General features: G+C 70.8%; 181 protein-coding genes and 16 pseudogenes (2 of these 197 running past the window's edge). 91 read left to right on the top strand and 106 right to left on the bottom strand.

Features of this window, described 5'->3' with window-relative positions:
- Positions 1 to 1,670, bottom strand: the 5' portion of a protein-coding gene (locus tag AAFF41_RS46535; RefSeq protein ID WP_343325969.1) for a phosphoketolase family protein. It extends 730 nt beyond the left edge of the window; only the first 1,670 of its 2,400 coding nucleotides appear in the window; it begins with the start codon at positions 1,668 to 1,670; the stop codon falls past the left edge of the window.
- A gap of 83 nt (positions 1,671 to 1,753) precedes the next feature.
- Between AAFF41_RS46535 and ppk2 the strand changes: the two genes are divergently transcribed.
- A complete protein-coding gene (gene ppk2 / locus AAFF41_RS46530; protein ID WP_319754042.1) occupies positions 1,754 to 2,557 on the top strand; it encodes a polyphosphate kinase 2 in 804 nt (267 codons plus the stop codon).
- Between the two features lie 5 nt (positions 2,558 to 2,562).
- On the opposite strand, the gene AAFF41_RS46525 is transcribed toward ppk2, so the two are convergent.
- The 4 genes from AAFF41_RS46525 to AAFF41_RS46510 form a co-directional block, all read right to left on the bottom strand.
- Positions 2,563 to 3,444 (bottom strand): universal stress protein, encoded by an 882-nt coding sequence (locus AAFF41_RS46525; RefSeq protein ID WP_319754043.1) that lies wholly within the window; start codon positions 3,442 to 3,444, stop codon positions 2,563 to 2,565.
- A gap of 5 nt (positions 3,445 to 3,449) precedes the next feature.
- Positions 3,450 to 4,472, bottom strand: a complete 1,023-nt coding sequence (locus AAFF41_RS46520; RefSeq protein ID WP_319754044.1) for a zinc-dependent alcohol dehydrogenase — start codon at positions 4,470 to 4,472, stop codon at positions 3,450 to 3,452.
- Between the two features lie 68 nt (positions 4,473 to 4,540).
- On the bottom strand, positions 4,541 to 5,422 hold the full coding sequence (locus AAFF41_RS46515) for a universal stress protein (RefSeq protein WP_319754045.1): 882 nt from the start codon (positions 5,420 to 5,422) through the stop codon (positions 4,541 to 4,543).
- Positions 5,423 to 5,592: 170 nt separating this feature from the next.
- A complete protein-coding gene (locus AAFF41_RS46510; RefSeq protein ID WP_054232066.1) occupies positions 5,593 to 6,222 on the bottom strand; it encodes a hypothetical protein in 630 nt (209 codons plus the stop codon).
- A gap of 330 nt (positions 6,223 to 6,552) precedes the next feature.
- On the opposite strand from AAFF41_RS46510, the gene AAFF41_RS46505 reads away from it, so the two are divergent.
- Positions 6,553 to 8,883 (top strand): heavy metal translocating P-type ATPase, encoded by a 2,331-nt coding sequence (locus AAFF41_RS46505; protein WP_343325968.1) that lies wholly within the window; start codon positions 6,553 to 6,555, stop codon positions 8,881 to 8,883.
- Here the strand turns inward: AAFF41_RS46505 and AAFF41_RS46500 are convergent.
- The gene (locus tag AAFF41_RS46500) at positions 8,862 to 10,601 is read right to left on the bottom strand and encodes a SulP family inorganic anion transporter (RefSeq protein WP_319754047.1); all 1,740 of its coding nucleotides are present in this window, start codon (positions 10,599 to 10,601) and stop codon (positions 8,862 to 8,864) included. The two genes, AAFF41_RS46505 and AAFF41_RS46500, sit on opposite strands and share 22 nt — an antisense overlap.
- Before the next feature lie 701 nt (positions 10,602 to 11,302).
- On the opposite strand from AAFF41_RS46500, the gene AAFF41_RS46495 reads away from it, so the two are divergent.
- The 4 genes from AAFF41_RS46495 to AAFF41_RS46480 all read left to right on the top strand — a co-directional run bounded on the left by AAFF41_RS46495 (position 11,303) and on the right by AAFF41_RS46480 (position 18,258).
- Positions 11,303 to 12,310: an Acg family FMN-binding oxidoreductase gene (locus tag AAFF41_RS46495; protein ID WP_319754048.1), complete on the top strand. Its 1,008-nt coding sequence runs from the start codon at positions 11,303 to 11,305 to the stop codon at positions 12,308 to 12,310.
- Positions 12,311 to 12,435: 125 nt separating this feature from the next.
- A complete protein-coding gene (locus AAFF41_RS46490) occupies positions 12,436 to 13,137 on the top strand; it encodes a CBS domain-containing protein (protein WP_319754057.1) in 702 nt (233 codons plus the stop codon).
- Between the two features lie 200 nt (positions 13,138 to 13,337).
- The gene (locus tag AAFF41_RS46485; RefSeq protein WP_319754049.1) at positions 13,338 to 15,782 is read left to right on the top strand and encodes a SpoIIE family protein phosphatase; all 2,445 of its coding nucleotides are present in this window, start codon (positions 13,338 to 13,340) and stop codon (positions 15,780 to 15,782) included.
- A 304-nt stretch (positions 15,783 to 16,086) separates the two neighbouring features.
- On the top strand, positions 16,087 to 18,258 hold the full coding sequence (locus tag AAFF41_RS46480) for a SpoIIE family protein phosphatase (RefSeq protein ID WP_425526210.1): 2,172 nt from the start codon (positions 16,087 to 16,089) through the stop codon (positions 18,256 to 18,258).
- Positions 18,259 to 18,322: 64 nt separating this feature from the next.
- Here AAFF41_RS46480 and AAFF41_RS46475 read toward each other — a convergent pair whose 3' ends face one another.
- From AAFF41_RS46475 to AAFF41_RS46455, 5 genes are all read right to left on the bottom strand, one after another.
- On the bottom strand, positions 18,323 to 18,790 hold the full coding sequence (locus tag AAFF41_RS46475) for an SHOCT domain-containing protein (RefSeq protein WP_319754052.1): 468 nt from the start codon (positions 18,788 to 18,790) through the stop codon (positions 18,323 to 18,325).
- 112 nt (positions 18,791 to 18,902) lie between these two features.
- A complete protein-coding gene (locus AAFF41_RS46470) occupies positions 18,903 to 19,565 on the bottom strand; it encodes an HdeD family acid-resistance protein (RefSeq protein WP_319754053.1) in 663 nt (220 codons plus the stop codon).
- 167 nt (positions 19,566 to 19,732) lie between these two features.
- Entirely contained in the window at positions 19,733 to 19,930 is a 198-nt protein-coding gene (locus AAFF41_RS46465) for a hypothetical protein (RefSeq protein ID WP_060897349.1), read from the bottom strand.
- A 17-nt stretch (positions 19,931 to 19,947) separates the two neighbouring features.
- Positions 19,948 to 20,466, bottom strand: a complete 519-nt coding sequence (locus tag AAFF41_RS46460) for a hypothetical protein (protein WP_343325967.1) — start codon at positions 20,464 to 20,466, stop codon at positions 19,948 to 19,950.
- A gap of 217 nt (positions 20,467 to 20,683) precedes the next feature.
- Complete coding sequence (locus AAFF41_RS46455) at positions 20,684 to 23,356, bottom strand: helix-turn-helix transcriptional regulator (protein ID WP_343325966.1); 2,673 nt, start codon at positions 23,354 to 23,356, stop codon at positions 20,684 to 20,686.
- A 283-nt stretch (positions 23,357 to 23,639) separates the two neighbouring features.
- Between AAFF41_RS46455 and AAFF41_RS46450 the strand changes: the two genes are divergently transcribed.
- Both AAFF41_RS46450 and AAFF41_RS46445 read left to right on the top strand, forming a co-directional pair.
- Positions 23,640 to 23,987 carry a hypothetical protein gene (locus AAFF41_RS46450; protein ID WP_060894959.1) on the top strand — a complete coding sequence of 116 codons (348 nt, stop codon included), beginning with the start codon at positions 23,640 to 23,642 and terminating at the stop codon, positions 23,985 to 23,987.
- 98 nt (positions 23,988 to 24,085) lie between these two features.
- Positions 24,086 to 24,268, top strand: a pseudogene (locus AAFF41_RS46445) (hypoxanthine oxidase); the annotation flags it as partial.
- Between the two features lie 23 nt (positions 24,269 to 24,291).
- Here AAFF41_RS46445 and AAFF41_RS46440 read toward each other — a convergent pair.
- Together AAFF41_RS46440 and AAFF41_RS46435 are read right to left on the bottom strand one after the other, a co-directional pair.
- A complete protein-coding gene (locus AAFF41_RS46440; RefSeq protein WP_319754055.1) occupies positions 24,292 to 25,257 on the bottom strand; it encodes an XdhC family protein in 966 nt (321 codons plus the stop codon).
- A 263-nt stretch (positions 25,258 to 25,520) separates the two neighbouring features.
- Positions 25,521 to 26,768 carry a serine hydrolase domain-containing protein gene (locus AAFF41_RS46435; RefSeq protein ID WP_343325965.1) on the bottom strand — a complete coding sequence of 416 codons (1,248 nt, stop codon included), beginning with the start codon at positions 26,766 to 26,768 and terminating at the stop codon, positions 25,521 to 25,523.
- Positions 26,769 to 26,999: 231 nt separating this feature from the next.
- On the opposite strand from AAFF41_RS46435, the gene AAFF41_RS46430 reads away from it, so the two are divergent.
- From AAFF41_RS46430 to AAFF41_RS46420, 3 genes are all read left to right on the top strand, one after another.
- Entirely contained in the window at positions 27,000 to 27,578 is a 579-nt protein-coding gene (locus AAFF41_RS46430) for a carboxymuconolactone decarboxylase family protein (protein WP_319750344.1), read from the top strand.
- Entirely contained in the window at positions 27,575 to 28,426 is an 852-nt protein-coding gene (gene sigJ, locus AAFF41_RS46425) for an RNA polymerase sigma factor SigJ (protein WP_343325964.1), read from the top strand. The genes AAFF41_RS46430 and sigJ overlap by 4 nt, the downstream gene beginning before the upstream one ends.
- Before the next feature lie 249 nt (positions 28,427 to 28,675).
- Positions 28,676 to 29,653, top strand: coding sequence for a cytochrome c oxidase assembly protein (locus AAFF41_RS46420; RefSeq protein ID WP_319750346.1), 978 nt, complete (start codon positions 28,676 to 28,678; stop codon positions 29,651 to 29,653).
- Between the two features lie 707 nt (positions 29,654 to 30,360).
- On the opposite strand, the gene AAFF41_RS46415 is transcribed toward AAFF41_RS46420, so the two are convergent.
- The 4 genes from AAFF41_RS46415 to AAFF41_RS51965 form a co-directional block, all read right to left on the bottom strand.
- A complete protein-coding gene (locus AAFF41_RS46415; protein WP_319750347.1) occupies positions 30,361 to 30,942 on the bottom strand; it encodes a recombinase family protein in 582 nt (193 codons plus the stop codon).
- Between the two features lie 414 nt (positions 30,943 to 31,356).
- Complete coding sequence (locus AAFF41_RS46410) at positions 31,357 to 31,728, bottom strand: VOC family protein (protein WP_319750348.1); 372 nt, start codon at positions 31,726 to 31,728, stop codon at positions 31,357 to 31,359.
- 341 nt (positions 31,729 to 32,069) lie between these two features.
- Entirely contained in the window at positions 32,070 to 33,671 is a 1,602-nt protein-coding gene (locus tag AAFF41_RS46405) for a recombinase family protein (protein ID WP_343325963.1), read from the bottom strand.
- Complete coding sequence (locus AAFF41_RS51965; protein WP_351521427.1) at positions 33,614 to 33,871, bottom strand: recombinase family protein; 258 nt, start codon at positions 33,869 to 33,871, stop codon at positions 33,614 to 33,616. The genes AAFF41_RS46405 and AAFF41_RS51965 overlap by 58 nt, the downstream gene beginning before the upstream one ends.
- Here AAFF41_RS51965 and AAFF41_RS46400 point away from each other — a divergent pair, their 5' ends adjacent.
- Positions 33,872 to 34,204: an antibiotic biosynthesis monooxygenase family protein gene (locus AAFF41_RS46400; RefSeq protein WP_319750351.1), complete on the top strand. Its 333-nt coding sequence runs from the start codon at positions 33,872 to 33,874 to the stop codon at positions 34,202 to 34,204.
- Positions 34,205 to 34,436: 232 nt separating this feature from the next.
- Here the strand turns inward: AAFF41_RS46400 and AAFF41_RS51960 are convergent.
- Positions 34,437 to 34,877, bottom strand: a pseudogene (locus AAFF41_RS51960) (ABATE domain-containing protein); the annotation flags it as partial.
- Between AAFF41_RS51960 and AAFF41_RS46395 the strand changes: the two are divergent.
- Positions 34,849 to 35,010 (top strand): hypothetical protein, encoded by a 162-nt coding sequence (locus AAFF41_RS46395; RefSeq protein WP_319750352.1) that lies wholly within the window; start codon positions 34,849 to 34,851, stop codon positions 35,008 to 35,010. The pseudogene AAFF41_RS51960 and the gene AAFF41_RS46395 overlap by 29 nt on opposite strands.
- 155 nt (positions 35,011 to 35,165) lie before the next feature.
- Here the strand turns inward: AAFF41_RS46395 and AAFF41_RS46390 are convergent, their stop codons facing one another.
- Complete coding sequence (locus AAFF41_RS46390; protein WP_159064543.1) at positions 35,166 to 35,342, bottom strand: hypothetical protein; 177 nt, start codon at positions 35,340 to 35,342, stop codon at positions 35,166 to 35,168.
- Between the two features lie 329 nt (positions 35,343 to 35,671).
- Between AAFF41_RS46390 and AAFF41_RS46385 the strand changes: the two are divergent.
- Positions 35,672 to 36,438, top strand: a pseudogene (locus tag AAFF41_RS46385) (alpha/beta fold hydrolase); the annotation flags it as partial.
- Positions 36,439 to 36,780: 342 nt separating this feature from the next.
- Positions 36,781 to 37,962, top strand: coding sequence for an amidase domain-containing protein (locus AAFF41_RS46380; protein ID WP_097288103.1), 1,182 nt, complete (start codon positions 36,781 to 36,783; stop codon positions 37,960 to 37,962).
- A 94-nt stretch (positions 37,963 to 38,056) separates the two neighbouring features.
- On the opposite strand, the gene AAFF41_RS46375 is transcribed toward AAFF41_RS46380, so the two are convergent.
- From AAFF41_RS46375 to AAFF41_RS46340, 8 genes are all read right to left on the bottom strand, one after another.
- Positions 38,057 to 38,290 carry a hypothetical protein gene (locus AAFF41_RS46375; RefSeq protein WP_343325962.1) on the bottom strand — a complete coding sequence of 78 codons (234 nt, stop codon included), beginning with the start codon at positions 38,288 to 38,290 and terminating at the stop codon, positions 38,057 to 38,059.
- 212 nt (positions 38,291 to 38,502) lie between these two features.
- Positions 38,503 to 38,814, bottom strand: coding sequence for a hypothetical protein (locus tag AAFF41_RS46370; protein ID WP_319750354.1), 312 nt, complete (start codon positions 38,812 to 38,814; stop codon positions 38,503 to 38,505).
- Positions 38,811 to 38,996, bottom strand: a complete 186-nt coding sequence (locus tag AAFF41_RS46365; RefSeq protein WP_060896809.1) for a hypothetical protein — start codon at positions 38,994 to 38,996, stop codon at positions 38,811 to 38,813. The genes AAFF41_RS46370 and AAFF41_RS46365 overlap by 4 nt, the downstream gene beginning before the upstream one ends.
- Before the next feature lie 122 nt (positions 38,997 to 39,118).
- Entirely contained in the window at positions 39,119 to 39,529 is a 411-nt protein-coding gene (locus AAFF41_RS46360) for a VOC family protein (protein WP_319750355.1), read from the bottom strand.
- 143 nt (positions 39,530 to 39,672) lie between these two features.
- Positions 39,673 to 39,969: a hypothetical protein gene (locus AAFF41_RS46355; RefSeq protein ID WP_319750357.1), complete on the bottom strand. Its 297-nt coding sequence runs from the start codon at positions 39,967 to 39,969 to the stop codon at positions 39,673 to 39,675.
- A gap of 99 nt (positions 39,970 to 40,068) precedes the next feature.
- Positions 40,069 to 41,127, bottom strand: coding sequence for a hypothetical protein (locus tag AAFF41_RS46350; RefSeq protein ID WP_319750358.1), 1,059 nt, complete (start codon positions 41,125 to 41,127; stop codon positions 40,069 to 40,071).
- 207 nt (positions 41,128 to 41,334) lie between these two features.
- Positions 41,335 to 41,886 (bottom strand): NUDIX hydrolase, encoded by a 552-nt coding sequence (locus AAFF41_RS46345; RefSeq protein WP_319750359.1) that lies wholly within the window; start codon positions 41,884 to 41,886, stop codon positions 41,335 to 41,337.
- A gap of 92 nt (positions 41,887 to 41,978) precedes the next feature.
- Positions 41,979 to 42,500: a DinB family protein gene (locus AAFF41_RS46340; protein WP_319750514.1), complete on the bottom strand. Its 522-nt coding sequence runs from the start codon at positions 42,498 to 42,500 to the stop codon at positions 41,979 to 41,981.
- 246 nt (positions 42,501 to 42,746) lie between these two features.
- Between AAFF41_RS46340 and AAFF41_RS46335 the strand changes: the two genes are divergently transcribed.
- Complete coding sequence (locus tag AAFF41_RS46335; RefSeq protein ID WP_415925934.1) at positions 42,747 to 43,178, top strand: hypothetical protein; 432 nt, start codon at positions 42,747 to 42,749, stop codon at positions 43,176 to 43,178.
- A gap of 38 nt (positions 43,179 to 43,216) precedes the next feature.
- On the opposite strand, the gene AAFF41_RS46330 is transcribed toward AAFF41_RS46335, so the two are convergent.
- The 3 genes from AAFF41_RS46330 to kstD all read right to left on the bottom strand — a co-directional run bounded on the left by AAFF41_RS46330 (position 43,217) and on the right by kstD (position 47,736).
- Positions 43,217 to 43,810 (bottom strand): DinB family protein, encoded by a 594-nt coding sequence (locus tag AAFF41_RS46330; protein WP_319750361.1) that lies wholly within the window; start codon positions 43,808 to 43,810, stop codon positions 43,217 to 43,219.
- Between the two features lie 104 nt (positions 43,811 to 43,914).
- A complete protein-coding gene (locus AAFF41_RS46325; protein WP_343325961.1) occupies positions 43,915 to 45,573 on the bottom strand; it encodes an alkaline phosphatase family protein in 1,659 nt (552 codons plus the stop codon).
- A 336-nt stretch (positions 45,574 to 45,909) separates the two neighbouring features.
- Positions 45,910 to 47,736, bottom strand: coding sequence for a 3-oxosteroid 1-dehydrogenase (kstD, locus tag AAFF41_RS46320; RefSeq protein WP_319750363.1), 1,827 nt, complete (start codon positions 47,734 to 47,736; stop codon positions 45,910 to 45,912).
- Positions 47,737 to 48,195: 459 nt separating this feature from the next.
- On the opposite strand from kstD, the gene AAFF41_RS46315 reads away from it, so the two are divergent.
- The 3 genes and pseudogenes from AAFF41_RS46315 to AAFF41_RS46305 all read left to right on the top strand — a co-directional run bounded on the left by AAFF41_RS46315 (position 48,196) and on the right by AAFF41_RS46305 (position 51,508).
- Positions 48,196 to 49,071 (top strand): carbohydrate kinase family protein, encoded by an 876-nt coding sequence (locus tag AAFF41_RS46315; RefSeq protein WP_319750515.1) that lies wholly within the window; start codon positions 48,196 to 48,198, stop codon positions 49,069 to 49,071.
- A gap of 242 nt (positions 49,072 to 49,313) precedes the next feature.
- Positions 49,314 to 51,214, top strand: a pseudogene (locus tag AAFF41_RS46310) (AMP-dependent synthetase/ligase).
- Positions 51,215 to 51,331: 117 nt separating this feature from the next.
- A complete protein-coding gene (locus AAFF41_RS46305; protein WP_319750365.1) occupies positions 51,332 to 51,508 on the top strand; it encodes a proprotein convertase P-domain-containing protein in 177 nt (58 codons plus the stop codon).
- Between the two features lie 204 nt (positions 51,509 to 51,712).
- On the opposite strand, the gene AAFF41_RS46300 is transcribed toward AAFF41_RS46305, so the two are convergent.
- Together AAFF41_RS46300 and AAFF41_RS46295 are read right to left on the bottom strand one after the other, a co-directional pair.
- Complete coding sequence (locus AAFF41_RS46300) at positions 51,713 to 53,587, bottom strand: sensor histidine kinase (protein WP_319750366.1); 1,875 nt, start codon at positions 53,585 to 53,587, stop codon at positions 51,713 to 51,715.
- The gene (locus AAFF41_RS46295) at positions 53,584 to 54,276 is read right to left on the bottom strand and encodes a response regulator transcription factor (protein ID WP_319750367.1); all 693 of its coding nucleotides are present in this window, start codon (positions 54,274 to 54,276) and stop codon (positions 53,584 to 53,586) included. Before AAFF41_RS46295 ends, AAFF41_RS46300 begins: the two co-directional genes overlap by 4 nt.
- Positions 54,277 to 54,526: 250 nt before the next feature.
- Here AAFF41_RS46295 and AAFF41_RS46290 point away from each other — a divergent pair, with 250 nt between their 5' ends.
- Positions 54,527 to 57,520 (top strand): glycosyl hydrolase, encoded by a 2,994-nt coding sequence (locus AAFF41_RS46290; RefSeq protein WP_343325960.1) that lies wholly within the window; start codon positions 54,527 to 54,529, stop codon positions 57,518 to 57,520.
- 16 nt (positions 57,521 to 57,536) lie between these two features.
- Here AAFF41_RS46290 and AAFF41_RS46285 read toward each other — a convergent pair whose 3' ends face one another.
- Positions 57,537 to 58,328: a leucine-rich repeat domain-containing protein gene (locus tag AAFF41_RS46285; RefSeq protein WP_319750369.1), complete on the bottom strand. Its 792-nt coding sequence runs from the start codon at positions 58,326 to 58,328 to the stop codon at positions 57,537 to 57,539.
- Between the two features lie 225 nt (positions 58,329 to 58,553).
- On the opposite strand from AAFF41_RS46285, the gene AAFF41_RS46280 reads away from it, so the two are divergent.
- The 3 genes and pseudogenes from AAFF41_RS46280 to AAFF41_RS46265 all read left to right on the top strand — a co-directional run bounded on the left by AAFF41_RS46280 (position 58,554) and on the right by AAFF41_RS46265 (position 60,972).
- Positions 58,554 to 59,408: a class I SAM-dependent methyltransferase gene (locus tag AAFF41_RS46280; protein ID WP_319750370.1), complete on the top strand. Its 855-nt coding sequence runs from the start codon at positions 58,554 to 58,556 to the stop codon at positions 59,406 to 59,408.
- A 41-nt stretch (positions 59,409 to 59,449) separates the two neighbouring features.
- Positions 59,450 to 60,108, top strand: a pseudogene (locus tag AAFF41_RS46275) (FAD-dependent oxidoreductase); the annotation flags it as partial.
- A gap of 300 nt (positions 60,109 to 60,408) precedes the next feature.
- The gene (locus AAFF41_RS46265) at positions 60,409 to 60,972 is read left to right on the top strand and encodes a cysteine hydrolase family protein (protein ID WP_319750371.1); all 564 of its coding nucleotides are present in this window, start codon (positions 60,409 to 60,411) and stop codon (positions 60,970 to 60,972) included.
- Between the two features lie 106 nt (positions 60,973 to 61,078).
- Here AAFF41_RS46265 and AAFF41_RS46260 read toward each other — a convergent pair whose 3' ends face one another.
- Entirely contained in the window at positions 61,079 to 62,071 is a 993-nt protein-coding gene (locus AAFF41_RS46260; protein WP_207789858.1) for a LacI family DNA-binding transcriptional regulator, read from the bottom strand.
- Between the two features lie 283 nt (positions 62,072 to 62,354).
- Between AAFF41_RS46260 and AAFF41_RS46255 the strand changes: the two genes are divergently transcribed.
- The 5 genes and pseudogenes from AAFF41_RS46255 (at position 62,355) to AAFF41_RS46235 (ending at position 70,021) form a co-directional block, all read left to right on the top strand.
- Complete coding sequence (locus tag AAFF41_RS46255) at positions 62,355 to 63,278, top strand: carbohydrate ABC transporter permease (protein ID WP_319750372.1); 924 nt, start codon at positions 62,355 to 62,357, stop codon at positions 63,276 to 63,278.
- 4 nt (positions 63,279 to 63,282) lie between these two features.
- Positions 63,283 to 64,236: a carbohydrate ABC transporter permease gene (locus tag AAFF41_RS46250; protein WP_319750373.1), complete on the top strand. Its 954-nt coding sequence runs from the start codon at positions 63,283 to 63,285 to the stop codon at positions 64,234 to 64,236.
- A 100-nt stretch (positions 64,237 to 64,336) separates the two neighbouring features.
- Positions 64,337 to 65,677: an ABC transporter substrate-binding protein gene (locus AAFF41_RS46245; RefSeq protein ID WP_319750374.1), complete on the top strand. Its 1,341-nt coding sequence runs from the start codon at positions 64,337 to 64,339 to the stop codon at positions 65,675 to 65,677.
- A gap of 108 nt (positions 65,678 to 65,785) precedes the next feature.
- Positions 65,786 to 67,844, top strand: a pseudogene (locus tag AAFF41_RS46240) (beta-galactosidase).
- 110 nt (positions 67,845 to 67,954) lie between these two features.
- Positions 67,955 to 70,021: pseudogene (locus tag AAFF41_RS46235) on the top strand (RICIN domain-containing protein).
- Positions 70,022 to 70,110: 89 nt separating this feature from the next.
- On the opposite strand, the pseudogene AAFF41_RS46230 reads toward AAFF41_RS46235, so the two are convergent.
- From AAFF41_RS46230 to AAFF41_RS46220, 3 genes and pseudogenes are all read right to left on the bottom strand, one after another.
- Positions 70,111 to 70,416: pseudogene (locus tag AAFF41_RS46230) on the bottom strand (helix-turn-helix domain-containing protein); the annotation flags it as partial.
- A gap of 37 nt (positions 70,417 to 70,453) precedes the next feature.
- Entirely contained in the window at positions 70,454 to 71,215 is a 762-nt protein-coding gene (locus AAFF41_RS46225; protein WP_319750377.1) for a sensor histidine kinase, read from the bottom strand.
- A 319-nt stretch (positions 71,216 to 71,534) separates the two neighbouring features.
- Positions 71,535 to 72,164, bottom strand: coding sequence for a DUF6629 family protein (locus tag AAFF41_RS46220; RefSeq protein WP_319750378.1), 630 nt, complete (start codon positions 72,162 to 72,164; stop codon positions 71,535 to 71,537).
- A gap of 153 nt (positions 72,165 to 72,317) precedes the next feature.
- Between AAFF41_RS46220 and AAFF41_RS46215 the strand changes: the two are divergent.
- A pseudogene (locus AAFF41_RS46215) lies at positions 72,318 to 72,917 on the top strand (nucleotidyltransferase family protein); the annotation flags it as partial.
- 97 nt (positions 72,918 to 73,014) lie between these two features.
- Here the strand turns inward: AAFF41_RS46215 and AAFF41_RS46210 are convergent.
- A complete protein-coding gene (locus tag AAFF41_RS46210) occupies positions 73,015 to 75,405 on the bottom strand; it encodes an ATP-binding cassette domain-containing protein (RefSeq protein WP_343325959.1) in 2,391 nt (796 codons plus the stop codon).
- A 207-nt stretch (positions 75,406 to 75,612) separates the two neighbouring features.
- A complete protein-coding gene (locus AAFF41_RS46205) occupies positions 75,613 to 76,533 on the bottom strand; it encodes a LysR family transcriptional regulator (RefSeq protein WP_319750380.1) in 921 nt (306 codons plus the stop codon).
- A gap of 80 nt (positions 76,534 to 76,613) precedes the next feature.
- Here AAFF41_RS46205 and AAFF41_RS46200 point away from each other — a divergent pair, with 80 nt between their 5' ends.
- The 4 genes from AAFF41_RS46200 (at position 76,614) to AAFF41_RS46185 (ending at position 87,361) form a co-directional block, all read left to right on the top strand.
- Complete coding sequence (locus AAFF41_RS46200; RefSeq protein WP_319750381.1) at positions 76,614 to 77,537, top strand: DMT family transporter; 924 nt, start codon at positions 76,614 to 76,616, stop codon at positions 77,535 to 77,537.
- Positions 77,507 to 78,004: a YbaK/EbsC family protein gene (locus AAFF41_RS46195; protein ID WP_319750382.1), complete on the top strand. Its 498-nt coding sequence runs from the start codon at positions 77,507 to 77,509 to the stop codon at positions 78,002 to 78,004. Before AAFF41_RS46200 ends, AAFF41_RS46195 begins: the two co-directional genes overlap by 31 nt.
- Positions 78,005 to 78,152: 148 nt before the next feature.
- Positions 78,153 to 86,150 (top strand): SDR family NAD(P)-dependent oxidoreductase, encoded by a 7,998-nt coding sequence (locus AAFF41_RS46190; RefSeq protein ID WP_343325958.1) that lies wholly within the window; start codon positions 78,153 to 78,155, stop codon positions 86,148 to 86,150.
- Between the two features lie 110 nt (positions 86,151 to 86,260).
- Positions 86,261 to 87,361, top strand: a complete 1,101-nt coding sequence (locus tag AAFF41_RS46185; protein WP_425526268.1) for a M23 family metallopeptidase — start codon at positions 86,261 to 86,263, stop codon at positions 87,359 to 87,361.
- 60 nt (positions 87,362 to 87,421) lie between these two features.
- Here the strand turns inward: AAFF41_RS46185 and AAFF41_RS46180 are convergent, their stop codons facing one another.
- The 4 genes from AAFF41_RS46180 to AAFF41_RS46165 form a co-directional block, all read right to left on the bottom strand.
- Positions 87,422 to 90,061, bottom strand: a complete 2,640-nt coding sequence (locus AAFF41_RS46180; protein ID WP_319750385.1) for an FAD-dependent oxidoreductase — start codon at positions 90,059 to 90,061, stop codon at positions 87,422 to 87,424.
- Between the two features lie 124 nt (positions 90,062 to 90,185).
- Positions 90,186 to 91,373 carry an MAB_1171c family putative transporter gene (locus AAFF41_RS46175; RefSeq protein ID WP_319750386.1) on the bottom strand — a complete coding sequence of 396 codons (1,188 nt, stop codon included), beginning with the start codon at positions 91,371 to 91,373 and terminating at the stop codon, positions 90,186 to 90,188.
- Positions 91,374 to 91,376: 3 nt separating this feature from the next.
- Complete coding sequence (locus AAFF41_RS46170; RefSeq protein WP_319750387.1) at positions 91,377 to 91,931, bottom strand: toxin-antitoxin system, toxin component; 555 nt, start codon at positions 91,929 to 91,931, stop codon at positions 91,377 to 91,379.
- Positions 91,932 to 92,279: 348 nt separating this feature from the next.
- On the bottom strand, positions 92,280 to 93,053 hold the full coding sequence (locus tag AAFF41_RS46165) for a hypothetical protein (protein ID WP_319750388.1): 774 nt from the start codon (positions 93,051 to 93,053) through the stop codon (positions 92,280 to 92,282).
- Positions 93,054 to 93,455: 402 nt separating this feature from the next.
- Here AAFF41_RS46165 and AAFF41_RS51955 point away from each other — a divergent pair.
- Together AAFF41_RS51955 and AAFF41_RS46150 are read left to right on the top strand one after the other, a co-directional pair.
- Positions 93,456 to 95,232, top strand: a pseudogene (locus tag AAFF41_RS51955) (acyltransferase).
- Positions 95,233 to 95,313: 81 nt separating this feature from the next.
- Complete coding sequence (locus AAFF41_RS46150) at positions 95,314 to 97,020, top strand: ATP-binding cassette domain-containing protein (RefSeq protein ID WP_319750390.1); 1,707 nt, start codon at positions 95,314 to 95,316, stop codon at positions 97,018 to 97,020.
- A 25-nt stretch (positions 97,021 to 97,045) separates the two neighbouring features.
- On the opposite strand, the gene AAFF41_RS46145 is transcribed toward AAFF41_RS46150, so the two are convergent.
- The gene (locus AAFF41_RS46145; RefSeq protein WP_343325954.1) at positions 97,046 to 98,587 is read right to left on the bottom strand and encodes an aminotransferase class V-fold PLP-dependent enzyme; all 1,542 of its coding nucleotides are present in this window, start codon (positions 98,585 to 98,587) and stop codon (positions 97,046 to 97,048) included.
- Positions 98,588 to 98,752: 165 nt separating this feature from the next.
- Between AAFF41_RS46145 and AAFF41_RS46140 the strand changes: the two genes are divergently transcribed.
- Both AAFF41_RS46140 and AAFF41_RS46135 read left to right on the top strand, forming a co-directional pair.
- On the top strand, positions 98,753 to 98,968 hold the full coding sequence (locus AAFF41_RS46140) for a DUF4177 domain-containing protein (RefSeq protein ID WP_319750392.1): 216 nt from the start codon (positions 98,753 to 98,755) through the stop codon (positions 98,966 to 98,968).
- Between the two features lie 229 nt (positions 98,969 to 99,197).
- Positions 99,198 to 99,998 (top strand): VOC family protein, encoded by an 801-nt coding sequence (locus AAFF41_RS46135; RefSeq protein WP_319750393.1) that lies wholly within the window; start codon positions 99,198 to 99,200, stop codon positions 99,996 to 99,998.
- A 1-nt stretch (position 99,999) separates the two neighbouring features.
- On the opposite strand, the gene AAFF41_RS46130 is transcribed toward AAFF41_RS46135, so the two are convergent.
- Entirely contained in the window at positions 100,000 to 100,995 is a 996-nt protein-coding gene (locus AAFF41_RS46130; protein WP_319750516.1) for a DUF5937 family protein, read from the bottom strand.
- Positions 100,996 to 101,167: 172 nt separating this feature from the next.
- Between AAFF41_RS46130 and AAFF41_RS46125 the strand changes: the two genes are divergently transcribed.
- Complete coding sequence (locus AAFF41_RS46125; RefSeq protein WP_343325953.1) at positions 101,168 to 102,391, top strand: MFS transporter; 1,224 nt, start codon at positions 101,168 to 101,170, stop codon at positions 102,389 to 102,391.
- Here the strand turns inward: AAFF41_RS46125 and AAFF41_RS46120 are convergent.
- Positions 102,349 to 102,585, bottom strand: coding sequence for a DUF6296 family protein (locus AAFF41_RS46120; RefSeq protein WP_060900045.1), 237 nt, complete (start codon positions 102,583 to 102,585; stop codon positions 102,349 to 102,351). The genes AAFF41_RS46125 and AAFF41_RS46120 overlap by 43 nt on opposite strands.
- 188 nt (positions 102,586 to 102,773) lie before the next feature.
- On the opposite strand from AAFF41_RS46120, the gene AAFF41_RS46115 reads away from it, so the two are divergent.
- From AAFF41_RS46115 to AAFF41_RS46105, 3 genes are all read left to right on the top strand, one after another.
- On the top strand, positions 102,774 to 105,479 hold the full coding sequence (locus AAFF41_RS46115; RefSeq protein WP_343325952.1) for a SpoIIE family protein phosphatase: 2,706 nt from the start codon (positions 102,774 to 102,776) through the stop codon (positions 105,477 to 105,479).
- A gap of 148 nt (positions 105,480 to 105,627) precedes the next feature.
- The gene (locus AAFF41_RS46110) at positions 105,628 to 106,086 is read left to right on the top strand and encodes a cyclic nucleotide-binding domain-containing protein (RefSeq protein WP_319750396.1); all 459 of its coding nucleotides are present in this window, start codon (positions 105,628 to 105,630) and stop codon (positions 106,084 to 106,086) included.
- A 38-nt stretch (positions 106,087 to 106,124) separates the two neighbouring features.
- A complete protein-coding gene (locus AAFF41_RS46105) occupies positions 106,125 to 106,937 on the top strand; it encodes an N-formylglutamate amidohydrolase (protein WP_319750398.1) in 813 nt (270 codons plus the stop codon).
- Here the strand turns inward: AAFF41_RS46105 and AAFF41_RS46100 are convergent.
- Positions 106,927 to 107,205: pseudogene (locus tag AAFF41_RS46100) on the bottom strand (hypothetical protein); the annotation flags it as partial. The gene AAFF41_RS46105 and the pseudogene AAFF41_RS46100 overlap by 11 nt on opposite strands.
- A gap of 157 nt (positions 107,206 to 107,362) precedes the next feature.
- Here AAFF41_RS46100 and AAFF41_RS46095 point away from each other — a divergent pair.
- From AAFF41_RS46095 to AAFF41_RS46075, 5 genes are all read left to right on the top strand, one after another.
- A complete protein-coding gene (locus tag AAFF41_RS46095) occupies positions 107,363 to 108,187 on the top strand; it encodes an amidohydrolase family protein (protein ID WP_319750399.1) in 825 nt (274 codons plus the stop codon).
- Between the two features lie 49 nt (positions 108,188 to 108,236).
- Positions 108,237 to 109,487 carry a DUF4032 domain-containing protein gene (locus AAFF41_RS46090; protein ID WP_319750400.1) on the top strand — a complete coding sequence of 417 codons (1,251 nt, stop codon included), beginning with the start codon at positions 108,237 to 108,239 and terminating at the stop codon, positions 109,485 to 109,487.
- A 75-nt stretch (positions 109,488 to 109,562) separates the two neighbouring features.
- Positions 109,563 to 111,239: an NAD(P)/FAD-dependent oxidoreductase gene (locus tag AAFF41_RS46085; RefSeq protein ID WP_319750402.1), complete on the top strand. Its 1,677-nt coding sequence runs from the start codon at positions 109,563 to 109,565 to the stop codon at positions 111,237 to 111,239.
- Positions 111,236 to 112,684: an ATP-binding protein gene (locus tag AAFF41_RS46080; RefSeq protein ID WP_319750403.1), complete on the top strand. Its 1,449-nt coding sequence runs from the start codon at positions 111,236 to 111,238 to the stop codon at positions 112,682 to 112,684. The genes AAFF41_RS46085 and AAFF41_RS46080 overlap by 4 nt, the downstream gene beginning before the upstream one ends.
- Positions 112,681 to 113,031 carry a UBP-type zinc finger domain-containing protein gene (locus AAFF41_RS46075; protein WP_319750404.1) on the top strand — a complete coding sequence of 117 codons (351 nt, stop codon included), beginning with the start codon at positions 112,681 to 112,683 and terminating at the stop codon, positions 113,029 to 113,031. Before AAFF41_RS46080 ends, AAFF41_RS46075 begins: the two co-directional genes overlap by 4 nt.
- Positions 113,032 to 113,086: 55 nt before the next feature.
- Here AAFF41_RS46075 and AAFF41_RS46070 read toward each other — a convergent pair whose 3' ends face one another.
- Positions 113,087 to 113,587, bottom strand: coding sequence for a VOC family protein (locus AAFF41_RS46070; protein WP_319750405.1), 501 nt, complete (start codon positions 113,585 to 113,587; stop codon positions 113,087 to 113,089).
- A 72-nt stretch (positions 113,588 to 113,659) separates the two neighbouring features.
- Between AAFF41_RS46070 and AAFF41_RS46065 the strand changes: the two genes are divergently transcribed.
- Positions 113,660 to 113,920, top strand: coding sequence for a cysteine hydrolase family protein (locus tag AAFF41_RS46065; protein ID WP_319750406.1), 261 nt, complete (start codon positions 113,660 to 113,662; stop codon positions 113,918 to 113,920).
- Positions 113,921 to 114,109: 189 nt separating this feature from the next.
- On the opposite strand, the gene AAFF41_RS46060 is transcribed toward AAFF41_RS46065, so the two are convergent.
- The 3 genes from AAFF41_RS46060 to AAFF41_RS46050 all read right to left on the bottom strand — a co-directional run bounded on the left by AAFF41_RS46060 (position 114,110) and on the right by AAFF41_RS46050 (position 118,400).
- Positions 114,110 to 115,021, bottom strand: coding sequence for an aldo/keto reductase (locus tag AAFF41_RS46060; RefSeq protein ID WP_319750407.1), 912 nt, complete (start codon positions 115,019 to 115,021; stop codon positions 114,110 to 114,112).
- Positions 115,022 to 115,297: 276 nt separating this feature from the next.
- Positions 115,298 to 116,758, bottom strand: coding sequence for a glycoside hydrolase family 76 protein (locus AAFF41_RS46055; protein ID WP_319750408.1), 1,461 nt, complete (start codon positions 116,756 to 116,758; stop codon positions 115,298 to 115,300).
- A gap of 31 nt (positions 116,759 to 116,789) precedes the next feature.
- Positions 116,790 to 118,400, bottom strand: coding sequence for a glycoside hydrolase family 27 protein (locus AAFF41_RS46050; RefSeq protein ID WP_319750409.1), 1,611 nt, complete (start codon positions 118,398 to 118,400; stop codon positions 116,790 to 116,792).
- A gap of 308 nt (positions 118,401 to 118,708) precedes the next feature.
- Here AAFF41_RS46050 and AAFF41_RS46045 point away from each other — a divergent pair, with 308 nt between their 5' ends.
- A complete protein-coding gene (locus AAFF41_RS46045; RefSeq protein ID WP_319750410.1) occupies positions 118,709 to 119,848 on the top strand; it encodes a glycoside hydrolase family 76 protein in 1,140 nt (379 codons plus the stop codon).
- Positions 119,849 to 119,852: 4 nt separating this feature from the next.
- Here the strand turns inward: AAFF41_RS46045 and AAFF41_RS46040 are convergent, their stop codons facing one another.
- The 4 genes from AAFF41_RS46040 to AAFF41_RS46025 form a co-directional block, all read right to left on the bottom strand.
- Positions 119,853 to 120,842, bottom strand: coding sequence for a LacI family DNA-binding transcriptional regulator (locus AAFF41_RS46040; protein ID WP_319750411.1), 990 nt, complete (start codon positions 120,840 to 120,842; stop codon positions 119,853 to 119,855).
- Between the two features lie 199 nt (positions 120,843 to 121,041).
- The gene (locus AAFF41_RS46035) at positions 121,042 to 122,337 is read right to left on the bottom strand and encodes an ABC transporter substrate-binding protein (protein WP_319750412.1); all 1,296 of its coding nucleotides are present in this window, start codon (positions 122,335 to 122,337) and stop codon (positions 121,042 to 121,044) included.
- 45 nt (positions 122,338 to 122,382) lie between these two features.
- Positions 122,383 to 123,285, bottom strand: a complete 903-nt coding sequence (locus tag AAFF41_RS46030; protein WP_319750413.1) for a carbohydrate ABC transporter permease — start codon at positions 123,283 to 123,285, stop codon at positions 122,383 to 122,385.
- A 4-nt stretch (positions 123,286 to 123,289) separates the two neighbouring features.
- Complete coding sequence (locus tag AAFF41_RS46025) at positions 123,290 to 124,219, bottom strand: carbohydrate ABC transporter permease (RefSeq protein ID WP_319750414.1); 930 nt, start codon at positions 124,217 to 124,219, stop codon at positions 123,290 to 123,292.
- Between the two features lie 150 nt (positions 124,220 to 124,369).
- On the opposite strand from AAFF41_RS46025, the gene AAFF41_RS46020 reads away from it, so the two are divergent.
- Positions 124,370 to 125,743 (top strand): glycoside hydrolase family 125 protein, encoded by a 1,374-nt coding sequence (locus AAFF41_RS46020; RefSeq protein WP_343326460.1) that lies wholly within the window; start codon positions 124,370 to 124,372, stop codon positions 125,741 to 125,743.
- A 164-nt stretch (positions 125,744 to 125,907) separates the two neighbouring features.
- On the opposite strand, the gene AAFF41_RS46015 is transcribed toward AAFF41_RS46020, so the two are convergent.
- Complete coding sequence (locus tag AAFF41_RS46015; protein ID WP_319750415.1) at positions 125,908 to 126,171, bottom strand: hypothetical protein; 264 nt, start codon at positions 126,169 to 126,171, stop codon at positions 125,908 to 125,910.
- A 312-nt stretch (positions 126,172 to 126,483) separates the two neighbouring features.
- On the opposite strand from AAFF41_RS46015, the gene AAFF41_RS46010 reads away from it, so the two are divergent.
- Positions 126,484 to 126,879 carry a VOC family protein gene (locus AAFF41_RS46010; RefSeq protein ID WP_319750416.1) on the top strand — a complete coding sequence of 132 codons (396 nt, stop codon included), beginning with the start codon at positions 126,484 to 126,486 and terminating at the stop codon, positions 126,877 to 126,879.
- A gap of 125 nt (positions 126,880 to 127,004) precedes the next feature.
- On the opposite strand, the gene AAFF41_RS46005 is transcribed toward AAFF41_RS46010, so the two are convergent.
- Positions 127,005 to 127,718: a carboxymuconolactone decarboxylase family protein gene (locus tag AAFF41_RS46005; RefSeq protein ID WP_319750418.1), complete on the bottom strand. Its 714-nt coding sequence runs from the start codon at positions 127,716 to 127,718 to the stop codon at positions 127,005 to 127,007.
- A 76-nt stretch (positions 127,719 to 127,794) separates the two neighbouring features.
- On the opposite strand from AAFF41_RS46005, the gene AAFF41_RS46000 reads away from it, so the two are divergent.
- On the top strand, positions 127,795 to 128,433 hold the full coding sequence (locus AAFF41_RS46000; RefSeq protein ID WP_319750420.1) for a TetR/AcrR family transcriptional regulator: 639 nt from the start codon (positions 127,795 to 127,797) through the stop codon (positions 128,431 to 128,433).
- A gap of 32 nt (positions 128,434 to 128,465) precedes the next feature.
- Here the strand turns inward: AAFF41_RS46000 and AAFF41_RS45995 are convergent, their stop codons facing one another.
- The 3 genes from AAFF41_RS45995 to AAFF41_RS45985 form a co-directional block, all read right to left on the bottom strand.
- Complete coding sequence (locus AAFF41_RS45995; RefSeq protein ID WP_060900065.1) at positions 128,466 to 128,825, bottom strand: ArsR/SmtB family transcription factor; 360 nt, start codon at positions 128,823 to 128,825, stop codon at positions 128,466 to 128,468.
- A gap of 200 nt (positions 128,826 to 129,025) precedes the next feature.
- Entirely contained in the window at positions 129,026 to 129,400 is a 375-nt protein-coding gene (locus tag AAFF41_RS45990; protein ID WP_181648450.1) for a roadblock/LC7 domain-containing protein, read from the bottom strand.
- Between the two features lie 158 nt (positions 129,401 to 129,558).
- A complete protein-coding gene (locus tag AAFF41_RS45985) occupies positions 129,559 to 130,131 on the bottom strand; it encodes a rhodanese-like domain-containing protein (protein WP_319750421.1) in 573 nt (190 codons plus the stop codon).
- Positions 130,132 to 130,205: 74 nt separating this feature from the next.
- Between AAFF41_RS45985 and AAFF41_RS45980 the strand changes: the two genes are divergently transcribed.
- A complete protein-coding gene (locus AAFF41_RS45980) occupies positions 130,206 to 130,487 on the top strand; it encodes a metal-sensitive transcriptional regulator (protein ID WP_319750422.1) in 282 nt (93 codons plus the stop codon).
- Positions 130,488 to 130,508: 21 nt separating this feature from the next.
- Here AAFF41_RS45980 and AAFF41_RS45975 read toward each other — a convergent pair whose 3' ends face one another.
- From AAFF41_RS45975 to AAFF41_RS45945, 7 genes are all read right to left on the bottom strand, one after another.
- The gene (locus AAFF41_RS45975; RefSeq protein ID WP_343325951.1) at positions 130,509 to 131,261 is read right to left on the bottom strand and encodes a sulfite exporter TauE/SafE family protein; all 753 of its coding nucleotides are present in this window, start codon (positions 131,259 to 131,261) and stop codon (positions 130,509 to 130,511) included.
- A complete protein-coding gene (locus AAFF41_RS45970) occupies positions 131,258 to 131,677 on the bottom strand; it encodes a rhodanese-like domain-containing protein (RefSeq protein WP_343325950.1) in 420 nt (139 codons plus the stop codon). Before AAFF41_RS45970 ends, AAFF41_RS45975 begins: the two co-directional genes overlap by 4 nt.
- A gap of 172 nt (positions 131,678 to 131,849) precedes the next feature.
- Positions 131,850 to 133,223: an MBL fold metallo-hydrolase gene (locus AAFF41_RS45965; RefSeq protein WP_319750425.1), complete on the bottom strand. Its 1,374-nt coding sequence runs from the start codon at positions 133,221 to 133,223 to the stop codon at positions 131,850 to 131,852.
- 142 nt (positions 133,224 to 133,365) lie between these two features.
- The gene (locus tag AAFF41_RS45960) at positions 133,366 to 134,592 is read right to left on the bottom strand and encodes an NAD(P)/FAD-dependent oxidoreductase (RefSeq protein ID WP_319750427.1); all 1,227 of its coding nucleotides are present in this window, start codon (positions 134,590 to 134,592) and stop codon (positions 133,366 to 133,368) included.
- A 56-nt stretch (positions 134,593 to 134,648) separates the two neighbouring features.
- Complete coding sequence (locus AAFF41_RS45955) at positions 134,649 to 134,969, bottom strand: hypothetical protein (protein ID WP_343325949.1); 321 nt, start codon at positions 134,967 to 134,969, stop codon at positions 134,649 to 134,651.
- 286 nt (positions 134,970 to 135,255) lie between these two features.
- Positions 135,256 to 136,281, bottom strand: coding sequence for an alcohol dehydrogenase (locus AAFF41_RS45950; protein ID WP_319750429.1), 1,026 nt, complete (start codon positions 136,279 to 136,281; stop codon positions 135,256 to 135,258).
- A gap of 487 nt (positions 136,282 to 136,768) precedes the next feature.
- Complete coding sequence (locus AAFF41_RS45945; RefSeq protein ID WP_319750430.1) at positions 136,769 to 138,232, bottom strand: serine hydrolase domain-containing protein; 1,464 nt, start codon at positions 138,230 to 138,232, stop codon at positions 136,769 to 136,771.
- Between the two features lie 151 nt (positions 138,233 to 138,383).
- On the opposite strand from AAFF41_RS45945, the gene AAFF41_RS45940 reads away from it, so the two are divergent.
- The 4 genes from AAFF41_RS45940 (at position 138,384) to AAFF41_RS45925 (ending at position 144,877) form a co-directional block, all read left to right on the top strand.
- Complete coding sequence (locus AAFF41_RS45940) at positions 138,384 to 141,740, top strand: family 78 glycoside hydrolase catalytic domain (protein ID WP_319750431.1); 3,357 nt, start codon at positions 138,384 to 138,386, stop codon at positions 141,738 to 141,740.
- A 104-nt stretch (positions 141,741 to 141,844) separates the two neighbouring features.
- Positions 141,845 to 143,080, top strand: a complete 1,236-nt coding sequence (locus AAFF41_RS45935; RefSeq protein ID WP_319750432.1) for a 4-hydroxybenzoate 3-monooxygenase — start codon at positions 141,845 to 141,847, stop codon at positions 143,078 to 143,080.
- A gap of 164 nt (positions 143,081 to 143,244) precedes the next feature.
- Positions 143,245 to 144,657: a serine/threonine protein kinase gene (locus AAFF41_RS45930; RefSeq protein WP_343325948.1), complete on the top strand. Its 1,413-nt coding sequence runs from the start codon at positions 143,245 to 143,247 to the stop codon at positions 144,655 to 144,657.
- Positions 144,608 to 144,877 carry a hypothetical protein gene (locus AAFF41_RS45925; protein WP_343325947.1) on the top strand — a complete coding sequence of 90 codons (270 nt, stop codon included), beginning with the start codon at positions 144,608 to 144,610 and terminating at the stop codon, positions 144,875 to 144,877. The genes AAFF41_RS45930 and AAFF41_RS45925 overlap by 50 nt, the downstream gene beginning before the upstream one ends.
- On the opposite strand, the gene AAFF41_RS45920 is transcribed toward AAFF41_RS45925, so the two are convergent.
- Positions 144,869 to 148,147 carry an amidohydrolase family protein gene (locus AAFF41_RS45920; protein WP_343325946.1) on the bottom strand — a complete coding sequence of 1,093 codons (3,279 nt, stop codon included), beginning with the start codon at positions 148,145 to 148,147 and terminating at the stop codon, positions 144,869 to 144,871. The two genes, AAFF41_RS45925 and AAFF41_RS45920, sit on opposite strands and share 9 nt — an antisense overlap.
- A 187-nt stretch (positions 148,148 to 148,334) precedes the next feature.
- Here AAFF41_RS45920 and AAFF41_RS45915 point away from each other — a divergent pair.
- The 3 genes and pseudogenes from AAFF41_RS45915 to AAFF41_RS45905 all read left to right on the top strand — a co-directional run.
- A pseudogene (locus AAFF41_RS45915) lies at positions 148,335 to 148,412 on the top strand (3-oxoacyl-ACP reductase); the annotation flags it as partial.
- 100 nt (positions 148,413 to 148,512) lie between these two features.
- Positions 148,513 to 149,085, top strand: coding sequence for an SDR family NAD(P)-dependent oxidoreductase (locus AAFF41_RS45910; protein WP_343325945.1), 573 nt, complete (start codon positions 148,513 to 148,515; stop codon positions 149,083 to 149,085).
- Between the two features lie 23 nt (positions 149,086 to 149,108).
- On the top strand, positions 149,109 to 149,858 hold the full coding sequence (locus AAFF41_RS45905; RefSeq protein ID WP_319750518.1) for an SDR family NAD(P)-dependent oxidoreductase: 750 nt from the start codon (positions 149,109 to 149,111) through the stop codon (positions 149,856 to 149,858).
- An 18-nt stretch (positions 149,859 to 149,876) separates the two neighbouring features.
- Here AAFF41_RS45905 and AAFF41_RS45900 read toward each other — a convergent pair whose 3' ends face one another.
- The 17 genes from AAFF41_RS45900 to AAFF41_RS45820 form a co-directional block, all read right to left on the bottom strand.
- Positions 149,877 to 150,932: an MBL fold metallo-hydrolase gene (locus tag AAFF41_RS45900; RefSeq protein ID WP_319750436.1), complete on the bottom strand. Its 1,056-nt coding sequence runs from the start codon at positions 150,930 to 150,932 to the stop codon at positions 149,877 to 149,879.
- Positions 150,929 to 152,611, bottom strand: coding sequence for a class I adenylate-forming enzyme family protein (locus AAFF41_RS45895; RefSeq protein ID WP_343325944.1), 1,683 nt, complete (start codon positions 152,609 to 152,611; stop codon positions 150,929 to 150,931). Before AAFF41_RS45895 ends, AAFF41_RS45900 begins: the two co-directional genes overlap by 4 nt.
- A 94-nt stretch (positions 152,612 to 152,705) precedes the next feature.
- Complete coding sequence (locus tag AAFF41_RS45890; protein WP_319750439.1) at positions 152,706 to 153,026, bottom strand: EthD family reductase; 321 nt, start codon at positions 153,024 to 153,026, stop codon at positions 152,706 to 152,708.
- Positions 153,027 to 153,036: 10 nt separating this feature from the next.
- Positions 153,037 to 153,411: a hypothetical protein gene (locus AAFF41_RS45885; RefSeq protein ID WP_319750440.1), complete on the bottom strand. Its 375-nt coding sequence runs from the start codon at positions 153,409 to 153,411 to the stop codon at positions 153,037 to 153,039.
- Positions 153,408 to 153,758, bottom strand: coding sequence for a nuclear transport factor 2-like protein (locus tag AAFF41_RS45880; protein ID WP_319750441.1), 351 nt, complete (start codon positions 153,756 to 153,758; stop codon positions 153,408 to 153,410). Before AAFF41_RS45880 ends, AAFF41_RS45885 begins: the two co-directional genes overlap by 4 nt.
- A 111-nt stretch (positions 153,759 to 153,869) precedes the next feature.
- Positions 153,870 to 154,496 (bottom strand): TetR/AcrR family transcriptional regulator, encoded by a 627-nt coding sequence (locus AAFF41_RS45875; protein ID WP_060896208.1) that lies wholly within the window; start codon positions 154,494 to 154,496, stop codon positions 153,870 to 153,872.
- 116 nt (positions 154,497 to 154,612) lie between these two features.
- Entirely contained in the window at positions 154,613 to 155,428 is an 816-nt protein-coding gene (locus AAFF41_RS45870) for an enoyl-CoA hydratase-related protein (protein ID WP_319750442.1), read from the bottom strand.
- Positions 155,425 to 156,204 carry an SDR family NAD(P)-dependent oxidoreductase gene (locus AAFF41_RS45865; protein ID WP_343325943.1) on the bottom strand — a complete coding sequence of 260 codons (780 nt, stop codon included), beginning with the start codon at positions 156,202 to 156,204 and terminating at the stop codon, positions 155,425 to 155,427. Before AAFF41_RS45865 ends, AAFF41_RS45870 begins: the two co-directional genes overlap by 4 nt.
- Positions 156,201 to 156,977 (bottom strand): SDR family oxidoreductase, encoded by a 777-nt coding sequence (locus tag AAFF41_RS45860; RefSeq protein WP_319750444.1) that lies wholly within the window; start codon positions 156,975 to 156,977, stop codon positions 156,201 to 156,203. The genes AAFF41_RS45865 and AAFF41_RS45860 overlap by 4 nt, the downstream gene beginning before the upstream one ends.
- Entirely contained in the window at positions 156,974 to 158,188 is a 1,215-nt protein-coding gene (locus tag AAFF41_RS45855; RefSeq protein WP_319750445.1) for an acyl-CoA dehydrogenase family protein, read from the bottom strand. Before AAFF41_RS45855 ends, AAFF41_RS45860 begins: the two co-directional genes overlap by 4 nt.
- Before the next feature lie 12 nt (positions 158,189 to 158,200).
- Positions 158,201 to 159,169: a phosphotransferase family protein gene (locus tag AAFF41_RS45850; protein WP_319750446.1), complete on the bottom strand. Its 969-nt coding sequence runs from the start codon at positions 159,167 to 159,169 to the stop codon at positions 158,201 to 158,203.
- A complete protein-coding gene (locus tag AAFF41_RS45845; protein WP_343325942.1) occupies positions 159,166 to 160,377 on the bottom strand; it encodes an acyl-CoA dehydrogenase family protein in 1,212 nt (403 codons plus the stop codon). Before AAFF41_RS45845 ends, AAFF41_RS45850 begins: the two co-directional genes overlap by 4 nt.
- 22 nt (positions 160,378 to 160,399) lie before the next feature.
- Complete coding sequence (locus tag AAFF41_RS45840) at positions 160,400 to 161,548, bottom strand: thiolase family protein (RefSeq protein ID WP_319750449.1); 1,149 nt, start codon at positions 161,546 to 161,548, stop codon at positions 160,400 to 160,402.
- Positions 161,545 to 161,916 carry a Zn-ribbon domain-containing OB-fold protein gene (locus tag AAFF41_RS45835; protein ID WP_319750450.1) on the bottom strand — a complete coding sequence of 124 codons (372 nt, stop codon included), beginning with the start codon at positions 161,914 to 161,916 and terminating at the stop codon, positions 161,545 to 161,547. The genes AAFF41_RS45840 and AAFF41_RS45835 overlap by 4 nt, the downstream gene beginning before the upstream one ends.
- Positions 161,901 to 162,689: an enoyl-CoA hydratase/isomerase family protein gene (locus AAFF41_RS45830; RefSeq protein ID WP_319750451.1), complete on the bottom strand. Its 789-nt coding sequence runs from the start codon at positions 162,687 to 162,689 to the stop codon at positions 161,901 to 161,903. Before AAFF41_RS45830 ends, AAFF41_RS45835 begins: the two co-directional genes overlap by 16 nt.
- Before the next feature lie 96 nt (positions 162,690 to 162,785).
- Positions 162,786 to 164,042, bottom strand: coding sequence for an acyl-CoA dehydrogenase family protein (locus AAFF41_RS45825; RefSeq protein WP_319750452.1), 1,257 nt, complete (start codon positions 164,040 to 164,042; stop codon positions 162,786 to 162,788).
- A gap of 10 nt (positions 164,043 to 164,052) precedes the next feature.
- Positions 164,053 to 164,853: an SDR family NAD(P)-dependent oxidoreductase gene (locus AAFF41_RS45820; protein WP_319750519.1), complete on the bottom strand. Its 801-nt coding sequence runs from the start codon at positions 164,851 to 164,853 to the stop codon at positions 164,053 to 164,055.
- 96 nt (positions 164,854 to 164,949) lie between these two features.
- Here AAFF41_RS45820 and AAFF41_RS45815 point away from each other — a divergent pair, with 96 nt between their 5' ends.
- The 5 genes from AAFF41_RS45815 (at position 164,950) to AAFF41_RS45795 (ending at position 172,418) form a co-directional block, all read left to right on the top strand.
- Positions 164,950 to 166,017 carry an NAD(P)-dependent alcohol dehydrogenase gene (locus AAFF41_RS45815; RefSeq protein ID WP_319750453.1) on the top strand — a complete coding sequence of 356 codons (1,068 nt, stop codon included), beginning with the start codon at positions 164,950 to 164,952 and terminating at the stop codon, positions 166,015 to 166,017.
- A 196-nt stretch (positions 166,018 to 166,213) separates the two neighbouring features.
- Positions 166,214 to 167,593, top strand: coding sequence for an FAD-dependent oxidoreductase (locus tag AAFF41_RS45810; protein ID WP_319750454.1), 1,380 nt, complete (start codon positions 166,214 to 166,216; stop codon positions 167,591 to 167,593).
- A 70-nt stretch (positions 167,594 to 167,663) separates the two neighbouring features.
- Positions 167,664 to 168,533 (top strand): branched-chain amino acid ABC transporter permease, encoded by an 870-nt coding sequence (locus AAFF41_RS45805; protein WP_181648473.1) that lies wholly within the window; start codon positions 167,664 to 167,666, stop codon positions 168,531 to 168,533.
- 30 nt (positions 168,534 to 168,563) lie between these two features.
- Positions 168,564 to 171,101 (top strand): branched-chain amino acid ABC transporter ATP-binding protein/permease, encoded by a 2,538-nt coding sequence (locus AAFF41_RS45800; protein ID WP_343325941.1) that lies wholly within the window; start codon positions 168,564 to 168,566, stop codon positions 171,099 to 171,101.
- 105 nt (positions 171,102 to 171,206) lie between these two features.
- A complete protein-coding gene (locus AAFF41_RS45795; protein ID WP_343325940.1) occupies positions 171,207 to 172,418 on the top strand; it encodes an ABC transporter substrate-binding protein in 1,212 nt (403 codons plus the stop codon).
- A 103-nt stretch (positions 172,419 to 172,521) separates the two neighbouring features.
- Here AAFF41_RS45795 and tgmB read toward each other — a convergent pair whose 3' ends face one another.
- Positions 172,522 to 173,466 (bottom strand): ATP-grasp ribosomal peptide maturase, encoded by a 945-nt coding sequence (tgmB, locus tag AAFF41_RS45790; protein ID WP_319750457.1) that lies wholly within the window; start codon positions 173,464 to 173,466, stop codon positions 172,522 to 172,524.
- 15 nt (positions 173,467 to 173,481) lie between these two features.
- On the bottom strand, positions 173,482 to 173,673 hold the full coding sequence (gene tgmA, locus AAFF41_RS45785; RefSeq protein ID WP_343325939.1) for a putative ATP-grasp-modified RiPP: 192 nt from the start codon (positions 173,671 to 173,673) through the stop codon (positions 173,482 to 173,484).
- Positions 173,674 to 173,911: 238 nt separating this feature from the next.
- Between tgmA and AAFF41_RS45780 the strand changes: the two genes are divergently transcribed.
- Positions 173,912 to 174,940 carry a hypothetical protein gene (locus AAFF41_RS45780; protein WP_319750458.1) on the top strand — a complete coding sequence of 343 codons (1,029 nt, stop codon included), beginning with the start codon at positions 173,912 to 173,914 and terminating at the stop codon, positions 174,938 to 174,940.
- 51 nt (positions 174,941 to 174,991) lie between these two features.
- On the opposite strand, the pseudogene AAFF41_RS45775 reads toward AAFF41_RS45780, so the two are convergent.
- The 3 genes and pseudogenes from AAFF41_RS45775 to AAFF41_RS45765 form a co-directional block, all read right to left on the bottom strand.
- A pseudogene (locus AAFF41_RS45775) lies at positions 174,992 to 177,433 on the bottom strand (GH92 family glycosyl hydrolase).
- Between the two features lie 216 nt (positions 177,434 to 177,649).
- Positions 177,650 to 178,822: an FAD-dependent oxidoreductase gene (locus AAFF41_RS45770; protein WP_319750460.1), complete on the bottom strand. Its 1,173-nt coding sequence runs from the start codon at positions 178,820 to 178,822 to the stop codon at positions 177,650 to 177,652.
- Positions 178,823 to 179,405: 583 nt separating this feature from the next.
- Complete coding sequence (locus AAFF41_RS45765) at positions 179,406 to 180,389, bottom strand: aldo/keto reductase (RefSeq protein ID WP_319750461.1); 984 nt, start codon at positions 180,387 to 180,389, stop codon at positions 179,406 to 179,408.
- 154 nt (positions 180,390 to 180,543) lie between these two features.
- On the opposite strand from AAFF41_RS45765, the gene AAFF41_RS45760 reads away from it, so the two are divergent.
- Positions 180,544 to 182,286, top strand: a complete 1,743-nt coding sequence (locus tag AAFF41_RS45760; protein WP_425526267.1) for a cholesterol oxidase substrate-binding domain-containing protein — start codon at positions 180,544 to 180,546, stop codon at positions 182,284 to 182,286.
- Positions 182,287 to 182,313: 27 nt separating this feature from the next.
- Here AAFF41_RS45760 and AAFF41_RS45755 read toward each other — a convergent pair whose 3' ends face one another.
- Positions 182,314 to 182,970 carry a TMEM175 family protein gene (locus AAFF41_RS45755; protein ID WP_343325937.1) on the bottom strand — a complete coding sequence of 219 codons (657 nt, stop codon included), beginning with the start codon at positions 182,968 to 182,970 and terminating at the stop codon, positions 182,314 to 182,316.
- A gap of 214 nt (positions 182,971 to 183,184) precedes the next feature.
- Here AAFF41_RS45755 and AAFF41_RS45750 point away from each other — a divergent pair, with 214 nt between their 5' ends.
- The 4 genes from AAFF41_RS45750 (at position 183,185) to AAFF41_RS45735 (ending at position 188,979) form a co-directional block, all read left to right on the top strand.
- Complete coding sequence (locus tag AAFF41_RS45750) at positions 183,185 to 183,703, top strand: DUF2231 domain-containing protein (protein ID WP_319750464.1); 519 nt, start codon at positions 183,185 to 183,187, stop codon at positions 183,701 to 183,703.
- A gap of 273 nt (positions 183,704 to 183,976) precedes the next feature.
- On the top strand, positions 183,977 to 185,365 hold the full coding sequence (locus tag AAFF41_RS45745) for an RICIN domain-containing protein (RefSeq protein ID WP_343325936.1): 1,389 nt from the start codon (positions 183,977 to 183,979) through the stop codon (positions 185,363 to 185,365).
- A 126-nt stretch (positions 185,366 to 185,491) separates the two neighbouring features.
- Positions 185,492 to 187,660: an RICIN domain-containing protein gene (locus tag AAFF41_RS45740; protein ID WP_319750466.1), complete on the top strand. Its 2,169-nt coding sequence runs from the start codon at positions 185,492 to 185,494 to the stop codon at positions 187,658 to 187,660.
- 26 nt (positions 187,661 to 187,686) lie between these two features.
- Positions 187,687 to 188,979: a ThuA domain-containing protein gene (locus AAFF41_RS45735; protein ID WP_319750468.1), complete on the top strand. Its 1,293-nt coding sequence runs from the start codon at positions 187,687 to 187,689 to the stop codon at positions 188,977 to 188,979.
- A 53-nt stretch (positions 188,980 to 189,032) separates the two neighbouring features.
- Here the strand turns inward: AAFF41_RS45735 and AAFF41_RS45730 are convergent, their stop codons facing one another.
- Positions 189,033 to 190,184, bottom strand: coding sequence for a glycoside hydrolase family 88 protein (locus AAFF41_RS45730; protein WP_343325935.1), 1,152 nt, complete (start codon positions 190,182 to 190,184; stop codon positions 189,033 to 189,035).
- A 290-nt stretch (positions 190,185 to 190,474) separates the two neighbouring features.
- Between AAFF41_RS45730 and AAFF41_RS45725 the strand changes: the two genes are divergently transcribed.
- The 7 genes from AAFF41_RS45725 (at position 190,475) to AAFF41_RS45695 (ending at position 196,655) form a co-directional block, all read left to right on the top strand.
- A complete protein-coding gene (locus AAFF41_RS45725; RefSeq protein ID WP_319750470.1) occupies positions 190,475 to 191,398 on the top strand; it encodes a MurR/RpiR family transcriptional regulator in 924 nt (307 codons plus the stop codon).
- A gap of 322 nt (positions 191,399 to 191,720) precedes the next feature.
- Positions 191,721 to 192,101, top strand: a complete 381-nt coding sequence (locus AAFF41_RS45720) for a hypothetical protein (protein WP_319750520.1) — start codon at positions 191,721 to 191,723, stop codon at positions 192,099 to 192,101.
- Between the two features lie 50 nt (positions 192,102 to 192,151).
- On the top strand, positions 192,152 to 193,057 hold the full coding sequence (locus AAFF41_RS45715) for an MBL fold metallo-hydrolase (protein WP_319750471.1): 906 nt from the start codon (positions 192,152 to 192,154) through the stop codon (positions 193,055 to 193,057).
- Between the two features lie 45 nt (positions 193,058 to 193,102).
- The gene (locus AAFF41_RS45710; RefSeq protein WP_319750472.1) at positions 193,103 to 193,537 is read left to right on the top strand and encodes a VOC family protein; all 435 of its coding nucleotides are present in this window, start codon (positions 193,103 to 193,105) and stop codon (positions 193,535 to 193,537) included.
- An 88-nt stretch (positions 193,538 to 193,625) separates the two neighbouring features.
- Positions 193,626 to 193,946 (top strand): DUF1232 domain-containing protein, encoded by a 321-nt coding sequence (locus AAFF41_RS45705; RefSeq protein WP_319750473.1) that lies wholly within the window; start codon positions 193,626 to 193,628, stop codon positions 193,944 to 193,946.
- A 74-nt stretch (positions 193,947 to 194,020) separates the two neighbouring features.
- A complete protein-coding gene (locus tag AAFF41_RS45700) occupies positions 194,021 to 195,313 on the top strand; it encodes a CAP domain-containing protein (RefSeq protein WP_343325934.1) in 1,293 nt (430 codons plus the stop codon).
- 121 nt (positions 195,314 to 195,434) lie between these two features.
- Positions 195,435 to 196,655: a serine hydrolase domain-containing protein gene (locus tag AAFF41_RS45695; RefSeq protein WP_343325933.1), complete on the top strand. Its 1,221-nt coding sequence runs from the start codon at positions 195,435 to 195,437 to the stop codon at positions 196,653 to 196,655.
- Positions 196,656 to 196,722: 67 nt separating this feature from the next.
- Here the strand turns inward: AAFF41_RS45695 and AAFF41_RS45690 are convergent, their stop codons facing one another.
- Complete coding sequence (locus AAFF41_RS45690) at positions 196,723 to 196,875, bottom strand: hypothetical protein (RefSeq protein ID WP_164331877.1); 153 nt, start codon at positions 196,873 to 196,875, stop codon at positions 196,723 to 196,725.
- 145 nt (positions 196,876 to 197,020) lie between these two features.
- On the opposite strand from AAFF41_RS45690, the pseudogene AAFF41_RS45685 reads away from it, so the two are divergent.
- Positions 197,021 to 197,182 (top strand): annotated as a pseudogene (locus tag AAFF41_RS45685) (DUF6191 domain-containing protein); the annotation flags it as partial.
- A 44-nt stretch (positions 197,183 to 197,226) separates the two neighbouring features.
- A complete protein-coding gene (locus AAFF41_RS45680; protein ID WP_343325932.1) occupies positions 197,227 to 197,925 on the top strand; it encodes a nucleoside/nucleotide kinase family protein in 699 nt (232 codons plus the stop codon).
- Here the strand turns inward: AAFF41_RS45680 and AAFF41_RS45675 are convergent.
- The 6 genes and pseudogenes from AAFF41_RS45675 to AAFF41_RS45650 all read right to left on the bottom strand — a co-directional run bounded on the left by AAFF41_RS45675 (position 197,855) and on the right by AAFF41_RS45650 (position 206,126).
- Positions 197,855 to 199,686, bottom strand: a pseudogene (locus tag AAFF41_RS45675) (hypothetical protein). The gene AAFF41_RS45680 and the pseudogene AAFF41_RS45675 sit on opposite strands and share 71 nt — an antisense overlap.
- Before the next feature lie 50 nt (positions 199,687 to 199,736).
- Positions 199,737 to 201,455, bottom strand: coding sequence for a hypothetical protein (locus AAFF41_RS45670; protein ID WP_343325931.1), 1,719 nt, complete (start codon positions 201,453 to 201,455; stop codon positions 199,737 to 199,739).
- Positions 201,456 to 201,457: 2 nt separating this feature from the next.
- Complete coding sequence (locus tag AAFF41_RS45665; protein ID WP_060900886.1) at positions 201,458 to 202,360, bottom strand: carbohydrate ABC transporter permease; 903 nt, start codon at positions 202,358 to 202,360, stop codon at positions 201,458 to 201,460.
- Positions 202,357 to 203,271: a carbohydrate ABC transporter permease gene (locus AAFF41_RS45660; RefSeq protein WP_319750480.1), complete on the bottom strand. Its 915-nt coding sequence runs from the start codon at positions 203,269 to 203,271 to the stop codon at positions 202,357 to 202,359. Before AAFF41_RS45660 ends, AAFF41_RS45665 begins: the two co-directional genes overlap by 4 nt.
- A 118-nt stretch (positions 203,272 to 203,389) precedes the next feature.
- Positions 203,390 to 204,718, bottom strand: a complete 1,329-nt coding sequence (locus tag AAFF41_RS45655; protein WP_343325930.1) for an extracellular solute-binding protein — start codon at positions 204,716 to 204,718, stop codon at positions 203,390 to 203,392.
- Between the two features lie 274 nt (positions 204,719 to 204,992).
- Complete coding sequence (locus AAFF41_RS45650; RefSeq protein WP_319750482.1) at positions 204,993 to 206,126, bottom strand: ROK family transcriptional regulator; 1,134 nt, start codon at positions 206,124 to 206,126, stop codon at positions 204,993 to 204,995.
- A gap of 320 nt (positions 206,127 to 206,446) precedes the next feature.
- Here AAFF41_RS45650 and AAFF41_RS45645 point away from each other — a divergent pair, with 320 nt between their 5' ends.
- The 9 genes from AAFF41_RS45645 to AAFF41_RS45605 all read left to right on the top strand — a co-directional run bounded on the left by AAFF41_RS45645 (position 206,447) and on the right by AAFF41_RS45605 (position 214,975).
- The gene (locus AAFF41_RS45645; RefSeq protein WP_319750483.1) at positions 206,447 to 207,352 is read left to right on the top strand and encodes a BadF/BadG/BcrA/BcrD ATPase family protein; all 906 of its coding nucleotides are present in this window, start codon (positions 206,447 to 206,449) and stop codon (positions 207,350 to 207,352) included.
- Positions 207,353 to 207,649: 297 nt separating this feature from the next.
- Entirely contained in the window at positions 207,650 to 209,599 is a 1,950-nt protein-coding gene (locus AAFF41_RS45640) for a phosphatase PAP2 family protein (RefSeq protein WP_343325929.1), read from the top strand.
- 178 nt (positions 209,600 to 209,777) lie between these two features.
- Complete coding sequence (locus AAFF41_RS45635; protein WP_343325928.1) at positions 209,778 to 210,287, top strand: methylated-DNA--[protein]-cysteine S-methyltransferase; 510 nt, start codon at positions 209,778 to 209,780, stop codon at positions 210,285 to 210,287.
- Between the two features lie 14 nt (positions 210,288 to 210,301).
- Positions 210,302 to 211,039, top strand: coding sequence for a 2OG-Fe(II) oxygenase (locus AAFF41_RS45630; protein ID WP_343325927.1), 738 nt, complete (start codon positions 210,302 to 210,304; stop codon positions 211,037 to 211,039).
- Between the two features lie 157 nt (positions 211,040 to 211,196).
- On the top strand, positions 211,197 to 211,553 hold the full coding sequence (locus AAFF41_RS45625) for a DUF6204 family protein (RefSeq protein WP_319750487.1): 357 nt from the start codon (positions 211,197 to 211,199) through the stop codon (positions 211,551 to 211,553).
- 186 nt (positions 211,554 to 211,739) lie between these two features.
- Positions 211,740 to 212,729, top strand: coding sequence for an alpha/beta fold hydrolase (locus tag AAFF41_RS45620; RefSeq protein WP_343325926.1), 990 nt, complete (start codon positions 211,740 to 211,742; stop codon positions 212,727 to 212,729).
- A gap of 48 nt (positions 212,730 to 212,777) precedes the next feature.
- A complete protein-coding gene (locus tag AAFF41_RS45615; protein ID WP_343325925.1) occupies positions 212,778 to 213,374 on the top strand; it encodes an aminoglycoside phosphotransferase family protein in 597 nt (198 codons plus the stop codon).
- 504 nt (positions 213,375 to 213,878) lie between these two features.
- Positions 213,879 to 214,391, top strand: a complete 513-nt coding sequence (locus AAFF41_RS45610; protein WP_343325924.1) for a serine hydrolase domain-containing protein — start codon at positions 213,879 to 213,881, stop codon at positions 214,389 to 214,391.
- The gene (locus AAFF41_RS45605) at positions 214,280 to 214,975 is read left to right on the top strand and encodes a serine hydrolase domain-containing protein (protein ID WP_343326459.1); all 696 of its coding nucleotides are present in this window, start codon (positions 214,280 to 214,282) and stop codon (positions 214,973 to 214,975) included. Before AAFF41_RS45610 ends, AAFF41_RS45605 begins: the two co-directional genes overlap by 112 nt.
- Before the next feature lie 49 nt (positions 214,976 to 215,024).
- On the opposite strand, the gene AAFF41_RS45600 is transcribed toward AAFF41_RS45605, so the two are convergent.
- Together AAFF41_RS45600 and AAFF41_RS45595 are read right to left on the bottom strand one after the other, a co-directional pair.
- Positions 215,025 to 216,050 (bottom strand): LacI family DNA-binding transcriptional regulator, encoded by a 1,026-nt coding sequence (locus AAFF41_RS45600; RefSeq protein WP_343325923.1) that lies wholly within the window; start codon positions 216,048 to 216,050, stop codon positions 215,025 to 215,027.
- Between the two features lie 8 nt (positions 216,051 to 216,058).
- Positions 216,059 to 219,046 (bottom strand): aminotransferase, encoded by a 2,988-nt coding sequence (locus tag AAFF41_RS45595; protein ID WP_343325922.1) that lies wholly within the window; start codon positions 219,044 to 219,046, stop codon positions 216,059 to 216,061.
- Positions 219,047 to 219,456: 410 nt separating this feature from the next.
- Between AAFF41_RS45595 and AAFF41_RS45590 the strand changes: the two are divergent.
- A pseudogene (locus tag AAFF41_RS45590) lies at positions 219,457 to 219,627 on the top strand (SGNH/GDSL hydrolase family protein); the annotation flags it as partial.
- A 65-nt stretch (positions 219,628 to 219,692) separates the two neighbouring features.
- Here the strand turns inward: AAFF41_RS45590 and AAFF41_RS45585 are convergent.
- The 5 genes from AAFF41_RS45585 to AAFF41_RS45565 are packed head-to-tail and all read right to left on the bottom strand — an operon-like array spanning position 219,693 to position 227,071.
- Positions 219,693 to 222,602: a DUF5682 family protein gene (locus AAFF41_RS45585; protein WP_343325921.1), complete on the bottom strand. Its 2,910-nt coding sequence runs from the start codon at positions 222,600 to 222,602 to the stop codon at positions 219,693 to 219,695.
- Positions 222,599 to 223,711: an ATP-binding protein gene (locus AAFF41_RS45580; protein ID WP_060899692.1), complete on the bottom strand. Its 1,113-nt coding sequence runs from the start codon at positions 223,709 to 223,711 to the stop codon at positions 222,599 to 222,601. The genes AAFF41_RS45585 and AAFF41_RS45580 overlap by 4 nt, the downstream gene beginning before the upstream one ends.
- 59 nt (positions 223,712 to 223,770) lie before the next feature.
- Positions 223,771 to 225,216 (bottom strand): vWA domain-containing protein, encoded by a 1,446-nt coding sequence (locus AAFF41_RS45575; protein ID WP_319750495.1) that lies wholly within the window; start codon positions 225,214 to 225,216, stop codon positions 223,771 to 223,773.
- A complete protein-coding gene (locus AAFF41_RS45570; RefSeq protein WP_343325920.1) occupies positions 225,213 to 226,631 on the bottom strand; it encodes a hypothetical protein in 1,419 nt (472 codons plus the stop codon). Before AAFF41_RS45570 ends, AAFF41_RS45575 begins: the two co-directional genes overlap by 4 nt.
- On the bottom strand, positions 226,601 to 227,071 hold the full coding sequence (locus AAFF41_RS45565; RefSeq protein ID WP_319750497.1) for a hypothetical protein: 471 nt from the start codon (positions 227,069 to 227,071) through the stop codon (positions 226,601 to 226,603). The genes AAFF41_RS45570 and AAFF41_RS45565 overlap by 31 nt, the downstream gene beginning before the upstream one ends.
- A gap of 332 nt (positions 227,072 to 227,403) precedes the next feature.
- Here AAFF41_RS45565 and AAFF41_RS45560 point away from each other — a divergent pair, with 332 nt between their 5' ends.
- Entirely contained in the window at positions 227,404 to 228,618 is a 1,215-nt protein-coding gene (locus AAFF41_RS45560) for an IS110 family RNA-guided transposase (protein ID WP_343325919.1), read from the top strand.
- 413 nt (positions 228,619 to 229,031) lie between these two features.
- On the top strand, positions 229,032 to 229,693 hold the 5' end (the start) of the coding sequence (locus AAFF41_RS45555; RefSeq protein WP_319750499.1) for a hypothetical protein. 1,510 nt of this gene lie beyond the right edge of the window; only the first 662 of its 2,172 coding nucleotides appear in the window; it begins with the start codon at positions 229,032 to 229,034; the stop codon falls past the right edge of the window.

Raw genomic sequence — 229,693 nt, 5'->3', positions numbered from 1 at the left:
TTGAGGACGTGGTCGACGAAGCCGGGGTCCTGGTGCGAGAAGCCGTTGTGGTCCTGACGCCAGACGTGCGAGGTGAGCAGGTAGTTGAGGGACGCGATCGGGGCACGCCACGCCAGTTCCCTCGACGTCTTGAGCCACTTGATGTGCTGGTTGACCATCGAGTCGACGATGTGCACGAACGCCTCGTAGCAGGAGAACAATCCATGCCGGCCGGTCAGCGTGTAGCCCTCCAGCCAGCCCTGGCAGGTGTGTTCGGAGAGGATCTCCATGACGCGGCCGTGCCGGTCCAGGTGCTCGTCCACCTGGAGGGTCTGCGCCTGCCAGGCCTTGCCGGTGGCGCCGAAGACGGCTCCCAGCCGGTTGGAGGCGGTCTCGTCGGGGCCCACCAGGCGGAAGTCCCGGCGGTGGGAGGTGTCCTTCATGACCTGTTCCAGGAGGTCGCCGAGTACCCGGGTGGGCTCGTGCAGGGTGGCGCCCGGTTTGTCGACGGGAACGGCGTAGCGGTCGAGGGACGGGATGGGCAGATCACGGACGAGCAGACCACCGTTGGCGTGCGGGGTGGCACCGAGCCGCTTCGAGCCGTCGGGTACGCAGGCGAGGACGTCGGCGACGGGGCGCCCCTCGGCGTCGAAGAGTTCCTCGGGACGGTACGAGCGCAGCCAGGCCTCCAACTGCCGCAGGTGTTCCGGGTTTTCGCGGACCGCGGCCAGCGGTACCTGGTGGGCGCGCCAGGTGCCCTCGACGGGCACGCCGTCGACCTCCGCCGGTCCCGTCCAGCCCTTCGGGGTGCGCAGCACGATCACGGGCCAGCGCACCCGCTCGGGCACGCCGTCCTCGCGGGCGGTGCGCTGCATCAGCGCGATGCTGTCCAGGGCCCGGTCGAACGCGTCCGCCATCGCGCGGTGGACCTCGTGCGGGTCGTCGCCGGCGACGTGGATCGGGTCGTGGCCGTAGCCGCGCAGCAGTTCGTCGAGTTCGGCCTCCGGGATCCGGGACAGGACCGTCGGGTTGGCGATCTTGTAGCCGTTGAGGTGCAGGATCGGCAGCACGGCGCCGTCGTGGACCGGGTCGAGGAACTTGTTGGAGTGCCAGGACGCGGCCAGCGGCCCCGTCTCCGCCTCGCCGTCACCGATGACACAGGCGACCAGCAGGTCCGGGTTGTCGAACGCGGCCCCGTAGGCGTGCGCCAGCGAGTAGCCGAGCTCACCGCCCTCGTGGATCGAGCCCGGGGTCTCGGGCGCGACATGGCTGGGCACCCCGCCGGGGAACGAGAACTGCCGGAACAGCCGCTCCATCCCGGCCGCGTCCCGCGAGACGTTCGGATACGTCTCGCTGTAGGTCCCCTCCAGCCAGGAGTTGGCGAGGACCGCGGGCCCGCCGTGTCCGGGCCCCCACACACACAACGCGTCCAGACCACGGGCCTTGATCACCCGGTTGAGGTGCGTGTGCACCAGGTTGAGGCCCGGTGAGGTGCCCCAGTGGCCGAGCAGCCGCGGCTTGATGTGCGCGGAGGTCAGGGGTTCGGTCAGCAGCGGGTTCGCGAGCAGGTAGATCTGGCCCACGGCAAGGTAGTTGGCGGCTCGCCAGTGGGCGTCCAGGGTGCGCAGTTCCTCGTCGGTCAGTACGGTGCTGTCCTGGTGTTCGACCTTGAGCTGTTCGGCCTTGGGCATGGTGACTCCGTAAGTCATCGAGGTGCGTCACGGGGCGTTTCGCGGGGCGGGCATCGGTGTGCGGATCGAGCGGAGGAGGCGGCATGGCCGGCGAGAAGACGGCGAAGGTGCCGATTGCGGTGTACGAGCGGGAGCTGCTGCGCCTGCAGACGGAGCTGGTGAAGCTTCAGGAGTGGGTGCGTACCGAGGGCGCCCGCCTCGTGGTGATCTTCGAGGGCCGGGACGCGGCGGGCAAGGGCAGCACGATCAAACGGGTGTCGGAGCTCCTCAACCCGCGCGTCGCACGGACCGTGGCACTGCCCAAGCCGACCGAGCGCCAGCGCACCCAGTGGTACTTCCAGCGGTACGTCGAGCATCTGCCCGCCGCCGGGGAGATCGTGCTGTTCGACCGGAGCTGGTACAACCGCGCCGGCGTCGAGCAGGTGATGGGCTTCTGCACGAAGGAGGAGCACCAGCTCTTTCTTCGCCAGTGCCCGATCTTCGAGCGAATGCTCGTCGAGGAGGGGATCCTGCTGCGCAAGTACTGGTTCTCGGTGAGCGACGCGGAGCAGCAGAGGCGGTTCCGGCGCCGGCTGAAGGATCCGACGCGGCGCTGGAAGCTGTCGCCGATCGACCTGGAGTCGATCACCCGCTGGGAGGCGTACTCCCGGGCCAAGGACGAGATGCTGGTGCACACGGACGTCTCGGAGGCGCCGTGGTACATCGTGGAGAGCGACGACAAGCGCCGGGCCCGCCTGAACATGATCGCCCACCTGCTGGGCTCCGTTCCGTACCACGAGGTGAAGCCACCGGTTCTCAAACTGCCGCCCCGGCCGCCGTCGACGGGCTATGTGCGCCCGCCGCGCGATCTGCAGACGTACGTCCCCGACCACGCGGCGACCCTCTGAGTCGCTCATCCCCGTTGCGGCACGACGGCGACCGGGCAGGCGGAGTGGTGCAGGAGCGTGTGGGCGACCCGGCCGAGCTGGAGTCCGGCGAGTCCGTGGTGGCGCCGGACTCCGACGACCAGCAGGTCGGCGTCGTCCGAGGCGTCCAGCAGGATCCGGCGGGCGCTGCCCTCGGCGGTTCTGCGGCGCAGGGCCACAGCGGGATGCTCGGCCGCGGCCTTGCTCAGGGCCGAGTCCAGGATCTCCGCCGCCCGCTGCTCGTGCAAGCGGGCCGGTTCGCCCGCGAGCAGGGGGTGGTCGGTGCTCTCGTACGTCGGGCAACGCCAGGCCCGTACGGCGTCCAGGGCGGCCTTGCGGGTCTCGGCCTCCTCGAAGGCGAACCGTGTGACCTCCGCGGCGTGCGGGCCCTCCCCGACTCCGAGGACCACGCGCCGGTGCGTCCCGGCCCTTGCCTGGTTGTCCTGGTTGCCACGCAGCACGATCACCGGGCACGCGGCGCGGCCGGCGACCGTGACGCTGACCGAGCCGAGCAGGAGTTCGGCGAGGCCGCTGCGGCCGCGCGACCCGACGACCAGCGCGGTGGCGGTGTGCGCCTCGTTCAGCAGCACGCTCGCCGCGTCGTCGGGCAGGACGTCAGTGGTGACCTTCACCTCGGGGGCCCGGCCGTGGGCCCGTCGCGCGGCGGCCTCGACGACGTCGTCGGCCATCACCTGCTCCGAGGGCCTGCCGACGCCCTCGGCGAGCGCGGCGCCCTCGTAGCGCTCCCACAGCGAGGCGTACACCAGGCGCAGCGGTACGCCGCGCAGGGCGGCCTCGTCCGTCGCCCAGTCCACGGCGCGCAGGCTGGGCTCCGAGCCGTCGACGCCCACGACCAGGGGCAGCTCCACCGCGCTCACCGTCCTTCACCGAAGTCGAAGACGATCCGGGCCTTGACCTGACCGTGCAGCACCGCGTCGATGGACTCGTTGACGGAGACGAGGGGCCGGGACTCACGGATGACCCGGGTGCGGCCGGCCGCGTGCAGCTCGAAGACCTCGGCGAGGTCCTGCCGGGTACCCACGATCGAGCCGATCACCGACGTGCCGTTCAGTACGGTGTCGAAGATCGGGACCTTGATGGCGCCGTGCGCGGGCAGTGCCACCATCACGAGCTTCCCGCCGCGCCGGAGTCCTCCGTACACCGCGGCGAACGCGGCCTCGTTCACCGCGAGCGCGATCGCCGCGTGCGCGCCGCCGAACCGCTTGAGCACCTCGGCCGGGTCGTGCGTGCGGGCGTCGATGACGAAGTCGGCGCCGAGTTCCGAGGCGAGTTCGAGTTTCTCGTCGGTGACGTCGATCGCCGCCACCGTCGCCCCGGCGATCTTCGCGTACTGGACCGCCAGATGGCCCAGTCCGCCGACGCCCGAGATGGCGACCAGCTGGGCGGGGCCGACACCGGCGACCTTGAGCGCCTTGTACGTCGTGACCCCGGCGCAGGTGAGCGGGGCGGCGTCGAGCGGGGAGATCCCGTCGGGCACCGGCTGGGCGAAGTCGGCCCGGGCGAGCATCTTCTCGGCGTAGCCGCCGTCGCACCCGTATCCGGTGTTGACCTGCTGCTCGCAGAGCGTCTCCCAGCCGGACAGGCAGTGCTCGCACCGTCCGCAGGCCGAGCCGAGCCAGGGCACCGCGACGCGCTGGCCGAGCGTGAGGTGCGTGACGCCGTCGCCGAGCGCCTCGACGAGCCCCACGCCCTCGTGGCCGGGGACGAAGGGCGGGTTCGGCTTCACCGGCCAGTCGCCGTGCGCGGCGTGGATGTCGGTGTGGCACAGCCCGGAGGCCTCCACCCGGATGCGGACCTGGCCGGGGCCGGGCTCGGGGTCGGGACGCTCCTCTATGACCAGGGGTTCACCGAACGCTCGTACGACTGCCGCTTTCATGGGGGTCTCTCCTCGGATGGTGACGCGTCTGGTGGTGAGTCGTGCCGGGTGATCAGTTGTGCCGGGCGTCAGTCGTGCGGGACCACGGCGACGGGGGCGGTGGCGTGGTGCAGTACGGCGTGGGTGACGGGCCCTATGTGGGCGCCGAGCGGGGAACGGCGGATACGGCGGCCGACGACGACCAGGGAGGCCTCTGCGGAGGCGTCCACGAGGTGGTCGGCCGCCTTCCCGGAGAGGGAGTCCTCGACGACGTCCACCGTCGGGAACTTCTGCCGCCACGGCCGCAGCACCTCGCTCACGGCGGCGGCCTCCTCAGCGCCGAGCCGGGCGTTCAGTTCCAGGTCCGGGGGCAGGCCGTACGCGATGTAGGGCGGCTCGTTCCAGCCGTGGACGACGCGCAGGGAGGCGCCGTGCAGGACGGCCGCCTCGAAGGCGAAGCCGATCAGGGTGTCGTCAGGAGCCCTGGTGTCGAGGCCGAGTACGACGGGCCGGGAGGGCGGGAGGGTGGAGTCGGTGCCCGAGGTGTCTCCTTCGGCCCGTACGAGGACGACCGGACACTCGGCGTGCGCCACCACGGCCAGGCCGACGGAGCCGACCATGAATCCACCCACGCCGCTCAGGCCACGGGATCCGAGCACCAGCGGTTCGGCGTCCTTCGCGGCGTCGGTCAGTACCTCGGCCGGCCGGCCGGTGACCTGCTTGATGAGCACGTCGACCTCCGGGTGGGCCGCCCGCAGTTCCTCGGCCGCTTCACGCGGTATCCGCTCGCTCCAGTGCTGGTGGGTCTCGGGGCCGAGCAGCGGGGCCTGGGCGATCGGCTCCGGTACCGGCTCCCAGACGTTGACCAGCTTCAACGGCAGTCCGCGCAGCTTCGCCTCACGGGCCGCCCAGTCGGCGGCGGCACGACTCTCGGGCGAGCCGTCGAGACCTACGGTGACGGTGCGGGGCATGTGCTCTCCACCTCCTGAACCGGGACCGCGAGGACCCGGTTCCAGCGTCGTGTCGTGGGGGTTCGCGGTGCAGGGGCCGCAGGTCCCCGGAAGGGGCCGATCGGCCCTATGGATCCGCGGGGCGGGCGTGGGAGGGCGGCCCTTTCCGGGTGCCGCCCTCCCTTCCGCGGTCAGCGCAGCCAGCCGTGGTCACGGACGACCGGCAGCTTGGCCCAGAGCTTGCCGACGCCCAGGGTGTCGCCGGCGGCGGCCAGTGCCAGCGCGATGAGGACGACGGCGTAGACGAGGTGGTAGTCCGCGAACGGGTTGGTGGACATGCTCGCCGTTCCGTCGGACAGGTGCTTGGCGGGCGGCCACTCGGCGACCCACATCAGCGCCATCATCGCGGTGCCCGCCACCGCGGCCAGCCGCAGCGCGATCCCGCCGATCAGGGCGAGCCCGATGCCGAGCAGTCCGGCCATGAACAGCCAGTCCGCCCAGGTGTCGCCCGCCCAGGAGTGGAAGGTGGACTCCATCGGCCCTGCGGCGACGCCGCTGAGGAAGCCCTTGGTCGGCGAGCCGCCGTCGATCCAGCCCTTGCCGGAGGGGGTGGCGTAGCCGAACCCGAAGGTCTTGTCGAGGAAGGCCCACAGGAAGACGAATCCGGTGAGCAGACGCAGCGAGGCGAAGGAGTAGGCCCGCAGGGTGTGCGTGTCGGTGCTCGCCGACACGGCGGACTCAGAGGTGGACGCGGCCCGGTTCCTGCGGAAGGACGGCAGGTGGAACCCCGGGCTCCGGTGAGGGTGCTCGTGCACGGCCATGGTGGTGATCCCTTCGGGGAATCGGAGAGTGTCGAACCAGTGCCCGACAGCGACCACTCTGGTGGCGCGGGACGGGCGGCACCGGGTGCCGAAGGGCCGCGACCGGGGGGCCGAACGGCCCTGCCTGCGGGGGCTGTCGGGCTTGCCGTACGGGATCTCGGCGGCACTGGGCGCGCAAGCGCCCCGGGCAGTCGCCCCACGTCGTGGCTCACCTGTCCGCACGGTCGCGCGGACGGGGGCCGTTCGTCCCCTGCCGAACGCGCGGTCTCAGCGGTGTGATGGAGAGGGAGGGCATCAGCAATCACCCGCCGCGAGATTCGAGGGCACACCATGGACCGGCGCATCCCGTGGGAACTGTTCCGCCGCCCCGCCACCCTGCTCTCCGGCCGACGCTTCGAACCACTGCTGCTGGCGGCCACCGCCGGCGCCCTGACCGCCGGTGGCATCGCCTGGCTCGCCGGTGCGCCCGACATCGCCGACCTGTGCTGGGGTCTGGGCACCGTGATCGCTGTCGTGCCCGCCGTCATCTGGGTACTGGCCGCGCTGCACCGGGGACACGCTGGCGTGGATCTCATCGCGGTCCTGGCACTCGGCGGGACCCTGGCGGTGCGGGAGTACCTGGCCGGGGCACTGATCGCGCTCATGCTGGCCTCCGGACGGACTCTGGAGGCCGCGGCTCAGCGGCGTGCCTCGCACGATCTGCGCGCGCTGCTGGAACATGCGCCGCGCTCCGCCCGCGTCCGGACCCTCGACGTGGTCAGGGAGGTGTCTCTCGCCGAGGTCGCGGTCGGTGACCTGGTGGTCGTCGGTCCGGGCGAGGTGGTCCCGGTCGACGGTCGGGTCGTCGGCGCCACGGCCGTGCTCGACGAGTCGGTGCTCACCGGGGAGTCCCAGCAGGTCGAGCGTGCCGACGGCGAGCGGGTGCGCAGCGGTGTGGTCAACGCGGGCGGCGCGTTCGAGTTGCGGGCCACCGCCACCGAGCAGGACAGCACCTATGCGGAGATCGTCCGGCTGGCGCAGCAGGCCGGTGCCGAGTCCGCGCCCGTGGTCCGGCTCGCGGACCGGTACGCCGCCTGGTTCCTGCCGCTGTCGGTGGCTGTGGCGGGCCTGGCCTGGTGGGTCAGCGGTTCCGCGGTGCGGGCCGTCGCGGTCCTGGTGGTCGCCACCCCGTGCCCACTGCTGCTCGCCGCGCCCGTGGCGATCGTCTCCGGCCTGTCCCGGGCCTCCCGCTACGGCGTGGTCGTCCGCGACGGCGGCGCCCTGGAGAGCCTCGGCCGGGCCCACACCCTGCTGTTGGACAAGACCGGCACCCTGACGTCCGGCCGCCCACGGGTGCTCGACGTCGTCGCCGCACCGGGCCGGGAGCCGACGGAGGTCCTGCGGCTGACGGCCTCGCTCGATCAGCTCTCACCGCACGTCCTGGCTCATGCCCTGGTCGACGCCGCTCAGGCGCGGGGTCTGGAACTCTCCATGCCCGTGGACGTCACCGAGGAGCCCGGCCTGGGCGCCACCGGCACCGTCGAGGGACACCACCTCGCCGTCGGCCGCCACGGCGTCGGCGCGGGGGACCCGACATGGGCACGCGCCGTCGACAACCGTGCCGTGCTCGACGGCGCGGCCGTCGCCTGGCTGACCGCCGACGGCCGCCTCGCCGGCGCCGTACTGCTGCGCGACCCACTGCGCCCCGACGCTCCCCGGACCCTGCGCCGACTGCGCGCGGCGGGCATCCGACGGCTGGTGATGCTCACCGGCGACCGCACGGAACCCGCCCACGAAGTGGCCGTGGTGCTCGGCCTCGACGCCGTCCACGCCCACCTCACCCCCGCCGCCAAGGTCGCGGCCGTGCGCGCCGAACGCGCCCGCGCCGTGACCGTCATGGTCGGTGACGGCGTCAATGACGCTCCCGCCCTCGCCGCCGCGGACGTCGGCGTCGCCATGGGGGCCCGCGGCTCCAGCGCCTCCGCCCAAGCCGCGGACATCGTGCTGACCACCGATCGGGTGGAGCGCCTCGCCGACGCCGTCACCATCGCCGTACGGGCCCGGCGCATCGCGGTGCAGAGCGCGCTCGGCGGCATGCTGATGTCGCTCGCCGCGATGGCCGTGGCCGCCTTCGGCATGCTGCCGCCGGCCCCTGGTGCCCTGCTCCAGGAGGGCATCGACGTCGCTGTCATCCTCAACGCACTGCGCGCCCTGCGCGCCGGCCGGAAGAGCCGGCCTGCCCTGGAGCCCACCACCGAGGCCCTCATCCACCGCTTCGCCGCCGAGCACGACGACCTGCAGGAGGTCCTCGAAGCCGTGCGCGGCGCCGCCGACCAGCTCTCGAACACTCCAGGGCCCGCGGCCCTCGCATCGGTACGCGAGGTGCACCGCCTGCTCACCGAGCAGCTGCTGCCCCACGAGTACGCCGAAGAGCATCAGCTCTACCCGGCCCTCGCCTCCTCGCTCGGAGGCCCCGAGACCACCGCCACCATGAGCCGCGCCCACGCAGAGATCGAGCGCCTCGCCGGACGCATAGCCACGCACCTCGCGCTCAGCGGGACCGCCGACGCACCGCGCCCCGAACAACTCGACGACCTGCGTGCCTGTCTGTACGGCCTGCACAGCGTGCTGCGCCTGCACTTCACGCAGGAGGAGGAGAACTACTTCTCCCTCGCCCCGTGACGGCCGCCGCGTCGGAGCCACTCCCGGTACGCGGCCCGGGCCGTGGGCAGGGTCGGGAAGATCCGGTCGGTGCCGATGGCCTCGGTCAGCCCGAAGGCGTCGAGGTCGTCGCGCAGGTCCTGCTTGAGGCGGGCGAGCGCGAAGACGATGTGACGCTGTTCGAGTTCCTGACGCAGGGCGTCGACCGCGTCGAGCGCGGTGATGTCCACCTCGACGATGGCCTCGGTGTTGAGGACGAACCAGTCGACAGCACCTTCGTGTCGGTCGACCGCCGCCAGCGCCCGCCGCTTGAAGTCCTCGGCATTGGCGAAGAACAGGGGTGAGTCGTAGCGGTAGACAAGCAGTCCGGGGACCGTGCGGGCCTGCGGATAGTCGTCCACGTCGTGCATCCCGGCCAGGCCCGGCACCAGACCCTCGACCGCGTCGTGCGGGCGGGCCACCCGGGTGAGCAGCTCCGCGACGGACAGCCCGACCGCCACGAGCACGCCGTACAGGATGTCCAGGGTCAGCACGCCGACCAGACAACCCAAGGCCAGTAGCAACTCCCGGCGCCGGAAGGCGGCCAGCCGCCGGAACCCGGCCAGATCCATCATGCGGACCCCGGCATAGACGACCAGGGCGCCCAGCACGGTCGACGGCGTGTGCGCGAGGAGCGGGCTGAGGAACAGCAGCACGGCGAGGACCGCCGCGGCCGCGACGAGCGAGTGGGCCTGGCTGCGGCCCCCTGCCGAGTGCGCGAGCGCGGTACGACTGGCGCTGCTGCTCACCGGGAAGCCGTGCAGCACGCCCGCGCCCAGGTTCGCGGCCCCCAGAGCCGACAGTTCCTGGTTGGGGTCGAGTTCGTCGCCGCGAGACGCGAAGGCGCGCGCGGTGAGGATGACGTCGGTGTACCCGACCAGGAGCACGCCGATCGCCGGCAGTACCAGTTGCGGCAGGTCGCCCGGCGTCGGCAGGCCAGGGCGGGGCAGCCCGGCCGGTACCGCGCCGATGACGGCGATGCCGTGGTCCTCCAGGCCGAAGGCCGCGACGGCCGCCGTGCCGAGCACCAGGGCCAGCAAAGGGCCCGGGATACGGGGGAAGAACCGCGCGACCGCGAAGAGGAAGGCGATCGCCGCCGCGGAGAAGATCACCGTGGCGGGATGGGCCTGTCCCAGGTTCCTCACGAAGGAGAGCAGCTGAGGAAAGAACTCGGATCCCGAGGTGCGGACACCGGTCAGTTTGGGGAGCTGGTCGACGATGATGATGAGCGCCACGCCCGTCAGGTAGCCGACCAGGATCGGCCGTGACAAAAGGTCGGCGAGGAAGCCCAGTCGCGCCACCCACGCCACCAGGAACATCGCCCCGACCACGACCGCGAGCCCGGCGGCGAGCCCGGCGTACCGGTCCGGGGCGCCCGCGGCGAGTGGCCCCACCACGGTGGCGGTCATCAGTGCGGTGGTCGACTCGGGCCCGACGGACAGCAGTCGTGACGAACCCAGCAGGGAATACAGCAGCAGGGCGGGAAGGATCGCCCACAACCCCGCGACCGGCGGCAGTCCCGCGAGGCCCGCATAGGCCATGACCTGCGGAACGAGATAGGCCGCGACGGTCACACCGGCGAGCAGGTCGCCGCGCAGCCACGAACGGTGGTAGCCGGCCAGTACGGCGAGTCCTGGAGCCACCCGCCGCACGAGACCGCGTCGGTCTTCCCCGGCGGCAGCACCCGGGCGCTCGGACATGGGGCTCCCTTCGTCACCCCCCTCAGCATCGCCCCACGGGCGTCCCGCCGCGAGGGCCGACCGGCCCTCGCGGCGGGACGCCCGTGGGCGGGAGGACTCGGAGGGGGCCAGGAGGGCGGGTGACGGGTGCCGGGCCGACCCCGGGCAGTGGTGTGCGCGGTCCTGAGAGTCTCCCGACCGCACACGGTGAACCGGTGTTCAGACGTGATGCACGGGGATCGTCCCGCTGCCAGTCTTCGTCTCCGGCACCGGAACGCTGACGGTACGGACACCGCCCCAGTACCCCGCAATAGCCTCGGCGGCCTTCGCCCCGGCCCGCGGCACATCCGTCCGTGAGGTGCCGCGCGATACGAATGCCGTGCAGCCCCGGAATCGGGTGCACGGCGGGAAGTCCGGCTTCGACCCGGCCCAACAGATCGGGCACCGGCAGCCGCCCGATGATCCCGCTCATTTCTTCCTCCCTCGCTTGTCGGCCGCTTCCAGCGTGGCGCAGCCGGACCCGACCGCGGCTGGACCGACCGGGCACCCCACCGGGACGCCAACCTCCGGTCCGCAGAGGATCACCCGGCACCGCTGCCCGATGCCGGTACCCACACAGCCTCAGGTTGGGGCCGGACGGCCCCTTCGCCCCGCTCCGCCGACGGCAGCAGGCTCAGAACATCGCAAGCCCCGCAGCTCGCCTCGTCCGGGAGGAGGCCCTCATGTCCGGCACGTATCTGGACTCGTCGGCGTTGGAGAAGCTGATCGCTGCGGCTGTCGCCGCGCCCTCGATGCACAACACGCAGCCCTGGCGCTTCCGCCTCGACACCGAATCGACCACCGTGGAGATCCACGCCGCCGTCGGGCGGGGGCTTCCGCACGAGGATCCGCACGGCCGGGCCCTGCACATCGCCGCCGGCGCGGCCCTGTTCAACCTGCGGGTCGCGGTGAGCCACTTCGGTTGGAAGCCGGTCACTCGGCTGCTCCCTGATCCCCGCCACCCAGATCTGCTCGCCTCGGTGCACATCACTGGGCGCACCAGCACCCGCACGCTCCACGGCGACGACCTGTACGAGGCCATCTGGCACCGGCACAGCAGCCGCTTCCCCTTCGGCGTTCAGCCCGTTCCCGTGTCCGTTCGCCACGAACTCGCCGAAGCCGCCCGGGCCGAAGGCGCCACGCTCGCCGTCACCGGCCCGCGTGAGACGGCGCGGCTGCTGCGGATCACCACCGAAGCGGAGCGCCGCAACCACGCCGACCCGGCACGCAGCGCCGAAAGCCGCCGCTGGTCGAGCCGCGACGGGGCCGAAGACACGGGCATCCCCTCCGCGGCACTGGGGCCGCAGGACACCTTCGAGCAGCTTCCCATGCGTGATTTCAGCGCACGGCGATCCCTGGACCGACTGCCGGCCCGGCCCTTCGAACGGACACCCGCGCTCGCGTCGCTCCGCACCGGCCACGACCGGCGCGCCGACTGGCTCCGGGCCGGACAGGCGCTCGAATACGTCCTGCTCGTCGCCACGGCCCACGGTCTACGCACCTCCCTCCTCCACCAGGCTCTGGAGTGGACCGACCTCCGCGACGACCTGCGCCCCGAGACATCCCCCTTCGACCATGTACAGATGCTCATCCGCTTCGGCTACGGCCCGGAAGGGCCTCCCACGCCCCGTCGCGCACCGCGGCTCTTCCTCGAACTCGACGGCGCCGTCCCTCAGGGAGACAGGTACTGACCGAGGACGAATTCGCCTCTCCCCGGGCCGGTCGGCCGTGGCCGGGGCCGACCGGCCCATGGGGGCGACGGCCGAGAACACCGCACAGTGGAGGGGGAACGCACGTGACGAAGGAGGCGGAAGTCATGCGGCACCGGATGGTGAGCGATCTGATGACCACTTCGGTCGTACGAGTGCGGGAGGACACCGGGTTCAAGGACATCGCCAAACTGCTGGCCGAGTACGACATCACGGCGATACCCGTCGTGGACGCCGACGACCGGCCCGTGGGCGTGGTGTCCGAGGCGGATCTGCTGCGCAAGGAGGCGGGTCAGCTGGACCCCGCAGGACTGCTGCCGGTCCTGCACCCGCGCCCCGCCGACCGGACCAAGCAGGAGGCGACCACCGCCCGAGGGCTCATGAACAGCCCGGCCATCACGGCCCGGCCGCAGTGGACGGTGGTGGAGGCCGCGCAGGTGATGGAGCGCCACCGCGTCAAGCGGCTGCCGGTGGTGGACGAAGCGGACCGGCTGGTCGGGCTGATCAGCCGCGCCGACCTGCTGCGCGTGTTCCTGCGCGGTGACAGTGCCATTCGCGAGGAGATCTCCGGGGACGTGCTGGTCCGCACCCTGGGCATCGCGCCCGACTCGGTGACCGTGCGGGTCGTGGACGGCCGGGTCTCCTTGGCGGGAAGCGTCGAACGGAAATCCCTCATCCCGGTCGCCGTGCGGATGTGCCAAGGCGTGGACGGAGTCGTGGACGTCACCGAACAGCTGAGCCACCGGACGGACGACACCTCCGAAGGCCTGTACGCCGAGTCACCGCGCCACACCCAACTGTCGCCTTGACCGGCGCGGCGCGGCAGCACCTCCGAGCCTTCCGGCGCGCGGGGGACTGGACGCCGACCTGCGTGTGCACTCAAGGAGAGATACAAGTGGGGGAAGGAACCGACGCGACGGGATGCGACGTTCCGCCGACCTGCGGCCTCTCTGCTTCGTCTCCCCAGAACCCGAGAGTTCCCGGGGGACAGGATGGGCGATGATGGGACATGGAGAATGCCGGCCCCCTGGGAAACGGCCTCGGTCAGCTTCCGGACCCGGTCACCTCGGCCACGGCGGTCGTCGACGCGCGGGGGACCGTGACGGGGTGGAGTATCGGCGCGCAGCGGTTGCTCGGATACCCGTACCAGGACGTCGTAGGGCGTCCCGCGGCGCGTCTGTTCGGCCGCGCCGCCGACGCCCCGGTGGACTTCTCCGCGCTACTTGAGGGACGCGGCGGGACGACCCCGCTGCGGCACCGCGACGGCCATCTCACGGAAGCCGAGCTGCGGGCGTACCCGTCACTCGACCGTGAGGGCAACCCGCAATGGCTCATCGTGGCCACGCCGCCGCGCCGGCCGCGTACGGGTCAGAAGCCACACCCGGCCAAGGACGAGGCGACGGCGGAGGAAGCCTTCGCCCAGAGCCACCTTCCTGTGATGATCTACGACTCCGATTTGCGGGCCCTGCGGGGCAGCGCCGGCGCGATTCGCCAACTGGGGCTCACGGAGCGGCAGATGCGCGGTCGGCGTGTCACCGACATCCTGCCGCCCCATATCTGCACCACGGTCGAAGAGGGGATGCGCCGGGTGTTCAAGACGGGGGAACCGGAGCTCTTTCACGTACACGGCCCACCCCGGCCCGGAGCCCACGGAAGGTACTGGGCCATCACCGTGTCCCCCGTCAGGAACCCCGCAGGTGAGGTGCGACACGTACAGGTCGTCGCGCTCGACGACACCGAGCAGCACCGGGCCCGGGAACGGCTTGCCCTGCTGAACGACGTCAGCGCACAGGTGGGCAGCACGCTCGACGTGACGCGTACCGCTCAGGAGATGGCCGACGTCGCGGTGGGCCGGCTCGCCGACTTCATCAGTATCGACCTGCTGGACTCGCTGTTCCGCGGTATCGAGCCCAGGCCCCTGGTCGAGGGCTCCATCGGTCTGCGCCGCGCCGCGCAGCAGTCCGTCCTTCCCGGCGTCCCCGAGTCGTTGATCCAGACGGGAGATGTCGACTACTACCCGGATTCCTCGCCGCCCGCCAACTGCCTTCTGACAGGGCATTCCTCGCTGCACAGCACCCTGGACGAAGCCGTCGAGAGCTGGCGGACCGCCGACCCCGAGCGCGCGGTGAAGGTCCGCGCCTTCGGAATGCACTCGCTCATGGTCGTCCCACTGCGCGCCCGCGGCATCACGCTCGGGGTGGCCGTACTCGTCCGCCACCAGCGCCAGGACCCCTTCAACGATGACGATCTGCTTCTCGCGGAGGAGATCGCCGCACGCGCCGCCGTGGCCGTGGACAACGCCCGCCGGTACACCCTGGAGCGGACCACCGCCCTGGCTCTGCAACGAAGTCTGCTTCCGCAGCGGCTCGCCGCCCAGGAGGCCGTGGAGGTGGCGCATCGCTACCTGCCGGCTCGCTCCCGGGCCGGGCTGGGCGGCGACTGGTTCGACGTGATTCCCCTGTCGGGGGCCCGGGTCGCCCTGGTCGTCGGAGACGTGGTCGGCCACGGTCTGCACGCCTCCGCCACCATGGGCCGCCTGCGGACCGCGGTACGCACCCTGGCGGACGTCGACCTGCCTCCCGAGGAGCTCCTCGTCCATCTGGACGACCTGGTCACCCATCTCAGGGCGGAGGAGAGCATGGGCACGGGGGACCCGGAGCTCGACAACATCACCGATGTCATCGCCACCTGTCTGTACCTGGTCTACGACCCGGTCGCGCGCCGCTGCACCGCCGCCGGGGCGGGCCATCCCCCACCCGCCGTGGTCACGCCCGACGGCACGGCGGAGTTCGTCGACCTGCCGGTCGGCCCCCCGCTCGGAGTGGGCGGGCTGCCTTTCGAAGCCGTCGAATGGGAGGTGCCCCGTGGCAGTCTGCTCGCGCTGTACACGGACGGTCTCGTCGAGGTCCCCGAACACGACCTCGGCAAGGGCATGGCCCTGCTGCGCCGGCGCCTGGAGCGGCCCGCTCACTCGCTGGAGGCCCTCTGCGACGACCTGGTCCAGACCCTGCTCCCCGCGCAGCCGTCGGACGACGTCGCCCTGCTCGTCGCCCGCACTCGCACCCTCGACTCGGGCCGGGTCGCCACCTGGGACCTGCCTGCCGACCCGGCCGCCGTGGCGGGCGCGCGCGGCGAGGTCTCCCGTCGCCTGGCGAAGTGGGGACTGCAGGAGGTCTCCTTCACCGCAGAGTTGGTGGTGAGCGAGCTGGTCACCAACGCGATCCGCTACGGCGGCCCTCCCATTCAGCTACGCCTGATCCAGGACACCGTGCTGATCTGCGAGGTCTCCGACGGCAGCAGTACCGCCCCGCACATGCGGCGGGCCCGCACCTTCGACGAGGGCGGGCGCGGGTTGTTGCTCGTGGCCCAGTTCGCCGAGCGTTGGGGCACGCGCCACCTGCCCGGAGGGAAGTCCATCTGGGCGGAGATCGACATCCAGCACGAGCGCACGTAGCGGCGACCGAACATGTCCGCAGACGGACGAAGCCCGCGCTCACCGCAGACACGATCGACCGCGGTGCGGCCAGAATGAGACATGCCCGAGTGATCGTGACCCAAGTGCGCTGAGATGGCCCGAAGGACCTCGTGTGGAGGGTCTGTGGGGGGCGAACGTGGGAGAAACGATCAATTCGGCTGCGGTCGCACCGGACCCGGCGTCCGGCTGCACGGCGTCGACATCGTGTGCCAGGGAGTGCGGTGGCCGTTCGGGAGGCGCCGAGGACAGGTTTCGGGGGCTCCTGGAAGCGGCGCCCGACGCCATGATCATCGTGGACGACACCGGGACGATCACACTCGTCAACGCCCAGACGGAAGCGCTCTTCGGCTACGGCCGCGAGGAACTCCTCGGCCGAACGGTGGACTTGCTCGTACCCGACCGCTTCCGAACCCACCACTCACTGCACCGCTCCGCCTACGCCGCAAACCGTCAGGTGCGCCCCATGGGCGCCGGACTCGAACTCCACGGTCTCCGCAAGGACGGCACCGAGTTCCCCGTCGAGATCAGCCTCAGCCCCCTGGAGACCACCGACGGCCTCCTCGTCTCCGCCGCCGTCCGCGACGTCAGCGACCGCAAAGCAGCCGAGGACCGGTTCCGGGGATTGCTGGAGGCGGCGCCGGACGCCATGGTGATCGTGGACGACACCGGAACGATCAGACTCGTCAACGCCCAGACGGAAGCACTCTTCGGCTACGGCCGCGAGGAACTCCTCGGCCGAACAGTGGACTTGCTCGTACCCGACCGCTTCCGAACCCACCACACCACGCACCGGACCGGATACACCAACAACCGCCAGGTGCGCCCCATGGGCGCCGGACTCGAACTCCACGGCCTGCGCAAGGACGGCACCGAGTTCCCCGTCGAGATCAGCCTCAGCCCCCTGGAGACCACCGACGGCCTCCTCGTCTCCGCCGCCGTCCGCGACGTCAGCGACCGCAAGGCAGCCGAGGAACGCATCAACGAGCTGGCCGCCCTCGTCGAGTCCTCCCAGGACGCGATCCTCGCCAAGACCCTCGAGGGGCACATCACCTACTGGAACGCCGCCGCCCAGCGCCTCTACGGGTACACACGCGCCCAGGTCATGGGCCGCCACGTGTCCCTGCTGGCCCCGCCCGACCACGGCCCCGAGATCGACCTCCTGATGGACCGGTTGCGCAACGGGGAGAGGGTCGAGCACTTCGAGACACTGCGGGTCACCCGTCACGGCGACCTCCTCGACGTCGACATCACCCTGTGGCCGACCCGTTCCCCCGACGGCGAGGTCATCGGCGCCTGTGCCATCGTCCGCGACATCAGCGATCGCAAGCGGGCCGAAGCCGAGCTTACCGTCCTGTACGAACAACAGCGGCACATCGCCCTGACCCTGCAGCGCAGTCTGATGGGCACCCCGCCCGCCATCCCAGGGCTCACGACCGCCAGCCGCTACCGGCCCGCCACCCAGGGGGCCGGGGTGGGCGGCGACTGGTTCGACCTGGTCCCGCTGGGCGCCGGCCGCGTCGGCATCCTGATCGGCGACGTGATGGGACGCGGGCTGGAAGCCGCCGCCGTCATGGGCCAGTTGCGTTCCGCCGCACACGCCCTGGCCAAGACCGGTATGCAGCCCCGCCAGCTCATGCAGGCCCTCGACGCGGCCGTCACCGACCTCGACGTCCCGGACCAACTGGTCACCTGCTGCTACCTGGTGATCGCGGCCGACGCGGGTGCGGTGACGATCTGCTCCGCCGGACATCTGCCCACCCTGGTGGCCACCCCGGGCGAGGGCGCCCGTGCGCTGCCCGCGCCTGTCAACGCGCCCCTCGGCGTGGGTGATGTCCTCTACCAGCAGTGCAGCGCGGTCATCCCGCCCGGCGCCACCCTGGTGCTCTACACCGACGGACTGATCGAAACCCCCGGCAGCGACATCGAGGACCAGCTCTCCCAGCTCACCAGCACGCTGAGCGACCTGTTCACCACCGCCCCCGACCTGGAAGTGGCCGCCGACCACGTCCTGACCACCTTGCTGCCCGACGCCGAGGGCCACAACGACGATGTCACCCTGCTGCTGACTCGGCTGCCCGACGCACCGCTCGCCGCCGTCTCCCTCGACCTCCCGGCGGTCCCCGACTCGGTCCCCGAGGGCCGAGCCTTCCTCAGCAAGGCCCTCACCTCGTGGGGCTGCACCACCAAGGCCGACGACGCGCGGCTGCTGCTCTCAGAAGTCCTCACCAACGCCGTTCAGCACGCCCAGGGCCCCATCGGACTGCACGTGTGCCGGACGGACTTGGACCTGACGGTCGAAGTTGGCGACCACAGCCCGCAGTTGCCCCAACCCCGCTTCGCGGCCGAGGACGACGAATCCGGGCGCGGACTGATCCTCGTCCGCGCGCTCGCCGACGACTGGGGCGTACGACCCACCGACGACGGCAAGACCACCTGGTTCACCCTCCACCTGTGAGCGATCCCGCCGTCATCGTGCTACCTGGTGACATCGTGCTGCCCGGCGTCGCCTCGTCCGGCGCTCACTGGCCGGAGGCGGCGGTGCCCGAGCCGCTGGACGGGCCGCTGGACGGGCCTTGACCGCTGAGGACGAGTTCCTTCGCCCTGCGGAACTCCTCGTCCGTGATATCGCCACGGGCGCGGATCTCGGACAGCTTGGCGAGTTCGTCGACGCTGCTGGTTCCGGTGCCGGCCGCCTGCCGGATGTAGGAGTCGAAGGCCTCCTGCTGCGCGCGGGCCTGATTCACCTCTCGGCGACCCATGTTCTTGCCGCGGGCGATCACGTAGACGAGGACGCCCAGGAAGGGCAGGAGGATGACGAACAGGAGCCAGCCGGCCTTGGCCCAACCACCCAGTTCGTCGTCACGGAAGATGTCGATGATGATCCGGAACAGCAGGATGAACCACATGATCCACAGGAAGAACCAGAGCATGCTCCAGAAGACGCTCAGCAGCGGGTAGTCGTAGGCGAGGTACATCTGTGTGCTCATGTCGCTCCTCCATCCCGGGCGTTCGCCCGGCGGTCGTCCCTCCGGATTCAGCATGCGCACGGCAAGGTTCGTCCGGCCTCACCCTGGAGGGGTGAACGTCCGCCGCGGAGTCTCAGGTCGACTGGGCCGAGCCGTACGGGTCCGCGGCACGTGCGCGGCGCAGTGCGGCCCGCCAGGCGAAGGCGAGGACGAGTTCGATCACGCCGAGCAGGACGAGCCACAGGCCGAGCAGCCGGGTCAGGGCGCGGGCGGACTCGGTGGGCAGGGCGAGCACCACGACGCCCGCGACGATGCCGAGCGCCGCGGCGCAGAAGACGACGCCACGGTGCGGGAGGGCCTTCATGGCGATGGCCGTGTAGGCGGTCAGCATGCCGGACGCGAGCCAGACGACGCCGACGATCAGCGAGAGCGCGGCGATGGTCTGCAGCGGGTTCCTCAGGCACAGCACCCCGGCCAGGACGAACAGTATCGAGAGCAGGAGCCCGGGAATCCGCTCGCCGTGCTCCTCGCGGCCGAAGACCGCCACGAAGCGGAACCCTCCGGTCACGACCAGATACAGACCGATGAGTACCGCCAGGATGTGCAGGGTCTCGTCCGGCCACACCAGCACCAGGACGCCCGGCACCAGCGTCGTGATCGCCGAACCCAGGATCCAGGTCCATGAGCGGCCTAGTCCCGCCAGCAGTTCCTCGGGGTCGGCAGGTGGCGGGGAGGCCGCCTCTTCGGGCCTGGGCCCGGGCTCGGTACGTGGCGCCGGACCACGCGATTCGGTCATGGCTCCTCCTCACGCGGTCGAGTCCTGACGCGGTCGAACGGATCGTCGCCGGACCGCCGACGGGACGGTGTGCGGGGACTTCACCGGGTCAGCGTCTCGCGCGCCGCCCGCTGCCGGGTCACCCCCGGCGGGTGATCGTCCCGGCACCCGGGACGACGCACGCCGGGTCACTCCGGCAGCCGGCGCATCTCTATGACGTGCAGCCCCAGCGACTGGCAGCGGGCCAGCAGCCCGTACAGGTGCGCCTCGTCGACAACGGGGCCGAACAGGACGGTCTGACCGGACATCACCACGTGATCCATCTCCGGAAACGCCTTGGTCAGCGTCTCCGTCATGTGCCCCTCGACACGGATCTCGTAGCGCATGGCCTCGGAACGACCTTTCAATGCGTCAGGACGAGCTTGAACGAGATGATCAGCAGACCGAGCAGCAGATTGATCGAGGCCGTGACGGCCGTGAGGCACCAGGAGGCGCCCGCGTGGCGTGCCGCTGCCGCCGACCAGCCCACCTGCCCGGCCACGGCGACGGCGAGCGCCAGCCAGAAGGTGCCTTGGAGGTCGAGGCCCAGGAGCGGGCTGACGGCCACGGCCACGGTCGGTGGCACGGCGGCCTTGACGATCGGCCACTCCGCACGGCACACCTCGACGACGGTCCTCCGGTCCAGGGCCTGCCGGGCCAGCCGCGCCCCGAACAGCTGGGCGTGCACGTGCGCGATCCAGAACGCCACTCCGGTGCCCAACAGCAACACCGCCAGCTCCAGGTGGGGGAAGGAGCCCAGCGTGCCGGTGCCGATCACCACCGACGCGGCGAGCATGGACCCGTAGACACCACCGGTGTAGTCGGCCTGCGCCCGGTGGTCGGCGTCGGCCGCTGAGGGTACGGCGGGTTCGGTCCGGGGCATCAAGGCCTTCTCTCCGGTTCGGCGCACCGGAACGAGGGACATCGGCCGCATCGCCGGATTCGGGATGCTCCGGGCGCCCCGCCCGGTCGGGAGGTGCGTGGTGCCGCCACTCACCGCCCGGTCGGGAGGTGCGTGGTGCCGGCCACTCCCATCGCATCCGAACGGCTCGTCCCGCGCCTCACCCGTGACGGGCGAGGGTGGTCACCGGGTTGCGGGTTCACAGCAGCCGCAGCTCGCGCGCCCGCCGCACCGCTTCGTTGCGCCGGTTCACCGCCAGCTTCCGGTAGACGCTCTTGAGGTGGGTCTTGACCGTGTTCACCGACACGCAGAGGTCGGCCGCGATCTCCTCCGTCGACATCATCTGGGCCAGTCGCCGCAGAACGTCGCGTTCGCGTTCGCTCAGCTCCTGCACGACGAGCGGTGCGGGCGTTTCGAGCCGGGGCGCGTCGCCGGTCGTCAACCAGCCCGCGGCCAGTGGCTGCAGAGGCGCCGTGCCCAGGAGACGTCGGATCCACGGACCGGCCTCGAGGAAAGGCCGCCGCAGCCGCTCGCGCCGGGCCTCCAGGAGCGCCTGGCCCACGAGCTTGCGCGCGGCGGCGGAGTCACCCGCCTCCAGTGCGGCCTGCGCCCGGGTCAGCGTGGCCCGCACGGTCACCGCGGGACCGACCGGACCCTCGGCGCGCAGCCGGTCGAGCAGGTCGAGCGCGGCGGCGGGGCGGCCCGCCGCCAGCTGGGCCCGCGCGGCCTCCACCGCACAGGCCGGCTGGCCGTCCGGCACCTGTCGCAGTACCTCGGCAGCCGCGTCCGGCCGGTCCTCGGCCAGGTGGGCGGCGGAGGCGACCAGGGCGGCTTGAGCCTGCGCCCAGGGTGATGCCACGTCCGTGGAGACCGTCGGGTCCACCGCCGCCAGGGCGGCTCGGGTCTTGCCCCGGGCCAGCAGCAGACGGGCCGTCACGAGGGACCGGCCCGTGGCGGGCACCGGGTCCCGTCTCGACAGGCGCGAGCCGACCGCCTCGTCGAGGAGGGCTTGGGCGTGATCAAGTTCGTTCCGGTCGACGGCCACCGCGGCCAGGACCATCCGCCCGATGTCCGGGCCGGACGACCCGCACAGACCGAAGCGCTCCGAGTCGGTCGTCGCCGCCAGTGCCTTGCGCTCCGCCCTGCCGTGCCAGCCGTTCAGGTAGTCGATCAGCGCCAGGTGCCCCAAGGACTCCTCTCGCACAAGCGCCGTCGAAGCCCCGCCGGGACAGCCCGCCGCCGCGGACAGCGCGGCGCGGGCGTCCTCGAACCGCCCTACCCACAGGCGCGTCGAGCCCAGATGGGTCAGCAGCAGAGCCATGAGTTCGGGATGCTGCCCCAAGAGGTGGGCGGGAACCGCCTGTCTCAGTTCCTCGGCCGCCTCCGCGGCCCTCTCCGCCTGGAGCGGGGACCCGGCCAGACGGGCCGCCAGGGCCTCAAGGAGCGCACAGCTCAGCCATGCCGCCGCCGGGTCGGGCACGTCGGTGGCCGCGTCGGACACGTCCGCGGCCAGGCTCGCCCCGGCGTGGTGCAGACGGGCCAGACCGCGGTCGAGGTCGCCCTGGGACAGGTCCCGGGCCGCTCGGACGACGTCCGTCGCGGGGCTCGTGGCCTCGGGTCCCATCCGGGAGAACAGCTCGGCCAGCTCGTCACGGCGCAGACCGGTGAAGAGCTGTCCGATCGCCAGGCCGTCGACGAAGGCGCCGGCGGTGAACTCCCAGTCGCCCGCGGCGGCGCCGTGGGCGATCGTCTCCGGGAGGAATCCGGAGCGCAGCAGCCACCGGGCGGCCCGCCGGTGGAGTTCGGGCTCCAGTCCAGGACAGCGCTCCCGCAGATGCGCCCGGAGGATCTCCCCGAACAGCGGGTGGAGCCGGTACCACGAGCGGCCGAGGTCCTCGACGAACGCGTTCTCGCGGTGCAGCTCGGCCAGAATGGGCTCGGCGTCGGTACGCCGCGTCAGCGCGTTGGCCAGATCGGGGCAGAGCCGCTCCAGGATGCTGACCCGCAGCAGGAGGTCCTGGGTCTCGGCGGTTCGCCGCTTGAGCACCTCGGCCAGGAGATAGTCGGCGACCGTACTCCGCCCAGCCTCGAATTCCTTCAAATATCTCTCCGGATCCGGGCTCTCCCGGGCGGCCAGGGCGCACAGCCGCAGGCCCGCCGCCCATCCGCCGGTGCGGTCCACGAGCGCCCCCACCGCGTGCACAGGCAGGCGCAGGCCGTGCAGCTCCAGGAGTAAGACCGCCTCCTCGGGTGTGAAGGCCAGCTCCGCGTTCCGGATCTCCGTCAGGTCACCGGCCGCCCGGTAACGGTGCACCGGCAGCAGCGGCTCGGTGCGGGTGACGAGGACGAGGCGCATTCCCGGTCCGGCGTGGTGCAGGACGAATTCGAGCTGCTCCGCGATCTCCGGCGCGGTCACGCGGTCGTACTCGTCGAGCACGACGATCGCCGGCCGGTCGCGTCCGCTCAGCTCGGCGGCGAGCCGTGCCAGCAGTGTGCGGTCCACCCGGCTCGCGTCGGCGGGACAGCGAATGTCGCCGGGGAGCGGTACGCCCGAGGACCGCAGGGCCTGGAGCACGTACGCCCAGAACATCCCGGGCTGCTGGTCCGCCGTGTCGGCGGTGAACCAGGCGACCGGCTGCGCCAGTCCAGTGACCCACTCGGCGACCAGCAGTGTCTTCCCCGCCCCGGCCGCTCCGTTGACCACCGTCAACGGGGTCAGCAGCGCCTGGTCCAGGTGTTCGACCAGTCGTTCACGCCGTAGGAAGGTGACGGGCCTCGCCGGCGGGGCGAACCGCGTGCGCAGAAACGGGTCCCCCATGGGATCGACCCACGCGACGGTCGACCCCTGGCCGCTCTCCTCGATCCCAGCCATGGTGCTCGCCATTATCCCGTCGGATCACGGGCGGCGCTCTCCTCACTCCTGTCCCGGCCGTCCCACTCGAGCAGTGGCCCGAGCGCACAGCACCGTCACGGCTGGGCCGCCCCGGTTCCCTTCTCCCTCTCAACCGCTGCCCATCCCCCGGACCGCGCCCTGTCGACATCACGTTGACAGCGCCGGTTGCCCGGCGTTGACTGACAGCACGGTGCGGAGCGCGGCCCCGCCCAGGGCGACGAAGCCGACGCGGCCGGTACGACGTACAGGAAAGTGGCACTCGATGATGTACGACCAGTCACGCGCCCAGCAGCCCCCGGACAAACAGCCCGGTTCGTCCGGGCGTCGTACGCCGGGCCCCGAGCCGCTGATCCCGTCGGACGAACGGGACAAGCTCGCCCAGCGCCTCCAACACGCCCTCAACACCTTCGCCGACAGCCCACGTGAGGCGTTGGAAGAGGCCGAGACCGCATTCGACGAGGTCACCGCCCAGCTCATGAGCACCCTCGCGGAACGGCGGCGCCTTCTCCACGCGACCTGGCAGGACCAGGACCCCGGGACAGAGCCGGAAGAGCTCCGGCACGCGCTGAGGCAGTATCGGGAGATCACACAGCGCATGCTGCGCATGTAGACACTCACGGTGGCACGGTCAGGGTGCCGGTGTGCCGTCGTACGGCATCGGCCAGGCCGCGCGCCTGTTGAGGGCGAGTCCGGAGACCGTGCGCCTCGGAGACCGCCGACGCCATCGGTCCCCTCGGCGCCAAGTCGATGAGCGAGAGCCCGTTGAACCCGGTCGCCCCGGCCTTCGCCGACGCGCCGTGCGACGCGACGAGACTCCGCTTCACCGAACTCCCGCTCACTCGCGACCGGGTGTGGCTGGCCCTCGACGCTGCGGGGGTGACCAGCCCATGAGCCTGCGGACCGGGCACCTACGGTCACCTCAGCGCGGCGAGCACCTCGGCGCAGATGGCCAAGGCCGTCTCCGCCGGGGTACGGGCGCCGATGTCGAGTCCGATCGGGCCGTGAATGCGGCGCAGTTGCTCCTCGGTGAGCCCCGCCTCGGTGAGGGCATCGGCGCGGCGGGCCTGGGTACGGCGTGAGCCGAGCGCGCCGACATAGGCGACGCCGGCCGTCAACGCGGTGTGCAGGGCGGGGATGTCGAGGTCGGGCTCGTGACTGAGCACGATCAGACAGGCCGCGGCGGGACGGTCGGCCATTGGTTTGCGGGCATCCGCGGCGGCGTACGCGACCGTGGCCTGCCAGCCCAGCACCTGCGCCTGGGTGGTGAGGAGTTCGGCGAGTTCGCCACCGCCGACGATGACCAGGTGAGGGACGGCCGGGCAGGCCTCGATGAGGACGATCCCGGTGTCGGCGCGGCGGGTCTCGCGTCCGGCACGGTGGCGTGCGAGCAGTTGCCTGGCCTGCTCGGCGGCCTGAACGACGGCCGCCGGATCATCACCCTGCAATCCCGGAGTGGCACCCCCCGGAGTGACGACGTCGCTGACAGCCTGGGTCCGCTCCTCGTCGATCCGGGTGATCAGCGCGGCGTCGGCGCCCTCGCTCAGCAGGTCCCACCAGCGGGCGGGGACGGTGTGCAGCGGCTGGAGCAGGATCTCGGCCTGCCCGCCGCAGGTCAGCCGTGCCTCTTTGACCTCGTCGTCGTGTACGGCCACCTCGCACACCCGCGCGGTGTGGCCGGGCGGGAGGGCCGCGGCCTCTGCGACCAGGTGCTCGTCGAACGCACCGCGGTACAAGGTGCCCTGGCGGTTCCCGTCCTCGTCGACGAGGAGCGCGTCGGCGGGGTGCCGGGGCCCGAAGCCCTGCTCGGTGATCGGCCGGGCCAGTACGGCCGGGCGCCCCTGAGCTGCCCACCGCCGTGCCGTGTCCGCCAGCTCACGCATAAATGCGGCCCTCCTCGTTCCTGGCTGTCGGCACCGGGAAACCATCGGGTCACCGGGAGACCACCTGGTCGGCGCGGCACTGCCGTCGCCATTCTAGTGAGCCCTGCCCCGGCTCGACGAGAACGGACGGAACAGGCACGGACGGGACGAGCACGACGCGCGTGGACCACGGAGTGCCCCTGCCTCGGCCCCCTGGGGGCGGGCACCTGGGGTGCACGGTGGACCGGCCGGCGTGGTGTGCCGTCGCGCGAAGCCCGCGGTGCCTACCGGCCGGCGGCGCACAGCGCGTGGTCGATCAGGGTGCCCGTGGCCCGGTTGAGCGTGGGCAGGTCCGGCATCCCGGAGGTGGTGGTGACGGAGATGGTGACCGCGCGCCGCCCGTCCGAGCTGACCGCGGGGCGGGTATAGGTGCCGAACCCGTCGCCCTCATGCATGTCGTAGTGGCCGCCGCAGGACAGCGGGATCTCGCGCAGACCCAGACCGTAGGTGCCCTCGGGCAGCTCCTCGACATCCTCCGGGTCGTCGGTGCGCTGTACGGTCTGCCGCATCTCCCGCCACTGCTCGGCCGGCAGCAGGCGGCCGTCGGCCAGCGAGCGGAAGAAGGTGTTGAGGTCCGCGGTGGTACTCACCACTCCGGAGTCGGCGGTGTGCAGGTAGCTGTTCGTGGTGACGTCGAGCCTGGTGCCGTCCGTGCCGGTCAGATAGGTGCTCACGTAGGGCGTGGGCAGGAACGGGTCGAGACCGGGCACCGCGGTCTGGCGCAGGCCCAGTCCGGCGATGATGCGGTGCTCGACCAACTCCCTCCAGCCGGTGCCGCTCGCCGTCTCGGCGATCATTCCGGCCAGCAGGTAGTTGGTGTTGGAGTATGCCCAGCGGGTGCGGCCGGCCTCCGGCACGAACAGCGGCTTGTGGGCCACGGCCATCATCACCAGGTCGTGAGTGGAGGTGTCGTTGTAACGGTTCTCGTCGAAGTGCTCGCGGAGCTTCCGCTGCATGTCCGCGTCGTCCATGTAGTCGAACAGCCCACTGGTCTGGCGGAGCAGATCGCGCACGGTGATCCGGGAGCCGTCGTTGCCGTTGCCGGAGACCACGCCGGGCAGCCAGTGCTCGACGGTGTCGTCCAGCGAGAGCTGCTTCTCGGCGGCGAGTTGCAGCATCACGGTGGCGACGAATGCCTTGGTGGTGGAGGCCGTCCGGAAGTGCGAGCCCCACGGCACGGGGGCGTGGGAACCGGTCGACACGGTGCCGAGGCGGGCCTGTACCCGTCCTCCGGGCAGGCCGTCGACCCTGGCCAGCACGTTCACGTCCCCGCCACCCGCCTTGCGTACGGCGGCCAGGTCGCGGCGGAGCTCGTCCCGGGTGTATTCGGCGCGGTGCCCGGAGGCCGCGGAGGCCGCCTCCGGCAGCAGCACGGCGGCGACCAGCGCGGCTGCCGCGAGGGCGGCAGCTGACGCCTTCTTCTTTCCGGCCTCGGTCGTTGTGCGCTTCGTACCGGCCTCAGGGGAACGCATGGTTCGAACCTCCGGTTCGGGCTGGTGGACCACCGCCTGCTGACGCCAACCAGCCAACCGGATCCCGAACCCGGGCCCCATGGCCCTACCACCCGGACCAAGGGTGGTGCCCAGCCCTGCCCGCGGTGGGGAAAACCCGAAGCCGGGGCCTGAGCCCCGTTGTCACATGCCCGGGTCGGGCGGTGTCTTCATGACGAACGGCCCAACAGGCACACGTACAAGGAGAACACCATGACGCTGCGCGTCCCGAAGGCCGAACTCCCCGTCGAGCTCCGCGACATCATGATCAAGCAACTCGGTACCGTGCCCGAGCCCGTCGAGGTGCTGTGGAACAACCCCGAACTCGCCGAGGCCAACCAGGAGTTCTCGGCCAAGGTGGCCACGTGGGACGCGGCCGACGCGAGCCTCAAGACGTTCGCGCACATGGCCGTCGCGGCACAGGTCGGCTGCAGCTGGTGCCTCGACATCAACTACTTCCACGCGTTGCACCAGAGCCTGGACCTGGCCAAGGCGAGCCAGGTGCCGCGCTGGCGACAGTCGGAGGTGTTCACGCCGCTGGAGCGGGACGTGATGGAGTACGCCGAGGCCATGACGAACACACCGACGACCGTCACCGACGAGTTGTCCGCGCGGCTGCTCGACCGGCTCGGCCCGGCCGCGATGGTCGAACTCACCGTGTTCATCGGCTTCGCCAACATGGCCACCAGGTGCAACACCGCGCACGGGATCACATCGCAGGGCTACTCCGACGCCTGCGAGATTCCGCTGGCCGCGCGTCCGCAGAACCTCGGCGTGGCGTCGACGGCATGACCGAGGACCCGTTCGTCGTCCATCGCAGCCTCCTGTTCACGGTCGCCTACGAGATGCTCGGCTCGTCGGCCGACGCCGAGGACGTACTGCAGGAGTCCTGGCTCCGGTGGGCCGACGTCGACCGCGCGCAGGTGCGTGACCCGCGGGCCTATCTCGTACGAACCGTCACACGGCAGGCGCTCAACCGTCTGCGGACCTTGTCGCGCAGCCGCGAGGAGTACGTCGGCGAGTGGCTGCCGGAGCCGCTGCTGACCAGCCCCGACGTCGCCGAGGACATCGAGCTCGCGGAGAACGTGTCGATCGCGATGCTGACCGTGCTCGAAACGCTGGGGCCGACGGAGCGCGCGGTGTTCGTGCTCCGCGAGGTCTTCGAGGTGCCGTACGGCGAGATCGCGGAGGCCGTCGGGAAGTCCGCCGCAGCGGTGCGGCAGATCGCGCGGCGGGCACGCGAGCACGTGGCGGCCCGGCGGCCGCGGGTGCCGGTGAGCCGGTCGGAGCTGCAGGCCGTGGTGGAGCGGTTCCTGGCCGCGCTGCGCACCGGCCGGTTGCAGGAACTGCTGGACGTCATGGCACCGGACGTGGTTCTGATCGCCGACGGCGGCGGCCTTGCGAGCGCCGCTCCGGCTCCGATCCACGGGGCCGCGCTGGTGGCGAGCATGCTCGCCGTCCCGGACCGGGTGGTGTCGGCCGTGTGGCTCAACGGCGCGCCTGCGGGCCGGATCGAGATCGACGGCCGAGTGGCCGCGGTCACCCTCGTGGTGGAGGACGGGAAGGTGACGCGGATCCACGCGATCGCGAACCCGCGGAAACTGACACGGCTCGATGAACCGGCCGAACTCGCCAGGTAGGCCCGCCCGCCGCTGCCGCCGGCGACGTGTGTTCCGGACGGTCCGGACCGTCCGGAACACACACGACCGCGCAGTGGTCGGACGTCGAGGCACGTGGACGTGCGTCGGAACACGTCCGTCGTGCTTTGTATGAGCTGGGTATGAGCTCGGTGTGACCGTGGGCGAGTCCGGTGCGTGCGCGACCGGGGCCGGTCGCGCGCGGCGATAGAGTGCCACGGCAGATCTGGCATGCCGTGGAGGTAGAACGCGATGGAGAATCCACCACAGCTCACCGTGGGACGACTCCTCACCTCGTGGCAACTGGACGTGCCCGCGCTGCTGGTGGTCGTCATCCTGGGCGCGCTGTACGGCTGGGGCGTGCTGCGTCTCAGGCGCCGGGGCGAGCGCTGGCCCCTGCCGCGCGTCGGCGCCTTCGCGGTGCTCGGCCTGGGCACCCTCGTCGTGGCCACGATGTCCGCGCTGGCCGTGTACGACCACGTGCTGTTCTGGCCGGCCGCCGTCCAGAACGTCCTCCTCGACCTGATCGCGCCGCTGGGGCTGGCCCTGGGCGATCCACTGCGGCTGGCTCTCCGTTCCCTGCCCGAGCGTGCCGCCGGGCGTGTGCAGCGGGCGCTGACCGGGCGGCTGGTACGCCTGCTCACCTTCCCTCTGGTCAGCACGGCTCTGGTGCTCGCGACCGAGCTGACGGTGTACTTCACGCCGTACTTCGCGACCGCCCTGCGCGACGACTGGTTGCACGAGGTGATGTATCTGCACCTGCTGCTCGCCGGCAGCCTGTTCGTCCTGCCGATGCTCACCCGCGAGGCGGCGCTGCCGAGGTGGTGTACCCATCCGGTCCGGGCGGCGCTGGTGTTTCTCGACGGGATCATCGACGCCGTGCCGGGCATCGTCGTGATGACCCACGGCACGCTCATCGCCGGGGCCTGGTATCTGCGTCACGCGCCGTCCTGGGCGCCGGACGTACTCCATGACCAGCAGCTGGGCGGTGGCGCGATGATCAGCATCGCCGAGTTGGTGGCGCTGCCCTTCCTCCTCGCGATCCTGGTGCAGTGGGCCCGTACCGAACGCGCCGAGACCGTCGTACTGGACCGCCGCCTGGAGGCGGAGCTGGTTCCGGCGAGGCCCACGCCGGGAGCGGCACAGACATCGGAACTCGTACGTCCCTGGTGGGAGACCGAGAACAGCGAAGTCGCCCAGCGCATCCGGCACCAGCGGCCGGGACGTTGACACACGCAAGGAAGCTGTCAAGGTAAGCACATATCCTTGACCTGCCGCGATGCTCTCCATGCGACCCGCTTTGATCCAGACCCCCCGGGTGTCTTTCGCGGAAATGCGCGTAACCATGGGGGCCGGGTCGCTGGGGCGTCTTCGCTCAGAGATTGACCCACCCCCCGCTGCATACTGTGGCGTCCGTCGTCGTTGCCGTCCGATTGCCGTCAGCGGTAGTCGGGTGACCCTTCTTTTGGGGCACTGTCTCGGCCTGCTTGCGACCGGCTGACTCGGCCAGGCATCCGTGCCCACTTTGCAAGGCAGAAGCCGCATATCAGGATGCAGAGGCCTATCAATCCTGCGATGTTGCGGAACATGTCATAGTGCCGATGCGCGGCGAGAAGCTCGATCGACAACCCAAGCCCCACCAGGATGACGCCGAGCCCCCAGATCCGGGGTGACTCGATACGGCCCCTGAGTCGAGGGAACAGCCAACTGCTGAGGACTGCCGCTCCGCCCGGCACCAGCGTGATCGCCAAGGCGGCTCCGAGAGCGGCCCACCCATAAGCATCCATGACGAATGCCCCTCCCCGGAAGATCTTCGGCGCGGTTCCATGCCACACACAAGCGGATCATGCCACTGTCCTTGGTATGGGGCCCCTGCGTCCAGACATGAGAAAGACCGTCCGCCACGGTGGGCAGACGGTCTCTCAAGTCGGGTCGGGTCACTCCGTGTCGGCAAGCGCCCGGTACAACGTCGCGCGGGACACCTTGAGCGCCTTGGCAATGACCGTGACACTCTCCCCCTTGGCCTTACGTGCCTTGGCCGCAGCAAGCTTGTCAGCATCCATGACGGACGGCCGTCCACCCGTCCGGCCCTGAGCCTTGGCAGCGTCCAGACCCGCCCGGGTGCGCTCAACGATCATGTCTCGCTCAAGCTCAGCAAAGGCAACCATCATCGTGAAGAAGAACTTGCCCTCACCCTTCGGCGAGTAGCTGCCAGCCAGCGTGCCCGTCAGAATCCGCAGCGCGATCCCCCGGGCGTGCAGATCCTCAGCAATCGTGAGCACGTCCTTGGTCGAACGGCCCAAACGGTCCAGCTTCCATACGGTGAGGGTGTCGCCCTCCCGCATGTAGTCGAGAGCGGCGAGCAGCCCGGCACAGTCGGCGTTCTTGCCCGCCTTGTCCTCGAAGATGCGGGAGCACCCTGCCTCAGCGAGAGCGTCCGCCTGAAGCTGCGCATCCTGCGCGTTGGTGCTGACTCGCTGGTAGCCGATCAAGGTTTCGGTGCTCTTCGTCGTCGTCATACCGAGATCATCTCAGAACTCGTCTCAAAACATCAAGCCTTTCGGACATGTTCTGAGACGGGTTTTGAACACCGAAGGCACCCCTCGGACCGCCTCGCGGTGACCGTCTCAATAACCATCGTTTGAGGGACTCCCTGCGCGCGGTCACGCACAGCGACACCCCATGGAAACAGCCCAATCGGCCATGTGGATGCCGTCCCGCCTCACGCCTCCCGCCTTGTCCTGTCTCTGCGATGCGTCGGCAAGTTCTGGAGAGTTCCGGTCTTGTGTAGGTACGGCGCGGTCACTGCGCCTCTACCTCTACAGTCAAGGTGGCTGGTCGGCGCCGTACCGGGAGTCCGGATGGATGTGCTTGAGGCGTCAGCGGAGGACGTCGAACTGCAGTACGTCACAGCGGGGGTCTGAACCCCCCAGTCAGCCTCGGACGATGCAAAAGGGGTGCCCAACCGGATCGGTGAGAACGCGCGCCCCGGCCCCATGAGGCTGGTGATCCGGTTTGCCCGCACCCAGCTCCAGCAACTGGGCTTCGACCTGATCCAAGTCCTGCTCGACCTTGAAGCACATGTGAAGCTGCTGAGGAACGGTCTGTTCAGGCCAGCGCGGAGCCCTGTAGGCATCGACCCGTTGAAAGCCGATGAAGACCTCGTCCTCACAGTCGAGACCGGCGAAGTCAGCGTTCGACTTGGGATGGAGTTCCAGACCGGTGGCCTTCTGATAAAACGCCGCCAAAGCCAGTGGATCAGGGCAGTCGAGGGTTATCGCGCTCAACTTCATCTGCAGGGGCATGACACCTCCGGACGATCAGTGGACTTCCCTGATGCACACTCTAGAGACGACTGCCTAACGAAGCGCGGGATTATGCGCCGACATGCCCACTGAGCTGCGGTTTTCCCACCAGTTTCGGCTATTTCCCGGGCGCGCGCACGGCGGGTAGGGCGGGGGTGCCCAGGAGTGAGCCGGAAAAGTTCCAGACCCCCCTTCCTGCCAGCGACCGTCAGTCGTCCAGCGCCACCCCCCGCCAACCCTCGTACCCGGCCAGCTTCCGGCGCGCCCCAAAACGACTGTCCATCGCGGCGAACAGCGCCCGCTTACCCCCAGTGGTGCCCAGCGAGCGAGCAAGCACTGGCTCAGCGGCACGGAACGCCTCCCAAACGGCAGACGTGCGCACGTGGACGCTGTGTGGCGCCGAGCCGAGACGCTTGACCCACTCGGCAGGATCGCGCAGCGGAGCCCGGAAGGCGTCGAACTGTGAAGCCAGCGAGAGGAGGTGAGTTGCGCGGCCATCGGGCGCCGACAGCATCTCGGACGCCACGGTGTCGAGCGATTACGAACAGCGCAAGGAACTCCCGCCGTGCGGAAAGGTCCCAACCCGCCCATGTCGACTCCGGGCCAAGGGGGTCCCCCTCCGGCGCAGTCCACTCTGACGGGATGGCTACCGTGTCAGCCTCAGAGGTTCCCAGCGCTTCCACGCGCCCGGCCGTACGCGCCTCATGTGCTGTCAGTCGTTCCACGGACTCACGGAACATCTGATCACCCACGGCACCCGCGTACAGCCCTGCCTGCCGGTCGACGTACAGCGTGCGGAGTGCTTCCCGTACGTGCTCCAACTCGGCGCGTGCGGCAGCTAGTTCTGCCTGCCGTTCGCCCGTGTCCGCCTGAGCTGCGAATCGGCGCGCCGCTTCGGCAAGCCATTCCAGATCTTCAGGGTCCCGCGGGTCCAGCGCAGTCAGGCGGGACCACACCGTACGGGCCACCACGTCATCGGCAGCATCCATGTTGATGGCCAGCCCGCCATGCCCCTGCACTGCGCCGGACTGGGCACGGTTGCACCGGTAGAGCTGCTTGTCGTTGCGTTTGTCCGTGACCATGGAGCTACCGCAGACGCCACAGAAGAGCATTCCGGCGCCGCCTAGCAGCGATGGCACCGACCGACCACCCTGGCGAACTACGTGGGGTGTACGGCCGTCGAGCACGTCTTGAAGGCGCCACCAGTCATCGGCGGGAACGATCCCTTCATGTGACACCAGTGGGGCTCCCGAGTTGTCGCGCAGGACGGCGCGCTTGGTTCCCTGGCGCTCAGCCGCGTAACCAGCCAGACGGGGGTCACGCAGGATGCGCAGCACAGTGGAAGACACCCACACCGTGCGGTCCAGCGGCTTGCTCACGCCTCTGTCCCGCCGGGCGGTGACGCGCGCTGTCATGTCCGCTGCTTTGGTCGGCACGCCTTCGACGTTCAGCTTCCGGGCGATGGCCGATGCCGCCATGCCGCCGAGTGCCCAAGACACCATGTCGCGCACGTGGGGGGCCTCAGCGGGATCAGGGACCAGCTTGACCACCACCAGTTCCCCGCGCGGCTCACGCGTCGACTGGAAGCCGTACGGAGCCATACCGGACACGTGGGACCCCGCAGCGCGCAGGGTCTCTTTTGTCGCCGTGATGTACGCCGACTTCATGTCGGACTCTTGCTGAGCCAGCGCAGCGATCAGACCGAAGATCGCTACACCCATGGGAGTGGACGTATCCAGGTACGGTTCCTCGACGCTGACAAGCAGCACGCCGTGTTTGGCCAACTCTTGATTGATCAGCATGGCTTCAAAAGCGCCCTGACGCGCGAGACGCGACAGTGAGAACACGACCACTGCGTCTACGTGCCCGGCGCGAACAGCGGACATCATCTCCTCGAACTCGGGATCTCCTCGAACTCGGGCCGGACGACCTTCGGGTCCCATCCGGATTTCCCCACGTCAGCGAAGTGTCCGGCGCTGTCCCAACCCTTCGCCGTGATCAGCGCCTCGCACTTGGTTCGCTGCGCTTCTGGGGACGACGCGGAATCGTCTTCCCGTCGCTTGGACTGTCGGATGTAGGAGACTGCACGCACGTGGTCCAGGTTAGGGGTCCAGCCGTGGCCCCGTTTGGTGAGAGGTGTCATGTGCCTAGTGTGGTAAAGATCAACGTACTGACCGTCCCGGCCGAGCAGCGGGAGACGCTGGAGAAGCGCTTCGCCTCGCGTGCCCATGCCGTGGAGAACTCCGACGGATTCGAATGGTTCGAACTCCTCCGCCCCGTCGAAGGCACCGACAGCTACCTCGTGTACACGCGGTGGCGTGACGAGGAGTCCTTCCAGGCCTGGATGGAGGGCCCCATGAAGGCGGCCCACCAGGGCGGTGACGCGGCGAGCGGGGAGCGCCCCAAGCCGGCGGCCAGCGGGTCCACGCTGTGGTCCTTCGAGGTCGTGCAGCAGGCGGCGCCGACCAGCGCCTAACCGGACGCCGGGCAGGCCGTCGGCGGGCCGGTCGCGGCCGGAAGGCCGTGGCCTGGCGTCGCCCCCGCCGTGCGGCGAGTTCGGGGCTACGGCGCGAGAAGTTCACGGCGTGGGCACGCGGCGGCATCCGGCCGGTGCGTGTCCGCCGGGATGGAAGCCGGGCGTGGCCGCCGGTGCCACCGTCGCCCCGGAGGCCCGTGGCCGGGCGACCCGTGCCCGGTTGCCCGCAGATGTTGCTGGTACACCACTTGCGCCGCTTGTTCTCGGCAAGGAAGATCATCGAGCAGGCCGGGTTGGCGCAGCGGCGCAGAAGCCCGAGCCGCTCGTGGTCGGCGAGGAGCCCGACGGCCTCCGCGGCGATGGCGACCAACGCAGCGTTCCCGCCGTGTTCGGTGTGCCGGCGTTCCTCGCCCCTGCTCCCGGAGGCCGTCACGACCGGACGAGGACTCACGGGAGCCGCTGCCGCGGCGGCGTTGATGTCGTCCACCGACGTGGGCCACGCGGGGCGGCCCTCCAGGTGACTGTCCAGGACGTCGCGCACCGCCGCGCGCAGCCGGCGCACCGCCGCGGCGTCGGGCACAGGCCCGGGCGGCAGGCTTCCGGACTGCAGTGCCCACCAGGCCGCCGAGGCCTCCGGGGTCCCGATGAGGTCCGAGGTCGGGCGCGTCGGCAACCTGGTCTCGTTCGAGCCCGACAGGGTCGAGGTCTACCTCGACGGTGAGTGTCCGCACCTCGAACCGGGCCAGCAGATGGTGGCTCACGGGGTCGACCGCTGCCTGGGGACCGACGAGGTCCTCTCCCACTGAAGCGGAGTCGGCCACGGACGGCCGGGTACGACGGGGACGCAACCGGGTACGACCGGGACGCACTCGAGAGCGCCTCCTACGGGACCCGAGCGCCGCCCCACGGCGAAGGTCGCCCCCTCACCGTGAGGCGTGATGTGCCGCCGGGACGGACAGGCTCATTCCTCGCGTTCGTACTCCGCCCGGGCACGTTCGGCGTCGAGATCTTCCTGTGCGGCACGGTAGATGTCACCGGCCAGCTTGCGGGCGGCCTGAGGATCGGAAGTCGAGGAGACCGTCCGGATCCGGTCAGCCCATTTGTCCATGTCTTGTGGGGTTTCAGGATTCTTGCTCACACTACTTTTGTACCTTTTCGTAGGCTTCTTCGCCTCCCACGCCGGAGGAAAACGAGCGCATGACCCACGAAGCCGGGTTCCGATCGGCCGGATCACTGAGCAGCATGCCGAGGCGACCGACTTCGCCGTACGGCGGCGCCGCACCGGGAGGACGAGATCACGACTCTGCTCTCAGCCACCGTGGGACGCCCGAAGAACGTGCGCCGGCGCGACAGGACGGTACACACGGGAGCGTCGAAGCATCCCGTCGACGGCCCCCGGCTGGTGCGCCGCCTCAATATCGACGGTGACGGCCAGGGCGACCTGCAGGGCCACGGCGGGGAGCAGCGGGCGACCCGACGAGCTCGCACATCTTCCGGAACCTCATCCCGGCACTCGCCGACACCTACCGCGTCATCGCGCCCGACATGATCGGATTCGGACAGTGGGCCATGCCGACGGTCGACGAGTTCGACTACACCTTCGACACTCCGACCGACGTGACCGCCGCTCTGTTGGAACAGCTCGGCGTCGACCGGTTCGCCGTCCACGCGCAGGGCTACGGAGCGCCCATCGCCTGGCGGCTCGCCACACGGGCTCCGCAGCGCATCACCGCGATCATCACGCAGAACGGCAACGGCTCCACCGACGGATTCGTCAAGGCATTCTGGGACCCGCTGTTCGCCTACGCCGAGAACCCGACGCCCGAGAACGAAGCCCCCCTCCGCGGGGCCCTGACCCTCGAATTGACCCGATGGCGGCACCTGAACGGGGTCGCGGATCCGAGCCTCGTCAGCCCGGACAGCTGGACCATCGACCTGGCGCCGCTCGACCGCCCCGGCAACGACGCCATCCAGCCCGCACTGTTCCGGGACTATCCGACGAACGTCGCCCTCTACCCCCGGTTGCAGCAGTACTTCCGCGACAGCCAGGTGCCGCTGCCGGCCGTTGGGGGTCCAACGCCGAAATCTTCGGCCCGGACGGAGCCCGCGCCTTCCCACGCGACCTGCCCGACGCCGAGATCCATCTCCTCGAGTCCGGACACTTCGCCCTGGAGAGCCACCTGGAGGAAATCGCCGGGTACATTCGCGACGTCCTCGCACGCGTCACCTCCTGAGCCGCACGCCCGCGCGTCCCCGCCGTCGGTAACAGCCCTTCGCCGTACGGCACATTGCGCGGGTCGGCGCACGGAACGCGGAGCCAAGGGTCACCAGGTCGAAGGGGCGGCGGGGTGCCGCCCTCGCGGGACGGTGATTTGGGAAACTTCGCCCCGGTGTGGGTGAGCGGTATCGGGAAGAAAACGCGCGGCGCGGCGTCGGGGCGGGCTGGGGCACGACGGTCCCGTCGACGAGTCGTGTGTTGCGGTTGGGCCACTTCGGCAACCCCCTTCACAGGAGCCACACATGCCGTGCGAGGATGCGGCTCCCGGTATCGAGTACCGGCGTAGAGGGGAACATCATTGAGATCAAGGAAACTGAGCCGTAAGCGGCGACGGGCGACCATAGTCACGGCAGCGGCCGCCTCGGTCGTCGCCGGCGCCGCGCTGCTGCCCAACTGGACCGCGGGCGCGTCGAGTGTCGCCGACCCCGCCGTGGATCCGTCGACCAAAGCCACGTTCCAGCGGCTGGCGGACGCGGTCTTCACCGACCGTACGGACGCCCTGGTGGACGGCGGCAAGACCAGTCGGAACACGTCACTGTCGTCGCGGTTCTCCGGCGACGTGCGGGTGTCCTCCACGCTGTCGCGCGAGGAGAAGTCCGCACTGTCGCAACTGCGGGGCCGCAAGTCCCGTTTGGAGTCGCTCGGCGAGAAGTACAGCTCGGCCAACACGAGCGTCTCGCTGGACCGTACGCGACTGAAGGGCCGTCACGCCACGGTCAACGTCACCGAGACGACGACGCTGACCTACGAGAAGGTCAAGGGCAACGAGCCGAAGACCACCGGCTTCCAGGCGCACCACGAGTTGACGTTCAAGGCCGATCGCAACGGCGACTGGCAGCTGACCGGCATCCGTGACACCGACGACGGCGTCGCGGTCAACCAGGTCGCCGCCACCACGTTCGTCGCCGCGCCGAAGACGGCCGCCGACGACGCCCCGCCCTCGGCGACCCGCTCCGTCACCACGTGGCCCGCGCCGGCCAAGCCGAAGAACCTCTCGGCCTCCGGCTACGACTACAAGGCCATGGCGGCGTACGCGGCCAAGTACTGGAACAACTACAACCCGGCCTACCCGAACTTCAACGGGCAGGGTGCCGGCGGCGACTGCACCAACTTCGTCAGCCAGTCCCTGAAAGCAGGCGGCTGGAAGCACGTCCCCGGCTACACGGACGACTTCCACAAGTGGTTCGGCAACTCCGACATCCAGTCGGACTCGTTCGTCGGCGTCAACGAGTTCTCGTGGTTCGCCCTGTCCTCCAAGCGGGTCACCAGCCTCGCCAACGTCTACCAGTTGGACGTGGGTGACGTCCTGCAGATGGACTTCAACAAGGACGGGTCCAAGGATCACAGCATGATCGTCACCTACCGCAGCCCGCAGGGCGTGCCGTACGTGACGTACCACTCCACCAACACCTACAACAGGTCGGTGGCGAGCATCATCGCGTCGTACCCGAACGCGGCGTACTACGCCTACCGCACCTGAGCGGTCCCCTTCCGGCGGGAGCCGGTCCCAGTGTCCGGCTCCCGCCCCGTCCGGGTCTCCCTGGTGACGGTGACTTTCGGCTGCTCCCGATCACTCACGGGAACAGTGCGATCCCGACGAGGATCAGCAGGATGATGCCGGCGACGAGCGCAACGGTCGCCCACGTCCCCCGCCGCTTCAGCGGCGTCGCGGGCTCTCCTCCACGGGGCCGGTCCTCCGGCAGTGCGGCGTCGGCCGGGCGCCCGCTCCTGTAGAACTCTTCGTCGGTCGGATAGACGTTGCGCGGATCAGCGAGAGCGCGCGGATCGATCTCGTGTGGACTGGTCATGAGCACTCCTTGCGCGGCGCTCATCAGGGCCGGGGTTCCCGACGGACGCCAGGGCCTGCGCCAGGGGCGATGGCTCCCATTTCCCAGGCGCGCAGCCCTTCAGGAAGACGCCGCACAGGCAATCCGCCCTGCTCACCGCGCACCATCTGATCGTATACCCGAGCAGGGCGCTCCAGGAGGTCCAGCGGGGCATGCGGGCTGGGCCGCGCACCTCACAGGTCGAGGACCGCCCGGAGCGCGTTGTCGATGAGCGCCTGCTGCTGGGGCCCGATGTTGCCGAGCAGGGTGGCGGTCTCGAAACGCGCCGCGGAAAGCTGGAGCAGGTTGACGGCGACGACCGAGGCGTCGACCGGGGTGGTCAGGCGCACGCTCATCGCCGTATCGGGGTGCACGGCCGGGGCGTGCAGCACCAGGGCGACCACGGCGCCGTACGCGTCGGCCAGCCCGTCGAGGCTGACGACGAGGACCGTGCGGTTTCCCTTGCCGGTGTCGACGTCCCATACATCGCTCTTCTGGATCGTCACAGGGCGTCGCCCTCGCCGCCCAGATCGAGGGGCTCGATCCGGGCGAGCCGACGGGCGGCGTCCAGCGTCATCTGCCGACGCACGGCTCGGAGGATGTAGTCGTTCAGTGAGGGCGCGCCGGCCGCGGCGTCGCGCAGCGCCTTGTCCATGGCGTCGGGAATCCGCAGGGTGATGGCAGTCATGACACCAAATGTAGTGGCATCACTGCCGTCATGCGACCACGAGTCGGGACCGCAGGCTTTTCGGGACGGCGGGCTTGCCCGGGAACAGTGGGACACCGCCGGGCCAGGAGGATGGACTTGCGTCATCCCGGTGAGGCGGCGCCGACCGGTTCGGGAGCGCCGTCGACCACTTCTCTGGCGTTGCCGTCGGGATCCTGGAGGACGGCGACGCGCACTCCGGGACCCACATCCATGGGACCGTGCCGCACACGTCCGCCGCGGGCCACACCGCGTTCGATGATCCCGTCGAGATCATCGACGTACATGGTCAGACAGCGCACGCCGGTCAACTGAAAGAAGAGCTCGGCCGGTGCGGCGCAGGCGGGCCGCCGCGAAGGAACCATCACCTTGATCTGCGGGCCGGGTGCCTCGAGCCGGTGCACGACTCCAGAGCCCGACCTGACCGCCGGGAGCCGTTCCAGTTCGGACACGGCGGCGAAGAACTCCACCAAGGCTTCGTCGGCGCTGACCAGCCCGACTTCGATCCGCTGCAAGGTCACGGCACCCCCGGGTGGCTGGCCACATCGGCCGTTCGGCATCCTCGCGAGAACGCCGCGTCACTCGGGATGGAGACGACGGTGGAAGCCAGTCCGGGCCTGACGGTCCCGAATCTGCCCAGCGCACTCGACGTCGTTCGTCAGGTCGGCGGCCCGACTTCCGCCTCCTGGTCGACACGATGCACATCGTGCGGTCCGGTTCCGGGCCGGACGACCTCGCGCGGCTCGATCCTGGTGTCATCGGCTACATCCAGCTCAGCGACGCCCCGTTGGTGCCCGCCATCCCCCACTACATGGAAGAGGCGATGTTCGAGCGGATGGTGCCCGGGACGGGCGAACTGCCCTTGCTGGACATGCTCGAGGTACTGCCGCGCGACCTTGCCATCGGCCTTGAGATACCGCTCCGCGAGGAGGCGATGGCGGGCGTCGGCCCACAAGAGCGGGTCGGTCGGTGCGTCGATGCCGTCCGCGGTCTCCCGGCTCGACTGGCCGACCGGCCCCCTCAGGCCTGCACCCGCTGCGTGCGATGCTCCTGGCTAGAACGGGCGAGCGTAGGGGTGGTCGCTCACGCGGTCGTAGATCCTGCGCAGCCACGGCCGGCGGACGGCGGGCCGTCGTGCGAGCGTGTGGAGGAACGCTCTCGCGTCAGGCCGGAACGCCCCCCATGGATGCATCGGCAGCGGGTCGTCGCGGAAGACACCCTCGGGCATTCCGCCTGTCGCGGGGACGCGCAACCGGCCGTGCTGGAAGGCCAGATGCATCCACACGTCGGCAGCCAACGGCACGGTGTCCACCATCGCTGCCGGCTGCCACGACGTCCCCGTCTGCGGATGTCGCGGAACCAGCGCGATGTCGGAGGAGGGGTCGGGATCAGGCAGGCCCGGGCCGGCCAGGACCACGCTCTTCACCGGCGGTCCCGGCGGGAGCAGAGCGTCCAGCGCGCGGCCGAACGTGTCGGCGAGAAGGCCGTGAGGGACGGCCACGGGCGTACCCGCCGAGGCCGCCAACAGGTGGGCCAGCGCGGCCCCGACCGCCACCACCCACCGTGGGCTCCACACTCCGGGCGGCTCGACCGGCGGCGCGTCCTGCCGCTCGTCGACCATCATCTCCCAGTCGACCGTCCAGGGCACGGGGCCTTCAGCGGGAAGGGGGCGCACTGCCTGCGGGTCGAGCCACACCGCCTGCCAAGAGGAGCAGTCGTCGATGCGGGTCGCCACGGCCCGCCCGCATTGCGCGCAGGCCAGGTTGGGGCCGTCCCTCCCGTCCAGCCCCATGCAGTAGCCGTCGCAGCGCTCGGGGATCAGGACGGTGCCGCGGGTGTCACCCGGCGCGACGACGATCGCTCCCGGCGCGCCGAAGGACAGCGCGGGAACCGGCGCGAACACGCCCCGGGCTTCCGCTTCGTCCACCCCGATCTCACTCCACGCCCGCCATGGCGGCCCGGACGGTTCCGGGTCCACGGCGTATGTGCCCGGTTCCATGAGCGCGGGCAGCAGTTCGTGTCCGTACCTGTGGCCGGCGTGGACGGGAAGCGCCACCTGCGACAAGCGGGCGGTCAACGCGGCGCCGCACGACGCGCACACGAACACGGCCATACGTCCTCCCCCGCCCTTCACCCCGGATTGTCCCGGCCCGGCGATCGAGAGCCAACTCCTTTTCGTCCGCGGGTCCAGGGTCCTGTGGGGGCGTCTGCAGGGCGTGTTGAGCTTCGAGTTGGCGGGACGCCGCACACACAGCCCCCTCTACCCCCTGGTGGTGGAAAGAGGAGCCTGGCGGGACCCGTTCCGCTCGGTGGGGAGCGGTCAGTGTGGGCGTTCCGGACGCGGTGGGAGCGTCGAGTCTCGTGGCAAGGGGCCGCGTGGATCCGCGTTCTCCGCCTGGTACCGGACAAACGCGTCGCGGGCGTCGGGGACGAACGTGGTGTCGTACATCGCAGCGCGCAGCTCAACCGGGGTGAGCCAGGCGTGCCAGGCGACTTCCGAGCCATCAGGTACGACCGGCTGGTCGAGGACCGCCTCGTGCAGGCCGAGCCAGTACGGACTGATGACACCCCGACACAGGTACTTGGAGAGGAACCGCGTCGGGGTGTGGACCCCGAGTTCTTCGGCGAGTTCGCGCGAGGCTGCCGCCGGGTAGGTCTCGCCCACGCCCACGGCACCACCGACCAGCCAGTTGTACTGGCCGGGGAAGCGGGAAACGTGATCGGGGCGCCGGTGGACGAGGATCCGACCGTCAGGGTCGTGGCAGACCGTGGTGGCAACCCGGTGCAGCCACCTTCGGCGGATGGCCTCGCCTCGATCCACCACCCCCACCGTGTGGTCCTGCTCGTCCACTTGCTCCACCATCTCCCCCACGGCGGACACGCTGCCACAGAACCGCTGGGCTGACGACACGCTCGGTGCAACGGCCGACTTGGTGTGGCGGATCAAGCTCCGACATCACCTCCTCAGACGCCGATCGCCCCGTCGATGCGTTCGCGGAGGAGATCCGCGTGTCCGTTGTGACGGGCGTATTCCTCGATCAGGTGGATCAGCACCCAGCGCAGCGAGACCGTCCCACGCCACGCGTCCTTGCCCGCGATGTCGAGGTGGGGCGCGTGCTTGGTGAAGGCGTCGGCGAACGCGACCTCGTCGCGCCACGCCTGCCACGCTTCGGTCACACGGTCGGGACCGGCAGCCGCGCCGTCGAAGTCACCGTCTGGTTCCACCGGCGACGAGAAGCGTGGTGGCGCGTCCTGACCGGCGAGAACCTGACGGAACCATCGGCGCTCCACGTCGGCGAGATGGCGTACGAGTCCGAGCAGCGAGAGCGTGGAGGGCTCGACGGAGCGTCGGGCCAACTCCCCCTCCAGACCCGCGCACTTCAGCTCCAGCGTCGTCCGCTGGGCCCTGAGGAATCCGATGAGCATGGCTCGCTCCTCGCCGGTCGAGGGAGCATCGAGCCGGGGATCGTCGTCTCTGACGAACATGGCGGCCCGCCGCCGTGGATTGGTCGTACTCACACTGTCTCTCCTTCGGGGTTCGTCGCTGGGAGGGAGCACGCGTTACTCCGTGCGAGTGGTGCATCCTCCGACAGCGTCGTAGCGTCGATACAGGAGCCGACCGCCGCAAGAAGGGGCGGACCAGGCACCGGGCCTGCTGGTCGAAAGAGATTGCGACTGGGAGCGAACATGCCAAGACGCACAGTGAGGACAGCGGTGACGTTCTGTGCCGCTGTGTCGCTCGCAGCAATCGCGGGAACAGCTTCCTCCGCCCCAGCTCCGTCACCGCCGTCCACGCCGTCCACGCCCAGCGTGCAGCGCCGGGCGGGACAGCCCGTGATGGTCGACTGCTTCTGGCACCCGCAGGTGCGCCCCACCGATTTCATTCTCGCGTGCGGTGACGGCAACAGCCGCCTCACCTCGCTCCGCTGGTCCCAGTGGCACCCGGACTCCGCGGTGGCCGAGGGCTTCAATGTGGTGAACGACTGCAAGCCGTACTGCGCCGCGGGCAAGTTCCACTCGTACCGGGTGATCGTGCGGCTCAACGCCCCGCAGCCTTGGAAGAAGCACCCTGATCTGTCGCACTACACCCAGCTGAGCCTCGTCTACACCAATGGGAAGCCGGACGGATTCGGGCAATGGGTCGACCTTCCCCTGTGGAACTGACTTCCGGGATCGGAGAATTCCTGCTCGGTGGGGCGGCGTCAGTCGCGGCCGGTTTCCCGCGCCACGCGCTCCAGTCGGCTTCGATGGCTGTCCCACCACGACCGGTCGCCCGAGGGCATGGCGTCATTGCCTTCCCACATCCCGGCAGCCCCGTCGATGGACTCCCGGAGAATGTCGGCGTGGCCCGCGTGCCGGTGGGTGTCGGCGACCACGCGCACCAGGACCTGGTGCAGCGTCACCTCTCTTCGGTCCTCGGGCCACCACGCCACACGACCGATCGCGTCGAGCGCGAAGGTCTCGATCGTGGTGTCCGAGTGCTTCCACGCCTGGCGGTAGAGTCCGACGATCTGTTCGCGCGACTCATCGGTGTCGGCCCACATGTCCGCGTTGCGCTCGGCGTCGGCCGTGAACCAGAGCGGCGGCTCTTCGAAGAACGGCCGCTCGAAGGTGTCTCCGAAGTACCCCAACTCCACTCCGGTGACGTGTTTGACCAGTCCCAACAGATTCGTTCCGGTCGGCGTCAGCGGACGGCGGACGTCGTACTCCGACAGCCCGTCGAGCTTCCACAGCAGGGCGTCGCGGGCGGCTTGCAGAGAGCGGAGAAGATCCGCCTTCGCATTCGATTCGATCATGTCCAACAGTCTCGCAGCCACCCCTGACAGTCCCATGGGCCCGGAACCCGGTGACGGGACCGTCGTGGTGGCGACGGTCCCGTCGGTGGAGCGCCGGGGTGGGGTCAGCGCACCGGCAGGGTCGCGGTGTGCTCGACGCGTACGGCCTCCAGGGACCGGGGGTTGAGGCCGAGCAGTCGCAGGATCGTCGGGGCGATCTGCGTGGTCTCCACCGGGCCGCTGACGCGCACGCCGTGCGGGGTGGCGGCGCCCGAGACGACGAGCGGGACGTCGAGGTCGTCGGCGTGGGCGCCGCCGTGCTCGGCGATCTTGCTCTTGCCGCCGGTGTAGACGACGCCGTAGCGGGCGATGCCGAACAGGTCCGGCACCCTCGAGTCGCCCGCCTTGACGTGGAAGTACTTGGCGGCCGCCGCGCCGGCGTACAGGGTCTTCAGGCCGCTCGCGGTGAAGGGCTTGGCCTTGCCGGCGATGTCGTTGCCGGTGCCGGACCGGGCGAGCAGGTACGCCTTGGCGAAGGCGGTGGCGGCCTGCGAGCGGTCGTTGAGCCACAGGAGCATGGCGTCGTCGTCGACGGAGTGGGCGACCAGGTCACCGGCGCCCAGGTGGGCCTTCTTCCACGCGGCGTTGAGGCCGTCGAGCAGGGGGCCGTCGTCGATACGGGTCAGGGCCTGGGGGTCGGTCGGTGACTGGCCGTGCTTGGAGGAGAGGATGACGGTCGTGTTGCCGTCCAGGTGCTGCTTGCGCAGTTCGGTGAGGAACGCTCCGACCTCCTGGTCCACGAAGGCCAGGTTCTTGGCCAGCAGCGGACCGGGGACACCCTTCGCCGCGTAGCCGCCCGTCAGCCCCTCGGAGGCGGGCAGCTTCTGGGCGGTCGAGACGGACTGGAAGTTCATGCCGAAGACCGCCGGGGTGCCGGTCCTGTGGGTACGGCCGTGGTCGTAGCCGTCGATCTCGTTGAGGACGGCCTTCACCTTGTAACCGTCGTACTGCTCCGTCGCCGCGTTGTCCTTCGTCCAGTCCGTGCCTGCGGGGTAGCCGATCGCCTGGCTGTTGATCTCGGGGGCGAAAAGGTCTTGGACACCGTCGCCGGAGGGGCCGTTGAGGATCTCGTACGCGACGTGCTTGTCGGACCAGGCGGTCCGCAGTCCGGCCTTTCTGACCACGTTGAAGACCGTGTTCACCTTCAGATACGAGTGCGGGTACACGGGCTTGCAGGTCTTGGGGTCGACCGGCAGCTTCGACGGGTCGATGAGGCCGCGGGCGGCGCCGGTCATCCTGAGGAGGCTGCCGGGCAGGCCGGCGAGGCCCTGGCCTGCGTCGACGGAGTCCTTGTTGCGGTCCAGGTCCTCGGTGAAGTCGACCTCGGCACCGGGCTTGGCGCCCGCACAGTGGGTCGTTCCGGCCGGGAGGAGTGCCGAGCTGTATCCGTCGTCGTAGTAGAGGCCCGTGGTGCCCGGGTTCCCGCCGGTGAGCTGGCCCACCAGGCCGGGGAACGAGTCGGAGGGGTCGGTGGTCCTCGCGTGGGTGTACTCGACCCCACCGCTGGCGAGCCGCGCGAGCGCGGACTTCGGGTGACGTGCGACGTACCAGGCCAGGTCGGACTGGTGCAGACCGTCGATCGACAACAACAAAACATGGCGCGCGACGTGCGCGGGCGAGTGCGCGGAAGTGGATGTGGCGGCGGTGGCGGTGGCGGTGAGGCCGCCGACGGCTGCGAGCGCGGCGGCGGCCGCGGTGACGGGACGGACAGGACGTCGGAACACGGGTGGTTCTCCTCTGGCTGTGCGGAGCATGTGAAACCTGCGAACCATGCACCGACATAGGAGACGCGCAACATGTACGGAAGCGGACTCGCGCGTCCCGTAATGCCCAAGAAACGCAACTGAGCACGCAAAGACTGCCTGGCACCCGAGTTCCCGTGGGTTCCCGCGAGTTCCGCTCGGACGGCGGCCCCGGCTCCCCGGGCGCGCTCCACCTCTCGTCGACGGAGGCACCTCGACCTCGTCGGCGGACGACGAGGTCGAGGTGATCAGTCATGACGTCGGCATCACACGACCACGGTCGGGCGTACCTCGGTCTGTTGGGGCCCCGCACATCCTTCAGGCGCCCGCGCCGGCCGCGATGTCCAACGCGGCGATGTAGCCGAAGGTCATCGCCGGGCCGATCGTCGAACCCGCGCCCGCGTAGCTGTGGCCCATGACGGCCGCGCTGGCGTTTCCGGCGGCGTACAGGCCCGGGATGACGGATCCGTCCGGCCGCAGTACCCGCGCCCGGGCGTCCGTACGCAGGCCGCCCTTCGTACCCAGGTCACCCGGAACGATCTTGAAGGCGTAGTAGGGAGCGAGCCACAGGGGCGCAAGGCAGGAGTTGGGGAGGATCGCGGGGTCGGTGTAGTAGTGGTCGTAGACGCTGTCGCCACGGTGGAAGTCGGTGTCGTTGCCGTTCAGGGCAAGGCTGTTGAAACGGTTGACGCTGGTGCGGAGCGCGGCGGCGGGCATGCCGATCTGCCCGGCGAGGGCGTCGAGGGTCCACGCCTTGTGGGCGGCGCCGGACGTGTACCACGAATCGGGGAACGTGAAGGTCGGCAGCACGTCCTTGAAGAGGTAGCGGTCACGGTAGTTCTGGTCGACGATCAGCCACGCCGGGATGTCGGGCGCGCCGCTGTCACGGTCGTACATGATGTGCACGACGTCGCTGTAAGGGGCCGCTTCGTTGACGAAGCGCGCACCGGCGGCGTTGACGAGGAGCCCGCCGGGCAGGGTGCGCTCGGCGAGGCAGAAGTACGGCTGGTCGGGCAGCGGGATCGCCGGGCCCCACCATGCGTCGTCCATCAGGTCGAGCGCCGCGCCGGCCCGCTGACCCGCCTGGATGCCGTCGCCGGTGTTCTCCTTGGCGCCGACCGTCCACTCGGTGCCGATGGGCTGTCGCTGGTACTGGTCGCGCATGGCCGCGTTGTGCTCGAAGCCGCCTGATCCGACGATCACCCCGTGCCGGGCTCTGATCAGGCCCGGGGTGCCGTTCCTGGTGACCACGGCTCCCGCGGCGGTTCCGTTCTCCAGGTACAGGTCGGAGAGCGGGGTGTTCAGCCACACCGGAACCTGGGCCGCGAGCAGCCCGGCCCGCAGACCGGCCGCCAGCGCCTGGCCCATGGTGAGGGGCTTCTGGCCGAGCAGGGCCGCCTGGGTGCCGCGGGCCAGGCAGGCGGCGGCGACGGCGGCACCTCTCGCGCTGACCGCGGCGAGCGTGAGCCACTTGTAGTCGGAGCTGAAGACGACCATGCCGGTCGGTACGGTCATGTACGACGGGTTCAGATGGGCGAGTTCGGCACCGAGGATGTTGCCGTCGAGCTGGTCGGGTTCGATGGAGCGGCCGCCGGGCAGTCCGCCGGGGAGTTCGGGGTAGTAGTCGCTGTACCCCTCCATCCAGCGGAAACGGAGCGGGCTGTTCGCCATGACGAAGGAGATCATGGCGGGGCCGCTGCCGAGGAAGGCCTGCCGGCGTGCGACGGAGACGTCGGGGCCGACCACCGCCGCGAGGTAGGTGGCGGCCTTCGCCGGGGTGTCCGGCACCCCCGCGGCGAGGATCACCGGGTTGTTCGGGATCCAGACGCCCGCGCCCGAACGCGCCGCCGATCCCCCGAACGTGGGCGCCTTCTCGACGACGACGCAGCTCAGCCCCTGTTTCGCAGCCGTCAGCGCGGCGGTCATCCCGGCCGCTCCGGAGCCGATCACCACCACGTCGTACGTGCCGAGCAGAGGCAGGTCGGCCGCGTCCGCGGCACCTGGCAGACCGGCCGCGAGCGCGAGCCCGGCTCCCGTCGCCGCGCCGAGCACCCGGCGACGCGACGGGCCGGGTCCGGGGGTGGAAGCGGTGGAGTACGCAGAGGAGGCTTCGGTACGTCTCACAGGATCCGCGTTCGTGGACATGGCAGGGCACTCCAGCCGGGCGAAGGAATGGGCGAGCGTGCTGTCGCCCCGGGAAGCAACAGGTCTTCTGCGTCCCGGTTCTGATGCGGAGTCAGGAATGTCGCGCGGTGGTCTTGTGAAGTCAAGGGCTACGCCAGGCGGTCGGCGGCCGTTGCGTCGGCCACGGCACGTGGGCGAGCGCGCTCCCTTGTCCGCCGTCCGGTCATGCCCGTGGGGGCGGCACAATTGATGCCGCCCCCACCCGAGTACGTGATCACCTGCAGGCGGAAGTTGTACGCACCGTCAGGCATCTCCCCCTGGAAGCGCCGGACCTCAAGCAATTGGCCCGCCATACTGGGGGCGGCGGGGAAGGAGAGGGCAGATGGATCTGTGATCCCACAGCACGCGGAAAGCAACCAGAACGGCGACCACGACCACGACCCGTACAGCGCGTACGACCACTACGGGACATACGACGTCCTGGTGATCGGCGGCACCGGCGTGGACACCATCGTCCGCGTCGACTCCCTGCCGGTCCCGCTCACCGACTCCGTCCATGTCGGCCCGATCGAGGAGTGGCCCGGTCACACCGGAGGGAACGTCGCCCTCGGCGTACGGGCCCTGGGCCTCACGGTCGGATTGCTCGACTGCATCGGTGACGACTGGATCGGCACACAGGTGCGCGAGCGGATGGTCAAGGGCGGCGTCGACTTCCTCCCGCTGATCTCCCCCGCCGGAACACGGCGCGCGGTCAACCTGGTGGACGCGTCCGGCCGCCGGATGTCCTTCTACGACGGCCGCGACCCGGCGGATCTGCGCATGCCCCGGGACTTCTACCTACCGCGGCTGCGGCGCACCCGCCACGTCCACCTCTCCATCATGAACTTCGGGCGCTTCCTCTACGAGGACATCGAGGACCTCGGCGTCCCCGTCTCCACCGATCTGCACGACTGGGACGGCCTCGCGGACCACCACCGGGAGTTCGCCCTCCGCTCCGATCTCGTCTTCTTCAGCGCGGCGGCCGTGGGCGACGAAGCCCCCGCGCTGATGCGGGAGATCCTCCGCGCCGGGCGGGCACACACGGTGGTCGCCACGGCGGGCGCGGACGGCTCCTACGTGCTCACCAGAGACGGCGGCCCCGACCCCTGTCACATTCCGGCGGCCGTCCCGTCCGCTCCGGTGGTGGACTCCAACGGCGCGGGGGACGCGTACGTGTGCGGCTTCCTGTACGGCGGGCTCGCCGGCCGGGACGTGAAGGAGTGTGCCCGGCTCGGGGCGATCGCGGGTGCCTACGCCTGTACGGCACCGGGCTCGACCGCCCTCATCTCCCGGGAGTCGCTCCTGAGCCGCGCATGACCGGAAGCCGTCCCTACTCGATGGCTCGCGGAATAGCGGCGGGCGGCCGCTGTCGGGGCTGTTGCGGGCGTTGCCGCCGCCGCGGGGCCGTGCTGAGCGGTCCCTGATGCGACCGTAACCTCATCGGTAGACGAACTGCTGCCTGAATCCGACACAGTCGTGGTCGCTCTGGGCTAGATTCGTGAATCCTCGGCACCGGAGCCTCTCGGTGGGGTCGTGCCGGGGAGAATTCTGGAGCGGCGATGCACGCGTTCGAAAATCCTTCACCGGCTGCGACAGTGATGCAGGGTGGACTCGCCGACAGTCTCTTCGAAACGGCTCGCCGCGAGCCGGATCTGCCGCAGGTCGCACGCCGTCTCGCCGACGATCCCGGCATCTGGACGACGGTGACCGCGGCCGAGCTCTGGGACGAAGTGGTCGATCTGGCCCGGGGATTGGTCGTGTCCGGCCTGCGCCCGGGTAACCGGGTGGCCGTCATGGCACGTACGCGCTACGAGTGGACCGTCCTCAGCTACGCGCTGTGGGCGGTCGGCGCCGAGGTCGTACCGATCTACCCGACCTCGTCGCACGAGCAGGTCGCATGGATCCTCCAGGACGCGGGCTGTGTCGCCGTGGTCGTCGAGGACGAGGAGGGGATCATGACGGTCGGCTCGGCATGCGCGTCGCTCCCGTCGCTGCGTCATGTCTGGCAGTTGGACACCGGGGCCCTGGCACAGCTGGTCGAGCGGGGCCGGGCGATCCCGACGACGACGGTGGACTCGCTGCGCCGCATCGTGCTGCCCGACTCGACCGCGGTCATCGCCTACACCTCCGGGACGACGGGGCACCCCAAGGGCTGTGCCCTCACCCACCGCAACCTCGCCAGCCCCTGCGACACCCTCCTCGAGGGCTGGAGACACACGGCTGCTCCCCGGGTGAGCAGCCCGCCATCCTCGCCTTCCTGCCCTTCTCGCACGTGTACGGCATCATGGTCCAGGGGCTCTGTCTGCGGGGCGGCATCCTGCTGGGACACGAGCCCGATCTCAGCGAGGAGACGCTCTCCGCGGCGCTCCTCTCCTTCCGCCCGACCTATCTCTACGCCGTTCCGTTCGTCTTCGAGAAGATCTACAAGAACTTCCTGCGTACCGCGCAACGGACGGGCCGCGGAGCTCTGTTCGAGCGTGCCGTCCAGACGGCGAAAGACTTCGCCGCGGCCGCCGAACGCCAGCGACTGGGCACGGGCTCCGGCCCCGGCTTCGACCTGCGTCTGCAGCACACCCTCTACGAGAAGACCGTCTACCGGAAGCTGCGGGCCTCCCTGGGGGGACGAGTGTGCGGCGCGGTGTCGGGCGGCTCCCCGCTCAACCGTGAACTCGCCCTCTTCTACGCGGGCATCGGGATCGTCATCCACGACGGCTACGGGCTCACCGAGACGAGCGGCGGCATCACGGCTCAGCCCGTGGGGCGCGAGAAGTTCGGAACGGTCGGCCGCGCCCTGCCCGGTACGGACATCCGGGTCGCCGAGGACGGGGAGATCCTGGTGTGGGGGCCCTCGGTGTTCCAGGGTTACGTCAACGATCCCCCGTCCACGCACGCCGCGTTCCAGGACGGCTGGCTGGCGACGGGCGACCTCGGGCGCCTCGACACCGAGGGGTATCTGGCCATCACCGGCCGCAAGAAGGACGTCATCATCACGAGCGGCGGCAAGAGCGTGGCTCCCGCGGCCCTCGAGGAGCGGCTGCGCGTCCACCCGTTGATCCATCAGGCGGTCGTCGTGGGCGACAACCGGCCGTGTGTGGGCGCCCTCATCACCCTTGATCCAGACTTCCTCGCGCACTGGCGCGGAGCCTGGTCCAAGGGGGGCACGTCGGCACGGGACGCACGGGAGGAGAACGAGCTGCGGGAGGAGGTCAGACGCGCCGTGGCCGCGGCCAACAGCACCGTGTCCCGCTCCGAGTCGATCCGGGTGTTCCGTGTTCTCCCCGAACCCTTCGACCAGACCAACGGCCTGCTGACCCCGTCGATGAAGCTGCGCCGGGACGCCATCTCACGGCGTTTCGCCGCCGAGATCGACGCGATGTACCAGACCTCGTCGAGGGTCCCGCGGGAGTACACGCCGAGCGAGCCCTCGATCTGGGACGATTCCGACAACGTATTCCGGTGAGGAACTCCGCACTGGCCACTTCCCACGGTCGGGAAGTGGCCAGTCTCCGTCCGTCGACCTCGTCCACGAATTCATCGGCCGCCAGGACATCAGCCTGATCCGCCGGACAGGGCCCTAGTGAAGGACTTCGCCTCGAACACCGGCGCGGAGCCGCACGCGACCCGCACCGTCGACACCTCGGCACTCCCCGCCGACGGCACCTGGAGGCTCCGCGTCATGGACGACACTCCCGGCGTCCTCACCGTCGACCCCGGCCACCTGGACGGCTGGAACCTGACTTTCCGACCCTCGTGACCTCTCCGCGCCTCTTCCGCTTCCTCCGCGGCGCGGGACATAGGTGCGTCCCGCGAGCGACCGCAGGGGCGTGACACGAATGCTCGCCCCCGGCATCCTGGTGGTGTTCATGTGACCACGGTGCTCCCAGAACACCGGGGCAACCAGATCCCTCCTGTACGGGGGAACGCGGATCCTGGTACCGCCACCACCACCCTGCGCAGGTCAGCGGACCTCGTCCCCGTCAACCGGAGGGTCGGTGGCGGGCAGCCTCAAGGTGAAGACCGAACCGGCGCCGAGTTCACTCGCCACCGCGACCGTACCGCCGTGGGCGGCCACGAGCTGGCGAACGATGGACAGGCCGAGCCCACTGCCGCCGGTGCGCCGGCTGCGGGACTTCTCGGCCCGCCAGAACCGGTCGAAGACGCTGGGCAGATCCGCCGCGGCGATACCGCTGCCGGTGTCGGCCACCGCGAGGACGACCTGGTCTTCCTCCTCCCGGGCGGAGAGGGTGATCGTACCGCCGTCCGGTGTGTGCCGGATCGCGTTGGACACCAGATTGCCCAGCGCCTGCCGCATCCGGACCGGATCCGCGTCGATCCACGCAGCCCCGCTCCCCGTCGGGGCGGACGTCCCGTCCGTCCCCGTCCCCGTCCGCAGCCCGATGCCCGCAGCTGCCGCTCCCACCCGGTGCGCCGCGGCGACCTGTGCGAGCAGCTCGTCGGCGCGGACGGCCTCGCGGTGCAGCGCGAGCGTGCCCGCGTCGGCCGCCGCGAGGTCCTGGAGATCGTCGATGACCCGCTGGAGCAGCACCGCCTCCTCGTGCAGGGAGGCGAGCAGTTCCGGGTCGGGGTCGACGATGCCGTCGCGGGTCACCTCCAGCCAGCCGCGGATGTTGGTGAGCGGGGTACGCAGCTCATGCGCGATGTCGCTGACCATCGCCTTGCGCTGGGCCTCCATCCGTTCCCGGCGCTCGGTCAGCTCATTGAACGCGACCGCCAGGATGCCCGTCTCGTCGCGGGTGGTGACGGGCACCCGTACATGCTGTTCCAACGGCTGCTGCGCGGCCTGCGTGAGCGCACGCAGCGGGCGTACGAGGCGGGTGGCGACCAGCGCGGTCACGGCCACGGTGAGGGCCAGGACGAGACCGGTGACTCCAACGATCTTGGCCTTGTTGGCGTTCGACATGTCGAAGTGCGGGAGGGCCCTGTCCCCCGTGCCCAGGAACAGCTCGGCGACGGGAGCGACATCGGGGTCGAGCTGCTCGCGACGCGCTTCGGCGAGACACTCGTTCCCCTTCGCCTCCCTCGCCGTGGGATGTCCGCCCGGGCTCTCCCTCCCCAGGGCGAACTGCGGCTGCGGGGCCAGGCTGGAGAACTCCAGCGAGATGAACCCTTTCTCGCGCAGAGAAAGGTCCTTGTGCCGCAGGCATGCCTCGGCAAGGCTCGCCAGCCTGGCCACCGCTGTCTCCTCGGTGTGCGTCAGGGTGTTGAGCTGTCCGTCCGCGCACACGTCGGGCACGGTCGAGTTCGGGAGGATCCCGTTCTCGTCCGCCAGGACGGGCCTACCGCTCGGCGTCCAGGTGATCGTGGTGTCGACGCCGTTGCGCGCGGCGCACTTCTGCCGCACAGTCGCCAGCTTGCCCAGCCGAGCCCGCTCCAGAGGCGTCAGCCGGTAGGGCCCCACGGCGCGCGGGTCTACGCCACTGAGCTGGGCCCCTGGCTCCGAGTAGGTGTCGGTGTGCAGGGGGTCGACGGTGGCGGCGGCCCCGGGCGGCAGGGCGGTGCGGGACCTGGCGGAGTCGGCGATCGGCTTACGGTCCGCCGTCGTCAGCGCGATCCGTCGCCCGGTGGCGGCCGACAGCCGGCGCACGGTGTCCTGGACGCCCGCCCAGCTCGGGTGGGTGGCGGCGTATCCGCTGAGCTGCCGGAGGATGTCCGTGTCGTGGGCGAGGACCTGTCCCTGCTCCTCCTGGAGGGCGCGAGTCGTCGTCTGCACCGCCAGCCACGCCGTCGCCGCCACCGAGCAGAGGGCGATGAGCACCGAGGTGATCATCAGCCGTACGAGCAGCCTCTTGCGCAGCGGTATGCCGGAGCTCACCCGCGCCCACCGCTGAGCTTGTAGCCGACGCCGAACACGGTCAGCAGCCGCACCGGCCGGCGGGGATCGTGCTCGATCTTCTTGCGCAGGTTCATGATGTGCACGTCGATGGCCCGTTCGGTGGAGGCCCGGTCGATACCGCGGGTGCACTGGAGCAACTGACGCCGGGAGAAGACCCGTTCGGGTTCCGCGGTCATGGCGCGCAGGATCTCGTACTCGCCAGGGGTGCACTCCACGCGCCCGCCGTCGCAGTGCACTTCGTGCCGGACCGGGTCGACGGTGATTCCGGCGGCCCGTACGGCCCGGTCCTGCTCATCGGCCGGGCGCCCGCTGCGCCGCAGGACCGTGCGGATACGGGCCATCAGCTCGCGCGGGCTGTACGGCTTGGTCATGTAGTCGTCGGCGCCGAGTTCGAGGCCGAGCAGGACGTCGTCCTCGGCGGAGCGGGCGGTGAGCATGAGGACGGGGATGTCGCCGTCCCGGCGCAGTACCCGGCATACGCCGAAGCCGTCGATCACCGGCAGCATCAGGTCGAGGACGACGAGGTCGGGCTTGTGCCTCCGTACCTCGTCGAGCGCGGCCCCGCCGTCGTGGACCACGGTCGCGGTGTGTCCCTCCTGAAGCAGTGAGCGGCGTATCAGCTCCGCCTGTTTCTCGTCGTCCTCCGCGACCAGCACATGTGCGCACACGTGGCCGATGGTAAGCGCCTGCGCCCCGGAAAAAGGGGGGCGAGAGGGTCTTCCCACACCCTGACAACTTCCTGATGTCCGCCTGCGAAGCTCCCGCACGCCTCCTGACGCGACGGTGGTCGAAGGTGTGCACGGATCTTGACGCTCTCCGATCCGGGGCCGTAGCTTCCCGGGGGATTTAAACGATTCAAAAGCGTGGGCCCCGAAGGGGTCCTGTTTGTGCTGCCCTCCGAGAGAGTGGACGAGATCCATGAGCAACGTCACCCCGGCCCGCAGCTCGGGGCTTCCCCGCCGCGCCCTCCTCGGAGCCGCCGTCGCCACGGCCGCGGCCGGTGCGTTCGACTGGAGCCTGCCCGCGGTGGCGAGGGCCTCGACCGCCGTCGGGTCGCCCTTCGCGACGCCCGGGCGCGCCGTCCGGCCGAAGTTCCGCTGGTGGTGGCCCGACGGCCTCGTGCGGCCCGACGAGATCAGACGCGAGATCGACCAGATCGCCGACGCCGGTTTCGGCGGGGCCGAGATAGCCGCGGTCCATCACAGCGTCACGGACGCCTCGGTCCTGGACACCGAGCGGCACGGCTGGGGCAGCGCCGCGTGGGTGACGGGAGTGGAGGCGGCACTCGGCCAGGCGGCCCGGCGCGGCCTCACCGTCGATCTGACCATCGGCCCCAGCTGGCCGGCGGCGGTCCCCGGCATCACACCGGACAGCGAGGCGGCGGTCAAGGAACTCGCCTACGGGACGGCCACGTTGACGGCGGGATCCGCCTACACCGGTCCGGTGCCGGCCCCGGTCCACGCCGCCGCCTCGGGCGTGACCCGGCAGCAGTTGCTCCTGGTGCAGGCCGCCCGGGTGAACACCGCGAACTCCACCCGCAAGGAGACGGGGCTCGACCTGGACTCGGTCCGGGACCTCACCGGCGCCGTCACCGACGGCTCGCTCGCCTGGACCGCGCCCGACGACGGCAGCTGGGTGATCGTGTCCTACTGGGTACGCGGTTCCGGGCAGACTCCGGAGGGCGGCCCGCACACCGCCCCGGCCGCGTACGTGGTCGACCACTTCAGCGCGGCCGGCACACGCGCCGTGACCGACTTCTGGGAGGCCCACCTCCTCTCCCCCACCGTCCGGCGCCTGCTCAAGGTCTCCGGCGGGGCGCTCTTCGAGGACTCCATCGAGCTGGAGACCGACGGCCTCCAGTGGACGCCCGGCCTCCCGGACGCGTTCCTCGCCCACACCGGCCGCTCTCTGCTGCCGCTGCTGCCCGCCGTGATCCTCAACCACGGCAACCAGGTCTTCGCGTTCGAAGCCGCCGTCACCCGGCAGATCCGGCACGACTTCTGGGAAACGGTGTCCGTCCTCTTCAACCGGCACCATGTGACGGCCCTGCGCGCCTGGGCCCATTCCCTCGGCCTCGAACTGCGGTCCCAGCCCTACGGTCTGCAGACCGACGCGATCGCCTCGGCCGCGCTCCTGGACATCCCCGAGGGCGAGTCCCTCGGCTTCAAGAACCTCGACGACTACCGCTGCCTGGCGGGCGGCCGGGACATGGCGGGGCACGCCGTGTTGTCCTGTGAGGCGGGCGCCTACGCCGGCGGCGCGTACAACACCACCTGGCAGAAGTTCCTGCGCACCATGGGCGGCGCCTATGCGGCAGGGGTCAACCAGACGGTCGTCCACGGCTTCTCCTACGCCGAGCTGCCGGGCGTGAACTGGCCCGGATACGCCGCCTTCACCCCGTACAAGGGGACGGTCGGCTATGGCGAGTCCTGGGGCCCGCGGCATCCGACCTGGCGGCACGTCGCGGACGTGTCGGGGTACCTGGGCCGGGTTCACCAGGTGCTGCAGACCGGCCGCCCGCGCGTCGACGTCGCGGTGTTCCGGCAGACCGGGTACACCGCCACCGGCATCGGCGCCTCCTGGTTCACCGCGACGGGCATCCCCCTGGGCTGGACCCACCAGTTCCTCAGTGGGCCGCTGCTCGACCTGCCCGCCGCCACCGTGCGCCACGGGCGCCTCGCACCCGAAGGCCCGGCGTACAAGGCCCTGTTCGTCGAGGGCGACTTCTTCTACGGCTCCGCGGTCACCCTTGCGCTGTCCGACGCCCGCGCCCTGCTGCGCCTCGCCCGCGCCGGACTGCCCGTCGTGCTGCTCGGCGCCTGGGACACCGTCGTACCGCCCGGCGTCCCGGACAGCGGCGAGAGCGACGCACTGCGTTCCGTGGTGACCGAGTTGGTGGCCCAACCGCTGGTCCGTCAGGTCACCGACAAGTCGGCCGTCCCGACCGCTCTCGCCGACCTCGGGGTGGCACCCGACGTCGGCTACGCGACCTCCTCCACCCTGCTCAACGCCCACCGCGTGGCCGACGGCGTCGACTACTACTACTTCTGCAACGGCAAGCACGCCGAGACCGTCAAACCGCCGGTGGCCGCGATCGACCACGAGGTCACCCTGCGCCGCACGACCGCGGGCGCCGTGCCCTACCTCCTCGACCCGTGGACCGGTAGGTCCGAGCGCCTCGCCCGCTACACCGAGGACGGCGACACCGTCACCGCTCGCGTCACCCTCCAGCCCGCCGAGACCCTGATCCTGGCCCTCGGCCGCCCCGGTCTCTTCGGCGACCGCGCCGGCAGCCGTCCGCACGCGTTCGGCAGCGAGGCGGACGAGGTGCGCTTCACCGACGCCGGACTCACCGTCCGGGCGACCACGGCAGGCACGTACAGCACCGTCCTGTCCTCAGGCCGCACCGTGCGGACGACACTCAAGACCGTCCCCGCGCCGATGGATCTCGCCTCCTGGCAACTGCACGTCCAGGACTGGCGACCCGGCGACACGCCCTACCGCACCACCGTCGTCGAGCACGACCTCACCCTCGACGCACTGCTGCCCTGGTCGCAGATCGCCGAGCTCGCGGACGTCTCCGGAATCGGCCGCTACCGCACCACGGTCGCCCTCGACGACGAGTGGACCGGCGGCCACGGTGCCCGCCTGGAACTGGGCACCGTCACCGACACCTGCCGCGTCACCGTGAACGGCCACCGCCTCGACCCCGTGGACCAGATCCATCCGGTGGTGGACCTGGGCGACGTGCTCGGACGCGGGGTCAATGTCATCGAGGTCGAGGTCGCCACCCCGCTCTCCAACCGGCTGCGGGTCAGCGATCCCGCGGTCTACGGCGGTACCACGCGTCAGTCGTACGGGCTGCTCGGGCCGGTGCGGCTGGTGCCGTACGGCGAGGCACGGATCGACTGACCGGGCCGTGTGCCGGTCAGTCCCGGTCAGTCGAGGGTCGGCCGACCGAGCCGCCTGCGTGGGCGGACCGGACGTAACCCTCGGGTGGCGGGGGAAGTGCGGCAACGCACTGCGCCGAACACGCGTTGACCAGCAGGGGCAGCACGTCCGTCGCCACCCGCAGGGATATCCAGACCGGGTGGAGCCCGCCGAGCTCGACCGCTCGGTCGCAGACGCTGCATGAGGAGATGGCTGTCGCGCCCCAGCGGCGTGGGTCCAGGTCGCCGGTATCGAGTCCGGCGACCGAAGTCTCGGCAGGCTGAAGTCGCGGAAAGGGGGGCCGCAGCTTGTAGTTGCCGAACAGAGTGCGTGTACTCACCGTGCTCCTGGTGAGCCTCGTGCATCTGGTGATCTCGTACGGGAACCAGTGCAGTCGGTAGGAGGTGTACGGGGTGAACTCCTCCAGGCTGGTCATCGCCCCGATCTCGGGTGGGATGCGGACGAGGTTGCTGCCGTAGAGCATGAGGTGCTTGACCGCCGTCAGCTTGGCGATGGTCGGCGGCAGAGTGACGATCTGCCGCCGTTCCTGGGGGTTGAGCTCGACCAGCGGACGGAACTCCTCCCGGCCGTCGGCGGCCGCCTCGTCGATGAGCGCCAGCAGATGCTGCCAGCCGGGGGCCAAGGTGTCCTGCCGTTCGGTGTGGAAGCCGACGCGAGCGCGCGGCTGGGCGTGGATCTGGTCGAAGCAGCGGCAGATGTCCTGGCGGGACTCACGCCCAACCGGGTTCGGATTCGGCTCCGGGCTCGATGTATCGCTCCGACGGTTCACTAAGACCTCCCGCTCCGCCTCATTCGTGAGGGCGCCAACATACGGGCGCTTCCTGGGACTTACCCATCGCCCAGCCAAAGGTGAAGAGACAGGCCCGGCACCCAGCGTCCAGACCTCACAGGCCCGGAAGAAGCAGGACTGGTCATCCGGCAACCGTGCGTTCGCTATCTTGACCGGCGCGGCGACCGCCGTCGGGCAATCCTGTGTTTCTGTGAAGGGTGGCGGATGGCGGTGGTCGCCGGCTGGGAGTGGGACGACACGTTGTTCTCGGGGACGGCCCCCTACTACCAACGAGGAAGGCTCCCGTACGCACCCGGTCTCGCGGACGTGCTCGCCGAGGTTCTGCGACTCGACGGGCGGGGGCGCCTGATCGACGTGGGATGCGGACCGGGCACCCTGGCACTGGGTCTTGCGCACCTGTTCGGTGAGATCGTCGGTGTGGACCCGGACAGCGGGATGCTCTCCGAAGCGGGGCGCGGAGCCGCCGAGGCGGGGGTGAGCGGGAAGTCGCGGTGGGCGCGGGTCCGGGCCGAGGACCTGCCCGCAGGTCTCGGGACGTTCACCGTGGCGACCTTCGCCCAGTCCTTCCACTGGATGGATCGGGATCTGGTGGCGGCCACTATCAGGGACATGCTCGTGCCCGGCGGGGCGTTCGTGCACATCTCGGATCTGAAGACCGAGCATCGATCCGTCGACGGTCTTCCGTATCCAGCGGTGCCCCATGCCGCGATGGACGAGTTGGTCAGGCACTACCTCGGACCGGTACGACGCGCCGGGCGCGGGGTGCTGCCGCAGGGCACGCCCGGCGGCGAGGCGGCGGTGCTCACGCGCGCGGGATTCTCCGGTCCTCGGCGTCATGTCGTTCCCGGCGGGCAGGCGCTTGAGCGCACGAGCGATGACGTCGTCGCTGGGGTGTTCTCGATGTCGTTCTCGGCTCCGCACCTGTTCGGCGCGCGCCGCGCCGCCTTCGAGTCGGACGTGCGTCTCCTGCTGCGGGAGGTGTCCCCGTCGGACCGATTCTCCGAACGCCTCCCGAGCACCGAGGTCTTCGTCTGGGGAAAGAACCCCGCCGAGCCGTGAATCCGGCAGCCGCCGGCACGAGCCGCAGCGCCGACGCGAGCATCGCCACCGGGGTGCGGGCGCGCCCGTGGCCGAACGAGGCGGAGGCCGCGCTCGACGGGCTGTTCGCGCTGCGGAGGACGCGGAAGGGCTGCGGCAGCGGCCGGCGGCCGGGCCCGGCCGGTTGCTGGTCATCGGTGCCGGGTTCACCGGCTGTGAAGTAGCGTCCGCCTGCCACGAGTTGGATCTGCAGGTGACCGTACTCGAGCGCGACCCGGCCCCGCTGTCCGGGGTGCTGGGCGCGGTGATCGGCGGGGTCGCGGCGCAGATGCAGCGCGACAACGGCGTCGGCCTGCGGTGCGGCGTCAGAGTCGAGTCACTGGAAGGCGATGACAGCGGGAGGCCGCGGCACGCCCGTCTGTCCGACGGCAGCACTCTGGACGTCGAAGTGGCGATGGCCGCTCTCGGCAGCATCCGCAACGTCGAAGAGCTGGAGAGCTCGGGGCCGGCGGCAGGGGACTGGGGCGTGGCGTGCGATGCGCGGTGCCGTGCTGTCGACGTCAACGGCGTCGTGACCGACGATGTGTTCGTCGCAGGCGAGGTGGCCCGCTGCCCCCACCCCGTCCACGACTACCAGTACCTCGCGCTGGAGCACTGGGGCAACGCCGTCGCCCAGGCGGGGATCGCCGCGCACAAGAGATCAAGTCCGTCGGCGTCCCGACCCACGCCGAGCACGACGAACACCTCGGCTTCGGCGGCGGCATCCACTGCTGCTTCGGTGCCCCGTTGGCGCGTCCCGAGACACGGATCGCCCTCACCCGGCTGGCGCACCGGCTGGAGAACCCCCGACTCGTCGCCGCCCACCGTCCGACCGCGCGAGCCCCGGTCCGCGCGGCCCCCGCCACCTTCCGGTCGGGATCGACGGCGTCGACCCCGTATGAGGATCTCCGCGATTCCCCAACGCGGCTCGGTCGATCCCCCAGACTTGCTCTTGTTTCCCCGCGACGAAGGGACGGCAAGTATGGCGAACAGCGCGCTCCTCGTGATGGACGTCCAACGGGACATCGTGGGTATCGCCGACGACGGCTCGGGATATCTGCCGCGCCTGCGGAATGCGATCGAGGGTGCCCGCGCGGCGGGCATCCCCGTGATCTACGTGGTCATCGAGTTACGGCCGGGCAATCCGGAAATCAGCCCCCGCAACAGGGTGCTCACCGCCGCCGCGCGGGCCGGCCTGTTCACCGAGGGTGACCCCGGCACCGAGATCCATCACGACGTCGCGCCCCAGCAGGGTGACATCGTGGTCACCAAGCGGCGAGGGAGCGCGTTCTCGGGCAGCGACTTCGACCTGGTCCTCAGGGCTCGTGACATCGACAGCCTTGTTCTCACCGGCATCGCCACCAGCGGTGTGGTGCTGTCCACCCTGTGCCACGCCATCGACCTGGACTTCGACCTCACCGTCCTGACGGATGCCTGCCTCGACACCGACCCCGAGGTGCACCGCATCCTCACCGAGAAGCTGTTTCCGCACTGGGCGGATGTCGTCACCGTCGAGGACTGGCTCAAAGCCCTCGCGCCGCGCTAGCGGGAGGCTGAAGCGGCCACGGGATTCCTGCCGCTCGGTGCCGCTCGGTGTCGCTCCTTGCCGCTCGGCTCTCGGCTGTCGGCTGTCGGCTCACGGCACGCGAACCTCACACATCCCCGGCCGGCGGCGCCGTGCTCCCCCGCACCACCAGCTTCGTGGGGACGAGCGTGGTGCCGTGTTCCGGCCCGCCGTGGCGCATCCGCCGCAGGACACCCTCGACGCAGAGGCGTCCCACCTCGGCGAAGTCCTGGTGGACCGTGGTCAGCGGCGGCAGGAAGGAGCCGGCCTCGGGGATGTCGTCGAAGCCGATGACGCTGACGTCGTCGGGGATCTTCCGGCCGCGTTCATGCAGGGCCCGCAGGAGACCCAGTGCCATCTGGTCGTTGGCGGCGAACACCGCCGTACAGTCGCGCTCGTCGGCGAGCCGTAGGCCTGCGCGGTAGCCGGACTCCGCCGACCAGTCGCCACGTACGAGGGGCGGCGGGACGCGGCCCGCCTCGGTCAGGGCGGCGTGCCAGGCATCGGTGCGGCGCTGTGCCGCGAAGGACTCCTCGGGGCCGGCCAGATGCCAGACCGTGCTGTGGCCGAGGTCCAGAAGGTGGCGTACGGCCGCCCGGGCTCCCCCGGCCTGGTCGGTGTCGACCACCGCGTAGCGGTCGCCCGCGTCCGAGTCGGCGACGACGACCTGCACGTGCGGGGGCAGGGAGATGGTCGCCGCGTCGAGCAGATGCACCTCCATGATGGCGATGACGGCGTCGACGGCGAGTTCCCCGAGCCGGGAGAAGGCGCCGCGCACCTCGTCCTGGGTGGGCACGGCGACCGGCAGCAGCGTGACGGCGTAGCCCTCTTGCGCCGCGGAGGTGGCGATCGCCTCCAGGGTGCGCATGTTGCCCGTGGTGGAGAGGTTGAAGGTGATGACGCCGATGGTGCGGAACTCACCGCGTTTGAGGGCCCGGGCGGCGCTGTTGGGCCGGTAGCCCAGTTCCTTCATCGCCGCCAGCACCTGTTCACGGGTCTCCTCGTTCACACCCGCGTAACCATTGGACACGCGGGAAACCGTCTGCGAGGAGACCCCGGCCAGGCGTGCGACATCGGCCATGGACGCGGTCTGCGTGCGACGCACCGCCCGTTTTCCCTTGCGCCCGCGGGATCGTTCCGTCCCCGTCGAGGCGCTGTCCGCAGTGTCCACCCGTCTCCTTTGTTGCCCGGGTCGCCGTTTCGTCAGACGACCCTTGACCACCGACATTGGCGCAGTGTAGACATGCCGCCATCAGATGTTTACGTAAACATAACAGCCCTCGACGCGAAGGGGGACTGCATGTTTACGTAAACATCGCGACGGCGTGAGACGCCGGTTCCGAGATGGACGAGCGAGGAACGACATGACGACGCTTCAACCCCCTGCGGGCGTGGCACGGCGCCCGGACCGGCCTCCGAAAAGGGACCGCCGCTCCTGGACAGGATGGGGGTTCATCGGCCCCTTCGCGGTGGTCTTCGCCTTCGTCTTCCTGGCTCCGATCGCCTATTCGATCTACCTCAGCCTCTTCCGTGACAAGCTCATCGGGGGAACGTCCTTCGTCGGCCTGGACAACTACAAGCAGGCTCTCCAGGACGACCAGTTCTGGTCCTCCTTGGAGCGGGTCTCGCTGTTCCTGCTGATCCAGGTACCGATCATGCTGGGGATCGCCCTGCTCGTCGCACTCGCGCTGGACAGCGGCCGCCTGTACGGCAGGAACTTCTTCCGGATCTCGATCTTCCTGCCGTACGCGGTGCCCGCCGTGGTCGCCACCCTGATGTGGGGCTTCATGTACGGCACCCGGTTCGGTCTGGTGGGTGACATCAACAGCGCCTTCGACGTCACCCTGCCCGACCCGCTCTCCGCGGACCTGGTCCTGGCGTCGATCGGCAACATCGTCACCTGGGAGTTCGTGGGCTACAACATGCTGATCTTCTACTCCGCGCTGCGGGTCATCCCGAGCTCGCTGTACGAGGCCGCGGAGATCGACGGCGCCGGGCAGATCCGCATCATCTCGGCCATCAAGCTCCCCGCCATCCGCGGCGCCCTGGTCATCGCGACGATCTTCTCGATCATCGGCAGCTTCCAGCTCTTCAACGAGCCGAGCATCCTGCGGCCGCTGGCGCGCAACGCCATCACCACGGACTACACCCCGAACTTCTACACGTACTCACTGTCCTTCAACGGACAGCAGCACAACTACTCCGCGGCGGTCGCCATCATCATGGGGCTGATCACCATGGTCATCGCCTATGTCGTGCAGCTTCGCGGCATGCGCAAGGGAGCGTGACCCGATGAGCAGCACGAGCAGCCCCGTCACCACCGCCTCCCAGCCCCCGTCCGCCCAGTCCGGCGGTTCCAAGAACACGCCCCGCCTGCGCACTCGGCGCAAGCACACTCCCGGACGCCCCAAGCGCAGCGTCCTGCTGACCGTGCTCACCGGCCTGATCATGCTCTACACCGTGGTGCCCCTGGTGTGGCTGGTCATCAGCGCCACGAAGACCCAGGACGGGCTCGCCACCTCGTCCGGCCTGTGGTTCAGCCACAAGTTCGCCCTCTGGGAAAACATCCACGACACGTTCACGTACCACGACGGCATCTTCGTCCGCTGGCTGCTGAACACCCTGCTGTACGTCGTGCTCGGCGCCGGCGGCGCGACCCTCCTGGCGATCCTGGGCGGCTACGCGCTGGCGAAGTTCAACTTCCCCGGAAAACGCGCCGTCTTCGCCGTGGTCATCGGTGCCGTCGCCGTCCCGGGCACCGCCCTGGCGGTGCCCACCTTCCTGATGTTCAGCAAGATGGGGCTGACGGACACGCCGTGGGCGGTGATCATCCCCTCCCTGGTCTCGCCCTTCGGCCTGTACCTGATGTGGGTCTTCGCCACCGAGGCCATCCCCACCGAACTGATGGAGGCCGCCCGCATCGACGGAGCGGGCGAGATCCGCACCTTCTTCCAGGTCGCCATGCCGCTGCTCGCTCCTGGCACCGTGACCGTCCTGCTGTTCACCACGGTCGCGACCTGGAACAACTACTTCCTGCCGCTGATCATGCTCAAGGACCCGAACTGGTACCCCCTGACCCTGGGCCTGGACGCCTGGAACTCCCAGGCCCAGACGATCGGTGGCGACGTGATCTTCAACCTGGTCATCACCGGTTCGCTGCTCACCATCGTGCCGCTGATCGCCGCGTTCCTGCTGCTGCAGAAGTACTGGCAGTCCGGGCTCGCCGCCGGAAGCGTCAAGGAATAGCCCGCCCTCAGGCCCCCACCCCCCGCAGCCTCACCTCTTTCACCCTCACCCTGTCCCACCCATGAAGAAGTCCCACCCACGAAGAAGTGGAAGCACCTCCATGCGCAGAACCACCGGCCGCCTGCTGCGCGGCTTCGCTGTCCTCTCCGTCCTCGCCCTCGGGGCGACCGCCTGCGGCGGCTCCGACAACAACAGCTCGGGCCAGAAGGCGGTCTCGGCCGCGGACATCCAGGCGGCCCTCAAGAAGGGCGGCACGGTCAACGTCTGGGCCTGGGAGCCCACGCTGAAGACGGTCGCCGCCGACTTCCAGAAGAAGTACCCCAAGGTCAAGATCAACCTCGTCGGCGACCGGTCCGGTGACAAGCACTACACCGCCCTGTCGAACGCCATCGCGGCCGGGAAGGGCGTCCCCGACGTCGCGCAGGTCGAGTACTTCGCGCTGAGCCAGTACTCCCTCACCAAGGGCCTCAGCGACCTGGCCCCCTACGGCGCCGACAAGCTCGCCGCCAAGTACACCCCGGGTCCGTGGAACGCCGTGAGCGAGGGTGACAAGGTCTACGGCCTGCCGATGGACTCCGGTCCCATGGCGATGTTCTACAACAAGAAGGTCTTCGACAAGTACAAGATCGCCGTTCCGACCACCTGGGACGAGTACGTCGACGCGGCCCGCAAGCTGCACAAGGCCGACCCCAAGGTCTACATCGCCAACGACGCCGGTGACGCGGGCTTCACCACCAGCATGCTGTGGCAGGCCGGTTCGCGCCCCTACAAGGTCGACGGCACCAAGGTGACGGTCAACTTCGAGGACGCGGGCGCCAAGAAGTACACCGACACCTGGCAGAAGCTCATCGACGAGAAGCTCGTCGCGCCCATCAACGGCTGGACCGACGACTGGTACAAGGGCCTGGGCGACGGCACCATCGCCACCCTGACCACCGGCGCCTGGATGCCCGCCAACTTCGTCTCCGGCGTGCCGAACGCCTCCGGTGACTGGCGAGCGGCCCCGATGCCGCAGTGGACCAAGGGCGACAAGGCCAGCGCGGAGAACGGCGGCAGCTCCCTCGCCCTGCCCGCGCTGGGCAAGAACAAGGAACTCGCCTACGCGTTCGTCGAGTACGCCAACTCCGGTGACGGCGTGCAGACCCGCATCAAGCAGGGCGCCTTCCCGGCGACCAAGGCCGAACTCCAGTCCACCGAGTTCCAGAACACCAAGTTCGACTACTTCGGCGGCCAGGAAGCCAACAAGATCTTCGCCGAGTCCGCCGCCAACGTCGCCAGCGACTGGTCGTACCTGCCCTTCCAGCAGTACGCCAACTCGATCTTCAACGACACCGTCGGCAAGGCCTACATCTCCGGCACCAAGCTGGCCGCCGGCCTGAAGTCCTGGCAGGACGCCTCCATCAAGTACGGCAACGAGCAGGGCTTCACCGTCTCGAAGTAACCGGCATTCCCCTCGGGAGCCGCCGCTGAGCAGCAGGCGCTCAGCGGCGGCCGCCCGGAAGCAACCACGCACCTCGCGCCACCCCGTGCAGTAACCGGAAGGACCACCATGATCTCCACCCTCCTGTCCCAGTTGCGGCACGGGCCGGACGGTGATCCCACCCCCGCCTCGCCTACGGCGCCGACTACAACCCGGAGCAGTGGCCACGCGAGGTGTGGGAGGAGGACATCCGGCTCATGCGGGAGGCGGGCGTCAACATCGTCTCCGTGGCGATCTTCTCCTGGGCCCGCATCCAGCCCGCCGAGAACGAGTGGGACTTCGGCTGGCTCGACGAGGTCATGGACCTGCTGCACGCGGGGGGCATCGGGGTCGACCTGGCCACCGCCACCGCCTCCCCGCCGCCCTGGCTCAGCACGGCGCACCCGGAGATCCTTCCGGTCACCGCCTCCGGCGAGACGCTGTGGCCCGGGGCGCGTCAGCACTGGCGTCCCACCTCTCCCGTCTTCCGCGAGTACGCGCTGCGCCTGGTGCGCAAAATGGCCGAGCGGTACGCGAACCATCCCGCGCTGGTCGCCTGGCACGTCTCCAACGAGCTGGGCTGCCACAACGTCTACGACTACTCCGACGACGCCGCCCGCGCCTTCCGCGACTGGCTGCGCGCCCGCTACACGACGCTCGACGCCCTCAACCACGCCTGGGGCACGGCGTTCTGGTCCCAGCGCTACAGCGACTGGGAGCAGATCCTGCCGCCCCGGCTGGCCGCCTCCCACCCGAACCCCACCCAGCAGCTGGACTTCAAGCGTTTCTCCTCCGACGTGCTGAAGGACTATCTGCGCGCGGAGCGGGACGTGCTGCGCGAGCTCACGCCCGGTGTTCCGGTCACCACCAACTTCATGGTGATGGGCAACACCAAGGGAATGAACTACGCGGACTGGGCCGCCGAGATCGACTTCGTCTCCAACGACCACTACGTGGTGCCCGGCCCGCAGGACCGCGACGAGTTGTCCTTCTCCGCCAACCTCGTCAGCGGCATCGCCGGTGGCCGCCCGTGGTTCCTCATGGAGCACTCCACCAGCGCCGTGAACTGGCAGCCGATCAACGTGGCCAAGCGGCCGGGCGACCTCGCCCGTGACTCGCTGGTGCACGTCGCCCACGGCGCCGACGCGGTGTGCTTCTTCCAGTGGCGCCAGTCGGCGGCAGGCGCCGAGAAGTACCACTCGGCGATGGTCCCGCACGCCGGCGCCGACAGCGAGCTCTTCCGCGCGGTGGCCGACCTCGGACAGACCCTCAAGACCCTCGCTCCGGTCGCCGGGACCGAGCGTGAGCCGGCCCGGGTCGGCATCGTCTTCGACTGGGACTCGTGGTGGGCGAGCGAGCAGGACTCCCACCCCACCGCCCAGCTCAGCTACCGGCAGGAGGCGCTGGACTGGTACTCCGCGCTCCTCGCCCTCGGCATCCGGGCCGACGTCGTCACCACGCAGACCGAACTCGACCGCTACCAGGTTCTGATCACGCCGGTGCTGCACGTCATGCCGGCCCCGCTCGCCAAGGAGCTCACCCGGTACGCCGAGAACGGCGGCCATCTGATCACCACGTACTTCTCCGGTGTCGTCGACGAGAACGACCACATCTGGCTCGGCGGCTACCCGGGTGCCCTGCGCGAGCTGCTCGGCATCCGCATCGAGGAGTTCGGCCCGCTGCTCGACGGCGAGACGGCCGACGTCGAGCTGGACGGCGTGGACGGCACCGCCCCGGGCACCCTGTGGACCGACCGGATCAGCGTCACCGACCCGGCGGTGGAGGTGCTGGCGCACTACCGCGGCGGCACGTACGCCGACCGCCCCGCCGTCACCCGGCGCCCGACGGGCCAGGGCTCGGCCGCCTACGTCTCCACCCGGCTCGGCACGGACGGTCTCACCACGCTGTTGCCGAAGCTCCTCGCCCCGGCCGGTGTGCACAGTGAACTGCCGGACGGCGCGCGGGGAAGCGTCGAGCTGATCGTGCGGCGGAGCGCGGACAGCCGCTATCTGTTCCTGGTCAACCGGACCGACGCGACGGTGCCCCTGACCGGAGTCTCCGGAGATCTGCTGATCGGCCGGACGGACGACGGCGGCGCCGTCGTCCTCGCCCCCGGGACGTCGCCGTACTGCGGCAGCCCGCCCTCTGACAGCCCTCGAACAGCGAGCACGGCCCCCCGTTCGAGGGTTAGCCGGCGTGCCCCCGCGCGGGGGGCACGCCGGTCCATCGCAGCGACCACACACGAGTTGGGAGCACACGTTGGCACGCCGTACCCGCACAAGACGGCTTCTGGGAACCATCGCAGGCACCGCACTGGCCACCGGGGCAGCCCTGGTCACCGCCCCGCCGACGAGCACGGAGACCGCGCCGGCGGCGGCCGCGTCCGTGACCGTCCGGCCGGATCCCTCGTACAAGGAGCAGAGCTTCGAGGGCTGGGGCACCAGCCTGGTCTGGTTCGCCAACGCCACCGGCAACTACCCGGCACCGATCCGCGAGAAGCTCGCCAAGCTCCTGTTCGGCGACGACGGCCTCAATCTGAACATCGCCCGCTACAACATCGGCGGCGGCAACGCCCCCGACGTCAAGAACTACCTGCGGGCCGGCGGCGCGGTCGAGGGCTGGTGGAAGGCCCCGGAGGGCACCACCCGCACGGACACCGGCTGGTGGAGCGCCGACGACGCGGCCGACTGGAACCCGAACGCCGACGCCACACAGCGCTGGTGGGTGGACCGGATCAAGAAGGACATCACCCACTGGGAGACGTTCAGCAACTCGCCGCCCTGGTTCATGACCAACAGCGGCTATGTCTCGGGCGGCTTCAACTCCTCCGCCGACCAGCTCAAGGCCGACTCCGTCGACGACTTCGCCGCCTATCTGGCGGGCGCGACCAAGCGCTTGGAGAAGGCACACGGCATCAAGGTCGACACCCTCGACCCGTTCAACGAGCCGAACACGAACTACTGGGGTACGCGGCTGGGCGCGGACGGGCAGCCGGTCGGCGGCCGCCAGGAGGGGGCGCACATCGGCCCCGCGCTCCAGCAGCAGGTCATCCGCGCGCTGGCCCCGCCCTCGAGAAGGCGAAGACCGGCACGAAGATCTCCGCGATGGACGAGACCAACCCGAGCATCTTCACGCAGAACTGGACCTCCTACCCCCAGGACGTGCGGGCCCTCGTCGGCCAGCTGAACGTCCACACCTACGGCACCGGCGGCCGTACCAGTGTGCGCGACCTGGCCAAGGCGGCGGACAAGCCGCTGTGGATGAGCGAGGTCGAGGGCGACTGGGGCGACGGCCAGAGCTTCACGGACATGCGGCCGGGCCTGGGCCTGGCCCGGCAGATGGTCGACGACCTGCGCGAACTCGAGCCCAAGGCCTGGGTGTTCTGGCAGCCGGTCGAGGACTACGACAACATGAAGCCCGGCGGTGAGTCCGCCGAGGGCGGCAACTGGGGCAGCATCCAGATCCCGTTCAGCTGCACCTCCGCCGACACCCTCGCGACCTGCCCCATCCACACGAACACGAAGTTCGACACCGCCCGCAACTTCACCCACTACATCAAGCCGGGCGACCGGCTGATCAAGACCGACGACACGTCCAGCGCCGCCGCGGTCTCCAAGAGCGGCACCGGGGCGACGGTCGTCCACGTCAACAGCACCACCAGCGCGCGTACGGTCACCATCGACCTGTCCAAGTTCGGCCACATCGCGCGGGGCGCGACGGTGACTCCCGTGGTGACCAGCGCCGACGGCAAGCTGGCACGCCGGACCCCCGTCGCGGTCACCGACCGCCAGGCCACGTTCACCGTGCCCGCCCAGTCGGTGACCTCCTTCGTCGTCAAGGGCGTGTCGGGCGTGGCGAAGGACGCCGCTCTGCTGAAGAAGGGCCACACCTACTCCCTGACCGGCGTCCAGAGCGGCAAGGCGCTCACCGTCGCGGACGACGGCGGAAAGCTCGTCATCAAAGACGGCGAGCACGGACGCGGCCACGGTCACCGGCCAGCAGTGGCAGCTGCGACAGATCAGCGGCCGGACCGGCAACCGGCAGCGGTACGTGTTCACCAACCCGGTGGAGGGCAAGCGGCTGGCGGTACGCGACGGCGCCCCGGTCCTGGAGGCGGACACCGGCCCTCGTGACACGGCCACGCAGTGGATCATGTCAACGACCGGTGACGGCACCTGGACCCTCGTCAACGCCGCCACCGGAAGGCTCCTGGAGGTGGGCGGCCAGGCCACCGCCGACGGATCCGCCGTCACGATCTGGACGCCGAACTCCGGCTCCAACCAACGATGGACGGTGTCCGACGTGACCGCCGGAACCGGCTCCTAGCCCTACCGCGCCATGCCTCTCCGCGCCCGCCCGTGACGGTCGGCGCGGGTGCGGAGAGGATACTTGGGCCGCGTCAAACTCCTTGTGTGTCAGGTGAGTTCGAGCAGTCCCCTGCGCACGGCCTCCGACACGGCCGCCGCCCGATTGTCGACCCTGAGATTGCGATACACGCGCACGAGCTGGGTCTTGACCGTGGCCTCGCTGAGGTACAGCGCCTCGGCGATGGCCCGGTTGCTGCGCCCCTCGGCCAGCAGCCGGACGACCTCGATCTCGCGATGGCTCAAGTCCTGCTCCGGGTCGACCACTTGGCCGACCAGTTCGCCGACGATCTCTGCGGCGAGTCCCATGGAGCCCCCGGCCGCGGTGCGGACCGCCCGGAACAGTTCCTCCGGCGGGGGCCCGCCTCGATCAACACGCGCAGCGGTGCGGCGGTCATCGGGCGGTCGCCGGTGCGAACGACGGCTCGACCGGCCGCGGTCGGGGCCGTACGCTCACCGACGCGCGGATCATGGTGCCCCGGCCGGGTGCGCTGCTGACGTCGAGGTCGCCCCCGCACTCACGCAGGCGCGCGCGAGCGGCCGGGAGGCCGAATCCGCGGTCCGTCCGGACGGCGCCCGGCGCGCGCTCGCCCGCGAACGTGGCGGCCGGGTCGAACCCGACTCCGTCGTCGCTCACTTCGAGTTCGACACGATCGGGGTGCCGGTGGAAGGTGACCACTACGTCCACCGCGTGGGCGTGTTCGCGTACGTTCGCCAGGGCGTTCTGGGCGATGCGGAGCAGGGTGGTGGCGGCCTGGTCGTCGAGGGCGGGCTGATGCGTTCCGAGTGAGCGGAACGCACCCGGGCCACGGCACCTTCCTGACGCGAACGGTCGCACGGCAGCCGTAGCGCGCCTTCGAGGCCGGCCTCGGCGACGGTGGGCGGGGTCAGGTCCCGGATCATCCGGCGGGTCTCGGCGAGGTTGCTGCCCAGGCCGTCGGCCCCGGCACGGAGACGGGTCCGTGTCACCTCCGGCCTCCCGCAGTTCCTCGACGAGGCGCTGGCGGATCGCGGCGTCCCGCTGCTGGCCGCGGTAGAGGGCGACGGTTCCCCAGACGGCCGCCACCGGAACGAGGACGACCTCCGGGTCGAACCGGCCCGTGGACTGGACGAGTGCGTCGACGAGCACGAAGGTGAGCACGGCGACCGTGACCATCGCGGAGCGGCGACCGAGCGCGCGCAGGGCCGCGCGGGCCAGTGGGACGGCACACCAGACGTAGGCCGTCGTCAGCGGTGACGGCGCGAGGAAGACGAGGGCGGTCCACAGCAGGAACAGCAGGGGGATCCAGAGGTGCCGGCCGAGCGGTCCGAGCCGGTCCCAGTAGGCGCCCCACTGACCGCCCGCGGCAACCGCTCCGTGGTGTGACCCCGTGCGTCATCCGTACGCAGCGGAGGACGCGCGTGCGGTGGAACCCGGGTTCAACCGATCGGTTGAACGACGCCGACGGCCGGGCGGGCCGCGCACGAGGTGCCTGTCAGCGCCTCGCGTCCGGCCCGACCGGGCGCCGACGCACCCAGCCGAACAGCGCCACCGAACCGATCGCCGCGAACGCGCACCAGGTCGACACGAACTCCAGCTCCCACAGCAACCAGCAGATCAGCGCGCCCGTGCCCATCAGCACCCCGAGCAGCAGAAGTCCACGGTCCCCGGAGAGCAGGAGGGAGCCGACGGTGGCCAGGAGATAGCCGGCGACGAGCAGTTCGGGATGGTCCAGATGCACGAAGTAGCCGAGGGTGTGGCCGCGGACCTCCGCTCGGACGGGACGGGTCACGAGGGCGTAGGCGAGTGCGGCGGCGGTTGCGAGGCCGATCGCCAGGAGGACCGTCAGCCCGCGTCGGGCGCGCGGGGGCGCCGCGCACATCACACCGGCCGGGACCCACACCGCGAGCAGGGGCAGCGCGATGACGGCCCAGGCGACGGTCGCCGGGCCCGTACCCCCGCCGGAGTCCCAGACCACGGACTCCACGATCTGATGCGCCCCGAGGATCAACGGCAGCGCGGCCAGCGGCAGATCACGGACCCGCCGTGCCCGCGCCACACAGGCCACCCCGACCGCGCCGATCCCGACACCGGCGGCCAGGTCGGCCGTCGCACTCCAACACATCGCGCCACCCGCGGGTCGGCCCTCATGTGATGACACCCTTACACCGACCACCGTAGTGCCGCCGCCGGGCGAACTCATGCAGGCCACCCGCCGGTGCGGGGTCGAAGGGGACCGGCGGCACCGCGGCGCCGTGTTGCGTGGTAGGCATGGGCGATGATCGGTCGTCTTCCGCTGGATGAGCAGCTCACCGCCCTCAAGTCCGTCCTGTCACGCAATGAGGTGCTGCTGGAGGTGCTGCGCGGGGCGGCGGCACTGGACCTGCCCGGCTGGTACCTGACCGCGGGGTGTCTGTTCCAGACGGTGTGGAACGTGGTGACCGACCGGCCGCCGACCAAGGGGATCAAGGACTACGACCTCTTCTACTTCGACGACGGTGACCTGTCCTGGGAGGCGGAGGACGAGGTGATCAAGGCGGCCCGAGAGGTCTTCGCCGGTCTGCCTGCCGAAGTCGAGGTTCGCAACGAGGCGCGGGTTCACCTCTGGTACGAGCGGAAGTTCGGGATTCCGTGCCCTCCCCACACCTCCACGGAGGCAGCCGTCGACTGCTTCGCGGCGACCACCTGCTGTCTGGGAGTGCGATTGGAGGCCGACGGTCGGTGGCGCGTCTACGCACCGCACGGACTCGCTGACGTGTTCAACCTCGTCGTACACCCCAATCCGGTACTCGCCCCTCGGGAGGTCTACGAGACCAAAGCAGCCCGTTGGCAACACCAGTGGCCGGAACTGACCGTGTTGGAGTGGCCGACCGAGGCAGTGGCCCAGGGCCCTCGACCCGATGAGCGGGGGCCCCGGGACCACAAACCACGTTGTGCGCTCGACGTTGACTTGAGTCGGGTCGCAAGGACCCCCGTCAGCTGCCGACGTAGGTCGCGAGGTGCTTGCCGGTGAGGGTGGAGCGGGCTGCGACGAGCTCGGCGGGGGTGCCCTCGAAGACGAGGCGGCCGCCGTCGTGGCCGGCGCCGGGGCCGAGGTCGATGATCCAGTCGGCGTGCGCCATGACCGCCTGGTGGTGCTCGACGACGATGACCGACTTACCGGCGTCGACGAGCCGGTCGAGCAGGCCGAGCAACTGCTCGACGTCGGCGAGGTGGAGGCCGGCGGTGGGCTCGTCGAGAACGTAGACGCCGCCCTTCTCCGCCATGTGGGTGGCCAGCTTGAGGCGCTGGCGCTCGCCACCGGAGAGGGTCGTGAGGGGCTGGCCGAGGGTCAGGTAGCCGAGGCCGACGTCGGCGAGCCGGGTCAGGATCCGGTGCGCGGCCGGCGTCGCCGCCTCGCCGGCGCCGAAGAACTCCTCCGCCTCGGTCACCGACATCGCGAGCACCTCGCTGATGTCGCGGCCGCCGAGGTGGTAGTCGAGCACCGATGCCTGGAACCGCTTCCCCTCGCACTCCTCGCAGGTGGTCGCGACGCCCGCCATCATCGCCAGGTCGGTGTAGATGACGCCGGCGCCGTTGCAGGTGGGGCAGGCGCCCTCGGAGTTGGCGCTGAACAGGGCCGGCTTCACGCCGTTGACCTTGGCGAACGCCTTGCGGATCGGGTCGAGCAGTCCGGTGTACGTCGCCGGGTTGCTGCGTCTGGAGCCGCGGATCGCGGCCTGGTCGACCGACACCACGCCCTCGCCGGCCGGGATCGAGCCGTGCACGAGCGAGCTCTTCCCGGAGCCGGCGACGCCGGTGACGACGGCAAGCACCCCGAGCGGGATGTCGACGTCGACGCCCTGCAGGTTGTGCGTCCTCGCGCCGCGGATCTCCAGCGTGCCGGTGGGCTTGCGCACCGTCTCCTTGACGACGGCCCGGTCGTCGAAATGGCGGCCGGTGATGGTGCCACCGGTCCGCAGTCCCCCGACGGTGCCTTCGAAGCAGACGGTGCCGCCCGCCGTACCGGCGCCGGGGCCGAGGTCGACGACATGGTCGGCGATCGCGATGGTCTCCGGCTTGTGCTCCACGACGAGCACCGTGTTGCCCTTGTCCCGCAGCCGCAGCAGCAGGTCGTTCATCCGCTGGATGTCGTGCGGGTGCAGGCCGATGGTGGGCTCGTCGAAGACGTAGGTGACGTCGGTGAGCGAGGAGCCGAGGTGGCGGATCATCTTGACGCGCTGCGCCTCGCCGCCGGACAGCGTGCCCGCCGGCCGGTCGAGCGAGAGGTAGCCGAGCCCGATCTCCACGAACGAGTCGAGGGTCTGCTGCAACGCGGTGAGCAGCGGCGCCACCGACGGCTCGTCGAGACCGCGGACCCACGCGGCCAGGTCGCTGATCTGCATCGCGCAGGCGTCGGCGATGCTGATCCGCTTGATCTTCGACGACCGGGCCCCTTCGTTGAGCCGGGTGCCGTCGCACTCGGGGCAGGTGGTGAAGGTGACCGCCCGGTCCACGAACTCCCGGATGTGCGGCTGCATGCCCTCCCGTTCCTTGGCGAGCATGGACCTCTGGATCCGCGGGATCAGCCCCTCGTAGGTCATGTTGATGCCCGCGATCTTCATCCGGGTCGGCTCGCGGTGCAGGAAGTCGTGCAGTTCCTTCCTGGTGAACTTGCGGATCGGCTTGTCCGGGTCGAAGAAGCCCGACTCGCTGTAGAGCCGTGAGTTCCAGCCGCCCCCCGTGTAGCCAGGGACGGTGATCGCGCCCTCGGAGAGCGACTTGGAGTCGTCGTAGAGCTGGGTGAGGTCGAGGTCGGAGACCGAGCCACGGCCCTCGCAGCGCGGGCACATGCCACCGGTGATGCTGAAGCTGCGGCGCTCCTTCACGGTCTGTCCGCCGCGCTCCATGGTGACCGCGCCGGCTCCGCTGATCGAGGCGACGTTGAAGGAGAACGCCTTGGGCGAGCCGATGTGCGGCTTGCCGAGCCGGCTGAAGAGGATGCGCAGCATCGCGTTGGCGTCGGTGGCGGTGCCGACCGTGGAGCGGGGGTCGGCGCCCAGCCGCTGCTGGTCGACGGTGATCACGGTGGTCAGCCCGTCGAGGACGTCGACCTCGGGCCGCGCCAGCGTGGGCATGAAGCCCTGCACGAAGGCGCTGTACGTCTCGTTGATCAGTCGCTGCGACTCCGCCGCGATCGTGTCGAACACCAGCGAGCTCTTGCCCGAGCCGGACACGCCGGTGAACACCGTCAGCCGGCGCTTCGGGATCTCGATGCTGACGTCCTTGAGATTGTTCTCGCGCGCGCCGTGCACGCGGATCAGATCGTGGCTGTCGGCAACGTGCGGCGCAGGCGACTGCGGGTCCGTCCTCGGGGCCATGCTCATCGTGTCTCCATCTGTCGAGTGGGGCCGCCTGCGCGGACTCCGTCGGCGTCGCCTGGCTGGATCCGACCAGCTCCGAGGGTAACGTCTGCCATTTCCCGTGTCGGAGCGTTCGTGGCAGCGGTCGCTGTCGGCCTGGCCGTCACGCTAGCCGCGGCTCACCGGCCGGCGCTTCTCGAATCCTGACCGGTCTGGTCGCGGGCGTCGCTTTCACGCCGGAAGCGCGCTGCCGTCCCGCCTCTGGATCGTCGCCGCTGCTCGGTGGAGTTCGGTGAGCACCGTGCGTACGGCTCTTCGCGCGGCGCGTTCGGGGCGGTGGAGCACGTCGATGTGGCGCCGGGTGTGCACGCCGCTGAGAGGTCTGAGGACGAGTGCGGGATGTGGGCGCGTGGTCCAGCGGGGCATGAGGGCCAGGCCCCCTCCGGCGGCGACGGCCTCGGCGACGACCGAGAATTCGTTGATGCGATGGACGATGTCGAGCCGTCGGTTCGCGGCGCTCGCGATGGCGTCGATGGTGGCCATCAGCGGGAACCCGTCGTGGACGGTGATCCAGGGTTGGTCCGCGACGTCGCGCGGGGTCAGACGTCGTTTGACGGTCAGGGGGTGCCCGGCCGGCAGGGCCACGTCCAGCGGCTCACGCAGCAGCGTGTCGGCGGTGACCGTGTCCGGCCACGGCGGCGCCTGGTCGAGACGGTGGGCGAGTACGAGGTCGTAGTCCCGGGTCAGTCCGGGGAAGTGGTCCTGCGCGACGTCCTCGTCGGCGAGCGAGAGCCGCGGGCGTCCAGGTCCTGCCTGGCCGAGCAGCAGGAGCGGGAAGAACGCGGAGGCCGCGCTGTGGAAGGCCGCCACCGACACGCCCGCGTCCGGCTGGTCGACGAACTCGTCGATCGCGTGCCGTGCCGCGGCCATCGCGGTCTCCACCTCGATCGCGGCACGAGCCAGGGCTTGCCCGGCATCGGTGAGCACCAGCCGTCGGCCGTCACGTGCGGTGAGAGGGACCGGGATGGAGCGTTGCAGCAGCCGCAACTGCTGGGAGATCGCCGAGGGCGTCATCAACAGCGCCTCGGCGGTGGCGGTGACGCTTCCCGACTCGCCGAGCTCCCGCAAGATCTGCAACTGCCGCTCATTCACCTGCTCAGTGTAGTGATGCTTCAGGTTTGCTGAAGAACATCGTTCTTGGCTTCAGGGTGGGAACAGTGCAGCGTAGGGGCGTGTTTCACACCCGCCGCACTGACGCAGTGCTTCTCCTTGTCGCCATCGTCTGGGGCTCCAGCTACCTGGCCGCGAAGACGGCCACCCATGCCCTGCCCGTCCTGGTGGTGCTGTTCGCGCGGTACGCGATCTCCGCGATCGCCTGCCTCGCCCTCGTCGCCGCCCGCCGGAAGGAGCGCTGCACGCGGGACGAAGTACGAATCGGGACTGTGCTGGGGATCACCCAGGCCGCTGTCCTGATTCTGGAGACGTACGGCGTCGCGTACACCAGCGCGGCCAACGCCGGACTGATCATCAGCCTCACCATCGTCCTCACCCCACTGCTGGACCGCACGACGGACAACGGACGGCTGCCTCCGCGCTTCTTCGCCGCCACGGGTGTGTGTCTGCTGGCCGTCGCCCTGCTCATGTCCGGCAACGGCTTCCACACCCCTGGGATCGGCGACCTGCTGATGCTCGCCGCCGCGGTGGTGCGCGCGGCACATGTCGCACTCGTGGGGCGGCTCACGAAGGGGCGCGTCGTGAGGCCGTTGCAGCTCACTGCCGTCCAGACGGCTGTCGGCTCGGCGCTGTTCGTCGTGCCCGCCGCGAGCGCCCTGCCGACGCTGACTCGGGTCGATGCCGCGGTCTGGGGTCAGCTCGTGTATCTCGCCCTGTTCTGCAGCGTGTTCGCCTTCCTCGCCCAGACCTGGGCGGTGCAGAAGAGCTCTGCCAGCCGGGCCAGTCTGCTGCTGGGCACCGAACCGGTCTGGGCGGTCGTGGTCGGCGTCTGCCTCGGCGGCGAAGGGTTCACCGTCCTCGCCGCCCTCGGCGCTGCGCTCATGGTCACCGGAACGTACTGGGGACAGCACATCGAACGCACCCACCGCACCACCCACATCGGGGAGTCCCCATGCCGGACAACGGCACCTACGAGCGTCTGATCAGCCTGCTCGACAGCACCGCGACCGCGTACGAACTCATCGACCACGAACCGGAAGGCACCACCGAGACGGTCAGCGCACTGCGCGGGCACCCGGCGTCCGAAGCCGCGAAGTGCCTCGTCCTGATGGTCAAGATCGACCGGCGGGTCACTCGCCACGTGCTCGCGGTCGTTCCCGGGGACCGGCGTGTGGACCTCGCCGCCATCCGCACGCTGTTCGCGGCCCGCTACGTCGGATTCTGCGACGCCGCCACGGCGGAGCGACTGGCCCATGCCGTCCCCGGTACCGTTCTGCCCTTCAGCTTCGACCCCGCACTCGAACTCGTCGCCGATCCGGACGTCGTCGCGCGGCCGTGCCTCTACTTCAACGCCGCCCGCCTTGACCGTTCGCTGGCCATGTCCGGGGCGGACTACGCCAGGCTCGCCGAGCCGCGTGTCGAACGCATCGCCGGTCCGGGCGCGGACTGAGCAAGTGGGCCCCGCCTCCGGAGGGTCGGGGGGGGGATGGTGTGGAGCGGCGGCCGACGCGCCGCCGGGTTGCAGCGCCGCTGAACGGGACTTCGGCTGACGTACGGTTACGGCGAGTGGTCTGCGGTCGAAGTCGTAGGGGTGGGAAATGGCCGAGTTCCAGGGCGAGTTGGTGCGGGTGTTGACCGGCACGCTGAAGGAGCATGCGGCTCGGCGGGGAGGCAGGACCGCCTATGTGGACGGCCGCCGCGCCGTCACCTACCGGGAGTTGGAGGAGCGCACCGGCCGGCTGGCGGGGCATCTGGCGCGGCTCGGGGTGCGGCGCGGGGAGCGGGTCGCGATCCATCTGGGCAATCGGGTGGAACTCGTGGAGAGCTTTCTCGGGGTGCTGCGGGCCGGGGCCATCGGCGTGCTGTTGAACCCCGGTGCGTCGGCCGAGGAGGTGGGGCATTTCCTCGACGACAGTGGCGCGATCCTGGTGATCACCGAGGAGTCGCTCGCCCCCCGGGTCGCCCGACTGGCCGCCGTGCGGCCCGAGTTACGGGTGGCCGTCGTCGGCCCGGGCGACCGGCCCGCCGACGCGCTCGCCTTCGAGGACCCGCCCGCCGACGCGCTCGCCTTCGAGGACCCGCCCGCCGACGCGCTCGCCTTCGAGGACCTGGCCGGGACGGATCCTGGTGTGGCGCCCCGGGACGACCTCGGTCTCGACGATCCGGCGTGGATTCTCTACACCTCGGGCACGACCGGGGAGAGCAAGGGCGTGGTCTCCACCCAGCGTGCCGCCCTGTGGTCGGTGGCGGCTGCCTACGTGCCGGCGCACGGACTGCGGGAGGAGGACCGACTGCTGTGGCCCCTGCCCATGTTCCACGCCTTCGCGCACTCGCTGTGCCTCATGGGAGTGATCGCGGTCGGTGCGAGCGCACGCCTCCTCGCCCCGGGTGCGAGCGTCGCCCAGGCGCTGGCCGCCGAGCCCGTCACCGTTCTGGCCGGGGTGCCCGCCACGTACCGCCTCCTGCTGGAGTCGCTGCGGGAGACGGCGGCCCCGGTGTCCTCGTCACTGCGCCTGTGTGTCACCGGGGGCGCCCCCTGTCCTCCTGAGCTGAAAGCGGAGGTCGGCCGTGTCCTCGGCGCTCCCCTGCTCGACGGCTACGGCTCCACGGAGACCTGCGGGAAGATCGCGGTCCAGTGGCTCGACGGACCCCGTGACGACGCCTCCAGCGGGCCTCCGCTGCCGGGGCTCTCGGTGCGGCTGACTGATCCGTCCACCGGTTCCGAGGTCACCGACGGGGCTGACGGGGAGATCTGGGTCCGCGGCCCCGGACTGATGACGGGCTATCACAACCGTCCGGACGCCACCGCGAAGGCGTTCTCCGACGGTTGGTACCGCACGGGGGACCTGGGCCGGCTCGGCGCGAACGGCCATCTCCATGTCACCGGCCGGGTCAAGGAACTCATCATCCGGGGCGGGGAGAACATCAATCCGTCCGAGGTCGAACAGGTACTGCTGGCCCGTGCCGACATCGCCGACGCCGCTGTCGTCGGCCGGCGGCACGACGTGCTGGGCGAGGTGCCGGTCGCCTTCGTCGTCCCGGGACCGGACGGGTTCGACACGGCGCGGGCGCTCGCCGACTGCCGGGAGCGGCTGTCCGGGTTCAAGGTGCCGGACGAGATCTACCCCACCCCCGCGATCCCCCGCACGCCCTCCGGCAAGATCGTCCGGTCGGCGCTCGCCGAGCAGTTGACGGAGCGGCTCGCCGCCGAACGTGCGGCCGCGTCCTCGGCGCTGCGTGCGCGGCTGACGGCCGCGTCCGACGCCGTACTGGACCTGGTGCTCGACGAGACCGCCCGCACGCTCGACGTCCCCGCGCAGTCGCTCGATCCCGAACTGCCCTTCACGGCACAGGGACTCACCTCGCTCGGCGGTGTGCTGTTGCGCGACCGGCTGGGCACGGCGACCGGTCTCGATCTGCCGGCGACGCTGGTGTTCGACCATCCCACGCCGGCCGCCGCGAGGGTCCTGGTGCGCGACGCACTGCACGGCGACCGCAGGCCCGCCGCCGCGCGCACGTCCGGCGGCGGACCCCGCGTCGAGCCCGGGGAGCCCATCGCCGTCGTGGCCATGGCATGCCGCTACCCGGGGGACGTGGAGTCCCCGGAGGATCTGTGGCGGCTCGTCGCGGACGGCACCGACGCGACCTCGGACTTCCCCACCGACCGTGGCTGGAACACGGCCGACCTGTACGATCCCGACCCCGACCGGCCCGGCACCTCCCTCACCCGCAGGGGCGGCTTCCTGCACCGGGCGGCCGACTTCGACGCGGCCTTCTTCCACATGTCGCCGCGCGAGGCGCTGGCCACCGATCCGCAGCAACGGCTGCTGCTGGAGACCGGCTGGGAGCTGCTGGAACGGGCGGGCCTCGACCCGTCGGAGCTGCGCGGCAGCGACACCGGTGTCTTCGTCGGCGTGATGCACGCCGACTACGGGCGCCGCCTCCTGCAGCGCGGCGGACACGAACTGGAGGCGCATCTCGCCCTCGGTTCGGCGGGCAGCGTCGCCTCCGGCCGGATCGCCTACACGCTGGGGCTGCGCGGGCCCGCCGTGACGGTGGACACCGCGTGTTCGTCGTCGCTGGTGGCGATGCACACGGCCGTACGGTCCCTGCGCGACGGCGAGTGCTCGCTGGCCGTCGCGGGCGGGGTCACGGTCATGGCCTCGCCCGGTCCGTTCATCGCGTTCAGCAGGCTGCGCGGGCTGGCACCGGACGGGCGCTGCAAACCCTTCTCCGCGGCGGCCGACGGCACCGCCTGGGGCGAGGGCGTGGGGCTGGTTCTGCTGGAGCGGCTGTCCGACGCGCGGCGCAACGGTCATCCGGTCCTGGCCGTGCTGCGCGGCTCGGCCGTCAACTCCGACGGCGCGTCCAACGGGCTGACCGCCCCCAACGGGCCCGCGCAGCAACGGGTGATCCACGCGGCCCTCGCCGACGCGGGACTGTCCGCGGCGGACGTGGACTCGGTGGAGGCGCACGGCACGGGCACCGCACTCGGCGATCCGATCGAGGCCCATGCTCTGCTGGCCACGTACGGGCAGCACCGGGCCGCCCAACGACCGCTTTGGCTGGGCTCGTTGAAGTCCAATCTCGGGCACACCCAGGCGGCGGCCGGGGTGGGCGGTGTCATCAAGACCGTACTGGCGATGCACCACGAACGGCTCCCGCGCACGCTGCACGCCGACGAGCCGTCACCACGGGTGGACTGGTCGTCGGGCGCCGTACGGCTGCTGACCCGGGACGAGGCGTGGCCCCCCGTGCCCGGGCGGCCCCGACGGGCCGCGGTGTCGGCGTTCGGCATCGGCGGGACCAACGCGCACGTGATCCTTGAGGAGGCCGAGGCGGGTACGGTCGCCGCGGCACCCTCCCGTCGCGGCGCGGCGACACCGCCGCTGCTCCTCTCCGGCGCGAATTCGGCCGCGCTGCGGACGCAGGCCGCACGGACCGCGGCCGTACTCCGGGAGCGTCCCGAACTCGCCCTGGTCGACGTGGCGTTCACCCATGCCACCGCCCGGGCCGCACTGCCCCACCGAGCCTCCGTCGCCGCCGACGACCGCGCGGGGACGCTGAGCGCCCTGGACGCCCTGGCGGAGACCGCCACGTCCCGGCCGGCGGACTCCGCCGGCCGGTCGGCCCTGCTGTTCACCGGCCAGGGAGCCCAACGTTCAGGGATGGGAAGGGAGTTGTGCGAGGCCTTCCCGGTCTTCGCCGACAGCTTCAACGCCTTGTGCGACCGCTTCGACGCGCACTTGGAACACCCGTTGCGCTCGGTGCTCTGGGACGCCGCCGCGAGCGCGCTGCTGGACCGTACGGACTTCACCCAGGCGGCCCTGTTCACCTTCGAGGTGTCCGCCTTCCGACTCCTGGAGTCCTGGGGCGTACGGCCGGACTTCCTGGCCGGACACTCGATCGGCGAGGCGGCGGCGGCGCACGCCGCGGGCATCCTGTCGGAGCGGGACGCCGTCGAACTGGTCGCGGCCCGGGGTCGGTTGATGCGGGAGCTGCCTGCGGGCGGCGCCATGGTGGCGCTCGACGCCACCGAGGTGGAGGTGACCCGCGAGCTGACCGACGGGACCGCGATCGCTGCCGTGAACGGCCCCCGCGCGGTCGTGGTCTCCGGCGTGGAGCAACCCGTCCTCGCGCTCGCCCGGCGCTTCGCCGCCCTCGGGCGCCGTACGGTCCGGCTGCGGGTCAGCCATGCCTTCCACTCCCCGCTGATGGACCCGATGCTCGCCGAATTCGGCCATGTCGTCGGTGGACTGACGTACGGCCCGGCCCGCATTCCGGTGCTGTCGGGGCTGACGGGACTCCCGGCCGCCGGAGACGAGCTGCGGTCGGCCGAGTACTGGGTACGGCACGCCCGCGAGGCCGTGCGGTTCGGGGACGCCCTGTGCTGGCTTGCGTACGACGGGCGGGTGACCGCGTTCACCGAGATCGGGCCGGACGCGCACCTCACGGCCCAGGCCATGACGGCTCTGGCCGAGGGCGGCAGGGACCCGCTGTTCACGGCCGCCGCCCGGCGGGGCGCTCCGGAGCCGCGGACGCTGTTCGACGCGCTCGGTCGACTCCATGTCCACGGTGTGCCGGTGGACTGGCGCCGGGTCTACGCGGACAGCGGCGCCCGGCGGGTCGACCTGCCGACCTATCCCTTCCAGCGGCAGCGCTACTGGCTGTCCGAGCCCGCCACCGACGCGCCGACCGGTTCGGGCCATCCGTTGCTCACCCAGACGGTCACCGTGCCGGGCACGGAGCGTGTGCTGTGCGGTGGCCGGCTGTCCGGCGCGGCCCAGCCGTGGCTGCGCGACCATGCCGTGGGTGGCCATACCCTGGTGCCCGGGGCCGCGTTCGCCGACCTGGTGCTCCATGCCGGTGACGCGTGCGGTGTCACCGTACTGGAGGATCTCGCCCTTCTCACCCCGCTGTTCCTCCCCGCCGCCGACGACGAGGGGATCCAGGTCCAGGTGGCGCTGGGAGACCCGGACGGCGCCGGACGGCGCACGGCGGACGTGTACGCGCGGCCGGAGGAGTCCGGTGCGCTCGGCGCCTGGACGCACCATGCGACCGGTCGGCTCGGACCGGCGGTTGCGGGTGTCCTGGAGCGCCCGGCCTCGCTCGACGCGTGGCCACCGCCGGGTGCCACCCCCGTGGATCTCACCGGTGCCTACGAACGGCTGGCCGCCACCGGTCTCGCGTACGGGCCGGCGTTCCGGGGCGTCACGGCCCTGTGGCGGCGAGGCGAGGAGTTGTTCGCCGAAGTCGGCCCGGTGTCGCTCCCGGAGGCCCGGCGTCACATCCTCCACCCGGCGCTGCTGGACGCCGCCCTGCACGCGGGACTGCTTGCCGAGCCGCCCTCCGGACCGGCCCGGCTCCCGTTCGCCTGGCAGGGCCTGACACTGCACGCGACCGGGGCCACGGCGCTGCGCGTACGCATCAGGAACACCGGCCCGGACACGGTCGGCCTCGACCTCGCCACGCCCTCGGGTGCGCCCGTGGCCCGGCTGGAGTCGATGACGACCCGACCGGTGCCGAAGGCGGGCGTCGCTCCGGTCGGAGAGCTGTACAGGCTGCGGTGGACCGGCGTTCCGGCTGTCGGCGAAGGACCCGCCGTCGCGGTGGAGGAACCCGACGACCTGGGGCTGGCCGCGTTCCTGCCGCGGCGGGCCCCGGCCTCCGGGGCCGCGGACACTGCGGAGGTGGTCGTGGTGTCCTTGTCCGCCCGCGCCGACGAGGGGACCGACCCCGCCGCCGCGGCACACGCGCTGACCGTACGGGCACTGGATCCGCTGCGTGCGCGGCTCGCCGGTTCCGGGCGGCTGGCCGTGGTCACGCGTGGCGCCGCCGATGCGGCGCCGGACCTGCCCGCCGCGACGGTCTGGGGGTTGCTGCGGGCCGCGCAGGCCGAGTACCCCGGTCGCCTCACCCTCGTGGATGTGGACGGCCGGCCCGAGTCGCTACGGCTGCTGCCTGCCGCCCTCGGCATGAACGAGCCCCAACTGGCCATCAGGGACGGCTTGCTGAGTATCCCTCGGCTCGCGGCCACTTCCGGGGCGACGGTGGACGGCTCCCTCGGCCGGGGCACCGTCCTGATCACCGGCGGCACCGGCTCCCTGGGCGCGCTGCTAGCCCGGCATCTGGTCGATCGGCACGGCGTACGGCATCTCGTACTCGTCAGCCGACGGGGAGAGCGGGCGCCGGGGGCGCCGGCGCTGCGCTCCGAGCTCGAAGGAGCGGGGGCACGGGTGGACCTGATGGCCTGCGACATCACCGAGCGAAATCAACTGACCTCCCTCATCAAGGAGTTCGGACCCGACCTCACCACCGTGGTGCACACGGCCGGGGTCCTGGACGACGGCGTGCTGGAGGCGATGACCCCCGAGCGGCTGGCGGCCGTACTGCGGCCGAAGGCCGACGCGGCCTGGCATCTGCACGAGCTCACGAAGGATCTGCCGCTGTCGCAGTTCGTACTGTTCTCCTCGGCCGCCGGACTGCTGGGCAATCCCGGTCAGGCCAACTACGCGGCGGCGAACTCCTTCCTGGACGCACTCGCCCGTCACCGCACCGCCCTCGGCCTCCCCGCGCTGTCCCTGGCCTGGGGTCCTTGGGCCGACGACGACGGGATGGCGGCGCGCGCGGGCCGGGTGCACGGTGGGGCGGTGCGCGCGGTCTCCCCGGAACAGGCGCTGGCACTGTTCGACGCCGCACTCGGCGGCCGCGAGCCGGTCCTCGCACCGCTGCCGCTGGACCGCTCGCCGGCAGCGCTGCCCGCCGGGACACCCGTTCCGCCGCCGCTGCGAGGGCTGCTGCGCCCTGCCCGGCCGACGGCCTCACCCGCGGCGGCGAACGGGATGGCGAGCGAGGTGACGGAGCCGGACGGCGTCGCCGGGGCCTGGCGGGAGCGCCTCGCGGCACTGCCGCCGTCCGAGCGGGCGCCCGCCCTGGTGGAACTGGTCCGCGCCGAGGTCGCCACGGTGCTCGGTCATACGCAGGTAGAAGCCGTCGACCGTGACTTCCCGGAACTGGGTCTCGACTCGCTGATGAGCGTCCTGCTGCGCAACCGGCTGAGCCTGCTCGCCGGGATCCCGCTGGCGGCCACCGTCGCGTACGACTGGCCGAGCGCCGAGCAGCTCGCGGGTCACCTGTACGCCGAGCTGAGCGGCGCCCTGGCCGACGATGCCGCTGCCGCCGGGCCGCCGGACGGCGATCGGCGTCATGAACCCCGCCCCGACGTCCCGACGGTTGAACGCCGACGCGAAACCGGCAGGTCGCTGCCGACCCTCTATCGGCAGGTCTGCGAAGCGGGCGACGTCGTCTCCGCGATGCACCTCCTCGTGAGCGCGTCCCTCGCCGCACCCACCTTCGGCCACGACGAGGGTGCCCGGCACGCGATACCGCCGCTGCGGCTGGCCTCGGGGTCGGACGGTCCGGCACTCGTCTGCGTTCCCGGCTTCGCCACCCACCTCGGTCGGCCCTGGTACGCGGGGCTCGCCGGCCCCTTCGAGGGCGAGCGGGACGTCTTCGAACTGCGCCACCCCGGCGTCGACACCGGAGTCGCCGTGGCGCGGGACCTGGAGACGCTGGCCGAACTGCACGCCGCGACCGTCCGGCGGCACCTGGGCGATCGCCCCTACGTCGTCGTGGGCCACTCCATGGGCGGTTCGGCCGCCCACGCGGTCACCGCCCGGCTGGCGGCCGACGGCGCGCCCCCGGCCGGACTCGTGCTGGTGGACTCGTACCACGTCACCCCCGATCGGGAAGCCGAGCCCTGGCTGCTGGCGATGCCCGCCCGGATCCCCGCGGCCGTCGGCGAGCGGTTCGACAGCGCGGTGGACGATCTGACCTTGCTGGCGCTGGGCGCGTACACCCGTATGTTCCGCGGCTGGGACCCTCAACCCACGAGGGTTCCCACCCTGTTGGTGCGCGCCTGCGAGCCACTGCCGGACATGCCGTCACGGTGGCGGTCGTCCTGGCCGCTCCCCCACGACACGGTGGACGCTCCCGGCAGCCATCTCGGTGTGCTGGAGGAGAACGCCCCGACGACGGCCCGGGCCGTGCGCGAGTGGATCGACGCGCTCGCTCCGGGCCGAGCAAGGACCGCATGAGCGCCGCGGTGGGTCTCGTGGCCCGCCGCGGTGTGCCCGAACGGGCACGTGACCTTGCCTCTGCTCCTGCTGAAGTCCGGCGGACGAGACGCTAGCGTCCCCTGGTGAGTATCAGGACCCCCGAGTCGCCACCCGAGCCCGGGGCAGCGCGCACCCGGCGCAGACGCCGCCCCGGCCCGTTCACGCTGCTGGTCCTGCCGGGGCTGACCGCCGTCGTGGGGTTCGCCGTGTTCATGACGGCGACGGGCCGGCTGACCACTCTTCTGTCGCCGGACCCGAGTACGAACAGCGCGGTGGTCGCGGACGGCGCGGTCGCCGAGCACGTCGAGGACGCCTACGTCCCTTGGCTGCGTGCGGCGGCCAAGACGTGCACGGTCCTGAAGCCGTCCGTCCTCGCGGCGCAGATCGAACAACGTTCCAGCTGGGACACCGACTTCGCCACGCTCTCGGGCGAGACGGGGATCGCGGGGTTCACCGACGCGCAGTGGCGGACCTGGGGCAAGGACGAGGACGGCAACAAGCGGTCCTCGCCCCGCGACCCGGTGGACGCCATCGTGGCGCTCGCCCGCGAGGACTGCGCTCTCGCCAAGAAGGTCACCCGTCTCAAAACCCACGGCACGGTCACCGGAGAGCCCCTCGACCTCATCCTCGCCGCCTACACGGTGGGCACGGACGAGGTGACCCGGGCAGGGCACGTCCCCCCGAAGGCACGGACCTACGTCACCGCGGTCAAGGCGCTGTTGCCGCGCTACAAGACGTACGACCGGGTGGAGAGCGGGAGTTCCGGCAGCGGGGCGGCGAGCGCGGTGCTGGCGCCGCCGCTCACCTCTCTCGTGGTCACCTCACCCTTCGGCACACGCCAGCACCCGCTCACCGGTGTGACCAAGCTGCACACGGGCGTCGACTTCGCGGCGCCCCAGGGGGCCCCGATATCCGCCGCACGGCAGGGACAGGTCGTGTTCGCGGCGATGACCAAGGCCTACGGCAACCGCATCGTGATCGATCACGGCACCATCGGCGGGAAACGGCTGGAGACCACGTACAACCACCTGTCGGCCCTTCAGGTCACCTCGGGCCAGAGCGTGGACGCCGGAACGGTCATCGGTCTCGTCGGCTCGACCGGCCTGTCGACCGGCCCACACCTTCACTTCGAGGTACTCCTCGACGGAACGTACACCGACCCGATGCCGTGGCTCGCCGCCGGTTCCTGACGGCCACCTGGGCCGGTCGGCACCTGCGCGGGCGAACCCGCGCAGGGATCGGCCGACACCTCACGAAGTGGCTTCGCGCTCGTGCTGTGCCAGCGGCGGACCTTCCAGGGGCGGCGTCTTCCGGCCGAGGAAGACCAGCGCGAGCATGTCGGGCATGAGCAGTCGGGCGGGCGGCTTCTCCATGCTCATCACGTCCAGGAGGATGCGCAGGGCGCGGGGGTTGCGCGAGCCGGCGTCGACGGCCTTGTCCACGAAGGCGGCGAGGGTTCGTTCGAGCCGGGTGGGCGGCTGGTCGCCGGCGTCCGGGTAGAACACGTCCTGGCCCACGGCCAGGCTCCAGGCGTTCTCGACCGGCCGGGCCGCGGCCTTCTGGACGCGCCGGGCGGTGCCGGGTGCGCCGAGGTCCTGTTGCCGCAGGACGTGACGCAGGGCGATCACGCTCTGCGCGGCGGCGCTCAGTCCGTGGCCGTAGACGGGGTTGTAGCCTGCGACGGCGTCTCCGAGCACGATGAAGCCGTCGGGCCAGCGGGCGGCCTTCTCGTAGTACCGCCGCTTGTTGGCGGTACTACGGGTGGTGACGACGTCGCTCTCGGGTTCGGCGTTCGCCAGCAGTTCGCCGATGACGGGGTGCGGCAGGCTCAGGGCGAAGGGCATGAACTCGTCGTTGTCGCTGCTGGGTTGCCCGCCGCGGGATCCGGAGAGCGTCACGAGCCATCGGCCGCCCTCTATGGGGGCGATGATGCCGCCGCGGCCGGGGATCCGGCGGGGATCGGCCTGGACGTTGACGATGGGAAAACCGTCCGCCGCGCTGCCGGGTGCGCGGTAGATCCTGCTGGCGTAGCCGATACCGGCGTCGACCATGCGCTCGTGGACCGGAGGAAGTCCGAGTTCCCGCAGCCAGACCGGGGCGCGGCTGGCGCGACCGCTCGCGTCGATCACCAGGTCGGCAGGGATGGATGTTTCGGACTCCTCCGCGCGTACACGGACACCGGTCACCCGGTCCCCGTCGCCCAGCAGGGCGAGCAGTTCGGTCTGCTGGAGGAGGGTGACGCGATGATCCCGCAGAACCCTGGTGCGGATCACCGCGTCGAGGAGGTCACGGCTGCACAGGAGGTTGGTGTGGCGGGCGTGGGTGAATCTGCGGAACCACTGCCCCGAGGGGGCCTTGGACACCAGGTCGGTCATGATGCGCGGTGTGTGGGCGCCTTGGTCGACGAGTTGGTCGACGATGCCGGGCAGGAGGTCGTCGAGGGCTTTCACGCCGCCGGACCAGAGCACGTGGGCATGGCGGGCCTGCGGCAGTCCCTTGCGGGGGTGCGGGCCGTCGGGCAGCACATCGCGTTCGATGATCCGGACGTCTGCGAAGTCGGCGAGCACGGCCGCGGCGAGCATGCCCGTCATACCCCCTCCGATGACCACCGCGGTACGGCGGGAGGCAGTTCTGGCAGACGACGACATAGGGTGCACTCTTTTCTGTTGCGGGGAGCGGGAGTCTCCGTCACGGCCGGCGGCCGTACGGGCGGCGGCCTGCCGTCGTGCTCGGGCGACGATCGGGGACGAGGACAGCGCGCGCGACAGCAGAACCATCCGTTGCGGTGGGGAAATGGACTCCAGGGTTCCCGCTCTCGCCGGTACCTCCGCGCGGCCGTCGTGCAGGACCTGTACACGGGCCGCGGCCAGCATGGCCGCCTCGGCCACCACCGCGGCCTGGTGCGGTGATCGGACTCCGGGGGTACCGTCGGCGGCGAGTGACGCCTCGGCCTCGGCGTACGCGGTCGTGCGCACGTGGTCATCGAGATAGGGCGCGCAGACCAGAACGCCGTCCCAGATGGCGATCTCCTGGCGCGCCAGGCGCACGACAGGCGGATCCCACCATCGGATGATCCCCTCGGTCGGCGCGCGCAGCGTCCGCAGCTCCGCCCAGAGGGGCTTCAGGAGCCGGTAGCGCTTCCACGCGCGCAGATTGTCGACCGCCGGCGGCCCCACCCGGGGGACGGCGAAGCCGGCGGCGGTGGTGACGCCGGCGAGCATGACGAGCGGCGGGGACACGTCGGTGGAGAGGAGATCCCAGTCCACGCCGTTCCAGCGGGCGGCCATGGCCGTGTACTTGGCGATCTGGTAGCCCGCGTCGAACGTCAGGCCGACGACGAGCAGGAGCAGACCGACGCGGGTCACGCCCCGCACCTCTCGCAGCCAGCTCACGCTCATGACGGCGAGAGCGATGGTGGCGGCCGTGTGCGCGACCATGTACAGCACGATCATTTCCCGCATGCAGGGCGTGTTGGCGTAGTACGTGTCCAGGTCCTGGGTCCGTTCCACGGGGACCTCGGCCAGGCCGAACAGGACCCAGATTCCCGCGATGACCAGTGCGTAGACGCCCAGTACGAGCCGGGCGGCGCGCTGTTGCGTCTCAGGGCGTCCGCCCTTCCACCGGATCATGAGGACGAGGTAGCTCGCGCTGAGCGCCGTCATGCCGGCGTACACCAGCGGGGCGCTGAAGTTGGCGACGCCGGTCGCGTCATTGACGTACCGGATCGTGGGCGGGGCGGACAGAACGCACACGGCGGAGCCGACCAGCAGGATCGCGTTGCTCGGCGCGACGAGGGAATCCCGCCACAGGCCCGTACCCGCCGACAGCTTCAGTCCCGCGGTGACCAGGAGAAGGGCGCCGGGTATGTAGAAGACGATGCCGCTGTCCACTGGGCCTGCCTGCCTTCCGGAGATGTACGTGGGACCGGTCGATCGGACGGCGGAAAGGGCGCCGTGGCCCGCCTTGACGTGTCCTGTGGCGGGACGGGCCGGCGCGGGGGCACGCCGTGCGGGCTCATGACGGGGTTCTTTCGTCAGCGGGGGCCGCGGCGGCCACCGCGGCCGCGCGGGCGGCAGCGACAATGGGGGACGTACGCAACGCCTGCGCCACGCCCATCAAGGTGGCGCGCGCCATGAGGCCCGCGGAGTGGTCGAGTACGGCGGTCTCGGCAGGCGCGCCGTCGGGGTGGACCCGAACGGCGGCGGCGATCATCGCGGCGAGGCCGATGCGGGAGGCGTCCTCGTCGCCGTGTCCCGCGGACCGGGCCGCCGACTGCGCCCGGGCCCGGATCCGGTCGTCGAGATACGGGCGAAGAAGGTTCAGCCCGTCCTGGATGCCGGCCTCGCGCCGGGTGAGCCGCACGGCGTACGACGAATACCAGGGGATCGGAGCGGCGAGCGGGCTCCCGGGGGAGGCGCCGCCGAGTTCGTGCCACAGCGGGCCGAGCCGCCGCCAGGTCGCCGCGGTATGCCAGAGCAGGCCCAGCCGCGGCCCGAACAGCGGCACCGTGAAGCCGACGGTGGCGACGGTGGCGGCCAGGCTCGCCATGCCGGGCGCCAGGCGGGTGCTCAGCACGTCCCAGTCCCCGCCGGCCCACCGCGCCGCCACCGCGGTCAGCTTCAGGGTGCTGAAGGACAGGTTCAGCAGCCATCCGGCCACGAGGAGCCACAGCCCGGCCCGCAGCCATCCGCGCACCTCCAGCGCCCAGCGCCGGCACAGCGCCGTGGTGGCCACCGCCGCGGTGATGTGACCGAGCAGGTACAGCGCGATCATCTGCCCGATCCAGGGCGTGGTGGCGTAGTAGGTGTCGAGATCCGTACGGCGCTCGACGGGGGCGTCCCCGGCCACGAAGAGGACGATGATCAAGGTGATCAGGACGCTGTACCCGATCTGCCAGCGCCGGGCGAGGCGACGTACATGGTCGGCCGGCCCGCCGCGCCAGTGAAGGATCAGCAGCAGGCAGGCGGCGCTGTAGGCGCTGACGATGACGTAGTCCAGCGGGGCCGCGAGGTTCGGGATGCCGCTCGCTCTGTTCACGGCGGCGACCGTGGGCGGGGCGGCGAAGAGGAATCCGGCGCCTCCGAGGAAGATCACCCAGCAGACCGAACGGACCAGGGGGTCGCGCCAGGTTCGGATCAGGTCCGGCAGTTTCACTCCGAGGCCGGCCCACAGGGCCAGCGCGGGTATGTAGTAGGCGTTCACGGCTCAGACCTGGGACCGGCGGTGTCCCAGTGAGGCGCCGATCCGGCCGGCGATCCGGGACCGGTCCGTGGCGAGGTTGTCCGGTTCCCCTTCCAGCCAGATCCGCAGATGCGTCACCGCCCGCAGGGCGAAGGTCTCGGCTTCCTGCTCCGACCGTTCGTGGAACTCGGTTCGCGCGGCCACGGCCCGCACCGTCCGCTGCACATCGGCCCGGTCGCTCAGCACGCGTGCGGCGACGGGGACGCCGGCGGCGTGGTGTCCGCAATCGCCCTTGATCATGTGCCAGATCTCGTGGCAGAGGATGGCCAGTTGGTGGACGGGCGCCGCCCGCTTGTCGACGAGGACGATGTCGTGGTCCGGCAGGTCGAGCCACAGTCCCGTGGCGGTGCGGTGCGGGAACTCCTCTTTGAGGAGGACGACCTCACGGCCCCTGATGTCGGCGACCACGGCGATGAGCGCGTCGAACAGCGCGTCAGGAGCGGCGGGTACGGGCAGGCTCACGCCGTCGGCCAACTGGCCGATCAGGTTCCGCATCTCCTTGGCTCTGCCTGTGCGCACCGCTCTCCCCCGCGAACTTCAGCATGGGGCACCGTCGCACGACGCCCGCCGATCCCACCCTGCCTGCACCCACCCGGCCCGAAGGTACGCCCCACTCGGCCTGTCAATATGCCAAACAAGGTGCCTTGTCGGCCACGCCAGGCTCTTCGGTGTGCAGCAAGCTGAGGGGGATCAAATACCGATCAAACGGGATACACCCGCATCCGGGCCTGGCGCATCCCATGCGTTCCGGACGCGCTCCGGCGCGCGCGCAGGACGCCCGCCGGTGGCTGTGCCCGGCGGCCGGCGCGGCGTGGGCTTCCCGCCCCGGGCGGCGACGCGCCTGCGTACGACCCGGTGCCCTCACGGTCAGTGCCCTTCGGTGTGCGAACTGTCCGACCCCGAACCCCGTACCCGCTGAGCGTTTCTGCGCCGCAGGATGGTGTCGATCCAGTCAGTGACCAACTGAAGCTCTTCTTCGGCCAATTGCGGGGCGCGGGCGGCCAACTCCCTCAGTCCGTGCGTACCGCGCAGCCGAGCCATCGGATCGGCCGCCTCTCCCTCCAGGCCGTGCAGGACGGACTGGAGGGCGTTGTCGAGAGAGGTCTGCGGTTCGGCGGAGAGCCAGCCGTTGGGCTGGCCGAAGAAGAACGTCTCGATGCCGGCCTGGGTGGATGCCAACGGGCCACCGGAGCGTGCCGGGCGCCGCTCCCCCGTCTGTTGCGAAGGCTCCTGCTCCGAGAGCACCTGCTCCGAAGGCACCTGCTCCGAGAGCCCTTGCCGCGAGAGCGCCTGCCGCGAAGGCATCTGTGGCGAGGGCGTCTTCCGGCGGCTGTTGACGAGGTTCGACAGGGACGCCCGGGAGGCCCCGTAGGAGGCGGCGATCTCGTCGTAGGAGTGACGGGTTCCGTCGGGGCGCAGGCGTGTCTCGCGCAGGTGGACGATGCGGCGGACGATCCGGTCGGTGATGTCCTCGGCGGGCGGCTCCTCGCCGTCCAGGAGCATCCGGACGACGTCTCGCGGGACACCGCTTTCGTTCGAGAGCCGCTCCACGTCGAGCACGTCGTCGCGGCTTCGCCCGTCCCCGATGAGGGAGCCGATACGGCTGAGGGTCTCGGCGAGCGCCGGGCGCGTTTCTCTCACCGGCAGGTCTCCTGGTGTCGGACGGGGGGACTGCACGTTGACTTCGGAGACTTTAGCCGCTGCCGGGCTCGGCCAGTCAGAGCGGAAGACACTCCAATAGCCTTACGCGGCTAGAGCAGTTGACATGCCTGGCCGGGGATTGCAGGATCACGACACAACGTGCGGACCGGTCGTCTCGCTGCGGGGATGGGGGAGCCCGCGTGCGCGCAGACGCGGTCCCACGGAGTGTTCCGGGCTGCGGCGGTGCGCCATCACGGGGTGTGCGGTCGCAGCCCGGGCCGATTACCGCCGGCGTCGGCCGCGTCGCACGAAGGAGCCGCAGCGCAGGGGAGAGCCGCGGCGCGCGGTGGCGGCATCGACGGGCGTTGCCCGGACAGCAAGCGCTCTCTAGACTCCCGTGCGATGGACGCGCAAACCGCTCTCGATGACGCCTACTTCGACTACTGCCCCTGGGACTTCGTGGGCCGCGCCTCCGCCGGGCAGCGGGCCGCGCAGGACGCGCGCCAGCTACGGCTGACGGAATCAGGCGCGCACCTCGGGCCGCGTTGTTACGTCTCGCCGGCCGCCGGGGTCTTCACCGACACACTGCGCCTGGGCACCGACTCCTACATCGCCGGGCACGCCTACGTGACCGGTGAGGTGACCGCGGGCGACGACTGCACGGTCAACCCGTATGCCACCGTCCGGGGCCGGATCGCCCTCGGCGACGGGGTCCGGATCGGCGCGCACAGTTCACTGCTCGGCTTCAACCACGGCTTCGCCCCGGACCGGCCGGTGCACCGGCAGCCCCTCACCGGCGAGGGCATCACCGTCGGCGACGACGTGTGGATCGGCTCGCACGTGGTCGTACTGGACGGGGTGACGATCGGCGACCACTGCGTCGTGGGCGCGGGCGCGGTGGTCACCAAGGATCTGGCGCCGTGGACGGTCGCGGCGGGCAACCCGGCCCGCCCCCTGCGCGATCGCCGCGCCCAGGGCGGACCACGACGGGATCGCGCGGTCTCGGGCGACCTGCCGGGCGGGCTCTCGGACGGCCTGCCGGGCGACCGCCCGGGTGAGCCGTCGGGCGACTTGGGGGACGCCGTCGCCCGGTTCGCCGACCGGGCCCGGGCGCAGGCCGCCGAAATCCTCGCCCGCTGCTGGAACCCCGACACCGGCCGCTACGCCGACCGGCCGGGCGGTCCCGCGACCGTTCGAGCACACTGCGACGCCGTCGAGATCGCCGACCTGCTGCTGGGCTCGCCTCCGGAGCAGTTGGCCGCCGACGAACACGCCGCGCGGCTGCGCGCCCTTCAGGATCCGGGCAGTGGACTGGTGCCCGAGTTCGCTCCGGACGGCGGTCCGGGCGCTTCCCGCCCCGGCAGCCGACGGCTGGATCGATGACGGCACCGCCGAGTACCACGTGCTGGCCGTGGGCTACGCCCTGGACCTGCTGGGCTCCCGCCTCACCCAACCAGTGCACGTGGTACGCCGCATGACCGCAGTTCAGCTGTTGGCGCGGCTGGAGTCACTGCCGTGGCGGACGCGGACCTGGTCCGCCGGCGCGTGGGTGGACTGCTGGGCGACCGGCGCCCATCGCAATCTGGAGCTCGGCGTCGAGGACGGGGAGCCGGGCGCGCTGGAGGCGCTGTTCGGCTGGCTCACCACACGGGTGGACCCGTGGACGGGGATGTGGGGCACCGCCGGGTCGCCCGCCGCGGGCCGGTTGCAGCTGGTCAACGGCTACTACCGGCTCACCCGGGGCTCCTACGCCCAGTTCGGGTTCGATGTGCCGTATGCGGAGCGGGTCGTGGACACCGTACTGGCCCATGGCCGCGATCAGCGCTGGTTCGCGGCCGGCCGGGAGAACGCCTGCAACGTGCTGGACGTGGCCCATCCCCTGCGGCTCGCGGGACGGCGCAGCGGACATCGGGCGGCCGAGGTGCGGGCGTGGGCCGAGGAGCAGCTGACGCGGGCACTGGGGCGGTGGCGGGACGGCGCCGGATTCGGTTTCGGTCCCGCGGGCGAGGGCGGTGGGGGTCCCGGCCGGGAGCCGGGGCTTCAGGGCACCGAGATGTGGCTCGCGATCGTATGGCTGCTCGCGGATCTGGTGGGCGTGGCGGACCGGCTCGGGTACCGGCCGCGCGGCGTCCATCGCCCGGAGCCGGCCCGGTCGCCGGGGTTCGCGACACCGGGGTAGCCCGCGCGGAACGCCGCGTCCTGCGGGGCGTGCGCGTACGGTGGGGCCGCGCGGTACGCCGCCCCCTGGCATGCTGCACCCATGCCGACGCCCATGCAGCCGTCCTCGTCCGCCGAAGCCTCCGCCACCTCGGTCAACGGCCTGCGCATACAGGCACGTTCAGTCGGGCAGCGCATACACGGCGCTGGGAACGTCCTGCACGACGTGTCCCTCGACGTCGCGCCCGGGCGGCTCACCGTGATCGCCGGGAGCAGCGGGGCGGGCAAGACGATCCTGTTGCAGACGCTCGCCGGGCTGCGCGCGCCGACGGAGGGGACGGTCCTGCACGACGGGACGCAACCCGGCCCGCCGGGGCCGGAGTTCGGGTTCGTTCCGCAGGAGGACATCATCCACCGCGAGCTGCCGCTGCGCCGGACGCTGGTGTACGCGGCGGGTCTGCGCATGCCGCCGGGCACGACGCCCGAGTCCGTCGCGGCGGGTGTGGACCGGGTCCTGGAGGCTCTGGGTCTCTCCTCCCGGGCGGCGACGCCCGTGCGCGCGCTGAGCGGCGGTGAGCGCAAACGGGCCAGTATCGCCGCCGAGTTGCTCACCCGTCCCCGCGTGCTCTTCCTCGACGAGCCCACCTCCGGGCTCGACCCGGTGACCGGTGCCGCCCTGCTGCGGACCCTGCGCGCGCTGGCCGAGGACGGCACCACCGTCGTCCTCACCACGCACACGCTCGCCGATCTGCTCCGCGGCGACCATGTGGTGTTCCTCTCCCCCGATGGCGAGGTCGCGTACGCCGGTGAACCGGGCCCGCTGTGCGGGGCGTTCGGGGTGGGCACCGTCGAGGAGGTGTACGAGGCGGTGGCCCAGGGCGTACGCGTCGAGCGCGCCGCGCCGCCGGACGACGCGCACAACGCCGACATACCGTCACCTCCGGTTCCTGTCCGGCGTGTCGGTGCCCTGCGCCAATGGGTGCTGCTCACCCGTCGCGGTACCGCGCTCCTCCTGCACAACCGGCTCTCCGTCGCCGTCCTTGCGGGTTCGCCGTTGATGATCGTGGCGATGTTCGCGGTGCTGTTCCGGGCGGGCGCGTTCGATCGCGCGGCGCCCGACCCCGGATCGACCGCGATGATCATGTTCTGGATCGCGTTCGGCGCGTTCTTCTTCGGCCTGACGTACGGGTTGCTGCAGATCTGCACCGAACTGCCCGTACTGCGCCGGGAATGGCTGGCCGGGCTGCGGATCGGTCCCTACGTCGCGTCGAAGCTGACCACCATGCTGCCGGTGCTCGCGGTCGCCGACGTACTGCTGCTGGTGGTGCTGAGGGCGCTGGACCGGCTGCCCGCGGCAGGATGGGGCACGTACGGTTCGCTGCTCGTGTCGAGCGTGCTGGCCTCGGCGGCGGCCCTCGCGCTGGGGCTGCTGGCCTCGGCCGCGGTGACGGAGCCGGGCCAGGCGACGCTGATGCTGCCGCTGCTGTGCTTCCCCCAGGTGCTGTTCTCGGGGGCGTTCGTGCCGGTGCCGCGGATGACCGGTGCCGGGGAGGCGATCAGCTGGGCGATGACGAACCGGTGGGCGTTCGAGGCACTGGGCAGCGGGGTCGGCCTGGAGTCGTTGTGGCGCACGGGCGCGTCGCCCCTGGGTCCGCCGCTGCTGGACTCGTACGGGGACTCGTTCGGTCATCCGGCGAGCCGCGGCTGGTTGATTCTCGCGGGGTTCGCGGTGCTGTTCCTCGCGGCGACATGGGCGGTCCTGGTGCGCAAGTGCCGGGAGGGCGCGGTACGGAGCCGGGCGGGTCGCTGAGCGGCTGTCAACCCCCGCCAGACCCTCAGCACCCCACCCGAGCCGCCAGCCCCGACGCCCCCGGCACCCGGTCGCGGTAGGTCTGGGTCACGAACGTCAGGAACGTCTCGATGTCCCTGGGCTGGGACGACACGCCCAGGGAGATGCGGACGGCACCCGCCGAAGGCAGCCGCAGCAGGTCCAAGTACTCCTCCATCGAACCGAGTTGCCTGCCCGCGGCCGAGCGCAGCCTGCGCAGCGGCAGCGCGAACGCCGCCTCGCCGGCACCCGGGTTGCAGAAGCAGCCGGTCCGCAGGGAGATGCCGCGCGCGGCGCTGTCACGGGTGACGACGCGTTCGTCGACGATCCGGCCGTCCGCACCCAACAGGTTGAGCGCGACCGTGCCGCCACGGGCCGCCCCGACGTCCAAGGGGCCGTACACGCGGGCCATCGGGGAGTCGTCGCTGTGGCGCAACGCGCGCAGACCGGTGAGCAGTTGGTCGGTGAGGGCGGTGACGTGGGCGTGCACCCGGTCCATGCCGAGGCGGTCGATCCACTCCAGCCCGGCGGTGACGTCCGGCACGGACAGGAAGTTCACCGTGCCGTCCTCGAAGGCCGCCTCGTCGTCGGCGAGGACGTGCCACTGCGCCTGCGCGCTGACCGCGTAGATCGTGCCACCGGAGAACCAGGGCCGACGCAGCTTGGCGAGGGCCTCCCGGCGGGCGACCAGACTGCCGATGCCGGTGGGGTGGCCGAAGACCTTGTACCAGCTGACCACGGTGAAGTCCGGGTGGAACCGGCCGAGATCGAGCGGGTTCGTCGGCACGAAGGCGGCCGCGTCCAGCAGGACGTCGTAGCCCTGCTCCTGTGCCCGCGCGATCCACTCCAGCGGATGCTGGACGCCGGTGAAGTTGCTCTGGGCCGGGTAGGCCAGCAGCCCGCGCGGCCCCCCGCCCCCACGCCGCCCCAGGCGCCCCAGGCGGCTCAGGCGCCCCAGGCGGCTCAGGCGGCTCAGGTGACGCCCGGGACCGCGTCCGCGCGCGGTGAGCGCGCCCCACAGCTGTTCCTCGTCGATCCGCAGACCGGCCCCGCTCACGGGGACGTACGCCGTCGCGGCTCCTCTGGCCCGCGCGTACTCGCGCAGACCGTTGACCGAGTTGTGGTTGTCCAGCGACATCACCAGCCTGCTGCCGCGCGCGAACGGATACGCCTCGCCGACCAGGCGCAGCGCGCCCGTGGCGTTGGGCGTGAAGATCACGGCGTACTCGGCGGGGTCCGCGCCGAAGTGCCGGAGCACCGCGCGGCGGGCCTCCGCGAGCAGCAGGCCCGAGGCGCGGGAGGCCGGGCTCTCGGAGTGCGGGTTGCCGAATAACCCGCCGGTGATCCGTTCGGCACTCCCCGTGACGAGCGAGCGCGGCGGAAGCCCGGCGCCCGTGTGGTCGAGGTAGGTGTGGCCGCCCTCGTCGAGATAGCCGAAGTCGCGCGCCCGCAGCCCGGCGAAGGTGTCCACGCCCCCTTCGTCGGCGGCAGTGTCTCCGGAAGGCTTCTCGGTCGCGGGTATGTGACCGCTGCCCGGTGATTCGTCCATGAGTTCCCTCCGCCCGGCCGGTCCTTCCCCGTCCCCCGGACCGACCCTCCATGAAGCTTCACCAAAGGTATCCGTACGGACCGGCCTCTCCCCTGTGCGGCGGCATCGAACAGTGATTGGGTGGGCGCGGCCCTACCGTTCGAACCGCAGGAGAACCCCGCAGTCATGAGCAACGCTTACACGTACGAGTACAAGGTCGTCACCTTCCGGGAGTCGCTCATCGGCGACGCGCTGGACAGCGACAAGCTGGAGAAGGTTCTGAACAAGCACGCCGGGGACGGCTGGGCGCTCAAGGCGATCACGTCCGCCGATGTCAAGGGCCGCATAGGCCCCGGCTCGGTGGAGGGGCTGCTCCTGACCTTCGAGCGCCCCCTGGGGTAAATCCATTTATGCCCGTTTATGTCCTTGTATGGTGCGTAGGAGGCCGAGGCGGGGGATGCTGGAGCTGATGAGACAGCGGATCCGCGGGTACTCCTGAGCCGTCGGAGGCCTTCCGGTGCGGAAGGCCTCCCCGGGCTGGGCGGGCGCCGCTCGCTTGCCGTACGCCACCGGCATCCCGGAGTACTCGCGTCCGGCCGCTGGCGGCCAGTGAGGTCAGGACGGTACAGCGATGAAGAGCGACGGAACACTCGACCGTGCGGTTGTCCCCAGCCACTCGGTGTTCGGAGCGCCCTGCTGGGTCAGCCTGGCCACACGCGATCTGCGGGCCGCGCAGGATTTCTACCACGCCGTACTGGGCTGGGAGTGGCACACGGGCAGGCTGGGCAGGGAGTACCGGTTCGCCCGGGTCAACGGGGTGCCGGTGGCCGGCGTCTCGGCGATGTCCGGCATCGGCGAGAGGATGGCCACGTGGACCCCGTATTTCGCGGTGGCGAGTGCGGACGAGACCGTGTCGCGTAGCCAGGAGCGCGGGGGTACGACCGCGGTGGGGCCGATCTCGTTCCCGCCGGGCCGGGCGGCGCTGCTGGCCGACCGGGACGGAGCGGTGTTCGGCATCTGGGAGGGCGAGCTGGTGGCCGGCTGGGAGGAGTGGCGCCGGGCGGCACCGGTCTTCGTACGGCTGCACACCCGCGACGCCTTCGACGCCGCCATCTTCTACGCGGAGGTCCTGGAGTGGGCGTCCTCGGACCCCCGGTCCTGCGAGGTGCGCTACGAGGACAACGAGGTCGTGCTGCGCAGCCGGGGCGACGTCGTGGCCCGTATCCACTCCGGCGCGGTCGAGGCCGCGCCCGACCCGACCATCCGGCCGCACTGGCAGATCCACTTCACCGTCGACGACGTCGAGGCCGCCGCCCGCGCCGCCCGCGCCCACGGCGGCACGGCCCACCAGCAGGGACTCGGCTCGACCGAGGCCATCCTCACCGACCCCGACGGAGCGCACTTCACCGTCACCTGCAAGGGCGCCGGGTGACTCATCGGGCCCCGGCTGCCAGTGCGTCCCCCAGCGCCGTGCGCTCGTAGAGGACGTACTGCCCCTGCCGGTGCGACACCAGCAGTCCGGCCTCGCGCAGCACCGAGAGGTGGGACGAGACGGACGAGGGGGCCAGACCGTGGCGGTTCGCCAGGGTCGTGGTCGAGGCGGGACCGTCGAGGCCGAGGAGGACGGCGGCGCGGTGCGGTCCGAGCAGCCGGGCCAGCGCGGCGGGCGCCTCGGCGGGGGCGGCCCCGGCCGGCGGGCCGCCCGTGCCCCGGGCCGGATAGATCACCGTCGGCTGCCAGGGCCGGGCGAAGCCGCTCACCACGTCCGGCCGTACGAAGACACTGGGCATCAGCAGCACACCCCGCCCGTCGGGCCCCTGCGCCTCCTTCAGATCGGCGTACCTGCGCAGGGTGAGGGTGTCGTCCGCCCATCCGATCTCCGGGTGCAGGTCTCCGAAGAGTGCCACGAGTCCGCCGTCCGCCAACTGCCGTGAGCGGTGGGCGATATCGGCCTCCAGGAGAGCCTGGTGGCGAGGCCAGTCCGGGGCGAGCAGCGCGTGCCAGGCCCGCTCGGTGAGGTCGGCGAGGCGTCGCACGGTGCCCGCCGGGTCCTCCAACGCCGCCCGCCCGTACGGCGATGCGGCGGCGCCGGGTGTGCAGGCGAGCGAACGCGCCAGCTCCGTACGGGCCAGGGCGGGGTCGGTGGCGCGCATCAGGGCCAGTTCCTCGTCGAAGGACGCGTTCGGCGTCCGCGGCGGCGGTCCGAGGAAGTCCGGGGTGTAACCGCCCTTGCGAGGGATGAACAGCCACAGCTCCGCCAGGTCCAGCCCCGCCACGATGTCGCGCACGCGCCGCAGCCAGTCCCGGTGGAAGGCGTGCCGGTCCGGGCGCCGCAGCATGCGCAGCGCCTCGTGCGTCTGGCAGAGCGGGGACACCGCGAACCGGCAGCGCGTCAGATCGTCGGTGCCGAGGTGCAGGGTCAGCGGCAAAACAGTCTCCGACGGGTCTTCGGCCGAGCGCACGGAGTCGGGATGGGCGATTCGGCTCCAGCCGAAAGAGTAGTGGCCCGCGCGGCGGCCACGCAGGCTGGCCCGTGGCCGCGTCCGACCGCCCGTCCCCCTTCGGCACCCCCTCAACGCCCCTTCGCAGAAAGGCTCGTGGATGGCGAGCGTTCTTCTCACCGCCTGGCGCAGGGCCGCCGTCGTCGCCGCGCTCATGCTGGCCGCGTTCACCTTCAACACCACGGAGAATCTGCCCGTCGGACTGCTCCCGCTCATCGCGGACGACCTGCGCGTGTCGCTCTCCTCCGTCGGGCTGCTGGTCACCGGCTACGGCCTGACCGTGGCCGTCGTCTCGCTGCCCGTCGCGCACCTGACCCGGTCGATCCCTCGCCGCCATCTGCTGTCGGGCCTGCTGGGACTGCTCGTGGCGGCCAGCTGGATGTCGGCGCTGAGCGGTGTCTCGTACGGCTTCCTGCTCGCGGCACGGATCGCGACCGCGCTGGCCCAGGCGCTGTTCTGGGCGGTGATGGGTCCGGTCGCCGTGGGATTGTTCCCGCCCGAGCGGCGCGGGCGGGTGATCGGGCTGCTCTCCGTCGGGGGCTCGCTCGCCACGGTGCTCGGGGTTCCGGCGGGTACCTGGCTGGGCGGGCACAGCGGCTGGCGGGCACCCTTCGTGGTACTCGGCGCGCTCGGCCTCGTCGCGCTCGTCGCCGTCGCCCTCCTGCTGCCGACCTCGCGCCCGGACGAGGGGCACGCGGCGTACGGGGCGACCCCCGACGTCCGCCGGTTCGCCGTGGTGCTGGCGACCACCGCGCTGTCGGTCACCGGCGCCTTCGCGGGATTCACGTACGTCGTCGCCTTCCTCGACGAGGTGAGCGGTTTCTCCAGGGAGTCGGTGAGCGCCGTACTGCTGGCGTTCGGGGTGGCGGGCATCGCGGGCGTCTCGGCGGCCGGCCCGCTCCTCGACCGTTTCCCGCGCGCGACCCTGACGGTCCCGGTGGCGACCCAGGCGGCGGCGCTGCTCGGGCTGTACCTGGGCGGCGGGCGCAGCCAGGTGGCGGCCGTCGCCCTGCTGATGCTCCTGGGCGCGTCGGTGGGACCCGTCTTCATGGCCACGCAGAGCCAGGTCCTCCACGTCGCACCCGGGCGCACGGAACTCGCCCTGGCGGCGAACTCGGCCGCCTTCAACGCGGGCGTCGCGGCGGGCGCGCTGACCGGTGGCGCCCTGCTCCACGCCGTCGGGGTGCGCGGGACCTTCCTGGTCGGCGGAGTGCTCACGCTCGGCGCCCTGGCCGTACTGACCTGGCCCGCGACCGGCTCGTCGCGGGCCGGACCGAACGGTCAGGGCAGTGGTTCGGCGGTGGGCACCATCGGTGACTGGTAGCCGCCGCTGGCCAGCATCCGCACTTCCCCGGCCGTGCTGATCTCGGCGCGGAGGATGCCGGTGGGGTCGGAGTACACCGGGTTCCCGCCCGGTCCAAGGGCGTCGGTCCGTTCGACGACCACCTCGTCGGTGATGACGCCGACGCCTGATTCCTGATGGGTGAAGATCAACCGGTAGCGGTCCGGAGTGTGCATGACGACCTCCCGTACCCGAGACGAGCCAGAGTTACATAAGCGGCCAAATCGACCCCCCTCCATGATGCGGCCAGATCAGCCCGACAGCAGCACTCGCCGAGCGGCCCGTGCCGCGGGCCCCGACCGGCCCCTGTCACGCCACGCGCTGCCTCTCGCCTCGGGGCGCCCGGCAGTGTAGACATAGGCACATGGTCCGGCTCTTGGGTCGATCCCGGGCTCGGTCGACCCCTCGCCCAGGCGGTCCGCGCGCGGGGGGCAGACCCGCGTGGGGACCGCGGTCCGCGCTGGGCGGACGCAGCGTCGCGGGCCAGGTGTTCGTGCTGCAAGTGGTGATCGTGCTGCTGCTCATCGTCTCCGCGGTGGTGGCGCTGGTGCTGCAGGTACGGCACGACAGCACCCAGGAGGCCCGCAATCGTTCGCTGGCCGTGGCCGAGACGTTCGCCAACGCGCCCGGCACCCGTGAGGCGCTGAGCAGGCCCCACCCCACGCTCGTGCTGCAGCCGCAGGCCGAGGCCGCCCGTATGCGGTCCCACGTGGACTTCATCGTCGTGATGAACACCGACGGGATCCGCTACACCCACCCCAAGCCGGACCGGATCGGCAAGAAGTTCGTCGGGAACACCGCCCCCGTGCTGGCCGGCCATCCCATCATCGAGGAGATCAACGGGACCATCGGGCCGCTGGTGCAGGCCACGGTTCCCGTCAAGGCGCCCGACGGCAAGGTCGTGGGCATGGTGTCGGCCGGTATCACCACCGCCAACGTGGGCGGGGTCGCGGACCGGCAGCTGCCCCTCCTGCTGGGCGCCGCGGCCGCCGCGCTCGCCCTGGCCACCGGGGGTACGGCGCTCGTGAGCCGACGCCTGCTGCGCCAGACACACGGCCTGGGCCCGTACGAGATGACCCGGATGTACGAGCACCACGACGCGGTGCTGCACGCCGTCCGGGAGGGGGTGATCATCGCCGGCGGCGAGGGACGACTACTGCTCGCCAACGACGAGGCACAGCGCCTGCTCGACCTGCCCGCCGACGCCGAGGGGCGGCATGTCCTGGAACTGGGCCTCGAGGCGGACACCGCCGACCTGCTGGCCTCGGGACGGGTCGCCACGGACGAGGTGCATCTGGTCGGGGACCGGCTGCTGGCCATCAACCAGCGGCCCACGGACCTCCAGGGCGGGCCGCCCGGCAGTGTCGCCACCCTGCGTGACTCGACCGAGCTGCGCGCGCTGTCCGGCCGGGCCGAGGTGGCGCGCGAGCGCCTCAAGCTCCTGTACGACATCGGGGTGGGCGTCGGCACCAGTCTGGACGTGACCCGCACCGCCGAGACGCTGGCCGAGGTGGCCGTTCCGCGGTTCGCGGACTTCGCGACCGTGGACCTGGCGGACTCCGTACTGAACGGGGAGGAGCCGGACCGCGTCACCGAGCTGCGCCGTACCGCGTACAGCGGCATCCGCAAGGACGCCCCGCTCTACCCGGTGGGCGAGAAGATCCGCTTCATCGCCTCCACGCCCCAGGCCCGGAGCCTGCGCACGGGCGAGGGCGTCGTCGAACCGGACCTCGAAGGGGCCCCCGGCTGGCTCGCCCAGGACCTGGAACGCACGACGCAGGTGGTGGAGTACGGCATCCACTCGCTGATCACCGTGCCCCTTCGGGTCGGCCCCCTGGTGATGGGCGTCGTCAACTTCTGGCGTTCCCGCAAGCCCGAGCCCTTCGACGAGGAGGAGCTGGCCCTCGCCGAGGAACTGGTCGCCCGTGCCGCCGTCTCCATCGACAACGCGCGCCGCTACACGCGCGAGCACACCATGGCCGTGACGCTGCAACGCAGTCTGCTGCCGCGCAACCTGCCCGAGCAGAGCGCCCTGGACATCGCCTACCGCTATCTTCCGGCGCAGGCGGGGGTGGGCGGGGACTGGTTCGACGTGCTGCCGCTGTCCGGCGCCCGGGTCGCCGTCGTCGTGGGCGATGTCGTCGGCCACGGGCTGCACGCGGCGGCCACGATGGGACGCCTGCGGACCGCCGTCCACAACTTCTCCGCCCTGGACCTGCCGCCCGACGAGATCATCGGGCTCCTCGACGAGCTGGTCGGCCGCATCGACCAGGACGAGGCGTCGGCGGACAACAGCGCCGCGATCACCGGCGCCACCTGCCTGTACGCCGTCTACGACCCGGCCTCCCGGCTCTGCACGGTCACCCGGGCCGGCCATCCGCCCCCGGCGCTGGTCCGTCCCGACGGCAGCGTGGAATTCCCGGATGTGCCCGCCGGGCCCCCGCTGGGGCTCGGGGGTCTGCCGTTCGAGACGGCCGAACTCAAGCTGGAGGAGGGCAGCCGTCTGGTGCTCTACACGGATGGACTCGTCGAGGACCGGGAACGGGACATCGACGAGGGGCTCGAGCTGCTGCGCGCCGTGCTCACAGGGGTCGACCGGTCACCGGACGACACCTGTCAGGTGGTCCTGGACGCCCTGCTCCCGGACCGCCCGAGCGACGACATCGCCCTGATCGTCGCGGGCACCCGCGCGCTCGGCGCCGAGCACATCGCCGAATGGCAGGTGCCGTCCGAACCGGCGGCGGTGGGGGAGGTACGCGCCTCGGTCACCCGGCAGCTGGCGGAGTGGGACCTCGACGACATGGCGTTCACCACCGAGCTGATCCTCAGCGAGCTGGTCACGAACGCCATCCGCTACGGCAGCGGCACCATCCAGGTCCGCGTACTGCGTGACCGCAGCCTGATCTGCGAGGTCTCGGACAACAGCAGCACCTCACCCCGCCTGCGGTACGCGGCCACCACAGACGAGGGCGGACGCGGCCTGTTCCTCGTCGCCCAGCTCGCCGAACGCTGGGGCACCCGATACACCCCGGCAGGCAAGGTCATCTGGGCCGAACAGCCACTGCCCTGAGCGGCTTGCGGCAGGGCGCACGGTCTCCATCCGGCCCCCGGCGCGACGAATTCCGTGGTTGCCGGTCCAATGGAGGTGACGGGATACACCGGTACGACATGTGCCGTCGCGTCCATGGGGCCCTGCGGCGGTGCGATGGAGGTCCGCGATGCCCACTGCTCTCCGGCTGCTGCCCGCCCTCTCCCCCGACCACAGGGAACGGCTGATGTCCCTGGCCCGGGAGGTCTCCTTCCCGGCGGACGGAAAGATCTTCGAGGCAGGGGGAACCGCGGACCGTTTCTGGGTGATCCGCTCCGGAACGGTCTCCCTGTACCAGCGGGTCGTCGGGGAGCGACGCATCTCCGTGGCGACACTGGGGCCCGGCGATCTGCTCGGCTGGTCGTGGCTGTTCCCGCCGCACCACTGGGACTTCGGCGCCGAGGCGTTCAGTCCCGTACGCGCGTACGAGTTCGATGCCGCGGAGGTGCGCACGCTGTGCGACCGGGATCCGACCCTGGAACTGTCGCTGACCCGGACCATCGCCGCGATCCTCGCGCACCGGCTGGAGACGACCCGGGCGGCCCTGATCGAGCACTACGCGCGCCACGGCGGTGGCAGCGTGCGCTGAGGTGAGCGGTGGGGGCCGCGCTGCGATAGGAATCTCACGTGAACCAGACTCCTGACCGCGACGAAACGTCCTTCGAGCTCCTGCCCGGTGCCCCCGACTCCCCCGTCATCCTGCACGTCCCGCACTCCTCGCGGCGCATTCCGGCGCCGGTGCGCGCCGGAATCGCGCTCGACGACGCCGCGCTGGAGCGGGAGTTGGACCACATCACGGACGCGCACACCGCGGAGCTGGCCGCGGCCGCGGCGCGGGCGGCCGAGGTCACACCGTGGCGGTTCGTGAACCGGCTGTCCCGGCTGGTGGTCGATCCCGAACGCTTTCCCGACGAACGGGAGGAGATGCTGTCCGTCGGAATGGGCGCGGTCTACACACGGACGACCCGGCGCACACCGCTGCGGCCCGCCGACGCCGACCCGAGGCCACTGATCGAGCGCTACTTCCACCCGTACGCGGCGGCCATGACCGCGGCGGTGGCCGACCGGCTCGCCGTCGCCGGGCGGGCGGTGATCGTCGACGTCCACTCGTATCCGACGGCCCGGCTGCCGTACGAGCTGCACGGCGACGGCCCGCGACCGCAGGTCTGCCTGGGAACCGACTCCTTTCACACGCCGCCCGAGCTGGTCACCCTCGCGGAGAAGGCGTTCGCGATCCTGAGCGGTGTCGGGATCGACAGCCCGTTCTCCGGCGCGTACGTCCCGCTGCGCTTCTACGAGAGGGAGCCGCGGGTCACCGCCCTGATGGTGGAGATCCGCCGGGACACGTACATGAGCGAACCGGGAGGCCCCACGGGCCCGGGGTTCTCACGACTCGCCTCGGCGCTGACGGCTCTCGTCGATGCCATGGTCAACGGGTGAAGCGATAACAGGTCTGGCTGAAAGTCCTGCCCCTGCCGAACCCGAAGACGGTGTGGGGCGCCACCTCGAAGACCAGGGCGAGGCCCGCGTCCCCGGCTTCCTCCGTCGACGGCGGCGCCGCAGCCGCCGTGGCGGAGTCGAAGGCCCCACTGCGCACCTCGAAGTGCCACTCCGGGCCGTACTTCGCCTCCCACGCCGCCGCCAGCTCGGCCAGCCGCTTCTCGTCGGTGATCCGGACCGCGTCACCCTCGACCACCAGGTCGAGGCCCACGTTCCTGCGTCTGTGCCCGTGTCGGCATGGCGGAGTCCTCTCGCTCCTCGGTCCCCACCCATGGTTCCCGCGAAGCACTGACTCCGCGCGCGAACCCCTCTAGGGTCGGGATGAGCAACCGCTTAGTTACGAGCCCCGGGGAGGGTACGGGATCATGCCGGTCGTCGACGCGTGGATGCAGCACCCCACACTGCGCCACTCCAACCACGAGATGTTCGAGTCGCTGCGCCGCTGGACCCGCATGGAGCTGCTGGAGGAGCCGCTTCCGGTGAAGGTCACGGTGGCGGCGCTCGCGGCTGCCGACGTGGAGATCGGGCTGTCCGCGGCCTGGTACGGGCCGCAGGGGCCCCTCATCGACAACGACGAGGTCGCCGAGTTCGTCGCCCGGTCCGAGGGGCGGCTGCGCGGGGTCGCGGGCGTGGACCTGACCCAGCCCGTCGCGGCCGTGCGGGAGCTGCGACGGGCCGTCCGGGAGCTGGGCTTCGTGGCCCTCAGGATCGTGCCGTGGCTGTGGCAGCTGCCACCCACCGACCGGCTCTACTACCCGCTGTACACCGCCTGCGTCGAGCTCGGCATCCCGTTCTGCACCCAGGTCGGACACACCGGACCGCTGCGCCCCTCGGAAACGGGCCGGCCGATCCCGTACATCGACCAGGTCGCACTGGACTTCCCCGAACTGACCATTGTCTGCGGGCACATCGGCTACCCGTGGACCACCGAGATGATCTCGGTGGCCGACAAACACCCCAACGTCCACATCGACACCAGCGCCTACACCGCCCGCCGCTACCCGACCGAACTGGTCGACTATCTGCGCGGCCGGGGACGGCGCAAGGTCCTCTTCGGCTCCAACTACCCCATGATCACGCCGAGTCAGGCCCTGGAACACCTCCCTGACCTGCGCCTCGACGCGGAGACCACCGACTTGTTCCTGTCGGGCAACGCCCGCCGCGTCTTCCGCCTCGGGGATCATTCGTAGATGCTGGGGCCAGGTACACGTACGACCCCGAGGTGAGGGCAGCCCGTCGATGGCTTTGCAGATCAGCGCCACCAACCCGGAGCACCCCGCGCTCCTGCTCGAACTGCCCTGGCAACTGCCACTGGAAGAGTGGCCGGAGCACTATTTGGTCCCGCTCCCCCGCGGCATCTCGCGGCACGTGGTGCGCTACGCGCGTGCCGGGACCGAGGTCGTGGCCGTCAAGGAACTGGCCGAGCGGCCCGCCCTGCGCGAGTACGAACTGCTGCGCAGCCTGGACCGGCTCTCCATCCCCGCTGTGGACCCGCTCGCCGTGGTCACCGGGCGCACCGACGGCTTGGGCGACCCGCTGGAGCCCGTCCTCATCACCCGGCACCTGGGCGGCTCGATGCCGTACCGGTCGATGTTCGAGACGACCATGCGGCCCGCCACCATGCACCGCCTCATGGACGCGCTGGCGGTGCTGCTGGTACGGCTGCATCTGGCGGGGTTCGCGTGGGGCGACTGCTCGCTGTCGAACACACTGTTCCGGCGAGACGCCGGAGCGTACGCGGCGTATCTCGTGGACGCCGAGACCGGGGAGCTGCACCCGCAACTGAGCAGCGGACAACGGGAGTACGACCTCGATCTCGCCCGCGTCAACATCAGTGGGGAGCTGCTGGACCTGGAGGCGGCGGGAGCCCTGCACCCCTCCGTCGACCCGATCGAGTTCGGCATGGAGATCTGCGCGCGTTACCAGAGCCTGTGGGAGGAGCTGACCCGCACGTCCGTCTACCCGGCGGGCAAGCACCACTACATCGACCGGCGGATCCGCCGCCTGAACGACCTCGGTTTCGACGTCGCCGAGATGCAGATCGCGCACTCCTCGAACGGGGACACGGTGACCTTCGTGCCGAAGGTCGTCGACGCGGGCCACCACCAGCGCCAGCTGCTGCGGCTGACCGGGCTCGACGCCGAGGAGAACCAGGCGCGCCGCCTCCTGAACGACCTGGAGAGCTGGATGGCCACCCAGGACGACTACGCGCCCGGCGACCCCCTGGCCGCCCGCCCGGAAGTCCTCGCCCACCGCTGGGTGCGGGACGTGTTCCGGCCCACCGTCCGGGCGGTGCCGCTGGACCTGCGCGGCTCCATGGACCCGGCCGAGATCTACCACGAGCTCCTCGAACACCGCTGGTACCTGTCCGAGCAGGCCCAGCACGACATCGGCCTGGACACCGCCGTGGAGGACTACGTCACCAACATCCTCCCCAAGATGCGGGAGTCCCTCCTGCCACCGGCGGTGACCCCGACAGAGCCCGCGTGAAGCGGTTCCAGAGCGAAGGCGAGCTTTCGTACATACGATTGAGGGCGACACTGTCCTGCTCGGGGTGGGAGACGTATGGCACAGGCCGCCGCTACAGCGCGGACCGTCATTCTGACCGTGGATGACGATCCCGGGGTGTCGCGCGCCGTGGCGCGCGACCTCAGGCGCCGCTACGGCGAGTCGCACCGGATCGTGCGCGCGGAGTCCGGGGAGACCGCGCTGGACGCGCTGAAGGAGCTGAAGCTGCGGGGCGACCAGGTGGCGGTGATCCTCGCCGACTACCGGATGCCGCAGATGAACGGCATCGAGTTCCTGGAGCAGGCGCTCGACGTGTATCCCGGCGCACGCCGGGTACTGCTGACCGCGTACGCGGACACGAACGCGGCGATCGACGCGATCAACGTGATCGATCTGGACCACTATCTGCTCAAGCCGTGGGATCCGCCCGAGGAGAAGCTCTATCCGGTCCTGGACGATCTGCTGGACGCCTGGCGGACCAGCGACTACCGGCCCGTGCCGACCTGCAAGGTGGTCGGGCACCGGTGGTCGGCGCGCTCCTCGGACGTACGGGAGTTCCTGGCCCGCAACCAGGTGCCGTACCGCTGGTACTCGTCCGACACGCCGGAGGGACAGCGGCTGCTGTCCGCGGCCGGTCACGACGGGGAGCGGCTCCCGCTGGTGATCACGCCGGACGGTACGCCGCTGGTCGAGCCCGATGACCCGGATCTCGCGGCGCGGGTCGGCCTGGCCACGACGCCGACGTCGGAGTTCTACGACCTCGTCGTCATCGGCGGCGGTCCGGCCGGACTCGGAGCCGCCGTGTACGGCGCGTCCGAGGGGCTGCGGACCGTGCTCGTGGAGCGCTCGGCGACCGGCGGGCAGGCCGGACAGAGCTCGCGCATCGAGAACTACCTCGGCTTCCCGGACGGGGTGTCCGGGGGCCAGCTCACCGACCGGGCCCGGCGGCAGGCGGCGAAGTTCGGCGCCGAGATCCTCACCGCGCGCGAGGTGACCGGCCTCGAGGTCACCGGAGCGTCCCGCACCATCCGTTTCTCGGACGGCTCGGCGATCTCCGCGCACGCGGTGATCCTGGCAACGGGTGTCTCGTACCGGCAGTTGCAGGCGCCCGGCCTGGCCGACCTCACCGGATGCGGTGTCTTCTACGGTTCGGCGCTGACCGAGGCGGCCGCCTGCCAGGGCCACGACGTGTACATCGTGGGCGGGGCGAACTCGGCCGGGCAGGCCGCCATGTACCTGTCGCGCGGCGCGAAGTCGGTCACCCTCCTCGTACGGGGAACGTCGTTGTCCGCCTCGATGTCGCACTATCTGATCCAGCAGATCGAAGACGCGCCCAACATCACGGTGCGCACCTGCACGGTCGTCGACGCGGCGCACGGCACGGACCATCTGGAGCAGCTCACCCTGCGGGACGTGACGAGCGGGCACACCGAACTCGTCGACGCGCAGTGGATGTTCGTGTTCATCGGCGCGGCCCCGCTCACCGACTGGCTGGAGGGGACGGTGCTGCGGGACGGGCGCGGGTTCATCCCGACGGGTCCCGACATGACCATCGACGGACAGCCGCCCAAGGGCTGGGAACTGGACCGGCCGCCGTACCACCTGGAGACCAATGTTCCCGGCGTGTTCGTGGCCGGAGACGCGCGTGCCGAGTCCGCGAAGCGGGTCGCTTCCGCGGTCGGAGAGGGAGCCATGGCCGTCATGCTCGTCCACCGTTACCTGGAGCAGTCATGAGCGGGCGGCCGTTGCCGTGCGACATGGGGGAACTGAGTACGCTGTTCCTGTTCGAGAAGCTGGACGCGGACCAGCTGGGGCGGCTGTGCCGGGAAGGCCGGGTGGAGGAGTTCGACCCGGGTCCCGTCTACACCGAGGGCGAACCGGCCACCTGCTTCTTCGTGCTCCTCGAAGGCACCCTCGTGATGTCGCGCCGGGTCGGGGGCGACGACGTGGAGACCACCCGCAGCTCCCAGCGCGGGGTGTACGCGGGGGCCACCCAGGCCTATGTGAGCAAGCCGGATCAGGCGCGCTACAGGGGCTCCCTCCGCGTCACCGTGCCCTCCCGGTTCTTCATCCTGCCCGCCGAGACCTTCTCCTCGATCATGCGGGACTGGTTCCCCATGGCCGTGCATCTGCTGGAGGGGCTGTTCTACGGCACCCAGAACACCCAGCGGGCCATCGGGCAGCGCGAGCGACTGCTGGCGCTCGGTTCGCTGTCGGCCGGGCTGACGCACGAGCTCAACAATCCGGCCGCGGCGGCGGTCCGGGCCACCTCCGCGCTGCGGGAGCGGGTCGCGAAGATGCGGCAGAAGCTCGGCGCGATCGCCGCGGGCCCCTACAAGCGGGACACGCTGGAAATCCTGGTCGAGATCCAGGAGCGCACCGCCGAGCAGGTCGCCAAGGCCACGCCGCTGAGCCCGCTGGAGGCCTCCGACCGGGAGGACGCGCTCGCCGACTGGCTGGACGACCACGACATCGCGGGCGGCTGGCAGCTCGCGCCGACGTTCGTGCAGGCGGGCCTCGACACGGACTGGCTGGACCAGGTCGCCGCGGCTGTGGACGAGGCGACGCTCCAGGGCGCGGTCCACTGGCTGAACTACACCGTGGAGACCGAGCTCCTCATGAACGAGATCGAGGACTCCACGACCCGTATCACGCACCTCGTGGACGCGGCCAAGCAGTACTCGCAGCTCGACCGCGCGCCGTATCAGGTCGTCGACGTCCACGAACTGCTGGACAGCACACTGATGATGCTCTCCGGGAAGATCGGTTCCGGCGTCAAGGTCGTCAAGGAGTTCGACCGTACGCTGCCGAAGATCCCCGCGTATCCGAGCGAGTTGAACCAGGTGTGGACGAACCTCATCGACAACGCCGTCTCGGCGATGGACGGCGAGGGGACCCTGACCGTGCGCACCGCACTCGACCACGACGACCTGCTCGTCGAGTTCCGCGACACCGGTCCCGGGGTACCGCCCGAGATCCGCGACCGCATCTTCGACCCGTTCTTCACCACCAAGCCGGTCGGTGAGGGCACGGGGCTCGGTCTGGACATCTCGTGGCGGATCGTCGTCAACAAGCACCACGGGAGTCTTCAGGTGAAGTCCGTCCCTGGCGACACCCGTTTCCAGGTACGCCTTCCGCTGACCGCCGCGGACACCGAAACACCCGAGGAGTCTTCATGAGCCTGCCCGCCGGAATCGACCCGAGTGTCCCGCCGAGCGGTCCGGGGTGCGGGGACTGCGACGCCGTCGGCGGCTGGTGGTTCCACCTGCGCCGCTGTGCGCAGTGCGGCCACATCGGCTGCTGCGACGACTCGCCGGCCAAGCACGCCACCGCGCACGCGCGGAGCACCGGCCATCCCATCATCCGCAGTTTCGAACCCGGCGAGGCCTGGTTCTGGAACTTCGACACGTCCGAGCTGTACGAGTCCGGTCCGGACCTCGCTCCCCCGCTGAGCCACCCCGAGGACCAGCCGACACCGGGTCCCGCGGGGCGGGTGCCGGCGAACTGGGCGAGCACGCTGGGCTGACCTGCCGGCCCGGACCTTCAGCCCCGTGCCCTGGGCCCCGTGCCTTCAGCGGACGTCAGCGCACTGAGTGGCCGTACATCTCGCCCAAGGGCTCGGCGAGGAGTTCGACGCGGGCGCCGTCGGGGTCGCGGAGGTAGAGCGAAGTGCCGCTCTCCTCCTCGTAGTCGACCCCGGCGGCGTCGAGCCGTTCGCGCAGCCGCTGCCAGGTGGTGGGGTCGACGGAGATGGCCAGGTGGTGCAGTCCACCGAGCACCTCGGCGTAGGGACCCAGGTCGAGGCCGGGGAAGTCGAAGAAGGCCAGCAGGTTGCCGTTGCCGACGTCGAAGAAGAAATGGGTGGAACCCTTGTAGTCGCGGTTCTCGATCACCTCGGTGAGCGGAAACTCCAGGATGCCCTGGTAGAAGCGGACGGTCCGCTCGACGTCGGCGGAGAGCAGCGCCACGTGGTGCACTCCGCGTGCGGAACTCGCCGGCCGGTCCGAGGCCAGTTGCGTGTCGCGGATGCGCGTACGTTCCGCCTCGATCGCCGCGAGGTCCAGGGGCTGCAGCGCACTCATGGGAAACTCCGTTCGCCATTCAACCACTTTGTCCTCACTCTAGACCTCGCCACCGCCGAGGGCCACCGGTCGGTGGCGGCCACGGCGCCCCCGGTCGGCGCCCCCGGGGTACCGAAGCCCGAACCGGACGCCTCCGGCACCTTCAGCCAGGCCAAGCGGGAGGCCGGGCTGCTGCGCATCCAGCAGGCGGGCGTCGTCGTCAGCGACTACGCCACCCTCATGGTCGAGGCCCTGGCCGACAACGCCGCCCCCGAGTCCGGCGCCGTCTACGCCGCCCTCGACGTGCCGTTCGCCGTCCTGGTCGGCCAGATCTCCGCGGCCTACCAGGCCTAGGGCCTGTCCGGCGGATCATGCCTGGGCCGCGAGGTCCGCACCAGTTGCGCCGCGCGGTGACCTGCCGGTCACCGGTCTCCCGACGCCGGTCGTAGGGGGCTCTGGCGCCGGGCGACCTCATGGGCGACTGCGGACGGACACTCTCAGTCCGAACGGTGGCCGGTGGAACGGATTCCGACCGGCAGCGGACTACTGCGCGCGGCCGGGCCGCAGCGAGGTGAGGCGCGCCATCTCCTCCTCCGAGAGCCGCAGCGCGCCGGCCGCCACGTTCTGCGCGAGGTGGTCCGGATCACCGGTGCCCGGGATCGCCAGCACGTGCGGCCCCTGCTGCAAGGTCCAGGCCAGCCTGACCTGCGCGACGGACACACCGTGCGCGCGGGCGACGGCACGTACCCCCTCGCTCTCACCGGCTGCCGGACCCGCCTCGCGCCCGGAACCGGCGATCGCGAAGAACGCGACGAAGGCGAGGCCGAGTTCACCGCAGAGCCGTAGGAGAGCCCGGTCCTCACTCAACTCACCGACCCCGTAAGGGTTCTGCACGCAGACGACCGGGGCGATGGCCCGGGCCTCGGCCAGTTGCCCGGAGGTGACGTTGGAGATGCCGAGGTGGCGGATCAGCCCGGCATCGCGCAGTTCGGCCAACGCGCCGAAGGGTTCGCCGATCGAGCCGGCCCGCCGACTCGGCGGCACGCGCAGGTTCACCACGTCCAGATGATCGCGACCGAGTTGGCGCAGGTTCTCCTCGACCTGGCCGCGCAGCTGCGCCGGTGTGGCCCACCACCACGCGCCCGAGGGATCACGGGCCGGCCAGACCTTGGTGGTGATGACCAGATCCTCCGGGTACGGCGCCAGCGCCCGGTTGATCAGCTCGTTCGCGGAGCGCGTCGCCGAGAAGTAGAAGGCGGCGGTGTCGATGTGGTTCACGCCGAGCTCGATCGCCCGCCGGAGCACACCGATCGACCGTTCGCGGTCGCGCGGCACGCCGCGGTCGAAGGGCGCCGTACCGGTCAGGCGCATCGCGCCGAACCCGACGCGGTTGACGGTCAGGTCACCGAGTCGCCACGTACCCGTCGCTGCCGTGGTGTTCGTCCGTGGGCCCATGACATGGATCTCCTCTTGCGGGATGGGAACCGGGAACCGATGGGCGGCGCGGCGCGTTCAGGTCACTCGGCGTGTGAGTACCTTCGCAGCGGGTCCGCCGGTGCCGGGGCAGGCTGGACCCGGGCACGAAAAAAGCCTCCTCGGCGGACCGGAGTCCGCGCCGAGAAGGCTCACATGATGCCCAGCATTCTAGCAGCCCGGACGGGGCATCCACCAACAGGTCCTCGGTACCCTGCAAAATCTCCCAGGAGGGCGGCGCCGGTCGGCGACGACCGGTCAGGACGCCGCGTTCATCACATCCAGGGCGCTCTGCTGGCGGGCGGCGTCCGTGGAATCGATCGGCCCGGCCCAGTGCAATCCGTACGCGTCGAGGGCGTTGCGGTCGTTGGCGTAGGCGGAGTCGGCCTGCCGCGCGAGGTACGAGGTGTAGGGGTGGTCGGACACCTGGGCGTTGAAGGCGCTCAGACCACGGACGTAGGCACCCTTGAAGGTCGGCCCGTCGGCCCCGCAGCCGTTCGACTCACACGGCTCGCGCAGGATTCCGCCGGAGTTCAGCGATGCGGAGGTGGTCGAGGCGTCACCGATCTGACGGCCGGTGGTCAGCAGGGCCGAGTCCCCCGTCGCCCGGTACAGCTCGGCGAGCCCGCCGAGGAGTACGCCCTGGTTGTACGACCATGCCGTGGACCCGTTGTTGCGACAGGTCGACAGGTCGATGCCGTCGTTGACGAGGTGCGAACTGTTGATCACGCCGGTGCCCTTGAACCACGACCACTCCGCGTTCGCCCGGCCCAGATAGACCGAGTCGGCCCCGATGCGGTTGTGCAGGGCGGCGTTCAGCTCCAGGTAGAGGGAGTTGGCGATGGCGTTCTTGTACGTCTTCGCCGTGCTCCACCACACCCCGCCGCCGCACGTCGAGTCCCAGTACTGCGCCATGTGGTCCGCGTCGGCACGGGCGGTGTTGAGATAGCGGCTGTCGCCGGTCAGGTCGTACGCGGCGACCCAGGCGAGCCCCCACCAGCCCGTGTCGTCGATGTAGTCGCTGCGGAACTGGCCTCCCTGGGCCCCCAGCTGGCGGTCGTAGGTGTTCGCGATGGCGTACTTGTAGCTGGGCATTCCGGTGACGCGGACGTTGTCGATGATCGCGGTCAGGGCGTTGGCGGAGTTCCACCAGCCGGTGGTGTCGAACAGACCGGTGGAGTTGCTGTAGGACTGCATCAGCGCGGTGGCCGCCGCCGTGGGGCGGCTGTACGCGTTCCAAGTGGTGCGGGCCCATGCCGTGCAGGCGATCTCGGCCCGGTCCCCCGCCTTGCCGCAGGCCCGCAGCGCGCCGACGCCGTTGTTGTTCCAGTCGTCGACGTTGTACATCAGGGTGCGCCAACCCCCTTGTCCTGAGGGGATGGTGGTGTCACCGAGCCTGCTGCCCGAGCTCCAGGTGCGGCCGCCGTCGAAGGAGCGGTCGAGCCAGACCTCGTCGGTCGGACTGCCGTTGGTGATCGAGGCCCAGCCCATCGCGTCGGTGTCGTCGAAATGCAGGGCGAGGGTGCGCGAGTAGATGGTGGCGGTGACCGGCTGCCGATCACCCGGGGACAGGGCCGGGTCGCGGCCGTCGCAGTACTTGTTGCAGATCGTCGCCTCGGGGGCGGCGGTCGCGACCCCGCCGGTGACCGTGATCAGGAGGGTCAGCGTCGCGAACAGACCGGTCCCGATTCTCCGGACACGTCTTGCCGTTGAGTTCATCTCAGCTCCGTGGACGTGGGGGGACGGGCCGTCAGCCCAGACGCCACTGCTGGTTGGCGCCGCCGTTGCAGGTCCACAGCTCGACCTGGGTGCCGTTGACGTTCCCGGCGGGCTTGTCGCCTCCGGTGACATCGAGGCAGAGCCCGGACTGGGTGCCGGTGATGGTGCCGTTTCCGTTGAGGCGCCACTGTTGGTTCGCGCCGCCATTGCACGTCCAGAGCTGCACTTTGGTGCCGGAGGTGGTCCCGTTGTCATACGCGTCCAGGCACTGGGTACCGCCGTACAGCCGCAGTTCACCGGCGGCGGTGAGGGTGACGGCCTGGTTGGCGCCGCCACCGCAGTCCCAGATCTCGATCTTGGTGCCGGGGGCGGTCTGGCCGTCGTACGCGTCGAGGCAACGGTTGGAAGAGGCTCCGATCAGCGGGTGTGTCGTCCCGACGCTGGTTCCACTGCCGACGGACACCCGGTACATGACGGAGCCGTGCCCCGGTACGTTGGCCGCGATGCTGCCGGTCGTACTGCCGATCTGATGGCTCCAGACGTTGTTGATCCGGTACGACGAGGCGGCCGGCAGGCCCACCGCGGAGGCCGACGTCGTGATCGTGGCCGCGCTCGAGTTCTCGTTGAACAGGACGACCGACACCTCACCGTTGGCGAGGGGTTTGCTCAGGACGTGCAGACCACCTGCCGAGGAGATCTCGGTGCCCTGCTTGCCGAGGGAGTCCTGGTCCACGGCGATGACGTCCTTGTTGCCGTAGAGGGAGAGGGTGGCGGCGGAGGCCTTGCGCAGGTCGGTTCCGGCGATCAGCGGCGCGGCCATCTCGGCCCACAGGCTGAAGTGGGAACGGTCCTCGGTGAACGACATGCCGTTGCCGACCTCGAGCATGTCCGGGTCGTTCCAGGCGCCGGGCTTGGCGTACGGGGCGAGCTGGACGTTGGCCTTGTAGATCGACACCACCGTGGAGAAGTTGACGTTGATGTCGTCGGTGGTGCGCCAGCTGTTGCCGACCCCCGCACCCCAGGTCCACACACTGGCGAGACCCCAGTTGCAGAGGCTGTAGACGATCGGTCGGCCGGTGTTGGCCAAGGCGTCGCGCATCGCGGTGTAACGCTGCTGGTCGGGCACGTTCTGGTGATTGCAATTGTCGTACTTCAGATAGTCGACGCCCCAGGAGGCGAAGCTGTTGGCGTCCGTCTGCTCATGGCCGAGACTGCCCGGGAATCCCTGACAGGTGGCGGTGCCGGCGCTCTCGTAGATGCCGAGCTTGAGTCCCTTGGAGTGGACATAGGCGGCGGTGCCGCTGATGCCGTCCGGGAACTTGACGGGGTCGGGTACCAGTTGACCGGCGGAGTTCCGGGCCGAGGTCATCCAGCAGTCGTCGATGTTGACGTACTGGTACCCCGCGTCCTTCAGACCGGAGGAGACGAGATAGTCGGCGGTCTGCTCGACCAGCGCCTCACTGACATTGCAGCCGAAGGCGTTCCAGTCGTTCCAGCCCATCGGGGGCGTCCGGGCCAGGCCGTTGTCGAGAGCGTGCACGCGCGGGGCCGAGCTCAGCAGGAGCAGGGGCGGGGAGAGCACCAACAACAGCAGCGCGAGCACCGCTCTCAGGGATCTCCACGGGCTTGACGGGGCGGTCATGTCTGCGTCTCCTGTTTCGCCGTGGGGGCCGGACGGATAAAGGTGTCCGGAGCTATGGAAACGTAACCATCGCGAAGATCCCACGCCCTCGATCGGACGTCAACGGTCCGTACCACAAAGGCTGTTGAGGACGACGATGAGGAACCACCGTGCCTGTACGGTCTGTTGACGACTCCATGTGATGGTGGCAACGTTTCCATTCGCCTGACGCCTGCGCGCCCCGCGCAGGCGGCGGCGTTCTGAATGGAGGCGTTTCGGTGCGTTTGAATCCCTCTCGCCGGGCGCTGGTCGGCGGCGGTATTGCGGCCATGGCCACGTTGACCGCGACCAACGGAACGTCAGCCGCGGCAGACGTGCCCGGGTCACAACTCCACGACCGGTCACGGGCGTTGTCACGCGGCATCGCCGCCTACGCCGCGCTGGAGAGACACCTGGCGAGCAACGACGGCTCCGATCTGGTCCGCGAGCGGTATCCGGCGGCTTCCGGAGACAACGCGTACTCGTACGAATGGCCCTTCTCCCAGGTGCACGTCGCGGCCCTCGACCTCGCGGCGGTCGACTCCCGCTACGCGGCGGAGGTGGCCCAGCGGGCGAAGGCGCAGGAGCACTACTGGAACGCCGTCGGCGGCACGACCGAGCTGCCCGGGTACGACTCCTACCCTCGCGCCCCCTACGGCTCCGGCGGCGACATGTTCTACGACGACAACGAATGGGTGGGCCTGGCGAAAGTCCAACTCCACCTGCAGACCGGGGACTCGGCGGCACTGGCCCGGGCCAAGGAGATCTTCGACCTCGTCAGGTCGGGCTGGGACACCGACTCCACGCACGCCGCTCCCGGCGGCGTCTTCTGGACCCAGGCGAACTGGAGCCAGGACCGCAACACCGTCTCGAACATGCCGGGCGCCCAGCTCGCCCTCCGTCTGCACCAGATCACCGGTGAAGACGGCTACCTGGACTGGGCAAGACGGTTCTACGACTGGACGAACACGTATCTGCAGAGTCCCGGCGCTCTGTACTGGGACCATCTCGACCTGAAAGGGACGGTCGAGAAGACCATCTGGTCGTACAACCAGGGAGTCCCGGTCGGTGTCAACGTCCTTCTCTACAAGGCGACCCACGACCGAACGTATCTGCGCAGGGCCGAGCGGATCGCCCAGGCGGCCTACGCCTACTACGTCACGCAGGGACGGCTGTTCACCCAGCCGGTGTACTTCAACTCGATCTTCTTCAAGAACCTGCTGCTCCTGGAGTCGGTGACCGGGGACGGCAAGTACCACCAGGCGATGGCCGACTACGCGGACGAGCTCTGGTCCACGATGCGCGATCCCGGTACGGGTCTTGTGCACTTCGACTCGTCCGGCGGCACCGAGGCGATCCAACAGGCGGCCTTCGCGCAGCTCTACGCCGTGCTCGCATGGCCGCGCGGGCTGTGGCCGACGCTCTACTGAGCCGCTAGCGGGCAGCCGTCTCCCCTGTGCCACGGGCGATCAACCGCGCCGGCAGCACGGTCCGGTGGAAGGGTGAGTCCTCACCGTTGATGCGGTCGATCAACAGACGGGCGGCACGGCGGCCGAGTTCCTCGATGTCCGAGGTCACCACCGTGACCGGGGTGGGGAGCATATCGGCGAGCTTGAAGTCGTCGAAGCCCACCACGGCGATACGAGCCTGCAACTGCTGGCTCGCCCGCAGGACGCCCTCGGTGAGGAAGCCCGTCGTCGAGAAGATCGCCGTCGGCGGGTGCGGAGAGGTGAGCAGGGCGTGGGTGGCGGCGGTGGCCTCCTCCGTGGTGCCGCGCCGCAGGGTGACCACCAGTGCTTCGTCGGCTTCGATGCCGCTCTGCCGCAGGGCCTTGCGGTATCCGCGCAACCGGCGGCCGGTGGTGTAGTACGAGGGGGCGACGAGGATCGCGATCCGGCGGTGACCGTGGTCGATGAGGTGCTGCGTCGCCATGCGTCCCCCGCCCTCGTTGTCGACGAGGACGACATCGGCCTCGGCTCCGGTGGCGGGCCGGTCCACGAAGACGATGGGCACCTGGTCGTGGCCGTTGACCTCCTGCAGAAAGGCGTGATCGCCCTGGTCGGGCACGATGATGAGGCCGGCCACCCGTCGCCCGATCAGCTCGCCCACGGCACGGCGTTCGACCTTCGGGTCCTCGTCGGCGGTGCTCAGGAGAACGGCGTAGCCGGCGTGGGCCGCCACCTCGACCGCCGCCTTCGCCAACGACGCGTAGAAGGGGTTGGTCAGGTCGCCGAGCAGCAGGCCGATGGTCATCGAGTTCTGCCCGGGACGAAGCGAACGCGCGATCTCGTTGCGCTGGTACCCGATCTCGCTGATCGCCGCGTTCACACGCTCGGCCGTCTCCTCACGGACCGTCCCGATGCCGTTGACGACGCGGGACACGGTGACAAGGGCGACTCCGGCCCGCTCTGCGACATCGCGCATCGTCGGCCTGGTGTTCTGGCGCTGCGGGAGACGACTGCTCACGTGGGGCGGAGACCAACTTTCCTGATGTGTTTCGCGGCCACCTGCGAGGGCGCCGCGCGGGCCTGACCGGGCGAACGCCCTCAGGATACGTTTCCGTTCCCGTCGTACGCCCCGGTCGGCGGGTGGCTTGCCCGCCGACCGTGAACGCACCGAACACCTAGCTGTTGCTCTTGATCACTTCGTTGATCTTGTCGGCCATGGTCTGCAGATCGGACAGCGGCTTCTTGCCCTGGAGGATGTCGGGCCAGTACGCCGTGATCAGGTCGCCGGCCTGGCTGGCCCACTGGGTGGTGAAGCGCACGCCGATGGTGGACGAGGCCTTCAGATCCGTCCTGACGGTGGAGGCGACGGTCGTCTGCCCCGCCTTGTCGAGGGCGTTGAAGTAGGAGTCCTGAGCACCGGTGTAGGCCGGCACCGCCACGGGCGAGTCGGGGAGCACCTTGGTCCACACGGTTGAGTCGAGGTACTTGAGGACCTTGAAGGTGGCGTCCGCGTTCTTGGTGTACGAGGGGGTGCAGATGCCCACGGCGTCGTACAGCGTGGCCGGTTCGTCGGCCTGGGGCAGGGGCGCGAACCCGTACTTGATCTTCGGTTTGTCCGTGAGGAAGCCGGCGGCCAGCCACTGGCCGCTCCAGAGCATGGGGATCTCCCCGGCGGAGAACAGCGACTGCTGGTTGGAGATGTCATAGCCGGGAGGCGCTACGGCGCCGCTCTTGATCCCTGCCACGAGCTTGCTGACGCCTTCGGTGAACGTGGCGTCGACCGTGACTTTGGTGGGGTGGTGGACGTCGTCGGTGAAGGGCGCGCCGCCGGCGGACTGGGAGTAGAGGCTGAGGCTGAAGGGGGCGTCGAGAGCGGTCATGGCGTCGGCGACCAGGCCGTACTTGGCGCCTTTCGCGTGCAGCTTGGCGGCGGCCTCGTACATCTGGTCCCAGGTCCAGCCGGCCGCGGGTACCGGGATGCCGGCTGCCTTGAAGGCGTCGATGTCGTACCAGACGCCATAGGTGTTCATCAGAGAGGGGACGCCGCCGATCCTGCCGTCGGCGGTCTTCCAGTTCTTCATGGCCGTGGAGTCGAAGCTGCCGGTGCCGAAGTCGCCGGAACCGGAGAGCTTCGAGGACCAGTCGGTGAGCAGTCCCTGTCCGGTGTACTGCTGCTCGGTGTCGTTGCCGCACCAAAAGAGGTCGGGGAGTTTCTTGGCCTGGGTCAGCGCCGAGAGCTTGTCGCTGTAGTTGCCGTTGGGCGTGTCGATGCGTTTGACCGTGATGTCGGGGTCCTGGAAACCGGCCAGGGCCTGGTCGATGAGCTTGTTGGTCGCGTTCGACTCCCAGGTCATCACGGTGACCGTGGTCTTCCCGTCCGACTCCTGTCCCGAGGAGCCGCCGCAGGCCGAGGTGGCCAGCAGTCCGCCTGCCGCCAACAGCGCTCCGGCTGCATGGAGTGTTCGTTTCAACGTGGCCTCCTGGTACGGGGAGTGGGTCGGCTGACGTGGTGCGGGTCAGCGCTGGTTGACGGTGCCCAGAGCGCTCAGGCCTTGGATGAAGTAGCGCTGGGCCACGAAGAACACGGCCAGTGGGGGCAGCATGTAGAGCAGGTTGGTGGCCATGTAGAGGTTCCAGTCCGGGGTCTGGCCGGCGAACTGGGAGACGAAGGAGGCCATGCCGACGCTCAGCGGCCACTTCTGGGACGAGTAGAGATAGATCAGCGGGTTGAGGTAGTCGTTCCACGACATCTGGAAGGCCAGGATGGACATGGTGATCCAGGCCGGTCGGGTGAGGGGCAGCATGACGCTCACGAAGATCCGGAGGTGTCCCGCGCCGTCGACCTTGGCGGCCTCGTCGATGGACTGGGGAATGGAGAGGAAGTACTGGCGGGCGAGGAAGATGAACAGCGGATTGCCGCCCAGCCAGGCCGGCACGATCAGCGGCAGCCAGGTGTCGTACCAGCCGATGTCCTTGAACAGCTGGAACAGCGGGATGATGCCGACCACCGGTGGCAGGAGCATGCTGCCGACGAAGACGTAGAACAGGATCCTCCGGCCGGGGAAGCGGAGCCGGGCCAGGGCGTATCCGGCCATCATCGATGTCATCACCCCGCCGATCACCGAAAGTCCGGTGATGACGAGGGAGTTGAGCAACAGCCGCGGGAAGTGGATCGCCTTCGGCCCGTCGATGAAGTTCTTGAAATGGAACTCGTGGGGCAGCAGTTTCGGCGGCACTTCGAAGACGGCCGAAGGCCCTTTGAGCGCGACGGTGAACATCCACAGGATGGGCAGGATCATCACGGAGCTGATGAGCAGCGCGACGGTGTACCAGGACGCGGCACGTGCGGCCCTGCCCCGCGGTCGGGCCGCCCCCGCGCTGTCGGGCGGCGGCGGAGCGGTCGGCGGCGATGTCTTCATGACGTCAGGAGACGTGGTCACTGTAGGTCCAAATCGAGGAGAAGCGAGCGGTGGCGGCGATCAGGACGACGATGACGAGGAAGAGCACCCACACCTGGGCGGAGGCGTAGCCGAGTTGAGCGACCCGGCCGAGGCTGGGGAAGCCGTTGGTGTAGATCGACAGCATCAGCACCCTGGTGCTGAATCCCGGGCCGCCCATGCCGTCCGGGGAGAGGATCTTGGGCTGGTTGAAGGCCTGGAGGGCGGTCACCATCTGCAGCACGACCTGCAGCACCATGATCGGGCTGATCAGCGGCAGGGTGATCCGGAAGAACACCGTCCTGGGTCCGGCGCCGTCGAGCCTGGCCGCTTCGTAGAGCTCGGTGGGAACCGCCTGAAGCGCGGCGAGGAAAATGATCATTGTTGAGCCGACGCTCCACAGCATGACGATCACGATCGAGGGCATCGCCGAGTCCGAACCGGACAGCCACTCACTCGTCGGGAGATGAAGCCACGTCAGCACCTGGTTCGCCAGGCCGACTTGGGGATTGAAGACGAACTTCCACAGCGTGATCGTGGCGACCACGGGCAGTACGACGGGCAGGTAGCACAGGGTGCGCAGCAGGCTGACCCCCCGCATCCGCTGGTTGCAGAAGACCGCCAGCGCCAGCCCGATGGCCAGCGACAGGGGCACGTACAGAACGACCAGCAGCAGGGTGGCGCGTACCGAGGGCCAGAACGACGGGTCGGTGGTGAACATCCTTCGGAAGTTGTCGAAGCCGACGAACTTCGGGACCGAAAGGCCGTTGTACTGCGTCAGCGCGAAGTACGCCGACCGGATCAGCGGGTAGACGACGAACACCGTGAACCCGATGAGGGCCGGCGCAAGGAACACGTACGCAGCCCGGGCGTCCGATCCGAGCTTTCTGCGCTGCGGGCGCGGAGGAGCTGTCACATGCGTTCACCTTCTCCCTACGGGGAGTTGGCGATGGCTCAGTCCTGGGCGGGCTCGCCGGTCTGGTGGTCGCCAGCTCCCTCAAGGTAACGTTTCCATTCCCCGTTGATCACACCGTGGCGTAGGTCACAGGAGGAGTCAAGAGGCGTGATGGTAACGTTTCCCATTCCCGAATCTCCTCCGCCCTGGAGCATTCCGGAGTCCCTGAGGACGCTCGGAGGGAAGCTCGCCACCGAACTGCGGGGTACCGGCCCGGCCGCGGACATCATCGAGAGCTGCCTGACCAACACATGGGTCACGTCGATGAGTTGGGGAACTCCTGCGACCCCTGGGGCGGCGGAGGTCTTCGTCAGGACCGGCGACATACCGGCGATGTGGTTGCGCGACAGCACCGCCCAGATGCGTCCCTACCTGGCCCTGGCCGCGGATCCCCGGATCGGAGATGTCCTGGTCGGCGTGTCGCGGCGTCAGATCCGCTGCGTCCTGCTGGACCCGTACGCGAATGCCTTCAACGACGGCCCCACCGACGCGCACGGCGAGCCCACCGACCGTCCCGCAGTGGGAAGTTGGGTCTGGGAGCGCAAGTACGAGCTCGACTCGCTGTGCGCGCCACTTCAGTTGGCGTACGCGCTCTGGCAGGCGACCGGTCGCGTGGACCACCTGGACGACGGCTTTCGCCGCGCCGCGTGGACGATCGTCCGAACCTGGCGTGTCGAGCAGGCGCACGAGCGGTCACCGTATCGATTCGTCCGGCCCTCCGGCCCCTTCTCGTCGGACACCCTTCCGCTCGGCGGCCGCGGCGCGCCGGTGGCGTGGACCGGTATGACGTGGTCGGGCTTCCGGCCGAGCGACGACCGCTGCACGTACGGCTATCTCGTGCCGGCCAACGCGATGGCGTCGACATGCCTGCACGGCCTGGCCGCACTGGCCGAGTGTGTCCTGCACGACACGGAACTCGCCCGGACGTCGTTGGCGCTGGCGGACGAGATCGACGCGGGAATCCTGGCGACCGCGGTGGTGGAGGCGGGCGGCACGTCCGTGCTGGCGTACGAGGTGGACGGCCGGGGCCATGTCCTGCTGGGCGACGACGCCAATCTCCCCAGCCTGCTGAGCCTCCCCCTCAGCGGCTGGTGCGCCCGGGACGACCCGCTGTACCGGTCCACTCGGCGGCTCGTGCTGTCCGACGCGAACTCCTCCTACTTCCGCGGCAGGTTCGCGTCCGGGGTGGGCAGTGCGCACACCCCGGACCGGCACGTCTGGCCGCTGGCGATCGCCGTCGCCGGCCTGACAGGCGACGAGAGCGACGCGGCGCGGGCTCTGGACACACTGGCGGTCACCACCGCGGACACCGGGCTGATGCACGAGAGTTTCCATGTCGACGACCCCGGCCGGTTCACCCGGGACTGGTTCGGCTGGGCCAATGCCATGTTCTGTGAACTCGCCCTCGACCTGTGCGGACGCGGCGTGCGCCACCTCTTTCCCAGGCATCCGCGCGTCCCGCCTGCCGCCCCGGGCGTCATCTGAGAAACGCCCGTCTCTTCAGGCCGCCTACCGGCAAGTCGGCAGCACTTCAGGGCGAACCCACCTCCGCCACCGTCCAGTGGCGCGTCGACCTGACACAGGTATCGGGCCGACGTGCCGTACGAGAAGGTCTGCCTGTGCGGACGGCCAGGCGGAAGGGGCTGGGCTCAGCAGTCCTCGACCGGTGCGCCGACGGGCAGTCCGAAGTGCGCGCGAGCCGCGGTCTCCAGAGCGGCGGGCGTCCCGGCGGCGTCGTCGAGCCGGGACTCGGAGACGAAGCTGAAGTGGTTCTCCTCCCACGCGGCGTAACCGGCACCGTCCGGCGCCTCCTCCTGCGCCACGACGCGGTAGCCGCCGTCGATGTCCCGCTCCAGCCGCACCACCTGCGGGAAGTGAGCGCCGCCGCACTCCACGAGGGCGCCGTCACGCACCCACCCCGTACTCCATGCACAGTGTGTCGACCCCGGCCCGCACCCGGTCGCCGTTCTCCCGGAGGTCCAGTGCTTCCGCCCGGCAGAACCACTTCGCCGTACGCATGGAACCCAAGCACCGTCGCGGGCGCGGAGGTCGTCGTCGAACCCCGCTCGGGCACGGACGCCCAGTTCTTCGTCGTCGAAGCCGCGCTGTGAGCCTGGCCGTGGTTCACGGACGGCCGGCCGAGACCCGCGCGTCGAGACGAGGGTGTGAAGCGGGCGATGGTGTGGTGCCGGCCCGCCCGATCACGGTCCTGACAAGATGGCGGCATGGAACATGTGCTTGGTATCGGTGGGTACTTCATGCGGGCCGCCGACCCGGCGTCCCTGAACGCGTGGTACCGCGACTGCCTGGGCCTGGACGCCGACGAGAACGGACTGTGGCGTCAGGAGACCGGGCCGACGGTGTTCGCGACGTTCGAGTCCGAGACCGACTACTTCGGGTCCCGCGCCCAGCAGGCCATGCTCAACTTCCGGGTCCGCGACCTGGATGCGATGCTCGCGCAATTGCGCGCCAAGGGAGCGGACGTGGCCGAAGAGACGCAGGACATGGAAGGTGTCGGTCGATTCGGTTGGGTCACCGATCCCGAGGGCAATCGGATCGAGCTGTGGCAGCCCGCCTCACCGCATCTTCGCGCAGGCGCGGGAGGCGGGACGGCACGGTAGGTGATGTTGTCGGCCTCGGCGGACGAGAACTCCGTCCCGGCGACCGGGGCTCGTGCAGGCCGATGAGGACACCGTCCAGACCGTGAGTTGCACCGGTGAGACAACCCTGGCGCGGGCGAGGAAGGTCAGGCGGCGCCGGGCGTCCGCTTCCCCTCCTGTTCCTCCCGCTCGGCGAGCAGCGCGTCGAGGACGTTCAAGGCACGCCAGGTCCGTGTCATTCCGAAGGGCGCGGTGACGCGGACGGCGGCGCGGACCTCATCCGGTGTCGCCCCCGCGCCCAGTGCGCGGCCGACGTGAGCGCGGAAGCTTTCCTGGAGGGTCTGGTAGAGGACGTCCACCGTCATGGTGGCGAACGCCCGTTCGCGGACGCTGATGCGGGACATGTCGGCCCGCATGCGCGACTGCAGGTCCATGTAGTCGGCCAGGCCAGGGTCGAGGGCTTGGACCTGGGCGCGCATCGCCGCGGGAAGCGGGCTGCCCGTGCCGTCCGCGTTCACCTCGTGGCCCTTGCCGGTCGGTCCGGGCAGGCCGTGCTCGCGCTCGATCTCGGCCAGCCGCACGAGCGCGGCCAGCGCCGCCGGGTATCCGCTGTCGTAGGAGATGAAGCGGAGCAGTTCGCGCAGGTCGTCGGCGTCGACGCCCTGGTCGAGGGCGGCTCGCACATGCAGTTCGTACGGCATTCCGAGGACCTGTTCGCACACGTCGGCGACGAGGCTGAGCAGGATGCGCTCGCGTGGCGTCAGCTCCGGGCCCTCGCCGGCGAGTCGAAAGCTCGCGGCAGCCATCTCCGCGAACGCCGGGTCCAGCTCGACGATCGTGCTCTGGGTCGGCAGTGTCATGGCGGACTCCCCCATAGGTGAACGCCTGTAGTGCTACGACTGTAGCCCTACAGAGCGTCCCCTACAATGCCGAACCATGGACGCGACCACCCCGGCCCGGAAGGCCGCCCGGACCACCTCACGCGGCCGCAACCCGCGGGGCCAGGGCGAGCGGCTGCGCGCCGAGATCGTCGACGCGACGCTGCGGCTGCTGGACGAGCTCGCGGACGACGAGGCCCTGTCGCTGCGTGCCGTCGCTCGCGAGGTGGGCATCGCCGCGACGTCCGTCTACATCCACTTCGCCGACCGCGACGCGCTGGTGCTGGCCGCGTTGGAGCGCTGCCACACGGACCTGCTGCGCGCGGTGGACGAGGCGGAGTCGGGTGCCACCGACCCGGTGGCCGCGTTGCGCGCCCGCACCGCGCTGCTCGGGGCGTGGTCCCGCGAGCACCCGGGGCTGTACAAGGTGTTGCACGAGAGCACGCTCAACCGGCGCACGGACATGTCCTTCAAGGAGGAGATGGCCGGGCGCACGACCGCGGCGATCCGTCGCTGCATGGACGCCGGGCTGGCGCCTCGGGGCGACGTCGAGACCGTGTCCCTGGATCTGCGGACGGCCGTCCATGGCGCGGTGTCACTGCGCGTCAACCAACCCGAGCTGCCCTGGCCCCCGTTGGAGGAGCAGGTCGACCGGTTCCTGACGAAACTGGTCGGTGTGCCGCCCGAGAAAGGGTGACGGGGCCGCGCGGCCCACAGCCCCGCACAGGGTCAGCCGCCGGAGGACACCGGTGGCAGGGACGTGTCGTTCTGCCGCAGTTCGACCAGGAGTTCGTTCTGCCCGGCCAGTAGCTCCGTGAGGATGCGGCGGGCCGCGCGCAGCAGCTCCGCGACGTCACCGCCGGCCAGCGCGTAACTGACGGTGGAGCCCTCGCGGATGGACACCACGATGCCGGAACGACGCAGGACGGCCAGCTGCTGCGACAGGCTGGACGGCTCGATGTCGAGGTCGGCGAGCAGGTCCCGCACCGGGACCGGGCCGTGTTGCAGCAGCTCGAGGACCCTGATGCGCACGGGGTGTCCCAGCATGCGGAAGAACTCCGCCTTGGCCTGGTAGAGGGGGACCCGCATCGGTGCTCGCTCCCTGCCGCGTGGGGATGGTCGTCACCTGGTGCGGTGACGCCCGGAAGGCGCCGCCGCACCACGTGACCGTCGCTGCCGATCCTTCTCGCTCACGGCCGCGCGCATCCACCTGTTGGGATGATGCTGATGTGGTGACTTGAAGAAGTCTTCACATCGTGGGCACACGTCAGCCAGAGGATCCGGCCGTCCTAGACTTCCAACTGCTCCTCGACGCGCTTGAGTTGGTGGCGGGCCATCGCCAGATTCGAACGCGCCTTGTCGAGCACGAGGTAGAGGAACAGACCGTTGCCGTTGCGTCCGGTGACCGGTCGGATGAGGTGGTACTGCGTTTCGAGAGTGATCAGGATGTCCTCGATCCGGCTCTTGAGACCCAGTTGCTCCATGGTCCGCACCTTCGCGCGGACGACATCCGTGTTTCCGGCGGCAGCGATCGTGAGGTCGAGGTCCTTGCCTCCGCCCAGCGTACCCAGCGCCATGCCGCTGGTGTAGTCGACCACGGCCGCCCCCAACGCTCCCTCGGCCGCGGTCATCATTTCCTTCAGCGACACTTCCACACTCGCCATAGCGCCTCCCCTTGGTTGTCGGCTGTGCGGCGGGATCGGCGATGCCCGTCCGGCCGCGTGACCGCACCGTATGCGGACGGCCGAGGCGCCGACGGGAGTATCTCCGAGGCTGACATCGAGCGATCGGAGATGATCGCGACGGCATCGATTTCCGACTACTACTGCCCTGTTGCGGCCAGTACCGCGAGGGTGTCGTCGAAGTCGGTGGCACGGGGCTGATTGAGCGGGAGCTTGGCCAGAACACGGGCCATGGCGCAGCTACCGCTGACGGCCGAGTACACCAGGCCTCCGGCGACGCCGACGGACAACCAGCGGGCGGCCGAACGGCGTTGTCCGACCGCGAGTCCGACGAGGACCAGGGACCCGGCGACGAAGCGGACCTGCCGGTCCATGGGCCAGACGCCGCGGGCGTCGGCCGGACGGTGCAGGTCGTGTCCGTGCCGGCTCCAGGCGGTCGTGCCGCCGGTGAGCGTGGCGGCGGGGATGCCGTGTGCGGTGAGGGTGGCGCAGGCCTGCGCGGAGCGGGCGCCGGAGGCGCACACCATGACGAGGTCACCGCGCTCGGCGGCGGACTTCAGGACGGGCACGGCCGCGTCGAGACGGTCCACGGGGATGTTGTGGGCGCCCGCTATGTGGCCCGAGGCGTACTCGCCGGGGGTGCGCACATCGATGACGGTCAGCTCGTGGAGCCGGGCGTGGGCCTGGTCGGGGGCGAGGGAAATGGCGGTCACTGGGAATTTCCTTCTCTTTCTGGTGCTTCACCCCACGGACAGGATACCCGCGGGGGTATATCGAGGGAGGGCTTGTGGAACTGGCGATGGCAGCCGAGGAGCTGAAGACGGTGGTCAACCGGCTGCGCCGGGCGCAGGGGCAGATCGCCGGAGTGATCAACATGATCGAGGAGGGACGGGACTGCGAGGACGTGGTCACCCAGCTCGCCGCGGCCTCCCGGGCGCTGGACAAGGCCGGGTTCGCGATCATCGCGACCGGTCTGCAGCACTGTCTGACCGATGCCGACCTGGCCGCCGACGGCGACCGTGAGCGGATGCGGGCCCGTCTGGAGAAGCTGTTCCTGTCCCTGGCGTGAGTCCGCCGGTACCGGCCGGGGTCAGGTCAGGGCGTCGACGAGCATGAACACGGCGACCGCCAGCAGGACCACGGCGAAGGTGCGCTGAAGGAGGGGGCCCGAGACCTTGCCGGCCAGGCGTTTGCCGTCCCAGGCGCCCAGGATCGCGGTCCCGGTGAAGGGCGCGATCAACGTCCAGTCCAGGCCCGACGTCGTGGCACCGCGGGTGAGCAGCGAGGCCAGCGAGTTGACCGAGATGATCAGCAGGCTGGTGCCGATGGCGGCCTGCATCTCGAAGGCCAGGACGGTGACCAGGGCCGGCACGGCGAGGAACCCGCCGCCCACCCCCAGCAGTCCGGTCAGCGCGCCCAGCCCCGCTCCGGTGCCGAGGGCCCTGGCCGGACGAACAGCGCCGGGCTCCGCTGCGGACGTCGCCCGGGAGGGGCGCAGCATGCGGGTGGCCGCCAGCGCGGCGACGGCGGCGAACGCGGCGATCAGCAGCGGCTGCGGCAGCCGGGCCGACGCCGCTCCGGCCGCCACCGCCGGGACGATGCCGGCGGCCGCGAACAGCGTGCCGGCCCGCCATCGCACATGGCCGCTGCGGGCGTGGCCGAACAGGGCCGTCAGTGAGGTGGCGGTGACGATCAGGAGGCTTGCGGTGGTGGCCGCTGCCGGGGTGAAACCGAGCAGGTAGATCAGAGCGGGCACGGCGAGGACGCTGCCTCCCCCGCCCAGCGCGCCCAGCGCGAGACCGACCAGGGCCCCGGCGACGAGCGCAAGAACGAACGCGCTCACGCTATGGCACCGTCGTCTCCGTCCGGGCCGGCCACCGGCAGACCGGCCCGCGCCCAGGCGACCATGCCGCCGGTGACATCGGTGGCCTCCGTCCCACGGCCGGTCAGGATCTCGACGGCCTGCCGGGAACGCCGACCGGAGCGGCAGATCGCCACGACCGGCCTGCCCTGGGCGGCTGGTGGCAGGACCTCCCCCGCCACCAGCCGGGACAGGGGCAGGTGCAGCGCATCCGGTGCGTGTCCGGCCTCCCACTCGGCGGTTTCACGGACGTCGACCAGGACGGCCTGGCCGTGGGCGGCCCGCTGGTGGGCCTGGACGGGGTCGAGACGACGGGAGGCACGACTGCGGCTGCGGCTGCGGCTGCGGCTGCGGCTGCGGCTGCGGCTGCGGCTGCGGCTGCGGCTGCGGAAGAACATGGGTTCATCACTCCGAACGGGTGTTGCGGCGGGGGGCGGGGGTTCCGTGAGGGTCTGGCTGAGGTCCAGCAGTCCGTACGGGACCGGGTGCGGGTCGATCCATGGCGGACCAGGTGGAAGTCAGCCCGTGCTGGACCAGGTGAGGGACGGCGCGCGCTGGACCAGGTGAGAGTCAGCCCGTGCTGGACCTGGTGAGGGTCAGTCCGGCCTCGACGGCGGCGTCGAAGCTGTCGTCCACGGCGACCACGCCGCGTCCCGCGGCGTCCAGGAAGGAGGCGGCGATCGCCGCGCGCATCCCGCCCGCGCAGTGCACCCACACCTCCCCCGCGGGCACCTCCCCGAGACGACCGGGCAGTTCATGGATGGGGATGTGCACCGAACCCTCCACGGAGCCGCCCGCGCGCTCGGAGTCGCGCCGCACGTCCAGCACCACCACGTCCTCGCCGCGACCGCGGCGGGCGGCGAGGTCGGCGAAGGTCGCGCGTGGGAAGGACCGCGGCTCCGCTCCCCCGGGCACCCAGTCCCAGGGGCCGCCGGTGGCGGCGGCGACCGGCCGGTCGATGCCGACCCGGGCCAGCTCCCGCTGTGCCGCGGCGATCCGCTCGGGTGTGTCGGCGAGCAGCGTGACGGGCTTGCCCCATGGGATCAGCCAGGCCAGGTAGGTGGCCGGCTTGCCGTCGCCCTCGAAGTTGAAGGAGCCGGCGACGTGCCCCTGGGCGAACGCGACACGGTTGCGCAGGTCGACGACCCATTCACCGGCCGCCAGCCGCTGGGCGATCTGTGCTGCGTCGGCCGGACGTGGCGGGGTGAGGTCGACGGGAGCGGGGCCCGCGGCGTTGGCCGGGCCCATGTGCGCGTAGTACGCCGGGACGTCGTCCAGACCGGCGAGCAGGTCGGCGACGAAGGTGTCCACGTCGCGGATGAGGGCTTCGTTGGTCTTGCGTTCCCGCCCGATCGTGGAGGTGTCCCCCTCGGCCTGGGATCCGGAGCAGAAACTGCCGAACCCGTGCGTGGGCAGCACCGGCACCTCGTCGTCCAGCTCCTCGGCAAGACGGCGGGCGGAGGCGTACTGCGCGCGGGCCAGCTGCTCGGTCAGCCGCGGTTCGACCAGGTCCGGCCGCCCCACCGTACCGATCAGCAGTGATCCGCCGGTGAAGGCGGCCACGCCGTGCCCGTCCTCTTCCAGGACATAGGACGTGTGGTGCGGGGTGTGGCCCGGGGTGGCCAGTGCCCTCAGGGCCAGGCCCCGGTCGACCGTGACGGTGTCGCCGTCGGCGACCGGGGTGCGGGCGAAGGACACCGAGGCCCCGACCGGGACCAGATAGCGGGCACCGGTGACCCGGGCCAGTTCGAGTCCGCCGCTCACGTAGTCGTTGTGCAGGTGCGTCTCGGCCACGTACGCGATCCGCACGCCTCGCCGGGCGGCGGCGGCGATCACCTGATCGATGTCGCGCGGGGGATCGATCACGACCGCCTCGCCAGGGCCGCCGGCCAGGTAGCTGCGGTTGCCCAGGCCCTCGAACTCCAGGGTGTCGACGAAGAACACGGGTTCGGCTCCTTCCGGTTGAAAGTACCCCAGGGGGTATCTGACATCCACCGTAACAGATATACCCTGGGGGGTATCTCCAGGCGTATGCGCGGAGGTGCTTCAGGGACAGCCGGCGACCGCCGGCGACGGCGAGGGCGCCCTAGACGAGGCCCTTGAGCATGCCGCGCCAGTACAGGGCAGGCAGGCCGTACCGCTTGAGCAGCCACATGTCGCGGCGCTCCTTGGTGGTGTCCAGCAGGGGGATACTGGGGGCGGGGCGCTGGTCGTAGTCGAACTCGGCGAGCAGCACCTTGCCGCGGGCCGTGACCAACGGGCAGGACGTGTAACCGTCGTAGCGGCGCTGTTCACGGTGCTCGCCGTTGATCTCGGCCAGCAGGTTGGCCACCAGGACGGGGGCCTGCTTTCGGACGGCGGCGCCGGTCTTGGAGGTGGGCAGGTTGGCGACGTCGCCAAGGGCGAAGACATGGCGGTGCCGTGGGTGTTGCAGGGTGTGCTTGTCCACTTCGACGTAGCCGTAGGGGCTCGCGGGATCGGCCAGCGGGCCGCCCTCGACCCAGCCCGGCGCGCGCTGCGGCGGTACGGCATGGAGCAGGTCGAACGCGAGGCCGTCCTCGGCGCCGGTGGAGCGGTCGGCCACGGTGAGCCGACGGGCCGCGCCGTCGACGGAGGTCATCTCGGAGTTCAGCCGGACCTCGATGCCGTAACGCTCGGCGACGCGTTCCAAGGCCCTGCGCCAGACCGGTACGCCGAACATGGAGTCGGCGGGCAGCACGAGGACCACCCGGATACGGTCCAGGACCCCCTGCCTGCGCCAGTGGTCGGCGGCCAGATAGGCGATCTTCTGCGGGGCGCCGCCACATTTCACCGGGCCGCTCGGCTGGGTGAAGACCGCGGTGCCCGAGCGCAGGCCACGGATGAGTTCCCAGGTGTACGGGGCGTACTCGAAGGCGTAGTTGCTGGATACGGCACCGTGCCCGACGGCGGCGCCGAGGCCGGGGATCGCGTCCCAGTCCAGTTGGAGACCGGGTGCCATCACGAGGTGGTCGTAGCCGATGGTGCGGTGCGTCGTGGTGACGGTCCGCGCCTCGGGGTCGACAGCGGTGGCGGCCTCGCGGATCCAGTGCACCTGCCTGGGCACGACGGAGGCTTCGGGGCGGTGGGTGACACCGAGTGGGGCCCGGCCGCCGCCGACCAGGGTCCACAGCGGCTGATACCAGTGGACGTCGGCCGGTTCGAGCACCGCGATGTCGCCGAGACCGGCGCGCCGCAGGCGGGCCGCGACGGTGATGCCCGCGGTTCCACCTCCGATGATCAACACCTGGAAGTGGTCGCGGGCGGCGCCGGAGGCGGGGTGGGTGGAGGGCATGGCGGGCTCCTCACAATCCTCGGGTATACCCCCAGGGGTATCGGGTGAGCCCGATGCTAGGCCACGCCCGTCGACGGGACCAATGCGCGGTCGATTAATTGCCAGCCAGGTAAGGGGAGTTGACGCACATGGCGACCGTCGGCTAGGTCCAGGCGGTGAGGACCGGCCGTGGAGCGTGTCCCGCGCGCGAAGACGATCCGCCCCTCGAACACGATCCGGCCGACCCGGACCCACGTGACGTCGTGGAAGTCGACGGACAGCAGATCGCCGTCCAGCACGTCCGAGGACGCCGACGCGGACACCGAGAGGCAGCGCTTCCGCCGGGGCTGGTTCCACTCCGCGCGGGTGCGCCCCGCGGGTTTCCGCGACGGGGTCACGTGGACGCTGCGCCACCGGGGGCCGTCCCGTCGGCCTGATCCCCTACGGCTGCGGCCGCTGTGGCAGGTGGAGCGCGACGGGTACCGCTGGTGCCGCGCCGGCCCGGTCGCCCCTCCGCCGTCGTACGGGACGCGGTGGTCCTGATCCGAGCGCCTGCTCGGCAAGACGGGCGCCGCCTCCCACGCCGAGGCCACCGCCCTGGCCCGACGGGAGGGTCCCCCGCGGCCGTCCCCGGAGGTCCTGGCCCCCTTCGTCGAACGCCATCCGGGCCACTGGGCCGCCGTGTCAGCTCATGGTGAGCACCATCCGGAAGCGGGCGGCACCGGAGAGCATCTTCTGGTACGCCTCGTCGGTCTCGCCCAGCGTCACGACCTCGGTCATCGGACGGATGCCGTGCAGGGCGCTGAACTCCATGGTGTCCTGGATGTCCTGCGAGGTACCGCTCGGGTGGCCGCTGACGACCTTGCCCGCCGTCAGCAGCTGGGCCGGGGTGATGCCGAGCGGCTCCGCGTCCACGCCGATGACCACCAGCTCACCGCGGGGACCCAGACCATCCACGGTCGCGGTGATGGCGGCGGAGTTCGACGCGGTGGCCAGGACGACCTGTGCACCCCCGAGGGACTGAAGCGCGTCGGCGACCGGAGTGCCGGCCGTGCTGTCGACGTAGTGGTGCGCGCCGAGCTGCTTGGCGAAGTCGGCCTTGTCGCCACCGCGGGCGATGGCCACGGTCTCGAAACCCATCGCGGCCGCGTACTTCACCCCCAGGTGTCCGAGGCCGCCGATGCCGAGAACGGCGACCAGGTCACCTGACCGCGCCGAGCTGCGCCGCAGGCCGTTGAACATGGTCACGCCCGCGCAGGCCAGAGGCCCCGCGTCGGTGGCCGCCAGCGCGTCGGGGATCCGGGCCAGCGCGTCCACGGGCACGACCGCCGTCTGCGCGTATCCACCGTCGTACGCCCATCCGGGGACCCGCAGGTTCTCACAGACGATGAAGTCGCCCTGCCGACAGGGCGTGCAATGGCCGCACGCGCCGCCGAACCAGCCCACCGCCACCCGGTCCCCCACCTGCCAGCCCCAGTCCCCCGTCCCCTCGCCGAGTTCCGCGATCCGCCCGGCGATCTCATGCCCGGGGACCACCGGGAACGTCACGCCGGGAACGCCGGCGTTCACGAACAAGGTGTCGCTGTGGCACACCCCGCAGGCGTCGACGGTGATCCGTACGTGTCGGGGGCCCGGCTGCGGTACCTCACGCTCGACGACCTCGAACGAACCGCCGGGGGCGGTCACCTGCGCGACGCGATAGCTGGTCATCCGGATCCCTGCCTTGGAGAGTCGGTCTGATCTCGAAAGCGCTCCGCCCGCAGGTGGTCACGGGGGCTGGTGACAGGCGCGCGGGGCGGCACGCGGACCGCACGCGAGCCCGACCGGCTTGTTTCACTCCGGTGGTGGTGTCGGTCGGTGGCCGGGCCGGATCCGTCTGCCGTGCCTCGGCGGGCCATCGACGGACGGGCGCGGATAGCCTCACGCTACTTCAGGTCACAGCAGGACGCTCGGCGAGTTCGCCGTCCACCGCGCGGCCTGGGCACGTGCGGGCCGACGCTCGCGAGCGTTGCGAGCCGCGCGGTCACGGCACACTGCGGCCACGGTGTCCCGTCACCTCCGCCGCCGAAACGCCCCCCTCTACGTCGAGGAGAGCGGCACACCGTTCCCCTCGACGGCCCGCCACCCACCGCCTAGCGCCTACCGAACAGGAGCAGCCGACTGCCCGCCCCGGGCGAAAGCCCACCCGTCCCGGCTGTCACACCCGATCTCCCACGGGCGCCCGGAGCGAGTGCAGCCGACCGCCATGGATCGGTGTCGTGTGCCAGCGCACGGTGAAGGTGCCGTCCGGCAGCGAACACGTCACGGTCAGCCGGTGCGGGGTCTCCAGGAACAGCACGTCGAGGCGCAGCGTGTCCTGGTCCGTCCAGCCACCGCTGACCGCGGTGGGCGGGCCGCCCGCGTCGACGGTCCAACCGGTGGCACCGAGTCGCAGCTCGATGAGCTCGTCGTCCTCCGCGAGCGACACGCCCCAGCCCTTCCCGTCCGCATCGGCGGTGACCGTGACGCCCGTCAAGGTCCGCTGCTGCGGGCACTCACCGTCCTCCGGTGCGAACACGGCGCCCCTCCAGTCGTCGCCCCGCGCGGGCGGCTCGGGGCTCGCCTCGACGGGCGGGAGGGCCAGCTCCGCGAGGCGGCGGCGCAGGCCCTCGTCCGCCGTGCCCGGGAGCCGTTCGGCCGGAAGCCGTTCGGCGCCGAACGCCGGGAGGAGGTGGCGCCACACCAGATTCAGCAGACCCTGCATGTCCTCGGTCGCGGCGGTCGTCGCGATGACCGCGTCGTGCTCGGGCAGGACGAGACAGAACTGCCCGTACGCGCCGTCGCCGCGGTACCCGTGCCTGCTCCTCCAGAACTGGTACCCGTACCCCTGCTGCCAGTCCGACTGCGCGCCCTCCCGCGTACCGTCGGCGGTGGAGACGTGCGCGCGGGTCGCTTCCGCGATCCATGAGGAAGGAAGCAGCCGCCGCCCCTCCCAGACACCGTCCTGCAAATAGAACTGGCCGAGCCGGGCGATCGCGTCCGTCGTGGCATGCAGACCGCTGAAGCCGAGGTCACGCCCGGGCGGCCGTTGGAGCCAGGCCGTCTCGCCGATGCCCAGCGGGTCGAACAGCCGGGGCCGCAGATACTCCGTCAACGGCTGGCCGCTCACGCGCTGGATGATCGCGGCGAGCGTGTACGTGCAGGGCTGGTTGTACGCGAAGACGGTCCCGGGATCCCGGTCCGGCGGAAAGAGCAGGAACCCCCGTACGATCTCGTCGCGGTCGCGTCGGATCGAGGTCGCGTAGGTCTCTTCGAGGTGGCCGCTGGCCATGGCGGCCACATGGCGTACGAGCATGGCGCGGCTGCGCGGGTCGGTGATGTCGGCCTCGAACTCGGGGAAGTACGAGATCACGGGGTCGTCCAGGCGCAACAGCCCTTCGGTGGCGGCGAATCCGGCGGCCGTGGACGTGAAGCTCTTGCTGAGCGAGTAAAGCAGGTGGCGGCGGTCGGGTGTGTAGGGCGCCCACCAGCCGGAGGCCACGAGGTGCCCGTGGCGCAGGATCATCAGGCTGTGCGGTTCGATGTCCGGCGCCGCCTCGACGGCGTCGAGGAAGGCGTGGATGCCCGCGGCGTCCACCCCCTGGGCTGCGGGGGTGCTGGCGGGCAGGGGACGGGCGCTCATGAAGGCTGCCTCCGGGCGGCTCTGGCGGTGACGGGAGCGGGGCACTGTGTGCATTTGGCATCTTTCCGTCGCGGGGCACCGTCTGTCCACGAGGTGCGTGCAGGACTCTTGAGGCTGAAGAGACGTGATGCGTAGGATCGTTGCCAGCGGAATGAAACGTTTCAATTTTCATCGCTTCACCGTCGGGTTCACCATCGACTCCACCGTCGACTTCACCATCGAGGGGCGACACATGGCCAAGGATTGGAACCGCCGCGTCTTCCTGCGCAGCTCCGTCGCCGGAGCGGGCGCCACCGTCGCGCTCGGGTCCGGAGGCGCCCACACCGCCTCCGCGACCCCCGGAGCGAGCGCCGACGCCCCGCGGGAGGGCGGTCTGCGCATCGACCGCACCACCGTCGAGTACGCCGAGACGCTGCTCGGCACCGAGGTCGAACACCCCAGACTCACCTGGGAGTTGACCGCCCCGGGCCGGGGTGCGCGGCAGTCCGCGTACCAGGTACGGGTGGCGCTCACCGAGAAGGACCTGCGCGAGGGGCGGCGCCTGGTCTGGGACTCTGGGCGGGTCGAGTCGGACCGCAGCGTCGGCATCGCCTACGCGGGGCCCGCGCTGCGACCCCGTACCCGCTACCACTGGCAGGTCAGGGTCTGGGACGGCGACGGCCGTCCGTCGGCGTGGAGCGCCCCGCGCTGGTGGGAGACAACGTTGCCAACGGACGGCTGGCAGGGCTTCTGGATCGGAGCGGCGGCCCTGCCCGAACCCCCTGGCTTCGACGGGGCGTCCTGGATCTGGTCGCCCGGCTCGACCACCGGTTCCGCCCCCGTCGGGCCCCGTTGGTTCCGCACCACGACCACCCTCCCCACCGGCAGTGAGGTGCGCAGGGCGAGACTGGTGGCCACGGCCGACGACGACTTCACGCTCTACGTCGACGGACAGCAGGTCCTGTATCAGCCCCAGCAGACGGACGCCTGGCGCACCGGGCATCTCGCCGAGGTCACCGAGCAGGTGCGCGGGGCGAGCGGCGGACGGATCGTGGTCGCCGCCGTCGCGACCAACCGCGACAACGGGTCCGCCAATCCGGGCGGGCTCCTGCTCCGCCTGATCGTGGAGACCACGTCCGGCGACACGGTCGAACTCGTCACCGGCGACGGGTGGCGCTGCGTCGACAGTGAGCAACAGGGCTGGCAGCGGCCTGACTTCGACGACACGGGCTGGTCCGGGGCCGCCGTGCTCGCACCCTGGGGACAGGGCCCCTGGGGCACCGGCGTGTCCGTCAGCGTCCCCGAACAGCCCGCTCCCCTGCTGCGCCGGACGTTCAGCGTCCCGAAGGACGTCGTGCGTGCCCGCCTGTACATCAGCGGACTCGCCTACTACGAGGCCGAGATCAACGGAGTCCGCGTCGGCCGTCAGGTCCTCGACCCCGGCTTCACGGACTACGAGGAGACGGTGCTCTACGCGGTGCACGACGTCACGGACCGCGTCCGGCGCGGCGCCAACGCGATCGGGGTGACGCTCGGGCGCGGCTTCTTCGGTCTGACCAGCCCCACCGCGTGGAACTGGAACCGAGCGCCCTGGCACGGTGAACCCCGACTGCTGGCGCAACTGGAGATGGACCATCCGGACGGCTCGCGCACCACCGTCGCCACGGACGGCACCTGGCGAATCACCGACGGACCGACCCTCTCCAACTCCCTCTACGCGGGCGAGACCTACGACGCCCGCAAGGCGCCCCGGGACTGGACGCGCCCCGGCTTCGACGACCGCTCCTGGCAGGAGGCCCAACGGCAGACCGCGCCCAAGGGCACCCTGCACGCTCAGGGGCACGACCCGATCGAGGTGGCGGAGACCCTACGCCCGGTGGACATCCGCGAGTTGAGCCAGGGTGTCCACGTGGTCGACATGGGGCGGACGCTCGCGGGCTGGACCCGGCTGACCGTGCGCGCCGAGGCGGGGACGACCGTCCGGCTGGTCCACGGGGAGCGGCTGAACTCCGACGGGAGTGTCCTCGCCCGCAACGACCTGGTGCCGGGCCGTTGTCAGACGGACGAGTACGTGTGTGCGGGCGGCGGCGCGGACGAGGTGTGGGAGCCCCGGTTCTCGTACAAGGGCTTCCGCTACGTCCAGGTCAGCGGGCTGCCCGCGAAGCCGGGGCCCGAGCAGGTGCTCGGCCGGGTCGTGCACACGCGGGTGGCGTCGACGAGCACGTTCTCCTGCTCCGAACCGTTCTACGAGCAGTTGGACCGGGCGATGCGCCGCACCGTCCTCAACAACCTCCACGGCATTCCGACGGACACTCCCGTGTACGAGAAGAACGGCTGGACCGGCGACGCGCAGCTCGGCGCGCCCGTGATGGCGTACGCCTTCGGTGTGCACCGCTTCCTGACGAAGTGGCTCGGTGACCTGAGAGACAGTCAGAACGTCGAAGGGCAGCTGCCGGTGATCGTGCCGAGCGGCGGCTGGGGCTACCACGATCTGGCTCCCGCTCCCGAGTGGACGACGGTGTACCCCTTCCTGCTGCGGGAGATGTACCGCGTGTACGGGGACGAGCGACTCGCCCGTGACCACTGGGCGCCGCTCGTCCGCTACCTGGACTGGGAGATCGGGCGCCTCCAGGACGGCCTTGCGGTGACCGCCCTCGGCGACTGGCTGCCGCCGGGCTACGGCGGCAACCCGCCCGAGGACACCAGGCTGACCGCCACGGCCTATCTGCACCGCGCGCTCACCGGGACCGCGGAACTGGCCGACCTGCTGGGCGACACCGAGGTGGCGGCCCGCTACCGCAGGACGGCCGAGGCGTTGAAGGAGGCGTTCAACGCGGCGTTCCTCGGCGCGGACGGCCACTACCGCACGGCGAAGGACCCCGACTACCGCCAGACCAGCAACTGCCTCCCGCTGGCCTTCGGGCTCGTGCCGCCCGGCGCCCGGGCGAGCGTGGTCGACTCGCTCCTGGCCGACATCGCACGGCGTGGCAACCACCTCAACACGGGGGCGCTGGGCACCAGCGTGCTGCTGCGCGAGCTCTCGGCCCAGGGGCATCCCGAGGTGGCCCACGCCCTCGCCACCCAGCGCACGTACCCCGGTTGGGGGTACTGGTTCGACAACGGCGCCGACACCATGTGGGAGATGTGGCCGCTCGACTCCCGCTCCCGGGACCACTACTTCCTGGGCACCGTGGTGCAGTGGCTCTACGAGAACGTGGCGGGCCTGCGCCCCGGCGACGCGGGCTACCGCACCTTCACGGTCCGCCCGGACGGCCGTACGGGCGTGGACTGGGCCCGCACCTCGGTGCGGACCGTGCGCGGCCGGGCGGCGGCGGCGTGGTCCGTCGTGGACGGGACGACGCGGCTGTCGGTGGGAGTGCCGGTGGGGGCGACGGCGGAGGTGCATGTCCCGGCGGCCGACCGCTCGGCCGTCGCGTCGCCGGCCGGTGCGAAGTGGGTGCGCTCGGAGCCGGGGTTCGTCGTGTACACGGTGCCGCAGGGGAGTTGGGAGTTCGTGGCGCGCGCCTGAGCCGCGGCAGGTCGGCGCGGCAGGGGCGGAGGGGTTGTGCGGGCCATGTCAGAGGGTCGCGCAGGCGCTGTGAGGGCTTGTCGGATCGCCGCCATAATGCCGAAATGATCAACCCCTCCCCCACATCCGCGCCGGCGCCGCGCGTCCCCGTCGTCATCATCGGTGCGGGACCTGCCGGGCTCACCGTCGCCAACATCCTGCGGGCCGCGTCCGTCGACTGCGTGGTCCTGGAGACCGAGAGCCGGGAGTTCGTCGAACAGCGGCCCCGCGCCGGATTCATCGAGGAGTGGGCGGTGCGGGCGCTGCGTCATCGGGGGCTGGCCGACCGGCTGGTGGAGCGGGCACAGGCACACAGCGAGTGCGAGTTCCGGATCGACGGCGAGCAGCACCGCTTCCGGTACGCGACGCTGACCGGGGACCGGCACTTCGTCTATCCGCAGCCGCTGCTGGTGACGGACCTGGTACGCGAGTACGCCGACGTGAAGGGCGGCGAGATCCTTTTCGGTGTGCGGGACGTCGCCCTGCACGGCATCGACGGCGACCGCCCGACGGTGCTCTACACCGATCCGCGGACGGGTGAGCGCCGGCGGATCGACTGCGACATCGTCGCCGGCTGCGACGGCGCGCGCGGGGTGACCCGCGCCCATGTGGCCCCGGACCGGGGCACGGTGGCCCGGTACGACTACGGGGTCGGCTGGCTGGCGCTGCTCGCCGAGGCGCCGCCGTCCAGCGACTGCGTCGTCTTCGGTGTCCACCCGCGCGGATTCGGCGCCCACATGGCCCGCAGCCCCGAGGTCACCCGCTACTACCTGGAGGTGGCGCCCGGTGAGGACCCGGAGAACTGGTCGCACGACCGCGTCTGGTCGGAGCTGCACGCCCGGCTGTCGGCCACCGGAGCCCCGGCTCTCACCGAGGGGCCGCTGATCGAGAAACGCGTCCTCGACATGCACAGTTACGTCGTGGAGCCGATGACGTACGGGCGGCTGTTCCTGGCCGGAGACTCCGCGCACCTCGTCGCGCCGATCGCCGCGAAGGGCATGAACCTCGCACTGCACGACGCCCTGCTGCTGGCCGACGCGCTCGTCGCCTACTACCTCAGAGGGGACTCCGACGGACTGCGCGGCTACTCTGCGGCCTGTCTGCGGCGGGTGTGGGAGTACCAGGAATTCTCCCGGTGGTTCGCGGAGTTGCTGCACGGACCGTCCTCGGGCGATCCCTTCCGGGCGGGTTCCGCGCGAGCCCGCCTGCGACGGATCCTCGGCTCACCCGCGGCGGCGGCCACCTTCGCCGAGTCGTACATCGGCAAGGTCACCGGCCCGATGGCCATGACGACGCCGTGAGATGAACGGCAGTGGAGATGCGGCCTGAATTCTTCGCACGGGTGCGCTACGCGCAAAGAATTCCGGAAATCGGGGCCCCGGAATCGCCCGCCTTTGAACACACAACGTCACACCCGCCGTACAACCGGGAAAGGTGAGAGTCCGGTGCGCAGCGAGGGATGACCATGGTCAAGGTGCAAGTCTCCACGAATGAGTTGGTCGCCGGAAGATACCGACTGCTGGAGGGTGTCCACCACGAGGAGGGGCGTGAGGGCTGGCACGGTCAGGACGTCGAGTCCGAGCGGCCGGTCACCCTGACGCGCTCCCGTCTCCCGGCCCATCTCCGTGAGGAGGCGGAGCTTCGCACCGCCGTCCGGATCACCCGGGAGTCCGAGGCCCTGGGGCTGGTCTGCCCCGGGCGGGTGTCCGTCGTCGTCGATGTCGTCGAGGACAAGGACTTCCTCTGGACGGTCACCGCACGGCCGGAGGGGGTTCCGCTGAGCGCGCTCCTCGGGCACGGCCCGGTGGACTACGTCCGCGCGGCCCGGATCGGGCTCGGTGTCCTCGACGTCCTGGGCGCGGCCCATCAGGAAGGGATCACACACGGCGACCTCAGCCCCGGCCAGGTGTGGGTGGAGGAGCGCGGCGGGGTCACGGTGGCCGGCTTCGGGCTGATGGGGGCCAGCGCCTCTCCGCGCCTCACGGCACCGTCGTACGCCTCTCCCGAGCAGGCCCGTGGCGAGGGCGGTGGACCGGCCACGGACCTGTGGGCGCTGGGCGCGATCATGTACGAGATGGTCGAGGGCCGGCCGGCCATCCGGGACCGGGGAGGGCTCGAAGCGACGTTCCGCGCCGTGGAACGGCTGCCCATCCGGGCCCCGTTGAGCGCCGGGCCGCTCAGTCCGGCCATTCAGGGGCTCCTGCGCAGGGATCCGGTGGAGCGGGTGCCCGAGTCGGTCGTGCGGGAGGCGCTCACGCGCATTCTCAAGGCGGAACTCGACGAGGACTCGATGCCCACCGAGACCCTGCCGGTCTTCCGGGACCTCGACGCCCCGCCGGCGAGGCGGGTGTGGGGCAAGGTGCCCCTCAGCCGCCCGGTGCTGCTGGGCGGGGCGCTGGCCGTGACGGTCGTCTGCTTCGCCGGACTCACCGCGGCGGGCGGGCTGTCCGAGCGCGGCACCTCCGCGTCCGGTCCCGCGCCGTCCCCCAAGGTTTCCGCCACCCCGTCGCCCACGCCGAGCGCCTCGCCCAGCAGCACCGTTGCCCAGCAGGCCCCGTCGACGTCCCCCTCCCCCTTCTTCCTCATCCGCTTCCGCCTCCCCTTCGCCGTCCCACACCCTCACCGAGGATCCGCCGACCGGCTTCTTCCGCTACACCGCGCCCCAGGGCTTCTCCGTCGCACTGCCCAAGGGCTGGAAGCCGGTACGGACCGAGAGTTCCCCCGACGGCTCCTATCGGGTCACGCTCGGCGCGAGCGGCGACCCGCGCACACTGGTCGTCACCTACAGCACCCGGCTCACCTCGGACCCCGTCGCGGTCTGGCGCGAGGTGGACACCTCGCTGCGCGGCGACTCCATCGCGTACGAACGGCTGGGTGACATCCGCGCCATCACCTACCAGGGCTACAAGGGTGCGGACATGGAGTGGCTCTCGACGAACGACGGGGTCCGTGAGCGCACGTTCGGGCGCGGCTACCTCATCGGTGACCACGAGGGCTTCTCGCTCAGGTGGACGACCCCGGCCGCCGACTGGGACACCGCCGCCGACCGGAACGCCCTGACCACCTTCCTGCGGACCTTCAAGGGCGGATCACAGTGAACCCGTATGGCAACAGCCGTCCCTGCGCATCAGCCGCCCCACTTCGAGCCAGTCGTCCTCGGTCACGTCGCGCCACCGCGCCGACGCCGACGCGGACGCGGAGACCTTCGACGGCGGCTCGAAAGCGGCCACCAGGTCCCGCGTCACGTACGGCGTTCCGCCCCTCAGCACCGACACCGTGCGGACGAGGGTGTCGAAGTCCTCGAAGGGATCGCCGTCCACCACCGTGAGATCGGCGAGCTTCCCCGGCTCTACGGTGCCGAGGTCGCCGTCGAGGCCGAAGAGGCGGGACGGCAGGACGGTCGCGGTGCGCAGCGCCCCGGCCGGTGACAGCCCGCCGCGGTGCAGGGCCCGCAGAGCCAGGTGCAGGGAGAGCCCGACCGGTACCAGCGGCTGGTCCGTGCCGAGCGCGACGAGACCGCCCGCGGCCAGTACCCGCCGGTATACGTCCGTCTCGGTGAGCAGGGTGGCCAGTTGGGCCGCGGTGGGCGGCACGCCCGCGGACCGCCGTACGGCGGCGGAGTCCCACGGGGGCATGACGACGGTGACGCGGGTGTCGTCGGCGAGCCCCGGATCGGCGCCGAGCAGCGGCGCGGAGGTGAACGGCGTGGCGACGAGGGCGAAGTTGGCGCCCTGCCCGGTGTAGATCTCCACGACGTCCTCGTAGGCCCGTCCGGTGGCGCTCACCGCGTGACCGAACTCCCCGCGCTGAGTGGCCAGCAGATGGGTCGTCAGGTCCTGTCCGCTCTGGACGCCTGGTGACAGGAGATGGCTCCCCGAGCGCACCCCGAGCCGTTCGTGCGCGAATCGCGCCGCTTCCTCCATCACCCAACTCGGCGCTCGCACGTAGGTCTTGACGAAGTCCCAGTCCAGGGCCGCACCCCGCTCCAGCGACCTGCGCAGACCGTCCCTCGTGCGGTGGGCGCGCCCCATGCTGTAGGCGACCCGCGAGCCGTCGAGCAGTTCGCCGGTGGTCAGCAGGCGGGGTCCGGCGAGCTGACCGACGGCCACCGCCTCGCGGATGCGGGCCTGCTCGTAGGCGAATCCGCCCAGGGAGACGGCCGTCGTGATCCCGTAGGTCAGTTGACCGACGGTCTGGCGGCCTCCATACGTGCTCTGCCAGGGGTGGGTGTGGGTGTCCCACAGCCCGGGGATCACGGTGCGGTTCGAGGCGTCGATCCTGCGGAGGGCGCCTCGGCCGCGGGCCCGGTGCGGCGCGACTTCGGCGACGCGTCCGCCGCGTACGACGATGTCCACGTCGTCCCTGACCGACTCGCCGGTGCCGTCCCACAGGCGCCCGGCGTGCACCACCGTGTCGGCGGGGGCGGTCCGGTGCTGGTCGAGCGGGACCCGGACGGTGCGGCGGTCGTGCCCGTCGATGCCGATGAGCCGCAGGCTGCCCGCCGAGAGGTACAGGAGAGTTTTCGAGTCGCCGGACCAGGAGGGGTGGTCGGCGGGTTCGCTGGCGAGGGTGCGCGGGGCGCCGGTCGGGGTGCCGTCGGGGGCGACGGGCAGCACGCACAGCGCGGACTCGACGACGACCGCCATCCAGCGTCCGTCGGGTGACCAGACGGGTCCGGAGTCGTAGCGGTCGGCGATGCAGACGTGGGGTGCGACGGCGTGGAGGCGGTCGGTGCCGGTCGTGGTGTCGACGATCCTGATGACGTTGTAGCCCTCGCGGAAGCGGAGGTTGAGGCGGTTGCGGTCGCACAGCGCGAGGTATCTGCCGTCGGGCGACCAACTGGGGCGTCCGGGCAGCCCGCCGCCGCCGAGCGGGGTCACCAGGACGCGTTCCGCACCGCTGCCCAGATCGCGCAGGACGAGCCTTCCGGTCATGTCGAGACAGGCGAGCCGCTTCCCGTCGGGCGAGAGCGCGGGATGGACCCGCCCGCCCGTGGCGAGCGCGGTCTCCTCGCCGGTGGCGAGATCGCGCCGGTACACGCCGAGCAGTCCGTCGCGGTCGTCGGCGTACACGAGGGACCGTCCGTCGCGTGCCCAGACCGGTGCGAGCAGATAGCGGGTCGGTCCGGACTTCCGCAGTCGCTCGGGCGGGCGCCCGCCCGAGATTCCGGCCAGCCAGAGCGAGTTGAGGGCGGCGAAGGCGATGTGCCGTCCGTCGGGGGACAGCGCGGGCAGGTGGATGCCCCGCACCGGGCGCACCCGCTCCTCGCCGAGGTCGTAGTCCTTGGTCCGGTACCGCGGCCGGTCCACCGGCAGTTCGCCCTCGAAGGGGATCGGCTCGGTCCGCGCCGGCTTCTCCGGTCGTACGAGGGTGAAGTGGCCGTCCACGGTGAGGAGCAGTTCCCCCGCCGGGGTCCAGCGTGGCGGCACGGGTGCGAGGTCTCCGGCGAGCGCGACGGGCGTGCCGTCGACGACGAGGGCGCAGGAGGCGCTCGGGGCAGCGGTGACGCGCAGGTACGCGAGGCGGCGGCCGTCGGGGGCGAGGGCCGGGGTCATGACCTGCGCGGCCGTGGTCTCCGTGTGCTCGACGACGACCGGGCCCGCGGCGCCGGCCGGTACCGCGGCGATGGTGCGGGCTTCGAGGCCGGGCCCCGTGGGCAGGGAGACGGCCTTCGCGCGGACGAAGAGGACGCGCCTGCCGTCCGGCGACCAGGTGGGGTCGAAGTCCTCCCAGGGGCCGTCCTGCAAGGGTCTGTCCTGACCGGTGAGCCCGGTGACGCGGGTCAGTTCGCCGTTTGCCAGGTCCAGGACGTGGATGCGGTACGGGCTGCCCTCGACCGGGTCGCCGCCCCGCTCGGAGGCGAAGGCGATCCGGGTGCCGTCCGGGGACCAGGCCGGGGCGCGATCGTCCCAGGGGCCGTCGGTGCGCTGCCGTACGTCCGAGCCGTCGGGGCGCATGGTCCACAGGTGGTAGCCACCGCCCTGGTACGCGCAGAACGCGATGAGCTGGCCGTCCGGGGAGTGTGTGGGCCGGTCGGGTTCGAGGCCGGCCGGGGTGAGGGGCACGGCACGGCCGCCGGTACGTGGGAGCGACCACAGCACATGCTGGATCTCGACGATCAGCCCGTCACCTGCCGGCGAGAGCGTGGCCGCGCCGTTGGTGGCCTCCGAGAACGACAGGGAGAGCGCGGCGCGACCGCTCGCCGCGGCCGGAACGGCGCTGCGGGCGGTGGAGGAAACGCCCACGACACCCGCGACGCCTGCCGCGGCGAGGAGTTGACGACGGGAAGGACGAGAGAGAAGCGAGCGCGGGGAAAGCGGGGAGGGACGGGAGGTGGGGAAGGCTTCGGAGCTCCGGTCACGTTCCATGACAGAGAACCCTTACTCATCCCAAAGCCCGGGAGCAACAGCGCCCTTCACGCCAAACGGGCACCTCCCGCACGGAAGGCCCTCCTCCCGACGCACCTCTTGTCGCCGCCTCACCGCCGACCTAGACTCCTCTCTGAACTGAAGTTGGTTCAGTAAATGTCTCGTGCCACGGACGGGAGCAGACCGCATGCTGGATTCGCTCGGTGGCAAGGCCGCCCTCGTCACCGGCGCGGGCCAGGGCATCGGGCGGGCCATCGCCGTGGAGATGGCCCGCCAGGGGGCGTCGGCGGTGACCGTCGCCGACCGGAGCGCGCACCGCCGCTTTTACGGCCGAGTCGGTACGCGCCGCCGAGGCGAAGTCCGAGGTGATCGTCTGCGATCTGCGGGTCCGCGACGACATCGAGACGCGTGCGGCGGAGCGGTTCGACGGACTGGACGTGCTGGTCAACAACGCCGGGGTGATCGAGAGCACGGTCACGACGGACCACGACCGCGCCGTCGACTCGCTCTCCGAGGAGGTCTGGGACGCGGTCTACGAGGTCAATCTCAAGGCCGCGTGGCTGACGACCAAGTTCGCGGCGCCGTATCTGCGCCGCTCACCGCACGGCCCCGCCATCGTCAACGCCGCGTCCGTCTCGGGCCTCGTCGGCTTCCCCGACTCCCCCGCCTACGGGGTCACCAAGGCCGCGGTCATCCATCTCACCAAGGTCACCGCCGTCGATCTCGCCCCGGTGCGCCGCAACTGCTTCTGCCCCGGAGTGATCGACACGCCTCTGGCACGGAGTTTGACCGCACCGCAGTGGGTGGACCGGCTGGGGCGCCCGGAGGAGGTGGCGCGGCTGGCCTGCTTCCTGGCGTCCGACAGCGCGGCGTTCATCACGGGTGCCGCGTACGTGATCGACGGCGGCGCGCTCGCCTGGCGCGGCGTCAAGGGCTGACGACGGAAACGGGAGTGGTCGCGATGGAAGCGAGACTGGCCGGGAGGGTGGCGCTGGTGACCGGCGCCACCGGAGGCATCGGCGAGGCGGTCGTCCGGCGACTCGCGGCCGAGGGCGCCGCGGTCGTGGTGACCGATCTGGACGCCGACCGATGCGAGAAGCTCGCCGAGGAGGTCGGGGGCGGCGCCCTGGGCCTTGCTCTGAACGTCTCGGACGAGTCGGCCTGGCAGGAGGTCGTCGCCAGGGCGACGGCCGCGCTCGGCGGGCTGGCCGTACTGGTCAACAACGCGGGGATCGCCGCGATGGGCACCGTGGAGACGGAGACCAAGGAGACCTGGGACCAGGTGCTCGCGGTCACCCAGACCGGCGTCTGGCTCGGTATGAAGCACGGCGGCGCGGCCATCGAGCGCTCCGGGGGCGGCTCCGTCGTCAACGTCGCGTCGATCTTCGGCACGGTGGGCGGGTTCGGCGCCCAGTTCTCGTACCACGCGGCCAAGGGCGCGGTCCGTCTGATGACCAAGAACGCCGCGCTGCACTGGGCGCGGCGGGGCGTGCGTGTCAACTCGCTGCACCCCGGCTTCATCGAGACGCCCCGCTCCCGTGAACTGTGGCGCGGTACGCCCCGGTTGACCGCGATGCTCGACGGCACCCCGCTCGGCCGGCTCGGCACACCCGACGAGGTGGCGGCCGCGGTCGCGTTCCTCGCCTCCGACGACGCGAGCTTCATGACGGGTTCGGAGCTGTACGTCGACGGAGGCTGGACGGCGCGCTGAGCGGGCCGGGGGCCTGGGCTACGACATCACGGCGGCGGTGTAGCGCAGGACGCCCTCGGTCTCCGTGCGCGCGACCCGGCCGCGGGCCACCAGAACGTCCAGGTGTGCGGCCGTCTCGTTCACGGCGAGCATCTGGTTGAAGGCGCCGAGGTCCGCGAAGGGCAGCTGCCGCCGGGTCCACCCCAGCTCCTGGGCCACCGTGTAGGCCGTGAGCGTGCGGTCGCCGAGGACGGCCAGGGCCTGGGCGAGTCGGTCGTCGTGGTGGTCGAGCAGCTCACCGACGCGCGTGTGGACGCTGGGGCCGACCGGGCCGTGGGCGGGCAGGAGCCGGGCGTCGGCGAGGGTGGTCAGGAGGCGCAGCGAGTCGAGGTAGTCGCCCAACGGCAGTGCGGTGGGGCCGAGTTCGAAGCCGATGGACGGGGTGATGTGCGGCAGCACGTGGTCCCCGGAGAAGAGCAGCCCGCGCGCCTCGTCGAGGTAGACGACATGTCCCCGGGTGTGTCCCGGCGTCGGGACGACCCGCAACCGCGTGTCGGTGAAGCGGAGTTCCTCGTCCTCCAGCCAGCGGTCCGGAGCCTCCCACACGCTCGGGTCGAAGCCGCCGTGGTCCATCGCGGCCACCCGCTCGGCGAGTTCGTGGGCCCCGGCCCGGCGCAGCGTGTGCAGCGAGCCGGACGGCCGGTCCGTGCCCGTCTCTCCGAGCAGTTCCAGGCTGCGTCGCTCGCCCGAGCCGAGGTGGACCCGGGAGCCGAGCAGCCTGCGCAGTTCGACGGCCTGGGTGTAGTGGTCCCGGTGGATGTGGGTGACCAGGACATCGCTGATCTCGCCGAGGTCGTGGCCGATGGTGGCCAGCGCGTCCTCCAGCGCCTTGCGGGACTCGGGGATCGACCATCCCCCGTCGATCAGGACCAGCCCCTCCGTCAGCCCTTCCAGCGCGTACACGTTGACGGCCCGCAGCCCGTCGTCCGGCAGCGGAAGCGGGATGCGGTGAACGCCGGCTCGTACGGTCTCGGCTCCGGCGTCCGCCCAGCGGCCTCGGTCGAAGCGGGCGGTGTGAGCCGTGGGGGTGGTCATGCATCTCCTTGCCGGTGCTGTTCGTGATCCGGTTGTCCGTGCTGTTCCTGATCCGGTCGTCCGTGCCGTTCCTGATCCGCTCGCCGATGTGGTTCGCGATCCGTGAGTCGGTGTGGTTCCTGATGCGCGTCGAGCCGCGCGTGCAGTTCGTGGGCGAGTCTGCGGGCTGCGGACCGGTCGAGCTTGCCGACGGTGGTCTGCGGCAACTCGCTGACGAAGAAGGCGAATTCGGGCCACTTGGCCTTGGACAGGCCGGTGCGCTCGAGGTGTTCGGTGATCTCGTCCAGTCCGACGCCGGCGCCGCCTCCGATGCCGTCTCCCTCTCCGTGCGTCCCCGCCTCCCCCTCCGCCTCCGCCACGACGAGAACGGCGGCACGTTCGCCGAGCAGCGGGTCCGGTACGGGTGCCACGCAGACCCGGGCGACTCCCGGATGGCTGGCGACGGCACGCTCGATCTCCGTGACGTCGAGATTGCGGCCGCCGCGGATGATGACGTCCTTCTCCCGGCCCATCACGGTGACCGTGCCGTCGTCGCCGGTCATGAGCAGATCACCGGTGGGGAAGAAGCCGTCCGGGGTCAGGACCGGCGACTCGACCTTGCCGTCGTGGGCGTAACCGAGGAAGAGCGAGGGCCCCTGGACCTGGGCGCGCCCGGTCCGGCCCGGCCCCAGGGCGGTGCCGTCGGCGTCCACGGCGCGCAGTTCGGTGCCGGGGAACGGGCGGCCGTCGCGGCCCAGCCGGATCTCCTCGGGGTCGTCGGGCCGCGGCGAGGTGTGCCCGAGACACTCGGACATGCCGAAGACCCGCAGGATCCGGGTGCCGAGGGAACGTTCGGCGCGGGCGAGAGCCCCGCGGTCCATGGGGCCGCCGCCGACAGTGATCGAGCGGACCCCGTCGAGGACGCGTGATCCGGCCGCCGCGGAGCCCATCTGGAGGGCCATCGTCGGGACGCACATGGTCCACCGGACGTCGTGGGCGGCCATCCGCGCGAGCGCCTGTTCGCGGTCCCAGCGGCCGCTCAGCACGAGCGGTCCGCCGAGCATGAGGGCGAGGCAGACCCCGAAACAGTAGGCGGCGGTCGAGGAGAGCGGGACGACGGCGGCCACCGCGTCCCCGTCGCGCAGCCCGTTGACATCGATGGTGCACGTGCACGCGTACCGCAGCGCGCTCTCGGACTGGACGACCCCCTTGGGCCGTCCGGTGGAGCCGGAGGTGAGGCCGATGAGGGTGCCGCCCGACCAGCGGGAGACGTCTCGCGGGCCGCGGCCCGCGAGGACCGTCCAGCCGTCCAGCGCCTCGGCGGGCCGTGCGCCGGGCAGGGGCGGGGTGCCGCTGCCCGGCGCGTGCCACTCGTCGAGGGCGGAGGGCTCGGCGATCACCGCGTCCGGACGGATGTCCTCCAGGGCGGCGGCGAACTCCGCCCGCGTCGTGTGCCGGTTGACGAGGGCCAGGACCCCGCCGGTCATCCCGGCGGCGAGGGTCGCCGCGACGGTGCGCCACGAGTTGTCGGCCTGCAGCAGCACCGTCCCGCCCGGCGTGCCGTCCGGTGTCATCGCCTCGGCCAGCTCGGCCGCGCGGTCCAGGAGGTCGCGCGCGGTGTGCCGGCCGTGGTCGTCGACGACGGCCGTGAAGTCGGCGCGCTCGGCCCGCTCGTAGAACTCCCGTACTGTCTGTCGCATCCGCTTCCCCGCCTTTTCGCGAAGGGTGGTGGAGCCCCGTTGTCCCGCCCGTGTCAGGCCCGTGTTCGGCCCGCGGACGGCAGCCGGGGCGTGCTCAGCCCGCGTACATCTCCCGCTCGCCGCCCATGACGGCGATACGGCGTCCCCGCATGTCGCCGACCTGGGCGACGGCGGCCGCCCATTCGGGGCTGTCGAGGGCCTTGCGCAGGTCCTCGGGGGTGTCGAAACCGAGGACGGAGAGGCCGTCCCAGCCCTCCGAACGCGGTTCGAGCGCCGCGTCGAGGTCGGTGTGCCGCCAGGACCTCAGTCCGGGCAGTCGGCGGGTGAGTTCGGCGTGCTCGCCGCGCCACCAGCCGATGAACCGCTCATGGGTCCAGTCGGGCGGCCGTGCGGCCAGCAGGACGAGGTTGTACATCGCGCCCTCCTCAGGTGAACAACACTGCGGGCGAACGCCCGATGAGCAACCGCCGCACCCGGCCCGAGCCGTCGAGCCGCGCCGAGGCCACGAAGCTCGCCTCCCGCTCGCCGAGGCGCCGTACCTCGCCGAGGAACAGCTCGTCCCCGCCGACGGTGCTCGCGGCCAGTACATGGTGGGTGCGGACGCCCACCTCGCGCTGGTCGAGGTAGCCCTCCAGTTCGGGCCGGCCGCCGTGGAAGTCGGTGGCGCCGTCGCCGCCGGTGGAGAAGAGGATGGAGAACGAGAAGTCCTCGCTGATCATGTCGAGGATCCGGTCGGCGTCGGCGCTGTCCAGGATCGCGAACCAGGTGGTCAGGAAAGAGGCGGTGGACTGTGTGGTCATGGCCGGTCCACGAGGTCGAAGTCGGTGGTGAAGAAGGACTGGTAGCGCGCCATGAGCCCGTCGGGCGACAGCCGCACGGCGGAGAGGAACGCGCCGGTGGTGACGCCCTTCTCGACCACGAAGCCGTACGCCGTCTCGACGTCGCCGTCGGTCGCGTACCGCCTGATCTCGTGCGTACGGTCCACCGCCTCGCGAGCGGCGATGTACGCGGCGAAGTCCTCGCGGGACTCCCCCGTGCGCTGCCCGCCGGGCAGGGCGATGAGGAATCGGAAGCCGGGTTCCAGGAGTTCCAGCACCTTGTCCGGTTCCTGGCTGTCCATTCTGGCCATGTAGTCGCGAAGCACCATTGCTGATCGCTCTCCCTCAGCGCCGAGAAACAACCTGAGTTCAGTTCAGTTTGACTGTAATCCGGATGTCCCGACCCCGACAAGGGGCGGGACGCACCCGGAGGTCCGGAACTATCCGGCGACCATGCGCACCACGCACTCCTCGATCATCTCGCTGATCTCGGTGAGCGGGATCGCCCCGGTCGGGCGGTACCAACGCCAGACACTGACGATCATGCCGAGGACGGCGAGGCCGAGGGTGTGCGCGTCCCGGACCGGGAAGGCGCCCTTCGCCATGCCGCGCATCAGCAGGTTCGTCCAGTCCCGCTCGACCATCTGCACCAGCTGCCGGGCCGCGACGCGCTCGGTCTCCTCGCGCTTGGACTTGCGCGGATTGGCGAGCAGGGACATGTTGGCCTGCAGGATGCGCATCTGGCGAATCTCCTGCTCGCTGACCGCGAAGGCCGAGCGAACGGCCGCGCGCAGCTCCTCGACGGGATCCACCGCGTCGGCCGTCGCCTCCGTGAACATGTCGTGGGAGCGCTGGAGTTCCAGGCGCATGATGGTGAGCAGGCAGTGGGCCTTGGACTCGAAGTAGTGGTACAGGGCGGTCTGCCCGATCCCGACCCGGTCGGCGACCTCGGACCACTTCGTGCTCTCGTAGCCGTCCTCCCCGAACCGCTCCACGGCGGCCACGAGAATGGCCGCGCGCTTGGACCTGGGCCCCTCCTCCGGATCCACGATCCGTGCCCTCGCCATCGTCTCTCCCTCTGCTCCACGACCGCTGTCGATCGCCGCCCGGTACCGATCACCGCTCGGGGTCGATCACTGCTCGGTGTCGATCACCGCTCGGTCGTCCGAGAGTAGACCCTAGTTCAGCTCGGGTCACCGTGGTCGCCATGGTCCCCGGGCGGCGGGTGGACGAAGTGCGGTCGGCGCTTGGCGACGAAGGCGCTGACACCCTCGCGGCCCTCCATCGAGACAGCGGCGGCGGCCAGCCCGCGGGCCTCGGCGTCCAGATGCTCGTCGAAGGACGCCGACAGAGCCCCGGAGACCAGCCGCCGCGTCACGCCGTACGCCCCCGTCGCCCCGCGCGCCAGCGCCCTCGCGGTCGCCGCGGCCTCCGCCGCAAGCCGCTCCGGTGCGACGACCCTGCCGACCAGCCCCATCGCGAGCGCCTCGGCGGCCGTGATCCGGCGGTTGGTCAGCAACAGGTCCCGTGCCCGCCCGGGGCCCACGAGCCGGGGCAGCGACCAGGTGACCCCGGCGTCGGGCGAGTACCCGATCCCGGTGTAGGCCGCCGTGAAACCGGCGTCGGACGCGGCGAAGGCGAGGTCGGCGGCGGCCGTCAGCCCCAGTCCGGCCCCGGCGACAGCGCCCTGCACGGCCACCACCAGCGGCGCGTCGAGCCCGGCGAGGATCCGCAGCGCGCCGTGCAGGGCGTCGGTGACGTCCGTGAGATGCCCGGCAAGCCGGTCCCCGGGCACCGTCGCGAACTCCCTCAGGTCGCCGCCGACGCAGAAGGACCGACCCCGCCCGGTGAGCAGCACCGCCCGGGCCCGCGCGGTCTCGCAACTCCGGGCGGCGTCCAGCAGCCCCCGGGCCATCGCGAGGTCGATGGCGTTGCCGTCCCCGCGGCACATCTCCACGTGGGCCACCGCGTCGCCGTCGACCTCCGTCGTGACCCTCATCGTGCCGTCCACCCGCCGTCCACGGTCAGCACCTGCCCGGTGCAGTACGAAGAGGCGTCCGAGGCCAGGAAGAGCAGCGCCCCGTCCAGTTCTCCCGCTTCTCCGCCCCTGCCGAGCATCGTGCCGCGCTCGACCCAGCGCCGGGACCGCTCGTCGGCGAACAGCCCTTCGGTCATCTCGGAGCGGAACCATCCCGGGGCGAGCGCGTTGACCCGTGTCCCCGATCCGCCCCACTGCCCGGCCAGTTCACGGGTGAGTCCGACGAGCCCGGCCTTGGATGCGGCGTAGGCCGCACCCCCCAGCGGGGCGCCGGAGACGAGCCCGAGGACGGACGACACGTTCACGACCGATTTCGTACGGGCGGACGGAGCCTGGGCCAGCAGCCGGGCCAGGTGGAAGGGAGCGACGAGATTGACGTCGAGGACGTGGGCGAAGTCCTCCGGGCTCTCGTCCTCGGCGCGTACGGACCCGGGTGTACCCGCGTTGTTGACCAGCACCTCGAAGCCGCCGCCGTGCTCCAGGACGGTCTCGACCAGCCGCACCCGGTCCGCCTCCCGGGAGACGTCACAGACGACCGGGCGGATACGGGGATCGCCGCCGGCCAGTTCCTCGAGCCGGTCCGGACGGCGCGCCGCGGCGAACACGGTGGCACCGGCCGCGGCCAGCACGGCGGCGAACCGGGCGCCCAGACCCGAGGAAGCCCCGGTCACCACGGCGGTCCTGCCGTGCAGCGAGAACAGGTCCGTGGCCGGGTCCGGGCCGGCCGTGGTGGTCATGCCTCCACTCCGATCGGCAGCGCGGTCGCCCCGCCGTCCAGGACCAGCGTCTGTCCGGTCATCCACGCCGACGCCTCGGAGGCGAGGAACACCGCCGCGTTGGCCACGTCCTCCACCGTGCCGAGCCTGCGCAGCGGCAGCCTCGCGGTGAGGATCGGTTCCCTCGGCTCCCAGACGGCCCTGGCCAGCTCGGTCTTGATCAGCCCGGGCGCGATCGCGTTGACCCGGACGCGCGGCCCGAGTTCGTACGCGAGCTGCCGGGTCATGTGCAGCATCGCCGCCTTGGTGGCGTTGTACCAGCCGATGTGCGGGTCGACGACCAGTCCGCCGACGGAGGCGATGTTGACCACCGTTCCGCCGTGCTCGCTCATCCACGCCCGCCAGGCGCAGCGGGTCCAGGCGATCATGCCGTACTGGTTGACCCGGACGGTCTTCTCCGCGCGCGCCAGGTCGAGATCGAGCAGGTCTCCCATGTACGGGTTGGTGGCCGCGTTGTTGACCATGACGTCGAAGCGTCCGAGGCGGGCCATGGTCTCCGCGACGCACCGCTCGGCCTGCTCGGGCTCCCCCGCGTTCGCGACCAGCTCGTGGACCTCGCCGTCACCCTTGACGCGCAGCAACTCCGCGCGGGCCGCCGCGAGTCCGTCCGCCTTGCGGGCGGCGATCACCACATGGGCGCCCGCCTCACGACAGGCCTTGGCGATGCCCAGGCCGATCCCGCGCGAGCCCCCGGTGATCACGGCGACCCGGCCGTCCAGTGCGCGTGCGCTCATGCCGACTCCTCGGGATATTTGGCCAGTTCACGGCGGGCGACCGTGCGCAGATGCACTTCGTCGGGCCCGTCCGCGATCCGCAGCGCCCGGGTGATGGCGTACAGCCGGGCGAGTACGGTGTCGTCGCTGACCCCGGCCGCGCCGTGGGCCTGAACCGCGCGGTCGACCACCCGGTGGGCGACCTCCAGGGCGGCCACCTTGATGGCCGCGACCTCGGTACGGGCGGCGGAGTTGCCCGAGGTGTCCATCAGCCAGGCCGACTTGAGGACGAGCAGCCGCAGTTGCTCGATCTCGACGCGGCTGCGGGCGATCCACTCGCGTACGACGCCCTGTTCGGCGAGCGTGCCGCCGAAGGCGGTACGTGTCAGGGTCCGGCGGCACATCAGCTCCAGCGCCCGTTCGGCGAACCCGACCGCGCGCATGGCGTAGTGCATGCGCCCGGGCCCCAGACGCCCCTGAGCCAGGGCGAATCCCTCCCCTTCGCCGCCGAGGAGTGACGACACCGGTACCCGTACGTCCTCGAAGAGCACGTCGCCGTGGCCGCAGCGGTCGGTGTAGCCGAACATCGGCAGATCGCGCAGGACGGTGATGCCCGGGGTGTCGCGTGGAATCAGCAGCATGCTCTGCTGCCGGTAGGAGGGCGCGTCCGGGTCGGTGACGCCCATCAGGATGATCAGCCGGCAGTCCGGGTCGAGGATTCCGGAGGTGTACCACTTGTGGCCGTTGACGACATAGGCGTCTCCTTCGCGGGTGATCCGGGTACGGATGTTGCGCGCGTCGGAGCTGGCGACCTCCGGCTCGGTCATGGCGAAGCACGACCGGATCTCGGCCGCGAGGAGGGGGCGCAGCCAGCGGTCCTGCTGTTCGGGGGTGCCGAACAGGGCGAGCAGTTCCATGTTGCCGGTGTCGGGGGCGGAGCAGTTGAAGACCTCGGGGCCGATGACCGAACGTCCGGCCAGCTCGGCGAGCGGCGCGTACTCCAGGTTGGTGAGCCCTGCGCCCCATGCGCCGTGGGCGAGGAAGAGGTTCCACAGGCCTTCGGCCCGCGCCTTCTCCTTCAACTCGCGCATGACCGGGGGTAGTTCGTGCGGGTTGTCGGCCTCGGCGAGCTGCCGCTCGTAGACGGCCTCGGCGGGCACGACGTACTCCTTCATGAACGCGGCCATGCGCGTGCGGAGTTCGTCGGTCCGCGGGGGGAGTCCGAAATCCATGGTGGCGCTCCTTCAGGACCGTGGGGCGAGGATGTCGCGTGCCGTGCGGATCATCGCCGCGATGGTCGGCGGCAGCCGCTCCTGGTCGGGGTCGCGGTACTTGCCCTCACGGTGTCTGCGCAGGTTGTGACCCATGATCGCGGCCATTTTGGTGCGGGCCAGGGCGCGGAACCAGTCGAAGGCGGGGGGTACGGCGCGGCCGTCGAGATAGCGGGCCAGCAGTTCGTCCTCGGTGGGCAGGCCCGGCACGGGACGGCCGAGCCGGGGGAAGTTCCGGTGGTCGGCGAAGAGGAGGAACCAGCCGAGGTCGATGCGGGGATCGCCCACACCCCAGATCTCCCAGTCGACGACCGCGGACGGACGCTCGCCCCGGCAGAGCACGTTGCCGAGCCGGAAGTCGCCGTGGACCAGCACGGGCGGCAGGCTCTCGGGGATCCCGGCGGCGAGGAGGCCCAGTACCTCCTCGGCACCCGGCCGCAGTGGGCCCGGTACGGCACGCATGGTCCGCGCCCAACGCTCCAGCTCGGCCGCCGGATCCAGGGGTTCGGCGCCGTCGACGTGCGTGCGGTGCAGGTCGCGCAGGACACCGGCCAGCGCCATCATCCGTGTGCGGCACAGCCCCGGGTCCAGGCGGTGCTCGTCGAGGACGGGCTCGATCGCCTCTCCGGCCACGAACTCCATGGCGAACCAGGCCGGTTCGCGCTCGTCGACGGCGAAGACCTCCGGCACGGGCACCGGCGATCCGACGAGGGCGCGCAGGATCCGGGCCTGGCGCAGTACGTCGTTGCGCCCGACGGGCCGCTGCCCCTCAGGCACGGCTTTGACGACGTACGCCCCGGTGCCCGCGGTGATCGAGTAGGTGAGTCCCGAGTGGCCGCCGGGCAGGGTGCGCAGATCACCGAAGGGCTCGTTCGGGTGCCGAGCGGCGAGCCCGGTGCGGACCCGGGCGGCGAGTCGTGTCACCTCGGTCGCGGTGCTCAACGCCCCACTCCCTTCGATTCCTTGGGCAGTCCCAGCACGCGTTCGGCCAGGATGTTCCGCTGGATCTCGTCGCTGCCGCCCGCGATGCGATAGCCGGGTGCGCCGAGCAGGTGCTCGGTCCAGGCGAAGCTGCCCCACTCCCCCGTGTCGGCGGCGAGGCGCGGTCCGAGGAGCTGTTGGACGAGGTCGGTGGTGGCGCGCAGGGTGGCGGTGGCGTGGAGCTTGCCGACCGAGGCTTCGGCGCCGGGTTCGCGTCCGGCTGCCAGCGCCGCCGTGACCCTCAGGCCGATGAGCCGCTGGACCAGGCTACGAACGAACAGGTCGGCGGACCACTGCTGTTCGCCGGCGGTCAGCGGGCGGGGCAGGTGCCGGGCGAGGTCGAGCGCCCGGTCGGCGTTGTCCAGGCCGAGGCCGCCGGAGTCGAGGCGTTCGGCGGCGAGGACGGTCAGCGTCACCCGCCAGCCCTCGCCGACCGGGCCGAGCCGGTCGGTGTCCGGCACGAACACGTCGTCCAGATAGACCTCGTTGAAGCTGGAGCCGCCGGTCATCTGCCGGATGGGCCGCACGACCACGCCCGGCGCGTCCATCCGAACCAGGAAGACGGTGATGCCTGCGTGTTTGGGCGCGTCCGGGTCGCTGCGGCAGACGGCCACTCCCCAGGTGGCGACACGGGCGCCGGAGGTCCAGATCTTGTGACCGCTCAGGACCCAGCCGTCGTCCTGACGGACGGCCCGGGTGCGGACGGCGGCGAGGTCGGAGCCGGCTTCGGTCTCGGAGAAGAGCTGGCAGGCGAGTTCGTCGGTGCGGAGCATGGGTCGCAGCCAGCGCCTCCGCTGTTCCTCGGTGCCCCAGATCCGGATCGCCGGGGCCACCAGCTGCTGGGTGACCGGGAAGACCTCGGTGCGCCGGGGCACGTCGAAGCGGGATTCCTCGGCACGGTACAACTGCTCGTAGTAGGGCGGCAGTTCGCGCCCCCCGTGCTCCGGTGGCCAGTCCAGCGCGCCCCAGCCGTGGTCGAAGCGGGTGCGTTCCCAGTCCCGTATCCGATCGGTGTGTTCGCGTTCCTCCGCCTCACTCCAGTTCTCGAAGACGGCCACCGAGTCGTCGCCACGGCCCCACTCCCGGCGGTCGGCACGCGCCGCCGCCACACCGGTCAGCCATCGCCGGGCCGCGGCGCGGAACTCCTCGGGCTCCGGGATACCGCTCATGGTCCTCCTTCCGGACGGGGTCTCAGCGGGTCAGTACGGTGCAGGCGCTGACGCCCGGCGCCCCGTACACATGGGTGAAGCCTGTCGACGGGCGGTCCGGCAGCTGTCGTTCGCCCGCACGGCCGCGCAGTTGTTGGACGATCTCGTGGACCTGACGCAGGCCGGAGGCGCCGATGGGTTCGCCGTTGGCGATGCAGCCGCCGTCGGTGTTGACCGGCAGGGCACCGCCGGGTGCGGTCGCGCCTTCGGGGATCAGCCGCTCCTGCTCGCCGTGCTCACAGAACCCGCACTCGGCCAGGTGCATCACCTCGGCACCGCTCTCGGTGTCCTGGAGCTGGCACACGTCGATGTCCGACGGTCCCAGCCCGGCTTCCTCGAAGGCGAGTCGCGCGGCGTCGGCGCTGACACTGGTCGGAGTGCCGACGGGCGCCCAGGGGCTGAACACCTCGAAGGAGCCGAACCGCCGGGTGCGGACGACGGCCGCCCGCAGCGTGACCGGGGTCGCGTCCAGTTCACGGGCGACCGCACGGCTGCACAGGACGAGCGCCACGGCGCCCTGGCCTGGCGAGCAGAACATGTACCGGGTCAGCGGGTCGTTGACCATGCCGGAGGCCAGGATCTCGTCCGCGTCGAGCGGTGTGCGCCGCCAGGCGTGGGGGGTGCGGGCCCCGCTCGCGTACGCCTTCTCCGCGACCAGGGCCAGGGTCCGGGCGGTGATCCCGTGGTCGTGCATGTACCGCTGGATCTTCATGGCGAAGAACTGGGTGGTCACCATCAGCCCGTCGCGTCCGTACGCCTCGTCGAGCCCCCAGTCGGCGGGCCGCGGATCGAAGGCGCCGCGCGGGTGCTTGTCGAAGCCGACGGCGAGGGCCACGTCCGCCGCCCCGGAACGGATCGCGTTGACCGCCGAGACCAGGGCGCTGCCGCCGGTCGCGCAGCCGTTGCGGACGTTGACGAACGGCACTCCGGTCAGGCCGAGTTCAGCCACCAGCGTGTCGGCGTTGCCGGCCGCGTCGCTGCCGCCGTACGCCGCCCGCACACGGGTCCAGGGCAGTCCCGCGTCGGCCAGGGCGGCCCGCACGGCCCGCACGGCGAGCTGCCGGCCGCTCGCCTCCGTGCGGGCGAAGGAGGTGATTCCGGCACCGCACACGAGCACCTCTTCGGTCGTCATACGGCGACTCCCCTGGCCCGTGGGACGCCGTCCGCCACCGCGACGGCCACCGGCATGCCGATCTTCAGGTCCTCGGCGCGCAGGTCGAGCACGGCCAACACGCGTACTCCTTCCGGAAGTTCGACGTAGCCGACGGCAAACGACTCGAACCCGGCGGCGGGCTGGACGTACGGCGGCGACTTGGGCGCGTGGCGCTGCACGGTCCACGTCCACAGCGTGCCCGTACCGGAGAGGACGACCGGCTCGGCCGGTCCGCCGCAGCGCGGGCACGACGGGTCGGCGGGGTGGACGGCCACCGCGCAGTCGGCGCACCGGGAGCCGCGCAGCGGGCTCCCGGCCTCCGGCAGGGTGCTCAGCGCCCCTTCCACTGCGGCTCCCGCTTCTCCAGGAACGCCGACACGCCCTCCGCTGCGTCCTCGGAGTTGAGCATCACACCGACCGCGAGGTGCTCCATGACCATCAGCGACTGGATGTCGGCGTCCAGGCTCCGGTCGATGGTCATCTTGGTGATCCACATGGTGAACGGGCTCTTGTCGACGAGCTGGTCGGCGAACTCCTCGACCGTCGCGTCCAGCTTGTCGGCCGGCGCCGAGGAGTTGATGAGACCGAACTCGGCGGCCTCGACCCCGGTCAGCAGCTTTCCGGTGAGCATCAGCTCCTTCGTCTTGCGGACACCGATCATGCGCGGCACCCGGTAGATCGGCCCGGCCCCGCCGAACAGGGCGCGGCGGATGTGGAAGTCGCCGATCAGGGAGTCGTCCGCGGCGATCGCGAAGTCGCAGGAGATCATCAACTCGAAGCCGCCCGCCGTGACATGGCCTTCGAGGACCGCGATCGACGGGGTCTTCATCGAGTACAGCCGGTCACAGACCTTCGCCGACTTCACGGCGACGTCGATCGCGTTGGACCTGCCGACGAATTCGGCCTTGAGGCTGTCCAGGTCGAACCCGGAGCAGAAGGTGTTGCCCCGGCCCCGCAGCACCAGTACGCGCAGCTCGGGGTCGGCGTCGACCTCGGTGATGATCTCGTCCAGCCGGTCGAGGATCGGCACCGTCACGCAGTTCTTCTTGTGCGGCCGGTTCAGCCAGACCCGTGCCACGTGGCCGTCCCGCTCGAACTGGATCTCGTCTTCGACTGCCATGAGCTCCTCCAAACTGAACTGAATTCATATTGATTCTGTGGGCGATGGATGCCCCTGTCAATGGACGGGGAAGCGATTCCCGAAACGGTCCGGCGCTCAGTCCGTACGGCTCGCACAGTCCGTACGGCTCGCTGGGTTCGTACGGCCGGTGAGGCCCAGCAACCCGGCCAGCCGCAGACGATGGTCGTCGGCGGTGCCGAACAGCGCCTCGTCGGCGCGGGCCCGGCGCACATAGAGATGGGCGGGGTGCTCCCACGTGAAGCCGATCCCTCCGTGGAGCTGCACGTATTCCGCCGTCGCCAGCCGATAGGCGCCGGAGCAGGCCACGGCCGCCGAACTCGCCGCCACCGGCAACTCCGCACGCCAGCCCGCGAGGCAGGCCGTCGCGTACGCCGAGGCGGACCGCGCTCCTTCGAGGTCGACCAGGAGGTCGGCGAGCCGGTGCTTGACCACCTGAAAGGACCCGATGGGCCGCCCGAACTGGGTTCGATGCCTGACGTACTCGAGGACGGCGTCCAGCGCGTGCGCCGATCCGCCCACATGCTCGGCGGCCAGCGCCACCCGCCCCGCGTCCAGGACCGCCGCCACGATCGCGGCGGCCTGTCCGGCCTCACCGACCGGCTCGGCGGGCGTGCCCCGGAACCGTACGAGCGCCTGTCGGCGCGTGGGATCGAGGACGCGCCGGGCCACACGCTCACAGGTCCCGGAGCCGACACCCGGCCCGGTCCCGGTCCTGGTTCCAGTCCTAGCAGCCCCGGTCCTAGTCCCAGCCCCGATTCCAGTCCCGGTACCGTGGTCCGGTTCGCAGGCGAACAGCCGCGTACCGTCCGGCGCTTCGGCCGCGACCAGGATCAGATCGGCCCCCTCCCCGTCGAGTACGAAGTCGGCCTCGCCGCGCAGCACCCAGCCACCGGCGCCCCGCTCGGCGGTCACGTGCGCCGCCTGCGGGAATCCGGCCACCGTCGCGGTGAGCGAGCCGTCCGCGATACCCGGCAGCCAGCGCTGACAGGCCTGCCGGTCACCGCTTCGCAGGAGCGTGTGCCCGGCCAGTACGACGGTCGGCAGCAGCGGCGCCGGGCACAGCACGCGCCCGGTCTCCTCCAGAGCCACGGCGAGTTCGGCGAAGGTGTAACCGGCGCCACCGAACTCCTCGGGGACGGCGAGCGCCTGCACCCCGATCTCGCCCGCGAGTCGTTGCCACAGCAGTCGGTCGTGACCGCGGGGCCCCGCCGCCTGCTTGCGGACCTCTTCGGGTCCACAGGTCTCCTTCAGCAGTTCTCGCAGCACCTCGCGGAGTTGGCGCCGCTCCTCACTCTCCAGCAGCAGCGTCGGATCGGTGTCGAGCCGGAACATACGAGCCTCCCTAAACGGTGAAGCGTCCGCCGTTGGCGAGCAGCACCGCGCCGACGAGATTGGCCGCCGCGTCGCCGGCCAGGAACAGCGCGACGTCCGCGATCTCCTCGGGTGTCGCGTAGGGGCGTACACGCGGGTCGGCGAAGCCCCGGCGCAGCGCCTCGGGCGTCCGGGCGGCCATCCCCGTCTCGGTCGGCCCGGGTGCCACCGTGTTGACGCGGATTCCGAACGCGATCGCCTCCTTGGCGACGGACTGACTCAGCGCGTGCGCTCCGGCCTTGGACGCCGCGTAGTGCGGATAGCCGGCCTGGGTGTCGAAGGCCGAGGAGGAGCCGACGGTGACGACCGCACCCGAACGGTTCGGCACCATCGTCCGCAGTGCGGCGCGCAGGACATGGAAGGTGCCGTCGAGATTGACCCGCATGACGCGCCGCCACGCGGCCTCGCCGAGCCGTGTGGTCACCTCGGGCGGCCGGTCGGTCAGCAGGGCTTCGGCGATCCACTGCTTCGCCCCGGGGTCGTCGACTCCGGCGGCGTGCACCACGACGTCCAGGCGTCCGTACTCGCGCACGGCCTCGTCGAAGACCCGGTCGACCTGCCCGCCGTCCCCCACGTCCACGGTCACCGGCCGCGCTCCGGGCAGCTCCTTGGTGACCGCCCGGGCCGCGGCGGCGTCGATGTCCGCCACCAGGACCACGGAGCCCTGCGCGGCGAGCCGCCGGGCGACCGCGGCGCCGATACCGGAGCCCGCGCCGGTCACCAGCGCGATCCTGCCCGTGAAGTCTTCGTGTGCCGGGCCCTCGCCGTCCATGAGATCCACCGCCCCACTCGGTTGCCGTGCCCGGTTGTCACACTCGGCCACGGGACCAGTTACTGAACTGACTTCATTTTTGCTAGCCTCTCGCGTATGTCAACAGGCGAGACGAGAGCGATCCGACTGACGCGATGGGGCGGCCCACCGGTGCTCACCGAGGTGGCACGACCGGTACCCCGCGGCGAGGAGGTCCTGGTGCGGGTCGAGGCGGCCGGGCTGTGCCGCTCCGACCTCCATGTCCTGGACGCGACACCGGGCACCCTGCCGTACCGGACGCCGTTCACCCTCGGGCACGAGGTCGCGGGCCGCGTGGCCGCACACGGTCCCGAGGCCTTCGGCCCCGCGATCGGCGAGCGCGTGGTCGTCTACGGCCCCTGGGGTTGCGGGCGTTGCGTCCGCTGCTCGGCCGGGGCGGAGAACCACTGCGACGCGCGCCCCGCCCTGGACGCGGCCCGCGCCGGTACGGGGGCGGGGCTCGGGCGCGACGGCGGAATGGCCGACCACCTGCTCGTACCGTCCGGGCGGCTGCTGGTTCCGGTGGGCGACCTGGACCCCGTGCAGGCCGCGCCTCTGTCCGACGCCGGACTCACCTCGTACCACGCCGTGGCCGGCGTCCGTCCGGCGCTCGGGGAGGGAGCGAGCGCGGTCGTCCTCGGGGTCGGCGGGCTGGGGCACCTGGCGGTACGGATCCTGCGCGCCACCACGTCCGCGTACGTCCTGGCCGTGGACGTACGAGAAGAGGCACTCGCCCTGGCCGCCACGTGCGGTGCGCACTTCGGCACGCTCCTGGGGCCACGCACGGCGGAGGTCCTGCGCCGGCACGTCGGCGGCACCGGGGCGGACGCCGTGCTGGACTTCGTCGGCAGCCGGTCCAGCCTGGAGCTCGCGACCGGCGTCCTGCGCGCGGGAGGAGAGTTGGCCGTCGTGGGGAGCGGCGGCGGGGAGCTGACCGTCCGCAAGTCCGGCGCGCTCCCTCCGGGGCTGCGGATCTCGCTGCCCTTCTGGGGGACGCGGCCGGAACTGGAGGAGGTCGTGGACCTGGCGCGCGAGGGGGTTTTGACGGTGGAGACAGAGCAATTCCCGCTGTCGGGAGCGCTGGAGGCGATCGACAGACTCCGCTCCGGCGACCTGCGCGGGCGCGCGGTGCTGGTACCCGACTGAGCCCGACGCCGGACAGCCCTCGACCCCGCCATCACCCCTCACCCTCAGCCTCGCCCCCGCCATCACCCCCACCCTCGGCCGAGCACGGCCGCAATCATCTGCCGTCCGGACCCTCGACTACAGAAGTGAGTTCAATTAGGGTCTGGTTCCACGCAACGACGCGACAAGGCGGTGGGCCGCTGTGCACGCTCGAAAAGTGGATCTGCTGGTGATCGGTGGCGGGATGGCCGGCCTCTCGGCCGCCGCCAAGGTGGCGCACGAGGGCGGCTCCGTCGTCCTGGTGGATCGGGCGGAGCGCCCCGGAGGCTCGGCGCGCCTCGCCGGTTTCGTCTGGACGGCCCCCACCCTCGACGAGTTGCGCCGGGTCGACCCGGACGGCGATCCGGAGCTCGCGCGGGCGCTGTTGGAGGGGCTCGCCGAGGGGGTGGCCTGGATCGGCTCGCTCGGTGTGGAGTGCCGCCCGCCCGTCCCCGTACTCGGCTTCGGCCGGGGACACCAGATCGACACCAACCACTATCTCGACACCTGCGAGCGGCTGGTCCGCGACCGGGGCGGGGAAGTACTGACAGGCACCGAAACCCGCACGCTGGTGACGGAGGACGGCGTGGTCAAGGGTGCGGAGTGCGTGCTGCCGGACGGATCCGTGCGCAGGATCGACGCCGCCTGGACCCTGCTCGCGACCGGCGGCTTCCAGGGTGACCCGGCGCTGCGCGCCGAACACATCCACGACCAGGCCCGCGGCATCGAACTGCGCGCCAACCCGCACAGCCGGGGCGGCGGGCTCGCGCTCGGCCTCGCCGCGGGGGCGGCGTTCGGCAAGAAGGACGCGGGGTTCTACGGACACCTGATGCCGGCGGGCGTATCCCTGTCCGACCCGGCGCGCTTCGTCGACCTCGCCCTCTACTTCAGCGAGCACGCCCTGCTCTTCGACCTCACGGGCGAGCGATTCGTCGACGAGACCGTCGGGGACCACCTGACCGCCATGGCGCTCCTGGAACGACCGGGGGCCCGGGGGCTGTTGGTCGCCGACGCGCGGGTCCACAGGGAGTGGATCTCCGCCTCGTACGTGGAGGGGATCCCAGGCGTGGACAAGTTCCAGTTGTGCCACCGCGCCGGTGCCCGGAGCGCGGTAGCGGAGAGCCTGGAGGAGTTCGCCTGGATGCCCGAGGAATGGGGGTATCCGGGCGCCAGGATCCGGGACCGCGTCGAGGAGTTCAACTCCGTCGTGCGCGGGGGCGGCGAGACGGTCCCCGGACGACTGCTCGACCGGCAGCCGCTCGACGAGCCACCCTTCTACGTGATCGAGGCCGCCCCCGCGATCACGTTCGCCTTCGGCGGTCTGCTGATCGACGCCGAGGCGCACGCCCTGTCCGCGAACGGGCGACGGACGGTCCCGGGCCTGCTGGTGGCCGGGGCGGACGCGGGCGGACTGTACCGGCGCGCCTACGCCGGTGGCCTCGCCCCGGCGTTGGTGTTCGGCCTCGCGGCCGCTCGGACCGCGCTCGGCCCAGACGGTGAAACGCACTCCGACAAATCCGGTGCAGCGGTCTTGCCCGACCGCCATCCGCGTGTCTAGCTTACCGAATTGAGTTCAATTTACCTAAGCGGTTCGTGGCGCGAACCCGCTTCCTGAAGAGGGAGGGACTGTGAGTCAGTTCCTGCTTGTCCTGGTCAGCGGTGTGGCCGGCGGAGCCGTGTACGGGCTCATCGGACTCGGGCTGGTCATCATCTACCGGGCCACCGACGTCGTGAACTTCGCGATGGCCTCCCTGGCGACCCTGGGCCTGTACGTGGCGGTCTCGCTCCGGGACCGCGGTGTGGCCACGGTGCTCGGCGTGCTGGCGGCGATCACGATCACCGTCGTGGCGGGCCTGCTGGTCCGCGAAACGGTGATCAGGCCGCTCGGCCAGGGGCAGTTGTTCTCGGCACTCGTCCTGACGATGGGCGTCTCACTGGTGGCCGAGAGCGCGGCCGGTTCGATATGGGGAGACCAGCCGAAGGCCTTCCCCAGCCTGGTCGAGGGAACGGTGCGCTGGTCGGGTGCGGCACTGCCGGCCCAGAGCCTGCTGACGATCGCCGTGGCCGCCGTGGCGATGGCACTGGTCGGCTATCTGTTCGGACGGACCACCCTCGGCTCGGCCATGCGTGCCGTGGCCGAGAGCGCGGACACCGCGCGGGTCGTCGGGCTGGGCGCACAACGCCTCGCGCGGATCGCCTGGGCCCTGGGCCTCGGCCTCGCCGCGCTCGGCGCCTGTCTGTACGCGCCGCGGGCCGGACTGGTGCCCACCATGCTCAGCGCGCCGCTCTTCCGCGCCTTCGCCGGGATCTTCCTGGGGGGCCTGACGAGCATGTACGGGGCTGTCATCGGCGGACTGACCGTCGGCGTGCTGGACAACCTGGCGGCGAACTACGTCTCCGCCAGTCTCCGGGACACGTTCGTGTTCTCGTTCACTGTTCTGGTGCTGCTCGTCCGACCGCAGGGCATGTTCGGCACCCGCACCTTCCAACGGGTCTGAGGGATCTGAAGGATCTGAGGAGTCGCATCCATGGTCTTCAACCGTTCCGTCCTGGCGAAGGCGGCACTCGGGCCGGCCGCCGGCGCGGTGCTCATGGCCTTCATGGCGTCCGGTGCGATCCCGGCGTACCAGATGTATTCGGTGGCGCTCGCGGCCGTCTACTCGATCGTGGTGCTGTCGGTCGGCCTGCTGGCCGGCTGGTCGGGCATCTGGTCGGTGGGGCATCCGGCGTTCTTCGCCATCGGCGCCTACTTCGCCGCCTACGGCAGCGGTCACGACTGGCCGCTGGAGGCGGTGATGCTCGGGGCGGTCGCCACCGGCGCCGTCCTCGGCACCTTCCTCGGCTACGCGGGCGCCCGGTTCTCGACGCTCTACATCGCCCTGCTGACCCTCGCGTTCACGATGGTGTCACTGGAACTGATCAACCGCTGGAGCAGCGTGACCGGCGGTGACCAGGGAGCGCCGGTGCTGCAACTGCGCAGCGTCCTTGGCCTCGGCACCCTCGCGGGCGGCGGCACCGAACCGCAGTACCTCGCGGTGGGGGCTGCCGCCGTGGTGCTCGCGCTGGCCGTGCCCGCGGCGGCCTCGGGACTGCGGATGCGGCTGGTCGCCGCCAAGTCGCATCCGCTGGCGGCCCGTACGATCGGGATCGCGCCCGAGGCGCAGTCGGCCCTGGCCTTCGCGGCGAGTGCCGCGTGCACCAGCTTCGCGGGCGTGCTGCTCGGTCTGATCACCGGCTTCGTCAGCCCCGACCCGTTCTCGCTCGGCTTCGGCATCGCGCTCGTCGCGGCCTGCGTCCTCGGCGGGGTGGGGACCGTCCTCGGTGCGGTGGCCGGTGGTGCCTACCTGACCTGGAATCCCTCGCTCTCGTCCGCCGTCGGGCTGCCGCAGCCGGTCGTGCAGGGCCTCGTGCTGATCGGTGTGCTCCTCTTCCTTCCCGGAGGGGCCGTGCCCTTCCTGGCGCGGCCCGCGCGGGCCCTGCTCCGGCGTGCCCTGCCCCGGCGCGAGGAACGGCGGCAGGCAGCGGCGCTTCCTCTCGGCAGTTCCTCTGCCGACCTTCCCGTCGACACCCCGCCACCGGTGCGGGCCGCCGGCGCGGACTCCCCGGCACTGCTGCGGCTGGAGCATCTGTCCGTCGCGTACGGCGGACTGAAGGCCCTGGAAGACGCCTCGTTGTCGGTACGCCAGGGCGAGATCCTGGCCGTCATCGGACCCAACGGGGCGGGCAAGACGACCCTGTTGAACGTCCTGTCCGGGCTCACCGGCAACGGCCGGGTCCACGGCAGCGCCGACTTCGCGGGCAGGCCGCTGCTGAGGACCAGGGCGACCGCACGGCGTCGGCTCGGCATCGGCCGCACGTTCCAGCACGCGGAGGTCTTCTCCGAACTCACCGTCGCCGAGAACGTGTTGTGCACCCGGCGCCGGATCACGGCCGGGCACCGGGCCTCCGTCGCGCGGCTGCTCGACGCCGTCGGTCTCGCCGATGTGGCGGACCGCCGCCCGGCCGAGCTCCCGTTCGGTCTGCAAAAGCGCCTCGACCTCGCCCGCGCGATGGCCGAGGAGCCGAGGCTGCTGGTGCTGGACGAGCCGTTCGGAGGCCTGGACGCAGGCGAACGGGCGCTGCTGGCCGACCACATCAGGCGGCTGCAGGCCCGTGGCACCGCCGTCGTGGTCATCGACCACGTGCTGGACGACCTCTTCTCCGTCGCCCACCGGGTGCTCGCCTTCGACTTCGGCCGCACGATCGGCGAGGGCACACCGGACACCGTGCTGGAGGTTCCCGAGGTGCGTTCGTCGTACCTGGGTACGGTCGGCGGCAAGGCGGAACTGCCCGAGCGGGTCGGCGAGCGGTCGGTGATCCGGCTCCGCGGGGTCGGTCACACCTACGGCGGCGTGGTCGCGCTGCGGGATGTCGACCTGGACGTCCGGGAAGGGGTCGTGCTCGGCGTCACGGGCGCCAACGGCGCGGGCAAGAGCACGCTCGCCAGTGTCCTGCACGGCTCGTTGCACCCCGCGCGGGGCAGCAGGGTGACGGACATCGGCGGGGGCGGGACCGCCCGCACCAGTCTGGCGCCCGAGGGACGGGCCCTGTTCAAGACGCTCTCGCTGCGGGAGAACCTGGAGGTCGCGGCGTACGCGGCCGGCATCACCGGAACACCGCTGCGCGAGCGCCTCGAGGAGACGACCGAGTGGCTGCCGCCCCGGCTGCGCGACCGAATGTCCACCTCCGCCGCCGCGCTGTCGGGAGGCGAGCAGCAGATGCTCGCCATCGCCCGCGCGCTGATCGTCAGGCCGGACGTCCTGATCGTGGACGAACCGGCGCTCGGTCTGGCTCCCGCGCTGGTCGACGAGGTCTACGACCGGCTGGCCCGGCTGGCCCACGACGGACTGACGGTCGTACTGCTGGAACAACTGCTCAGCCGGGCGATGTCCGTGTGCCACGAGGTGGTCGTGCTGCACGAGGGCGTCGTTGCCGCCCAAGGAAGGCCCGGCGACCCGTCGTTCGCCGTCCTGGCCGAGGCGGCGTATTTCAGCGGGGACCGGGAGACCGCCGCGACCGCCACCTAGCAACTGCCGGAACTTCCGCCGTCCCTGTCGAAGCTTCCGCTGCGACTGCCGGAGCTTCCGCTCGCTGTGAACAAACCGAACTCAGGTTGAGAATGAGGTGGAGCCGTGCTCCGGAGAACCAGTAGATTCCGCCGCACCGCCGGGGCCGTCGCCGTCCTGGCCGCCGTGGCGCTCACCGCAGGCGCGTGTGCGGGGCAGGACTCCGCCGAGGCCGGCAGCGGCCAGCAGTCGTCCATCAGGATCGGCGCGTGGATACCGCTCACGGGGGCCGTCGCCGCCTACGGCGTGCCACAGAAGGCGGGCGCCGACGCCTACTTCAAGATGCTCAACGCCCAGGGCGGGATCAACGGCCGCAAGGTCGACTGGACCGTCAAGGACAACGCCTTCGACCCGCAGCAGACCGTGCAGATCGCGCGCCAGCTGATCGGCCAGGACAAGGTCGTGGCCATCGTCAACGCCAACGGAACGGCTCAGGCCGAGGCGGCCTTCCCGTTCGTCCTGACGCAGTCGAAGGTGCCGATCGTCGACGAGCAGGGTGGCTCCGAGTCCTGGTACAGGCCGCCGCGCCCCGGGCTCTTCGGTACGCAGACCCTGTACGAGGACCAGGCTGCCGCGGTCGCCGCCTGGGCCGTCCAGGACGGCGCGAAGAAGATCCTCGTCGTCCACAGTGACCCGGCCGCGTTCGTCAACGTGGCCAAGCAGGTGGAGCCCGTCGCGAAGAAGGTGGACCCGTCGGTGGTGGTCGACCGGCTGGCGGTCAAGTTCCAGACGACGGACTACACGCCGGTGGTCAGCAAGGTGAAGGCCGAGAAGCCGGACGCGGTGATCCTGATCCTCACCTCGCCCGAGGCGGCGGCCTACCTCAAGGAGGCCAGGCTCCAGGGGTTGGCGCAGGCCACGTACGGCTATGCCCCCGTGGCCGCGGAGTCGACGATCGCCCTGGCCAAGAACGCCGCCGAGGGGCTCAAGGCCGTACAACTGGTCAAGGCTCCCTCCGACGCCGAACCCGCCGTGCAGGAGTTCAGGACCGCGATGGCCAAGTACGAGCCCGGCCAGGACGCCGGATTCCTCGCGCTGTGGGGGTGGAGCAACGCCAAGGTGTTCGCGCAGATCGTGAAGACCATCAAGGGACCCGTCACCTCGGCCGCGATCACCGAGGCGTACGAGAAGGCCACCGCGGTGGATCCCGGCGTCTCGCCCGTGATGCGGTTCGGCGCGAACGATCACCTTGGGACCCGGAGCGTGCAGCGCGTGGTCGTGAAGAAGGGGGTCTGGGTCTCCAGCGGCGACTTCTACACACCTCCGGCGCGCGACTGAGTCCCGTACAGCGGGCGGGGGCGCCACCTCGACGCGGTGCCCGCCTCGTGGGCGAGGTCGGGCCCCGCCGCACAGGTGGAGGATCAAACCAGGTCGAGGCGCGTCAATGGCCCTTGGCAGCCGGTCTTCGCTGGGAGAGCCACAGGGCGACCGCCTCCGAGATGGGTTGGCCGGTCTCCAGTTCGATGAAGCCGAACTGCCCGCCCTGGTTGCCCTCGAGGAACCACCAGACGCCGTCCTCGTCCTCGGCGAAGTCGAAGGCGGCGTACGCGAGTCCGGTGAACGCGGTGTACTCCTGGACCGAGCGGGAGATGCGGCCGGGCACCGGGATGGGCTCCCAGCCGTGCCCGGTCTCGCCGAAGCGCCCGTCGACCTGCCCGGCCTCGGCGACCTTCCGTGCGGCGAACAGTTGGTTGCCGATACAGGTGAGCCGGATGTCGGCCCGCTTGGGGATGTACTGCTGAAGCAGCGCGGGACCGGCCGCGACGCCGGAGAAGTCCGCGTCGGGGCCGATCAGTGTGGTCGGCAGGGCCACCGGGGGTTCGCCTGGCGGCGGCCCCGAGGCGGACTTCACCACCACCTGCCGGTACTCCTCCACGAACTGCTGGGCCACCCGGGGAGCGGTGGTGATCACGGTCGGTGGGACCGCGAAGCCACTGCTGTGGGCGACCCGCAGCTGCCAGGGTTTGTGCCGGGCCTGCTCGGCCCGGCGCGGGTGGTTCATCCAGCGGGTGGAGGCGGAGTAGAGCATGCCGAACAGGGCCTGCTTGGTCTCCGCGGTGAGCCACGGCGAGGGCTCCGCCGCGTGCGCCGCGGGTTCACCCGGACGGCGTACCCACACGGAACGCAGGCCACCCATGCTGAGCACATGGCCGTTGACCGAGAGGTAGCCGTCGAAGTCGCCGTGCGCGTAGTCCGCGGACAGCACCGCCTTGCCCGGCAGGTCGGCCGGGTCCAGGCGCACCATGGGCACGCCCTGTTCGTGCAGCCTGGCCACGACCATGTCGGCGGTGACGTCCTGCTCCGCCGTGAGAATGAGTACCGTCATGTGAGTGAGGGACCGTCAGTCGTCGAAGTGCGTCTGGGAACCGGCGGTGGAGGTGGTCGTGCCGGTGGCCATGAGGAGGGCGTGGTCGCTGACGGCCGGGCGGCCGTCCGGCAGCACGTTCAGTTGCAGGGACACGTCGAAGTGGTACGGGGGTATCGCGGCCGAATGCCCCGCGGGCAAGGCGTAGTTGAGGGTGAACGGTCGCACAAAAGTTCCTCCCGCCATCTCACGATGTCCTGCCCCCTTCCCTACGTGTCGCGACCGTAAGGGTTTCATCACTTTCCGCCACATCGGGGTGAAGGGCATCACATCGCGTCGTTTCAGGCTTGCTTGTTTCCGTATTGCACGTGTGTGTGCTTGGTTGTCTGCTTGACCCAGGCTGAAAGCTTCGGCCAAGGCTTCATTCTCTGTAATCTAGACGTCGTCTTACCCAGGAGAGTTCCCGGTGACCGCAGTTCTCGATCCGAGTGCCCAATCCGCCCCGATCCAGGGCGTGTTGGACCCCATTTCTTGTGACGCACGCGACTTCGGGGCCTATGCGCGAAACGGCGGCTGGGCCTTCGCCCTGATGGTGGCGCGCAGCGTGCGCCCCGGCGGGCAGTCCGCGGACGAGACGCCGAAGGTGTCCGCGAAGGAGTTCGCCGAGCTGGCCGAGTGCTCCCCCGAACGGGTGATGCGCTATTACAAGGCGTGGGACAGGGCCGCCGACGAGGGTCTCGTCCCGCACTTCGAAGTCCTCGTCCCGGGCCAGGACATCGAACTCCCGGACGCCGAGGCGTGGCAGACGTACTACGTGTCCCGCTCCAGCGCCACCTCCGAGCGCGGCAGTGCCATCACCGAGGCCGCCGCGGCCGAGGGCATCCGCCCCACCAAGGCCCTGGAGGTCGCCGAGAACCCCACCGCGCTGCGGGCGGCGATCCTCGCCGACCCCTCCACGGCCCAGGCGGCCCGGGCCGCGCTCCTCGACCGGGTGAAGGAGGACCCGGCGCTGCAGGCCGAGCTGGCCCGTGACATCGCCCGCACCGACGAGCTGAAGAAGGCGGTCGCCACCGAGACCAGGGCGGCCGACCGGATCGGCTACGTCCGCCAGATCGCGGAGAAGGGCCAGATCAGGACACCAGCCGGACAGACCCTCGACGCCCCCGCCGAACTGCGCTCCGAGGCCGAGCGCCACCTCTCCCTCCTCGACGAGCTGGACGAGGGCGAGGACACCGGCGAGTGGGCGACCGAGGCGTACGACACCATGAAGAACCTCGTCGTCGAGACCGTGGAGGCGGACCCCGAACTGCGCGTCCAGGAGCGCCGCACGAAGTTCTACAGCAGCCTGCAGAAGGCCACGAAGGTCTTCGAGGAGCTGACCTTCGACGACGCGGACGACATCTACGAGGACGACATGGTGCAGCGCCTGGAGGAGCTCCAGCAGGCGATCGGCTCCTGCATCACGGCACTGCGCGGCGCGGCTCCCCGCCCGTGAGCCGTGCCGGTGGTCTCCCGGGAACGGCCTGTTCCCGGGAGACCACCGGTTTCACCGGGGAAGGCCGGACGGGTCGGTCGCCCACCGGGTGTTGGGCTGTTCGGCGAGCCGGAAGGCGATCCTGCCACCCTTCGTCGTCAGGTCGGCATCCGTCCAGGAGCGTTGCGTGGGGCGCTCGTTGACGCGTACGGCGTCGATGTAGGGGTGTGCGGCGTCCGCGCCGGGCGCGGCGACGGTGAGGTCGGTGCCGCCCGGACGGTCCACGACCGCGCTCGGGAAGAGCGGGGCGCCCAGCAGCACCGAGGCGCTGCCCGGGCTCTGGGGATACAGACCGAGGGCGGAGAAGACGTACCAGGCGGACATGGTGCCCAGGTCGTCGTTCCCGGGCAGCCCCGAAGGACCGGTCCCGTACACGGTGTCGAGGATCTGCCGCACCGTCGCCTGCGTCTTCCAGGGCTGTCCGAGGGCGTTGTACAGCCAGGGCGCGTGGATGCCGGGTTCGTTGGTCGGGTCGTAGCGCAGCGGGTCGCCGCCGCGCACCGACCAGGAGCCGTCCGCCGCGTGGAAGAACCCGTCGAGGCGGGCGGCGGCCTTCTCCCTGCCGCCCATCGCGGCCGCCAGACCCTGGACGTCCTGCGGCACCATCCAGGTGTACGTGGCGCTGGTGCCCTGGGCGAATCCGAGGTCGCTGCCCGGGTTGAACGGGCCCACCCATGAGCCGTCGAGCCTGCGGGCCTGGATGTAGCCCGCGTCGGCGGTGGCGGCGGGGTTGAACACATTGCGCCAGTAGGCGCCGCGCTCGGCGAGCACCGCCGCCTCCTGGTGACGGCCGAGCAGCTTCGCCCACCGCGCGAGCGCGGAGTCGGCGACGGCGTCCTCCAGGGTCTCGGCGGCGCCGCCCCAGCAGTGGCAGACGTCCTGCGCGGCGTAGTGCGAGGTCACGTACTGGGCGAGGTTGGGCCGTTGGCCCACGCACTGTCCGGGGCAGCCCGCGTCCGAGAGACCCTCGGCGTTCGGCACGGTGGCCTGCCGGACCAGCGAGTCGAAGGCGCCCTCGTAGTCGAAGTTGCGCACACCCATGGCGTAGAAGGTGGCCAGGGTGGCCGCCGAAGGGTCGCCGGTCATGACGTGGGTGGCGCCGCTGATGTGCACCCAGCGGTCCCAGACCCCGTTGTTCTGCTGCGCGAAGTTGTAGAGGGACTGGGCGAAATCGCCCGCGATCCTCGGTTTCAGCAGGGCGAGCAGCTGTATCTGGGCGCGGTACTGGTCCCAGCCGGAGAAGTTGCTGTACTGCGCGCGCTGGCCGCGGGCGAGGCGGTGTACCGCGCCGTCCATGCCGTAGTACCGGCCGTCGGCGTCGCTGATCAGGTCGGGCTGCATCAACGCGTGGTACAGCGCGGTGTAGAAGGTGGTGCGTTGGGCGGAGGTGCCGCCCCCGACGCGTACGGTGCTCAGTTCGCGGTCCCAGGCGCGGGCTCCCGCGTCGGCCACCTCGGCGACGCTCGCGTGCGACGGGATCTCCTCACGGAGGTTGGTCTCGGCGCCGCCGAGACCGACGTACGAGATCCCGATGCGCATGTGGACATCGTTGTCAGAGCTGGTGTCGAAGCCGACGTATCCGCCGGAACCCCGGCCCGCGCGGTCGGCCCCGGTGGCGTACCCCTCGCCTCCCGAGGCGGAGGCCGAGCCCACCGACAGCGTGCCGTCCTTCCACGTACCGAAGTCGGAGAAGGCACGGTCGAAGGAGGCGCTGAAGTACAGCTTGTAGTAGCTCTTGCGGTTGTTGGTGCCGCCGTTGGCGCGGCGTCCGCAGAAGGCGCCGGTGAGGACCCAGCCGGTGACCTTGCGGTGCGCGGCGTCGATGTCGACGTGCGCGTCCTGGCTGCCGTTGAGGGAGTTGGAGACGCGGAAGAGCAGGTTGGCGGGTCGGCCGCTCGGGAAGCCGAAGTCGGCGACACCGGCCCGCCGGCTGACGGCCAGGTCGGCGGTGGCGCCCGTCTTGAGACCGAGGGTGTAACGCCCAGGTACGGCCTTCTCCTCGGTGTGCGTGAAGTCGGCGGCGTAGACCGCGTCCTAGGTGTCCGCCGAGGGCGAGGACGTCACCTCACCCACGAACGGCATGATCGGTACGTCTCCGGCGGCGCCCGGGTTGCAGCCGGCGCCGTTGACGTGGGTGAGGCTCAGCCCCCGGATGCGGGTCGTGTCGTACTGGTAGCCGTTGGCGGCGCCCGTGCTGGTCTGATCACCGGTGGTGCTGGTCGGGGACCAGGCGATCATCCCGTACGGGAGAGTGGCGCCCGGGTAGGTGTTGCCGCCGTTCGCCGATCCGATCAGCGGGTCCACGGCGGAGACCGGCCGCTGGGGCGGGAGGCCGGCCGCGTCCACCGGGGCGGGAAGGGCGAGAACGACCGCCGTGGTCACGACCACCGCGGCGGACCTGCTCGCGGTGCGACTGCCGAACCGTCTTGCTGTGCGCAGCCATGGGGGGCGCATACGTGGTGTCACCTTCCGTTGGACGAGGAGGTGCGATGACGGGTCGGACCGGGCTGTCCCCGACGACTGGCCGCCTCGGGCGCCGGTCCGGGCGCGAGGATAGAAGGCGGCCGGGAGTGCCGGAAGTGGCGGGAGCGGACTGCTGGTTACGGGGTGGTGAAGGGTGCGGGCGGGACGGGGGTGCGGAGCTCGGGCGGGTGGGACCCGCGGGTGGCGTCAGTCGGTCGCGTCCGCCATCGCCGTCTCGGCCTCGGCACGGTAGATGGCCATCTGGTCGACGAGCGGCTGGGGTGCGTGCGGGGCGAAGCAGAGGTCGAGGTTCTCCGCCGATGCGGCCGCCGCGGCCTCGCTGCGCGGGAAGAGCGCCTGCTCGTACACGGTCAGGGCCTTCTCGGTGTCGTCCGGGTGGGCGGCGAGGGCCGTCGCGAGTTCGGCGCCGTCGAGCATGGCGAGGTTGGCGCCCTCGCCGGCGAACGGGGACATCAGGTGGGCGGCGTCTCCGAGCAGGGTGACGCCCGGAACGCGGTCCCAGCGGTGCCCGACCGGCAGGGCGTGGACCTGGCGGGCGACGAGCGCCCCGTCCGCGTCGGCGATCAGCGCCCGCAGCCGCTCGTCCCAGCCTTCGAAGTGCTCGAGGAGACTCGCCTTGGCCGCTTCGACGTCCGTGAAGTCGATGGGGCCGGACGTGACCCAGTCGGCGGGCGCGCGCAGCGCGGCGTAGACGTGCAGCGAGCCGCCGGGGGTGCGGTGGGCGAGAAAGCCGTGGCCCTCGGCGAGCGCGAACATCATGCCGTTGCCCACGACGGCGGCGCTCTCCGGGTGTCGGGTGTCGGCGTCGAGGAGGTGCGCCTCGACGAAGGAGAGGTCGAGGTAGGCGGGGGTGGCGTCCGAGACGAGCGGCCGCACCTTCGACCAGGCACCGTCGGCGCCGATCAGCAGATCGGTGGTGATCGTCCGCCCGTCGGTGAACGTCACCTCGTGGCGGCCGTCGTCGAGCGTCCGTACGCCGCTGACCTTGACGCCCCAGCGGATCGTGCCGTCGGGCAGGGAGCCGAGGAGGAGGTCGCGCAGCACTCCCCGGTCCACCTCGGGCCGTGTGCCGCCTTCGCCGTCGTCCGCCGTCCGGACGGTGGCCTCCCGGTCGAGGATGCGCATGGCCTCGCCACCGGCGTGGATGACCGCCCGGAACTCCTCGTGGAGACCGGCGGCCCGCAGAGCGGCCTGACCGGATTCCTCGTGTATGTCCAGCATGCCTCCCTGTGTGCGGGCGGAGGGTGAGGCGTCCAGGTCGAAGACGGCGGACTCGATGCCGTTCAGGTGCAGTACGCGGGCGAGGGTGAGGCCTCCGAGACCGGCGCCGACGACGGCGATGGGGTGGTGAGGGGACAAGGTGTCGCTCCTTCGGAAGGGGTGACGCGGGTCGCTGTCACCCCCCAAAGGTAGCGAACATGTTCGTTGCGAACAAGTATGTTGCGATCGCGTTCGTTCTCCTTGGGCATGGCTGCTCGAAGTGCGGGAGGTTTGTGTCGGCGGGTGGGGTTGTCGCCCGGAGGGGGAACCGAGGGGCGCGCACCAGGACGGCGGACAGGCCCGCCGGAGAACCGGTGACGGACGGCCACGAGGGAGGCCCTGTGGCGGGCGGCGTCGCACAGCGGTCTCACGGCCGACCGCAGTCCCGCGGCGTCCGGGGCAGGCGGTCACTGCTTACTGTTGCCGCCCGCACAGCCAACGAGGCGGGTGCGGGCGGTCGGGGGCTGCGGGCCAGGCACGCGGGCCCGATCCGGTGTGGGAGCCGGGCCACGGGACCCCGCCCACGCGGAGGCACAGGCCCCGGGGGCAGAGCGCGACCGCCCGACGCCCCTCCTACAGGCGCAGCCTCAAACCATCAAGCGGCAGGCCACGCCTACGTGAGGGCAACCCAAGGAGGGGCCACCGGACGGCATCCGTCGCGCGGCCGGCCCCCGGAGGGGTGCTACCAGCGGCCCTCCACCTGCTCCTTGATCCGTCGGTCGTAGAGTTCCTCGATCGCGTCCAGCGTCTCCGTCGGCAGCGCCGACAGCTTCGCGGCGGCGGCGTTGGCGTGGGCCTGTTCGGGCGAGCGGGCGCCCGGGATCACCGTGGTCACTCCGGGCTGCTGAATGATCCAGCGCAGCGCCAGCTGGGCCGGGGTGACGCCCTCCGGGGCGAGCGCGGCGAACTCGGCCGCCGCCTCGACGCCGGTCACGAAGTCGACGCCCGAGAAGGTCTCGCCCTGGTCGAAGGACTCCCCGTGACGGTTGTACGTCCGGTGGTCGTCCGCCGCGAACACCGTGTCCTTCGTGTACTTTCCGGAGAGCAGCCCGGAGGCCAGCGGAACGCGGGCGATGATCGCGACGCCTGCCTCTCGCGCCGCCGGCAGGACCTGCCGCAGGGGCTTCATGCGGAACGGGTTCAGGATGATCTGCACGCTCGCCACGTTCGGCCGCGCGATCGCGGTCAGCGCCTCGTCACACGTCTCGACACTCACCCCGTACGCGGCGATCCGTTCCTCCTCGACCAGCGTGTCCAGCGCGTCGAACACCTCGTCCGACGAGTAGACAGGGGTCGGCGGGCAGTGCAGCTGCACCAGGTCGACGCGGTCGACGCCGAGGTTGCGCCGGGAACGGTCGTTCCACGCGCGGAAGTTGTCGAGGACGTAGTTCTGCGGAATCTGGTCGACCCGGCGACCCATCTTCGTCGCCACCATCACGTGCAGGTCGGGGCGGCCACTGAGGAAGGACGCGATCGTCTGCTCGCTGCGCCCGTCGCCGTACACGTCAGCGGTGTCGAAGAACGTCACCCCCGACTCCGCCGCCGTCTCCAGCACCGCCTTGGCGTCCGCGTCGCTCACGTCGCCCCAGTCGGCGCCGAGCTGCCACGTACCGAGACCGATGACTGATGCCTTCTGGCCTGACCTGCCGAATTCACGCTCGTCCATGCCGTCAGTCTGACATCTCCGCCCGCCCGCGCAGGACGCCCACCCCGCCCGCGCCCGCCCTCGCCCCCCAGGCGGACGCAACAGTGTGTCATTCACCCACATGGATGAATCGTTGTGACGGACAGGTGATGCGTGTCAACGGTCACCTACCGTGATCCGCGTGACCGACCATTTAGAAAGTGAAGGGCACACCCCCTGGTCCCGCCGGGGGTTCCTGCTGAGCGCGGCCTCGCTCACCGCGCTGCTGCCGCTCGCGCTGCCGGACCGCGCCGCCGCGGCGCAGGAGCTTCCCGGTTTCCCCGAGGGTGTCGACGTCTACCGGTCGGCGTACCGCAACTGGGTCGGCGAGATCACCGCCACAGGGCTGTGGGCCTGCGCCCCGGCCGACCAGGGCCAGGTGGTCGCCGTGGTCAACTGGGCCTGGAGGCAGGGCTGGTCGGTGCGCGCCCGGGGCAGTTCCCACGGCTGGTCACCGCTGACGATCCCCACGGGGACCGAGGCGGGCGCTCCCGTGCTGCTGGTCGACACCGCCCGACATCTCACCGGTGTGTCCCTGGAGTCCACCGACCCCGCCGTCGTACGAGCCGGTGCCGGAGTCACGCTGGAAGCGTTGCTCGGTCACCTGGAGGACCACGGCCTCGGCCTCACGGCTGCGCCCGCGCCCGGCGACCTGACGCTCGGCGGCGCCCTGGCCATCGACGCCCACGGTACGGCCGTTCCGGCCCACGGCGAGAGCAGACTGCCCGGGCACACCTACGGCTCGCTCAGCAATCTCGTCCTGTCCCTCACGGCGGTGGTGTGGGACGCGGACAGCGACGCCTATGTCCTGCGGACGTACGCAAGGGACGACCCCGACGGTGCGGCGCTCCTCACGCATCTCGGCCGCGCTCTGGTCACCGAGGTGTCGCTGCGCGTGGGCGCCAACACCCATCTGCGCTGCGTCAGCCGGACCGACATCCCGGCCGCCGAACTCTTCGCGGCGCCGGGCGACCCCGAGGGCCGGCGCACCTTCGCGAGCTTCCTGGACGAGTCGGGGCGTGCGGAGGCGATCTGGTTCGCGTTCACCGAGCACCCCTGGCTGAAGGTCTGGAGTGTCGCCCCCACCCGGCCGCCGGCCTCCCGCCGCGTGGGGTCGCCGTACAACTACCCCTTCTCGGACAACATCCCCGCCGTCGTCGCCGATCTCGCCGGCCGCATGGTGGCCGACGCGGCCTGGTATCTGGCCCCGCTCCTGGGCGCCGCGCAGCTCACCGCGGCGGCCGTGGGACTGACCGCCACCCTGTCGGCCGACCTCTGGGGGCCGTCGAAGAACACGCTGCTCTACATCAGACCCACCACACTGCGGGTGACCGCCAACGGGTACGCGGTGCTCACCTCGCGTGCCGAAGTGCAGCGCGTCATCGCCGAGTTCACGGCCTTCTTCCGCGAGCGCCTCACCGCCTACGCCGCCCAGGGTCGCCACCCCGTCAACGGCCAGGTGGAAATCAGGGTGACCGGCCTCGACCACCCGTCCGAGGCCGACTCGGCGGGCGCCCGTGCGCCACTGCTGTCCGCGCTGCGCCCTCGCGCCGACCACCCCGAATGGGACACGGCCGTGTGGCTGGACGTGCTGACACTGCCCGGGACGCCCGACGCGGAGGCGTTCTACCGGGAGTTGGAGCGCTTCCTGCTGACGACGTACGACGGCGGGTACGCCCTCACCCGCGTCGAGTGGTCCAAGGGCTGGGGCTATACGGACGAGGCCGCATGGGACGACGAGGAGGTGCTGGGCACCGCGGTGCCCGCCTCCTTCCGGGACGGCGTGGGCCCGGGCTGGGACGAGGCGGCCGCCGTCCTGGACCGGCTCGATCCTCACCGGGTCTTCGGCACGGCCCTCCTCAACCGGCTCTTCCCCTGATGTCCGGTCCCGCGAGGCGCGGCGGTCTCACTCGACGGCTGCGGTCAGTTGCTCGTGGTCGGGCGTACACGTCTCCCGGAAGAGCAGACGCGCGGGAACCGTGAGGAGCCACCAGTACTTGGCGGCCGTCGGCGAGGCGAGCGACACAGGAATCGAGCCGGCGAAGACGAGGAGGGTCAGGAGGCCCCTCAGGACCGACTGCCTGATCTGCGCGGGGGGCACGGTCGGCTTGGCCAGGACCGGACTGGCCCACAGGCGGGCGAACATGGCGGTGAGCAGACCGACGGCGAGGACGATCGTCGCCGCGTAGACCGAGGTGGCCACGGCGGTGTTGCCGTACTCGCTGATGAGACGCGTGGGGAACGGGAGCGCGGCCACGACGGCGAGCAGACCGAGATAGAGGCGGAGCAGCCAGTTGTCGAGCGCGGCGATCTGCCGGAAGAGCGCGTGCTGGCCCAGCCACAGGGCGCCGATGACGGCGAAGCTCAGCAGATACGCCCCGAACTTGGGCAGGGCGTCCCTCAGCGCGGCTCCGACCTCGCCGTCGGCCAGTCCCTCGGGAACGGTGATGTCGAGCGCGAGCAGCGTGATGGTGATCGCGATCACCGCGTCGCCGAAGGTGACGAGTCGATCGGGATCCATCATGGCGTCGCGGCGGGGAAGGCGCGGGACACGGTTGGTCATCAGGAGGGCACCGCGGGGTGTGAGGAACGCCTGTCGGCGTCAATGGGGACGGCAAGCGGTCACAGTACCGGCGCCCACTCCCACACACTGCCGCCTCAGAAGAAGCTGAGAAGTTCCTGTGCCAGGCTGCGAGGCGCCGGGCGCCGGGCGATCATCACCGCCGCCCCTGAACACCCCCCACTTCGCGACCGAGCGTCTCCAGGAGACAAGCCTGATGAGCCCCAGCATTGTCAACGGCCTGCCCGCACACGTCCTGTTCGTGCACATCGTCGTCGTCCTCGTACCGCTGAGCGCACTGGCGCTCGTCGTCTGCGCGATCTGGCCGCACCTCGCGCGGCGCCTCGGCGTCCTGCCGCCGGTGCTCGCGCTCGTGGCGCTGGTGAGCGTGCCTCTCACCACGCAGGCGGGAGAGTGGCTGGAGAGGCACGTCGACAGCTCGTCCCTGGTGGAGCGACACGCCCAGCTCGGCGACGGTCTGCTGCCATGGGCCCTCGGCCTGTTCGTGCTGTCCTCGGCCCTGTGGTGGGCGGCCCGACGCACCGCCCCCGGCGAGGGAGACACCCAGGGTCCGGCGATCCGTCTGACGTCCGCGCCGATACGGGCCGCCGCGGTCGTGCTGTCCCTCGTCGTGGCGACAGGCTCCGTGGTGGACGTGTACCGCATCGGCGACTCGGGCGCCAAGGCGGCCTGGCACGACGCCTACTCGAAGACCGCGCAGAGTCAGGGCAACTGACCCGAGGCCGCCACAAGCGGGCTCCACACAACCGCTGCCCGCACAGCCGAGGTTCCGCACGGCGGAGCCTCGGCTGTTTGCTGTCCCCGGGATGGTCGACGCGTTCAACTCCTTGCGAACGCAGGTCAATTCGAAGCCTGCTTTGCTTCATCTCTTGACGAGTTTGGTTCAGACCTTTAGGTTCACCGATCACTACAGCTCCATGAATGCACTCAACATTCACGGATATGAACGCCCCCCACTGTCAGCCTCCCCGAAGGGCTGTGACCCTTGATGGCAAGACAATCCCTCACGCGCTCCACCGTGCTGCGCGCCACTCTGACCACGGCGGTGTTCGCTCTCTCCGCCGGCACCCTGAGCGTCTCCCCCGCCTCCGCCGCCACCGGGACCATCACCGGACTCGCGGGCAAGTGCCTGGACGTGGCCGGCGCGAACTCCGCGAACGGCACGGCCGTTCAGCTCTACGACTGCAACGGCACCACCGCCCAGCAGTGGACCGTCGGCTCCGACGGAACCGTACGGGCCCTCGGCAAGTGTCTTGACGTCACCGGGAACTCGACCGCGGACGGGGCCAAGCTCCAGCTGTGGGAGTGTACGGGCGGCGCCAACCAGAAGTGGACGGTCTCCACCGCCCGCGACCTCGTCAATCCGCAGGCGAACAAGTGTGCCGACGTCACCGGCAACACCTCGGCCAACGGCACGCCGATCCAGATCTGGACCTGTACCGGCGCCGCCAACCAGAAGTGGACCGCGCCCGCCGCCGACGGCGGAGGCACGCCCCCCTCCGCGCCGATGGCCGTCGCCCCCTACCTCTACAACGGCTGGGGCAACCCGCCGAGCCCCACCACCGTCATGAACGCCACCGGCGTCAAGTGGTTCACACTGGCCTTCGTCCTCAGCAACGGCTACTGCAACCCGCAGTGGGACGGCGGCCGCGCGCTGACCGGCGGCGTCGACCAGCAGACCATCAACACCGTGCGCTCGGCCGGCGGCGACGTCGTCCCCTCCTTCGGCGGCTACAGCGGCAACAAGCTGGAGAGCTCCTGCTCCAGCGCCGGAGAACTGGCCGCCGCGTACCAGAAGGTCATCAACGCGTACGGGCTCAAGGCGATCGACATCGACATCGAGGCCGACGCCTACAGCAACACGACGGTCCAGCAGCGCACCGTGGACGCGCTCAAGACCGTCAAGGCCAACAACCCGGGCATGAAGGTGTACGTCACCATCGGCACCGGGCAGAGCGGCCCCGACACCGGCCTGATCAACCGGGCCGCGGCGTCCGGGCTGACCGTGGACGCCTGGACGATCATGCCGTTCGACTTCGGCGGCGCCGGCCAGAACATGGGCACGCTGACCCAGCGGGCCGCGGAGGGCCTCAGGACCGCGCTGAAGAACGCGTACGGCTACAGCGACGACCAGGCGTACCGGGACATGGGCATCTCCTCCATGAACGGCATCACCGACGACAACGAGACAGTCACCACCGCCGACTTCCAGACCATCCTCGGCTACGCGCAGACGCACCACCTCGCGCGGCTGACGTTCTGGTCGGCCAACCGTGACCGTCCCTGCCCGGGCAGCTACCCGAACGACGACACCTGCTCCGGAGTGGCCCAGAGCAACTGGCAGTTCACCAGCATCTTCGCCAAGTACACCGGCTGACGGACACACTCCGCACTCCCCCACCCCCCATCACCACAGGAGAGATCCGTGCCCAGATCCGTGCCGAGATCCGTGCTCAGACGGCAGAGACAGTCCGGTCGCCACCGGATACCGAAGGTTCTGACCGTGTTCGCGCTCGTGGCGACCACCGCGTCCGGCATCGAATTCGCCTCCCAGGACTCGGCGAGCGCGCAGACCGCGACGGCCGCCGCCCTGCCGACCGGCTACACCACCGTGGTCAACAAGGGCAGCGGCAAGTGCGTCGACGCCCGCTCGGCCGCGAGTGCCGACGGCACCGCCGTTCAGCAGTACGCGTGCAACGGAAGCACCGCGCAGAACTGGCAGTTGGTGGCCACCAGCGGCGGCTACTACCGGGTGAACAGCAACCTGGACGCCACAAAGGCGTGGGACGTCACCGACGTCTCCACCGCTGACTCCGCGCCCGTCCAGCTGTGGACGTACTCCAGCGGGAACAACCAGCAGTGGCTGCCCGTCGCCGAGGCCGACGGCGCCTACCACTTCGTCAACCGCAACAGCGGGAAGTGTCTGGACGTCCCGAGCGCCTCCACCGCGGACAGCGTGCAGCTGGCGCAGTACACCTGCAACGGCACCGCCGCGCAGTCCTTCACTCTGGGGGGCGGCACGACGAACCCGCCGGGCACTCCGGACTTCGGTCCCAACGTGACGGTGTTCGACCCGTCGATGTCGGCGGCCGGCATCCAGTCCAAGCTGGACTCGGTCTTCTCCCAGCAGGAGACCAACCAGTTCGGCTCGGCCCGCCAGGCCCTGCTGTTCAAGCCGGGCACCTACAGCGCGAACGCCAACGTCGGCTTCTACACGCAGGTCGCAGGCCTCGGCTTCTCCCCGGACGACGTGACCATCAACGGTTCCGTGCACGCGGAGGCCGACTGGTTCCAGGGCAACGCCACCCAGAACTTCTGGCGCGACGCCGAGAACCTGTCGGTCAACCCCACGGGCGGCACCGACCGCTGGGCCGTCTCCCAGGCCGCCCCGTACCGGCGCATGCACGTGCGCGGCAACCTCGCGCTGGACGACGGTGGCTGGTCCAGCGGCGGCTTCATCTCCGACACCAAGGTCGACGGACAGATCCAGTCCGGCACCCAGCAGCAGTTCCTCACCCGGAACTCCCAGATGGGCAGTTGGTCCGGCTCCAACTGGAACATGGTCTTCGTCGGCGACCAGGGAGCGCCCGCCCAGTCCTTCCCGACGTACACCAACGTCGCCAGCGCGCCGACGATCCGCGAGAAGCCGTTCCTGTACGTCGACAGCGCGGGCGCCTACCAGGTGTTCGTGCCCGGACTGCAGTCCAACGCCGTCGGCACCACGTGGAGCGGGAAGACCCCGGCGGGCAAGTCCCTGCCGATCGACCAGTTCTACATCGTCAAGCCCGGCGCCACCGCGGCCGACATGAACTCGGCCCTCGCGGCGGGCAAGAACCTGCTGGTCACCCCCGGCGTCTACCACCTCAATCAGACGATCAACATCACGCGCCCCGACACGGTGGTGCTGGGCATGGGCCTGGCCACCTTCGTGCCGGACGGCGGGATCACCGCCGTCACCACCGCCGACGTGGACGGTATCCAGCTGGCGGGCCTGCTGATCGACGCGGGCACCACCAACTCCACGACGCTGATGCAGATCGGCCCGTCCGGATCGTCCGCCACCCACGCGGCCGACCCGACGCAGCTGTCCGACGTCTTCATCCGGATCGGCGGCGCCACCGTCGGCAAGGCGACCAACTCGCTGGTGATCAACAGCGCCGACACGATCATCGACCACACCTGGATCTGGCGGGCCGACCACGGCAACTCCGGAACGGTCGGCTGGACGACCAACACGGCGGACAACGGCCTGACCGTCAACGGCAACAACGTGACCGCGTACGGCCTGTTCGTCGAGCACTACCAGAAGACTCAGGTCACCTGGAACGGCAACGGTGGCCGAACGTACTTCTTCCAGAACGAGATGCCCTACGACCCGCCGAACCAGGCCTCCTGGATGAACGGCAGCGGGAAGGGCTACCCCGCCTACAAGGTCGCCTCGTCCGTCACCAGCCACGAGGCGTGGGGTCTGGGCAGCTACTGCTACTTCAGCACCAACTCGAGCGTGGTCGCCGATCACGCCTTCGAGGTGCCGAGCGTGTCAGGGGTCAGGTTCCACGACATGGTGACCGTCTCGCTGGGTGGTGTCGGCACCATCAGCCACATCATCAACAGCACGGGAGGACCGTCCAACTCCGGCACCAACGTCGCGTACCTCACCAACTACCCGTAAACCGCACGGAAAGGATCGATCAGCGGATGCACACCACCAGATCCGGTTCCACCCGCGCGGCCCTGCGCATCCTCCTCCTGCTGGCGGCGCTGCTCGGCCTCGCGGTATCGCCCACCGCCCACGCGAGCACCGCGGCGACCCCCTTCAAGGTGCTCGCGCTCTACAGCGGCACCTACGACGCGGCGCACATCGACTTCGACAAAGAGGCCAACGTCTGGTTTCCGCAGCAGGCCGCGGCGAACGGCTTCACCTACACGGCCAGCACCAACTGGGACCTGCTCGCCAACGGCGGGGTCAACGCCTATCAAGTCGTGCTGTTCCTCGACGACCTGCCGCAGACGTCCGCCCAGCGGGCCGGTTTCGAGGCGTACATGAGAGGTGGCGGTGCCTGGATGGGCTTCCATGTCTCCGCCTTCACGACCGATGCCGCGAGCTGGTCCTGGTACCACAACCAGTTCCTCGGCTCCGGGAACTTCCAGTCGAACACCTGGGGTCCGACGTCGGTGACCCTGAAGGTGGAGGACCGGACGCACGCGGCCACCAAGAACCTGCCGGCCACGTTCACCTCGTCGGTCAGCGAGTGGTACAGCTGGTCCAACGATCTGCGCCAGAACCCGAACATCAAGATCCTGGCCTCGATCGACCCCAGCAGCTTCCCGGTGGGAACTGATCCCAACCAGTCCTGGTACAGCGGCTATTACCCGATCCTGTGGACCAACACGCAATACAAGATGCTGTACGCGAACTTCGGCCACAACGCGATGAACTACACGACCAACACGCGTCTGTCGTCGACGTTCGCGAGCGCGACACAGAATCAGTTCCTGCTGGACGGCCTGAAGTGGCTGGGAGGGGCCGACACCGGCACGCCCCCGGCCGACTCCCCCTCCGAGACCGCCTGGTACTCGCTGACGAATGCCGGCAACGGTACCTGCGTGGATGCCCGTTCGGCCGCCACGGCGAACGGGACCGTGATCCAGCAGTACGCCTGCAACGGCACCCAGGCCCAGCAGTTCCAGTTCCGCTCGACCGACAGCGGCTACCGGCAGGCCGCCATCCGTGTCAACCCACAGCAGGTCATCGACGTGACCGGTGTCTCGACGGCCGACAACGCGCCGCTCCAGTTGTGGAGTTACTCGGGTGGACAGAACCAGCAGTGGCTGCCGGTGAAGGAGAGCACCGGGCGCTACCACTTCACGGCCCGCCACAGCGGCAAGTGCCTGACCGCGGCGAGCGCCTCGACGAACAGCGTCCAGCTCACCCAGCGCACCTGCGACGGCTCCGCGGCGCAGAGCTTCACACTCACCGCGCAGCCCTGACAGCGACCGGCCGGTGCCCTCGCCGCACATGACGGGGGCACCGGTGCGTCGGGTCAGAGCCCGGCCAGGCGGGCGAGTTCGGTGCCGGCGAGCAGGAAGGCGCCCACGCCGAAGTTCGCGGTGCTGTCGTAGGTGACGGGCTGGCTGGATTCGGGGCGGTCGCCGACGTTCTGGACGTAGCCGAGGAAGCCGTCGGGGTGTACGGCCGTGCTGACGAGGCCGTTCCAGGCACGGGCCACGACCGGGAGGTGGGTACGCCGGTCGACGAGGCCGGCCCGGATCGCGTGGGAGGTGCCGTAGAGGAAGAAGGAGGTGCCGCTCGTCTCGGGGCCCGGCAGATGGGTGGCGTCGGCGAGGTTGACGTTCCAGAAGCCGTCGGTGCGCTGGATCCCGGCGACGGCCGTCACCAGACGTACCAGGGTGTCGCGGTACTCAGCGGTGTGCCGCTCAGCGGGTGGCAGCGCCTTGAGCGTCTTGGCGTGTCCGGCCGCCACCCAGCCGTTGCCGCGCGACCAGACCACCGGCTTGCCCGCGGGCGAGAGGATCCCGCCGGGGAGCCCGGGCAGGAACCGCTTGTCCCGATACCAGAGCCCCGTGTCGGCGTCGTACAGGCCGGGTCCGCCCTCCAGACGTTTGGTGTGGTCGTAGAGGGCGTACAGCTTCTGCCAGTACCGCGGGTCGCCGCGGAGCACTCCGATCCTGGCGAACGGAGGCATCGCCATGTGCAGGGCGTCGTCCCACCACCAGTCGTCGTTCTTGTCCGGCTGGTCGGTGTAGACCATGCGGTGGAGCGACTCCTCGATGGCGGAGATCTTGCTCTCCTCCGGCTCGATCTCGTACAGGTCGAGGTAGGCCTGCCCGGCGTTGTGATGGTCGGCATGGCGCGTGGTGACCCCGCCGTTGAGGCCGTACGCGTGCTTCTCGGCCCAGTTCCTGGCGTACGCCAGATAGCGGGGGCTGCCGGTCAGGCGCTGGAGAGCGAGCAGTCCGCTGAAGAAGGTGGCGTTGGCCCAGCCGTTGTCGCCGGGGTCCGTGTGCCCGCCGATCCACTGGTCGGCCACGCGCCGCAGGACGGTGACGACCGCGGCTCCGGAGGGTAGCGGCGCGGCGGGCGAAGCGGCTTGCGCGGTGTCCGTCAGGGCGGGTTGGAGCGAGGCGGCGGCCGCGAGGGCGGCTCCACCGGTCAGCAGGCGTCGTCTACGCATATGAACAACTCCTACGGATGGGGACTCCCATCCTCAACACCCGTTTCAGTCGCTGTCCATGGCCCGTCGTCAACTTGTCGTGAATCAGACCGGGTTCACATCCTGATGCGATCTTCATTGAGCAGAACCCAGGACATACGGCCTCCCGCTCACGCCGGGCCATGCCGCCCACCGGGCTCCCGACCTCACGTTCCACGCCCTCCGAGCTACGGCGTGTGGTCATCCATGCCCTGGTCAGCACGGTCCGTGAGCTATGTTGAGTTCTCGTGGGACACGAAGGAGGCACATCGGTGCCATCGCCGCAGCAGGCACGCGCTCAGGCGTCTGCGATCACCTCGGGGAAGACGGCTCCGGAGGTGGGCGCGGCACCCACGTCCCAGCTCAGGGAGTTGTTCGACGGCCCCCGGCTCTCGCCAGGACAGCGCCGTATCGCCCAGTACCTGATCGAGCACATCACCGAGGCGGCGTTCCTGTCGATCACCGATCTCGCCGAGCGCGTAGGGGTCAGCCAGCCTTCGGTGACCCGCTTCGCCGCGGCGGTCGGCTTCAGCGGCTACCCCGCACTGCGGGAGAAACTGCAGGCCATCGCGCTCAGCACACTCTCCAGCACCCCGGGCGCGCCCGCGGAGGACCACGGCAACGAGCTGCAGTTGGCGGTGGACGCCGAGATCGAGAACCTGGAGAACCTGCGCCGCGACTTCGCCGATCCGGACCAGGTGATCGCCATCGGCCGCGCGCTGTCGCGGTCGACCCCGCTCACCGTTCTCGGCCTGCGCATCTCGGTGTCGCTGGCCGAGTACTTCGCCTACGCCGCCCGCCGCATCCACCCCGATGTGCGACTGGTGACGCGCGGCGGGAGCGTCGCCTACGACGCGCTGCTCCAGTCGCGCGAGGCGGGCGGCACCTGGCTGCTCGCCTTCGGAATGCCCCGGCACGCCCAGGAGACGCTGACCGCGGTGCGGGTCGCGCGCAGCGCGGGGCTGAAGGTCGCCCTGATCACCGACCTGGCGCTCGGACCGCTCGCGGACGAGGCGGACGCCACCTTCACCGTAGGCACCGGGGCCCGCCTCGTCTTCGACTCCTACGCCGCGCCCGTCATGATGTCGGCGGCGCTCCTCCAGGCCATGTCCGACGCCGATCCGGAGCGGACGCAGGCCCGGCTGGAGGAGTACGAGCAGATCGCGGAGCAGCACCAGTTCTTCCTCAAGGACTGACCCCCGCACGGCTTCCCTGCCGCACAGCCCCCCGCCCCTACGGCATCGCGGGATCATTCGCCCATATCGCGGATGAATTTTTTCATGTCCTTGCGTATCCGGCGGTATATATAAATACTTCTCGCGGATGCGACCAGGAGGCCTCCGGGTCACGTCCTACGGCCATCCGGGGCCGTCCGCTCCTACCCGCATGGGGCCCCGGATGTTCGGACGGGCCCCGCGTGAGTGGGTGCCCGTGGTGGCGGCCCCGGCCATCCCCTAGACCGGGGCCGCCCCATAACCCGCTGACCCTTGCCGCCGACGTAACCCGGAAGCGATGAACATGGCCCTGACGACGTACTCACCGATGACCTCGGACTGGCCGTGCCAGGTCAAGACCCCCGGCAGCTTCGACTGGGAGCGCTCCGCGACCAAGTGGCTGCGCGATCTGGTGCCGTCCCGCTACGCGAGCTACCCGGTGCTCAGGAAGCACCCCGTGCTGCTCGCCCGTCACGCCCAGGTCCAGGTGCAGCACGAGATCCGGGTCGCCCGGACCGCCCTGCAGACCGCCCGGGCCGAACTCCCCGCTCTCGGCCTGCACGAATCGGTCATCGAGCACACCATCAAGATGTACGCCGCCGAAGTGCTGCAGCTCAATCACATCGCCCGGAGCGTCCGAGCGGTGACCCAGGCACTCGTCGACCACAACGCCGGGCGAAACTGAGGTCCCGGGTCCAGGTGGTGGTCCCGGCGGGATCATCATCGGGAGACGTCGTGGACACCCAGAGGCCGAGGACCGAACAGACCACTGAGGGAGCGGAGAAGGCCGCGGGCGCGCGGGCGCTGGACGTGCGGTGGATCCACGGATCGCCGTCGGCCAAGCACAACACCGATCCCGACATCCAGGTCCACGCCCACGACGCGCACACGGTGATCCTGCGGCAGAACATGGCCGTCGACTACGAGGCGCCGTTCCTTTTCCTGCTGTTCGGGGAGACACGGGCCGTGCTGATCGACACCGGTGCCACGGCCTCGGCCGACTGGTTCCCCCTGCGCCGGGTGGTGGACGAGCTGATGGAGACCTGGCTGACCGCCCGTCCCCGGGAGGGCTACGAGCTGTTGGTGCTGCACACCCACCCGCACGGCGACCATGTCGCGGGGGACGGACAGTTCGCCGGCCGTCCCGGCACCACGGTCGTCGACGCGGCCCTCGACAAGGCCTGGCCGTTCTTCGGCTTCGACGGCGACCCCGAAGGAGTCGCCCGCGTCGATCTCGGGGACCGGGTCCTGGAATGCCTGGCCACGCCGGGCCACCACGCGGCCGCGGTGACGTACTTCGACCCCTGGACCGGCTTCCTCCTCACCGGTGACACGGTCTATCCCGGCCGTCTGTACGTCGAGGACTGGGCCGCGTTCACCCGCACCGTCGACCGCCTGATCGACTTCTGTGCCGAACGGCCGGTGACGCACGTGCTCGGCTGCCACATCGAGATGTCCCGGCAACCGGGTGTGGACTATCCGGTCCGCACCACCTACCAGCCCGACGAGCCGCCCCTGCAGATGACGACGGGCCAACTGCACGACATCCGTGCGGCGATCGACACCGTCGGCGACCGCCCCGGACGGCACGTCTTCGACGACTTCGTTCTCTGCCGCCGTGACGTTCCCGAGGGCCGGTAAGAGCCGTACGGCCGGATTGTCAGAGGCGCGCAGTACGGTCCCGTCATGGCAGCCAGAATCGATCTGACCCTTGACTGCGCGGACGCGAAACTCCTCGCCGAGTTCTGGAAGACGGCGCTCGGGTACATCGACGAGCCTCCGCCCGCTCCCTTCACCACCCGCGAGGAGTGGCTCGCGCAGTTCGACCTTCCGGAGGACGACTCCGCGGACGACGGCGCGTGGCTCTGCGATCCCGACGGCGTCGGCCCCCGCCTGTCCATCCTCAAGGTTCCCGAGCCGAAGGCGGCGAAGAACCGCCTCCACATCGACGTCCGCGTGCCGGGACACGGCGGTCCCGAAGAGCGGTGGGCGCGGATCAGGGCAGAGTCCGAGCGGCTCGTGAAGGCGGGCGGCTCCGTCCTGGAGGAGTTCGACGGGCACCACGTGGTGATGGCCGACCCGGAGGGCAACGAGTTCTGCGTCGCCGCCGGCTCGGCCTGAATCGGCCGGTGTTTCGGGGGCGGTACGAACCGGGCGAGTGGGAACACGAAGGGGAGGAACTGCCCTACGAGCGCTCTGGACGGAACTCATGGACTCCACGACATGGACGGTGGTCCTCATCGTCGCGATCCTGGGTGCCGCCGCGCTCGGGGTGGCGATCGCGGTCCTGGTACGGCTCGTGCGTACCCGCCGTGACCTCAGGCGCGCCGGGCTTCCGACCGGGTCCCGCTGGGTCTTCTGGGGTGCGGTCGCCTATCTCCTGCTGCCGACCGACCTGCTGCCCGACCCGATCTACCTGGACGACATCGGCGTACTCCTGCTCGCGCTGCGGTCGTTGCGCCCGCCCGAGGCGATCGACGCACGCGGTTCCGCGGAGCGCGGGAACCCTCGGGAGCGAACGGGACGTTGACGGGGTGAGCGGGCGGGAAGCGGGTGCGCCCGTGCCGGTGGTCCGCGAGGACCGTCACTTCGACGGGCGGCACGATGAGCGAGTTGGTTCCCGGGGGCAATGTGCCCCTGCCGGGCGGCACCCTGACGATCCGGGTGCCGGGTCCCTTCGACGTCTCCGCACTCATCACCGACGACGGCGGCAAGGTGCGCGGCGACGCCGACTTCGTGTTCTACAACCAGCCGACGGCGCCGGGCGCCGGGCTCACCGGGGAGCACCTCACCATCGATCCGCCACGTCTGCGGCCCGGCGCGAGCCGCGTCACCGTGGTCGTCAGTCCGGCCGATCCCGGTACGCCGCTTGGCCGGCTGCCCGCTCCCACCCTGCACGTCAGCGGTCCGGGCGGTCACACCCTCGCCCGGTTCACACCCCCGCGCCCCCAGCGGGAGACCGTGCTGCTGCTCGCCGAGATCTACCGACGCGGCACGGCGTGGAAGCTGCGCGCGCTGGGCCAGGGATACGCGGACGGACTGGCCGGCATCGCACGGGACTTCGGAGTCGAGGTAACCGAGGATGCCACCGGGGACGATCCGACACCGGTGGCGGCTGCCGACCCGGACGGCTTCCTCGACCTGGTCAACTCGGTGCGCGGCGCGGCCGGTTCCCCGCCCGTCTCCCTCGACGCGCGGCTCGCGACCGCGGCCCGGGCCCACGCCTCCGACATGGCGGCACGCGGACTCCTCAGCTCCGAGAGCGCCCGGGGGATCTCCGTCTACCAGCGCATCACATCCGCCGGATACGCGTATCTGACCGTCGGCGAGCACCTCGTCTCCGGCCCTCGCACCCCGGGCGAGTTCGTGGAGTACTGCCTCACCACCGAGCAGTCCCGCGAGACGCTGTACAACCCGGCGTACAGCCAGGCGGGGCTGGCATACGTCCCCGGCCGACGCTCCGGCGACATGTACTGGACGGCGCTGTGGGCCAGGCCCTTCAGCCACGGCGGGCTGCGGCAGACGGCGGGTGAGGTGGTCGCGCTGACCAATGCCGAGCGGGTCGCGGAGGGACTGGCGCCGCTCGCCGTCGACGCCCTGCTCACCACCGCGGCCCAGGCGCACAGCGACGACATGGTCGCCCGTGCCTTCTACTCCCACACCTCCCCCGACGGCAGCCAGCCGTGGGACCGGGCCGCCGCCGCGGGCTCCGAGCGCCGCACCATCGGGGAGAACATCGCCTGCGGCCAGCGCTCCCCCGCCGAGGTCGTCCGCGGCTGGATGAACAGCCCGGGCCACCGCGCCAACATCCTCAAGCCCGATTTCACCCACATAGGCATTGGCTTCACGGGCGGCGGCGCGGCGGGCACGTACTGGACGCAGCTTTTCGGCTGCTGAAGGATCTTTTCCGCTTTCCTTCGCGTGACATGCAACCCATCTGCCCCTCCTGCGCGTAGAGATGGTGCCGGCGTTCGCATCCGCGGCGCGGTACACAGAGGGAACTCGGGAGAAGAATCAGATGGTCTCAGGAACGGTGGGCAGAGGTACGGCGCTGGGCGCGGTGCTGTTGGCCCTCCTCGCAGTCCCCGCACAGGCCGGCACCGCCCGGGCCGCGGATCTGCCGGCACCCGACGACGCCGGTCTACAGGCGGTGCTGCACACGGCCCTTTCCCAGGGAGCCCCCGGTGCGATGGTGCGGGTCGACGACAACGGCACGGTCCACCAGTTGTCGGAGGGAGTCGCCGACCGGGCCACCGGGCGTGCGATCACCACGACCGACCGGTTCCGCGTCGGCAGCGTCACCAAGAGCTTCTCCGCCGTGGTCCTGCTGCAACTGGTGGACGAGGGCAAGCTCGACCTGGACGCTTCGGTGAACACCTACCTGCCCGGGCTGCTGCCCGACGACCGGATCACCGTGCGGCAGGTGATGAGCCACCGCAGTGGGCTGTACGACTACACCAACGACATGTTCGCGCAGACGGTCCCGGGCTTCGAGTCCGTCCGCAACAAGGTCTTCAGCTACCAGGACCTGATCACCCTGTCCCTCAAGCACGGGGTCACCAACGCACCGGGCGCGGCCTATTCATACTCCAACACGAACTTCGTCGTCGCGGGCATGCTCATCGAGAAGCTCACCGCCCACTCCGTGGTCACGGAGTACCAGAACCGCATCTTCACGCCGCTGAACCTGACCGACACCTTCTACGTGCACCCCGACACCGTCATCCCGGGCACCCACGCCAACGGCTACCTCACGCCGGACGAGGCCGGTGGGGCCCTGGTCGACTCCACCGAGCAGACGGTGTCCTGGGCGCAGAGCGCGGGCGCGATCATCTCCAGCACACAGGACCTGGACACGTTCTTCTCCGCGCTGATGAGCGGACAACTCATGTCCGCCGCGCAGCTCGCGCAGATGCAGCAGTGGACGACGGTCAACAGCACCCAGGGGTACGGCCTCGGCCTGCGCCGCCGTGACCTGTCCTGCGGCATCTCGGTGTACGGCCACACGGGCACCGTGCAGGGCTACTACACGTACGCCTTCGCCTCGAAGGACGGCAAGCGCAGCGTCACCGCGCTCGCCAACACCTCGAACAACGTGAACGTGCTGAACACGATGGCCCGCACGCTGGAATCCGCGTTCTGCGGCAAGCCGACGACCGCGAAGCTGCGCAGCGCGACCTCCTCGGCGACCACCGTGGAGCGCCACGAGGACATCGCGCCGGGTATCGCCCGCGACTGACGCGCGAGGTGCGGCCGGACCCACCCGTCCGGCCGCATCCCTCCGCCGGACAGGACCTGGGCCGGGTTCATGACTTCTTCAGGTCGGACCGGTAGGTCCGGTACAGGGCACTGCCGTCGCCGCATCGCCTCGGGGGCTCGCTGCACTTCTGGCAGGCGAGCAGGTGGTCGAAATACGCCCGGTAGCTGTGGGGGGCGAGCGTAGGGCGTTGCTGCGACATGACGTTCTCCCCGTGGACGGCGGCTGCGGCGCCCGGTATTGACCAATATTCAACAGCTTGATGAGCATAGGCGGAATGACCGGTCCCTGACCCCGGGTCGCCGGAGCCTGGCCGAATCCCACTCCCGCCCCCTGATACTGGTGGCATGGGATTCGCCGTCTTCATGACCCTGCCGGGACTGGTCATCCTGCTGACTCTAGCGGCCTTCGCGGACCAGCTGTTGCCGCGCGCCGGACGAGCCGGCCTGCTGCCGTGGCGGAACAGCGTGCGCCAGGGCCAGACATCCGCGACCGGCTTCGAGCAGTTGATCGACCTGGTGGGCCGGACAGCGGTCGTGCGCAGGCCCCGCTCATGACCTTCGACGACCTCGTGGAGCGGGCCGCGGCGCTGGTGCGCCCCGATCGGCGTGCGATTCTCGGGATCGCGGGAAGCCCTGGCGCGGGCAAGACGACGCTGGCCGAGCGCCTGGTCAGGGAGCTGAACGGCGACGCGCCCGGCCGGGTCGCGCATGTGCCGATGGACGGGTTCCATCTCGCGGACGTCGAGCTGGACCGGCTGGGCCGCCGGGACCGCAAGGGCGCTCCGGACACCTTCGACGCGGCGGGGTATGCGGCGTTGTTGGGCAGGCTGCGTGACGAGGAGGAGGACGACATCGTCTACGCGCCGGGCTTCGAGCGGACCTTGGAGCAGCCGGTCGCGGGCGCCGTCCCGGTCTTCCGCAGCGCCCGCCTGATCATCACCGAGGGCAACTACCTCCTGCTGCGGGACGGGGCGTGGGCGCGCGTACGGTCACGGCTGGACGAGGTGTGGTTCTGCGATCTCGACGAGGAGGAGCGCGTACGTCGTCTCGTCGCCCGCCACGAGGAGTTCGGCAAGGACCACGACACGGCGGTGGCCTGGGTGCTCGGCACGGACCAGCACAACGCCGACCTGGTCGCCGCGACACGGGACCGTGCCGACCTGGTGGTCGGCAGGGAGGTCACCGCCGCCGCAGCTCCAGCGCGGGTTCCCCTCGGTCATCACCCGCGGGATTCCCGATCAGCGCGGTGAACGCCTCGGTGCTGATCGTCAGGCCCGCCGGTGTGTCTGCGAAGGTGGGGGCGAGCGGGCCCGGGGAGCCGTAGCGCACGGCGAAGACGTGCAGGTCGTGCGGGGCGCCGGGAGCCGGTGCGGCTTCGAGCGCCGTGGAGGTGACGAGGTGGCGCCAGCCCTCGTCCGGGTTGCCGTAGCCCCGCGGGTCCGCGGCCAGGGCGAACGCCGCCAGCTCCTGGGTCGTCTCGGAGCGGGCGTCGAAGAGGTCCACGCCGTCCGTTCGTGGATGTGTCAGCCTGAGCGGGCCGGCCGAGGTCACGGCGGCGTCGGCGGTCCTGCGCACCCGGTCCCCGTCGTCGGTGGCGTACGGCAGTCCGGCGAGCAGGTACGGCGTCCCGTCGAGGCGTTCGACGGCGACCGTGGTCCACAGGCTCACGCCGTCGGTGACGTACAACGACCGGACGTGGCGCAGCACGTGGTCGCGGCCGACGACCGGCTTGGTGACGAGCTTGGCGCTGAGGCCGTCGCTCTCGAGGTCGCGCACCCGTACCTCGCCCATGGGGCGGCTGAGCAGGAAGCCGTCGACGACCGGACCGAAGCCGTGCTGGCGGTTGACCGCGGCGGGCAGGTAGTACGTGCCCGCCGCCTCGACCAGTGACGGGGTCATCCGCTGGTCGAAGGCCACCGAGACCGTGCCCGCGCGCAGTTGATGCCGTGCGGGGTTCCTCGACGGCGTCCGGTGCCAGCGCGTGGCGTCCTGGATCTGCCAGACCAGCATGAACGCGAAGTGGCCGTCGATCGCGCCGTCCGGCCCGACCGCGTGCCGGCCCCAGCGGGTGTCGCCCCGGTAGCGGCCGAGGTCGGCGCCGATCCGCCGGCCGAAGTGGCGCAGGCCGAGCACGGCCTCGAAGCCGGAGTGCTGTTCGCTGTAGCGCGGCCCGCCGATGTCGAAGCCGCCCACCGTCAGACGAGCGTCGAGATACCGGGCGAGCACGTCCCCGTCCTCGGCGAAGACCGGCTCCCCGCTGACCTTGTGGGCCTGGGCGAGGAAGGAGAGGGAGATCGGCCCGTAGTTGTTGTCGTACGCGCCGCCGTGCTCCGGGGGCAGCAGGGCACCCCGGTCGCGGACGCGGCGGGCGCGGATCTCGTCGGCGTACAGACTCATCGCCCGGGCGCGAACCGACTCCCCTTCCGCCGTGGGGAGATGGCCTGCGAGCATCAGCCCACCGACGACGCAGCCGATGGCCTGGTTGCCGGCCTCCTGCGGGTTGAAGAAGGTCGCTTCGGTCAGCCACAGCCAGTAGCCGTGCGCCAGCTCGACCAGTTCGCGGCGGTCCTCGTCGGGGACGACCGGGTCGGCCGTGCCCAGGATGTTGACCGCTTGGAGCAAGGCCACACCGTGCTCGGCCAGTCACCGATGGGGTGGGCGCCGTCCTCCAGCACGTAGCGGGCGTGCGGCAGTCCGGAGCCACGCCTCCTCAGGTTCGGGTAGCCGGGGTTGTCCTCGGTGAAGACGCGCTCCCGCAGATGGAAGCGCAGGCCGCGGCCGACGGCCTCCGGCAGACGTGGGTCCTTCCTGCGCTGCCAGGCGAGCGCCAGCAGGGAGGTGACGCCGAGGGAGGTGTCGCCGATGTCGTCCACACGGTCGGGGTGTTCGAGATTGCCCTCAGGCGTGAGGCGGGCCAGGGCCTGCTCCACCACGTCGGCGAGGACCGCGTCATACGCCTCGGGCGTGTCCGGCAGGTTGTGCAGCGGGCCGAGCTGGCGGAGGAGGTGCACGGGTGGATCGGCCCTTCATGCCGGAGGTGGCCATGGCGTGGTTTGTCGGGTCAGACGACGGGCGAGGGACGGCGGGCGCGCAGTGCGACGGTCAGTGTGTGAGGGCCGTGCCCACCGATGTAGACGCGGGGCCCGGTCGTCGCGTCGGTGCCGCCCACCACGGTGTGGTCCTGCCCCGGGTCGTACCGTAGTACGTCGCCCCGGTCCGGCCCGGCGAGCGGTTCGCCTGCCTCGACGTCGGCCTCGACCCGGATCTCGTCGTCACCGACCCGGTAGGTCATCGGCCCGGTTGTCAGACACCAGTGTCCCTCGCCGATCGGTACGGCGCCCTCCGGCACACCGCCCGGCCGGAAGGTCAGTTCGAGGGCCCAGGGCACCGTTGGTCCGCTGATGTCGATCCGCAGGTCGGCACCGTCCTCCCTCAGATCCGCTTCGACGCGGGTCGTGTGGGAGACCTCGTCCCGAGGCCGGTCCGGGAAGGCCATCGCGGCCGAGAAGCGTCCCTCGTCCGCCACACGGTAGGTGCCGTCGTCCCGTCGCCGTTCCGGCGGGAACGGCTGGTAGTAGGCGGCCGTGAGGGTTTCGGTGAGCCGGAACCGGTGGTCGGCGAGTTGTCGCATGCCGGCGGCGCGGAACGGGCCCAGGTCGAAGAATCCCCGCGAGAGGCGGACCGCGTCGAGGACGGCGTCGCCGGCGAACAGGCGCAGGAAGGTGGGATTGCAGGCGAGGCCCGAGCGGATGCGCCGGTGCTCGGGCACGTCCGAGCCGCCGTACAGGACGCTGTGCGCGGTGGCGGAGGCACGTGCGGCAAGGCGCGCCGTGGTGATGTACCGGTCGCGGGGAAGGGGTTCCGGCGCCGGTTTCGGCAGCACACGGCACAGGTCGGGGGTGAGGAGGGTCTCGGCGAGCAGGTCGGGGTCGTCGATGCCGCCGGCGGCCGCCAGCCGCGCCGCCCGGCTGAAGTCGCGTCGGCCGGTGCGGATCGCGAGCAGCCGGTAGTGCGGCAGGTAGGGCGCCAGCGGGAAGGGCTGGTTCTGGTCCTGCCGTCGCGAGTGGACGGTCTCCACCGTGCCGTCCGGTCTGATGAGGTCCAGGGTCGCGGTGAGGTTGCGTTCGACGGCGTCCCACAGGTCGGTGCGGCCGAGGACGGCGGCCAGGAGCAGCAGCGACGGGTTGGACACGTGGGCCGCGTAGTTGGCGCTCCGCTCCGAGTACAGGCCCTCCGCATCGATGTCGACGCCCTCGGCGAGCCACGCGTCGACACGGTCGAGCAGCCGTCTGTCCGGGAACGACCGGTGCAGCCGGGCCAGCGCCGCGCACAGCTCCCAGCGGTGGTTCGGGGTGTGCACCCCACCGGTCAGGAGACTGCCGGAGGCGGCGCCCGCGATCTCGGCGAGCGCGGCCGTGACGTCACGCAGTTCCGGCCCCGCGCCCGCGGCGAGGACGTGCGCGTCGCACACGTCGTTGACGGTGAACGCGGAGTCCGGCGGTGACTGCACGTTGTCGCCGCCGGCGAAGAGGCCGGTGGTGGTCTGCGCGGCCCGGAGGGCGCCGAGGTGGACCATCGTGGCGGCGACGACCCGCCCGCTGCCGTGCAGTGCCGAGTCCGTGGAACGGTACGCCGCCACCAGGGTCTTGACCCGGCGTGCCAGGGCGCGGTGGGTCACACCGACGGGTTCCTCGTCGGGGCCGGCCGCCAGCGGGGCGGCCAGCCGGTCGGCGGCGCCGGCCACCGCGCGGACGAACTCGTGGTCGAGCGGGGTGGACATGGTCAGTCCTTCAGTCCGGCGTTGATGTCGGCGCCCATGACGTAGCGCTGGAAGACCAGGAAGATGACGATCAGCGGGATCATGGAGATGACCGATGCGCCGAGCAGGACCGACCAGTTGATGTTCTGCGCGCCGACGATGCTCTGGATGCCGATCTGCACGGTGAACTTGTTGGGGTCGTTCAGCATCAGAAGCGGCCAGATGTAGTCGTTCCACCGCCACTGGAAGGACAGGATGGCGAGGGTCAGCATGATGGGCCGGGAGAGCGGCACCATGATCCGCAGGAAGATCGACAGTTCGCGGGCGCCGTCGATGCGTGCGGCTTCCACGAGTTCGTCGGGAACCGTCAGGAAGAACTGGCGGAACATGAAGCATCCGGTCGCGGTGAGCACGGCCGGGAGGATGATGCCGGCGAACGAGTTGTAGAGGCCGAGGTTGCGGACCACCAGGAACTCGGGGGCGAGCATGACCTCGCCCGGCAGCATCGTGGTGGCCAGGATGCAGATGAAGAACGCCTTGAGCCATTTGTTGTCGTACTTGGCCAGCGCGTACCCGGTGCAGCAGCTGGCTCCCACCGTGAGGATCGTCGTGATCACACACACGAGGGTCGTGTTGATGAAGTACTGCGAGAAGTTGGCACTGCGCCACGCCGTCAGGTAACCCGACAGGGTGGGGTGGTGCGGAACCAGCGTCAGCGGATAGGAGAACAGATCCCCGGCGGGTTTGAAGGAGCTGAGGATGAACCACAGCACCGGCAACCCGTAGAGGCACGCCAGGATCCACAGCAGTGTCGTCGCGGGTACCGCCCGCCGGAGCCCGCCGCTGCTCGCACCGCGGGGCCGCTTTTTGGAGACGGACCGTCCGGGACCGGCGTCGGCCTTGCGTGGCATGTCTGTGGTTGTCATCGGTTCTCCACCCGCCGGTTGACGACCAGCTGGATGATCGCGACGGCCATCAGGATGAGCATGAGCACGAACGACGCGGCGCTCGCGTAGCCGATCTGGCCCCGTTGGAAGCCGGTCTGATAGATGTACTGAACAAGCAGGTTGTTCGACGTTCCGGGTCCGCCGTTGTTGAGGGAGACGAACAGCGGGTATTCCTTCATCGCGTTGATCGTGTTGAGCAGGATCACGATGAACGAGGTGGGCGCGATGCTCGGCAGCGTGATGCTGATGAACTGGCGCCATGGACCGGCGCCGTCGAGCGAGGCCGCCTCGTAGTACGACACCGGTACGTTCTTGATCGCCGCGATGAACAGCAGCATCGAGAAGCCCGTCCAGGCCCAGGACGCCGCCACCACTACCACCACCAGCGACAGGTCCGCGTTCGACTGCCACGGAACGGCGGACCCGCCGAACTTCTCGACGACGTAGTTGACCAGTCCGAAGTTCTCACCGAACAGCCATCGCCACAGGACACCCACGACGATGGGCGACAGCAGCCACGGGATGAAGAAGACGACGCGGGCCACCGACGCACCCTTGGCGTGCTTGCTCACCAGCACGTTGGCGATGAGCAGCGACAGCGCGAAGTTCAGCGGAACGAAGAGGACGGTGTACAACAATGTCCGGGTCAGCGCGTCGTAGAAGGCGGAGTCCCCGAACAGGTTGTGGTAGTTGTCCATTCCGACGAACTGGAACGCCCCCACGCCCGTGTAGTTCGTGAAGGAGTAGACGAGCCCGATCACCGCCGGCCACACGAAGAACAGCGCGAAGAGCACGACATTGGCCGCGATGAGGACGAGCGGCGCGAGGGTGTAGGTGCTGCGTCGTCGCCTGGGCGGGCTCACGGACACGTCCGCGGCGCGTTTTGTCATCTTCCTGACTTCCGTGCTGGTGGAATGGATTGCTGTGGGCTCACTTCATGGGCCCGGCATCACGTGAGCGCCCAGGGCCGGGCGGCGGCGTCTCGAGCCCGCCGCCCGGCCCTCGGGCCTACGATCCGCCGCCGACCTGCTGGTTGTAGCCGGCCACGATGTTCTCCAGGGCCTTGTCGACCGACTGCTGGCCGTTGATCGCCTTGCCGAGCTCTGTCTTGGTCGGGTCGGTGGTGAGGCTCTTGCCCTTCAGCACCCAGTTGGTCTGCGCACCGTTGAAGTAACCCGAGATCGGGGCGTAGAGCGGGATCTCCTCGTTGTACAGCTTGAACGCCGCCTGCGCTGCCTCGGAGGTGAAGGGGTACTTCGGGTTCAGACCGCTCTCGACGGGCAGGAACCCGGACGCCTCGCACAGCTCGCGGTAGTGGTCCGGCTCGTACACCCAGGACAGGAACTTCTGCGCGGCGGTGGCCGCGGCGCCGTTGTTGTTGAAGCCCACCATCATGCCGCCGCTGTTGACGTCGCTGGCCTGCACCGGCTCGGCGGGAGTCGGGACGCTCGCCCAGTCGAACTTCTTGATGCTCGTCGCGAAGGCGGGCACCTGCCACACGCCGGACCAGTAGGCGACCACGTCACCGCTCTGGAACATGGCCGACGGGTCGGCGCCGCTGGTCCACACCGACTTCGGCATGGTCTTGTCGTCGTTGAGTCCGACGAAGTACTTCACGGCCTTCTTGGTCGCGGCGTCCACCGAGAACTTGCCGGAGGAGTCCGCGTGGACGTACTGCCCGGCCATCTCGTACACCATGGCGCGCAGCCGGGACGGCGACTGGTCGAACGTGAGGGAGTACTTGGCGCCGGTCTTCTCCCGGACCTTGTTCGCCGCCTTGATGAAGTCGGTCCAGGTCCAGGTGTTCTGGGGCGAGGTCGGGACGGCGACGCCGGCCTTCTTGAACAGCGACTCGTTGATGAACAGGCCGGACGCGGTGACGTCCGAGGGGATGGACAGCACCTTCCCGGACGAGTCCTTGGCGAGGAAGTTGGCGTTGATGTTGTTCGTCTTGTTCTTGGCGATGGAGCTGAGGTCGATCAGCTTGCTCGACCAGATCGGGTCAAGGGCCGGCACGTCCGCCACGTCGGGCAGGGAGTTCGCCTGCGCGGCGTTGTGCAGCTTCGTCGGGTAGCCGTCGTAGGGGATGTTGACGAGCTTGACGTCGACGCCGGTGTCCTTCTTGTACTGCGCCACCAGCTTCTTCCAGCCCGCGTCCTGCCCCGGAACCGTGGAGATCCAGAACGTCAGCGACTTGGAGGTCCCGCCGGAGCCGGATCCCGACCCGCAGGCCGAGAGCAGCAGGGCTCCTGCCGTGGCCACGGCAGCGAGAGGTACCAGACGGCGTATGCCGCCGCGGCCGAGTCGGCGAGAGCGCCGCACACCCACACTGGTCATCTTCAATCCCTTTTCGTCGTAGCGGAAGAAGCACGGCGCCAGCCGAGGCGGCACGGGTGCATTTCGCGGGAGATTTCGCTTTCCGGGGGCACGGCCTCGCCCGGCCGTGTCGCCTTGACGGGTGGGGTCCCCGGCCTCGACGGCCGCCGCCCGCGAGCACGCCCTCGCCGGGCTGCCGTACGTCTGGGTACGGCCGGGACGCTCACCCCAAGTCGGCGTCCCGGCCGACTTAGAAAGCGCTTGTCCGGACATTGGCAGACCGATAAGTAGGCCGTCAATCCTTCGCCTGCGCGCCTTCGGTCACGTTTTGGACTCCCTTGGCCACGGCGAGCCGGGCGGCACCCACGACGGTACCGAGATCCCCGATCTGGCTGCTGACCACCTCGGTGGGCCAGCTGAGCCGGCCCAGTTCGGCCCGCACCCCCGGCAGGAGCTGCGGATCGGCGCCCGTGCTGCCGCCCAGCACGATCAGCCCAGGGTCCAGTACGGCGGTCACGGCGGCGGCCAGCCGGCCCACGTCGGCGGCGTGCCGGGCGACGAGCCCGCGGGCGGGTTCCCGGCCCGCGGCGGCCAGCGCGAAAAGCCGCTCGGCAGTACGGGGGCGCGGGCCGTCACCGGCCCGCCAGGCCCGGGCGGCCCGGCGGAGCAGGGCGTGCGAGCCGACATAGGCCTCCAGAGCCTCCTGACGCGGCTCCCGGTCGTCGTCCCAGGGATACGGCAGCCGGGCCAGCTCACCGGCCGCGCCGTTGGCCCCGCGCAGCACCTGGCCGCCGATGACGATGCCGAGACCGATACCGACGCCGATCCGCAGATAGCCGAAGGTACGACGGCCCCGCGCGGCGCCCTCCTGCAGTTCGGCGAGGGCCGCGCAGTTGACGTTGTTCTCCAGGTGGACGGGCACGCCCGGCGGCAGCGCGACGGACACGGCGTCGAAGACGGGCCCGGCCTTGGCGGTCGCCGGGCGCATGCCGGTGCCCGCACGGTCGGCTTCGGTGACATCACCGACGGCGACCACGATGGCCCGCAGCGGGGCACCGGCGGGCAGCGCGGCCAGCGCCTCGCGGACGGCGTCGGCGGCCCGGGCCCGCGGGGTGGCCGCCTCGGCGAGCAGGGTGCCGTCCAGGGCACAGCCGCGCACCCGGGTGCGGGCCGGGCCCAGGTCGACGGCGAGGACCGAGCCGGAGGCGGGCCCCAGGCCGTAAACGGCCGCGGAGCGGCCGGTGCCGCTGGACGCGGTGCCGGAGTGGGTGGCCAGCCGGGCGCTCTCCAGTTCCGCGACGGCGGCGGAGACCGTCGGCTTGGACAGCCCCGCGAGGCTCGCCAGCTGCGGCCGGGTGGCGCTGCCGGCCTGGGCCAGGACGGCGAACACCGCGCTGGCGCTCTCGGTGAGGCGGGGGGCTTCAGTCACGACGTGTTCCACAGTTCCCCCATGGGTCAGGGGCCGCGCTCCCCGGGTGACGGAATGCGGCGATGCGATGCCCTCGTGCCGCGCGGCGCCGCCCTCCGGCGGCGTCCCGTCGATCGACTGCGCGACAACTCTTGACGCACTGTACTTGGTTAGTTAACTTCCTAACGAAGTCCGGTACTCGCCTGCCGTGCTCCGCAAGAAGCCCGTCCCGGGGCTTCCCGACTCGCTCAACTCCTGTTCGACCGGACACGGTTCGCCCGCCGTCTCAGCACAGTGCCATGCTCCTCGGCGCTCTTCGCCCAGACGACGAAAGAGGATCCGTGCAGGACACTCCTTCTTCCCCGCTCGTGGTCGGTATCGACGTGGGAGGCACCAAGACCCATCTCCGCGCCCTCGTCGGCGCGGCCCCGGTCGCCGAACACCTCCGGCCGAGCAGCGGCTGGCGGCCGCACGAACCGGCCGCCGCCGCCCGCTGGCTGACGGCACTGGTCCACGAGGCCCTGCCCGTCGACACCCGCCCAGCCGCACTGGCCGTCGGCGGGCACGCCTGCGAGACGCCTCGGCAATGTGCGGAGCTCCGCTCGGCGCTGGAAGCGGTCCTCCACGTGCCCTGTCTGGTGGTGGGCGACGCCGAACTCCTCGTTCCCGCCGCGGGGCTGGACAAAGGTGTCGGACTCGTGGCCGGCACCGGCTCGGTGGCGGTGGGGCGACTGGCCGACGGCAGCCCCGTTCAGGTCGGAGGCTGGGGTGCGGCGCTCGGTGACGAGGGCGGCTCCGCCGGTCTCGTACGGGAAGCGGCGCGCGCCGTGTGGGCGGCGCACGACCGTGGTGAAGCCCCGGACGAACTCGCCCAGGGGCTCACCGCCGCGTTCGGGGTGACTGAGGTGCCCGCCCTGGGCGCCGCGCTGGAGAGCGCGACGGACGTGTCGGCCGAGTGGGGTCGGCACGCGCCCGTCGTGTTCGCGGCCGCGGAGCGAGGTTCCCGGATCGCGCGATCGGTGATAGCCGACGGGGGCCGGTCGCTCGCCGCGCTCGTCGTGCGGCTCGCCGAGCGCGGGGTCGCCGTCGACGACGTGGTGGTCGCCGGCAGCACCGTGCTCTCCCAACCCGCCCTGTACACCTCCTTCACGACGTCACTCACCGAGTGCGTACCCGGGGCACGGCCCAGGCCGTTGCGGGCGGCACCGGTCGAGGGGGCCGTGGCGTTGGCGCATGCCCTCGTATGAGGGGACCGGGTGGCGCGATGCTCGCGGGCGACCGGCGCCTCGCGGGGCAGCACGCGTTGCCGCGGTGCGGGCGCCGGACAAGTAGCCGGCGCCGGGAGCGCGTTCGCCCGCACAACGGGCGCACAGGGTCGGCGCATTTGCCCGTACGACACTTTGCCGCCCCCCGCGCTTCGCAAGCGTGACATGAATCGGCCGTAGATCTTCGCTCGTATGACTCGTCCTCACCACAGGGGCACAGTCGCTTCACGACTTCACCCGGCTGTCGGAGGACCCATTCCACTCAGGAGAGGCACATCCATGCCGTCACCAGCCGGGCAGCAGTCCGTCCCCTCGATCTCCATACGTGAACGCGCCCTGAACCGACGGGTGTTCCTGCGCAACTCGCTCGGCGCCTCGGCGGGGCTGCTGGCCGCTCCGACCGTCGTCACCTGGCTCGCCGCCGCGGACGCGAAGGCCGCGACGAGCCCCGCCGCCTTCGTGGACGACTACACCACGAACGTCCTCGCCAACCTGACGCCCGAGACCAACGCGGTGGTCAGGATCCTCGGCGGCATGAGCAAGGTGTGGAAGACCGGCGGAGCCTGGAACACGGGCACGCCGCTCATGCCCGAGGTGCTGCGCGCCAACATGCGCTACTGCGCCCGCATCACGCACGCCCGCACCGACGCACAGGCGAAGGAGGCGTTCATCTACGACCGGCAGCACCAGAGTTACGCGATGATCGCCGGCCTGGGTCCGCTGGCCGACCTGTACAAGACGGGCGCCAAGGCGGTCACCTCCATCACCAGCGCTCCTGACGGCACTCCTTCCGGAAAGATCAACGACGCCGTGCCGGCCGACGCTCCGGCGGGCTCCGCGCTGGGTGCCGGTTCGCACGACTCGGCGCTCGGCAAGGTCGCCGAGCTGGTGGACACGGTGCGCGGCCCGTACGCCTCCGGCAACCCCGGCAAGTACGCCTTCCAGTACCCGCGTCCGTGGCGCATGAACGAGAACAGCGAGGTCGTCGACACGGGGAAGGTCGACGCGCTCGGCTTCCCGGTCTACGACTCCGACGTGATCGTCGCCCCGCAACTGCTGTGGCAGCGTGGCACGACCGCGGCCGACGACGGCGGCTTCCCCAGCGGCCACACCAACGCCTTCCACCTGGCGGGGCTCGCGTACGCGTACGCGGTGCCCGAGCGCTTCCAGGAGCTGGTGGCACGCGCCTACGAGCTCAGCCACACCCGGATCATGGCGGGCATGCACTCCACCGTCGACGTCATCGGCGGCCGGATCATGGCCACCGCCCTGGCCGCCGCCACGCTGGCCGACCCGGCCAACGCCGCCCTCAAGGCCGCGGCGCGCGCCCAGGCCGCCGCGTACTTCCAGCAGCGGACCGGTTCGACGGCGGACACCCTGTACGCCTACGCCCACTCGGCGGACGTCGCCACCGACCCGCACGCCGACCGGGCCGCCAACGCCCGCGCGCTCACCCCCCGGCTGACGTACGTCCTCACCCGGCACGGCCGCTCCGAGAGCATGACCGTGCCCAAGGGCGCCGAGGTCCTGCTGGAGACGCGGCTGCCCTACCTCGACGCCGCCCAGCGCCGCGAGGTGCTCCGCACGACCGCCCTGCCTTCCGGGTACGTGCTGCTCGACGGCTTCGAGCAGTGGGGCCGACTCAACCTGTTCGCCGCCGCGGACGGGTACGGGGCCTTCGACTCCGACGTGAACGTCACCATGAACGCCGCCGACGGGGGCTTCAGCGCGGCCGACACCTGGCGCAACGACATCTCCGGGTGCGGCCGGCTGGTCAAGCGCGGCACCGGTGCGCTGACCCTGACGGGCCACAACGCCCACACGGGCGGCACCGTGCTGGAGGAGGGCGTGCTGACGACCGGTTCGACAGGTGCGCTGGGATGCGGCGACGTACGGGTGGACGGCGGGACCCTGCGGGTCGGTGCGGCGTCGTCCGCACGCGTGCGCGGCAGCTACACGCAGGCGTCCGGCGCGAGCCTGGAGGCGACGCTCCGTGCGGGCCGCGTGCCCGCGCTGACGGTGGAGCGACGGGTCGTACTGAGCCGGGACAGCGCGCTCACGCTGCGGCTGGACGCCGACCGGCCGCCGGTCCCCGGCACCACCGTCCCGGTGCTCCGGACGTCGTCGCTGCGCGGCCAGTTCGCCCGTATCACGGTCGAGGCGGACGGATACCGGGCCGTGCCCGTGTACTCGCTGGACGGGCTGTCCGTACGGCTCGTACGACGTTGATCCCCGCCCCGGGGACGAGCTGAGTGACAGGACCCGTGGACCGCGTGTGAACGGTCCACGGGTCCTCTTCGTTCTCGTGCGCCTTCGTTTCCGTGCGCCGCGTCCGATTTCCGCCAGCCGTGGTGACGGCCATGGCGCAGAGTGGACGGCGAAGACACACTTCGAAAGGACACGACCGATGCCGGTGTACACAACGATCGACAGCCCTCTGGGCGAGCTGCTGCTGGTGGGCGAGGAGTCGGTCACCGCGAAGGGCGGCACGGCGCTGGTCTCGCTGTCCATGCCCTGCCAGAAGTCCGGCGCCGTCGTCCAGGACGGCTGGACCAGGGACGAGAAGGCGTTCACCGAGATCGTCTCGCAGCTGCGCTCGTACTTCGACGGGGTGCTGACCGACTTCGACATCGAATACGTGAGCGGCGCGGGCAGCGACTTCCAGCAGCGGGTGTGGAAGGCGGTGGAGACCGTCCCGTACGGCACGACCGTCAGCTACGGAGAGATCGCCGCGCGGATCGGCGCGTCGAGGGCCGCCGTGCGCGCCGTGGGCACGGCGATCGGCGCGAACCCGCTGCTGCTCGTACGCCCCTGCCATCGCGTGATCGGCGCCAGTGGCTCCCTCACGGGGTACGCCGCCGGTCTGGAGCGCAAGCAGCAGCTCCTCGACCTGGAGCACGCACGCCCGGCCACCTGAGGATCGCCACCATCATGAACACGCTCGACACCACCCACCCGGCGGGTCCGGTCGCCGACCGCGTCGCGGCGAACGACTGGACCGCACTGACCGACGAGCTGAACGAGCACGGGCACGCACTGACCACTCGACTGCTGACCCCCGACGAATGCCACGGGATCAAGGCGCTCTACGACGAGGCCGACCGCTTCCGCACCACCGTCGACATGGCCCGCCACCGCTTCGGTTCCGGCCAGTACCGCTACTTCACCCATGAACTGCCCGACTTGATAAGTGAGTTGCGCGAGTCGTTGTATCCGCAGCTGCTGCCCGTCGCCCGGGACTGGGCCGACAAGCTCCGGCAGCCGGCTCCCTGGCCCGAGGACCTGGAGGAGTGGCTGGCGATGTGCCACGCGGCCGGGCAGACCAAGTCCGCTCAGATCCTGCTGCGTTACGGGCCCGGCGACTGGAACGCGCTGCACCGCGATGTGTTCGGCGCGATGGTGTTTCCGCTCCAGGTCGTCATCGGCCTCGACGCACCCGGCGTCGACTTCACCGGCGGCGAGTTCATCATGACCGAGCAGCGGCCCCGGGCGCAGTCGCGGGGATCGTCCACGACTCTCCCACAGGGGCACGGGCTGATCTTCACCACCCGCGACCGGCCCGTCGCCTCCCGGCGCGGCTGGTCGACCGGACCGATGCGGCACGGCGTGAGCACCGTCCGTTCCGGGCGGCGTCACACACTGGGCCTGGTCCTCCACGACGCCGCGTGACCTCCGCGCCGAAGCGGCGGTGGCGGGTGACCAGACCGGCGCCCGGCGAGAGGCACGCTTTCGGCGAGCCATTCCCCGCAGTGCGATGTTCAGCCGACGGCCGTCTCGCGAAAAAACACGGTGGTGTCCCACCGAGCCCGCTGGTTAGGGTCGCCGGATGAGCACACGTACCTTCCGCGTCACCGTCCGCGGCGTCTTCGACGGGCTCGGCGCGGAGCAACGCGCCGAGCTCCTTGCCCGCGCGTCCGCGCACGACGTGCTGCACGCCGCCTTCACCCCCGAGGGGCACCTCAGCTACGACCTCGCGGCCCGGCCCGCCTTCACGTTCCGGTTCCTGGACTCGGGAGAGGCGGAGGAGGACATCCTGGAGGCGACCGAGCGCGCCGAGGCCGCCGCGGAGGCGTGGCTGACCGAGCGCGGCTACGGATACAAGAACCTCAGGTCGAAGGCCGAGGACCTGTCCCAGGCCCCACTCGGCAAACGGCAGCGCCGCGCCGCCGCGCACGGCGCCTAGGACGCGTCGGCCGATCATCGACACGCCCCGCGACCACGGGGCGCGTTTTGCCGAATCGGCAACAGGCTTGGCTCGCGCCGCACCGACCGCCGCATGATCGTCGGTAGTACCGGAGGCCGCATGGCGAACGGGCCGCTCCGGCCCCTTCGCCGCACCGGCCACGCGTCGAGCCCCGTGGGAGGATCCGTGCCGCAGCCGTCCACAACAGACCGCATCCACCGTCTTGTCCCCTCGCCCGCCGGGCGGACCCACCTGGTGGAGCAGGGGACCGGCCCACTGGTCCTGCTCGTCCACGGTTTTCCGGAGTCCTGGTACTCCTGGCGCCACCAGCTTCCGGCACTCGCCGCGGCCGGCTACCGGGCGGTCGCCGTCGACGTCCGCGGCTACGGCCGCTCCTCCAGGCCCGAGGCGCCGACCGCGTACCGGATCCTCGAGCTGGTGGAGGACAACGTCGCCGTGGTGAAAGCCCTGGGTGAGGAGTCCGCGATCGTCGTCGGGCACGACTGGGGTGCGAACATCGCCGCCGTCTCCGCCCTCGTCCGCCCCGACGTGTTCCGTGCGGTCGGACTGCTCAGCGTGCCCTACGCCCCGCGCGGCGGCCAGCGCCCCAGTGAGATCTTCGCGCAGATGGGCGGGGACGAGGAGTTCTACGGCTCCTACTTCCAGGAGCCCGGACGGGCCGAGGCCGAGATCGAGCCCGACGTCCGCGGCTGGCTCGCGGGCCTGTACGCGGCGCTGTCCGCCGACACCATGCCCGCACCCGGCGCGCCGGACCCGCACTTCGTGAGCCCGGGGGGCGCGCAGCGCGACCGCTTCCCCACCGGTCGGCTGCCCCACTGGCTCGACGAGCACGACCTCGATCTCTACGCGGGAGAGTTCGAGCGGACCGGGATGACGGGGGCCCTGAACCGCTACCGGAACATGGACCGGGACTGGGAGGACCTGGCCGACCACGACGGTGCGCCCCTCACCCAGCCCTCGCTGTTCATCGGTGGCGGTCGGGACGCGTCCACCACCTGGCTGGCCGACGCGATCGCGGCCTACCCCACCACCCTGCCCGGCCTGCTCTCCTCCCACCTCCTCGACGACTGCGGCCATTGGATCCAGCAGGAGCGGCCCGAGGACGTCAACCGCATCCTGATCGACTGGCTCGCCCGGGTCGCGAGCGACAAGTGACGTTCCTGACCGGGGCAATCCCTCGATCGGGTGACTCACCTCGGGCGAGTGGTCACGTCGCTCCCGCTCACTCCGGCGCGGCAGCGCGCCGTACACCGCCAGGCCGGTGCCTGGCTGAGCCGCTTCCACGGCGGGCCGCGCGATCTCAGTCCCCAGGACCACGCCGAAGCGGCAGCCGAAGTAGCCCGTGCGGTCCACGGCGCCGAACGGCACTTGGAAAGTGCCGAAGACCTGATCGGCGAGCGGGAACGGGAGACCGTACGGCGCCATGCCGCCGAGCTGACGCGGCTGGACCCGCTGCCCCGCGGCTACGTTCACGGCGACTTCCAGGAACGCAATTGGCTGTTCGACACCGGGCCCGGCAGGCTGGCGGTGGTCGATCTGGAGCGGGCCCGGCCGCATGCCGTGGTCTTCGACATCGTCCGCCTCGCCTGCGGCCCGTGGGTGGGCCGGCCCGACCCGCGTGCCGCGTTCTTCGAGGGCTACGGCCGCGAGCTCGCCGACAAGGAGGCGCGCTCCCTTCGGTGTCTGGCCGCGCTCGATGCCGTGAGCGCCATCTCCTGGGGTGTCCCCCACCGCGATCCCGAGATCGTCGCACGCGGCCGCGCGATCCTGGCCCGGCTGGAACGGGGGGATGCCGCGTGAGCGAGCCGCTTCTCACGGGCCCGCGGGCGGGGGTGCGCCGTGAAAGGTGGCACCCCACCTTCGCAGGGCACTCCCCCGAGTCCGTGTCGTCCCTCGCCACGGTCGCCGCAAGGCCGTCGCCCCCACCGCCCACCGAACTCCGCCACCGGGACCGGGACGCCAGGAACCCGCTCGCCCTCTCCAGGGGTCGCTGAGCGCCCCTGAGGGAGCCTCAGGAGTTCTCAGGGTCGAGTCAGGGGGACTCCTGATGGTCCGAAGGGCTCGGATCGGCCCAGAGTGGTGACATCAACATCCAGTGGCCGCGTGAGCCGCTGTCGACCGGAAGGACCCCTCGTGAACCCCCTTGTGCGTCGGATCGCGGTGCTGAGCCTGGTCGGCGCGGCGTTGGCGACCGCTGTCACCGGTAGCGGGACAGACATGGGTACGAGTGTCGGTGGTAGGGGCGCGGCCCTCGCCGCTACCACCACAACAGCGGGCCCCGCCTCGGCTTCGCCCCGGCCCCCGTTGGATCCGGCCGCGCTGCAAGCCGCGTTGCGGGTGAGGCCGGACGATCACGCCGCCGGCGCGATCGCGCTCGTCGCCGAGCCCGGTCAGGTGTGGCGCGGTTCGTCCGGCGACACCGTCACCGGGAAACGCATTCCTGACAACTCGCACTTCCACATCGGCAGCATTTCCAAGACCTTCGAGTCGACGGTGGTGCTGCAGTTGGCGGCAGAGGGACGGATCGACCTGAACCGACCGATACAGCACTACCTGCCGGGCCTGTTGCCCGACACCTTCCAGCCGATCACGGTCCGCCAGTTGCTCAACTTCACCAGCGGCCTGCCGGACGTGCTCGAAGGGGCTCCACCACAGAGCGCCGACGAACGATCGCCCATCGGTACGACTACCAGACGTTCGATCAGATCATCCAGGAAACCCTGCGGCCTGCCGACCGTCCGAGGCCGGGACCGAGGTTCGCGCCCGGTACGAAACAGGAGTACAACTCCCTCGGTTTCCGGATCGCCGGGAAGCTGATCGAGCGGATCACCGGGCACAGCTTCAAGAACGAGGTCACCGCCCGCATCCTGCGTCCACTGGGCCTCGACCGGACGTCGGTGCCACAGGACGACCCTCGGATGCCCCGGCCCTACCTGCACGGCTACCTCATCAACAGCGCGGGCGCGCCGGTCGACGTCAGCGAACAGGGCGGCGATCCGTCCAACATGATCTCCACCCCGGCCGACCTGGACCGGTTCGTCACCGCGCTCTTCCAGGGCCGGCTGCTGCCGACCGCCCAGCTCGAAGAGATGTTCACCCTCCCCAGAGCCGAAGACGACAAGGCGGTGCCGTACGCCGACGCCTCCAACTGCCTGTCTCCGGACGGCAAGCCAGGCCCCGCCTGCTTCGGACTCGGCCTGATGTCCGTCCCGCTGCCGGACGGCACCGTGCTCTGGGGCAAGACCGGACACGACTACGGCTACGCCAACGGAATGTTCGCCAGCCGGGACCTCTCCCTGCGGGGCGTCTACTCCATCTCCACCACGTCGTCCGACAACGGCCGCCCGCATCCGATATCCGACCGCCTTCTCCTCGCCGCGGTCGCGCCGACCTCCAAGTAACGTCCACAGGCGGAGGGTTGAGACGGCAGCCGCGCCGAGCGAGGCGTCACTAGGCGCGGGTCGATGCCCTGACGTGCAGTGCGACGGGCAGGGTGCGCACGGTTCCCGGTGGCGTCCGGCCGGACAGGATCTCGCAGAGCAGGCGGGCGCATTCGGCTCCCATCGCGCGGGGGCGCAGGTCGATCGCGGTGATCGCCGGCTCCGCCGTCCGCATCGCCGAGCAGTCCACGCAGGACGCCAGCAGCAGATCCCCGCCCACCGTGCGGCCCGCGGCGCGCAGCTCGGGCAGCACGGCCGCGGCGGCACCGTCGGGAGCGCACACGACGGCGTCGGTCCCTGGTTCCTGGGCGAGCAGGTCCCGCGCGACACCTCGCAGTACCTCAGCGGTGGCACCGACGGGCGCCCTGCGCAGGACGAGGGGTACGCCGTGGTCGGCGCACCAACGGGCGTGGGTCCGTTGGAGGGTGAGGGACCAGTCGGAGGTGGCCTCGGAGGCGATGAGCGCGGGCCGCCGGGCACCGGAGTCGCGCAGATGGTCCAGCAGTTCGGTCATCGACGCCTCGTGGTCGGAACGGACCACCCCGGTCGGCTGCTGGTCACCGGCGTACCGCTCGGCCGTCACCACCGGCAGCCCGGTGTTCATCAGATGCCGGACCACCGGGTCCTCGGGGGCCGGGTCGCACAGCACCAGCCCGTCCACCTGGGGCGTACCGTGCTGCGGCAGATGACCGGAGGACAGCAGGGTGACGTTCAGGCCCGCGCCCGCGGCCCGCTCGGCCACGCCGAACACGAACGCCATGGAGTACTCGGCGCTGGTCAGGAACTCCGGGAAGTAGAGCGCGACGGTGTCCGTGACGGAGGTGCGCAGGCTGCGGGCGTTGCGGTTGGGTGCGTAGCCCAGCCGCCGGGCCGCCTCCAGCACGGCCTCCCGGGTCGGTCCCGACACCCGGCCGTGACCTCGCAGGGCGTCCGAGGCCGTGGTCTTGGAGACCGCTGCCGCGCGCGCCACGTCGGCGATCGTGGGCGGGGTGCCGGGTCGGGGCGGTGGCACGGCCGCGGATCCGGGGGTCGGCATCTCCCGTGTCACCAGCCGTGCGTCAGTACGTCGTCCAGGGCGTCGGCGAACACGTCGGCGCTCCGCCGGGTCAGACACAGCGGCGGCTTGATCTTCAGCACGCACTGCCGGTCCGAGGTCGGCTGGACGATCACGCCGAGTTCCCGCAGCCGGTCGCAGATCGCGGCCGTCTCCTCGGTCGCCGGTTCCAGGCTCTCGCGGTCCCGGACGAACTCGACGCCCAGATACAGCCCCGAGCCGTGCACCGCGCCGATCAGTGCGTGCCGCTCCGCCAGTTCGAGGAGCCGGTCCTTCAGGTGGGCGCCGATCTCGCGGGCGTTGGTCTGAAGGTCCTCGTCGCGCAGTGCGTCCAGGACGGTGAGCCCGACCACCGAACTGACCGGGCTGCCGCCCGCGGAGGAGAAGAAGTAGCCCTGCGTACGGTAGGCGTCGGCGACCTCGCGTCGGGTGATCACCGCGCCCAGCGGATGCCCGTTGCCCATCGCCTTGGCGACGGTGACGATGTCCGGCACCACGCCCTGCTGTTCGAATCCCCAGAAGTGCGAGCCGAGCCGGCCGTAACCGACCTGGACCTCGTCGGCGACGCACAGCCCGCCGACGTCGCGGGTGGCCTCGTACACCTGCCGGAGATATCCGTCGGGAAGGGCCATGCCGCCCGCGTTGCCGTAGTACGGCTCGCACACGAAGGCGGCCAAGGGGCGCCCCTGGTCGGCCAGTTCGCGGATCCTGGCGGCGGCTTCGGGAGCGTACCGCCGCGACTGCGGTCCCCGGTGGCGGCCCCGGTAGGAGTTGGGTGCCGCGACGGTGTGCACCCACGGCGGTCGTGAGGCGAGCGCGTTCGGGTTGTCGGCGATCGAGGTCGACACCGCGTCGCTCGCGTAGGTCCAACCGTGGTAGGCCTCCTCCACCGCGACCACGTCCTGTCGTCCGGTCGCCGCCCACGCGAGCCGGAGCGCGAGGTCCACGGCCTCGGAACCGCTGTTGACCAGGAACACGGTGTCCAGCTCGGCCGGAAGGAGTCCGGTGAGTCGCTCGGAGAGTTCGACCACCGAGGCGTAGTGGAAACGGGAGTTGGTGTTCAGCCGCTGCCACTGCCGGTGCACGGCTTCGCCGAGCCCGGGGTGGCCGTGGCCGAGGATGGTCACGTTGTTCAGCATGTCGAGATAGCCGCGGCCCCGGGTGTCCACCAGGTGGTGCCGCCAGCCGCGTTCGATCTGCGGCGGCGTCTCGAAGTAGTGCTCCTGGACGGTGGCGAAGGAGTGCTCGCGCCGCTCCAGCAACTCCGCTTCCGTGACGGCCTGTTGGGTGACGCGGGCGCAGAGCGGCGCGTCGTCGGGCGCGGAGGACGGCGCGCCAGGGGCGTCAGAGGCGTCAGGAACGAGGAAGAGGCGGGTCGGGTCGGGGCACACCTCCAGCCATCCGGCGGCCAGTTCCGGCGGCGCGAACCGTGGCGGTCGGCCTCCGGTGGCGCACGGTCGGAGGAGCTGCACGCCCAGCACTCGTACGCCCTCGCGGGCGGCCACCGTCCCGAGCTGCCGCCCGGAGACGACGGGACCCGGCTGGACCTCCGCGTCGACGCCGTCCAGCAGCAGGTCCAGGCCTCCGGTGTGCAGCGTCACGCCGGCGTCGCCGTGCCGGGTGACCGTGCCCGCCCAGGGTGCCCGTATCTCCGCAGGACCGGTGAGGTGGAGCTCCACGCCGAGTGCGCAGGTCGCGGCGGGTACGGAGTCGTCGACGGTGGTGCGGGTCAGCCGGAACTCGCCGTGCCGGGTCCGTACCGCCGCGTGTCCGGCCGTCAGGGCGGCCCGGGCCAGGGCGGTTTCGGCGTCGGGCGCCAGCCAGCGTCCCGTGTGCAGCTCCTCGCTCGACACGGACAGGTCGAGGCTCGCCACGTCGTCCGGCAGACCGGGCAGCAGCGTGTGTTCGGCCACCGGCAGGAGCTGCGCCGACGGGCGGCCGAGGGCGTGCCGCAGCTGGGCCGTCATCACCTCGGCCGGGACGGACACCGCGGCCTCGAACATCGCCCACTCGCGGTCCAGCGCCACCGAGGCGTAACTGTTGCCGGGGTCCGACAGGGTGTCGTACTGGCCGCTCACCACCATGACGGAGGTCCGCAGCACGACCAGCGGCCACAGCGCGTCCACTTCCTCGTTCGCGAGAGGTCGCACCGTGTGGAAGGCGTGCACGGCGGGCAGCACCGACGCCGGTCCGGCCCCGTGATGATGGAGCACGGAGGCGCAGGTGACCGCCAGTTCGGCCACCGTCCAGCCGAGACCGAGGTCACCGAAGTCGATCACGCCGACCGGCATCCGGCGGCCGTCCGCAGCCGGTTCGCAGACCACGTTGTTGTCGGTGACGTCACCGTGGATCACCTGCACCGGCAGGCGGTCCACGAACGGCTCCAGCAGCGTGTGCGCGGCCCGGGACGCGCGCAGTACCCGGGCGGCCCGCTCCTGGTCGGGCAGGTGGGGAGCGAGCGTCTCGACGACGGTGAGCGCGTTGCGCAGGTCCCACAGCCGGGGCCGTTCCTGCTCCACGCCCGCGAAGTCGGCGAGCCCGGCCACGACCTGTCCGGCGAGTTCGCCGAGCCTGGCCACGACCGGTGGTGCGAGATAGCGGCTGTCCATGATCGGCTCACCGGGCACGTAGTCCAGCAGTCGACATACGAGATCCACGCCGCCCGCGCTGAGCCGCTGCACCACCTCGCCGTCGACGCCGGCGTGGGCTCGCGGCAGCCTCAGCCCGGACATCGCGTCGGCCAGGCGTTCCACGGCCGCACACTGGGCGCGCAGCGCGACCGGGTCCGAGGCGGGGTTCGCGATCTTGAGGACGTAGTCCCCCGTCTCCGTACGCACGCGGTAGTTGCGGTCCTGCTGGCTGCCCAGGTCGTGGACGGTTCCCGTCATCCCGAACCGCTCCGCGAGCACCGCCGACACCTCGGCTTCGTCGACAGGACCGATCGGCCGCACCAGCCAGTCGGCGGACGGGATGCCCATGGGGTCGCTCACTTCCGTTCGGCACGCCGCAGGCGCGCGGGGCCCGGCACAGGAGGTTGCCGGAACGTTCCGGCAACCGTAGGTTCGCCCGCTGAAGTGTGTCAACGGTGGTCCGTGCAGAACGGCCGGGAAGCGTAGCCCGGCCTCTCGGCGGGATGCCTTGGCGTGCGCCACTGAACCGGTTCAGCTTCCTCACCGGCATCACTGGGACCCCCCCCAGCACGGGGAACAGGGAGGGCGCACATCCATGAGTCGAAGATCGTCGATCGTGAGCCTGGTGGTCGCGGGGTTGCTCGCGGCGCCGCCTTCGTGGTCGCCTCGTCCGCCGTGCGGGCGGCCGACGCCGGCCTCGGGTCGTCTCGCCCCACTGAAACGCATCAGCCGTCGGACGGGCATGGGGTGAACACCTGTGGATCCGCACGAGCGGCCGCTTCGACGCCGTCGTCGACTTCGACCGGGCGGCCCGTGACCCCCGGCAACCGGTCCGTCTGCTGACGGCGATCGACGTCGGCGACCACCTCCACCTCAATCCGGCCGGTTACCGGCTCCTCGCCGATGCCGTCCCCGTGCAGCTCTTCCGACTCCGGCCGAATCGGGGGACTTCGGACTCGAATAGCCATCGGGCCGGGGCGTCCCAGACCCGATGTCAGGGGCCGGCCAGCAGCGCCTCCAATGCCAGCGCCGTATCGGGATGAAGACCGAGCAGCGCCGCCCCGGACGGGCCGGGGGCCGCCGTCCGCCACGTACCGTCACAGCCCAGCAGGCTCGCCACCGCGTCGCACGTCGCGGGGTGGGCGGCGAGCAGCGCGACACCGGGGCCGTCGTCCGCGCCGCGCGCCGAGGGCGGGGTCTCCGGCACCGACTGCGCCCGCCACGGCGGCACCCACGCGTCCAGCGCCGCCAGCCGGCCGGGGAAGATCCGTCCGGCCTCCCGGATCAGCAGCGGGGCCAGCTCTGTGCCGCTCGACCGCAGCGTGGTGATCAGGGTGGGCAGCCAGGGCAGGAGCACCGGGTCCGGCAGCCGTCCGAACGCGTTCGACACCGCTTCCACGACGAAGTCGGTGAGGGCGGGGACGGGCTCCAGGGCGTGTACGAAGCCGCTGAGGTAGCGCGGATAGGCGGGCACCACCAGAGGGTTGCCGAGCAGCTCGTCGCACCTCGTCCGAAGGTCGGCGCGGGAGAGGTTCCCGAGCTGTGTCTGCGCCGCCCACAGCAGCGCCGTCTTCGAGGGCTCCGCCGGATGCGACTGGCCGACGGCCAGCTCCAGTTGGGTACGGTCGCAGCCGAGCGAAAGCGCCAGGCTCTCCATGCTGAACAGGAAGCCCAGCATCGCCGCCACGTGGCGCACGGTGGCGTCCTCGTCGGTGAACGCCGTGGGCAGCAGGGTGCAGTAGTGCGCGTACCCGGTCTTGACGAAGGACTCGGTCCATGGCGGCAGCGTCGGCTCGCTGGTGCGGTAGTACGCCAGCAGCCGGCGCACCCGGCGCAGCACCTCCGGCGCGCCGTCGACGCTGCGTTCGGTCGCCAGCACCTCCAGCGCGCGGGTGCCCAGTTCGTCCGCGAGGCGGCGGCTGCGCAGATACAGCGTCGCGTCCTCGACGGTCCCCAGAACGGTCGCCGTGGTGGCCTGCGGGCCGTACGCCGTCCGGCGCAGACGCTGTTCAAGGACCTGCTCGATGCTGACGCCCTCGTAGCCGAGCTCGATGAGCGCACGCTGGTGGGTGCCCAGCGCCAGGTCCCACGACTCCTGGATCGACCGCTCCCCCAGCTTCCGCTCGCCCATGATCGGCCGCGCGGCGCCCTGGGGCAGCAGTTGGCGGAGCATCCACAGCACGTCGGAGCAACGATCCAGTTCCGGCTGGGCGGCTATGTTCAGCAACGCCCTCTGTACGCCGCGCTGTTGGAGCTTCAGGTTCAGCGGCGCGAGCCGGTCGTGCACGTCGCGCGCCAGCGGTGGCAGCGCGTCGTAGCCGACCTGGCCGACCCGGTCGCCGCCCATCATGATCTCCACGAGCCGGCGCACGTCGCGCCGACCCGGCACGGTGTCCTTCTCGATGCAGGTGACGGCCGCGTCCTGGAAGTCGTACGGCGTCGGCCTGGCCCGGTCGCGCATCCCGGCCAGCAGGATCGACGTCTCGAACACGGCGATGGCGTCGGCGGTGGAGGCGAGGTAGCCGTTGCGGCGCGCTGCCCGCACGATCTCCACGCACCAGCCGAGCAGTTCGTCCTCGTCCAGCCGGTCGAGGACGGGCGGTCGTCGCAGGAAGCCGGTCAGTTTGTCCGCGGGTGGGAGCGTCGGTACCGCAGCCGCCGCGGCCACGGTCTTCTTCGCCCTCGACTTCTTCGCGCCCGCCTGTCCCGCCAGGCGGTAGGGCCGCACACGGGTGCGGCTGACGTTCTTCGCCCAGACGGTCGCGGCGATCGACACCGAGCCGGCGGCGAGGCCGAACTGCGCCTCGATCGCCGCGTGGCTGGACGGGATCAGGCCGTGCTGCCACTTGGTCGCGCTGCGCGGGGCGATCTCGAAGGTGTCGGTGCCGTGGACGCCGAACTCCTGGACCCGGCTGGCCGCGTGGAAGGCTCCGCAGACATAGAGGCAGTCGTCGGGATCGGTGCCGGTCGCGGTCAGGTGCTCGCGCATCCTGGTCCACATGTGGCGCTCGCGGTCCTCGTCCACCCGCACCCGGTGCGGGTCGCCGGGTGCGAGGCGCCGGAAGAGGCTGCCGATCAGGAGCATCACCTGGCGGTAGGTGTCGTGGTCGCTGTCGCCGAGGGGCAGTTCGACGTACTGGTGCCACCACTCCGACCAGTGCCGCACTCTGCCGTGGCGCAGCAGGTGTTCCTCCAGTTCGGCGAAGCGCGGGCGCAGGTCGCCGATCTCCACGCCGACCGCGTCGCCGTGCAGCGCGGCCTCCTCCTCGACGGGCGGGGCGTCGGGGTCGGCGGGCTCGCCGGTGTGCGTCCCGCGTGCGTCCCACTGGAAGACGTGGTCCGAGGAACGGTCGACGAGGACGAGTTCGACGCCGGGTGTGTCCAGTGCGTAGGCGATCGCCTGGTACTCGGCCGAGGCCTCGGTGATCGGTGCGACCACCGACAGCGGGGACCACTCGGCCGGGAAGCCGTCGATCTCGGTCGCGAAGGCCTGGACCGCCACCGGGAGCCTGCAGTTGCGCAGTTCGGTCAGCAGCGGCGCCATGTCCTCACACAGCTCCAGGTACACGACCTTCGGCTGTTTCTCCCGCAGACGGCGTGCCATGGCCAGCGCGGAGGCGGGCGAGTGGTGGCAGACGGGGAAGATCTCCAGGGGCTCGCGCACCGCGCGGTCGACGTCCTCGACGATGCCGAGGAGGATGCCCTCCAGGGCGTCGGGCCCGTCGGCCAGCGTCGCGGCGGCCCCCTGCAACTGCGCGCGCAGCGCTTCGAAGGTGCCTTCGTGCGCGGCTTTGTGCGTGGTCCTTTGCGTTTTCTTGTGTGCGCCGCTCGTGATCCCGTCCTGGGTGCTCTCGTGCGCACCGTTCACGGTCCCGTCCCGCGTGCTCTCGTGCGTGCCGCTCATGACAGGGTGGCGATCGCGTCGCGGCCGCCCTCCAGGAACTCCGGCCAGGATCCGCCCTCTTCCTTGCTGCGCGGCTCGACCACGCCGTGCAGGTACTTGTTGAGGATGGCCAGGTCCTCGGGCTCGCGCCGGGCCAGTGACCCGACGAGCGAGGAGGCCAGGGTGTGGGCGGTCAGGGCGCGTTCGCCGAAGAAGTTGCTGTGCAGGATCGCGTCCTCGAGCACGCCGATCTGCTCGGCGGTGGACAGCGCGGACTCCAGCTTCTCGTCGTCGCTGCCGGCCGCGGCCGCTGAGGCGCGCAGGTCGGCGAAGCTCTGCAGCAGCACGTCGAGCAGGGTCGGCGGCACGTCCAGTTCGATCTGGTGCCGGCCCAGCAGTTCCTCGGTACGGAAGCGGACGATCTCCGCCTCGCTCTTCTTGTTCGTCACCACGGGGATGCGTACGAAGTTGAAGCGGCGCTTGAGCGCCGAGGACAGGTCGTTGACTCCCCGGTCACGGCTGTTGGCGGTGGCGATGATCGAGAAGCCTGGCTGGGCGAAGACGATGTTGTCGCTGTCCAGCTCCGGGACCGAGATGTACTTCTCGGACAGGATCGAGATCAGCGCGTCCTGGACGTCGCTGGTGGAGCGGGTGAGTTCCTCGAAACGGCCGATCGCCCCGGTCTCCATCGCGGTCATGATCGGCGAGGGGATCATCGACTCCCGCGACTGCCCCTTGGCGATGACCATGGACACGTTCCAGGAGTACTTGATGTGGTCCTCGGTGGTACCGGCCGTCCCCTGCACCACCAGCGTGGAGTTGCGGGAGATCGCGGCGGACAGCAGCTCGGCCAGCCAGCTCTTGCCGGTGCCGGGGTCACCGATGAGCAGCAGGCCGCGGTCGGAGGCCAGCGTGACGATGGAGCGCTCGACGAAGCTGCGGTCACCGAACCACTTCTGCGAGATCTCCCGGTCCAGGCCGTCGGACCGCTCGGAGCCCAGGATGAACAGACGGACCATCTTCGGGGACAGCCGCCAGGAGAAGGGCTTGGGGTTGTCGTCGACGGACTCCAGCCAGTCCAGTTCCTCGGCGAATTTGATCTCGGCGGGGGCGCGCAACAGGTCGGACATCACAGGGCCTTTCTTGACGGAGAAAAGATGAGCGAGGAGTGTCTGAGCGGGCGGGACGCCTAGGCGAGGAACGTCTTGAGCTCGTGGACCAGCTTGCGGATGTGGCCGGAGAGCACCGGCGTGCCGAGGTCCTTGAAGCGCTCCCGGAACCATGGGTTCACGCTGCCGCGGCCGGAACTGGTCACCGAGCCGACCGGGATGAACTTGGCTCCCGAGCGGTGGATGGCGGCCATGCTGTCGAACAGCGGCTCGGACCGCCATTCGTAGAAGTCGGAGATCCACACCACGACGGTGTTGCGGGGCTCTGCGATCTTCGGCTGGGCCAGGGCCATGGCGACCGTGCCGTCGGTGCCGCCCCCGAGGTTGGTGCGCAGCAGGGTCTCGAAGGGGTCGTGCACCCATGCGGTGAGGTCGAGCGCCTGGGTGTCGTACGCGATCAGGTGGACGTCCACCTTGGGCAGCCCGGCGAATATGGATGCCAGGATGGTGCAGTTCACCATCGAGTCGACCATCGAGCCCGACTGGTCCACGACGACGATCAGCCGTTGGGGCGTCGTCTTGCGTGCGGTGTGCCGGTAGTAGAGGCGGTCGACGTACAGCCGCTCCTCCTCCGGGCTCCAGTTGGTGAGGTTCTTCCAGATCGTGCGGTCGAGGTCGAGGTTGCGGAACACCCGCTTGGGCGGGACCGAGCGGTCCAGCGCGCCCACGCTGGTCTTCTCCACCTGGGTGCGCAGCACCTGGGCGACCTCGTCGACGAATCGGCGGATCAGGGCCTTGGCGTTGGCAAGTGCCACGCCCGAGAGGTTGTTCTTGTCCCGCAGCAGCTGCTCGATCAGCGACATGCTCGGGGTCAGCTGCGCCGCGAGTTTGGGATCGGCCAGCACCTCGCGCAGGCGCATACGCTTGACGAGATCGGCCTCGATCGCGCCGAGTTCCGGGCCGATCGCCGGAACCAGCCGGCTGAGGTCGGGGGTCCTGCCCGGGCCGCCGGTGCCGGTCGGGCTGACCCCGGGTCCCACGGTGCCCGCCCCGGACCCCGCGCCTGCGCGGCCACCGCGCAGGTCGCCCGGCTTGCAGCCGAGTGCGCGCTCCAGCCAGCCCGCGTCGGACTGCCAGCGCGCCAGCTGTCCGGCGGTGACCGTGCCGGAGCCGGCGGCGAAGACGTTGAGCAGCACCTTCGACAACAGTGCCGCGCGCCGTACTTCGGCGGCCCGGTCCCGGGCCTCGTCGTCGGCCTCGGGCACCATCAGACCGTCGAACTCCTCGGCCAGGTCCGGATGGCGCTGCACGATCGAGTCGACCGAAGCGCCCGGGTCCAGGAGGGCGGACGGCAGGCCGATGTCCTCCACGACGGCGAGGCTCGCCGACTCCAGCGTCGCCTGCTCCTCGTGGTCGAAGAGCCGGGCGAGGAGCCGCCAGTACAGAACCTGACGGCGGTTGTCGTGGGAGTCGTGGGCGACTTGGGGGTCCGCTTCGGCACGGGGGGAGGTCGTCGCGTCGGTCATTTCCGCAACAACCTTCCGGCGCGCTCCCGCAGCACGGCCACGGCGTCGGTGGCGGCCTTCTCTGCCTTGACGCCGACCTTGTCGGTCGTGCCCCCGGCCCATGCCCCGGCGTGAAGCGCGACGGGCTTCTTCCGCACGGTCGTCTCGACGGCCAAAGGCTGGACGCGATACGTGCCGGCGTCCCAGCGGAGCAGCCCTATGCAGGCGTTCGATGTCGCGACGGCCTCGGGGGTGAGCGGGCCGGCGGTGGGAACGCGGTCGATGTCGACGGCGAGAGGGTGTCCGGCGACCGTGAACGTCATGGTCTCGTCGTCCGTGCGGACGGCGTAGCCCTCCAGGAACACGGGGACGGCGATGCGCGTCGGGTGCCGGTCGAGCGGTGCGGTCGCCGGGTCGGTGGCGGTGGGCAGGGCGACGCGGGCGGTGGTGAAGGCGTCGGCGGGCTCGCTCGGGCGGGCGTGCTCGTCGCTCCAGATCAGGTCGCCCTCGGCGGTGACCGGCATGTCGGTGAGCTCCATCGAGCGGCCCTCGCCGACAGCTGCCAGGAGCGACATGCAAGGCCGCAGCAGCTGCCAGAGGCCGGCTCCGACGACCGTGTCGGGCTTCGGCACCGACACGGTGGCGCGCACCAGGCCGGGCGCGGAGCCGTCGGCGGGTTCGAACACCGCGTGGACCTGGGCCTGTGCCGCGGTCGCGTGTTCCCGCAGGTCGACTCCCAGGGGCAGCAGGCGACCGGTGGCGGTACCCGGCGCGGGCGCGGCGGCGGCACCGGGCAGCGTCAGCAGCATCCCGCGTGACCAGAGATCGCCCCAGCGGCGCGCCGGGATCCTCTCCAGGGCGGAGCCCGGGCAGGACGCGGCGAGTTCGGCGGCGAAGCCGTCGAGGAGCGTCGCCGGTCGGCGCAGGGACGGGTCCGGAAGCATCGCGGAGACGACCTGCGCCGCCCCGGAGACCACCTCGTGGTCGATGCCCTGCCATCCGGCACGTGCGAGATCGCAGAGCCAGGCGCGGGCGGCGGCGAGCAGGTTCGCCGCCTGCCCCCCACCGGTCGCCGGGACGGCCTTCTCGCCGCGGGGGCGACCGGTCGCCTCGGTGACGCGGGTCATCAGTGCGTCGTGGACGGAGCCCAGCAGTGCGGTGCGGGCGGCGGCGAGGGCGACGAAGTGGTCTTCGCCCGCTGCTCCGGTCGCCGCCTTCGCCGCCGCCTCGGAGACCCGGGCGGCCAGGGGGGTCCCCGCGACGGCGTGCGCGAGCTCGGTCAGACCGGCGGCCTGGGCGGGTTGCGGACGGAGCAGGCCCGCGACGAGCGCCTGGTCGAAGGCGTCGACGGCCGCCAGCGCTTCGTCGAGCCCGGCGATGGGGTCGGAGAACAGGTCCGCGCGCATCACGCCACCGCCCTGGTCGGCGGGAACCACTGCATCTCCGGCAACGGCGCGGTGGTCGGGGCGAGTTCGAGATAGGCCAGGTGGCGCAGGAACCGGCTGAAGACGGGCGCGGCGGCCTTGGTGTCTCCCTGCGCCGGTCGTGTGTGGTCCATGACGTGGGCGATGGTCTGTCCGCTCGGCTCGCCGTCCGCGAGCTCGACCCTCAGATAGCGGGCGACGCGCGCGGCGCCGTACTGAAGCACCGCCTCGTTGATCAGGGCGCGGATGTGGTTGCAGAACATGCCCCGCGCGCCGCCGCAGGGGCGGTTGTTGTTGGTGCTGCAGGCGAACGCGTAGGTGCCGGCCGCGACCGACGAGACGTAGACCCGCTCGATGTCCGAACCGCTGGACACCACACCTTGGAGGCGTCCGTCGGCCAGCTCGACGAAGGGCACCTTGGCGAGCTTCCGCGGCCGCGCGGGCACTGTCACCCGTGCCGTGCTCGACCTCTCCCAATCCGACAACGCACCATCTCCTATGCATCAGAGGGGACTTCCACGCCACTCCGGCGGGACACGACTGAACATAGTGGCGACCACTGACAGTCATAGTGGTACGCGGGTCTCCGGTGGTCGTGACCCGATCACTGACTGACGTCCTGCTGGACTGTCCTTGCGTTGATCTGTCCGGCCGCCGGGGCTCGGTTTCCCAGGGCTCCGGCGGGGCGGAGCATGACCTCCTAGGAGCCTGGCCAGAGGCCCCCTGACTGTCCTGTCTGCCCTTTCCGGCCGGAGCTACCTTCGGCAAGGAAGGCATCTCCAGCATGGCAGGCACAGAGGCGGCGGACACGAGGGACCAGGTCGTGGTGGGCGGGGTGGACTCGCACGCCGACACCATCCACGTCGCCGTGGTCACCGACCGGGGCGGGCACCTCGCCGACGCCCAATTTCCTACCACCGCTGCCGGATACGACGCCGCGATCGCCTTCCTGCGAGCCCACGGCAGCGTCGCCGCCGTCGGTGTGGAGGGGACGTCCTCCTACGGCTCCGGCTTCACACACGCCGCACAGCAGGCCGGCCTGGCCGTCGTCGAGGTCAGCCGGCCCGACAAGGCCGAACGCCGCAGGATCGGCAAGTCCGACCCGATCGACGCCTATGCCGCGGCCCGCGCCGTCGTCTCCGGACGCGCGACCAGCGCTCCGAAGGACGGGACCATCGCCGGGATACGTGCCCTGCAGACCGCCGCCCGCTCGGCGATCAAGGCCCGCACCGCGACGCTCAACCAGATCACACACCTCCTGGTCACCGCCCCCGACGCCATCCGCGCCAAGTACACCGCCGTGTCCGGTGACAAGCGCGTTTCCACCCTCGCCCGACTCCGACCGGCCACTGACCCCGCGCACGCGCCGCTCCTGACAGCCCTGCGCACGCTGGTTAGGCGCGTCCAGAACCTGACCGAGGAACACACGACCCTGACCGTGGAGCTCGACCAGTCGGTCACCATCCTCAACCCCGGGCTGCGTGCCGCCTACGGGGTGGGGCCGGACACCGCCGGCCAGCTGCTGATTACCGCTGGCGCGAACCCGGCCCGTCTTCGCACGGAGGCTTCCTTCGCTGCCCTATGCGGCGCGGCCCCCGTCCCCGCCTCGAGCGGGAAGACCAACCGGCACCGCCTCTCCCGGGGCGGCGACCGAGCGGCCAACGCCGCCCTCTACCGCATCGCGCTCGTTCGGATGGCCCGATGCCGGCGCACCCGCGAGTTCGTCGTCCGACAGACCAGCGCCGGGCGCACGAAGAAGGAGATCATCCGGCTGCTCAAACGCGCGATAGCCCGCGAGGTCTTCCGGCTCTTGACCACCCCGGTCCAAGTCCCCGAGATTGCGGACCTCCGTCCGACCCGGAAGACGAAGAACATCACTCTCACCGCCGCCGCCAACCACTTCGGCGTGTGGCCCGCCGTCATCTCCAACATCGAACGCGGCCTGCGTCGCGACGACGCCTTCACCGATGCCTACCGTCAGTGGCTCACCGCCGCTTGACTGACGATAGGAGCATCAACGCCGTTTCGCGGACGACCACCGAGGTGGACAGGGTCGGTGCGCGACGCCTGCTCGTCGACGGGACCGCGACGTAGGGTGCCGATCGGGACCGGCGCGAAGTAGTCGGGGAGGACTGCTGAGCGGCATGCGCCCCAGAACTGAAGACCCCTCCCCCGGCCGAAACCGAGGGGCTTCTCGTTACTTTTGCCGCTGTCGCATCCGGCCCGGATCCGGCGGCAGGCTCGTCGTGGGGAATCGGGCGGCCACACCACTTCAGCCACAGGTGGCGGCCGCCTGAAAGCCACACCCGGCACTCCTGGGCGGTCGAACGCCACGAATGGCACGGCCACCCCGTTCCTGCAACGCAAGGCCAACTGACTCTGGTGTCGGACACGGCTGGCACGATGCCCCGCATGGAACTCGTACACCCGCTCGATGGCCTGGACTCCCACCCCTGGTCCTCCTTCAGTCACGCCTACGGCAGCGCGGAGGATCTCCCCGATCTGCTGCGGGCCCTGGCCGACAGCGACGCGGGGGCGGCGGGCGAAGCGCTGTCGGAGTTGTACGGAAGCGTGCTGCATCAGGGGACGGTCTGTGCCGCCAGCGCGGAAGTGGCGCCGTTCCTGGCCAGGATCGCGGTGGCCGGCCGCCAGGTGGCGGACGTGCTGATGCTGCTCGGAGGCATGGCCGAGAGCGAGGACGAGCACGGCGTGGCACCGGGCACGGTCCGGGCGGCCGTTGCCGGACAGCTTCCACTGCTCCTGCCGCTGCTGGACGCCGCGGAGCCGGAGGTCCGCCGGACCGCCGCGTGGGCGGTGTCCCACACCCGTGCGACCGCGCTCGTGCTCCCCGCCCTCCGCAGGCGCTGGGCGGAGGAGGCCGAGCCGCTGGTGCGCGCGGAGATCCTGTCCGGGATCTCCCGGCTCGACCCGCCGGCCGGCGCGGTGGCGGCCGCCACCGTCCTGGACCCGTCCCAGCCGGCCGGGATACGCATGGCCGCCGTCTTCGCCTGCCTCGATGCGGGCCTGCCCTTTACCGAGGCGCATCACACGACGATGCTGTCCCTGCTGTCGAC

It is taken from the genome of Streptomyces mirabilis, from assembly GCF_039503195.1.
GTDB lineage: Bacteria > Actinomycetota > Actinomycetes > Streptomycetales > Streptomycetaceae > Streptomyces > Streptomyces mirabilis_D.
This window is presented reverse-complemented; position numbering and strand designations above follow the sequence as displayed.

What these genes read in the sequence shown, in the direction of transcription:
- AAFF41_RS46020 (WP_343326460.1), top strand. Translation starts at nt 124,370, where the DNA reads ATGGTAACGTTTCCCATTCCCGAATCTCCTCCGCCCTGGAGCATTCCG.
- AAFF41_RS46120 (WP_060900045.1), bottom strand. Translation starts at nt 102,585, where the DNA reads ATGCACACTCCGGACCGCTACCGGTTGATCTTCACCCATCAGGAATCA.
- AAFF41_RS46030 (WP_319750413.1), bottom strand. Translation starts at nt 123,285, where the DNA reads ATGAAGACATCGCCGCCGACCGCTCCGCCGCCGCCCGACAGCGCGGGG.
- AAFF41_RS46350 (WP_319750358.1), bottom strand. Translation starts at nt 41,127, where the DNA reads ATGGCCGTGTTCGTGTGCGCGTCGTGCGGCGCCGCGTTGACCGCCCGC.
- AAFF41_RS46480 (WP_425526210.1), top strand. Translation starts at nt 16,087, where the DNA reads ATGATCATCGTGGACGACACCGGGACGATCACACTCGTCAACGCCCAG.
- AAFF41_RS45815 (WP_319750453.1), top strand. Translation starts at nt 164,950, where the DNA reads ATGTCAACAGGCGAGACGAGAGCGATCCGACTGACGCGATGGGGCGGC.
- AAFF41_RS46005 (WP_319750418.1), bottom strand. Translation starts at nt 127,718, where the DNA reads ATGACACTGCCGACCCAGAGCACGATCGTCGAGCTGGACCCGGCGTTC.
- AAFF41_RS46140 (WP_319750392.1), top strand. Translation starts at nt 98,753, where the DNA reads ATGAGCAACGCTTACACGTACGAGTACAAGGTCGTCACCTTCCGGGAG.
- AAFF41_RS46245 (WP_319750374.1), top strand. Translation starts at nt 64,337, where the DNA reads ATGCGCAGAACCACCGGCCGCCTGCTGCGCGGCTTCGCTGTCCTCTCC.
- AAFF41_RS46375 (WP_343325962.1), bottom strand. Translation starts at nt 38,290, where the DNA reads ATGACCAGTCCACACGAGATCGATCCGCGCGCTCTCGCTGATCCGCGC.
- AAFF41_RS45600 (WP_343325923.1), bottom strand. Translation starts at nt 216,050, where the DNA reads ATGCCGACCCCCGGATCCGCGGCCGTGCCACCGCCCCGACCCGGCACC.
- ppk2 (WP_319754042.1), top strand. Translation starts at nt 1,754, where the DNA reads ATGGCCGGCGAGAAGACGGCGAAGGTGCCGATTGCGGTGTACGAGCGG.
- AAFF41_RS45950 (WP_319750429.1), bottom strand. Translation starts at nt 136,281, where the DNA reads ATGACCAGCTATCGCGTCGCGCAGGTGACCGCCCCCGGCGGTTCGTTC.
- AAFF41_RS45895 (WP_343325944.1), bottom strand. Translation starts at nt 152,611, where the DNA reads ATGCGACAGACAGTACGGGAGTTCTACGAGCGGGCCGAGCGCGCCGAC.
- AAFF41_RS45695 (WP_343325933.1), top strand. Translation starts at nt 195,435, where the DNA reads ATGGTCTCAGGAACGGTGGGCAGAGGTACGGCGCTGGGCGCGGTGCTG.
- AAFF41_RS45875 (WP_060896208.1), bottom strand. Translation starts at nt 154,496, where the DNA reads ATGGCGAGGGCACGGATCGTGGATCCGGAGGAGGGGCCCAGGTCCAAG.
- AAFF41_RS46145 (WP_343325954.1), bottom strand. Translation starts at nt 98,587, where the DNA reads ATGGACGAATCACCGGGCAGCGGTCACATACCCGCGACCGAGAAGCCT.
- AAFF41_RS46495 (WP_319754048.1), top strand. Translation starts at nt 11,303, where the DNA reads ATGTCCGGCACGTATCTGGACTCGTCGGCGTTGGAGAAGCTGATCGCT.
- AAFF41_RS45700 (WP_343325934.1), top strand. Translation starts at nt 194,021, where the DNA reads ATGAGCGAGTTGGTTCCCGGGGGCAATGTGCCCCTGCCGGGCGGCACC.
- AAFF41_RS45585 (WP_343325921.1), bottom strand. Translation starts at nt 222,602, where the DNA reads ATGAGCGGCACGCACGAGAGCACGCGGGACGGGACCGTGAACGGTGCG.
- AAFF41_RS45860 (WP_319750444.1), bottom strand. Translation starts at nt 156,977, where the DNA reads ATGAGCGCACGCGCACTGGACGGCCGGGTCGCCGTGATCACCGGGGGC.
- AAFF41_RS46340 (WP_319750514.1), bottom strand. Translation starts at nt 42,500, where the DNA reads ATGTTCGTCAGAGACGACGATCCCCGGCTCGATGCTCCCTCGACCGGC.
- AAFF41_RS45560 (WP_343325919.1), top strand. Translation starts at nt 227,404, where the DNA reads ATGGCAGGCACAGAGGCGGCGGACACGAGGGACCAGGTCGTGGTGGGC.
- AAFF41_RS45900 (WP_319750436.1), bottom strand. Translation starts at nt 150,932, where the DNA reads ATGACCACCCCCACGGCTCACACCGCCCGCTTCGACCGAGGCCGCTGG.
- AAFF41_RS46095 (WP_319750399.1), top strand. Translation starts at nt 107,363, where the DNA reads ATGCCGGTCGTCGACGCGTGGATGCAGCACCCCACACTGCGCCACTCC.
- AAFF41_RS45800 (WP_343325941.1), top strand. Translation starts at nt 168,564, where the DNA reads ATGGTCTTCAACCGTTCCGTCCTGGCGAAGGCGGCACTCGGGCCGGCC.
- AAFF41_RS46135 (WP_319750393.1), top strand. Translation starts at nt 99,198, where the DNA reads ATGAAGAGCGACGGAACACTCGACCGTGCGGTTGTCCCCAGCCACTCG.
- AAFF41_RS46500 (WP_319754047.1), bottom strand. Translation starts at nt 10,601, where the DNA reads ATGTCCGAGCGCCCGGGTGCTGCCGCCGGGGAAGACCGACGCGGTCTC.
- AAFF41_RS46470 (WP_319754053.1), bottom strand. Translation starts at nt 19,565, where the DNA reads ATGACCGAATCGCGTGGTCCGGCGCCACGTACCGAGCCCGGGCCCAGG.
- AAFF41_RS45595 (WP_343325922.1), bottom strand. Translation starts at nt 219,046, where the DNA reads ATGGGCATCCCGTCCGCCGACTGGCTGGTGCGGCCGATCGGTCCTGTC.
- AAFF41_RS45750 (WP_319750464.1), top strand. Translation starts at nt 183,185, where the DNA reads ATGAGCCCCAGCATTGTCAACGGCCTGCCCGCACACGTCCTGTTCGTG.
- AAFF41_RS46475 (WP_319754052.1), bottom strand. Translation starts at nt 18,790, where the DNA reads ATGAGCACACAGATGTACCTCGCCTACGACTACCCGCTGCTGAGCGTC.
- AAFF41_RS45930 (WP_343325948.1), top strand. Translation starts at nt 143,245, where the DNA reads ATGGTCAAGGTGCAAGTCTCCACGAATGAGTTGGTCGCCGGAAGATAC.
- AAFF41_RS46075 (WP_319750404.1), top strand. Translation starts at nt 112,681, where the DNA reads ATGAGCCTGCCCGCCGGAATCGACCCGAGTGTCCCGCCGAGCGGTCCG.
- AAFF41_RS45855 (WP_319750445.1), bottom strand. Translation starts at nt 158,188, where the DNA reads ATGGATTTCGGACTCCCCCCGCGGACCGACGAACTCCGCACGCGCATG.
- AAFF41_RS46515 (WP_319754045.1), bottom strand. Translation starts at nt 5,422, where the DNA reads ATGCCCCGCACCGTCACCGTAGGTCTCGACGGCTCGCCCGAGAGTCGT.
- AAFF41_RS45765 (WP_319750461.1), bottom strand. Translation starts at nt 180,389, where the DNA reads ATGGACGAGCGTGAATTCGGCAGGTCAGGCCAGAAGGCATCAGTCATC.
- AAFF41_RS46125 (WP_343325953.1), top strand. Translation starts at nt 101,168, where the DNA reads ATGGCGAGCGTTCTTCTCACCGCCTGGCGCAGGGCCGCCGTCGTCGCC.
- AAFF41_RS46490 (WP_319754057.1), top strand. Translation starts at nt 12,436, where the DNA reads ATGCGGCACCGGATGGTGAGCGATCTGATGACCACTTCGGTCGTACGA.
- AAFF41_RS45755 (WP_343325937.1), bottom strand. Translation starts at nt 182,970, where the DNA reads ATGACCAACCGTGTCCCGCGCCTTCCCCGCCGCGACGCCATGATGGAT.
- kstD (WP_319750363.1), bottom strand. Translation starts at nt 47,736, where the DNA reads ATGTCCACGAACGCGGATCCTGTGAGACGTACCGAAGCCTCCTCTGCG.
- AAFF41_RS45870 (WP_319750442.1), bottom strand. Translation starts at nt 155,428, where the DNA reads ATGAGGGTCACGACGGAGGTCGACGGCGACGCGGTGGCCCACGTGGAG.
- AAFF41_RS46455 (WP_343325966.1), bottom strand. Translation starts at nt 23,356, where the DNA reads ATGGCTGGGATCGAGGAGAGCGGCCAGGGGTCGACCGTCGCGTGGGTC.
- AAFF41_RS46195 (WP_319750382.1), top strand. Translation starts at nt 77,507, where the DNA reads ATGCCGGACAACGGCACCTACGAGCGTCTGATCAGCCTGCTCGACAGC.
- AAFF41_RS46255 (WP_319750372.1), top strand. Translation starts at nt 62,355, where the DNA reads ATGACGACGCTTCAACCCCCTGCGGGCGTGGCACGGCGCCCGGACCGG.
- AAFF41_RS46420 (WP_319750346.1), top strand. Translation starts at nt 28,676, where the DNA reads ATGGAGAATCCACCACAGCTCACCGTGGGACGACTCCTCACCTCGTGG.
- AAFF41_RS46080 (WP_319750403.1), top strand. Translation starts at nt 111,236, where the DNA reads ATGAGCGGGCGGCCGTTGCCGTGCGACATGGGGGAACTGAGTACGCTG.
- AAFF41_RS46280 (WP_319750370.1), top strand. Translation starts at nt 58,554, where the DNA reads ATGGCGGTGGTCGCCGGCTGGGAGTGGGACGACACGTTGTTCTCGGGG.
- AAFF41_RS46415 (WP_319750347.1), bottom strand. Translation starts at nt 30,942, where the DNA reads ATGACGACGACGAAGAGCACCGAAACCTTGATCGGCTACCAGCGAGTC.
- AAFF41_RS46520 (WP_319754044.1), bottom strand. Translation starts at nt 4,472, where the DNA reads ATGAAAGCGGCAGTCGTACGAGCGTTCGGTGAACCCCTGGTCATAGAG.
- sigJ (WP_343325964.1), top strand. Translation starts at nt 27,575, where the DNA reads ATGACCGAGGACCCGTTCGTCGTCCATCGCAGCCTCCTGTTCACGGTC.
- AAFF41_RS46440 (WP_319754055.1), bottom strand. Translation starts at nt 25,257, where the DNA reads ATGCGTGAGCTGGCGGACACGGCACGGCGGTGGGCAGCTCAGGGGCGC.
- AAFF41_RS45920 (WP_343325946.1), bottom strand. Translation starts at nt 148,147, where the DNA reads ATGGAACGTGACCGGAGCTCCGAAGCCTTCCCCACCTCCCGTCCCTCC.
- AAFF41_RS46505 (WP_343325968.1), top strand. Translation starts at nt 6,553, where the DNA reads ATGGACCGGCGCATCCCGTGGGAACTGTTCCGCCGCCCCGCCACCCTG.
- AAFF41_RS45970 (WP_343325950.1), bottom strand. Translation starts at nt 131,677, where the DNA reads ATGTTCTTCCGCAGCCGCAGCCGCAGCCGCAGCCGCAGCCGCAGCCGC.
- AAFF41_RS51965 (WP_351521427.1), bottom strand. Translation starts at nt 33,871, where the DNA reads ATGACACCTCTCACCAAACGGGGCCACGGCTGGACCCCTAACCTGGAC.
- AAFF41_RS45940 (WP_319750431.1), top strand. Translation starts at nt 138,384, where the DNA reads ATGAAACGTTTCAATTTTCATCGCTTCACCGTCGGGTTCACCATCGAC.
- AAFF41_RS46430 (WP_319750344.1), top strand. Translation starts at nt 27,000, where the DNA reads ATGACGCTGCGCGTCCCGAAGGCCGAACTCCCCGTCGAGCTCCGCGAC.
- AAFF41_RS45995 (WP_060900065.1), bottom strand. Translation starts at nt 128,825, where the DNA reads ATGCGGGTCCCCCTCTACCAGGCCAAGGCGGAGTTCTTCCGCATGCTG.
- AAFF41_RS45945 (WP_319750430.1), bottom strand. Translation starts at nt 138,232, where the DNA reads ATGAGCGCCCGTCCCCTGCCCGCCAGCACCCCCGCAGCCCAGGGGGTG.
- AAFF41_RS46330 (WP_319750361.1), bottom strand. Translation starts at nt 43,810, where the DNA reads ATGATCGAATCGAATGCGAAGGCGGATCTTCTCCGCTCTCTGCAAGCC.
- AAFF41_RS46365 (WP_060896809.1), bottom strand. Translation starts at nt 38,996, where the DNA reads ATGACTGCCATCACCCTGCGGATTCCCGACGCCATGGACAAGGCGCTG.
- AAFF41_RS45865 (WP_343325943.1), bottom strand. Translation starts at nt 156,204, where the DNA reads ATGACCACCACGGCCGGCCCGGACCCGGCCACGGACCTGTTCTCGCTG.
- AAFF41_RS45580 (WP_060899692.1), bottom strand. Translation starts at nt 223,711, where the DNA reads ATGTCCGACCTGTTGCGCGCCCCCGCCGAGATCAAATTCGCCGAGGAA.
- AAFF41_RS45820 (WP_319750519.1), bottom strand. Translation starts at nt 164,853, where the DNA reads ATGGACGGCGAGGGCCCGGCACACGAAGACTTCACGGGCAGGATCGCG.
- AAFF41_RS46070 (WP_319750405.1), bottom strand. Translation starts at nt 113,587, where the DNA reads ATGAGTGCGCTGCAGCCCCTGGACCTCGCGGCGATCGAGGCGGAACGT.
- AAFF41_RS46010 (WP_319750416.1), top strand. Translation starts at nt 126,484, where the DNA reads ATGGAACATGTGCTTGGTATCGGTGGGTACTTCATGCGGGCCGCCGAC.
- AAFF41_RS46190 (WP_343325958.1), top strand. Translation starts at nt 78,153, where the DNA reads ATGGCCGAGTTCCAGGGCGAGTTGGTGCGGGTGTTGACCGGCACGCTG.
- AAFF41_RS45635 (WP_343325928.1), top strand. Translation starts at nt 209,778, where the DNA reads ATGCCGGTGTACACAACGATCGACAGCCCTCTGGGCGAGCTGCTGCTG.
- AAFF41_RS45825 (WP_319750452.1), bottom strand. Translation starts at nt 164,042, where the DNA reads ATGTTCCGGCTCGACACCGATCCGACGCTGCTGCTGGAGAGTGAGGAG.
- AAFF41_RS46250 (WP_319750373.1), top strand. Translation starts at nt 63,283, where the DNA reads ATGAGCAGCACGAGCAGCCCCGTCACCACCGCCTCCCAGCCCCCGTCC.
- AAFF41_RS46150 (WP_319750390.1), top strand. Translation starts at nt 95,314, where the DNA reads ATGCCGACGCCCATGCAGCCGTCCTCGTCCGCCGAAGCCTCCGCCACC.
- AAFF41_RS45960 (WP_319750427.1), bottom strand. Translation starts at nt 134,592, where the DNA reads ATGCCCTCCACCCACCCCGCCTCCGGCGCCGCCCGCGACCACTTCCAG.
- AAFF41_RS46450 (WP_060894959.1), top strand. Translation starts at nt 23,640, where the DNA reads ATGATGTACGACCAGTCACGCGCCCAGCAGCCCCCGGACAAACAGCCC.
- AAFF41_RS46405 (WP_343325963.1), bottom strand. Translation starts at nt 33,671, where the DNA reads ATGGGACCCGAAGGTCGTCCGGCCCGAGTTCGAGGAGATCCCGAGTTC.
- AAFF41_RS46115 (WP_343325952.1), top strand. Translation starts at nt 102,774, where the DNA reads ATGGTCCGGCTCTTGGGTCGATCCCGGGCTCGGTCGACCCCTCGCCCA.
- AAFF41_RS46510 (WP_054232066.1), bottom strand. Translation starts at nt 6,222, where the DNA reads ATGGCCGTGCACGAGCACCCTCACCGGAGCCCGGGGTTCCACCTGCCG.
- AAFF41_RS45625 (WP_319750487.1), top strand. Translation starts at nt 211,197, where the DNA reads ATGAGCACACGTACCTTCCGCGTCACCGTCCGCGGCGTCTTCGACGGG.
- AAFF41_RS46485 (WP_319754049.1), top strand. Translation starts at nt 13,338, where the DNA reads ATGGAGAATGCCGGCCCCCTGGGAAACGGCCTCGGTCAGCTTCCGGAC.
- AAFF41_RS46290 (WP_343325960.1), top strand. Translation starts at nt 54,527, where the DNA reads ATGAGCAACGTCACCCCGGCCCGCAGCTCGGGGCTTCCCCGCCGCGCC.
- AAFF41_RS45665 (WP_060900886.1), bottom strand. Translation starts at nt 202,360, where the DNA reads ATGACAACCACAGACATGCCACGCAAGGCCGACGCCGGTCCCGGACGG.
- AAFF41_RS45680 (WP_343325932.1), top strand. Translation starts at nt 197,227, where the DNA reads ATGACCTTCGACGACCTCGTGGAGCGGGCCGCGGCGCTGGTGCGCCCC.
- AAFF41_RS46460 (WP_343325967.1), bottom strand. Translation starts at nt 20,466, where the DNA reads ATGCCCCGGACCGAACCCGCCGTACCCTCAGCGGCCGACGCCGACCAC.
- AAFF41_RS46110 (WP_319750396.1), top strand. Translation starts at nt 105,628, where the DNA reads ATGCCCACTGCTCTCCGGCTGCTGCCCGCCCTCTCCCCCGACCACAGG.
- AAFF41_RS45655 (WP_343325930.1), bottom strand. Translation starts at nt 204,718, where the DNA reads ATGACCAGTGTGGGTGTGCGGCGCTCTCGCCGACTCGGCCGCGGCGGC.
- AAFF41_RS46050 (WP_319750409.1), bottom strand. Translation starts at nt 118,400, where the DNA reads ATGACCGCCCCGTCAAGCCCGTGGAGATCCCTGAGAGCGGTGCTCGCG.
- AAFF41_RS46000 (WP_319750420.1), top strand. Translation starts at nt 127,795, where the DNA reads ATGGACGCGACCACCCCGGCCCGGAAGGCCGCCCGGACCACCTCACGC.
- AAFF41_RS45840 (WP_319750449.1), bottom strand. Translation starts at nt 161,548, where the DNA reads ATGACGACCGAAGAGGTGCTCGTGTGCGGTGCCGGAATCACCTCCTTC.
- AAFF41_RS45745 (WP_343325936.1), top strand. Translation starts at nt 183,977, where the DNA reads ATGGCAAGACAATCCCTCACGCGCTCCACCGTGCTGCGCGCCACTCTG.
- AAFF41_RS46410 (WP_319750348.1), bottom strand. Translation starts at nt 31,728, where the DNA reads ATGCCCCTGCAGATGAAGTTGAGCGCGATAACCCTCGACTGCCCTGAT.
- AAFF41_RS46045 (WP_319750410.1), top strand. Translation starts at nt 118,709, where the DNA reads ATGGCCACGTTGACCGCGACCAACGGAACGTCAGCCGCGGCAGACGTG.
- AAFF41_RS46060 (WP_319750407.1), bottom strand. Translation starts at nt 115,021, where the DNA reads ATGGGCCCACGGACGAACACCACGGCAGCGACGGGTACGTGGCGACTC.
- AAFF41_RS46465 (WP_060897349.1), bottom strand. Translation starts at nt 19,930, where the DNA reads ATGCGCTACGAGATCCGTGTCGAGGGGCACATGACGGAGACGCTGACC.
- AAFF41_RS45660 (WP_319750480.1), bottom strand. Translation starts at nt 203,271, where the DNA reads ATGACAAAACGCGCCGCGGACGTGTCCGTGAGCCCGCCCAGGCGACGA.
- AAFF41_RS45905 (WP_319750518.1), top strand. Translation starts at nt 149,109, where the DNA reads ATGGAAGCGAGACTGGCCGGGAGGGTGGCGCTGGTGACCGGCGCCACC.
- AAFF41_RS46220 (WP_319750378.1), bottom strand. Translation starts at nt 72,164, where the DNA reads ATGTGTTGGAGTGCGACGGCCGACCTGGCCGCCGGTGTCGGGATCGGC.
- AAFF41_RS45890 (WP_319750439.1), bottom strand. Translation starts at nt 153,026, where the DNA reads ATGTACAACCTCGTCCTGCTGGCCGCACGGCCGCCCGACTGGACCCAT.
- AAFF41_RS46395 (WP_319750352.1), top strand. Translation starts at nt 34,849, where the DNA reads ATGAGGTCCGAGGTCGGGCGCGTCGGCAACCTGGTCTCGTTCGAGCCC.
- AAFF41_RS45630 (WP_343325927.1), top strand. Translation starts at nt 210,302, where the DNA reads ATGAACACGCTCGACACCACCCACCCGGCGGGTCCGGTCGCCGACCGC.
- AAFF41_RS46225 (WP_319750377.1), bottom strand. Translation starts at nt 71,215, where the DNA reads ATGGTCACGGTCGCCGTGCTCACCTTCGTGCTCGTCGACGCACTCGTC.
- tgmB (WP_319750457.1), bottom strand. Translation starts at nt 173,466, where the DNA reads ATGACGGTACTCATTCTCACGGCGGAGCAGGACGTCACCGCCGACATG.
- AAFF41_RS45670 (WP_343325931.1), bottom strand. Translation starts at nt 201,455, where the DNA reads ATGTCCACCCCGCTCGACCACGAGTTCGTCCGCGCGGTGGCCGGCGCC.
- AAFF41_RS45880 (WP_319750441.1), bottom strand. Translation starts at nt 153,758, where the DNA reads ATGGTGCTTCGCGACTACATGGCCAGAATGGACAGCCAGGAACCGGAC.
- AAFF41_RS45935 (WP_319750432.1), top strand. Translation starts at nt 141,845, where the DNA reads ATGATCAACCCCTCCCCCACATCCGCGCCGGCGCCGCGCGTCCCCGTC.
- AAFF41_RS45640 (WP_343325929.1), top strand. Translation starts at nt 207,650, where the DNA reads ATGCCGTCACCAGCCGGGCAGCAGTCCGTCCCCTCGATCTCCATACGT.
- AAFF41_RS45710 (WP_319750472.1), top strand. Translation starts at nt 193,103, where the DNA reads ATGGCAGCCAGAATCGATCTGACCCTTGACTGCGCGGACGCGAAACTC.
- AAFF41_RS46040 (WP_319750411.1), bottom strand. Translation starts at nt 120,842, where the DNA reads ATGCGCGATGTCGCAGAGCGGGCCGGAGTCGCCCTTGTCACCGTGTCC.
- AAFF41_RS46055 (WP_319750408.1), bottom strand. Translation starts at nt 116,758, where the DNA reads ATGAACTCAACGGCAAGACGTGTCCGGAGAATCGGGACCGGTCTGTTC.
- AAFF41_RS45730 (WP_343325935.1), bottom strand. Translation starts at nt 190,184, where the DNA reads ATGCGTAGACGACGCCTGCTGACCGGTGGAGCCGCCCTCGCGGCCGCC.
- AAFF41_RS46435 (WP_343325965.1), bottom strand. Translation starts at nt 26,768, where the DNA reads ATGCGTTCCCCTGAGGCCGGTACGAAGCGCACAACGACCGAGGCCGGA.
- AAFF41_RS45885 (WP_319750440.1), bottom strand. Translation starts at nt 153,411, where the DNA reads ATGACCACACAGTCCACCGCCTCTTTCCTGACCACCTGGTTCGCGATC.
- AAFF41_RS45845 (WP_343325942.1), bottom strand. Translation starts at nt 160,377, where the DNA reads ATGAGCGGTATCCCGGAGCCCGAGGAGTTCCGCGCCGCGGCCCGGCGA.
- AAFF41_RS45705 (WP_319750473.1), top strand. Translation starts at nt 193,626, where the DNA reads ATGGACTCCACGACATGGACGGTGGTCCTCATCGTCGCGATCCTGGGT.
- AAFF41_RS45720 (WP_319750520.1), top strand. Translation starts at nt 191,721, where the DNA reads ATGGCCCTGACGACGTACTCACCGATGACCTCGGACTGGCCGTGCCAG.
- AAFF41_RS45735 (WP_319750468.1), top strand. Translation starts at nt 187,687, where the DNA reads ATGCACACCACCAGATCCGGTTCCACCCGCGCGGCCCTGCGCATCCTC.
- AAFF41_RS45990 (WP_181648450.1), bottom strand. Translation starts at nt 129,400, where the DNA reads ATGGCGAGTGTGGAAGTGTCGCTGAAGGAAATGATGACCGCGGCCGAG.
- AAFF41_RS45830 (WP_319750451.1), bottom strand. Translation starts at nt 162,689, where the DNA reads ATGGCAGTCGAAGACGAGATCCAGTTCGAGCGGGACGGCCACGTGGCA.
- AAFF41_RS45575 (WP_319750495.1), bottom strand. Translation starts at nt 225,216, where the DNA reads ATGACCGACGCGACGACCTCCCCCCGTGCCGAAGCGGACCCCCAAGTC.
- AAFF41_RS46210 (WP_343325959.1), bottom strand. Translation starts at nt 75,405, where the DNA reads ATGAGCATGGCCCCGAGGACGGACCCGCAGTCGCCTGCGCCGCACGTT.
- AAFF41_RS46260 (WP_207789858.1), bottom strand. Translation starts at nt 62,071, where the DNA reads ATGGCCGATGTCGCACGCCTGGCCGGGGTCTCCTCGCAGACGGTTTCC.
- AAFF41_RS46265 (WP_319750371.1), top strand. Translation starts at nt 60,409, where the DNA reads ATGGCGAACAGCGCGCTCCTCGTGATGGACGTCCAACGGGACATCGTG.
- AAFF41_RS46090 (WP_319750400.1), top strand. Translation starts at nt 108,237, where the DNA reads ATGGCTTTGCAGATCAGCGCCACCAACCCGGAGCACCCCGCGCTCCTG.
- AAFF41_RS45690 (WP_164331877.1), bottom strand. Translation starts at nt 196,875, where the DNA reads ATGTCGCAGCAACGCCCTACGCTCGCCCCCCACAGCTACCGGGCGTAT.
- AAFF41_RS46085 (WP_319750402.1), top strand. Translation starts at nt 109,563, where the DNA reads ATGGCACAGGCCGCCGCTACAGCGCGGACCGTCATTCTGACCGTGGAT.